This window comes from Sphingomonas dokdonensis (assembly GCF_002197685.1).
GTDB lineage: Bacteria > Pseudomonadota > Alphaproteobacteria > Sphingomonadales > Sphingomonadaceae > Sphingomonas > Sphingomonas dokdonensis.
The window spans coordinates 111523-342208 of sequence record NZ_NBBI01000004.1 but is presented as its reverse complement, the minus strand read 5'-3'; the positions used below and the strand labels follow the sequence as shown (position 1 = coordinate 342208).

Genomic DNA, 230686 nt, shown 5'->3' with positions numbered 1-230686 from the left:
GTAGCGCGCGCAGGTCGCGCACGCGGATCGGGGCAACGGCGGTTTCGGGCTCGCCGCCGTCGTAATTGCCGTACATCACCGCGTCATAGCCCCAGACGCCGGGGCCGAAGCCGGCGTTGACGGGGGGCCAGCGCCAGCGAAAGCTGGTGTTGGCGGGGAAGCGGGCGAGGTCCACCACCATCTTGTCGGCGTGCCGCGCCCAGGGTTTCAGCACCGTCACTTCTTCGCCGCCCCACGGCTGCGCAAAGGCGAAGAAGCGGTCCTTGGTGAAGGGCGTCTTGGCCGACACGACCACCTGACCGGGGCCGGCGGAGGGGCGGGTGGCGACCACGAAGATGCCGAAGGCGAGCAGCGCGACGACCAGCACACCAAGCAGGATCCGAAGAAATTTCACCGCAAATCCTGTTCGTTGCGCCCGAGATTTGCCGGAACCGCTACAGCCATGCGCGGTGGCGATCAATCGCGGCGTACACCGCCGAGCAGGCGTCGCGCCGCGCGGGTGGTGGGCACCTCGACCCAGTTATAGGCGGCAAAGCCGAGCGCGACCGAGCCGAGCACGATGGCGATGCCGAGCGGCCAGACCCAGGCGGCAGCGACGGTGATCGGGGTCAGCATGGCGAGCAGCAGCGGGTGGGTGAGATAGAGGCTGTAGCTGACGTCGCCCAATCGGCCGAGCAGGCCGATGTGGCGGCGGCCGATGTGCCGTTCCAGCATCACGCCGCCCAGCACGATCAGCACCGCCGGCGGCGCGAAAAAGGCGACGCGCGGCAGCGGCGGATCGAGCAGCGACAGGGCGGCAAAGGCGATGCCGATCAGCGCGGCGCCGAGCGCCGCGGGCGCCTGCATCAGCCGGCCGCGGCCGTAGCCGATCACCATGCCGGCGACGAATTCCAGCGGGATCGGGCTGGTCACGCGGACGAGAAATGCGCTGTCGGCGGGGACGACGGGGCGCAGCGCGGTGATCGCGACGAACAGCAGCGCCATGATCGCGATGCGCCCCAGCACGGGGACGCGCAGCAGCGCGGCGAAGACGAGATAGAAATAGATTTCGTAGTTGAGCGTCCAGCCGGGGCCGAGGATCGGGCTGGTGTCCTGCACGCGCGCGTTGAAGTAAAAGATGAACAGGAACGAGAAGGCGACCTCGCCGAGTGTCGGCAGCATCTGGCCGCGCAGCGCGAGGATGGCGATCATCGCGAGGGTCGCGAGCCAGTAGATCGGCACCACGCGGGCGATGCGCGAGGCGAGGAAGCGGCGGGCGGTGACGGGGCGGTCGGCGGTGGCCGTCACCATCACGAAGCCGCTGACGACGAAGAAGATGTCGACGCCCGAGGCGAGCCAGTGCGGGCGGCTTCCTTCCGTGATGAGGCCGAGATCGTAGCCGGCGTGGTACAACAGCACCATCAGCGAGGCGAGCCCGCGCAGATACTGGATCGACAGGAACACGCCGCCGCCATGCCCGCCATCGAACGGCGCGCGACGCGCATCGCGGCGTTCGAGGAGAGAAGTCATGAGCGCGGCTTTCGCATGGGTCAGCGGGCTTGTACCCGAACGCGCGCGGCTGCCAAGGTTGCGGGCAAGGATGCGGGCGATAGGCATTGCTATTGCCCGCTCGGCCAACCGACCGGTACAGATCGTATCCGATCGCATTGCGCGTAAGACAAACACAGGAGACGAGGGTGGCCGTGAACAACCTGCTTGAACCGCTGACGCTGACGCGCGGGCCGGCGATGAAGAACCGTTTCATGCTGGCGCCGCTGACCAATCAGCAAAGCCATGCCGATGGCCGGCTGTCCGACGCGGAGCATCACTGGCTAACGATGCGCGCCAAGGGCGGCTTTGGCATCACCATGACGGCGGCGGCGCATGTCCAGGCGGTGGGGCAGGGCTTCGAGGGGCAGCTTGGCGTGTTCGACGATGCCCAGCTGGAGGGGCTGACGAAGCTGGCCGATGCGATCCGCGCGGCGGGCTCGATCTCGTCGGTGCAGTTGCACCATGCGGGCAACCGGTCGCCCAAGGAGCTGGTCGGCACGCCGGTCTGCCCGTCGGACGATCCGGAGACGGGCGCGCGCGGGCTGACGCTTGCCGAGGTGGAGCAGCTGCGCGACGATTTCATCGCCGCGGCCAGGCGCGCCGAGCAGGCGGGCTTCGACGGGGTCGAGATCCACGGGGCGCATGGCTATATCCTGGCGCAGTTCCTGTCGGCCGAGATCAACAAGCGCGACGATCGCTACGGCGGCAGCCTGGAGAATCGCGCGCGGCTGATTTTCGAGATTATCGACGGCATTCGCGCAACCTGCGGCAAAAACTTTCAGGTCGGCCTGAGGCTGTCGCCCGAACGCTTCGGGCTGAAGCTGGCCGAGATCCGCGATGTGGCGGCCGACGTGCTGCGGCGCGGGGATATCGATTATCTCGATATGTCGCTCTGGGACGTCACCAAGGAGCCGTATGAGGAGGCGCATCAGGGCCGTTCGCTGATGAGCTATTTCACCGAGCTGCCACGCGGCGATGTTCGGCTGGGCGCAGCGGGCAAGGTGATGACGGCGCGCGAGGCGGCCGACGTGCTGGCGGCAGGATGCGATTTCGTGGTGATCGGGCGCGGGGCGATCCTGCGGCACGATTTCCCCGAGCGCGTGCGGCAGGACGCGGATTATGTCTCGCCCGCGCTGCCGGTGACGGTGCAGCACCTGCTGGACGAAGGGCTGAGCCCGCAGTTCGTGGAATATATGCGCAACTGGAAGGGCTTCGTGGCGGAGGATGTCGCCGCCTGACGCGTTTGGGCCGGTGTGACGCGTCGCAGCGGCGCGCCGGTTTATTGCTGCTGGAACCGCTCGTTGATGCTTTGCGCCGCGGCGCGCAGCTCGGGCACCAGTTGCTGGCGCATGTCCTCGACCGGGAAGCGCATCGACGGGCAGCAGGCGTTGAGTGCGGCGATGACATGGCCGCCTGCGTCGTAGATCGGCACCGACAGCGAGCGGACGCCGACCTCCAGCTCCTCGTCCACCAGCGAATAGCCGAGGTCGCGCACCTCGGCGATCACCGCGCGCAGCTGCTTCACCGTGCGCACGGTGTTGGACGTATGCTCCTCCAGCACGAGGCGCTTGAAGTAGCGTTCCAGCGTCTCGTCGCTCTCGCCGGCGAGCAGCACGCGGCCGGTCGACACGGCGTAGGCGGGCAGGCGATTGCCGATGTTGAAATTGACCGAGATCACGCGATCGGGCGTCGAGCGCGCGAGATAGGTGACGTCATCGCCGGTGAGGACGGCGGTGTAGATCGATTCCTGTGTCTTCTGCGACAGGGCGTTCATCACCGGCTGTACGATGTCGAGGATGCCGACCGAGGACAGCGCCGAATAGCCGAGCTGCAGCACCTTGGGCCGGAGCGAGAAGTGCCGGTCGCGCTTCTCGGCATAGCCTTCGCGCACCAGGGTGAGCAGCAGGCGTCGCGTGGTGGCGCGCGACATGCCCGTGACCTTTGCCACATCACTGAGTGTCATCGACGGTGTGTCGCGCGTAAAGGCGCAGATCACCTCAAGCCCGCGCGCGAGCGAGGCAACATAATCGCGATCGCCGTCATCCGATTCGTTCAACGACACGGCGGCTTCTTCATCCGCGAACTGGCCGGCTGCCGTGGCTGACATCGATATTATTCTCCGGGGGTGTGCCGCGTAGCTAACGGGCGGTGGCGAAAACGGAAAGATACTGATTTACCATGGCGTAAACCATGGATTGCGGTTCGCAAGCGCCACCACGTTCCGCAACGAAGTGTGTGCGCTATCGCAACATAAGTTCGCTATGCGGTCATATGCGTTGACTGCTAATGGAGTTGGCGCACATTGAAGCGATCGGCGGGGCGGGGAGCCAGCCGGCAAAAGGGGACGGGACATGCGAAAGACATTCGCGGTCGGCGCTGCTGTTGCGGCGCTGACGCTGGGGACGCATGCGCTGCGCGCAGAGGACTTCCGGGTCGAACTGGCCGCGCCCGGCGCCAAGGAGGCGCCCTATGAGGGGCGCGTGCTGCTGGTGCTGGCGGCAAGCGACAAGAGCGAGCCGCGGTTCCAGGTGGACGCCAGCCACGACGCCGCGCAGGTGTTCGGCATCGAGGTGGAGGGCTTCCGCAACGGCTCCGCCAAGGTGATCGGCACGGACGTGCTGGGCTATCCGGGCCGTAGCCTTTCAGACATTCCCGCCGGCACCTACACCGTGCAGGCCGTGCTGCATAAGTACGACACGTTCACGCTGGGCAATGGCAAGGTGGTGAAGCTGCCCGCCGCGCGGGGCGCGGGGCAGAACTGGCGCAAGGAGCCGGGCAACATCATCAGCAAGCCGATGAAGGTGAACTTCGATCCGAAGCGCCCCGGCGAGATCAAGGTCGCGCTGACCGATGTGATCGGGCCGGTCGAGGAGCCGAAGGACACCGAGTTCGTCCGGCATTTTAAATTCAAGTCCGAGCGGCTGTCGAAGTTCTGGGGCCGCGACGTCTACATGCGTGGGCACGTGCTGGTACCCAAGGATTTCGACAAGCATCCCGAGGCGAAATATCCGCTGGCGATCTTCCACGGGCATTTTCCGGAGGATTTCGGCGGTTTCCGCACCACGCCGCCCGATGCGAACATCAAGTGCGAACCGAACAAGCGGTTCATCAACGAAACCTGCTATGCGCGCACCGAGCAGCAGGAAGCGTATGATTTCTACCAGAAGTGGGTGTCGCCCGACTTCCCACGCATGCTGATCGTCGAGATCGACCACTCGAACCCTTATTACGACGACAGCTATGCGGTGAATTCGGCCAATATCGGGCCGTATGGCGATGCCATCACCTATGACTTCATCCCGGCGCTGGAAAAGAAATTCCGCGGGATCGGCCAGGGCTGGTCGCGGTTCCTGTACGGCGGGTCGACCGGCGGCTGGGAAGCGCTGGCGGTGCAGGTGTTCTACCCGGACGAATATAACGGCGCGTTCGCGGCGTGCCCCGATCCGATTGATTTCCGTCAGACGATGGTGACGGACATCTACAAGGACAAGAACGCCTATTTCTGGACCGGGCCGTTCGGGAAGGTCGCGAAGCCGGGCAAGCGCGATTACCTCGGGCACATCTCGCACACGATCGAGGACGAGAACCGGCTGGAGCTGGTGCTGGGCGACAAGACGCGCTCGGGCGGCCAGTGGGACGTGTGGGAAGCGGTGTATTCGCCGATGGGCGCGGACGGCTATCCCAAGCGGATCTGGAACAAGGCGACCGGCGAGATCGATCCCGAAGTCGCCGCCTATTGGCGCGACAATTACGACATGCGCTACATCCTGCAGCGCGACTGGCAGAAGCTGGCGCCGAAACTTCAGGGCAAGATCCACATCTATGTCGGCGACATGGACAATTTCTACCTGAACAATGCCGTCTATCTGATGGAAGATTTCCTGAAGACAGCAAAGCCGGCGTACGGCGGCGAGATCCTTTATGGCGATCGCGACGAGCATTGCTGGAACGGCGATCCGACGCAGCCCAATTCGGTCGGGCGGCTGCGCTACAACTGGATGTACGTGCCCAAGATCCTGCAGCGGATCGAGGCGGCGGCACCCAAGGGCGCCGACCTGACGAGCTGGCGGTACAAGTAACCGCCAGAACGCGCGCCGCGCCGGCGCTTAACGGAAGCACTGGTAACTACCAAGACGATCGCCGCGCCGGCGGGGGAAGCCGGCGACGGACGATATTTCTTTATCAAAAATCGGGGAGATATACGATGACGAACAGGTCACATTTACGTCGTTTCCTGCTTTGTTCGGCCGTGATGCTGGGCGGCGCGGCGATGCCGGCACTGGCGCAGGAAAGCCCGGCGGACGCCACCACGGCGAGCGGCGGCGGCGGCGATATCGTCATCACCGGATCGCGCATCCGCTCGCCCAATCTCGAAAGCGTCAGCCCGGTGACGACCGTGGCGGCCGAGGAGTTCGCGATCCGCGGCACGGTGCGCACCGAAGACCTCGTCAACCAATTGCCGCAGGTGTTCGCGGCGCAGGGCGCGGCGAATTCGAACGAAGCGACCGGCACGGCGCAGGTCGACCTTCGCGGCCTCAGCCCGTCGCGCACGCTGGTGCTGATCAACGGCCGCCGCCTGCCGTACGGCTCGCCCAAGAACATCCCGTCGGACATCAACCAGGTGCCGACGCCGCTGATCCAGTCGGTCGAGGTGCTGACCGGCGGCGCATCGGCGGTGTACGGCTCCGACGCGATCGCGGGTGTCGTGAACTTCAAGCTCGTGGAGAATTTCAGCGGCGTTCGCTTCACCGGCAGCATCGGCGGATACCAGCACACCAACGATCGCGACGGCCTGCGCGACCTGCTCGACCGCAATAACGAGCGGGTGCCGGGCGCGTATCTGAAGCCGGACAAGAACGTGTGGAACGGCTTCACCACCGAGGTCTCGGCGGTGTTCGGCGGCAATCTGGACGAGGGCCGCGGCAACGTCACCGGCTATGCCACCTATCGCAAGGTCAACGCGATCCTGCAGCGCGACTATGACTACAGCGCCTGCGCGCTGGGCGCGACGGGGACGGGCGGCAGCGAATTCTCGTGCAGCGGCTCGGCCACCAACGATCCGGCAAACTTCACCAATGCGGGCCGCATCCCGGGCCTGCCGACCTCGTTCCGCGCGACGCGCGACGGGCAGTTCGTGCCGGGCACGCTGACCTACAACTTTGCGCCGTACAATTATTACCAGCGCCCCGACGAACGCTACACGCTGGGCGCGACCGCGCATTATGAGGTGAACGAGAATTTCACCCCGTATCTCGAGGTGGGCTTCATGGAGGATCGCTCGGTCGCGCAGATCGCGCCGGGCACCAACAGTGCCGGCATCACCGTGGGCGCGGGCAGCATCAGCGGCATCAACTGCGACAATCCGTTCCTGAGCGCGCAGCAGGCGAGCTATCTGTGCACCAGCCGCGGGCTGTCGACCGGCAGCATCTATGACGCGGCGGGCAATTATGTCGGCCCGCAGTCGGTCGCGAACGGCGTGCTGGTCGCGCGCCGCAACGTCGAGGGTGGCAACCGCCAGGACGACATCCAGCACCAGAGCTATCGCATCGTGGTGGGCGCGCGTGGCGACATCGGCGGGCCGTTCAAGTACGACGTCTATGGCCTGTACTCGAAGGTGAACTATCGCAGCCGCTTCTCGGGCGACGCGAACCGCCAGCGGACGGCCAACGCGTTCAACGCGGTGCGCAATTCGGCCGGGCAGATCGTCTGCGCGATAAACGCCGATGCGAACCCCAACAACAATGACGCGCGCTGCGCGCCGCTCAACTATTTCAGCGGTGCCGCCAGCCAGGATGCGGTGGATTATGTCGCGGAGGTGAAGTCGATCACCGGCGACACCAACCTCGTCAACATCGTCGCGGCGGTGGACGGCAACCTGGGCGAGTGGGGCTTCACCTCGCCGTTCGCCAACACCGGCGTCGCGGTCGCCTTCGGCTACGAATATCGCAAGAACGCGGTCGATTATCAGCCGGACGAAATCTACCAGGCGGCGGCCAGCCCGGAGCTGCCGATCAGCGGATCGGTTGCGGTGAAGGAGCTGTTCGGAGAACTGATCGTACCGCTCGTGGAGGATCGCCCGTTCTTCCAGAGCCTGTCGTTCGAGGGCGCGTATCGCTATTCGGACTATGACAGCGGGTTCAAGACCGACACCTACAAGCTGGGCCTGAACTGGTCGCCGGTGCGCGATTTCCGCCTGCGCGGATCGTATCAGCGGGCGGTGCGGGCGCCCAACGTGATCGAGCTGTTCTCCAGCCAGCAGCTGTTCGAGGTCGAGCTGACCGAGAATGCCAACGGCTCGTACGATCCGTGCTCGGGCGCGAACCCGATCGCGACGGCGGCGCAATGCGCCCGTACCGGGGTGACGGCGGGGCAATATGGCAACATCGTCGACAATCCGGCGGGCCAGTTCAACTCGCTGATCGGCGGCAACCCGGACCTCGATCCGGAAACCGCCAAGACGCTGGCGCTGGGTGCGGTGTTCGAGCCGCGCTTCGTGCCGGGGCTTTCCATCTCGGTCGATTATTTCGACATCAAGGTCGACAACCTGGTCGGCAGCGTGAACCCGAACCTGTCGATCTCGAACTGCCTGGCGAACGGCGACCCGTATTTCTGCAGCCTGATCCAGCGCAGCCCCGACAGCGGATCCTTGTGGCAGGGCGAGAACGGCTTCTTCCGCCGCTTCAACGTCAACACCGGATCGCTGCAGACCAAGGGCGTCGACGTGGTGGTCGATTACCGGATGCGCCTGGACGATCTGGGCATCAACGCCGGCCGCCTGAACTTCAATTTGGTGGGCACCTACCTCGACTCGTATAAGACGGTGCCGCTGCCCAACTCGCCGCAGTCCGACGTATATGAGTGCAAGGGGCTGTATGCCGGCCTGTGCGGTCGTCCGCGGCCGGAATGGCGCCACAAGTTCATGACGACCTGGTCGCCGGCCGATCGCTTCAGCCTGACCGGCACGTGGCGCTACGTCTCGTCGGTGAAGATCTCGCAGACCAGCAGCCAGCCGGCGCTGACCGGCAGCTTCTCCGAGGTGAACCGCGAGCTGGGCGCGCGCAATTACTTCGACCTCGCCGCCGCGTTCACGGTGCGCAAGGATCTGGTCTTCCGCGCGGGCGTCAACAACCTGTTCGACAAGGATCCGCCGCTCACCACCACCGCGGCGATCGAGGATGGCGGCAACGGCAACACCTATCCGCAATTCTATGATGCGGCAGGCCGTTACTTCTTCCTGAGCGCCTCGGTCGGTTTCTAAAGATCGTGACGCTTGAACCGGGGGCGTGCGCTGTTACGCCTCCGGTTATCGTTTTTGGGTGGGGATAAGATCATGAAGGTGCGTTGGTATGCCGGGGCTGCGCTGGCGGCCGCTTTGTCCACAGGTGCGCTGAGCGCCGCCGCCGCGCCGGTGACCGACGCCGATCGCGCGATGGCGCGGCAGATGCTGGAGGAAGCGATCGCGACGCCGACGGCGCGCGGCCGTGGGCAGGTGCCGACGCTGATCGAGAATTATTCGAAGCGGCTGCGCGAGGCGGGGTTCAAGGCCGACGAGATCATGGTTGTGCCGGTGGATTCGGAGGGCGAGAAGACCGCCGCGCTGGTGGTCCGCTACGCCGGCCGCAACCCGAGCGCGAAGCCCATCGCGTTCCTGGGCCACATGGACGTGGTGGATGCGCTGAAGGAAAACTGGTCCACCGACCCGTATGTGCCGACCGAGAAGGACGGCTATATCTATGGCCGTGGGTCGACCGACAACAAGGCGGGCGTGACCGCGCTGGTCGCCAGCTTCATTCGGCTGAAGAAATCGGGCTTCGTGCCCGAGCGTGACCTGCTGCTCGCCTTTTCGGGCGACGAGGAAACCGGCATGCTGTCGACGCGGGCGCTGACCAAGCATCCCTTGGTGTCGCGCGCCGAGTTCGCGCTCAATTCCGATGCCGGCAGCGGGCAGCAGGGCGAGGACGGCAAGTACCGCTTCAACATCCAGGCGGCGGAGAAGACCTACGCCAATTACGCCATCTCGGCGAAGAACCCGGGCGGCCACAGCTCGGCGCCGATGCCGGACAATGCGATCTACGACCTGGCGCGCGGGCTGGTGAAGCTGGAGGGCTTGCGCTTTCCGGTGCAGTTCAACGAGATCACGCGCATCATGGTCGCCGATCTGGCGAAGGAGAAGGGCGGCGAGCTGGGCAATGCGCTGACGACGTTGCTCAAGAACCCGAACGATGCCGCGGCGCGCGCGGTGGCGGAGAAATATCCGCATCAGGCGAACATCCTGTGGACCACCTGCGTCGCGACGATGCTGGAGGCGGGCAATGCGCCCAACGCGCTGCCGCAGAATGCGACCGCGAACGTCAATTGCCGCATCTTTCCGGGCACCAAGGTGGAGGACGTGCGGGCGACGATCGCCAAGACACTGAACAACGACAAGCTGACCGTGGCGATGGTCGGCGAGGGCGTGGAAAGCCCGGTGTCGCCGGTGAACCCGGCGCTGTTCGCACGGCTGCAGAAGGCGATGGACGCGACCTATCCGGGGGTCGAGCTGAAGCCGAGCATGTCGTCGGGCGGCACCGACGGGCGCGAGTTCCGCACGGCGGGCATCCCGACCTATGGCGCGGGCGCGCTGGCGCTGAAGGCGGACGATGCGCGGGCGCATGGCACCGACGAGCGCGTGCCGATCGACGCGTATCTGAAGCAGCTCGATTATTGGGATTACCTGCTGCGCGATCTGGGGAGCCGTAAGTGATCGGGGCTGTTGCGCGGCGCGACGTGATGCGCGGGGCGGCGGCTGGCGCGGCGTTGATCGCCATGCCTGGTGCGTTGCTGGCGCAGGGCGCGGCGGCGCCGTCGTGGCCGCCGATTGCGCCGATCAGCCGCGCCGAGCGTGAGGCGCGGCTGGCGCGGATGCAGGCGGAGCTTCGCCGCCGCAACCTGTCGGCGCTGCTGGTCGAGGCGGGATCGAGCCTCGTGTATTTCACCGGTGTCGACTGGTGGCGCAGCGAGCGGACCACGGCGGCGGTGATCCCGGCCGAGGGCCCGGTGCTGATCGTAACGCCGTTCTTCGAGGAGCCGTCGATCCGCGAAATGCTCGACGTGCCGGGCGAGGTGCGGGTGTGGCAGGAGGACGAAAGCCCCTTTGCGGTGATCGCCGGCTGGCTGAAGGAAAAGAAGCTCGATGCCGGCACGCTGGCGGTGGAGGAGACGGCGCGCTTCTTCATCGTCGATGGCGTTCGGCGGCTGCTGCCTGGTCTGAAAACCGTCTCGGGCGCCGCGCCGGTCAATGCGCTGCGCATGATCAAGAGCCCGGCCGAGATCGCGCTGATGCAGCGCGCCAACGACATCATGATCGCGGCGTACCGCGCCACGCACGGCCAGGTGCAGGCGGGGATGAACGGCAACGACATCAACGCGATCATGGAAGCCGAGCTGACGCGGTTCGGCGGCCAGCGCGCGTCGAGCAGCGCGCAGGTGGGGCCGGGCAGCGCGCTGCCGCATGGCTCCAAGGAGCGGCTGAAGGTGGCGGAAGGCACCGTCGTGCTGATGGACTGCACCTGCACGATGCACGGCTATGTCTCCGACATCTCACGCACCTTCGTCTTCGGGGAGCCGACCGCGGAGCAGCGCCGTGTGTTCGGCCATATGCGCCAGGGCATGAACGTGGCGATGGACGCGGCAAAGGTCGGCGTGGCCGCGGGCAGCGTCGATGATGCGGTGCGAAGCTATTACGAGAAGCTTGGCTACGGCCCGCGCTACGCGCTACCGGGGCTGTCGCATCGCACCGGGCATGGCATCGGGCTTGACGTGCACGAGCCGGTGAACCTGGTGCATGGCGAGACGACGAAGCTGGCGCCGGGGATGTGCTTTTCGAACGAGCCGGGGCTGTATCTGCCGGGCAAGTTCGGCATCCGCATCGAGGATTGCTTTTACATGACCGAGCGGGGGCCGCGCTTCTTCACGCAGCCGCCATCGTCGCTCGACAAGCCGTTCGGATAACAAGGGGAGGGCGCAATGCCACGATTGAAGAGCCTGTTGGGCGGCGCCGCTGCGTTCGCCATGGTGGCGCTCGCGCCCGCGGCTATGGCGCAGGAAGAACAGTCCATGTCGCCGGCCATGCCGAAGATCATGAGCCTGCGCGATCAGGCGCAGCTGCGCGATGCGTGGCTGGAGCGCCGCTTCGAAACCGTGCTGCCGCAGCTGATGCGCGAGAACGGCATCGACATGTGGGTGCTGATCGCGCGCGAATATCTGGAAGACCCGGTCGTCTCGACGATGCTGAACGCGACCAATTTGCGCGCGCGGCGGCGGACGATCCTGATCTTCTTCGATCCCGGCAACGGCAAGCCGATCGAGCGGCTGGTCGTCAGCAAGCACGGCATGGGCGATCTCTACACGCCGGTGTGGGACATGGAGAAGCAGCCCGACCAGTTCGCGCGTGTCCGCGAGCTGATCGCGGAGCGTAATCCGAAGAAGATCGCGCTCAACATTTCCTCGCTGACGGCGTTCGGCGACGGCCTGACGCACAGCCAATATACCGACCTGACGAAGGCGCTGACGCCCGAGCAGCAGGGCCGCATCGTTTCGGGCTATCCGCTGGCGATCGGCTGGCTTGAGACTCGCACGCCCGAGGAAATGAAGGTCTATCCCGAGATCGTGCGCGTGGCGCATGCGATCATCGGCGAGGGCTTTTCCTCCGCGGTGGTGAAGCCGGGGGTGACGACCAACGAGGATCTGGTCTGGTGGTATCGCCAGCGGGTGGCGGACCTTGGGCTCGGTTCGTGGTTTCACCCATCGGTCGAGGTGACGCGCAAGGGGGTGCCGGGCGTGCTGCGCGAAAAGGCGAGTGTGATCCAGAAGGGCGACATGCTGCGCGTCGATTTCGGCATCAACTATCTGAACTTCATGACCGACACGCAGCATGTGGCCTATGTGCTGCGCGATGGCGAGACTGACGCGCCGGCCGGGCTGAAGGCTGGGCTTCGCGACAACAACCGGGTGCAGGACGCGGTGACCAGCGAGTTTCGCGTCGGCGCGACGGGCAACGAGGTGCTGAACCGCGCGCGGGCGAAGGCGATCGCGGCGGGGCTGAAGCCGACGATCTATTCGCACCCGATCGGCTATCACGGCCATGGCGCGGGCAGCTCGATCGGGCTGTCGGAAGAACAGAAGTTCGTGCCGACCGGCGAATACAAATTGCGGCCGAACATCGCCTGGTCGATCGAACTAATGGCGACCAAGGCGGTGCCCGAGTGGGGCGGCCAGATGGTCGATTTCAAGAGCGAGGAAGACGCCTTCTTCGACGGCAAGACCGTTCGCTACATCGACGGGCGCCAGACCAAGTTTCACCTGATCGGCGACCGCTGAGGCGCCGCTGACCGGTTCATCCCGTGCCCAAAACTGGGCCTCATCCGGCGACGGATGGGGCCCTTCTTTTTTGTGATAGCGCTGCGCGAGTCGAACCGTTCATCGAGGTAAAACGGGAGCGATGCATCATTCCATCCGTCATGCCGGGCTTGTCCCGGCATCCAGGGTGCCGCGAGCTTTATTGCGTCTATTTTGCGGAACAGTGGACCCCGGCACAGGGCCGGGGTGACGCAGTTTATGTGATTGCCGTCGTGATCCGCTCGGCTGAGGCTCAGCCTTGCTTAAGCGCCGTTCTGGTCAGGGGCGGGGTAGGAGGATGAACTCCTCCTGGCCGCCGTCGAGGAAGCGGAAGGTGCCGTCGGGGGAGAGGAAGCCGTTTTCCTCGTGCATGAAGCGGACCTTCTGCCCGCCCCATTCGGGCACGTTCTTCTGCGCGTTCAGCTCGATCGACCAGGCGGTGCTGGGGTCGATGCGATAGTCGCCGCGGCCGGGCGCGGGCTTCTGGCTTTCCCAGGCGCCGATCCAGGTACCCGCGCCATGGCCGTGATAGCCGATCGGGTGCGAATAGATCGTGCCGTCGATCCCCTCGGCCTCGACCTGGCGGCGGGCGGCGGCGAGCACGTCGTTGCCCGAGCGGCCCGGCTTCAACGCCGCGATGGTGGCGGCGCGCACGCGGTTCATCGCCGCCAAGCCATCGCGCAGGCCCTTGGGCGCCTGTGTCTCGCCCGGTTTCAGCACATAGGCGAGGCGCTGGATATCGGTGTTGAGGCCGAGATAGGTGATGCCGAAATCGACGTGGAGCATGTCGCCCGGCATGATGATCGTGTCGCCGCGATGGCCCATCTCCTGCACGCTGAACTTGCCGCCATCGGCGCGCTGGATCGCGACGCTGGGCTGGAACCAGGTGTCGAGCCCGAGCGAATTGATCCGGTTGCGGAACCACCAGACCACATCGTCCGAGGTGGTGACGCCGGGCGTGATGACGCGTTCGGAGAACCCCTCCTCGATGATCGAATGCGAGATGCGCGAGACGATCGGGTAGCTGGCCATCTCCTCCGGGATGCGCGTTTCGAGCCAGCCGAGCGCGAGGCGTTCGTGCGAGACGAGGCGCTTTGCCATGTCCGGGCCGAGCGCGCGGACGATCGCCTCATAGTGGGTGGAGCTGAGGCCATCGGCGAGCGGGAAGCCTTCCGAGCGGTTGAGCGCGATCGTGGCGGGGTTGCGGTCCGCAATGATCCTGGCGAGCTCGGCCCATTGATCGGGCTGCTCGTCCGGGTTCCAGGCGGGCTGGAAATCGCCGACGGGATAGCGGGCGAGCGCGAGCTTCTCGATCGGCTTGCCCTCGCCCGGATCGAAGAAGACGAGAATGGTGCGGCGGCGCGCGTGCAGCCAGGTGGCGGGCAGCATCGTCGCCATCACCGGATCCTCGTTATACTCGCCGGCGACGAGCACCCACATCTGCACCTTGTCACGGCGCATCAGCGTGGGCAGCACCTTTTCGAAGCGGAGCTTGAGCCAGCGATCCTCGGTCTCGGCGCGGCGCTCGAGCGGGAGGATGGCGGGCATCTGGAGCTCGGCGCCGCGGGTGGTGGCCGTGGCCGGTGCGGCGGCGAGCGCCATGGCCAGAAGAAGTGCCGACATCGATTCCCCCAAAAGCTTGTGTTCACATCACGAACAACTGTTCGCTAATGCTACAAGGCCACGATCGAATTGACACCCCCGGAGCGGCGCGTTTGCCGCACCGGACGTTTGCGTTTGGAGCAACGGCCTGACGCGTGACAACGGCGAGCCGATCGTTAGGTAACGACGGGTTCGAGCGGGGGGAACAGGATGCGCGTGAGGCTGATGGTGGCGGCAATGGCCATGGCCGTGCCGATGGGCGCCGCCGCTGCGCCGGACGACAGCGCCGCGCCGGCCGCGGTGCTATACCGCCATGCGACGCTGATCGACGGGACCGGCGGACCAGCGGCAGCGGACATGACGGTGGTGACGCGCGGCGAGCGGATCGACGCGGTGATGCCCGATGCGAAGGTGACGCCGGCGCTGCTGAAGGGCGCGCGCGTCGTGGATCTGAAGGGGCGCTATCTGTTGCCCGGGCTGATCGACAGCCATCAGCATATCGCGACGCCGCCCAATCGTCGCCGCGCGGAGGCGCTGATGCGGCGCGACCTGTATAGCGGGATCACCGCGACGCGGATCATGGCGGACGACCTGCGATCGGTGGCGGAGATCGCGCGCGCCGCGGTAGTGGGCGAGATCGCTTCGCCCGACCTGTATTATGCCGCACTGTTCGCCGGCCCGAGCTTCTTCGACGATCCGCGCACGCTGGCGGTGAGCGCGGGCATCAAGCCGGGGACGGGCGCGTGGATGCAGGCGATCGATGACAAGACCGACCTCCCGCTGGCCGTGGCGCGCGCCAAGGGCACGGGTGCGACGGCGATCAAGATCTACGCCAATCTGCCGGCCGACCTGATCGCGAAGATCACCGCGGAGGCGCATCGACAGGGAATGCAGGTGTGGGCGCATGGCATGGTGTTCCCGACGCCGCCGGCCGAGGTGATCGCGGCGGGGCCGGATGTCGTCTCGCACAGTTGCTATCTTGCCTATCAGGCGGTGGCGAAGCGGCCCGCGACCTATCAGCAGCGGGTGGTGATCGACCCCGCGCCGTTCATCGCGCGCAACAATCCGGTGATGGGCGGGCTGTTCGCGACGATGAAGGCGCGCGGGATGCTGCTGGATGCGACATTGCGCGTGTATCAGGAGGGCGAAAAGCGGGCAAAGGCGGGTGGGCCGCCGCCCTATTGCTCGCTCGATCTGGCCGCGGCGCTGACGGCGCAGGCGCACGAGGCGGGGGTGGAGATTTCCGCGGGCACCGACGGCGACACGCCGGCGGGTGCGCCCTATCCGGGGCTGTTCGACGAGGTCGAGCTGCTGGTCGGCAAGGCCGGGTTCACGCCGGCCGAGGCGATCCGCGCCGCGACGCTGACGGGCGCGAAGACGATGGGCGAGGAAGCGACGCAGGGCACGATCGCGGCGGGGAAGCTCGCCAACATGGTGGTGCTGGCGCGCGATCCGCTGGCCGACATCGCCAACATGCGCAGCGTGGTGATGACGGTGAAGCGCGGGCGCGACTATCAGCGCGGCGCCTTCAAGCCGGTGACTGCGGAGGAACTGGGCCGTGACTGATCGACGCACCTTTCTGGCCGGTATGGTGACGGCCAGCGCCGCACCGTCGATCGCGCAGCAGCCGTCCGCGGCGAAGCGCGACATGCTGATCGTCAATGCGCTGGGCGGCTTTTCCGACCCCAATGCGCCGCGTGGCGATGGCGTCGCGCCGCGCGACACGCGTACGCCGCTGAGCGCGCGGGTGGTGAAGGATGCGCTCGCCTCGGGCATGAGCGCGGTGAACGTGACGCTGGGCTATGTCGCCGGGCCGGACGAGCCGTTCGAGCAGACGGTGCGCGAGATCGGGCTGTTCGACTGGCGTATCCGCAATCGCCCGGACGCGCTCGCCAAGGTGCTGACCGCCGCCGATATCCTGCGCGCGCATGAGGCGGGCAGGGTCGGCGTGATCTATGGTTTTCAGAACACCGCGATGCTGGGCGACGATGCCACCCGGGCCGACGTGTTCGCCGACCTTGGCGTGCGGGTGATCCAGCTGACCTACAATCCCGCCAACAAGGCCGGTAGCGGATCGATGGCGCCGGAGAATGGCGGCGTGACCGACTTCGGGCGCGCGGTGATCGAGCGGCTCAATGCCAATCGCGTGATGGTGGACCTGTCGCACAGCGGCGAGCGGACGTGCCTGGAGGCGGCGCGACTGTCCCAGCAGCCGATCTCGATCAACCACACCGGCTGCCGCGCGCTGACCGACCTGCCGCGCAACAAGACGGATGCCGAATTGCGGCTGGTGGCCGAACGCGGCGGGTTCGTCGGCATCTACTTCATGCCGTTCCTCAATCCGACGAGCGTTGCGAGTGCGGCGGACGTGGTTGCGCATATCGAGCATGCCATTGCGGTGTGCGGCGAGGATCATGTCGGCATCGGCACCGATGGCGGGACGACGGCGGTGGACGACATGGCGGCCTATCGCGCGGCCGGGCGCAAGGAGATTGCCGCGCGGCGGGCGGCGGGGATCGGCGCCAAGGGCGAGAACCCCGACACGCTGCCGTTCGTCGAGGATCTGAGCGGGCCGGGGCAGTTTCGCAAGCTGATCGCGCTGCTGGAGCGGCGCGGTCACAAGGCGGCGCGGATCGAGAAGATCATGGGGCGGAATTTCGTTCGGTACGCGCGCGACGTGTGGGGGGCATGAGCCCCGAGGCGATCGCCTTCGTCAATCAGGCGCTGGTGCCGATCGGGCTGGCGCTGATCATGTTCAGCATGGGGCTGACGCTGGCGCTGCGCGACTTTGCCGCGATCCTGTCGGGCGGGCGCGCGGCGGTGGCGGGGCTGGCGACGCACCTCCTGGTGCTGCCGCTGCTCGGGCTGGGTGTGGGGGCGCTGTTCGGCCTCTCGCCCGAGCTGGCGCTGGGGCTGTTCATCATCTCCATCTGCCCGGCGGGGACCACCTCCAATGCACTGACGTTCGTGGGGCGCGGCAATCTGGCGCTGGCCGTGGTGCTGACGCTGATGACCAGTGTGGTGACGGTGTTCACCATTCCGCTGCTGCTGCGCTGGGCGGTGCCGTGGTTCTTGGATGGCGGGGGCGGCGCGGTGCCGCAGCTCGATATCGTCGGCACCATGGGGCAGCTGGCGCGGATCACGCTGGCGCCGATCGCGGCTGGCATGGTGGTGCGCCGGTTCGCGCCTGGCGCGGCGGCGGTGATGGCGCAGCGGCTGCGGCCGACGGCGTTCATTGTGCTGGTGGCGGTGATCGGTTTTTCGGTGATCGTCAGCTTCGACATGGTGGTGCAGAACCTGCTCGCGGCGACGCCGGCGATCTATGCGCTGAACGCGGCGGCGATGGCGTTCGGCCTGCTCGTCGGGCGGGTGCTGGGGCTCAACCAGCGCGATTGGATGACGCTGGCGATCGAGACGGGGGTGCAGAACGCCACCCTGGCCTTGTTCCTGACGCTGACGGTGCTGGGCAGCCTGCCGCTGGCGGTGACGCAGAACATCTATGGCGTTGTGATGCTGCTGAACGCGACGCTGCTGATCCGCTGGTTCAAGGGGCGGATCGCGCGCGAGGAGGCGATGGCATGAGCATCCGGTTCATCGACGCGGCGGAGGTCGCGCGGCGGCTGACCTATGACGTGGCGGTGCCGCTGGTGCGCGAGGCGATGGTGGCGCTGTCGCAGGGGCGCACGCGGCAGCTGCTGCGCGGGATCATCGACCTGGATGGCGAGAATGCCTTTGGCGTGATGCCGGGCGCGCTGGATGCGGGGCCGTTCGGGGCGAAGCTGGTGAGCGTGTTTCCGGGGAACGTCGCGCGGGGCGGCATGTCGCATCAGGGGCTGATCGTGATGTTCGATCGGGCGAGCGGCGCGCCGGTGGCGGTGGTGGATGCGGGCGAGGTGACGGCGATCCGCACTGCGGCGGCATCGGCGGCGGCGACCGTGGCGCTGGCGCGGGCGGATGCGGATCAGCTGGCGGTGCTGGGCACGGGCGAGCAGGCGCAGCGGCATGTGCTGGCGATCCGCGCGGTGCGCCCGCTGGCGCGGGTGACGATCTGGGGACGCGATGCCGGCAAGGCGGCGGCGCTGGCGGAAGAGCTGGGGTGCGACGTGGCCGCAGCGGTGCGCGACGCGGTGGCGGACGCGGGGATCGTCTGCACGGTGACGGCGGCGGCGGAGCCGATCCTGTTCGCCGGCGACGTGGCGGCGGGGACGCATATCAATGCGGTCGGCTCGAGCCGGGCGGGGCCGGTGGAGATCGCGCCCGATCTGGTGGCGCGCAGCCGCTTCTTTGCTGATCATCGCGAGGGCGTGCTGAGCCAAGGCGCGGAGTTCCTGCGCGCCAAGGCCGAGGGGCTGGTGGATGACGCGCATGTGCTGGGCGAAATCGGCGAGGTGTTTGCGGGCACGCTCGCCGGGCGGACCGCGGCGGCGGACGTGACAATGTACAAGTCGCTGGGCAGCATCGTGCAGGATCTGGCGTGCGCTGCCTGGTTGTGCGCCAGCGAGGGCTGATCAGCCCTTTTCCAGCGCGATGCCGGCGAGGTTCTGCGTGCGCTTGATGTGGCGCAGGCGGAAGCGTGGCGGGCGGGGCAGCGCGAGGTAGGCGGCGTGATGGGCGTGGTGCGCGCGGGGCACTTTGATGATGCCGTTCGCCTGCGCGATCACCGCGGCGGCATCGCCGAGCAGGACGGCGTCGGCAAGGTCGAGCTGGTTCGCCAGGCGTAGCGCGGCGATCAGCGCGAGCCATTCGGCGGCCATGCTCGTGCCGGGTCCGAGCCCGCGCTCGATATGGCTGCGGCCCGCGGCGACGACCGCAAACTCCATGCCGGCGGGCAGCGGGCGCAGGCCGCCGTCGAAGAAGATCTTCACGCCTGCCGGTGCTGGCCGGGGGCGAGATCGGCGAGCGTCCAGTCGCCGATGCGCCAGCGGACGAGCCGCAGCGTGGGGTGGCCGATCGCGGCGGTCATGCGGCGGACTTGGCGGTTGCGCCCTTCGCGGATGGTGAGCGAGAGCCAGCAATCGGGGATGGCGGCGCGGTAGCGGATCGGCGGATCGCGCGGCCAGAGCGCGGGGTCGTCGATCCGCTCGGCCTCGGCGGGGCGGGTTGAGCCGTCCTTCAGCGAAACGCCGCTGCGCAGCCGGGCGAGCGCGTCCTCGCTCGGCTCGCCCTCGACTTGGACGAGATAGGTCTTGGGCAGCTTGAACTTGGGGTCGGCGATGCGCGCCTGGAGGCGGCCGTCGTCGGTGAGCAAGAGGAGCCCCTCGCTGTCGCGATCGAGCCGGCCGGCGGGATAGACGCCGGGCTGGTTGATGTAATCGGACAGGGTGGCGCGGGCCTCGGGCATGCTGCGGTCGGTGAACTGGCTGAGCACGCCATAGGGCTTGTTGAAGAGGAGGAGCGTCATCCGCCCGTGATGCTCCGCGCGACGGCCTCGGCGGTCTTGATGCCGTCGACCGCCGCGGAGAGGATGCCGCCGGCGTATCCGGCGCCCTCGCCGGCGGGGAACAGGCCGATCGTGTTGAGGCTGTGGCCGTCCTCGCCGCGACCGAAGCGGACGGGGGAGGAGGTGCGCGTTTCAACGCCGGTCATGACGACGTCGGGGTGGTCGTAATCCTTGATCTGGCGGCCGAACACCGGCAGCGCCTCGCGCATCGCGGCGATCGCGAAATCGGGCAGGCAGTCGGCAAGGTCGGTTGGGGTGACGCCCGGCTTGTACGACGGGACGACGCTGCCGAGCGTGGCGGACGGGCGGGCGGCGAGGAAATCGCCGACGCGCTGCGCGGGCGCCTTGTAGTTGCTGCCGCCGGCGACAAAGGCGCGCTCCTCCCAATGGCGCTGGAGCTTGATGCCGGCGAGCGGATCGCCGGGATAGTCGCGCGCGGGGTCGATCGCGACGACGAAGCCCGAGTTCGCGTTGCGCTCGTTGCGCGAATATTGGCTCATGCCGTTGGTTGCGACGCGGCCTTCCTCCGAGGTGGCGGCGACCACCGTGCCGCCCGGACACATGCAGAAGCTGTAGACGGTGCGGCCGTTCGAGCAGTGATGCGAGATATGATATTCGGCGGCGCCCAGGATCGGGTTGCCCGCCTCATGGCCGAAGCGCGAGCGGTCGATCCAGGATTGCGGATGCTCGATCCGCACGCCGATCGAGAAGGGTTTCGCCTCGGCGTGTACGCCGGCATCGACCAGCATCGCGAAGGTGTCGCGCGCGCTGTGGCCGACGGCGAGGACGACGTGGCTGGCGGGGAGATAGTCGCCGTTGTGGAGGTGCAGGCCGCGCAGGTGGCGATTGCCCGAGCCGTCCGTCTCCACGTCGAGGCCGTCGACGCGGGTGGAGAAGCGGTATTCGCCGCCGAGCTCCTCGATTTGCGCCCGCATGCTTTCGACCATGGTGACGAGGCGGAAGGTGCCGATGTGCGGATGCGCCTCGGTCAGGATCTCAGGAGGAGCGCCGGCCTTGACGAATTCGGTCAGCACCTTGCGGTTGAGGTGGCGGGGGTCCTTGATCCGGCTGTAGAGCTTGCCGTCGGAAAAGGTGCCGGCGCCGCCCTCGCCGAATTGTACGTTCGATTCGGGGTTCAGCTCGCTGCGGCGCCACAGGCCCCAGGTGTCCTTGGTGCGTTCGCGCACCACCTTGCCGCGTTCCAGCACGATCGGGCGAAAGCCGGCCTGCGCGAGGATCAGCGCGGCGAACAGCCCGCACGGGCCGGCGCCGATCACCACCGGGCGGGGCGCGTCGGCGGCGGCGGTGACGGGGACGTGGTAGCGGGTGTCGGGGGTGAGCTGAACGTCGCGGTCGCGCCGGAACTTGGCGAGCACGGTGCTTTCGTTCTTTACCGCGACGTCGAGCGAATAGACGAGGCTGATGTTGCTCTTGTCGCGCGCGTCGTGGCCGCGGCGCGCGATGGTGAAGCGGATCAGCTCGCGCGGGGTGATGCGCAGGCGGCGGCAGATGGCGGCGGGCAGCGCCTCGTCCGGGTGGTGCAGCGGGAGTTTGAGTTCGCTCAGGCGGATCATCGGCGTGTTCTTACAGGGATGGGCGGCGTCGCGCCAACGCGTGGGATCAGGCGGTTTCGATCAGGCGATCGGCCTGGGCGCGGGCCTCGTCGGTGATGGTGGCGCCCGAGAGCATCCGCGCGATTTCCTCGCGCCGCTCGGCCTCGGAGAGCTGGCGGACGCCGGTGCGGGTGACGACGCCGTCGTTGCGCTTGGCGATCAGAAGGTGCGCGGCGCCGCGTGCGGCGACTTGCGGCGAGTGGGTGACGACGAGCAATTGGGTGCGCTGCGCCAGGCGATGCAGCCGCTCGCCGATCGCCGAGGCAACCGCGCCGCCGACGCCGCGATCGATCTCGTCAAAGATCATCGTCGCCGCGCCGCCTTCTTCCGCCAGCGCGACCTTGAGCGCGAGGATGAAGCGGGAAAGCTCGCCGCCCGAGGCGATCTTGATCAGCGGGCCGAAGGGCGCGCCGGGGTTGGTGGCGATCTCGAATTCCACGCGGTCCTGACCGGCGGCGGCCCATTGCTCCTCGGGCAGCGGCACGACGGCGGTGCGGAAGCGGGCAGCATCGAGCTTCAGCGGGGGCAGCTCGGCCATCACCGCAGCGTCGAGCCGGGCGGCGGCGGCGGTGCGTGCCTTGGAGAGCGCGGCAGCGGCGGCGACATAGGTCTTGCGCGCGGCGGCGGCGGCGGCTTCGAGCGCGGCGATGCCTTCCTCGCCGGCCTCCAGCCGTTCGCGGCGGGCGCGCAGTTCGTCGGCAAGCGCGGCGAGATCGTCGGGCTGGACGCGATGCTTGCGCGCCATGCCGCGCAGCTCGAACAGGCGCGCCTCGTCATCCTCCAGCGCGCGCGGATCGAAGGCGAGCGCGCGAGTCGCGTCGCTGACCTGCTCGCCGGCGTTCCCTGCCTCGATCATCGCGCGGTCGAGCGCGGCGAGCGCCTCGGCGAGCGCGGGGTGGTCGGCGGAGATGCGATCGAGGATGCGCGCGGCCTGGCGCATGTTCGAGAGAGCGCCGTCGGACCCCTCCAGCGCATCGATCAGCGCGTTCAGATCCTCGGCGATCTTTTCGGAGCGCTGCATGGTGCGGCGGCGCTCGGCGAGCTGTTCCTCCTCGCCCGCTTCGGGGGCCAGCGCGTCGAGCTCGGCGACGGCATGATCGAGCCATTCGCGATCGCGCGCGGCGGCCTCGATCTCCTCGCGGGCGGCGGCGAGCGCGGTGTCGGCGGTGCGCCATGCCTGCCACGCGGCGCTGACGCTGGCGGTGTCGAGCCGCGCGAAGGTGTCGAGCAGCGCACGGTGGCCGCGCGGATTGAGCAGGCCGCGATCGTCGTGTTGACCGTGGATTTCGACCAGCCGCGTGCCAAGCTCGCGCAGCAGCGCGGCGGAGGCGGGCTGATTGTTGAGGAAGCCGCGGCTGCCGCCATCGGCCTTCACGACGCGGCGGACGATCAGCGGCTCGCCGGCGTCGCTCTCGATACCGTTCTCGTCGAGCAGCGCGGCGATGTCGGCCGGCGCCTCGAACGTGGCGGTGACGCTGGCCTGGGCGGCGCCGTGGCGCACGAGGGTGCTGTCGCCGCGTGCGCCGAGCGCCAGGCCGAGCGCGTCGAGCAGGATCGACTTGCCCGCGCCGGTTTCGCCGGTGAGCACGCCAAGGCCGGCGCCGAATTCGAGGTCCAGCGCCTCGATCAGCACCACGTCGCGGATCGAGAGCGCGGTCAGCATGATGGTGTCAACGCCCGGCGCGCCGGGCGGTGCCTCACTGGTCCTGCGGCGCGTCGCTCGCCGGTGCGGGCGGCGCACCGGGCTGAACGCCGGTCGGCGTGGCGGTGGAGGGTGCATTGCCACCCGGCGTCGCGCCGGCGCCGCCGGTCGTGGTCGCGGGCGTGGGCGCACCGGGGGCCTCGGCGCGCGGCGTCGGCGCACCGGTGACCGGCAGCACGTCCACCTGCTTGCGGACCGGCGTTTCGGGACGCGCGACGGTCGGCTGGGCGATCACCTGCTCGCCTGGGGCAAGCGGCGCGATCGGCTTTACCGGGTTTTCGCCCACCAGGTTGAAGGCGCGCTGATACCACCAGGTTTCCGGGTAATTTGCGCCCAGTACGGCGGCGGCGCGCTTCGCCTCCTCGCGCACGCCGAGCGCCAGATAGGTCTCGGTCAGGCGCATCAGCGCCTCGGGCGTGTGGGTGGTCGTCTGATATTCATCCACCACGCGGCGGAAGCGCAAGGTGGCGGCGAGCCACTGGCCGCGCCGTTCGTAGAAACGGCCGATCTCCATTTCCTTGCCGGCCAAGTGATCGCGCACCAGGTCGATCTTCAGCCGGGCATCGGCGGCGTAGCGCGTGTTGGGGTAGCGTCGGGTGAGCTCGCCCAGTGCATCCTGCGCCTGCGCGGTAATCTTCTGATCGCGCGTGACGTCGCTGATCTGCTCGTAATAGCTCATCGCGATCAGGTAATAGGCATAAGGCGCGTCGCGATTGCCGGGGTGGACCGACAGGAAACGCTGCGCACCCTGAATCGCCTCCGTATAGTTCTTCGCGAGATAATTGCTGAACGCGCCCATCAGCTGCGCGCGGCGCGCCCAGATCGAATAGGGGTGCTGGCGCTCCACCTCGTCGAACAGCGCGGCGGCGACCTTGTACTGGCGCTGATCGAGCTTTTCGCGCGCGGCGCTGTACAAAGTGCCGACGTCGCGGGCGACATAGGGCAGGTCGCCGCCGGCGCGATTGCGGGCGCAGCCGGCGATCGGCAGGGCCATGGCCGCGAGCATCAGGGCGACGAGCGGACGAGACGGAATGTTACGCATCGTGGTGGCCTTTAGCGCAGGGCCGCGCGTGCGAACAATGCTGAAACGCGTGTGATCGGATATGGCGCGAAACGCATTGGTTCGGGCGGCGTTCAGAGGATAGAGACAAAGCCGATCATTGCGGGGACACACATGACTGCAACCTTGCTGGCCACCAAGCGCGTCGAAAAGCCGTGGGGCAGGCACACTTTATATCCGGGCTTCCCCGATCCCTCGGCCGATGGCGAGCCGATCGGCGAGGTGTGGTTCCAGTCGCCGCATCCCGATGAGCCGGACATGCTGATCAAATATCTGTTCACCAGCGAAAAGCTGTCGGTGCAGGATCACCCGTCGGACGAGGAAGCGCAGAAGCGCGGCCTGCCGCGTGGCAAGGACGAATGCTGGCTGATCCTGGATGCCAAGCCGGATTCGACGATCGCGATCGGCCCCAAGCAGCCGATGACCGCCGACGAGCTGCGCGAAAGTGCGCTGGACGGATCGATCGAGCACAAGCTCGACTGGAAGCCGGTGAAGGCGGGCGATTTCTATTATTCGCATTCGGGCGTGATCCACGCGATCGGCGCCGGTCTGACGCTGATCGAGGTGCAGCAGAATTCGGACACGACCTACCGCCTGTACGATTACGGGCGGCCGCGCGAGCTGCACCTGGACGACGGCGTCGCGGTGGCGGAGCTGACGCCCTATGTCGCGCCGCCCCGGCCGGGCGTGATCGAGCCGGGACGCGAGATCCTGGTGGAAGGGCCGAAGTTCGTGCTGGAACGCTGGAACGGCGGCAAGCGCGACATCACGCTGCCCGAGGGGAAATCCGGCTGGCTGGTGCCGATCCGCGGCGAGGGCGTGGTCGGCGGCGTTGCCTGGCATGCGGGTGAGTGCGTGCTGGTGGAGGGGCCCGAGCAGCTCCACGCCTCCGACGATGCGGACCTGTTGTTCGCCTATACGGGCACGACACGGCTGTAATTTTCGCCGGGCCGCTTGCGTGATTGGTAGCGCAAGCGGCTCGACATCGCGCGCGCTTCCCGCGAAGGGCGGCGCGTGCTTGATCTTGTTCCCCTTATCCTCATGGCGGTGGCCGGTTTCGTCGGCGGTGCGATGAATGCGCTAGCCGGCGGCGGCTCGTTTGCGACGATGCCGGCGCTGCTGGCGATCGGCCAGCCGGCGAACATCGCCAACGCCACCTCCAATTTCGCGCTGCTGCCGGGCGCGGCGATGAGCAGCTGGGCCTTTCGCGACGAGCTGGCGCCGGTCGGCGGGGTCAGCCTGCGCGTGCTGGGGGGCGTGACGTTCGTGGCGGGGCTGATCGGCAGCCTGCTGCTGGTGGTGACGCCGACGAGCACGTTCGACGTGATCGTGCCATGGCTGGTGCTGTACGCGTTCGTCGTTCTCGCCTTTGGGCAGCGCGCGTCGGTGTGGCTGTCGCGGCGGTTCTCAATCGGGCCGCGCGCCTTGATTGCGGCGCAGGCGGTGCTTGGCGTGTACGGCGGCTATTTCGGCGGGGGCATCGGGCTGATGATGACCGCAACCTATGGCCTGCTGACCGGGCTGAACCCGCGCGATGCCTTTGCGCCGCGCACGCTGATGCTGACCACGGCCAATGCGGCGGCGGCGGTAATCTTCATCAGTTTCGGCATGATCGCCTGGGCGGCGTGTATCCCGATGCTGCTGGGCGGGATCGTCGGCGGCTGGGCGGGGGCGCATATCGGCAAGCGCCTGCCTAGTGGGGCGGTGCGGGTGTGGACGCTTTTGGTATCGGGCGCGACCACCTTGGTGTTCTTCTGGCGCGCCTACGGATAAGATCGGCCTCGTCTTCGTCAGTGCCGGCCAGAGGTGTGACCGCCGTGGATTCGTGCTAGCGTCACGCGCGATGAAGACCGTTTTTCGACATCGCCTCGCGACCCGATTGTGGCATTGGATCAATGCCGTCTCGATCTTCATTCTGATCGGATCGGGGCTGGGCATCTCCAATGCGCATCCGCGGCTCTATTGGGGCAGCTATGGGGCGAACTTCGATCCGGCGTGGTGGGAGCTGCCGCGCTTTCCATCGTGGCTGACGATCCCGGCGAGCTACAATCTCGCGATCTCGCGCCGGTGGCATCTGTTTTTCGCGCTGGTGCTGGCCTTTGGGCTGCTTGCGTATATGATCGTGAGCCTGGCCAACCGGCATTTCGCGCGCAAGCTGCGGGTGCGGCGGAGCGACCTGTCGCCGCGCAATCTGATGGCGGACCTGCGCGAGCATCTGGCGCTCCGCTTCCACGATCCGGCGCATCCGACGGCGTATAACATCTTCCAGAAACTGAGCTATGTGGCGGTGATCTTCATCCTGCTGCCGCTGGTGATCCTGACCGGGCTGGCGCTGTCGCCGGGCATGAACGCTGGCATGCCGTGGCTGCTGGACCTGTTCGGCGGGCGGCAGTCGGCGCGGTCGATCCATTTCCTGTGCATGATCGGGCTGGCGGGGTTCACCGTCATCCACCTCGCTTTGGTGATCCTGGCGGGGGCGATCAATGAGACCAGGTCGATGATCACCGGCTGGTGGCGCGTGCCCGAGGAGCCCAAGCCATGATGGTGGGTCGGCGTAATCTGATGGTCGGCTCGGCGGCGTTGCTGGCCGGTTGCGACAAGGTGATCCAGCAGCCGGCGGCGCGGCGCATCCTGTTCATGGGCGAGGAGATGCATCGCGGGCTGCAACGCGCGCTGGTGAACCGCAACGCGCTGGCGCCCGAATTCACGCCCGAGCAGCGATCGCCGTTCTTTCGACCCAACGGCACGCGCGATCCGGGGACGGCGGACTATGCCGCGCTGCGTGCCGGCAACTTTGCCGATTGGCGCTTGCAGATCGGCGGACTGGTGACGCGGCCGCTCTCGCTGAGCCTCAAAGACCTCGGCGCCTTTGCGCAGCGCGCGCAGATCACGCGGCACGATTGCGTCGAAGGATGGAGCGCGATCGCGAAATGGCAGGGGCCGACGCTGGGCGACGTGCTGAAGGCGGCGGGGATTCGCGACGGCGCGCGCTACATCGTGTTCACCTGCGCCGACCAATATCGCGGCGCGCCTTACTACGAATCGATCGACCTGGTGGATGCCTTTCACCCGCAGACGATCCTGGCCTGGGCGCTGAACGATCGGTTCCTGCCGGTGATGAACGGTGCGCCGTGTCGCCTGCGGGTGGAGCGGCAGCTGGGCTACAAGCACGCCAAATATCTGATGCGGATCGATGCGGTCGCGAGCCTCGATGGGATCGGCAAGGGCAAGGGCGGCTATTGGGAGGATAATGTCGATTACGATTGGTATGCCGGCATCTGATTGTTACGGGTGCGGCCGATGGCACTGATCGACCTGTTTCTCTCCCGCGCGGTGAAGCGCGGCACCCTGACCCTTTATCGTCCCAAGGCGCCGCCGCGCACCTTTGGCACGCCCGATCCCAACTTTCCCGATGTGACGATCCGCTTCGCCGACCGCGGCGTGGCGCTGGCGATCGCGCGCAATCCGGCGCTGGGCGCGGGCGAATGCTACATGAACGGGCGGCTGATCGTCGAGCAGGGCGACATTCGCGATCTCGTCGAGCTGCTGAAGCGCAACGATGCGTGGGAGAAGGGGCAGAAGAACCTGAAGCCGGGGCTCGCCGCGCGCACGTTCAACGCGGTGAAATATCGCGCCGACCGGATCAACATGGAGCGCCGCTCCAAGCGCAATGTGGCGCATCACTATGATCTGTCGGGTCGGCTGTACGACCTCTTCCTCGATCGCGACAAGCAATACAGCTGCGCCTATTTCACCGATCCGGGCAACAGCCTGGAGCAGGCACAGGAAGACAAAAAGGCGCATATCGCCGCCAAGCTGGCGCTGAAGCCGGGAATGCGCGTGCTCGACATCGGCTGCGGCTGGGGCGGCATGGCGCTGTACCTCCACAAGCATTTCGACGTCGACGTGCTGGGCGTGACGCTGTCCGAGGAACAGCTGAAGGTGGCGCGCGATCGTGCCGCCGAAGCGGGCGTGGCGGATCGCGTCAAGTTCGAGCTGATCGATTACCGCCGCGTCGAGGGGAGCTTCGACCGGATCGTCTCGGTCGGCATGTTCGAGCATGTCGGGCCGCCGCAGTATCGCACGTTCTTCCGCAAGTGCCGCGAGTTGCTGAGCGACGACGGCGTGATGCTGCTGCACACGATCGGGCGGATGGGGAAGCCCGGGGTGACCGACGACTGGACCGCGAAATATATTTTTCCAGGCGGCTATAACCCGGCGCTGAGCGAGATCGTGACGGCGTATGAGGGGTGCAAGCTGTTCCCGACCGACATCGAAGTGCTGCGCGTCCATTACGCCTATACGCTCGACCATTGGTACGACCGGACGGTGGCGGCGAGGGATCAGATCGTCGCGCTGTATGACGAGCGGTTTTTCCGCATGTGGACGTTCTATCTTGCGGGGGCAGCGGCGGCGTTCCGCAATGGGGGGCTGTGCAATTACCAGGTGCAGCTGACCAAGAGCCGCCATGCGGTGCCGCTGACGCGCGATTACATGTTTGAGGGCGAGCGGGCGCTGCGTGGGGATTGAATCGCCGTGCCGGGCCGCCGCGGTCTATATTGTTGTTGTTTGATATGCGGATGGGTGGATGCCGGGACGAGCCCGGCATGACGGTGGTTTTTGGTGCGGCCGTTTGCCAATCAACAGCCGTCATCCCGGCCCCGCGCCGGGATGACGGGTGCTGGCTTATCCGCCGCCGTGCAGGTTGATCTTCTGCCCATTGGCATATTCGCCGTCGGCCGAGACGAAATACGCCACCGCCGCGGCGACGTCCGCCGGGGTGGAGACGCGGCCGAAGGGTGATTGCGCCGCGAGATCGTGGATGTCGGCGACGCCGCGGGTGGCCTTGGCCAGTCGCTCGCCCATGTCGGTGACGGTGAGGCCCGGGGCGACGATGTTGGTGCGGATGTTGTTGCCGCGTTCCTCCTTCGACAGCACCAGCGCCAGCGCCTCGGCGGCGGCCTTGCCCATCGAATAGGGGGCGCCGTTGGGGGCGTGGTAGAGCGTCGCGACGCTGGAGATCATGATGATGTCGCCGCGGCCCTTTTCCTTTGCGCGTGTCCGCATCGAGGGAAGGACGAGCTTCGACATGTAATGCGGGGCGAAGCAGTGCGTGCGCATGACACGCTCGAACTCGGCCGGGTCGGTATCGGCGACGCTCTGCCCGCGGCTGGCGATGCCGGCGTTGTTGACGAGGATGTCGATGCCGCCGAAGTCGGCGACGACGGCCTCGACCATCGCCGCGCAATCCTCGAACCGGTCGACGGAGGCGGCATAGGCCTTGGCGCGGCGACCCAGGCCCTCGATCTCGCGCACGACCTCATCGGCGGCCTCGGCATCGCGGCGGTAGTTGACCGCGACGTCGGCGCCGTCGCGCGCGAGGCGCAGCGCGATCTCGCGCCCGATGCCGCGGCTGCCGCCGGTTATCAGCGCGACGCGTCCTTCCAATCCCCCGCTCATGCAGCCTGCTCCTTGTTCTTCTTGGAATAATCGGGCCGGCGCTTCTCGAAGAACGCCTTGATGCCTTCGCCGAAATCGGGTGCGGTGGCGCACAGGATCTGGTTGCGATCCTCCATCGCCACCGCCGCCTCAAGGCTGGGCGCGTCGATCGACATGCGCAGGCACTCCTTGGTGAGGCGCAGGCCCATCGGCGAGGTGGTGAGCATCTGCTCGATCAGCGGCGCGGCGACTTCCTCCATCTGGTCATCGGGCACGACGCGGCTGACGAGGCCAGTGGCGAGCGCCCGATCGGCGGTGATGAAATTGCCGGTGAGCATGAATTCGGCCGCCACGCTCGCGCCGACGAGGCGGGGGAGAAAGTAGCTGACGCCGATGTCGCAGGCGGACAGGCCGATGCGGATGAAGGCGGCGTTCATGCGGACCGATTCGCCGGCGATGCGGATGTCCGACGCCAGTGCCATCGCGAAGCCGCCGCCGCAGGCCGGGCCGTGGACAAGGCTGATGATCGGTTGCGGGCAATAGCGCATCTTCATCACGATCTCGGCGATCGAGCGCTGGTGGGCGAGGCGATCGATCGTGTCGAATTCGGCGCGGCCGCCCTCCTGCAGGTCGAGCCCGGCGCAATAGGCACGGCCGGCGCCCTTCAGCACCACGACGCGGCAGTCGCGATCCTTGTGCAGCGCGCCGAAATAATGGCTCAGTTCCTCGACGTGGCGGTCGTTCAGCGCGTTCAGGACGTGCGGGCGGTTCATCGTCACCCAATCGACTTCGCCCCGGCGCTCGACCGAGATCATCTCATATTCCACGGTGCCTCTCCCCTTGGTGCATGTTGCACTGATCTGTTGACGGCGCATCCTACATAACTAAAGTTATCCTGCAATCGCGGACAACCGATGGGGTTGCCGCCAAGGATGTAGGGGAGAGGGGCGTGAAGCTCGGACCGGATATTGCTGCGGTTATCACCGGGGGTGCCTCGGGGCTGGGGCTGGCCACCGCCAAGGCGCTGCGCGCGCATGGCGTGAAGGTCGCCCTGTTCGACAAGAATGCCGAGATCGGGCCGGGCGTCGCCGAGGAGATCGGCGCGGTGTTCTGCGAAGTCGACGTGATGGATCAGGCGTCGGTGGATGCCGGCTTCGCCAAGGCGCGCGCCGCCAACGGGCAGGAGCGCGCGCTGGTGAATTGCGCCGGCGGCGGCTTTGGCGGGCCGAACAAGACGGTCGCGCGGTCGAAGGAGGATGGATCGATCGTTCCGTATCCGATCGAGAATTTCCAAAAGACGCTGGAGCTGAACCTCGTCGGTTCGTTCCGCTGCATCGTCGGATCGGTTGCGGGCATGATGACGCTGGACCCGACCGAGGACGGGGATCGCGGCGCGATCGTCAACACCGCCAGCGTGGCGGGCGAGGAAGGGCAGATGGGGCAGGTCGCCTATGCCTCCGCCAAGGCCGGCGTGATCGGCATGACGCTGAACGTCGCGCGCGACCTGTCGAGCGAAGGCGTGCGGTGCAACACGATCCTGCCGGGCATCTTCGACACGCCGCTGCTGGCGCGTGCGAAGCCGCAGGTGAAGGCCGCGCTGTCGGCCATGGTGCCGTTCCCCAAGCGGCTCGGCGCCGCGGAGGAATATGCCGCGCTGGCGGTTGAGATGCTGCGCAACGGTTATTTCAACGGCGAGGACGTGCGGCTCGACGGCGCGATCCGGATGCAGCCGCGGTGATAAACTCCCTCTCCCCGCTTGCGGGGAGAGGGCTGGGGAGAGGGGCAGGGAAAGGCGGCTTATGACAGCCCCTCTCCCCGACCCTCTCCCCTGAAGGGGAGAGGGAGATTTGTTGTGAACTTCGATTATTCCGACGACCAGAAGATGCTGAAGGACGAGGCGCGCAAGTTCCTCGCCGCGAAGTGCGACGCCAAGGTGGTACGCGGCGTGCTCGACCATGACGACCGTGCCTATGACGAGGCGCTGTGGAAGGGCGTCGCCGAGCAGGGCTGGCTGGGCGCGGCGATCCCCGAGGAGTTCGGCGGGCTGGGGCTCGGCCATGTCGAGCTGTGCGCGCTGGCGGAGGAGCTGGGCCGTGCGTGCGCGCCGATCCCGTTCGCCTCGACCGTCTATTTCGTCGCCGAGGCGCTGATGAAGTTCGGCTCGCAGGAGCAGAAGGCGAAGTGGCTGCCGAAGATCGCAGCCGGCGAGGTGATCGGCGCCTTTGCGACGGCCGAGGGCAAGGGGCCGGTGACGGCGCGCTCGATCGGCACGACGGTGGCGGGCGGAAAATTGTCTGGCGAGAAGATCCCGGTGACCGACGGCGATGTCGCCGACCTGATCGTCGTGCTGGCGAAGGACGGGCTGTACCTGGTCGAGAAGGGCGAGGGCGTGTCGGCCGAGGTGCTGACGACGCTCGATCCGACGCGGTCGGCGGCGAAGCTCACCTTCTCGGGCGCGCCAGCCGAGCGGCTGGGCGACGAGGACGGGATTGCGGCGATGCAGGCGGTGTTCGACCGCGCGGCGATCCTGCTGGCGTTCGAGCAGGTCGGCGGCGCCGACAAGAGCCTGGAGATGGCCAAGGCCTATGCGCTCGACCGACAGGCATTCGGCCGGGTGATCGGCGGCTATCAGGCGATCAAGCACAAGCTGGCCGACATGTACGTCAAGAACGAGATTGCGCGCTCCAACGCCTATTACGGCGCCTGGGCGCTCAACACCGATGCGGGCGAGCTGCCGCTGGCGGCGGCCACGGCACGCGTCGCGGCGAGCGAGGCGTTCTGGTTCGCCTCCAAGGAGAACATCCAGACGCACGGCGGCATCGGCTTCACCTGGGAGGCCGATCCGCAGCTTTATTATCGTCGCTCGCGGCAGCTTTCGCTGGTGGCGGGTGCGCCGGCGACGTGGCGCGAGCGGCTGGTGAGCCAGCTCGAGATGAAGAACGCCGCCTGAGCTTTTGAGAGGATAGCGAGATGGACTTCAACGATTCCCCCGAAGAAGCCGAGTATCGCGCCACCGCGCGCAGCTGGCTGGAAAAGAACGCCGCCGAGCACAAGGCGCAGAACCACGCCGACGACATGGCGGCCGGCAAGGCGTGGCAGAAGCGCAAGGCCGAGGCCGGCTATGCGCAGATCACCTGGCCCAAGGAATGGGGCGGGGCTGGCGGCACGCCGATCCAGTCGGTGATTTTCAGCCAGGAAGAGGCAAAGTTCCCGGTGCAATACGGCTATTTCACCATCGGTCTTGGCATGTGCGTGCCGACGGTGATGGCGTTCGCCAACGACGAGACGAAGAAGCGCTTCGTCGGCCCGGCGCTGCGCGGCGAGGAGATCTGGTCGCAGCTGTTCTCCGAACCAGCCGGCGGCTCGGACGTGGCGGCGATCCGCACCCGTGCGGTGCGGGACGGCGACGATTGGGTGGTGAACGGCCAGAAGGTTTGGACCTCCGGGGCGCATTATTCGGACTATGGCATTGTCCTCGTCCGAACGAATCCGGACGTGCCCAAGCACAAGGGCCTGACGATGTTCTGGCTCGACCTGAAATCGCCGGGCGTCGAGATCCGGCCGATCCACCAGATGTCGGGCGGGTCGAACTTCAACGAGGTGTATTTCACCGACGTTCGCATTCCCGATTCGCAGCGGCTGGGTGCGGTGGACGACGGCTGGAAGGTCGCGCTGGTCACGCTGATGAACGAGCGGCTGGCGGTCGGCGGGGCGAGCGGCGCGAGTCCGAAGGAGATCCTGGCGCTGGCCAAGGACCTCGACGCGGCGGACGGCCCGCTGGTGAAGGATTCGGCGTTCCGTCAGCGGCTGGCCGACTGGTACGTCCAGTCCGAGGGGCTGAAGAACACGCGGATGCGCACGATGACGGCGCTGAGTCGTGGGCAGACGCCGGGGCCGGAAAGCTCGATCGGCAAGATCATTGCCGCCAACGTGCTTCAGGACCTGGGCAATGCTGCGGTCGAGGCGGAGGATCAGTATGGGATCATCAACGATCCGGCGCTGCTGCCGCTCAAGGGCATGTTCCAGGCATCGGTGATGAGCGCGCCGGGCCTGCGCATTGCCGGCGGTACCGACGAGATCCTGAAGAACATCATCGCCGAGCGCGTGCTTGGCCTGCCGGGCGAGATCCGGACGGACAAGGATGCGGCGTTCAAGGATCTGGTGGGCTGATCGTCGGGTGGCGACTGCCTCTCGCGATGCGGGGGGTGGTCGCTGCTGATCGGTGCGGGCGGTTGAGCTTGTTTGCGGCGGGACGTCGCGTGGAGATTGCGGCGCAAATGCGTACTGCCTCAATCAGCGCTACCTTAGCGGCACGCTGTTGAGATCCGACCGACCCTGGCACCTGGGAATATCGTGCCGCCTTCGGCGAGACCTATGCCAAACGCGTCGCGTCATGCCGGGCTAGTCCCGGCATCCACGGTGCCGCAAACTCTTTGTGATTGAATTTGCGGAATAGTGGATCCCGGCACAAGGCCGGGATGACGCAATCTGTAGGGCCTCACGTGCGTTTCGCAGAGGCCGCCGTCCGGTTACGAAAGCGTCCGCAATAATTGGCGTGCATGCCAGCCTTGTTCCGCAACTGGGCCCTGGCCTTCGCCGGGGCGGCGGATAGTTTGATGGGCGTGCGCTCACTTCGCTTGTCCGGCTGCGGCTGGGACCATGGCGCGGTGATTGTCATCTCGAGGGCAGGCGGTAGCTTAGCTGGATGGACGACCTCTCGGGCGAGATCGCGATCGCGCTGCTGTTCGCCGTGCCGTTGCTGGAGCCGTGGCTGACGCGGCGCTTCGAGACGAACTGGTGGCGGCTTGCACTGGTTGTGGCAACGGGCCTGATCTTGTCCCCTTTGGTCACGGTGCCCGTGCCGCGTGCCGCCGCAAATTACTTTAGAATAATGTGCCTGGTTGTGGGTGGCGCGATGGTGGTGATTGGCATTCCACGCGTCATTCGTGAGATGCGAGCGGCTGCGCGGCCGTAGGGCCGCATACCTCGGAAGCGCTCAATCGGCGCTCTGTCCCACCCGCTACTTCAGGAGCCGGACGAACGGCGCGGGATCGTCGAGGCGGAAGGCAATCGCGGTGTAGCGGCGCGTGCGCCATCGTGCGGTGCGTGCGATCGGACGGTTGAGCCGGAGGAGGACGTTGGGCCAGGCGAGCAAAGCGGCGTTGAGCGTCATGGGATCGCGTATGTCCTCGCCGGTGAAGCCCATTTCGATGCTGGCGATGGCGTCGAGCGGCACCGCCTGGTCGATCAGAAGGCCGCCGCGCACCTGCACCCCATCGGGCGTCAGCAGGACCGGGCGGAAGCGGAAGGATTTCACCAGGCCGATCAGATAGACGAAGCCGAGGTCGCTCAGCACGAACATCACGATGGCGGCGGTGCGGCTCCAATGGCCGACGAGCAGGTGATAGACCGCGATCTCGATCGCGGAGAGGATCAGCAGCGCCGCGCACATCGGCGTCAGATGCTTGTGATAGCCAAAGGCGCGCGCGTCGGCCGGCACGTCCGCCGGCCCACCCCAGCGGAACAGCGCCATGTGGAGCATGGTCAGTTCGGCAGCGGCGAGCCGCACCAGCGCGGGCGGGAATATCTCGGCCAGCGCGCGTTGCCAGCGATCGGCGGCGCTGCCGGTGGTGCGGTGAAGCGCGCGGCGAGCGCGGTGCGTCGCCCAGCCGACATGCGCGACGATCAAGGCGATCATGGACGCGGCGAGAAGTGGTGTTTCGATCAGGGCGGCGCGCAGCGGCGCGGGTGTGCCGAGCGCGACTACAACACTGGCGCCGGCAAGCGCCCCGAGCACGGCGCGCGCTGGTGGCCGCCGGCCGGGTGCGCGCGCGATCAGGGCGAGCGTCAGCGTATCCGCCGCGATCCAGGTGAACAGCAGCAGAGCGGCGAGCGGATAAGCGGCGGCGAGCGGGGTACGCACCGCCCAGCCTGCCAGCGCCATGACGATGATGGAAAGGATCGTCGCCGCGAGCGCCCGTCGCGCCGGATCGATGCGGGAATGGCTGATGCGGGATTGCGCAGTCATCGAAAGCCCCCTCAAGCATGCGGGGCGATCAGAGATGCCGGAGTCGCGCCGCGCCGTCCGAAACTCTACGCCTTCGGGCTGTGCGATCCCAGCGGCGCGCGCCGGTTTTGGAGCGACAAGGGCTGCGACGGCCGGGTTGGGCGCGAGCGCGACCTTGAGCCGTTCACAGCGTGGCGATCGTGGTGCGTCCTCAGGCCGCGACCACAATGCGCGCGCTCAGTCCTTCTTTCGCGTGAACAGCACCGCAGCCGCGACCGCGGCGGAGCCGATGCCGACGCCCAGGCCGATCTTGCCGAGGTTCCATCCGCGGGTCTTGCGGTCCTTTTCCGCGCCCTTGGCGGCGTCCTTGTGCTGCTTAGCGGCGGCAGCGGCGGCGAGGATCTCATTGGGTTGGTCGGACACGCTTACTCTCCTTTGCCGCGCTGGTATCGCGACCGGAACGCATCGGCAAAGGCTTTGAGCCGCCGCTCGGCGATCGCGGCGCGCAGGTCGGCCATCAGCATTTCGTAGAAGAAGATGTTGTGCTCGGTCATCAGCATCGCGCCGAGGATCTCACCCGCGCGGACCAGATGATGCAGGTACGCGCGGCTCCAGGTGGTGCAGGTGGGGCAGGTGCATTCGGGATCGAGCGGGCCCTGATCCTCGTTGAAGCGTGCGTTGCGGATGTTGATTGGGCCGGTGCGGGTGAACGCCTGGCCGGTGCGGCCGGAGCGCGTCGGCAGCACGCAATCGAACATGTCGACGCCGCGCTCGACCGCGCCGACGATGTCGTCGGGCTTGCCGACGCCCATGAGGTAGCGTGGCTTGTCTGCGGGGAGTTGGCCGGGGGCGAAATCGAGGCAGCCGAACATCGCCTCCTGCCCTTCGCCGACGGCAAGGCCGCCGATGGCATAGCCGTCGAAGCCGATGTCGATCAGCGCGTCGGCGCTGGCCTTGCGGAACCCCTCGTCGAGTGCGCCCTGCTGGATGCCGAAGATGGCGTTGTTGGCGGCATGGTCGCCGCCACCGTCGAAGGCGTCGCGTGAGCGCTTCGCCCAGCGCATCGAGCGCTCCATCGCGGCGGCCTGCACCTCGCGCGTCGACGTGGTCGGCACCAGTTCGTCGAACGCCATGATGATGTTGGAGCCGAGCAGCCGCTGGATCTCGATCGAGCGTTCGGGGCTGAGCAAGTGGCGCGTGCCGTCGAGATGCGATTTGAAGGTGATGCCTTCTTCGGATCGCTTGGTGAGATCCGACAGGCTCATCACCTGATAGCCGCCCGAATCGGTGAGGATCGGCTTGTCCCAGCCCATGAAGCGGTGGAGCCCGCCGAGGCGCGCGACCCGCTCGGCGCCGGGGCGGAGCATCAGGTGGTAGGTGTTGCCGAGGATAATGTCCGCGCCGGCAGCCTCCACGTCGGCGGGCTTCATCGCCTTGACGGTAGCGGCGGTGCCGACGGGCATGAAGGCGGGCGTGCGGATGGTGCCGCGCTGCATGGCGATGCTGCCGGTGCGGGCGGCGCCGTCGGTGGCGGCGATGGTGAAGGCGAAACGACTGGTCATTCGAGGGGCTTACTTCCGCTTCTTTCCGTCTTTGGGTGGGCCGTCGTCACCAAAGACGCGGGCACGAATGGTCAGGAGCTCGGCGCGGGTGAGGAGCCCGTCCTTGTCGCGATCGTAGCGGGTGAAATATTCGGAAAAGCGCGTCTGGAGCTCGCGGAGCGATACGCGATTGTCGCCGTCGCGATCCACTTCGAACGGGCTGGGCAGCGCGTTGCGATCGCCCAGGAACCGCTCGGCCCAATCGGCAAAGGCGAGGTAGCCGAGCGTGCCGGCCTTGGCCGTGTCGATGGTGTTGAACGCGGCGATGAGACCGTCTTCCATCTCCTCACGCGTGACGCGCGCGTCGCCGTCCGCGTCGAAGGTCGCGATCAGCAACGCAGCCGGCTCATAGGCCATGGTGGCGGGCGGCTGGGCGGCGCCGGGGCGCGGGCCGGTGACCTCGATCGGAGCGGCCTGGAGAAGAAGGGAGAGGATCAGCATGGTACGCCACTATCACGAAAGCCGTGCCATCGCGGCACCGGGGCGGGTGCGTCAATGGCTAACCGCGGCACAACCTAAGCTGCGCTGATGACGCAAGCTGCTGAAAAGGCAGCGATGTGATTGTGGTGGTGCTGGATGCCCGACAAGGACTCGAACCTTGATTGACGGAGTCAGAGTCCGCTCTCTTACCATTAGAGGATCGGGCAACAGCCGCGTCGCAGCGGTGAAGCGGCGACAGGTCGGTGGCTCTAATCGCGCGATTTGAGAAGGTCAAGCGCCTGTTTGCGGTGGCGGGTTGCAGAGGGGTGCCGCGCACGCTAGCTTCGCTTTCAAGCACCGAGCGGGACCATCCCGTGACGGAAGAAAAGAAGAAAGAATCACGGCACGTGGCGCATCATCACGCCGACCTGCCGTACCGGCGCGATCGCCGCGCCCGTCCGGCAAGCGAGGGCTCGCAAAAAGCCCCCTTTCGCCAGCATTTCGCGCGTCATTACGCCGCGCTGGATCTCGGCACCAACAATTGCAGGCTGCTGATCGCACGGCCGCAGGGCGATGGCTTTGCGGTGGTCGACGCCTTTTCGCGCATCGTGCGGCTGGGCGAGGGGCTGGCGACCAGCGGCAAGCTGTCCGACGCGGCGGTGGAGCGGACGATCGGCGCGCTGCGAATCTGCGCCGACAAGCTGAAGCGGCGCAACGTGACACTCGCGCGGTCGGTCGCTACCGAGGCGTGCCGCCGCGCCAGCAACGGCGCGGCCTTCATCGAACGCGCCTATCAGGAGACGGGCATCCACCTCGACGTGATCTCGGCCGAAGAAGAGGCGCGGTTGGCCGTGCTTGGCTGCCACGTGCTGCTGGAGCCTGGCAATGCGCCGGCGCTCGTCTTCGACATCGGGGGCGGCTCGACCGAGCTGGTGCTGATCGACACGTCGACCACCGTGCCGACGGTGATCGACTGGCATTCCGCGCCCTGGGGCGTGGTGTCGCTGACGGAAAGTGCGGGCGGTGGCGAAGGACCGGCGGGGCTGGCCTCGGCCTATGAGCGGATGCGCATCCTGGTGCGCGAGAGCTTTGCGCCGTTCGCCGCGCGGCTGCCGAAGTTCGACGGGCCGCGGCGGTTGCTGGGCACGTCGGGCACGGTGACGACGTTGGCGAGCGTGCATCTGGAGCTCGACCGCTACGACCGCGCGCAGGTCGACGGGCTGATCGCGCCCGCCGCATCGATGCGCGCGATCAGCCAGCGGCTCGCGCATCTGTCGATCGCCGATCGGGCAAAGCTGCCGTGCATCGGGCGCGAGCGCGCGGACCTGGTGGTGGCGGGCTGTGCGATCCTGGAGACGATCCTCGACCTGTGGCCGGCCGAGCGGCTGGGCGTGGCGGATCGCGGCATTCGCGAGGGTATCCTACGCCGCCTGATGGCGAGCGCAGCATGAGGAACGCAGCATGAGGGGCGGGGGTGGCCTGCGCACGCGGGTGAAGACCGCGCGAGGCCGTACGGCGCAATCGACGCGCTGGCTGGAGCGGCAGCTGAACGATCCGTACGTCAAGCGCGCGAAGGCCGAAGGCTATCGCAGCCGCGCGGCGTACAAGCTGATCGAGCTGGACGAACGGTTCGAGTTCCTGCGCGGCGCCAAGCGGATCGTCGATCTGGGCATGGCGCCGGGCGGGTGGAGCCAGGTAGTGCGCCGCAAGCTGCCGGGCAGCGCGGTGGTGGGCATCGACCTGTTGCCGGTCGATCCGCTGGACGGCGTGACGATCCTGCAGATGGACTTCATGGCGGACGAAGCGCCCGAGCGGCTGATCGAGGAGCTAGGCGGCGCACCCGACGTCGTGCTGTCCGACATGGCGGCAAACACGGTGGGGCATCCGCAGACGGACGCGCTGCGCACCATGGCGCTGGTCGAAGCGGCGAGCGATTTCGCGATTTCCGTGCTGCGGCCGGGCGGCACCTTCGTCGCCAAGGTGTTTGCCGGCGGCGCCGATTCGACGCTGGTGGCGCTGCTGAAGCGCAACTTCGCTACGGTAAAACATGCCAAGCCGCCGTCGAGCCGCAAGGGATCGGTGGAATGGTTCGTGGTGGCGCAGGGTTTCAAGGGGCGTGCGCAGGGCGGGATCGACGACTGATCTGCGGCATTGGGCGGGTAGGATGTCACCTAGAACTCTAGGCCACGCGAGCAGATTTGGATGTCCGGTTCCGCCCCATTAGCGGACATTGCTAGGATCATCGGGCCAACGGCCCGCCTCAACGATCTGGGCTAATCCTCTAACGGTAAGCGGCCGCAACTCTCTACCGAACCAACGGGCTAGCAGCCATGAGCAAGCCACCAAGAGAATAAGAGCCAGCGGAACTGCTGCCAGCTTCGGCCATTGCAAAAACACCGATATGACCCCGGCGATCGCACCGAATACGATCGTCGCGACAATACCGAACAGCGTAGCGCGTGGGCTTGCACCCTCCGTGCTGAAAAACTCACGCTACTGACATTCAACCGGACCAAAGTCGGTGCCGAACCGCTTGTGAAGCTCGTCGAATAGTTCGGCTGCGTCGTCGCCGTCGACGCCAAGGTCATGCACAATGCGGGCGTCTAGCGTCGCCTTGCGGGCTGGCACGCCTTGCACGTCAACGAGAAGATGCAGCACCGCCGCTGTCGGATCGTCATTTATGGTCGCATGCTACCGCTCGGGCGAAAGGCCGCAAACCTCCCATCAGCGGACCATCGGCGGCAGGCTTGCGCCACACCAAGGACAAAAGCCGATCTCGATTGCGCTGCAACCGCCGTCATGAACCATAAGGCCATAGCCACCGTTCATTTCCGTCACGAAGCTATCCGGGCAATCTAACCGATCGCTGTGGACGGCACAGCTTCGGTTTAAGTCGTCAGCCATTCGCGTGCAGCATGGTGTTGGGATCATGCCGTTGTATGGCGCTTACGAGACATCGTAAGCAACGTCCGCTTTCCTCCCAAAACCGGACGTTCAGGTCGGCATTGAACCGTTGGAGCCACTTTAGGCGGCGGTGCCGGCCGACGTCGGAGACGAGCTATGCAAGCGCCAATTCCGGCCGACGGGTGCGCCAGCGTTGTTCCGCGTCTCGGGGCCGCCCTTTGCCGGTGACGGCGGATCGGGTCGGCTGAATCACATTCACAAACGAAAAGGGCCGCAGCGTTGCCGCTGCGGCCCTTTTCGTGTCGCTGACGCGTCCGCTCAGCCGTCGTAGTCGGCGCCGAGGTTCTGGTTGCGCGGCGGGGCGGCGGCGGTGAGGCGCAGCGCCTCTGCCGATGCCGCGAGCGAGCCGACGGCGTCTGCCTCTTCCTCGTCGTCGATCTGCACGCGCTGCAGGCTCTGCACCACGGCTTCCTTCAGATCCTTGGGCTTGATCGTCTGCTCCGCAATCTCGCGAAGCGCGACGACCGGGTTCTTGTCCCGATCGCGGTCGATCGTCAGTTCGGCGCCACCTGACACCTGCCGCGCGCGCTGAGCGGCGAGCAAAACCAGATCGAACCGGTTGGGGATCTTGTCGACGCAATCCTCGACCGTGACGCGCGCCATAGACGCTTCCTTCGCTAAAACTACTGCTGGATAAGGGCAGGCGATCTAGGCGCAGGGCGCGGCCAAGTCAAGGAAAGCCGGGTCCTTGCGGTGCTGCGCCGCTCGGTTCACATCGTCGCGTAATGAACAGCGCGCGCCCTTTCGACGTTGCCGGCAACCGGCTGACCCTGCTGACCAGGGGGCCGGAGCGACTGGATGCCCTGGTCGACCTGATCGGGGGTGCGAAGCGCACGCTGCGCATCTTGTATTATATCTATGCCGACGACCATTCGGGAAAACGGGTCAACGAAGCCCTGATCGCGGCTGCCGGGCGCGGCGTCGACGTGTCGCTGATCGTCGACGGCTTCGGCAGCGACGATGCGGCGGATCGGCGCTTTTTCGATCCACTGGAGGCCGCCGGCATATCGGTCTGTCGCTTCGTGCCGCGGCTGGGGCGACGCTATCTGCTGCGCAACCACCAGAAGCTGGCGCTGGCCGATGCCGAGGACGGCAGCCCGCGCATCATCGTTGGCGGCTTCAACATCGAGGACGATTATTTCGGCACCGTCGGCGACCAGGCGTGGCGCGATCTGGGGCTGCTGGTCGAGGGACCGGCGGCGGGGCGGATCGCCGGCTATTTCGATGCGCTGCACGATTGGGTGCAACAGCCGAAGGGCAAGCTGCGCCATCTCAATCGCGCGCTGTCGCAGTGGAGCGAGCGGGAAGGGGAGGTGCGCTGGCTGATCGGCGGGCCGACGCGGCGCCTGTCGCCGTGGGCGCGGGCGGTGCGCACCGACATGCGGCGCGCGGAACGGATCGACATCATCGCGGCGTATTTCACGCCGAGCCCCAGCATGTTGCGGCAAATCGACCGGGCGGGGCGGCAGGGCCGCACGGTGCGCGTGATGACCGCGCGCAAATCGGACAATAACGCCACCATCGCGGCGGCGCGCTTCACCTATCGCGGGCTGTTAAAGCGCGGCATCCGCGTGTTCGAATATCTGCCCACCAAGCTGCACACCAAATTATATGCGGTGGACCATGCGGTGCACATCGGCAGCGCCAATTTCGACATGCGCAGCCTGTTCATCAATCTGGAGCTGATGCTGCGGATCGACGATGCCGCGTTTGCCCGGCACGTGCGCGATTATATCGATGGCGAGATCGAGCAATCGGAAGAAATCACCATGGCGCGCTACATGGCGGCGACGGGGCTGTGGCAGCGCGCCAAGCAGTTCGTCGCCTATCTGCTGGTCGGCGTGGCGGACCCGGTGGTGTCGCGCACGCTGAACTTCGGGATCGACGAATAACGATTGGGCCAAGGCTGTCACGGCTTCGCAACATTGCCGTCATGCCCGAGTCTCTGAACCTCCATTTGGCTGTCACGTCCCGCGCCTAGCGCCGCGAGCAAGGGGGACGGGCATGTGGCCTGACTCTCCCGCGGTCCAGGGGACGGACCGATCAGCTCAACGGGAGTCAGAAATGCTCAGCTTCAGCCGCCACCATTTTCTTGCTGGCACCGCCTGCCTTCTGCTCGCCGCCTGCGGGGCGGACGATGTCGCATCGCCGGGTGCCGGCGCCATCGACGTGATCGTGAACCCGGCTCCTGCGCCCTCGCCAACGCCGACCACCCCGACGCCTTCGCCGATCACCGCAGCGCAGTTCGCCGTTGCCACGAACCAGAGCGGCGTAACCATCACGCAGGAGGAGCAGTTCGCCCTCGTCAACGCCGGCACTAACAACAATGTCAGCGGCGCCGGCGGCCTGAACGGCATCTATCCGGTGAGCAACACGCCGCTCACCACGCCGAGCAACCCGGCGACGCTGGGCAGCTTCTTCACCTCGACCAACTTCGTCGGCGCGGTGAACGGCCCCAATGACACGTCGTTCCAGGATTGGACCTGCAACTCCTCGTCGGCGAACTTCGGCGGCACGACCGCGGCCTGCACCGCCGTGCCGAACGTCGGTTCGGGCGGCTCGAGCGCGGCTTGCCCGACCGGCACGACCGACGACGGCATCGTTGCCACCTTCCGCGCCTGCCGCCTGCCGGCGGTGATCGGCGCCAGCCTGACGCTGCCGAAGATCGCCGGCGTGTTCTACCGCTTCCGCGGCCAGACCGAAGTGGGTGTCGATGTCGGCTCGACCGGCGCCGACTCGGGCGTGACGCTGACGATCGAGCCGGGCGTCGTGCTCGCCGCCGACTCGAGCGAAGCGTCGAACGACCTGCTCCTGGTGAACCGCGGCAGCCGCATCAACGCGGTCGGCACCGCCGCCGCCCCGATCATCTTCACCTCGCAGCAGAACCTGAGCAACAACGGCGTGTCGGATTCGACCCAAGGCCAGTGGGGCGGTTTGATCCTGCTGGGCCGTGCACCGACCGCGGTCTGCGCAGCGGGCACCGGCCCGAACAATGCGGCTGGCACCAGCCCGACCTGCCAGGCGCCGATCGAGGGCGTTCCGGGCCGCTTCTACGGTGGCACCAACCAGGCCGATAACTCGGGCAACCTGCAATATGTGCAGATCCGCTACACCGGCATCGCGATCAGCGAAGGCAACGAGCTGCAGGGCCTGACGCTGGGCGGCACCGGCAGCGGCACGACGATCGATCACGTGCAGAGCCACAATTCGGCGGACGACGGCATCGAGATCTTCGGCGGCACGACCAACCTGAAGTATTTCGTGGTCACCGGCTCTGACGACGACGCATTCGACGTCGACAACGGCTGGCGCGGCTTCATGCAGTTCATCATCGCGGCGCAGAAGGCCGGTGGTGCAACTGCCGACTCGTTCGCAACCGAGATCGACTCGAACGGTGCCGAAGACCTGCTGCCGCGCACCTACGGTCGTTACGCCAACTTCACCTTCATCCAGACCGCTCCCTCGGCACCGGCAGCGATCCGCCTGCGTGGCGGCGCGGACTTCGCCTTTGTGAACGGCGTGGTGAAGACGGCGTCGGGCCAGGCCTGCATCAACCTGATCGCCGGTGCCGGCTCGGGTGACACGCGCACCACGATCCGTCCGGCGAATGCGGACCTGCAGGACGTCGGCCCGCCGACCTTCAACTCGGTCTACTTCCAGTGCCAGGGTCGCTGATCCTCGGCCGCAGTTGCTGACCAAAGCGGGCCTGCCGCGCGCCTTGCGCGCGATGGCGGGCCCGCTCCCTGCCAATTCACCGGAAGACCTGATCATGCGCCAGCGCGCCCTTTATGCCTCCCTGCTCCTCGTGACGACCACGTTCGTCACCCCAGCCGCGCTGGCGCAGGTCGCGCCGTCCGGCGGCGCGCCGACCGCAGGGCCGAGCACCGCCACCATCTCGCCGTCTGCCGAGCAGACGCCGACCGATCCCAGCGCAGCCGATCCCAGTGCCGCGACGCAGTCGGCGCCGCTGGCCGAGGAGCAGGAGGCCGAGGTGTCGGCGCCCGGCGTCGATGCCAATGCCGGCGGCGACATCGTGGTGGTGGGGCGCAACATTCCCAACACCGTGCGCTCCACGGCGCAGGTGATCAGCGTATTGTCGACCGCCGACATCGCGCGGACCGGCGAAGGCGATATCGCCGGCGCGCTGACCCGCGTGACCGGCCTTTCGGTTGTGGGCAACGGCTATGTCTTCGTGCGTGGCCTCGGCGATCGCTATTCCTCCGCGCTGCTGAACGGATCGCCGCTGCCGAGCCCCGAGCCGCTGCGCCGCACCGTGCCGCTGGACATCTTTCCGACCAGCATCGTCGGCTCGGCGCTGGTGCAGAAGACCTATTCCGCCAATTACCCCGGTGAATTCGGCGGCGGCGTGATCAACCTGACCACCAAGGCGATCCCGGACGAGAATTACGTCACGATCGGCGGATCGGGCGGGATCGACACGCAGACCACCGGCAAGCTCGGCTACACCTATTTCGGCTCCAAGACCGATTGGCTGGGCTATGACTCGGGCGAGCGGAAGGTGCCGGGCTTCCTGCGCGACGCCCCGAACGGAACGGGCGTGATCCCGACCGCGCAGGTGGCGCAGCTTTCCAATGCGCGCACCACGCTGCTCCAGCGCAACCAGGATATTCCGGCGAACTGGTCCGCCGACCTCAACGTCGGCCTAGTGGGCGAATTGGGTGCGGGGCGCATCGGCATGATCGCCACCGGCGGCATCTCGAATACGTGGCGCACACGCGACACGACGCAGCAGGACACGATCAGCGCCGACGGCACGCTGCGCAACGATTTCGACACGGTGATCACCGACAATCGCGCGGTGGTGAACGGCCTGCTAGGCTTCGGCTACGAATTCGACGAAAACCGCATCCGCTGGACCAACGTGTATATCCACGACACGCTGAAGCAGGGCCGCGCGTCGGCGGCGACGGTGTACAACAATTCGTCGGGCAACCCGATCTTCCAGCAGAACACCAACTGGTTCGAGCGGCAACTGATCGAAACGCAGCTGGTCGGCGAGTTCAAGCCGATCGACGATCTGTCGGTCGACGTGCGCGGCGCGTACGCCAATTCGAAGCGCAATTCGCCCTACGAGCGCCAGTTCGTTTACAACTGCAACACCAACCTCAACGTTCAGGTGACCAGCCCGATCGGCGGCACCCCGCTGAGCTGCCCGGGCGTGTGGCAGGCAACCAACGCCTTCGGCCGCTTCGCCACCGTGGTGTTCAGCGAATTGGAGGAGAACCTCTACTCCGGCCAGGCAGACGTGGCGTACAAGCTGCCCGGCGACCGGCCGTTCACGCTGTCGGCGGGTTATTATTACTCGCAGAACGATCGTACCTCGATCCGCCTGCCGTTCACATACCAGACCACCACGGGCCGCGAGATCCCGTTCCCGTGCAACCTGTTCCGCCCGGATTACCTGCTGTCGCCCGACGTGCTGAACGGCTGCCCGGTGGCGACCACCGGCACGCAGGCGGAAAATGCCGTCCAACTGCGCTTCGACTCGGGCCTGAACGGCTCCTTCGCTTATGACGCGAGCCTGCGCATCCATGCCGGCTACGTGCAGGCCGAAGCGGAGGCGATCGACGGCATCCGCGCGATCATCGGCGTGCGGTATGAGACTGCCAAGCAGGAGGTGACGCCGATCGGCGCGGTTTCCACGCGCCTGAACAACGATTACTTCCTGCCGGCGGCGACGCTGACGTGGAATTTCGCGCCCGACATGCAGCTGCGCCTCGCGGCGGCAAAGACGATCGCACGGCCGCAGTTCCGCGAGCTGGCGCCGCAGGCGTTCCGCGATTTCGAATCGGATCGCCTGTTCTTCGGCAACCCGAACCTGCGCGACTCCAAGCTCTACAACCTGGAAGCGCGCTACGAATGGTTCTTTGACCGCGATCAGCGGATCACCGCTGCCGGTTTCTACAAGCGGATCGACAATCCGATCGAGCAGGTCGGCTTCTATCCGACGCCGGACGCGCGGTTGCAGACCGGCTTCACCTATCTGCCGCGCGCCTCGCTGTGGGGCGGCGAAGTGGAGGTGCAGAAGTACATTCCGCTCGACTTCATCGCCGACGCGATGGCCGGCAAGCGTGCGGTGATCATCGCCAACTACACCTATACGCAGTCACAGATCACGGCGAACTCGCAGTGCGTGCCGAGCGTCCTTGGCGTATCGCTGGGCGGATGCGCCGACGGCTTTGCGCCGGCGAACCTCCAGTTCCGCGACGGCGCGCCGCTGACCGGCCAGTCGGACCATCTGGTGAACCTGCAGCTCGGCTATGAGGATCGCGACAACGACATGCAGGCGACGCTGCTGTTCAACTACGCCAGCGACCGCGTGACCAATCGCGGCCCCGCGCTGCTGTCGGGTGTCGGCTTCCAGCCCGACATCATCGAGAAGCCCGGCATCCGCGTCGACTTTGTGGCGCGCCAGACGGTCGATTTCCTCGGCACACGGGTCGAGCTGAAGGGCGAGGCGCGCAACCTGACGGGCACGCGCTATCAGGAGCGGCAGACGTTCGACGATGGCCGTCAGGTCTTCATCAACCGCTACGAGCAGGGCCGGACCTTCACGCTGGGCGCGAGCGTCACCTTCTGACGCGGCGCAGCGGGCCGGGTGCCCGCGCCAGCCCCGATTGCTGCGCCCCGGATCGAAACCATGCGATCCGGGGCGTCTGCTTGTGGCGGCAAGCCGTTGAGACCAAGCAGGAGGTGGCGAGGCAGGGCAAGAAGGGGCATGGCGGGCAGGCTCGCAACCTATTACACAGGCCTGCAATGTCGCTGTAACATCGCGGACCTAGCGGGGGCTGCGCGGGGATTGGCAACTACATGCGTTTGAACTTCGACGCCCGCGCGAAGGCGATCCTCCGGCGGGTGCCGGTCGTGAACGTCTACTCGCTGGCGGAACTGGTGCTGATCGGCGCGCTCGCCACACAGTGCGCGCGGCTGATGTGGACGGTGGTGACGCCGGTGACGCCGCTGGGCGAGTGGCGACCGGCAGGCGTGGTGCTGCCGAGCGCGCCGGCCGATGTGCTGCGTGGTTTTGATCCGTTTTTCCGGTTGAGCGGCGCGGCCAATCCGTCGGGCGCCGGGGTGGTGACCTCCTTGCAGCTGACGCTCTACGGCACACGGATCAACGAGGCGACGGGGCGCGGCTCGGCGATCCTGGCCGGGCCGGACAATGTGCAGCAGAGCGTGGCCGTCGGCGAAGAGATCATGCCCGGCGTGGTGCTGAAGGAAGTCGCCTTCGACCATGTGGTGATCGAGCGCGGCGGCACGCGCGAGGATCTCTTTCTCGACCAATCGGCGGGCGGCGCGACGCCGACCCCGCTTCCCGGCGATGCCCAATCGGTCGCCGCGCCTCCACCTACTTCAGGAATTACCGTGCAGCAGTTCCAGCGTGAGATCGGCTTCGTGCCGCGTGTTGAAGGTGGGCGAATCAGCGGCCTTGTCGTCCGGCCGTCGGGCTCGGGCGAGGCATTCCGCTTGGCGGGCCTGAAGGACGGCGACATCGTCGTCGAGATCGGCGGCCGGGCGGTACAGGGGCCGGGCGATGTCGAGCGGCTGGCGACGCAATTCGGCGATGGCGGCACCATGGCGATCACCGTGGAGCGGGGCGGCCAGCGCCTGCCGCTGAGCGTGCAGGTGGCCGGGCAATGAGGCGCTGGCTTCTCGCGCCCGCGCTGGCGCTCGTCCTGAGTGCGCAGGTGCAGGCGCAAACCACGCTGAATGTGCGCGATGCCGACATTCGCGCGTTCATCGCGGATGCAGCCAAGGTGACCGGGCGCACCTTCATCATCGACAGCCGGGTGCAGGGCAAGGTGACGGTGGTGACCGACCGCCCGCTGAGCCGGTCCGAATATTTCGAGGTGTTCCTCTCGACGCTGCGCGCCAATGGGCTCGTCACGGTGCCGACCGCAACCGGCGCGCTGCGCGTGCAGCCGATCGAGAATGCCGCGGCCAATCCGGGGCGGATCGGATCGGCCGGCGCCGCGCGCAACCAGTTCGTGACGGAAATCGTGCGGCTGCGCTCCATCGATGCGCAATCGGCGGTCGACACGGTGCGCCCGCTTGTTTCGGCGCAAGGATCGGTCAGCGCCAACCGGGCCGGCAGCTCGATCGTGATCGCCGACTTCGCCGACAATGTGCGCCGCGTGCGCGAGGTGCTGCGGCGGATCGATACCGACAACAATTCGACCCGCGTGGTGGCGCTGAAGAATGCCGGTGCGCGCGATATCGCCACGGCATTGCAGGGGCTGCTGGGCACTCCCGCGCAGGGGCAGACCGCGACTGCCAGCGTGGTGGCGGTGGAAGGCGCGAACTCCGTTGCGCTGCGCGGCGACCCGTCAACGGTGGCGCGGCTGGCGCAGGTGGCGCTCGACCTCGACCAGAAGGCGAAGAGCGGAACCGAGATCCGTGTCGTTTTCCTGGAACATGCCGACGCGGCGCAGCTTCTACCGGTGCTCCAGCAACTCGTCGGGCAGACGCCCGATCAGGTGCCGCAGAACCAGCTGAGCCAATCGAACTTCGGCGCGACGACCAGCGCCAATGGCGGGGGCGCGCAGCCGAGCGCCAGCACGGGCGGCGGCCAGGCGCAGAGCCAGACCGCGCCGGGCGGCGGATCAAGCGGGCAGGCGGCGGTGCAGGCGCAGGGCGGACGCGCGCCGGCGGTCGTCACGCGCTTCGTGGGCGCGAACGCGATCGTGATCGCCGCACCGGCCGATATCCAGCGGCAGCTCGCCGAGGTGGTGCGGCAGCTCGATACCCGGCGCGAGCAGGTGCTGGTGGAGGCGATCGTCGCTGAGGTATCGGACGTGACGGCGAGCCGGCTCGGCTTTCAGTTCCTGCTCGGCAGCCTGTCGGGCGGCGCGTTCGGCGCGACCAGTTTCTCGAACTCGGCCCCCAATCTGCTGACGATCGCCGGCGCGATCGGCGCGCGCGAAGTGGGCGGGACGAGCACCACGGTGGTGGCGCCGGACGGCACCCGCACGACCACCACCACCGGCAACACGGCGAGCGACGCGCTGGCGCAGCAAGCGATCAACTCGATCCTGGGTGCGGGCGGCGGCTTTGCCGGCTTTGGCGGCAAGATCGCGGGCGACACGATTTTCGGCACGATCATCAATGCCGTGAAGAGCGACACGACGTCTAACCTGCTTCAGGCGCCGAGCCTCATCACGCTCGACAATCAGGAAGCGCGCATCCTGGTGGGGCAGGAGATCCCGATCACCACGGGGCAGGCGCTCAGCCAGAATTTCGACAATGCATTCCGCACGGTGCAGCGCGAGAATGTCGGCATCCAGCTCGAGGTGCGGCCGCAGGTCAATTCGTCGGGTTCGATCAAGCTGTTCCTGCACCAGCAGGTGAGCTCGATCGCCGGGCCGGTGAGCGACGACAATTCGGACCTGATCCTCAACAAGCGCGAGGTGGAGACGACGCTGACCGTCGATGACGGGCAGATCGCAATCATCGGCGGGCTGCTGAGCGACGACGAGCGGCGCACGCTGGAAAAGTTGCCGTTTCTTGGCGACATTCCGGTGATCGGCAATCTGTTCCGCTCCAAGGCGCGGCAGCGGACCAAGACCAACCTGATGGTCTTCATCCGGCCGACGATCCTGCGGTCATCCGATGACAACCGACGCGTGACCGAGCAGCGGTACGGCTATCTGCGCCTGCAGCAGGGGCAGCATAATCCGACGCGCGAACCCTCGATCGACGAGCTGGTGCGCGATTACATGGGGGCGGCGGCGCCGATTCCTTCGGCGCCGGTGCCGGGCAATATCGAGGATCCGCGGATCGCCGTGCCCGTGCAGCGCAATTCCACCGTCACTATCAAGCGGCGCGATCAGTGATCCGGACGGGGCGCGATCTTCCGGTGGAAACGCCGGTGGTGGAGGTGCCGGTCGCGGCAGCGGTGGCGCCGGTGGAGCCGGCGCCCGATGTGCTGCCGCTGGTCACCGTCGCCCCGGCCGCGCTCCCTTATGGCTTTGCGCGGCGCTTCGGCGTCACGCTGTCCGGCGATGCAGTGGCACTACGCGAAGGGGCGGATCCGCGCGCGTTGATCGAGGTGCGGCGGGTGCTTGGGCGGCCGTTCGACGTGACCGTGCTGGAGCCGGCGGCGTTCGACCGGCTGCTGGGTGACAACTACGCGATGGATGGCCAGGCGACCGCATTGGCGGCGGTGGGCATGGGCGACGAGCTCGATCTGTTGGCCGACGGCATTCCTACGGCCGAGGATCTGCTCGACACGGCGGACGATGCGCCGGCGATTCGCCTGATCAACGGGGTGATCGCCGATGCCGCGCGCAACGGCGTGTCCGACATCCACATCGAGCCATATGAGACCGGGCTGGTCGTGCGGATGCGCGTCGATGGCGTGCTGCGCGAGACGCTGCGCATGCCGCCGCACGTCGCGCCGGTGGTGGTGAGCCGCATCAAGGTGATGGCGCGGCTCGACATTGCCGAGCGGCGCGTGCCGCAGGACGGGCGCATGGGGCTGACGCTGGGTGGCAAGCTGCTCGACGTGCGCGTCTCCACCTTGCCGAGCCGCGCGGGCGAGCGCGTGGTGCTGCGTATCCTCGACAAGGACAATGCCGGGATCGACCTGAACGCGCTCGGCATGTCGCGGCCGATGCACAAGATGCTGGAAAGCGCGGTCAACGAGCCGAACGGCATCGTGCTCGTCACCGGCCCGACGGGCAGCGGCAAGACGACAACGCTCTACGCCGCGCTGCGCCTGCTGAACGATGGCAGCCGCAATATTCTGACGGTGGAAGATCCCGTCGAATATGCGGTGGAGGGCGTGGGGCAGACGCAGGTGAATGCCAAGGTGGGCCTGACCTTTGCGGCGGGCCTGCGGGCGATCCTGCGGCAGGACCCCGACGTGGTGATGGTGGGCGAAATCCGCGACCGCGAGACGGCGGAGATCGCGGTTCAAGCGTCGCTGACTGGGCATCTGGTTCTGTCCACCGTGCACACCAACGACGCGATCGGCGCGATCACGCGGATGCGCGACATGAAGGTCGAGCCGTTCCTGCTCGCCTCCACATTGCGCGCCGTGATTGCGCAGCGGCTGGTGCGGCGCTTGTGCCCGACGTGCCGACGTGCGGTACCGGCCGAGAATACGGTGGCACCGCTGCTGGGCATCGCGCGCGATGCGACGGTGTATGAGCCGGCCGGTTGCGGTGAGTGCAACCACACCGGTTACAAGGGACGCGTCGGCGTGTTCGAAGCGGTGCGGATCGACGAAAGCGTGCGCCGCATGATCAACGACGGTGCCGACGAGGCGGCGATTGCCGCGCACGCCTTTGCCCGCAGCGAGACGCTGAGTGCCGCTGCTCGTCGCATGGTGGAAGAAGGGGTGACGACCCCGGACGAAGCCGTTCGCGTGTCGCGGCGTGAAGATCATGAGTGAGCGCGTTCAACGACTTACCGTCGGATGCTCGCAAGCGTCGGCATCAGCGCGCATGCCCGTAATGGTAGCAAGGCGCCGTGGCTGATTTCGACTATCTGGCGATCGACACGCGGGGGCAGGAAACGCGCGGGCATGTCGCCGCGGCTGATGCGGATGCGGCGCGCGCATTGCTCGATCGCCGGCGATTGTATGTCGTGCGGATCGAGCCGGGCAGCGCACCGGCGGCACGCGGACGGCCGCTGTTCGGCCTGCAGCTTGGCCAGCCGAAGATGTCGGGCAAGCAGCTGACGCTTTTCACGCGCCAACTGGCGACGCTTTCCCGCGTGTCGCCGCTGGAGGAATCGCTGCGCACCATTACGCGCCAGACCGAGCAGGAAAAGGTGCGCGCGGTGGTGAACACCGTTCATGCCGGCGTGGTGGAGGGCCGCCGCCTGGCCGATGCCATGGCGCGCGAGCCGCGCAGCTTTCCGCCACTGTACCGCGCGATGGTTGCGGCGGGCGAAAGCTCGGGCACGTTGCCTGCGATCCTCGAGCGGCTTTCCGCGCTGCTCGAGCGACAGGCAGAAATCCGTGGCAAGCTGCTGACGGCGCTCGCCTATCCGTCCATCCTCGCTTGCGTCGCGATGGGTGTGGTGGCCGCGCTGATGATCTTCGTCGTGCCGCAGGTGGTGGAGCAGTTCGACACCGTGGGGCAGGCGCTGCCGCTGCTGACGCGCATCGTGATCGCCATTTCCGACCTTTTGGTCGGCTGGTGGTGGCTGATGCTGCTGGCCTTGGGGCTGGCGGCTTTCGGCTTCGTCGTCGCGCTGCGCCAGCCGCCGATCCGGCTCGCCTTTGACACCTGGCTGCTGCGCATTCCACTGCTGGGGCGATTGCTGCGCGATCTTCACGCCGCCCGCATGGCGCGGACGTTGGCGACGATGGTGGCCAGTCGCCTGCCGCTGCTGGAGGGGCTGGCACTGACCGCCGGCACGATCCACAATCGGCGGCTGAAGCTCGCCTCCGACCAGATCACCGACGCGATCCGGGGGGGCGGCAGCCTGTCGGCCGCGATGCGCCGTGCGGCGGTGTTTCCGCCGTTGCTCACCTATCTCGCGGCGTCGGGCGAGGCGGCGGGGCGGCTGGACGAGATGCTGGAACGCGCGGCCGATTACCTGGAGCGCGAGTTCGACCGCTTCACCGCCACCGCCATGTCGCTGCTGGAGCCGTTTATCATCGTCATCATGGGCGGCGTGGTAGCGACCATCGTGCTATCGATCCTGCTCCCCATCCTGCAGCTGAACACCCTTGCGGGACAATGAGAGTTATTATGCGCAAACAACTGAAAAAGCAGAAAAGGCGGAACGGCTTCACGCTCGTTGAGCTGATGGTAGTGATCGTCATCATCGGTCTGCTGGCGACCATCGTGGCACTGAACGTGATCCCGTCGGGCGACACCGCGCGGGTGCAAAAAGCGAAGGCGGATATCGCCACGATCGAGCAGGCGCTGGAAATGTATCGCCTGCAGCAGAACAATTATCCGACCACCGCGCAGGGGCTGGAGGCGCTGGTCACCGCGCCGGCCGGGCTGGCCAATCCGTCCGCTTATCAGGCGGGCGGTTATATCAAGCGGTTGCCGGAGGATCCTTGGAACCGTCCGTACCAATATGCCTCGCCCGGCAAGCATGGCGCGGCGGACATCTGGACCAATGGCGCGGATGGCCAAGAAGGCGGTGAGGGGATCAACGCCGATATCGGCTCCTGGCAATAACGCGGATTTGTGGCCGACAGCGCTGCCTTGACTGCACGAACGCGCGCGGCGGCGGCTGATCGCAGCAGCGCGCGCGGCTTTACGCTGGTCGAGTTGATGGTGGTCATTGCGGTGATCGGTCTGGCCGCCGCGGCGGCGGTGCTGGCCATGCCGGACCCGCGCGGGCGCCTGGTGGATGAGGGCGCGCGCTTCGCAACCCGGGTGCGCGCCGCGCGCGATGCGGCGGTGATCGGCGGGCGGCCGGTCAGTGTCTGGGTAACGCCGGGCGGCTATGGCTTCGACGAGCGGCGCGGCGGGCAGTGGATCGCGCTGGCCGACAAGCCGCTGCGGGTGGCGCAGTGGAGCGAGGGAACGCAGGCCGTGCTGGGCGACCGCGCGCGCGTGACCTTTGATTCCACCGGCATGGCGGATCGCGTGCTGATCGTGCCGCTACGGCGGGAGCGCACCCGCGTGACGGTGACGGTGGGTGACGACAAGGGTGCGCGGGTCGATGGCTGAGCGGCGATCGTGCGTCCGGTGCGAGCAGGTATGTCTGCGCCCGACGGACGCCCGAGGATTCACGCTGATCGAAGTGATGGTCGCGCTGGCGGTGTTCAGCTTGGCCGCACTGGCGCTGATCCGGCTGGAGGGGGCGACGATCCGCTCCACCGCGCTGCTGGGCGACACGACGCTGGCGCAGATGGTTGCCCGCAATGTGGCGGTGGAGGCGATCACTGCGTCGAGCCCGCCGGCGCTGGGACAGGCTGCCGGGGTGGAGCAGAACGGTGGGCGGGCGTGGCGGTGGGTGCGCGTGGTGCGCCGCGCGGGCGATTCGGACGTGCTGCGGATCGACGTGTCGGTGCTTGATGCTGGCGGGCGGGCGCTCGGGCGGCTCACGATGATCCGCCCGCCGCAGCCGGCGGTGACCGTCTCGTGACGAGTGCCGAGAGGATCAGGGTGCGAGCCGGGCTGCGACGCCGCGGGGCAGCGACCGCGGGTTTCACCCTGGTCGAAGTGATGGTCGCGCTGATGATCTTCGGCCTCATCGCATCGGCGGGCGTGGCCCTTTTGGCCTTTAGCGTGCGCGCGCAGGGCGTCACGACGGCGCGGCTGGACGATCTCGGGGCGCTCGCGCGGCAATCGTCGTTGATGGCGGCGGATCTGGCGCAGGCCGTTGATCGGCCGGCGCGTGACGAACGGGGGACGCGCTTTCCGGCGTTCGTCGGCGATGCGGCAAGCATGACCTTTGTGCGCGCGGGCTGGAGCAACATCGATGCCGAGCCGCGTTCGACCCTGCAAAAGGTGAGCTATCGATTTGCCGATGGCGCGTTGCAGCGGATCGCCTGGCCGATGATCGACGGCGCGGCGGCGCTGCCGGCGGCAACGGCGCTGGGCAGTGTTGCCGGCGTGACGATGCGCTATCGTATCAGCGGTGCGTGGAGCGAGCGCTGGACCGGCGACACCGGCGCGGCGCTGCCGCAGGCGGTCGAGCTGGTGATCCAGCAGCGTGACGGCATGGTTGTTCGCCAGCTCTTTTTGGTCGGGAACGGCGCGCCGCCCAAGCCCGTGCAAGCCTCGCCTGAGTTGCCCGATGGGCAATAGGCGCCACGAAGAACGCGGTGCGGCGCTGCTGACGGTGCTGCTGCTGGTGGCGATCGTGGCCGTGATGGCGGCGACCGCGCTGGAGCGTTTGCGCCTGTCGACCCGGCTGACCGCCAATGCGGTCGCGCTGGATCAGGCGCGGGGGCTGGCCTTTGCCGCGGAAACGCTGGCGAGCAATCGGATCACGCAATTGCTGCGGCAGAACCCAGGAAGGGTGACGCTGGCGGGAGATTGGAGCGATCGTCCGTTCACGCTGCCCTTGCCGGGGGGCGCCGCCGTGCTGCGCGTGCGTGATGGCGGCAATTGCTTCAATCTCAACAGCCTGGTGACCGAACTTGACGGGGTGTATGTGGCCGATCCGACCGCGATTACGCAGTTCGCCCGACTGGCGCGACTGCTCAACGTGCCGAGCGGGGAGGGCATCGCCGCCGCGGCGGCGGACTGGATCGACAGCGACGACCAGCCATTGGGCACCGGCGCCGAAGACAGCGCCTACGCCGGCCTGGCCACGCCGTATCGCACATCGGGCACGCTGATGGTCGACCCCAGCGAATTGCGGGCGGTTGCCGGGGTGACGAGCGATGGCTACGCGCGGCTGCGGCCGTGGCTGTGCACGCTGCCGATCGCGCGGCGATCGACCATCAACATCAACACACTGACCCCCGAACAGGCGCCGCTGGTCGCGATGTTGCTGCCGGACACGTTGAGCGTGCAGGCGGCTGCCGCGGGGCTGCTGCGGCGACCCGCCGCGGGCTTTGCCGACACCCAGGATTTCTGGAAGATCTTTGCCGCCGCCGGCATCACCGACCCGCTCGCCGAGCGACAGACGGGCGTGGCCACGCAATGGTTCAACGTGCGGATCGATGTGACGGTGGGTGATAGCGAATTGCAGGAACAGGCGCTGATCGACGCAACAACGCTTCCGGCGCGGCTCGTCTCGCGGCAATGGGGCGAGATCCTATGAACGTAACCATTATCTTTTTGCCCGCGCTGGACGATCAGCCATGGCGCTGGCTGCGCGTGGCGGACGACGGGGTCGTCGAGCGGGGCGAGGGCGCGTTGGTCGACGCCAGCGACCCGGTGACGGCGGTGGCACCCGCCGACGCGGTGACGCTGCACTGGTCCAGCCTGCCCGCGCGTTCGCAGGCACAGGCGGCCGCCGCGGCGCGGATCGTGGTGGCGGAGGCCAGCGCCGGGCCGCTCGACGGGCTGCATGTCGCGGTTGGTGACGAAGCGGACGGCGAGCGGCCGATCGGGGTGGTCGGGAACGACCGCATGCTCGGCTGGCTGACGCTGCTGGGCAACGCCGGCATCGATCCGGTGGCGATCGTGCCTGCGCCGCTGCTGCTGCCGGCGCCGGCCGAGGGCTATGTTCGCGCCGAACTGGGCGGGCAATCGGTGGTACGCGGGGTGTCGAGCGGGTTTGCCGACGAGGCGCGGCTCACCGAATTGATGACCGGTGGCAGCGAGCCGGTGACACTCGGGCGCGAGGCGGTGGACGCCGCGATCGTCGCGGGTGTGGCGCAGCCGCTGCTCAACCTTCGTCAGGGTCCGTTTGCCCGGCGCAAGCGGCGCGCGGTCGACTGGCCGCTGGTTCGCCGACTTGCCGTGCTGGTCGGACTGGTGCTGCTGACGACGCTGGCCATCGATCTGGTGCGGATCGCGCGCTATTCCATGGCCGCCGACGCGGCCGAGATGCAGGCCGATGCGCTGGCGCGTGAGGGGCTGCCGCGCGGCGCGGATCAGGGCGACGCGGCGCGTTTGCTGACGGAGCGCCTGTCGCGGCTGCGCGGGCCGGGCGCAGGCTTCACCGCGACGGTGGCGGCGGTGGCGAGTGCAACACGCGACGTGGAGGGCGGCGAGGTGATCGCGCTCGCGTTCGAGCCGACCGGCGAGCTGCGCGCGACAATCGCCGCGAGCGGCGAGGCGCAGGCAAATCAATTGCTCGCGCGGCTGAGGGAGACCGGTTTCGTGGTGACTGCCAGCACGTTTCAATCGGATGGCCAGCGCGTGCGCGGCGACGTGACGGTGGCGCTGCCATGAGCGCAATTCTGATATGGTATCGCGGCCGCAGCGTCCGCGAACAGCGGCTGCTGCTCATCATGGTGGCGTTGCTGGCGATCACCATCCTGTTCGCGGGCGTGATCCGGCCGGTCCGCGACGGGCTGGAATCCTCGCGTCAGCGCCACGCCAATGCCGAGCTTCGACTGGGCGAGATCAAGGCGCAGGTGGCGCAGGTGAAGGCGATCCAGCGCGGACGCCCGCGCGCGCCGGAGGGGCCGCTCGCCGACGCGATCCGCGCCCGTGCGGACGAAGCGGGGTTCGTCCTTGCCAATCTGGAGCCTGATGGCGACCGGGTGCGCATCTCGATCGCAACGGCGCGGCCGGGGCCGCTGCTTGGTTGGATCGCCGGTCTGGAAGGGGACGGCCTGCTGGTCGACGCGTCGACGATCACCGGAAACGGTGACGGTACGGTTGCCGCCACGCTGACGCTGAAGGGGCGAACATCATGAGGCGGATCAGGCTGGCGACCGGGCCGCAGACGTTGTTTCTGGCGTTTTTCGTGGCCGCGCTGCTGGTGTTTCTGCCGCTGCGGCTTGCGCTTGGCTGGTTCGGCCTGGCCGGGCAGGGCATGACGGCGCGGGAGGTGAGCGGCAGCATCTGGGCCGGCGAACTGCGCGAGGCCGCATTCGGGCGGATCGCACTGGGCGACCTGTCGGCAGGCGTGTCGCCGCTCAAGCTGCCGCTCGGCACGGCGCGCGTGGACCTTAGGGGTCGTGAAAGCGCGGAGGGCGCAACGCCGCGCCTGGCGGGCGCCGTGGAGATCAGCCGCTACAGCTTCGGCCTTGATGATCTGACCGCCTCCTTGCCGGTTGGCACCGCATTCCGGCCGGTTCCGGTGACGTTGCTCGACCTGGAGGATGTGACGGTGCGCTTTCGCGGGAGCAATTGCGAGGAAGCCGAGGGACGGGTCCGCGCGACGATGAGCGGCGACATCGGCGGCCTAGCAGTGCCGGCCTCGCTGAACGGCACGGCACGATGCGACGGTGGCGCGCTGCTGCTGCCGCTGGTGAGTGCCGCGGGGAACGAAGGCAGCACGATCAGATTGTGGCCCGACGGCCGGTATCGCGCCGAGCTTACCCTCCAGCCACCCGAACCAGCGGCGATCGCGCGGCTACAGGCAAGCGGTTTCATCCAGACCGATCGCGGCATGGAACTGGCGATCGAAGGGCGGTTCTGACGCTTTGCGGGTGCACGGCGCCCGGTTGCTTGCGGGCTCGGCATGAAAATAGTTGGCGCTAAGGCTAAGGAAATTGCGTGTCGAACCTTGACGCCTCAACCCCCTAGCCGTAGGGGCGCGCTTTCTCACGGCGATCGTAGCTCAGTTGGTTAGAGCATCGGTTTGTGGTACCGAGGGTCGCGGGTTCAAGTCCCGTCGATCGCCCCATTTTTTCCCCGGGAATGACATGAGCGCGTGGGGTTTCCCCGACTTCGACGACCATGAGGGCGTCCACCTTTTCACCGATCCCGCGTCCGGCCTGCGCGCCGTAATCGCGGTTCACTCGACGGCGCTTGGGCCGGCGGCTGGCGGCGTGCGGTTCTGGCATTATGCCGATCATACCGCAGCGATCACCGACGCGCTGCGCCTGTCGCGCGGCATGAGCTTCAAGAACGCGATGGCGGGGCTGGAGCTTGGCGGCGGCAAGGGCGTGGTGCTGGCGGATGCGCCGGGCGCGACGATCAGCGAGGCGCAACTGCGCGCGTTCGGCCGTGCGGTCGAATCGCTCGGGGGCCGCTATGTGACGGCCGAAGACGTCGGCATGTCCGAAGCGCGCATGAAGGTGATCTCGGAAGAAACCCGCTACGTGTCGGGCCTGCCGGTTGCGAGCGGTGCGGCGGGGGGCGATCCTGGTCCCTATACCGCGCTGGGCGTATACCTTGGCGTGAAGGCGGCAGCGCAGCGTGGGCTGGGCGCAACCGACATGAAGGGCGTGCGCGTTGCCATCCAGGGCGTCGGCTCGGTCGGGGGCGGCCTGGCGCGGCTCCTGGCGGCGGATGGCGCGGTGTTGACGCTGGCGGACGTGAACCAGCAGCGGGCCGAGGCGCTTGCTGCCGAGCTGGGCGCGCAGACCGCCCCTACCGATGCGATCTTGGCGGCCGATGTCGATCTGGTCAGCCCGAATGCGCTGGGCGCGGTGCTGAGCGAGCAATCGATCGCGACGCTGAAGGCAAAGGTGATTGCGGGCGGCGCGAACAACCAGCTCGCGACGCGCGATGATGGGCGCCGCGTGCATGAGCGCGGCATCCTGTTTGCGCCGGATTACGTGATCAACGCCGGCGGCATCATCAACGTGGGCCTGGAATATCTCGGCCAGGGCGACGAGGCCGAGGTAAAGGCGCGGATCGCGCGTATCCCCGATCGCCTGATCGAGGTGTGGGACGAGAGCAAGGCCAGCGGCGATCCGGCATCGGACGTTGCCGACCGCATTGCCAAGCGGCTGATCGGCCGCGGCTGACGATCACGCGTGCCGCGGGGCGACGACCCACGGCACGCTTCCTTTTGTGTGAGAGAGGAGCGGGGAACGCGCGAGTCCGGCGGTGACGGCGCGCGATTTTGCCCATAAGGGATACACCCATCGTGCCCGCGCTCCATGCCCTCGCCAATCCTGCGCGCTTCCTGAAGATCGCGCGTCCGCTGACCGCCGTTTTCGGGTGGCTCGGCGCGGCGTTGATTGCAATCGGATGCTGGGCGGGGCTGACGCAAACGCCGCCCGACTACCTGCAAGGCGAAAGTGTTCGCATCATGTACGTCCATGTGCCGGCGGCGTGGCTCGGCATGGGCGGCTGGAGCGGGATCGCCGTGTCGAGCATCGCCTTTCTCGTTTGGCGGCATCCGCTGGCCGAGATTGCAGCGCGGGCAATCGCGCTGCCCGGCGCTGTCTTCGCTGCCGTTTGTCTGGCCACTGGCGCGATCTGGGGGCGGCCGACCTGGGGCACCTATTGGCAATGGGATGGGCGGCTGACGTCCATGCTGCTGCTGTTCTTCGTCTATCTCGGCTATATCGCGTTGGCGCGCGCGGATCGCGAGCGCGGCGGGGACGGGCGGATCGCCGCGCTGTTCGGGATCGCCGGTACGGTGCTGCTGCCGATCATCCGCTATTCGGTGGTGTGGTGGAACACGCTGCATCAGGGGGCGAGCATCGGGCTGACGAGTTCCACGATCGACCGTTCGATCCTGTGGCCGTTGCCGCTCATGCTGGGCGGGTTCAGCTTTCTGTTCGGTGCCATCGTGCTGATGCGCATGCGGACGTTCCTGGCGGTCGCCAAGGCAGAGGCGCGGATGCGGCGGAGGGCGCGCGCGTGAACGCCTGGCCATTCGTGCTTGCCGCTTACGCGATCACGCTGGGCGCCAGCGGGTTTCTGACGCTAGCGAGCCTGCGCGCCATGCGCCGCGCTGAAAAGGGCGGGCGATGAAGGCGAAGCATCAGCGAATGTGGCTGGTCGGTGCCGCGCTGCTGGCGATTGCGGTGGCGGCGCTGCTGGCGCTTTCCGGGCTGCAGGGGCAGGCCGCATTCTTCTACGCCCCGTCCGATGTCACGCCCGAGGTACTCCGCGCGGACCGGGCGGTGCGGCTAGGCGGCATGGTGGCCGGCGGCTCGGTGGTTCGAGCGCCCGATGGCGTAACCGTTCATTTCCGCGTGACGGATGGCCGCGCGACCACGCCGGTCAGCTTCGCCGGCATCGTGCCGGACCTTTTCCGCGAGGGATCGGGCGTCGTGGCCGAGGGGCGTTTCCGGCCCGACGGGTCTTTCGTCGCCGCGAACCTGCTGGCCAAGCATGACGAAAAGTACATGCCGCCGGAGCTTGCCGGAAAGATGCACGAGACCAAGAGCCTGGAGCAATGACGGGGTATGTCGCGCTGGCGCTGATCGGCGCGCTCGCCTTTGCCGCCATGGTGCTGCTGCGGCTGCCGCGCCTCTTGTGGTCCTTCGCCGGTGCGGCCCTGTTTCTGGGGGCTGCTGGTTATGCCTGGCAGGGACGCCCAGCGCTCGCGGCGTCGCCCGCCAAGCCCGCTGCCGATCCCGTGACGATCGATCCCGAGAGCATCGACTTGCGGAACCGTCTGCTGGGGCGCTTCACCGCCGACACCGCCTATCTCGTTGCCTCGGACGCGATGCTGCGGTCCGGCGATCGACGAGCCGCGGCGCAGGTGGTGATGGGCGGGGTCAGGGCGCTACCCAGAAGCTTCATTCTGTGGACGCAACTGGGCACCAACCTGTCCATCCTGGACAACGACCAAGTGTCGCCGGCGGCGAAGCTGGCGTTTCAGCGCGCGATGCAACTGGCGCCGCAGCATCCCGCCCCGCCATATTATGCCGCGATCGCCTATATTCGTGCAGGCGACCTGCCACTCGCACGCCGGCTGATGGCAAGGGCGGTGGCATTGTCACGGCCCGACACCGAATATCGCCGTCAGATTGCCGGGCAGTTGACCGTGCTGGATCGTTACATGGCCGCTTTGGAGCAGACGGGGCGCTAGAGGCTGCCCCGCCTGACGTCGGCAGCAGTCGCTATTTGCCGCGCCCGGTTTTCTCCTGCAGCGAGTCGATCCGCTTGGATGCGTCGGCCTTGCTCAGCGTCTCGTCGAACTCCTCGCCGGCCTCCTCGCTCAGCGTCTTCAGATAGCTCGCCTGAGCGCCGGTCATCGGCTCGTCACCGGTGGTCCAATCGTCCGGATCCTTCTCCGCGTTCGAAAAAGGCTCGCTCTTCAGATTGTGCTCGGTCATGTTGAAACTCCTTCAGGAGGGTGCAACTCTCCCGTTCCTGTAACGTTCCCCCTTGCGATGCAGTTGCGAAGTGCTAGGCGCGCCAAGGCTTTGACAGGATGATGGTGGCTTTCTTACCCTTGAACCTGGCGTGGGCGGACGCGCGATGAGCGCTGCCTCACCCACTGCTGTGCCGGCACCGCATGGGCATAGCGGCGATTCGCTCGCCAAGCTCGCGTTTGGCGCGATCGGCGTCGTCTATGGCGATATCGGCACCAGCCCGCTTTACGCGATGAAGGAGGTGTTCGTCGGGCATCATCCGCTCACCGTCGATCGCCTGCATATCTTCGGTGTCGTCAGCCTCGTCTTCTGGTCGCTCGTGCTGATCGTCACGTTCAAATATGTGATGGTCATCCTGCGCGCCGACAACAATGGCGAAGGGGGCAGCCTGGCGTTGCTGGCGCTGATTCAGCGGCGCAGCGGGGCGGGCAAGAAATGGGGGCCGAGCCTCGTCTTGCTTGGTGTGCTCGCGACCGCCTTGTTCTTCGGCGATTGCATGATCACGCCAGCCATTTCGGTCCTGTCGGCGGTCGAGGGACTGGCGACGGTCGAGCAGCGGTTCGACAGTTTCGTGATCCCGATCGCAGCGGCGATCTTGATCGGGCTGTTCTACCTCCAATCGGTCGGTACCGCGCGTGTGGGCAAGCTGTTCGGTCCGATCATGGCGGTGTATTTCGTTGTGCTATCGGTGCTTGGGCTGATCCACATCTTCGCCCAGCCCGAAGTGCTGCTGGCGCTGGATCCGCGCTGGGCGGTGCGGTTCGCGGCGACGGATGGCACGCTCGCGTTCCTGGCGCTCGGGTCCGTGGTGCTGGCGGTGACGGGTGCGGAGGCGCTGTACGCCGACATGGGGCATTTCGGCCGCAAGCCGATCGCCTATGCGTGGCTGTGGTTCGTCTTTCCGGCGCTGATGCTGAATTACCTGGGGCAGGGCGCGCTGATGCTGGGCGATCCGTCCACGGCCGAGAACCCGTTCTTCCTCATGGCCCCCGAGGCGTGGCGTTTGCCGCTCGTTTGTCTTGCCACCATGGCAACGGTGATCGCGAGCCAGGCGGTCATCACCGGCGCCTATTCGGTCGTGCAGCAGGCGGTGCAGCTTGGCCTGATGCCGCGGCTGCGCATCGATCACACCAGCGCCTCGGCCGCCGGGCAGATCTACATCCCAACGGTCAATTGGGCACTGATGGCGATGGTGCTGCTGCTGATCCTGGGCTTTCGCGAATCGTCGAATCTTGCCGCGGCTTATGGCATTGCGGTGACGGGAACGATGTTCATCTCGACCTGCATGGTGGCGGTGTTGATCCGACGCGTGTGGCACTGGCCGCTCGCCGCCGTGGTGCCGTTCGTTGCCGCGTTCCTGTTCATCGACGGCATGTATTTCTCGTCCAACCTGACCAAGGTGCCCGATGGCGGCTGGTTCCCGCTGCTGGTGGCGATCATCGTCTTCGTGTTGCTCACTACCTGGGCGGCGGGGCGCAAGCTGATGCTGCAGCGGATGCGAGAAGGCGCCATGCCGATCAAGGTCTTCATCGGCTCGGCGGCAAACAGTGCGACGCGCGTGTCGGGCACGGCCGTTTTCATGACCTCCACGCCCGAGGGCGTGCCGCCGGCGCTGCTGCACAATCTGAAGCACAATCGCGTGCTGCATGAGCGGGTGATCCTGCTGACGGTGAAGGTGACCGACATGCCCTTCTTCCCCGAAGAAGAGCGCTTCCACCACGAGGCGCTGGGTGACGGGTTCCACCGCGTGATCCTGCGCTACGGCTTTATGGAATCGCCGGACATTCCGGCGGCGCTCAAGTCGCTCGATCGTTGCGGCGGCGAGTTCCGCATGATGGAGACGAGCTTCTTCCTGTCGCGTCAGACGCTGCTGCCGTCGGCCCATCCCGGCATGGCGATCTGGCGCGAGAAGCTGTTCGCCTGGATGCTGCGCAACGCCGAAAGCGCGATGGAATTCTTCCGCCTGCCGACCAATCGCGTGGTCGAACTGGGGAGTCAGATCGAGATTTGAGCGCCGCCACGCCCGAACTTGCCTCCTTGGGTACCCTAGCGGCGCCGATCATCGTCACCGCGCTGTTCGGGCGCGAGGATCAGGCCTGGTTCGATGCGCTGCGGCAGGCGCACTTCCCGCCAGAGCGCAACCATCTGGCGGCGCACCTCACCATGTTCCACCACCTGCCGCCCAGCGCGGCGGCGGAGGTGCGCCAGCGGCTGAAGGCGGAGACGCAGGGCGTGCGCCCGCCAGATGCGAGGCTCGCCGCGCCCTTCTCGCTCGGGCGCGGTGTCGCCTATCGCATTGACAGCCCGGGGCTGGCGGCGATCCGCGGTGATATCGCTGATGCCTTTGCGGGCCTGCTGACGCCGCAGGATCAGGCCGGCTGGCGTGCGCACGTCACCGTGCAGAACAAGGTGGAGCCAGCCGCAGCCAAGGCGCTTTTGGCGGCGCTGTCCGCCGAATACCAGCCACGGCCGCTGCGGATCGCGGGGCTGGCGGCATGGTGGTATCGCGGCGGTCCGTGGGAACAATTGTCGCGGCACATGTTCGCCGCTTGACGCCCTCGAAACCCCTGCTATAGCCCGCGCCTCGCGAGCGGTACTTGCCCTTCACGAAGGTGCGGCGGAGTAGCTCAGCTGGTTAGAGCACGGGAATCATAATCCTGGGGTCGGGGGTTCAAGTCCCTCCTCCGCTACCACTCGCGACAGTCTTCCATCGAGATGAAAAGCGGGCGCAAGGAGCCCGGTTCGCCCTGCGCTTGTCGGCGCGCGCGCACCATGTTTGCTGTCAGTTGCGGCATGAGCTTCGACAAGCTCGGCACGAGCGCAAAAGGGCGAGGGGCGGCGCGGCGCCGCCCCTTGCGGCTCAATCGGCGAGGGGTACGCCGAAGAGGTCGTGTTCATCGGCGTCCTCAATCGCGACGCGCACGATGTCGCCCTCCGCGAGGTGTCCGGCATCGCGCAGATGGACTTCGCCGTCGATCTCCGGCGCATCGGCATAGGAGCGGCCCGTAGCGCCCTCATCGCCGACCGCGTCGATGATGACGTCGAACGTGCGCCCGATCTTCGCCTGCAGCTTGGCGGCGCTGATCGCGGCGGTCTTCACCATGATGCGGGCGTAGCGCTCTTCCTTAACCTCTTCGGGCACCGGATTGGGCAGGGCGTTGGCGCTGGCGCCTTCCACCGGCTCGAAACGGAACGCACCGACACGGTCGAGCTGCGCCTCGTCAAGCCATTCGAGCAGATACTCGAAGTCCGCCTCTGTCTCGCCAGGGAAGCCCACCACGAAGGTCGAGCGGATCGCGATGTCCGGGCAGATCTCGCGCCAGCCGCGCAGCCGGGCCAGCACCTTGGCGTCGTTCGCCGGGCGCTTCATCGCACGCAGCACGTTTGGTGCGGCATGCTGGAACGGGATGTCGAGGTACGGCAGGACCAGCCCTTCCGCCATCAACGGGATCACCTGATCTACGTGCGGATAGGGATAAACGTAATGCAGGCGCACCCAGGGCGCGATGCGGCCAAGCTCGCGGGCGAGATCGGTCATGTGCGCACGTACCTCACCTCCACCCTTCAGAGGGTAGGCGGCGTGGCGCAGGTCGAGGCCATAGGCTGACGTGTCCTGGCTGATGACCAGCAACTCGCGCGTGCCCGCCGCCACCAGCTTTTCCGCCTCGCGCAGGATCGCGTCGGGGCGCCGGCTGGCAAGATCGCCGCGCAGCGAAGGAATGATGCAGAAGGAGCAGCGGTGGTTGCAGCCTTCGGAAATCTTCAGATAGCTGTAATGCCGCGGCGTCAGCTTCAGCCCGGCGTCGGGGACCAGGTCGATATACGGCGACAGGTTCGCCGGTGCGGCCTCGTGCACCGCCTCCACCACCTGTTCGTATTCGTGCGCGCCGGTGATCGCGAGGACGTTGGGGAAGCGCGCGCGGATCACATCGGCCTCCTTGCCCATGCAGCCGGTGACGATCACGCGGCCGTTCTCCGCGATCGCCTCGCCGATCGCCTCCAGGCTTTCCTCCTTGGCGGAATCGAGAAAGCCGCAGGTATTGACCAGCACCACGTCAGCCCCGGCGTAATCGGGGGACATGTGATAGCCGTCTGCGCGCAGCTGGGTGAGGATGCGTTCGCTGTCGACCAGGTTCTTGGGACAGCCGAGCGACACCATGCCCACGCGGGGCGGTGAGGGAAGACGCGTTGCCATGAGTGGCCGCGCACATAATGCGCGACGGGCCGTTTTGCCATATGCTCGCTTAATCAATCGACTTGCGCTACCCGGTGGCGCCGCGCCGGGGGGCGCGTGTGATGTTGGGGGTGTGCTTATGCTGGCGATCGGGCTGATGTCCGGCACGTCGCTCGACGGCGTCGATGCGGCGCTGATCGAAACCGATGGGGAGCGATCGACCCGTGCGGTGGCGTTCCGCGGCGAATCATATTCGGACGCGGCGCGGGCGCAGCTTGCCGAGGCAACGGCGCTGGCGCTCACCTTCGAGCGGCCGCGCGCCAATCCGGAGGTGATGGCAGCGGCCGATCTGATCACCCGGACGCATGTCCTGGCGGTGCAGAAGCTGCTGCGCGACGCCGGCCTGCGGCCGCATGAAATCGACGTTATCGGTTTTCACGGCCAGACGGTGGCGCATCGCCCCGATCGTGGCTGGACGTGGCAGATCGGCAACGGGCAGGCGCTGGCCGATGCCACCGGCATTGCGACCGTTTCCGACTTGCGGAGCGCGGACGTCGCGGCCGGGGGCCAGGGGGCGCCGCTACTGCCGGTCTATCATGCCGCGCTGACTGCGGATCTGCCGCGCCCGATCGCGGTGCTGAACCTCGGCGGTGTGGCCAACGTTACCTGGATCGGCAGCGATGGTGCGCTGGTGGCCTTCGACACCGGCCCGGCGAACGGATTGATCGACAGCTGGGTGGAAGGGGAGACCGGGGCTCGGTTCGATGCGGGCGGTGCGCTCGCCGCATCGGGACGGGTGGACGAGGCGGTGCTGTGCGCGATGCTGGACCATCCGTTCTTCGCACAACCTGCGCCCAAGTCGCTCGATCGAAACGACTTCACCATCCAGCCGGCGCGCGGACTGAGCGCAGCGGACGGCGCCGCGACGCTGACCGCCTTTACCGCGGCGACGATCGCGGAGGCGTTTCTGCTGCTGCCCGAACGGCCACGACGGCTGTTGGTGGCGGGTGGCGGTCGGCACAATCCGACGCTGCTGCGGATGATTTCGGAAAAGGTTGGCCTGTCGCCCGAGCCGGCCGAGGCGCTGGGCTGGAATGGTGATGCGACCGAGGCGGAAGGCTTTGCCTATATGGCGGTGCGAACGCTGAAGGGCCTGCCGATCTCGTTCCCGGGCACCACCGGCGTGCCGGCGTCGACAACGGGCGGGGTGCTGCACCAGCCGCAGCCCCGCGCCGCCGAGGCATGAACCCGCATCGCGGCGCTGCGCCTACCGGTCGATAACGACGCCCGCGGGGTGATGCCGATCGAGGTGACGCTTGATCGTCTTCAGGTTGCGCGTGTTTGACCGGTAGAAGAAATCCGCGGCGTCACCGATGAACGGCACCAGGCCGATCGCGAAATCGAAGCCGACGCGCGAGCCCATGCGCGCGAGCTGCAGCTTGTTCATGCCGAGATTGCGCGCTTCCCAGACGATGTAAGCGCCCAGCGCGGCCGCGACGGTATCGCCGATCACCGGAACGAAGCCGAGAAGCACATCCAGCCCGACACGTCGGTTGATCCCCGGCACGATAAAGGCGCCCTCGAGCAATCGCTCCATCGCTTCCACACGAAGGCGGATCGATGCGGGATCACGCCTCAGCGGCAGGTTGGTCATGAACGCGGAAGCGGGCGGGGGACCGGCGTTTGTCATGACCGTCAATTGGGGTTGCGGCGCACCCCGTTCAACGGGTGCCACGCGCGATCGTTCGCCTGCCAGGTGCGCAGGCGCTGTGCCACCAAAGACCAGCGCAACGGGTGGGCGAGGGGAATGAATGCGACATCCTCTGCCAGCAACCGATCCGCCGCCGCGATCGCACGCGAGCGTTCCGCCAAGCTGGGGGCGAGACGGGCGGCCTCGATCGCTTGGCTGGCTGCTTCTCCGCACGGGTGGCAGGCCTGATCGAGATACCAGCGGCCGCTGTCGAACGGCGCCACGGCATCAAGCAGACGCAGGTCCGCGTCCTCCGCATCAGGCGCAACCCGCACGGGGCGGACGCCGATCGCGTAGAGGTCCGCCGCTAGCCGCGCCCAAAGCAGCGTTCCCCCGGCATTGGCGGGAAGGGCGAGGCGTAGCTCGGGTGCCGGATTTCCGGCGGTACGCCACGCCTGGACCCGCGCACGTGCCAGTCCCTGTCGGTCCGCCGCAGCGACCGCCTGCCATGCCGCCGCGGCGGGCGGGCTGGACGAATCGAGTGCCGCAGGCAGCAGGCTCTCCGCCACTTGCCAATCGGCGGTGAAGCTGCGGGCCATTGCCGGACGATCGATCGTCATCGCGATGGCGGCGCGGTTTTCTGACGATCCAAGGAAGCCATCACGCCGGATCACTGCCAGGCCGAAAAAGCCCGCGGCAGGATCGAGTCGAATGTCTGCGGGGGCAATGCCGGCTGCCGTCAGCAAGGGGAATTCCCCCACGGTGCCGCCGGTGAAGAGATCGGAGCGGCGACGGGCAAAGCGCGCGATCCCGGCGGCCGGGCGCTCGGCGATCAGCAGCACGTCGTCTTCCGGCTCGGGCTCGGTCTGTTCGTCCGCCGCGCGATTGGGATCGGGGATCGGGCGCAGGCGGGTGACGGCGCCGATCTCGCCCACCACCCGCATCGGACCGGTGCCGATCCGGCGCGTGGGATGGACGATCGCCATTTCAGGCTGGGCGAAGAGCTTCAACAGATCGGGGCGGGGGCGGGTGAGTTCGATCTGGATCACCTCGGGCGTCATCTCGACGATCGTGTCCAGCGCGGTGAGATAGGGCGCGAGGGGATTGTTGGCGCGGCGCTGGAGCCGCCGGCGGAGGATCGCAACCACCTCCGCGGCACGCATCGGCCGCCCATCCGCCCACGTCATGTCGCGCAGGCGGAAGATATAGGTGCGCCCCTCGTCGGTGACGATCCAGCGTTCCGCGACGCCGGGCACGATCTGGCCGGCGGCGTCGAATTGCACGAGGCCCTGCGCAACGCTGTCGGTCAACAGGCGGCTTGCGAGATCGGCATCGGCCAGCGGCGCGCGCAGCAGCGCAGGCTTGGTGCCGGGCGCGCTGGCGATCACGGCGCCGACATCGGGGCGGCGCTCGCAAGAGGCAGCGCCAAGCGCGAGCCCAAGCATGATGGTGCGGACGGCGGGACTCGAACCCGCACGCCCATACGGGCAGAAGATTTTAAGTCTCCGGCGTCTACCGGTTCCGCCACGTCCGCGCATCACAGCCGCTGAAAAGCGGCACTGAGGCGCCGCCGTCAAGCACTCAGACGTTTAAACGCTGGCGCATTTCCTTACCCGGCTTGAAATAAGGGACGCGCTTGGCGGTGACATCCACCACTTCCCCGGTACGCGGATTGCGCCCGGTGCGTGCATCGCGCGCCCGAGTCGAGAACGCACCGAAACCGCGCAGTTCGACGCGGCCGTTCTCCGCCAGCCGGCGCACGATCTCGTCGAAGAAGGTGGAGACGATTTCCTCCACCTCGCGTGCTGACAGACCAGGATTGGTCTCCGTCAGGTGCTGAACCAGTTCCGATCGGATCATTTGCCCCGCCCTTGATCTGCCACGCACGTCCAGTGTGGCACCAATTCGCCTTAATACAGGTAAAGTTTGTCGGGAATAGGTCCGTTACGTAATTACCGGACCGTGGATGCATCAGATTAAAAAAAATGGGGTTGGGAGACGCTTGCCTCCCAACCCCGCCAGGCCGCTCAAGAACGGCCTGCGATTGTTACTTCGACTGACGAGCCTTGAGCGCCTCGCCCAGGATGTCGCCCAGCGACGCACCCGAGTCGGACGAGCCGTACTGCGCCACGGCCTGCTTCTCTTCGGAGATCTGCATCGCCTTGACCGAGAAGGTCGGCTTCTTGGAACGATCGAAGCCGGTGACCATCGCGTCGAACTTCTGGCCGACCTGGAAACGCTCCGGACGCTGCTCGTCGCGGTCGCGGCCGAGATCGGTGCGCTTGATGAAGCCGGTTGCGCCATCGTCGCCAGCCTGAACCTCGAGGCCCGCGTCGCGAACTTCGAGAACGGTGACGGTGACGACCTGGTTCTTGCCCAGACGATCGCCCGTAGCCGCGCCGCCCGCAACCGGTGCGCCACGCTCCAGCTGCTTCATGCCGAGGCTGATACGCTCCTTCTCAGGATCGACGTCGAGCACGATCGCCTGAACCGTCTCACCCTTGCGGTGCAGGTTGAGTGCGTCCTCACCCGAAACGCCCCAGGCGATGTCGGACATGTGGACCATGCCGTCGACGTCGTTGTCGAGGCCGATGAACAGGCCGAACTCGGTCGAGTTCTTGACTTCGCCCTCGACGGTCGAACCGACCGGATGCTCGGCGGCGAAACGCTCCCACGGGTTCTGCTGCGCCTGCTTCAGGCCCAGCGAGATGCGACGCTTGTCGGCATCGACCTCGAGCACCACCACGTCGACTTCCTGGCTGGTCGACACGATCTTGCCCGGGTGGACGTTCTTCTTCGTCCACGACATTTCGGATACGTGGACGAGGCCCTCGATGCCCGGCTCCAGCTCCACGAACGCACCATATTCGGTGATGTTCGTGACGCGACCCGACAGCTTGGCGCCGACCGGATACTTCTGGCTCGCACCATCCCACGGATCGCTCTCGAGCTGCTTCATGCCCAGCGAGATGCGCTGCGTGTCCTTGTTGATGCGGATGATCTGCACCTTCACCGTGTCACCGATGTTGATCATCTCGGACGGGTGCTGGACGCGCTTGTAGCTGAGGTCGGTGCCGTGCAGCAGGCCGTCGATGCCGCCCAGGTCGACGAACGCACCGTAGTCGGTGATGTTCTTCACGACGCCGTCGATGATCTGACCCTCGGCAAGGCTCTGGATCAGGCCCGAACGCTGCTCGGCGCGGGTTTCTTCCAGCACGGCGCGGCGCGACACGACGATGTTGCCGCGCTTGCGGTCCATCTTCAGGATCTGGAACGGCTGCGGGATGTCCATCAGCGGCGTGACGTCACGCACCGGACGGATGTCGACCTGCGAGCCCGGCAGGAAGGCAACGGCGCCGTTCAGGTCGACGGTGAAGCCGCCCTTCACGCGGCCGAAGATCACGCCCTCGACGCGCGCGGTCTTGGCGAATTCGGTTTCCAGCTTGTCCCATGCGGCTTCGCGGCGTGCGCGGTCGCGCGACAGCATCGCCTCGCCGTGCATGTTCTCGACGCGGTCGACATAGACCTCGACTTCGTCACCGACCTTCAGCTCGGCCTTCTGGCCCGGCGCCGGTGCGAATTCGCGCAGCGGCACGCGGCCTTCGCTCTTCAGGCCGACGTCGATGACGGCGAGATCATTCTCGATGCCGGTGACGGTGCCGAGCACCACGCGGCCCTCGAAGCTGTCGGCGCCGCCGAACATGTCATCGAGCATCGCCGCGAAATCGTCACGCGAGGGGTTTGGCTGAGTTGCCATATAAAAGGGTTGTCCTAATCAGTTCGTTTCCGGCCAAGCGGTTGGTTCCGCTGGTCTTGGCCATCACCGCCGCACCGGCCGTATGCCGGGGCAGCATCAGGCGAATTGGGGCGCGGTGGCACTGACGCGGTTACGCGAAAAGGGCGCAAGAGAGCTGTCTCCCTGCACCATGCCGCCGCGAGCTCCAGCCCGCCGGACGGCGCGCCATACTGCAAAGTGCCGCCGCGAGCAAGGTGAACAGCGCCGGCGCGCCCGCGTCAACTCTTGTGGCGCCGCGCCTCGACCAGAGCGATCGCCTTTTCCACCGATGCCTCGATCGAAAGAAAGCTGGTGTCGAGCAGTGCCGCGTCGGGGGCCGGCACGAGCGGGGCGGTGGAGCGCGAACTGTCGCGCTGATCGCGCGCGCGAATATCGGCGAGCACCTGGTCAAAGGTGGTAGGGGCGCCGCGTGCCTGCAACTCGGCATGACGGCGGCGGGCGCGGATGGTGGGCGTCGCGCGGACAAAGAGCTTGGCGTCGGCCGCCGGCGCGATCACCGTGCCGATGTCTCGCCCGTCGAGCACCGCGCCGCCCTCCTGATTGGCGAAGCGCTTCTGGCGCTGGAGCAATGCGGCGCGCACCAGCGGGTGCGCCGAGACGACGGAGGCGAGCTTGCCGATCTCGTCATCGCGCAAGGCCGGATCGGCGAGGGTGAGTTCGTCGAAATCGCAGGCGGCGACGGCATCGGCCTCGCGCGTCGGATCGAGTTCCAGCCGCTGCACGGTATGGGCAACCGCGCGATAGAGGAGGCCAGTGTCGAGATGCGGCAGATGGTAATGCTTTGCCAGCGCCTTGGAGATCGTGCCCTTGCCCGAGGCGGCGGGTCCGTCGACGGCAATGATCATGCCAGCGCATCCTGCCGCGCGAGCCAGCCGCGCAGCACGCCGATCGTCTCGGCGGCGCGATCGTTGAACAGGCCATGCGCGGCGCCCGGGATCACGGCGAACTCGGCGCCGGGCACGCGCGCGGCAAAGGCGCCGGTGGTGACGGGGCGTGCCTCGTCATATTGGCCACACAGGAACAAGGTACGCTTTCCTTCCAACTTGGCGAGCAACGGTTCGCCATCATAACCCTTCAGCGTGCCGGTGGAGACGAACTCGCTCGCGCCCCACATCGCCTGGTACATGTCGCGGTTGCCGGTGACGCCGCGACTATAGGCCGCAACGTCGGGCGCGGCGGGCAGTCGGCGGTTGAAGGCGGCGTAGAACGCCTTGGTGGGCGCGTCGCAGGCAGCGGGCGGCTGCGCCATGGTGAGCGCGCCGCAGCGCTGCAACTCGGCGCGGATCGCGGGCGGCAGGTCCTGGATCAGCGCTGAGGCATCGGCCAGCCAGCTGCGCGTCGATACCAGTGGGCTGGCGAGCGCGAGCCCGGCCAGCGCGGCGGGGCGGCGCGCGCCATATTCCAGCGCGACCGTGCCGCCCCAGCTCGCGCCCAGCACATGCCATCGGGGCACGCGAAGCGCGGTGCGGATCGCCTCCAGCTCGTCAACGAAGCGCGAGACGCGCCAGTTCGCGGGATCGTTCGGCCGGTCGGAGCGGCCGGTGTCGAGCTGATCGTAGAGGATCACCGCGCGCTCGTCGGCGAGGGGAAGCGCCTCGAGGAAGCCGGCGTGCGTGCCGCCGGGGCCGCCGTGGATCATCACGATCGGCGCGCGCTGCGCGGCAAGGTTGCCGTTGACGCGGACGTAGACGCGGCCGCCCTCGACCGGCACCATCAGCTCGCGGGTGGGGCGCGGCAAGGTGCGCGCGATGGCGGGCGCGGCGAGCAGGCTTGCGCCGGCGCCGGCAAGGAGCGCGCGGCGATCGATCAGCCCCATGTGGCGTCTCCTCCAAGCGTTTGCAGCAGATCAAAGAAGTTCGGGAAGCTGGTCGCGATCGGGCTGGCATCGTCGATGGTGATTGCCTTTTGTGCGTGAAGACCGGCAACGACCATGCTCATGGCGATACGGTGATCGAGGTTGGAGGCGATCGTCGCGCCGCCCGCGATCGGCTCGCCGCCGGTGCCGGTGATCGTCAGCCCGTCCTCATGCTCCTCGCACGACACGCCATTCGCGGTCAGCGCTGCCAGCATGACAGCAATGCGATCCGACTCCTTGACGCGCAGTTCATCGGCACCGCGCGCGATGGTGCGTCCTTGCGCGAACGACGCGGCGACGAACAGCGCGGGATATTCGTCGATCATCGAAGGCGCCAGATCGTGCGGCACGTCGATGCCGCGCAGCGTTGCGTGACGCACGCGAAGGTCGGCCACCGGCTCGCCGCCGACGGTGCGCGCGTCCTGCTCCTCGATATCTGCGCCCATCAGCCGCAGGGCGGTGACCAGCCCGGCGCGCGTTGCATTCAGCCCGACATTCTCGATCACCACGTCGCTGCCCGGCACGATCGTGGCGGCGACCATCCAGAAGGCCGCGGAGGACGGATCGCCGGGCACTGTGATCGATTGCGGCTTCAGATTCGCTTCACCCTCGATCGAAATCACGCGACCCGTCTCGCTCTGCTCAACGGTAAGCTGCGCGCCGAAGCCGGCCAACATACGCTCGGAATGGTCGCGCGTCGCGACCGGCTCGACCACACGGGTAATGCCGGGCGCGTTGAGCCCGGCGAGCAGCACCGCGGACTTCACCTGCGCCGAGGCGACCGGGAGCGTGTAGGTGATCGGGATCGCGGGGCACAGGCCGCGCACCATCAGCGGGAGGCGCCCGCCGGGCGATGCCGTGATGTCCGCGCCCATCAGACCGAGCGGCGCGATCACGCGGTTCATGGGGCGCCCGGAGAGCGAGGCGTCACCGGTAAAGGTGACGGTGATCGGATGGCTGGCAACCAAGCCCATCAGGAGGCGCGTCGACGTGCCGGAATTGCCCATGTCGAGCGCCGTTGCCGGCTGGAGCAGGCCACCGACGCCGACACCATGAACGCGCCAGATCGCATCGTCGCCGCGCGAGATGGTGGCGCCCATGGCGCGCATCGCGGCGGCAGTCGCGAGTACATCCTCGCCCTCCAGCAGACCCTCGATGCGGCTTTCGCCGATCGCGATGGCGGACAGCATCAGCGCGCGATGGCTGATCGATTTGTCGCCAGGCACGCGGATGCGGCCCTGCAGCCGAGCTGCGGGATGGATCGTGACGGAGCGGGGAAGGGGATGCGCCATTGCGGGCGGCGCCTTGCCAGTGGGGTTGCACTATGGCAAGGCGCGCGCCACTTCACGGGCCACACCCGATGATTCAATTTTCCGAAAGGCACACAACGGCATGATCAAGCCGGAATGGGGCACGAAGCGGACGTGCCCGAAATGCGCGACGCGTTTTTACGACCTGCAGAAGGACGATCCCGTCACCTGCATCGAATGCGGCTATGCCTGGGAGCCGGAGCCGATCCTGAAATCCAAGCAGCCGATGCCGTTCGAATCGAACAAGTCCGAAAAGCAGAACGCCGATAGCGATCTGGCCGGTGACGACGATACCGACCTGGTGGCGGACGAGGACGAGGAGCCCAGCGCAGACGACGAAGTCGATCTGGGCGGGGACGACGACCTGGGCGTGGAAACGTCCAACGACGACGACGACAACAACAACTGATCGTCTGAATTTTCCAGGGATTGCGCAGGCGGCTAAAAAAGCCGCTTGCCATCCCCGAAGCGCCCCGTTAGTGGGCGCCTTCCCAACGGAATGGGGCCGTAGCTCAGCTGGGAGAGCGTCGCAATGGCATTGCGAAGGTCAGGGGTTCGATCCCCCTCGGCTCCACCATTCCGCCGTGGTCTAGCTTCTTAGCTACCACCAATATGCTGCGCTTCAGAAACTTCATGCCCGGTTCGGTCCGGCGACTGCGACGTGCGGGAACCAACGCCATGCCCCGCTTGGCAGAGTTGGCACGTCCAAGGTCGGCATCCTAGCCACTAGCGGCAAGCGCTGCGGATCATGCGCCGCTTCTGCGTCATCATGGATGTTGCCGGAGCCGTCATTTACCTGAAACCGATCGTCGCAGCGCAGAACTCTGTTTAGGGCAGGCGAGCGACGGCGCCGACGCGACGGCGTGCTTCTTCATGGCAGCGCAAAGGGATCGCTGCTCGGATCGTCGTGCCGCACACATGCGGCGGTTTTGGCGGTACGTTCTGCGGTCCCTCGATCGTACAAGCGTTCTACCGATCTTGAGGCCATCTCCGTCCGGGCAGAGACGCCCGACGAAGTCATGAACGGGCTGTCGAGAACACAGCGTGCTGCGCGTCGCCATTGCACGCGCGGTGACTGGCTTGTCGCCCAATCAAAGGCCAATTTGTTGCTGGTCGCGCGACGATCATCGAGCAGTCCCGCTTTGGCTAGCAATGCGGATCCCGTGCATACGGTAGTGCTCCAGCAAGCTTCGACGCTGCGCGTGCGCAGAAAAGCCAGCAGCGCATCGTGTTCACCTCTTGACGTGCGCCCATGCCGCCGGGGATCATCAGCACATCGAGCTTGGGTGCGTTCTCGAACGAGAAATGCGGCTCAGCAGCGATGAAGCCTATGCAAGCGAGCCGCATGCGGGGATGTTCCGGTACCCGCGCCGCGCCGTCACGTCACGTCAAAGCGCAACCTTTTGGTGCGTGACCACGCCCGTCGTTGCCGAGAAGGTGCCGATCAGGTCCGCGCTCAAGGGTTCGCTGAACAAGAAACCTTGAAGGTGCGTGCATCCTAGCTCGACCAGGAGGCGCATCTGATCTTCGGTTTCCACGCCCTCGGCAACGATAGCCATGCCCAGTTCCTGACCCAGGCCGACCACTGCCCGGATCACCGCTTTCGAGGCTTGCGAACTGGCCAAGCGATCCACGAATGATTTGTCGATCTTCACCTTGTCGAACCGGAAGCGCTCGAAATAGCTCAACGAGGAATAGCCGACGCCAAAATCGTCCATGAGAATCTGGATGCCAAGCGCGCGTAGCCGCTCCAGTTCCACGAACGTGCGCTCAACGTCGCGGATCACCAGCCCTTCGGTCACCTCGAGCTGCAGGCGCTCGGCGGGAAGCCCCGTTGCCTCGAGCACGCGCGACACCCGCTCGCACAGGCCATCCGTCTGAAACTGCAAAGGCGAAAGGTTGACCGCGACCTTGATGTGGTTCGGCCAGGAGCACGCATCGCGGCACGCCTGGCGCAGCAGCCGGTCGCCCAGCTCCTCGATCAGGCCGCTTTCCTCGGCCACCGAAATGAAGACGTCCGGCCGGACGGGTCCGCGCGTCGGGTGATGCCAGCGTGCCAGTGCTTCAACGCTGGTGACCTGTCCGGTCTGTGCTGAAAAGAGCGGTTGATACTGAAGAGCGATATCGCCGGCCGCGATCGCTCGGCGCAAGTCGCCTTCGAGCAAGCGACGGTCGCGCGCGTCAGCGTCCATCTGCGCATTGTAGCTGCACACCCGCCCCCGGCCGTCGCCCTTGGCGCGGTACAGGGCCAGATCGACGCATTGGCGCAGTTCCTGCGTATTGGTGGCATCGTCGGGCGACATGGCGATGCCGACGCTGGCGCCCATGTGTGCGGTGCCACGAAAGGTGACATAGGGTTCCGCCAGCTTTTTCACGATCGCTGCGGCCAATTGCTCGGACCGGCTTCTCGCTTCCTCCCCGACGACGATCAACGCGAATTCGTCTCCGCCGGTGCGCGCGGCAAGATCGCCGGCGCCCTTTAGCGCCAGAAGGCGTTCGCCCACCTGCGCGAGCACTTCGTCGCCCAACGGGTGCCCAAACTGATCGTTGACCGCCTTGAAACGATCAAGGTCGATGCTGAGCAACGCGATCGGGGCACCGGAGGTGACAAGCCGATGCAGGCGCTCGACGAAGCTGGCGCGGTTCAGCAACCCGGTCAGGGCGTCGAAATGCGCGAGTCGCAGAACCTCCGCCTCGGCTTTGCGAACCTCGGTCGTGTCTTCGGAAAGGCCGAGGATATACTGCCGCGGCCGCTCCGGGCCATCGATGACGATCCGCTTGGTGCGCAGCTGCACGGTCGTGCCGTCGTCCCGCGTGAAGGTGCTTTCGAACGTGGTGGGCCCGTTCGCCTTCAGTGTTTCGGTATCGCGCAGCTCGTATGTCGCGCCACTTTGGGGAAAAAGATCGCGGTCGGACCGGCCGAGCAAATCCTCCGCCGACCGCCCGATCATTTCCTCACCCGCGCGGTTCACCAGCAGATATTCACGCGTCGCGGTATCCTTCACGAAGAGCATCGCCGGCAGGTTCTTGACCACCACGTCGAGGAACTCGCGTGCATGCTGACGCTCGCGTTCCAGCACCTTTCGCTCGCTGACGTCGCGGATGATCGCCGCGAAGCCACTGTTGCTGGCGTTATCGCCCCAGCGCGACAGCGACAGCTCAATCGCAAATTCGCTGTCGTCTGCACGAACAGCCATCAGTTCCACCGTCCCGCCGACCAGGCTGGTCTCGCCACCGGCGACGGCCCGGCGGAATCCCGCATGATGTTTGGCCGCCATGCTGCGTGGCAGGATGAAATCGAGCGACTGGCCGATCGCCTCCGCCGCGCTTCGGCCAAACATCTTTTCGGCCGCACGCGACCAGAAGGTGATCTCGCCCGCATTGTTGACGCACATCACCGCATCGGAGGTCGTGTCGATAACCCGGCTGGCGATCTCGCCCATGCGGCGATAGCGGCGCGTCTCGATAAGCGTGGTGGCGATCTTTGCGAGATCGGCAAGCAGATCGATCTCGCGTTGCGTCAGGCCGCTGCGCGTTGCCGGATCGAAGACGCACAGCGCGCCGATGCAATGACCGGACGCCAGAACCAACGGAAAACCGGCGTAGAACCGGATTCCGTCTGGCCCGGTTACGAGCGGATTGGCCATGAACCTTGGATCGCGCGATGCGTCCGGCACAACAAGCATCTGCTGCTTTTCAAGCGCGTGCGCGCAGAACGATTGATCGCGCGGCGTCTCGGCAAACGGAATATTGTGGCGCGCCTTGAACCACTGCCGACGATTATCGATGAGCGAAATGGCGGCGCTGCGGGTGCCAGCCGTGGCTGCGGCGAGCCGCGTCAACTCGTCGAAGTTGGTTTCGGCGGGTGAATCCATGATGCCGAGGTTCGCCAGGGCGCTCAACCGCTCAGCTTCGTTGGTCTTATTCTGCGGAACATGCAGCTCGATCATTCAGGACGCATGCGGCCGAGCGTCTTAGGAACTCGTTTACGCGGCGCTGCTCCAACGCCGCCACTGCGGAAAAAAGTGTGCCGCCAGCGCCGAGGCTTGCGCCTCGTGCGCGGGCGCTCGTTCAGTTCTATATCGTCTGCAACGCGGTCAGCCGCTCGGGTCGTCGGGATAAGGTGACTTGCCGCCTTCTGCGATGAAGCGATCAATTTGCGCTTCCAGCACGGGGAGCGGGACGCTGCCGAGGCTCAGCACGGTATCGTGGAAATTGCGTATGTCGAACTTGTCGCCAAGTGACTTTTCCGCCTTTGCGCGCGCGCGCTGGATCGCAAGCTGCCCAAGATAATAACTCAGCGCCTGGCCCGGCCAGCCGATGTAGCGGTCGATCTCCGTCGTGATCTCGTGCTCGCTGAGCGCGGTATTCTCGCGCATATATTGTTGTGCCTGCTCGCGGCTCCAGCCCTTGGCATGGATGCCCGTGTCCACCACCAGGCGCGCGGCGCGCCATGCCTGATAGGACAGCATGCCGAACCGTTCATATGGCGTGCGATAGAAACCCATCTCGTCGCCGAGGCGCTCGGTATAAAGCGCCCAGCCTTCGCCGAAGGCGGAAATGTAGCTGTTGCGGCGGAACGGCTTCAGCGTCTTGTTCTCCAGCGACAGCGGCATCTGGAAGGCGTGACCGGGCGCGCTTTCGTGCAGGGTCAGCGCCGGCAGCTGAAACAACGGCCGGGACGGCAGATCGTAGGTATTGACCAGATACGTGCCCGGCCCGCCACGCCCGGCGGTGTAGAACGGGGCGATATCGGGCGGCACCTCGATGATGGCGAAGCGCTGGCGGGGCAGGCGGCCGAACCACTTGCTGGCCATGCCGTCGAAGCGCTTCGCGTGCCAGGCCGCTTCCTTCATCAGCTGATCGGCGGTCTTCGGATAGAATTGCGGGTCGGTGCGAAGAAAGGTCAAGAAAGCCGGCAAGTCGCCGTTGAACTTGGCGTCCTTCATCACCTGCTGCATTTCCGCGCGGATCTTTGCCATCTCGGCCAGCCCGAGCGCGTGGATCGCGTCGGGGCTCATGTCCAGCGTGGTGAAGGCGCGGATTCGGCTGCGATAATACGCCGGACCGTTGTCGTAGCGCTCCGCGGCCAGTTCGTTGGTCATGGCCGGGAAATAATCGGTGCGCAGGAATGTCAGCAGGCGCTGGTGCGCCGGAATGATCTGCTCGCTGATGATGGCGCGCGCCTCTTCCTGAAGGGCGGGCTGCCTGCCGGCAGGGATCGACGCCGGCAGCTTGGCGAAGGGTTGATAATAGACCGTGGTGGCGGGGTCGGTGGCCGCGGCGATGGTGGCGACGGCCTTGTCGCGGCCCTGCATGGTGATGGCCGGCGGCGTAAAGCCGCGCTTCAGGCCAAGCCGCATGTTGTCGGTATTCTGTGCCAGATACCGCGGCACGTCGCGCAGCCAGCTAAGATAGCGGCGGTAATCCGCTTCGCCCCCGGTGAAGTCGCGACGGGCGGCGTAATGCAGATCGCTCCAGAAGGCGCTGTCGCCGTTGAGCGGCTTTTCCCATTCGCGGAACTGCTCTTCGTCGATCTGCGCCGCGATCTGTGCGCGATAGACCTGCCAGTCGGTCAGCGTATCGGGCGAAAGCTGCTTGGTGTCGATCGCATCGAGCTTGGCGAGGACGTTTTTCCAGTACGCGAGGCGCCGGGCATGCGCGTCAGCCGACACATCAGGCAGATGATCGTCGACGACGCCGGGGCCGGACTCGGCGATTCCCTCGCTCTGGCGCCACGCCCATTCGGTCTGCCACAGCGCGTTGAACGCGGTGTCGGCGGGCGTTGCGGCGTTCGCGGGAGCGGCGAGGGCGATGACGGCGAGCGGAGCTATAAAACGCATGGCAGCCTTGGTGTCTTATCCATGGCCGTCCGGCAAGCGTTCACTCCTGCGGAATGGCTCGCCGGGTCGCCTCCCGGCGCCGGACGTGCTCACGCCAGACGATATAGAGGCCGGATGCAATGATCACCGGCGCGCCGAGCCACGTGCTGGCCACCGGCAGGGTGCCGAAGATGAACCAGCCGAACAACGTCGCCCAGAGCAGCGCGGTGTAATCCATCGGCACCACCAGGCTGACATCGCCGAGTTGCAGCGATCGGGTCATGGCGATCTGCGCGGCCCCGCCGAGCAGGCCGATCGCCAGCAACAGCCCCCAGACAAACGGCGCGTGCGCCTTTGCCGACGACGCGTAGACGACCGACAACGGCACGATCGACAGGCTGGAAAACCAGAATACGGTGGTCAGCCCCGACTCGGTCTTGCCGATCGTGCGCAACAGGATCGAGATGCAGGCGGTGCAAAAGGCTGCGCCGAGCCCGGTTGCGATGCCCAGCGGGGGAATGTGCCCGTTGCCCGGCTGGGTGACGATCAGCACGCCGATGAAGCCTGCCAGCACGGCCGCCCAGCGCCGCCACCCCGTTGCCTCGTGCAGCACCAATGCGCCAAGCACGGTGGCGAAGATCGGCATCGAAAAGCCAAGCGTGGTCGCTTCGGCGAGCGGCAGCAACAGCAGCGTCCAGAAGGTCAGCGACATGGCGGTCAGGCCCACGACGCAGCGTAGCACATGGGCGCCGAACCGCTGCGTTTTCAGCGACGCGAAGCCGGGGCCGGTGCCGACGATCGCACCCACCAGCAGCGCGGCGCCGAATTGTCGCCAGAACAGGATTTCGCCCAGTTCTGCGCCATGCGCCTCCGCCACCTTGATGACCGCGTTCATGGTCGCAAACAGCGCCACCGACGTGAGGCGCAGGCCGATGGCATGCGAGAGAGATTCTGAGCGGGCGGCCATGCCCGGTCGCATATGGCAGAGGCGGGACGATGGCGACGATAATCGATGCCGAATGCCCGCGCCGCTCATGTCAATGCCAGCGGCGCAGCGGGTCGGTGCACGTGGCGCTTGGCACCGGGCACAAACCGCCGCTATCCGCGGCTGATGATCAAGCATGCTCTTCCCGTCACGCGTGAGGCGGATTTCGCCGCCTGGTATCAGGCTGTCATTTCGGAAGCCGATCTGGCCGAGGAATCGGGCGTTCGCGGCTGCATGGTCATTCGGCCATGGGGCTATGGCATCTGGGAACGGATCCAACGTTTGCTCGACGATCGCATCAAGGCGACCGGCCACGAAAATTGCTATTTTCCGCTGTTCATCCCGCTTTCCTATTTTGAGAAGGAAGCGGAGCATGTCGAAGGCTTCGCCAAGGAGATGGCGGTCGTCACCCATCATCGCCTCGTTGCCGACGGCCAGGGCGGGCTGACCCCTGATCCCGAGGCAAAGCTGGAGGAGCCGCTCGTCGTGCGTCCGACCAGCGAAACGGTGATCGGCACCGCTTTTTCGCGATGGATCCAGTCGTGGCGCGACTTGCCCGTGCTGATCAATCAATGGGCGAATGTCGTGCGCTGGGAAATGCGCACTCGCATGTTCCTGCGCACCAGCGAGTTCCTGTGGCAGGAGGGGCATACGGCCCACGCCAGCGCCGACGAGGCGCGCGAGGAGACGCTCAAGATGCTCGAGGTATATCGTGAGTTCTCGGAAAACTGCCTCGCGCTGCCGGTGATCGCCGGCGAGAAGCCGGAGAATGAGCGTTTCCCCGGCGCCGTCGCGACGTATTCGATCGAAGCGATGATGCAGGATGGCAAGGCGCTGCAGGCGGGCACCAGTCACTTCCTCGGCACCAATTTCGCGCACGCGCAGAACATCCGCTTCCAGAATGCGAGCGGCGAGCTGGAATATGCCAACACCACCAGCTGGGGCGTGTCGACGCGTATGATCGGCGGCGTCATCATGGTGCACGGTGACGACGACGGTCTGCGGGTACCGCCGCGGATCGCGCCGTGGCAGGTCGTGATCGTCCCCATGCTCCGCGACAAGCCGGAGGACGCGGAGCTGGTCGATTATTGCAAGTCGCTGCAGGCCGAGCTTGCCAAGCAGAGCGCGCTTGGCGAGCCGGTTCGGACGCTGCTCGACCTCAAACCCGCAAAGGCGGCGACCAAGCGCTGGGGCTGGGTGAAGAAGGGCGCGCCGATCATTGTCGAGGTCGGCCCGCGCGACATGGCTGGGGGCAACGTATCGGTTGTGCGCCGCGATCGGCTCTACCGCGAGGACGGCAAGCTCGACAGCGCCATTGCCGCGCGTGGCACGTTTGTGGCGCAGGTCGGCGCGATGCTGGAGGATGTGCAGCAATCGCTGCACGCCGAGGCCGACGAGCGGTTGCGCGCGAACATCTCGCCGGTCGATGACTGGGCCGGGATCGAGGCGATGTTCGCCGACGGCGCCGCCAAGCCGGGCTGGGCCGACGTCGCCTGGTCGCGCCCGACCGGCGCGGCGCTGGACAAGGTGGTGGAGCGACTGAAGGCGCTGAAGCTCACCATCCGCAACGCACCCATGGGGCAGACGGGCCATCCGGGCGCCGCGTGCATCTTCACGGGCGCACCCGCCGCCGAGCGCGTGTTGATCGGAAGGGCGTATTGATGGCGATCTGGACGCGGCCGATCGACCTGGATCAGCTCACCGCCATGGGCCGCGGCAATCTGCAAGGTTTGCTCGACATCGAGTTCACCGGCTGCGGCGATGATTGGCTGCGCGCGCGCATGCCGGTGACCGAACGGGTGCACCAGCCCTTCGGCCGCCTGCATGGTGGCGCATCGGTCGTGCTGGCCGAAACCGTGGCGTCGGTTGCCGGCGCGATGGCGGTGCCCGATGGCAAGGTGACGGTGGGGCTCGACATCAACGCCAATCATGTCCGCGCGGCGCGCAGCGGCCATGTCCATGCCACTGCCACCGCAGAGCAGATTGGCCGCACGACGCAGGTCTGGACGATCCGCATCGAGGACGACGCCGGCAAGCTCGTCTGCCTTTCGCGCATGACCGCGGCGGTGATCGACGCCGCGCAGAGCTGAACGCCGTTCAGCTCTTGTGAGGTGCCGGCTGCTTCGTTGAGGGCGTCGGCGCTCCGCGCGCCAGCGCCACGACGCGATCAGCGGCCTGCTCGGCGGCATCGACGACCACACCGGCGATCCGGTCGGCGGCCCAGCCGAGCATGGCGCCGACAGTCACATCGCTCGGATAATGCGCGCCGCGTGGTAGCTGGACCGCGGCGATGGCAAAGGCGGCCGATCGGGCGGGAAGGGCGAGGGCGGGTACGGTGTGCGCCACCGCCTGCGCCACGCTGACCGCGCCGGCGGTGTGGCCGGATGGGAAGGAATTGAAGTCGGTATCCTCGGACCCACGGCCCGAACCGACTCTGGCCTTGCCATCCTGCAACGCCCGGCTTGGCCGCGCGCGATCGACCATGTGCTTGAACACCGATTTCGCGCCCGTCGCGATCGCATGGGCGACGAGCATGCGTGCGCCTGTGCGAGCGATCGTGCGATGACGGAGCACCGCGCCGGCCGCGATCGTCGCCAGCGACAGGGCGACCAGCGGCGGCTGGTCGGCAATCTCGCTTGCTCCGCCGACGAGCGCGACTGGCGTCTCATGGGCGTTTTTGGCGACGGATCCCACGAGATCATGCTCGGCCTCGGCCAGCCGCGCCGCCTTTTGCTTCTTCTTGCCCATAGGCAGCGTCCAACGATGCTGGTGCAGCTTTGCTCCCACCAAGAGTATCGCTATCGCCCCTCGCGATGAACGACCCAGCGACGATCCGCCGGCTGTATGGCCGTGCCCAGGGCCACAAGCTGCGCAAGGGACAGGCTGCGCTTGTCGATGAACTGCTGCCCAAGGTGGCAGTGCCCGAAGACGGCACCGTCGATGCTGCCCGCCTGTTCGGACGGGACATGCCGTTGCGGCTGGAAATCGGCTTCGGCGCGGGTGAGCATCTGGCCGGGCAAGCGACGGCGATGCCGGAGACCGGCTTCATCGGCTGCGAGCCGTTTCTGAACGGTGTGGTTGGCGCGCTTGGCCATATCCGTGATGGCGCGCTCGACAACGTCCGGCTTTACATGGGTGACGCGCTGGCCGTGGTGGAGCGGCTACCCGACGCGTCGCTCGACGCCGCCTATCTGCTGCATCCCGACCCCTGGCCCAAGGCGCGTCATGCGAAGCGGCGGATGATGAACCACGGCCCGCTGGACCTGATCGCAAGCAAGCTGAAGCCCGGTGCCGAATTCCGGCTGGGAACGGACGATCCCACTTATTGTCGCTGGTCGATGATGGTCATGGCGCAGCGGCAGGATTTCGAGTGGCAGGCCAAGGAGCCGCGCGACTTTCTGCAGCGCCCGGCGGATTGGCCCGAGACCCGCTACGAGGCCAAGGCGCGGCGCGACGGGCATGAGGTCTGGTACTTTCGCTACACCCGCCTCTGAGGCGGCGGGCGAGTCGCCGCGTCAGCGAGCGGCGATCTGTCCCGCACCAGCGCCCGGCACATAGGCATCGATCAGCGCGCCGACATAATCGGGATTTTGCGCGGTGATGTTCTCGTGCGGGCGACCGGGCGCATAGATGAAGCCGTGAACCTTGTAGACGGTGCTGCCGAGCCCGTTCGAATCGCGGAACCAGACCTTCACCTCGCTCCAGTCGTTATCCTTGCTGACGTCGAACACCGTCACGTCCTGTTCCGCATGACCACGTTCGCCGTTGAAGCGTGACCAATTGGCGTGGGTGAGCATCAGAACGCGCTTCTCCACCGTCCGGCTGACCACCGCGACATGGCCGAGCGGCAGGCGCGACTGGCGGGCAAAGGCGATGACCGAGCCGACGCGTGGCTGATCGCCGCGTTGGTACCGGTCCTTTGCCTGATCCCACCAGGTCCAGGCATCGCCATAGATGGCGATACCGGAGGCTTGCCTTGCGAACGGTACGCACTGGCCAACATAGTCGAGCAGCGAACGCGCTTCGGCCGGGCGGCTGAACACGCAAGCAAACGCTGCCACAATCGCGAGAGTGGGAAGCTTCATCACGTCTCGGCCTATCTCCAACAATTATGCGTTCCGTTGCGAACCGCGGTTAACAGGCGGTTACCCGCCGAGGTAAGATCATGAAACGCAACCGTAATGACCACGCACGAGGGCGCGCGGTCAGGCGGCTCGGTTTCACACCAAACCTGCTCACCGATGGTCGTGCCGCCGACAGAAAAGGTGCTCGGCAGGCGCCAAGGCAGGCGGGCAGCCGTCGCCGCCCGCCTAAGCCCCGGTCAGAGCAGAAAGGCCGAGGCGTTGATGTGATCGACCCCGAGCAGCGAAATCGTGAGGTTCGCCACCCCATCGCCGGTCATGTCGGCCATGCACACGATGCCGTCTGCCGTGTGTTCGAAACGCAACTCGCCCGCCTTCATGCTGAACGCATTGGTGCCGATGAACCTGAACGCTTCGTTCGCGTCCGTGGTGAGGTTGGCGTCCATCATCGACAGCGAGATCCGGTCGCCCTTTTCGAAATCGACGATCACGTCACGGTCGCCGAACGATTCGTCGCGGAACAGAAAGGTGTCTGGACCCGCACCGCCGCTCATGCGGTCGTTGCCGATTCCCCCTTCGATGAGGTCCGCCTGCGCGCCGCCCCAGATGCGATCGTTGCCGGAGCCGCCGACGAGAGTATCGTTTCCGCCGCCGCCATACAGCCAGTCGTCGCCGGCGCCGCCGTTCAGATTGTCCTTGCCGTCCTCGCCGTAAAGCCAGTCGTCGCCATCGAGGCCCTGAATAGAGTCGTTGCCGGCGCCGCCATAGAGGATGTCCGTTCCCGCCGTGCCGACCAGCCGGTTGTCCAGCGCGTTGCCGTGGCCGGTGAGGCCGGCGGAGGTGAGACGGAGTGTCTCCACATTGTCGGGCAGCATATAGTCGATCGAGGCATATACCGTATCACTGCCCCCGCCGCGCTCCTCCACGACCGTGTCGCGGTTCGAGCGAACGTAGAAGATGTCGTCGCCAAGTCCGCCTTCCATCCGCGTGAACCCGTCACCGCCGGTGAACTGATCGTTGCCCTTGCCGCCGATCAGAATGCTGTCGCCAAGGTGCGCCGCCACCAGCCGATCGGCGCCGTCGGTGCCGATGATGGTGGAGACCGGCACCGGCGGTGGCGCCAGATCGGCCAGCGCCTGCAACTCGTCCACCGCGCCATGCAGCACCGGCGAGGCATGGGCAAAGCGCACCCAGTCCTGGTTGTCGGCCAGCCAATCGCCGACGAACTTGCTGCCGTGATCGTAGATCGCCTTGGTCAGCGTGTTGCCGGCCGGCGGCTCCACCGTCTTGCCGTCGATCATGAACAATTGTGCGACATTGCCGGCCATCCGCGTCACGTCGGCGACACGAATCCACGATGCCTGATCGGTATAGCCGGCGACGATGTTATCGGTGAGCGATAGACCGTCGGCGCGTTCCACGTGGATGCCGTTGAACATGCCGCCGACGATGATGTTCTGCGCGATGGTGACGTTCTTATAGGGTAGGGTGTCCGTTTCATCGCCCATGAAGATGCCTTGGATCGCCGCACCGTCGCCGCGATGCACGACGTTGCCCACGATGGTGATGTTCTCGGCGCTGACCTTCTGGTTAGCCGTCCAGAACTGGATGGCGTCGGGATGATCTCCGGGCGCAGGGTGAAAGTCCGTGAACACGTTGTCGGCGACGAGGATGTTGGACAGGCCGCCGCCGTGAAAGCCATCGGCGCGCATGTCATGGAAGTAATTGCCCTTCACGGTCACGCCCGAGCTGTCGAGCATGTTGATGCCATAGCGCAGGTGCGTGATCTCGGAATTGGTGATCGACACGTCCCGGCTGCCGCGGATCATGAAGGAATTGGACGCGTAGCCGGCCTCGCCATCCTGCCCGCGGATCACCACATTGTCGAAGCTGATCTTGGCCGCGTTCTTGAATTCGAAGTCATAGGCGGTGGTGCTGTCCTGATCGGCGAACACCACATTGCGGAACGAAAGGTTTTCCACGCCGATGGCCTTGAAGCCGGTCAACTCTGCGGGCTGACCGGCGCTTGCGGACGTGATCGTCACCGGCGCCGCGAACTTCAGATTGCGCAAGGCGACACTGTCGTACCTGCCCGCGGCAAGCGCGATGGTGTCGCCAGCCTGCGCGCGAACAGCAGCCGCCATCAGCTCCGCAGCCGTGGAGACGGTAATCGATGCCATAACTGTATCCTGCCTCTAAGTACGCGTTAAATCGCGGTTTTCAGACGCGAGGCGGAATGCGGCAGGGGCGTTAACGGGCGGGTTAATGAAAGAATAAGGACATCTACGATGTCGATCTTTCTCTAGCGAGATCCGCAGATGACTGGCGATCCCCAGAAGTGTGCATCCGAAGCGGATGTAAACACCCCGCGCGCCAGTTGAGGCAGCCGAGAAAGAGCGTACGAACTAGGCCAGTGATCTGAGACGAAGCGGCTGGCGACTTTCTCGCGGCGGTGCCGGGCTTTCCAGCTTTGGCTGCGGAGGTCGCTTTCGTCGCGCTGGGAGGGACGTAATGGTCAGAGCTTGGTTGTTCTTGTGCCTGGCATCTGCGTCGGCGGCTCCGCCAGCGTTGGCACAGCAAGCATCCGTCGCCCCGGATGGTTCGGCGGCAGCCCGCGATCAGCGACCGCCCTATGTTCTTGGCGTCGGAGATGTGATCGAAACGGCCGCGATCGGGCGAACCGATTTCAACGCACGGGTGCAGATCGGGGATGATGGCGCGGTAGCCTTGCCGTTCGTCGGCTCGGTACCGGCGGCGGGGCGAACGGTGCTGCAATTGCGGGACGATCTTCGCAAGCGGCTGACCAGCGGTGGCTTTCTGGAGGATCCGGTTGTCGCCGTGTCGATCGCAACCTACGCCAGCCGCTTCGTCACCGTGTTGGGGCAGGTCAATCAGCCGGGCGTCGTTCCGATGGACCGTGCGTACCGTTTGTCGGAAATCGTGGCGCGGGCCGGTGGGGCGAATGCCGCAGCGGATGCCGTTGTCCTCACCCGTCTCGACGGCACGTCGCAGACTGTGTCGCTGCGCGCGATCGCTGGCGCGCCCGTCGGTCAGGATCCAACCGTACAGCCCGGCGACAAGGTGTTCGTCGCGCCGCCATCGACCTTCTACATCTACGGCGCCGTGAACACGCCGGGCGCCTTTCCGATGGCGCGGGCCATGACGGTGCAGATGGCGCTGGCGCGTGGCGGCGGCCTTACGCCGGTCGGCTCGGCGAAGCGGGTGAAGATCGTGCGGGACGGCCAGGAACTCAAAGCTGACCTGGACGAGCAGTTGCGGCCGGACGACGTGCTGGTCGTCGGCGAGCGCTTTTTTTGACCGGAGGGGCGACATGACTCCCGTGCAGATCTTGCGCATGCTGCGCGCCCGCTGGTGGCTGATCGCCGCGCTGGCGCTACTGGGTGCCGCAGCGGGGGCGCTATCCTCGAAATGGATGCCGTCGCGCTATGAGGCGCGCTCGCGCATCGCGGTCGAGATGCTGAAGGCTGATCCGGTGACGGGTGAGACGGTACAGCCGCGCACACTCGAAACGATCATGGCGGCGCAGGTCGAGCTTGTTCGTGACCCGCGCGTTACGCGCCGCGTGGTGGACCATTTCGGCTGGATCGACTCGCCGAGGCTGCGCGCCGCGCATCAGCGGGCAGTGGAGCGCGGCACCACCCTCGGCTTGCGCGACTGGCTGGCGGAGGATGTGTCGCAGCGCACGCGCGCGACCCTGATCCGCAACAGCCCGCTGCTCGAACTTTCGTACAGTTCAAGCGTGCCGGAGACGGCGCGGCGCGGCGCGGATGCGGTGCGCGACGCCTTCATCGCCGAGGCGCTCGACAGCAAGCGGCGGGATGCGGCGCAGCAGGCGCAATGGTTCGCCAGGCAGGTCGATACGCTGAAAAGCAGGCTGGCATCGGCCGAACAGCGCAAGGCCAGCTTCGAGCGCGCGAACGGGATCGTTCTCCAGGACGATAACGTCGACGCCGAGTCATCGAAGCTGCGCGCGCTCGCCAGCAGTGCGCCGGCACCTGCCGCTGTGCCGAGCACGGTCGCGGTGGCACCATCATCGACACAGCTGGCGCAAGTGGATGCGCAACTCGCGGCGGCGCGACAGAGCATGGGGCGCAATCACCCCCAGATCATCGCCCTGCAGCAGCAGCGCGCCGCGCTTGCCGCCGCGGTATCGCGCGAACTGGCGAGCGCAACGGCGGCCGGCCGCGCATCCGGCGCGGGCGTCTCTCCGCAGGGTGAGCTTGGTGCGCAGACCCGCAAGGTCCTTGCGCAACGCGGTCTCGTGGACGAGGCACGACGGCTTGCCGGCGACGTGGCGGTGCTGCGCGATCAAGTGGCCAAGACAATGCAGCGCGCGGCCGATTTTGAGCTGCAGGCGCAATCGACCGAGGCCGGATACAGCAAATTAGGGGCCGCCGCCTTGCCGCGATCTCCATCAACCCCGGCGCGCTGGCTGTTGATGGTGGCTGGTCTGGCGGCGGGACTTATCGCGGGCACCATTGCGGCAATCGTGCTCGAATTGGTCCGACGCCGGGTACGGGGACCCGAAGATTTGGAGGCAGTCGGCTTGCCGGTAATCGGCATGGTGCGCGACCCGAAGCACGGCACTGGTGGCGGCAGCGCTTTCGCCGTGAGATCGTTCAGGACGGCCGCCGCATGATGCTCGCGAAAGACGGTTCTACGCTTACCGCCGTTGATGCTGAGCAAAGCGAAGGCGCGGCGGGGGTGACCGCCGGCGAACGGCCATACCGTGACGAGAATGACTCAAGTGGCGCTGTCTCCTCTCGCAGAAGCGATGCGCACGCCGGTGAGAACCGCAGCGTGACGGGCGAGCCAGATCCGACAGGCGCGGTGATACCTGATCGAACGGACTACACCTTCTCACGCCGCCTTGTCTGTCTGTCGGCGCCGGATAGCGCCGCGGCTGCCAGCTATCGTTCGCTGCAGACCCACTTGTCCGCTCGCCACCTCCGTGATGGCCGTCGTGGACTGGCACTGATCGCGCCGGATAGTGAGGCGGGTTGCACAACAGTGGCGGCAAACCTCGCGATTGCGAGCGCTCAGGCGGGGATCAGTACATTGCTGATCGACGCAAACCTTGGGCGTCCGGAGGTGCATCACTTCATTCTCCCGAATGGCTCCACTGCCGGACTGGCGCAGATGCTAAGTAACACCGGCAATGATCAAGAAGACGCAATCTGCCGCAACGTAAGGCCAAAACTCTCCGTGCTGTTTGCCGGAGACTCGGCTTTCAACGCACAGGAACTGGTTGCCGGCCCGAAGTTCAAGGAAGTTATCAGCCACTGTGTAAGATCTTTCGACTTTACGATTATCGATAGTCCTTGCGTCAGCGCCGGGCCAGGTGCGCGCCAAGTCGCCGCCTCGGTCCGTTACGCACTCCTGATCGCCAGGAAAGACGTGACCTCGCTAAGGTGCGCGCAGCGATCCGGCGCGGAGTTGGCGGCAGACCGTGTAAAGCTGGTTGGAAGTTTCCTCACCGAATTCGGATGACCTGGCGCATGACACCGGCTGAATTGTCGAGCGGAAGCTACGCCCGGGCCGCCCGTCGCTGTGGCGACCGGTCCCCTTTCGGATCATTACGATTGACACCTGGTAGGTGGCGCAGAAGTCGGCGTCGGATGGTGCAATTGCCCGCCCGGTCCACTCGCCGCCGGTGATCCGGCAGCTCTGTTGTCACGGATCTGCTGTCGGCGGAAGGGCCGGGGATCAGCCGGGCGGGGAGCTATGATCGAGACTGATCAGCGTGACTGCCTGTATTTACCACGCGCGTTTCTCACCGGCGACTTAGAGCCAGCCGTTGCAAGCCGGCATGGCCGACGACCCCTTTGCTATTGCCGCGGGCCGACGTAAGCGGTTCTGGCGTACTGCGTTTTCAGTTTGCGGTCATCAGCAGGGAGACTTCGTGGCCCGATCATCCGCACAACATTCAGCCGCATTATCGTCGCGCTTACAGACGATGTCGACGAGGGGCACTCGACTGGTTGCCGGCGTGGTGGCTGTGCTGGCACTGAGCGGTTGCGGTGCGCTCGATCATGGCATTCTGAACGCGCAAGGACCCGTTGCGCAGCACGAGCGCGACTTGCTGCTGACGGTTTCGGGTATCCTGCTATTCGTCTGGGTGCCGGTCGTGATCCTCGTGCCGCTGATCGCTTGGCACTATCGGCGGACCAATTCGGCGCATGCGTATCGGCCCAAATGGGACTTCTCATGGCCGCTTGAAGCTCTGATCTGGATACCGCCGGCCGGTATCGTGATCCTGCTGGCCTTCATGCTGTGGCCTGCCACGCACAAGGACGATCCCTATACCCGGCTGGCCGGACGCGGTGCGCCCGTCCACGTCCAGGCGATCGCCATGGATTGGAAATGGGTGTTCATCTACCCTGACGAGGGGATCGCGACGGTGAACCAGTTGGCGGTGCCGACGGGGCGCCCGGTGCACATGGACCTGACTAGCGGCACGGTGATGCAGTCGCTGCTGCTGCCGCAGCTTGCCGGACAGATCTATGCCATGGCGGGCATGCGCACCCGGTTGAACTTTGCCGCGGACCGGCCGGGGCAATTCCTGGGCGAGAACGTGCAGTTCAACGGCGACAAGTTTGCACATCAGAAATTTACCATCAACAGCATGGCGCCCGGTGCCTATGCCGCGTGGCTCGCCCGCGCGCACAAGGGCGACCGCATGCTCGATGGCGCGGCCTGGGCCAGATTGTCGCGCAAGGACACGACAGGCCCGCAGATCTTCTCCGCCGTGCCCCGCGGCTTCTTCGAGCGGGTGGTGGCCGCGACGGGTGGTGCCGCGCACCCCCATCCCAACGCCAAGCATCAGCCCGCCACGCGAAAGGCGAACTAGAGACCGTGCAGACTGCCCATTCCCCGATCTGGCCGGGCGTTCTCGGTCGCTTTACCTGGCACGACCTGCCGTTCGTGCGCGCGTGGGAGAACCCGACCGCCAGCGAGATGATCGGTGCCGCTGCCGCGTCGTTGGTCATCATCGGCTTCGTCGTCACCGTAACCCTGCTGACGCGGCATCGCGCATGGGGGCGCCTGCTCGAATGGGTCACCAGCCTCGACCACAAGAAGATCGGCATCATGTATGTCGTCATCGCGCTGGTGATGCTGTCGCGAGCGCTGGTGGAGGCGGTGCTGATGCGGATGCAGCAGGCCGCCGCGGTGGGCGATCCGGGGTTTCTGTCCTCCGATCACTTTTCGCAGCTGTTCTCGACCCACGGGTCGATCATGATCTTCTTCATGGCGATGCCGTTCCTCACCGGGGTCATCAACTATGTCATGCCGCTGCAGATCGGCGCGCGCGACATGGCCTTTCCCTGGGCCAATTCGGTCGCGCTGTCGCTGACCGGAGGCGGCGCCATCCTGATGATGGTGAGCCTCGTCATCGGCAAGTTCTCGACCGGCGGCTGGAGCGGCTATCCGCCCTATACCGGCCTAGCGTTCAGCCCCGATGTCGGTCCCGATTACTGGATCTGGGCGGTGACCCTCGGGTCGATCGGCTCGACCCTGTCGGGGATCAACATCGCCTGCACGATCTTCAAGTTTCGCGCGCCGGGCATGACGTACATGCGCATGCCGCTGTTCTGCTGGACCAGCCTGTGCACCAGCATCCTGATGATCTTCGCGATGCCGCCGCTGACCGTCGCGACCGCGCTGCTCGCGCTTGACCGCTACCTCGGGTTCCACTTCTTCACCAACGACCTCGGTGGGAACATGATGAACTATGCCAATCTGTTCTGGCTGTTCGGTCATCCTGAGGTCTACATCCTGATCCTGCCGGCGTTCGGCATCTATTCGGAGGTCGTCTCCACCTTCTCGTCGAAGGAGCTGTACGGCTATGTCTCGCTGGTGCTGGCGACCATGGCGATCGCGGTGCTAAGCTTCACTGTCTGGCTGCACCATTTCTTCACCATGGGGCAGTCGGCGAACATCAATGCCGTGTTCGGCATCGCCACCATGACGATCGGCGTGCCGACGGGGGTGAAAATCTACGACTGGATCTGGACCATGTTCCGCGGCGAGGTACGCTTCACCGTGCCGATGCTCTATTCGCTCGCCTTTATGATCACCTTTGTCATCGGCGGGTTCACCGGCATCATCCTGGCCATCCCGCCGCTCGACTATGTGTTTCACAACACGCTGTTCCTGGTCGCGCATTTTCACAACATGCTGATCCCGGGGCTGCTCTACGGCCTGCTTGCGGGCTATACCTATTGGTTTCCCAAGGCGTTCGGCTTCCGTCTGAACGAGCGCTGGGGCCGCATTGCTTTCGGCTGCTGGGTGGCGGGCTTCTATCTCGCGTTCATGCCGCTCTACGTGCTGGGCGCGAGCGGCATGGCGCGGCGCACGCATGAGATCTTCCAGCCCGATTTCCGCCCGTGGCTCTACGTTGCGGGGTTCGGCGCACTGGTGCTGCTGGCCGCACTCGCCGCGCTGATCGTGCAGCTGGTGGTCAGCATCCGCGAGCGCGACGCGAACCGCGTCTTCGCGGGTGACCCATGGGACGGGCGTGGGCTGGAATGGTCGACCTCCGCGCCGCCGCCGGAATATAATTTCGCAGTGATCCCGCATGTCGACGGGCGCGACCCGTTCTACGACGGCAAGCGCAAGGACGGCTATTACCAGCGCCACGTCGCCTATGGCGCGATCGAGATGCCTCGCAACAGCATCAGCGGCGTGGTGATCGGATTGGGGGCGACCGCCGCCTCGTTCGGGCTCGTCTGGCACATGTGGTGGCTGGCCGGACTGTCGATGCAGTTGGTCCTCTCGGCGCTGATCGCGCGCAGCTTCGTACGCGGCAGCCATCGGACCATTTCGGCGGCGGAGGTGACCGCGACCGAGCACCGCTGGCACGCGGCGCTCGATGCGGATCGGCCCACCCCACGCGCGTGCGAGCTGAGCCAGCGCAACACCGGCTTGGCGGAGATACCGGCATGACCCAGCCCTCGCTACGCCATGCCGGCATCAACCTGGGCGGTACGCAGGAGGACCCGAACGCCGATGCCGAGAGCGGCATCTTCGGCTTCTGGATGTTCCTGATGAGCGACGCGGTGATCTTCGCCCTGTTGTTCGCGATCTATGGCACCGCCGTCGCCGCCACCGCTGGCGGACCGACGCCCAGGAGCGAGTTCAAGCTCGATAGCGCGCTCATCGAAACCCTGCTGCTGCTCACCAGCAGCCTGACGGTCGGCATGGGCGTGCTGGCCATGAAGTACGATGCCACGCGACGTCCGGTCTTCGCGTGGATGGGCGTCACCCTCGCGCTGGGCATCGCGTTCCTCTTCATGGAATGGCACGATTTTTCGACCATGTTCTCGCATGGCGCCTATCCGACGCGCAGCGCGTTCCTGTCGTCGTTCTTCGCGCTGGTGCCGCTTCATGGTCTGCACGTCCTGGCCGGGTGCATCTGGATGCTGGTAATGGGGGCGCAGGTCCTCGCCTACGGCTTCGACACGCGCGTGAAGATCAACATTCTGCGGCTCAGCCTGTTCTGGCATTTCCTGGACGTGATCTGGATCGCGATCCTGACGGTCGTCTACCTGCAGGGGCATGTGTCATGAGCGAGCGCCGCCGCGAGACGCTGACGTATCTGGTCGGCTACGCGCTGGCGCTGGTGCTGACGCTCGGGGCCTTTGCCGCGGTGAAGTGGCCGATTGCCGCCGCGGGAACCACGTTGGCGATCATCCTTGCGCTCGCGCTCGTCCAGGTGATCGTGCAGTTCCGCTGCTTTCTCCACATCAGCCTTTCCCGATCGTCGCGGCACGACCTGCTGCTGGTGCTGTTCGCATCGCTGATCGTCACGCTGATGGTGTCGGGAACGCTGGTGATCCTGTTCAACCTGCGCGATCGGATGATGTAAGCCATGGCAGACGCCGCCACCGTCTTTGCTGCCATGTTCGGCACGGGCAAGGACCTGTCCGTGGCGCAGGAATGCGCCCGCGCGGTGCTGATCCTTTTCGACGGCCTGCTGGCGGTGCGGATCGTCGGGCGGCGCATCTTCGGCAAATGGTCCGCGCTCGACATCGTCGTATCCATCGTGATCGGATCGAACCTGAGCCGCGCGTTGACGGGCAGCGCGCCGCTCTTGGGCACGCTGGCGGCGACCACCTTGTTCCTGCTGCTCCACTGGCTGCTGGCGCATTGCGCGGCGCGCTTCCCCGCCATGTCGCGGCTGCTGGAGGGCCGTGCGATCACCATCTACCGCGAGGGCGTGCACCGCGACGCGCGGCTGCGCCACAGCGTGTCGCAAGCCGACCTGGACGAGGCGCTGCGCCAGTCCGGCCTGACGAGCGTCACCGACGCTCGGGAAGTCACGCTGGAGCCGAGCGGCAAGATCACCGTCCTGAAACGCTGATCCGCCGGCCCGCGCCAGACGCCGCCGGTCAGACGTTCAGCCGTTTGGCCGCCCGATGCGTCAGATAGCCGACCGCCACTGCCGCGGCGGCGAGGAAGCCGGTGCGATGGCGATCGGTGAAGAATTCGATGCTGCGCCGACGCGAGCTGTCGTCGAAGCGGCCGTGCGCATCGTAATCGCCCGGCACTGCCTCGAACAGGTTGGACGGCGCGTTGGCCGGCGTCGGCTCGTCGGTCAGCTGCCCCGAATAACCCGCCTTGGCGAGATAGCGGTCGATCAGCCCCGGCGCGACGCGATTGCCCAGGATCGCCTTCACCGATGAGAAGCCTAGCCATACGTCGCGCCGTTTGTGCGTGGCCGCGAAATAGATCGCAAGGGCCGGCACCTCTGGCTCGAAGATCGGCGCAACCGGACGCGCCTTCTTGCCCATCTTGTTGAGTGCCCAGTCGAATTGCGGCGTGTTGACCGCCGGCAGATCGACCATCGTCAGGTGCACGTCGATCTTGTCGTGGATGATCTCGGACCGCAGCGAATCGGTGAAGCCGCGGATTGCCGCCTTGGCGCCGCAATAGACCGACTGGAGCGGGACCGAGCGATAAGCGAGCGCGGAGCCGACGTTGACGATCGTGCCGCTGCGGGAGCGCATCCGCTTCAACGCGCTCATCATGCCGTGGACCTGCCCCAGATAGGTGACGCGCGTGCCGCGCTCGACCTCCTCGGGGGTCAGCTTGGCAACGGGGGCGAACACCGTCGCCATGGCCACGTTGACCCACACGTCGATTGGACCAAGCTCGCGCTCCGTCCGGTCGGCGGCCGCCTCGACCGCCGCGGCATCGGCGACGTCGGTCGGGATCGGCAATGCGCGCACGCCATGGCGGCGTAATTCGGCGGCGGCACGCTCCAGCCGCTCGGGATCGCGTGACAGCAGCGCCACGTCATATCCCTCGCTGGCGAACTTCTCGGCCGTGGCGCGACCCACGCCGGCGCCCGCGCCGGTAACAACGACGACCTTGCCCATGCTGCACTCCTGATTGATCCAAGTTGGGAACAGCGCTGCGCCGTTGGGGTTCCAGCCATGCCGACTGGCTTCATCCTACCAGCGAAAGCGATCAATGGCTGAGAACACCCACTACGACCTCATCGTGATCGGCAGCGGGCCGGGCGGCGCAGCACTGGCGCAGCGCCTCGCGCCAACCGGCAAGCGCATCCTGATGCTGGAACGCGGCGACTATCTGCCCCGCGAGGAGGCGAACTGGAGCCCGCAGGCAGTGTTCGTCGAAGGCAGGTACCAGGCCGACGAGCAATGGGTGAACAAGGACGGCGGCACCTTTGCGCCGCAATTGCACTATAACGTCGGCGGCAATTCCAAGGTCTATGGCGCCGCGCTGTTCCGCCTGCGAGAACGCGATTTCGAGGAGGTGGCGCACGCCGGCGGCGTGTCGCCCGCCTGGCCCATGTCCTACGCCGATTTCGCGCCGTGGTATGACGAGGCGGAGGCGCTGTTCCACGTCCATGGCCGGCGCGGCGAGGACCCGCTGGATCCGGGCACCACTGCCTATCCCTATGTTCCCGTGAAACACGAGCCCAAGGTGCAGGAGCTGTCGGACAAGCTCGCCGGTATTGGGCTCAACCCCTTTCACCTGCCGCTCGGCATCCTGCTCGACCAGAAGGAGGACGGGTTCGCAACGCCCACCAGCGTGTGCATGCGCTGTTCCTTCTTTGACGGTTTCCCCTGCCTGCTGAACGGCAAGGCGGATGCGCAGGTGCTGTGCGTCGATCCGATGTTGCGCGACCACTCGAACGTGACGCTGCTGACCGGCGCTTACGTCGAGCGGCTGGAGACCGACGATAGCGGGCGGCGGGTCGACACCGTCGTGGTGGAGCGCGGTGGTCGCCAGGAACGCTACAGCGCGGACATCGTCGTCGTTGCGTGCGGCTCGCTGTCCTCCGCGCTGTTGCTGCTGCGGTCGGCCAATGCGCAGCACCCGAACGGACTTGCCAACGGCTCCGACCAGGTCGGGCGCAACTATATGCGGCACGAGATGTCGGTCGTTATGGCCGTGATGCGCCACGTGAACGAGACGGTGTTCCAGAAGACGCTGGCGCTCAGCGACTTCTATTTCGACAGCGGCGATCCGGACTATCCGCATCCGCTCGGCCTTATTCAGATGTGCGCAACCAGCCACGCCGACCAGATCAAGGGCGAAGCGCCGCTGGCCAGCGTGATGAAGCACCTGCCCGACATGCCGTTTGCCGAAATGGCACGGCACTCGATGGATTTCTGGCTGCAGACCGAGGACCTGCCGATCCCGGAAAACCGGGTCTACTACCAGGATGGCCAGGTCCATTTGGACGTCGTCGAGACGAACGAACGATCGCTCGACCGGCTGAAGGCGAAGCTGGAACAGGTCCTGTCCGATATCGGCTGGCCCGCGATGCTGGTCGAGCGATCGCTCTACCTCGGCAAGGACATTCCCCTGTCTGGCACCGCGCATCAGGCGGGCACCTGTCGCTTCGGCACCGATCCGGCGACATCGGTCCTGAACCTCGACTGCCGTGCGCATGAGGTCGACAATCTCTACGTCACCGATGCCAGCTTCTTTCCCTCGATCGGCGCGGTAAATCCGACGCTGACGATTATCGCCAACGCACTGCGCGTCGCCAGCATCATCGAGGCGCGGCTATGACGACCGCCGCCATCGCTGCGCTGGTCGTGCGCTACGGCATCGTCATGCTGTTCCTGCCGTTCAGTGCGTTCGACAAGATCTTCTCGTTCGATCACGCGGTGAAGCAGGCGCAGCAGGTGTTCTCGCCGCGCTCGCTGGCGATCGCGGTGCTGATGGTCGGGTTGTTCGTCGAGATCGTCTGTTGCGCGGCGATTGTCATCGGCGTGGCCGATCGTGCCGCAGCCTTCGTCGTGGCGGGCTACTGCGCGGTCACGGCATTGCTCTACAAGCAATTTTGGAAGCAAGGCGACTTCTTCGCCGACCCGGGCGGCAAGGGCCGCACATTGTTCTGGGATTTCCTGAAGAACCTGTCGCTCGGAGCCGGCTTCCTCCTCCTCATCGTCGGCACCGATGGATCGGGGCTCCAGCCGTTCCTCGACGCCCCGTTCGCCTCCAGCCATCCTTATGGGAGATAAAGCCATGTCCGATGCCGGCCCCAAGCCCTCGGTTCCTTATCCGCACCTCTACGTGGACGAGGACGGCGTCAGCCGCTTCAGCGACTGCGCGCTGACCGACTACGAGTTGCAGGGCGTCGGCCCCGCCGATCCGCAATGGAACAACAAGATGGAGCGCGGCGAGTCGACAGTGGTATTCACCGTGCAGCCGGTCGGCTGGGTCGGCGATTGGCATGAGAACCCCGCGCCGCAATGGATCGTGGTGCTGTCGGGCCGGTGGTGGATCGAGGCGATGGACGGAACCCGGATCGAGCAAGGTCCGGGTGAATTCTCCTTCGGCGGCGATCAGGGCTGCGTAGAGAAGGACGGCAAGAAGGGGCACAAGTCCGGCACGATTGGCGACGAGCCCTGTCGCCTGATGACGGTGCAGCTGCACCGCAACCCCGTGGCGCGCTGCGCACTCACATGACGTTTGCCCGCATCGCCGGCTTCCGCCTCGTGACGCAGCAGCCCGAGACGCTGGTCGCGTTCTATGCGGCGCTGGGCTTCACCGTCGACCCGCCGCATCCGATCGCGGCCGAGGAGCTGGCCATGCTGGGCATCGCTGGCGCAGGGGTGCGCTGGCCGATGCGGCTGGGCGGAGCCCTGGTGGCGCTCGACCGCTACGACATGCCGGGCAGTCCCTATCCGGCCGAAGCGGACGCAGCCGCCGCCTGTTTCCAGCATCTGGCGCTCGTCACCGACGATGCACAGGCCGCTTGGGACCGCGCCCGGTTGGCCGGTGCCACGCCGATCGGCACAGGCGACCCGGTGACGCTGCCACCCTCGTCGGGCGGCGTCACCGCAATGAAGTTCCGCGACCCCGAAGGGCATCCGCTCGAACTGCTCCACTTTCCCGACGCGGCAAAGAAGGGATGGCGCGGCACCGGCCTGCTCGGCATCGATCACAGCGCGATCGTGGTGCGCGATCTGGCGGCAAGCGAAGCATTCTACGCCGCGCACGGCCTGACGCGCGGCAACGCCTCGCTCAATCGCGGCCACGAACAGGCCATGCTCGACGGGCTGGACGATCCGGTTGCCGACGTGGTGCCGATGAAGCCGAACACAGCGCCGCCGCATGTCGAGCTACTGCACTACCGCCGTCCCGTCGAACCGCCTGCCGCACCTGTCGCGGTTAACGACGTGGCCGCGACCCGCATCGTCTGGCACGGCGGCGACCCTGCGTTGCTGCGCGACCCCGACGGCCACCTGCATCAGACCGGCGGGTGAGCTGGGCAAGACGCGGTGAGGGTGATGGTTAAGTAATGGTGGCCGGATTGTGGGAGGTATTCGGACAGGCCGCTTACAGGAACGCCGACCTGCATAGCCGACCCTGAACCTAGCCGCTTTTCCCCAGAAACGATGGTTGATCGGGACAGCCGGGTTATGCGGCCACGGCAAGCGCGGCTGCAAACAAGGCCGTCGACACGACGCCCAGCACGCTCCTGACCGCGTGCAGCTTTCCCCACGAAACCAATAGCGCACGGGTCGGCGGCCCGGCTTTCTCGGGCCGGATCATCTTAAGCTGCTTGTTGGTCGGCATGATCGCAAGCAGCGTGAACGGCCAGTTGGCGAGCAGGACAAGGCTTCCCAATACCCAGAGCACAGTGCCCGACAGATACCAGGCGCCCATTCCGCTGAGGCCTCCGACAATAGCTAGGCCGGACTGGATCGGCAGCGCCCTGTCATAACTGGGCTTCCATTGCGCGAGCAGGGGGCCATCCGCCAATTGGAGCCGTGCCGGATGCTCGACCAGCGTGATGTATCCGGCCGCGCCCGTGAACAGAGCCGCACAGGTCAGGGCGACAATGGCAATAATATTCATGAGCATTCCTCGGCATCAGCCGGGAAGACGCGAACCCCATAGCCAGCGCCTTCCCAACGTATTGGGTCAACGCCGTGGCTGGGAAGAACCCGTTGGACGGGCGCAGGAGCTACCGACCTGCTACTCTATTTTCGGCACCCTCAGCATGACGTGGCGTCCGCGAAACTGCAAGCGTAAGTCGCATCTCGTCTTTCCCGAAACGAACTCAAAACGGGAAGGTGACCTCGCCGATTACACCTAGGAGCGTCCTGAGTATCGCATTTCCCAAAATCTGTTCTCGACTGCTCTTTCCCGAAATTAGCCTTCGACGATGGGAAAACGGGAATGCTCCGGCTGAGCCAACGGCTGCTTTCGATAAGACAGCTTACCTGCCCAGGTGTCCAGCCTTGGGCGAAAGCGGGCCTCACGCTTTGGGCTTGAGCAAACCTGCCTAAGCACATCATCCGCCTACACCGCGCCGCGCTGCACCACCTCGCGCGACAGGAACAGTGCGGTGTTCACCACGCCGAGGTGCGACAGCGCCTGCGGCACGTTGCCGATCAACTGGCGCGTCGGCACGTGGAACTCCTCGCTGAGCAGCCCGACGTCGTTGCCGAGGCCGATCACCCGGTCGAGCATGCTGGCCGCTTCGTCGCGCCGGCCCTGCATCACCATGCAGTCGGCGAGCCAGCAGGAGCAGGCGAGGAAGACGCCCTCGTCATGCCCGTCGCCCGTTGCCGCCTTGCGCCGCACCAGGCCGCCCTCCATCAGCTCGCGCTCGACCGCCGCGATCGTGCCGGCGATGCGCGGATCGTCGGCCGGCAGGAAACCGACGAGCGGCAACAGCAACAGCGAGGCGTCGAGCGCCGTGCCATCGTAACGCTGCACGAAATGTCCGCGCTCTGCGGAATAGCCGCGGTCGCACACCGTCTGATGGATCTGCTTGCGCAGCCCGCGCATCCGCCCGACCAGTTCGTCGCCGGCCGCCGCGCGCATCGTCTCGCTTTCGACGAAATGGTTGATACCGACCCAGGCCATCGCCTGCGAATAGGTGTAACAGCCCGGGTCGCCGCGGCTTTCCCAGATATCCGCGCCAGGCTTGTCCCAGGCACCCTCCAGATATTCGATCAGCGCGATCTCCACCGCGATGTCGCGCGGCGTGCGCTCCACCCCGGCGCGCGCGCCGACGTGGAAGCTGTCGATCAGCTCGCCATAGACATCGAGCTGCGTCTGCTCCGACGCGGCATTGCCGACCAGCACCGGGCGGGCGCCGCCATGCCCCGACAGCCATGTCGCCTCATATTCCTGCAATCGCCGGCCGCCGTCGATGCGGTACATGATCCGCATGTCGGCCGGATCGCCTGCGATCGCGCGCAGGATCCAGTCGCGCCAGCGCACCGCCTCCTCGCCGAAACCGGCGTTGAGCAGCGCGGTCAGCGTGAAGGTCGCGTCGCGCAGCCAGCAATAGCGATAATCCCAGTTCATCGATCCGCCGGGCACCTCCGGCAGCCCCATCGACGCCGCAGCCACCAGCCCGCCGGTACGACGGTCGATCAGCGCCTTCAGCGTTAACAGTGATCGCTTGAGCGCATTGCCCCAGCGTTCCGGCGCGTCGAACCGATCTATCCAGTCGCGCCACGCCTTGTCGGTCTGCTTCAGCAGGCGGGCGGCGGCGGGCTTGTCCGGCAGCGCGGCATAGGACGGTGCGTAGGACAGCGCGAACGCCAGCGTCTCGCCCTTCTTGACCCGAAAGGTCGCGCGCGCGTCATTGTCCACCGCCTCCAGCGGGCACGGCGCGTGCAGGACCAGTTGGTGTGGCCCGGCGTCTGCGCACAGCCCACCATCGAAGGATCGCATCCACGGCGGCACGCGCCCGTAATCGAACCGCGGGCGCATCAGGCTGGCCATCTCCACCTCGCCCGACAGTCCCTCCACCATGCGGATGACGATCGGCGGCCCGTCGTGCCAAGGCATGAAGTCGATGACGCGCACCGTGCCGCTTTCGGTGGTGTGGTCGGTTTCCAGGATCAGCGTGTCGCCGCGATAGCGCCGCTCCACACCGGTGACGAAGCCGGTCGGTGCGATTTGCCAGCAGCCGTTCGCCTGATCGCCCAGCATGGCGGCAAAGCAAGCATCGCTGTCGAAATGCGGCAGGCACAGGAAGTCGATCGAGCCGTTACGTGCGACGAGGGCGGCAGTGCGCCCGTCGCCGATCAGCGCATAGTCGGCGATTGGGGTAGTCATGCGTCAGGCCTTCAGGTCGAGAGCGACCAGGCGGCTTTGCGCCGCGATGAACAGGCGGCGTCCGGTCGATCCGCCAAAGCAAAGGTTGGACACCGTGGCGCCCACCGGGACATAGCCGAGCCGGACGCCCTCCGCCGACCAGACGTGAACGCCATCGCCCGCGCTCACCCAAAGCCAGCCGCGCACGTCCACCGCGAAGCCGTCGGGATAGCCGTGATCGGTACGGCAAAAGAACTCGCCATCGCCCCATGACCCATCAGGTGCAGCGACGAAGCGCCACACTTCGTGCTTATCGCCCGCGGAGAAGCCCGGCACCTCGCCGAGCGACACGGACGTGTCCGAGACGTAGAGCGTCGCACCATCGGCCGAGAGCGCGACACCGTTTGGCTGCTCGTAGTCGGCGATCCGCGCCAGCGCGCCACTCGTCGGATCGAAGCGATAGACGCTGCGATGGTCCAGCTCCGGGTCGGCCAACGCACCCTGGCTGGGCATGGCGATGCCGAAGATCGGATCGGTGAACCAGATTGTGCCATCTGCCGCCACTGCGACGTCGTTGGGCGAGTTGAGCCGCTTTCCCTCGAAATGTGTGACGATCGGCTCGGGGGCTTCGGCAAGGTCGGGTTGCGACCGGCTGATGCAGCGGCGACCATGTTCGCAATGCCAAACGGCGTCGTCCGCCGCGACCGCGTTGCCGTTCATGAACCAGGTGGCATCGATCGCCACCTCGACCCGGCCGTCGTCCTCGTACCAGGCGTTGAGCCGCCGGTTCGGAACGTCGGAAAACAGCAGGCGATCGTGCGAGGCCTGCCACGCCGGTCCTTCGGCATGGATCGCCCCTTCGTGCAGCACCAGCAGCGGCGCTTCGGGCGACAACACCTCGGCAAGCCGCGGATCGTCTATCTGGCTACCTGGGAAGGCCTTGTCAGCCGCGGGCGCTCCGGGCCGGCGGAGCAGGCGACCGGGAAGAAGGTCACTATCGCTGTTCGCCCTCACCGCGTGGCATTCCAAAAATGGGCGTGGGAGAGCGGCGCGGGCGGCAGCGTTGCTTCTGACACGGATCGGCGGGGCGGCATGCTGCGGCGGCCGCGCAACGGAGGTGTCGTTAAGCCAAGGACGATCATTGAAGCGAGACGCGCGAAGAACGCGATATGTTCAATCGGGGAGGTAGCCTATCCTGCCGGCGTTGCCTGCGGGCTGGCGCTTGCCGTGACCAGTGGCACTGTTCTGGCATGACCGTCGCTCCGCCCGGCGCAATATCGGCGGAAAACGAGCCTGTGACCTGACCGATGATGGTGTGTTTACTGTGTGTTCGTGGGTCCGCCGCTCGTAATGACGTGCCGGTGCATCAATCGTACCCAGAGATACAGGGGGACGCCGTCATCGGTGAAGCGGCGTTCGCTTGATCCGTGAACCGAGGTGATCTTGATCAGGTGATAATCGTCACTGATGCGGTGAACGACATCTGCCGGCACCGCACACTGGTCCGCCCCCGGTGCCGTGATGGAGCCGTCGTCAGCGGGTTGCGGTAATTGAAAGCTATTCATCAGCGCCAATTGGGCGAGGGTGCCCAGACTCTCCTCATGTCCATGCGCGAGCGCTGATTTGAGATTTTGGCGCAGATCCGGCGGGATGCGCAGTTCCAGATGGTCCAGCACCTGCGTGATGCCGCGCTCCACATCAATGTGGTCGATAACGAGTGAGTCACGGTCGAGTGCGGCGAAGCCGGCGTGCTGGCTTACCAGGCTGGCGAGATACGGGAGGCCTAGGGCGGCCAGGCTGATGAGTTGCAATGCCTTGGGCGTGAACGTCATGCCGCTGGCATGTTGCCCGTTGCTGATCAGCTCGGCGATCTCGGTAGGCGCCATATTAGGTACCAGCAGGCCCAGGATGTTGCGACGGATCGAGGGCACATGCTCGATGATCTCGGTAAGATTGTGAGCGACGCCAGCGATGATCAGCTGCACGCGGCAGCCGCGATCGGAGATGTTCTTGATGAGCTCGGCAACCGATCGGCGGAACTCCGCCTCGCTTGCGCGATCGAATTCGTCGAGCACGACCAACAGTCGGCTACCCGCAACCTTGCCGAGAAGATCGCTCGCCAATTCGACGGTGATCGGTTGATCGCTCAACAGATCGGCGAAGGATAATCCTTCCTCGATTTCTTCCCCGGTCGGGTCGTAAGCAGCGTGAAACAACAGCGGAATATCGGCGCAAACGGCACGCATCAGGCCGTCGAAACTGGTGCGCTCGCCACATGAGACATAGCGCACCAGATAGCGGGATTGCTGCGCGATGCCGCAGAGCACGTGAAGCAGCGACGTTTTGCCGATTCCGCGAGGGCCGAACAGCACGACATGGAGATACTGATCCTCAATCGCGCGGATCATCGTGCGGAGCAGATTCGTGCGGCCGGCCAGCATGGCTGGGTCCATGATCGGTCGGGCAGGCGTGAACGCGTGCCGTAACTGGAGCCGGGTTCGATCGAGCGGACGCGTGCCGGTACAAAGCTGATCGGCAGCCGTGCCGCGGAACCTCGGCAGCGAGCGTCGGATGTTGGTGGCCGCTGCGGGCGGGGATGGGACAAAATCAGGGACATCGCTTTCATCATGATTGATCGCCGCGTCGTCCCGCTTCCCCAACAAGGCGGAAAACCAGTTCATCGTGCATCCTCTTGTTGGCGCCTTGCGGTCATGGGTCCGCCGCTTGCCGATCGGCAATAGAATGCATCCGGATCGACGCTAACTTACGCCAATCAGGTGCGATGCGATCGGTGCGCTGCCCAGTTCCATCGGTCCCACCGAAACAGCCGCGTGAGGCCGAGGTGACTGCCGCACCGTGCGATGGCGACGAGTAGCAGCGACAAGATCAACAGCGTGGCCGGCCATTGCGCCCATGGGATCGCCAGTGCGGCCATGCTGCACGAACCAAGCAGCCGCAGCGATCGCCAGTAGAGCGCGCCATCGACGCCGACGCGGCGATGCGCCAGCCGCCCTGCGGCGATAGCCCCGGCCAGTTCGGCTGCCACGCCGACAACGATCATCGGCCAGATCGCGCCGGTAAGCGCGGCGCTCACGGCGGCAAGCGGCACGCCGAGTGCACGGACGACATTGGCGTAGAGCGGGTTGCGCGTCTCGCCGTGCGCCATCGCTGCCACCGTCGGCGCGATGCGAAGCACCCGAAGCGCGTTCATGCAGGCGAGGGGGGTGATCACCGTCGCTGCGGGCAGAAACTTTGGCCCGAACAGCAAGCCGATGACGAGCGGCCCGAAGAGCAGGCTGCCAAGCACGGCAACCACACCGACCAGAGCGGAGGTGCTACAACTCGTATCATAGATACGCTGAAAGGCTGGTCGATCCGATTGCATCTTTGAAAGGAGCGGCAAGACAATAGTCTGAATGGTGCGCAGGATCAGGTTCGCCGGCGTGAGGGTGAGCATGACGGCGGCGCTGAACCACCCAAGGGTGGCCGGCCCGAACTGCCTCAGCACAATGATCCGGTCGCCGTTCAGGATCAGGAACATGAGGAGACCGTTGACGATCAGCGGCCAGCCGAAGGCGGCGACCGTGCGCATCACTGTTGGGTCGAAGGCCAAGCTGAACCGAGGGCGGACGTTTATGTGGGTCAGAACAACGGCCGTGATCTGCTGGGCCATGATGGCGACCAGCGCGGCCCGGTGGTCGCCCAACCACCAATAACCGGGGACGAGCGCGAGCAGGCCGACCGGCTGTGACAGGATAGACCGGAGCACCTGCGGACCGAACCGACCGTCGCGCTGCATCCTGAAGGTTTCGAGGTTCACGAAGGCATTGGCCAGCGGAACGAGGGCGAGCAGAAGATACGCCGGCGTCAGCGATGGCGTGCCCATCGCCAGTGCGAAGGGATAGGCGAAGGTGGCGAGCAACAGCGTGGCGCCGAGGCTGACCGCGATCTGCGCCCCATGCAACCGGGCGACAAAGTCAGGGTGGTCAGCGCGCGCGTCCTGCACCACCAGCCGGTTCAGCCCGACATTCTGAAAGGTTTCCACCATGGTCATCAGGATGGAGAAGGTGGCGGCCAAGCCGAATTGCTCAACCGGCAGGAGTCGCGCCAGGATGATGTTCCGGAGCAGAACGGCCGCTACATCGACGATGTTGGCCCCAAGGACCATGGTGCCGGAACGAAGCATCACAGGCGCGGCCACCATCAAAAACCAAGACGGCGGAGGCGGGCGTGACGGCTTTCCGCAACCGGGCCAAGCCCTTCTTCAGCCACGACCGCCGCGGGCGCTGCTTCATTGCCTGCTTGCGTCATCCAGGTCACCGCACCCAGCATGAACATGAGCCAGATGTAGCTGTTGTTCCACAGGTGGACGCTCACTGCGGCGATCATGATCGCGACAAGCGAGAAGATCGTTGCCAGCCGCATGTTCTGCTCCTGCGCGCTGCAGGCCGAGCGACGCGCGATGCGCCAGATGGTCAGAAGAAAGGCGCCGGCGAGCAGAAGAAAGGCTGGCAATCCGTAGCGATACGCAATGACGAGCCAGAAATTGTCCATGCTGGCATGCATGAACGCAGGTCTCTCCCAATCATCGGTGCCGTGGCCGAGCAACGGTGCGTCCATCACCGCGGCTGAGCCATATTGCCAGATGAGGATGCGATTATAGGAACTCTGCGCGCTGAAGGTCGCATAGTCGACGAACAGATGGAACGGCGTGCGATTGGAGAGAAGATCGGCCGTAACATAGAGGAACACGACAAGGCAGATCAGGATTGTCCAACGCTGTCTAACCTGTCGAAGCGCCGCATTCCACAGCATGAGCCCGAACTGGATGTTCATGCTGAGCAGGGCGCCGGTGGACAGCGACGTCATGGCCGACAGGATCACGATCGGCCCCGCGAGCGCCCGCTCCGGCCGACCTGGCGCCTTACGGAACATCAGGATGGCGGGCGAGATCAAGGTGGCAACGAACATGCCGAGCAGAATCGGATGTTCGAACACCCCCTGTGACCGCCCCAAGCCCCAGCGTGGATCCATGTTGGTCGGCAACAGCGTATGCCCCAGCAGGGCGGCAGCGTTGAGCAGGGGCTTGGCACCCGTGACGGACTCGATGATCAGAAACGGCATCATCAGCACGACGCCGACGATGGCAGTGCCGAAGACCAGGCGCGTCGCGACTGCATTGCGGACCAGCACGCGGCCAGCCAGGAAGGCGCCGGCGGTCTGAAGCATCACGATGCCGGCCGGCTCCACGGCGTTGCTGAATGGCAGCAGCACGAAGCGCGTGACAAAGGCCCAGGCGGCGCAGGCGAGGACAAGTATGTCGGTCGCCAGCCGCCCCCCCGCACGACCGCTCGCCCAGATGCCGATAAAGGGTAAAAAGCCGAGCGTCAGGAACAGCAGCGCCGGCGACAGAACGATCGGGCCGAGAAAGAAGACCGATGGCAGGAAGAGGGACGAGACGAAGAGAACAATGGCTGCTCTGGTGCGGAACGCAAGCGGCGCATCGGGCAGGGCAACAGTGTCGACCGGCGCGGCGGATGGCGTAGGCGGGGCGGGGGGAACAAGCCGCACGAGCCGGCCGTGGCGAACCGCCACCTTCGGGCGGGTCGCTGGCGGCGGCAGCTTCGCGGAGCGAACGGCCGATCGCGCCATCAGGCGCCGACCATTGCTGAAGTGCGGGGGTGCCGATCAGGCAATTGCCTGAAACCAACGTTTGACCACGACCTTCGCATTGAAGCGGTCGACATCAATCTGGCGCGCCGCGGGGATGGCGCCGATAAGGCTTGCCGCTACCGAGAAGGTCGAATGTCGGGAGTGGATCAGCCAATCGCACGCTGCGAGCGCGAACATGTCGATGACGGCATTCTCCGCCTCGCGCACAGGATCGTGCATCTGGGTGCCGGCATAGTGCAGCGCCTGCCCATCCTCGGCCAATTGCTTCGTCGTGGTGAACACGCGCGCGAAGCGATCCGTAATATAGGCTTGCGCCTCCGCGCTGTCGGTTGCCAGGAAGATGTCACTATCCGGAAAGCGCGCCCGCAACCGAGATAGTGCCCGTTCGATCTTGGCGAGCGGCACCTTGCGATCGGTGAAGCGGATGTGCACGCCGATGATGGGGCGGGGCCGATCCGCGAACAGATCGGCGATGCTCTGTCGCACGCGATCATTCGGCGTGAAGAAGCGGTGCAGCATGTCCTGCGTGATTGCGTCGAGATGGCGCCCGTCGAAGCGGCGGTCCGCCCGCAAGCGGCGGCGCAAACGGGCCAGTTTTGGGAGGTAGGACCAAAATACGCCGACCCGCGCCGCGGGGTCTCGTCCCGTCAGCGGAACGGACAAGCGACGGTAGATGAACGGGCTGGAATGTCGGTTCGGGAAGTGGCGGGCGATGATGCGCACCGGCTGCTCGGCCAAGCGGCCGGACCATAGATCGGGCGCAACCGACGTCGCGGCATCGAAGCAAGCTGGATCGATGCCGGTGGGATCGCGGAACAGCAAGGGATACAGGTTGGTGCCCTGCGGCACGTACAGCCCGTCGCGCCAGTCGATCACGGGGGTTCGCCCGGCGAGCTGGGCCAGGATCACACCGGTGACGCCGGCGAGCATGCGATTTCCCAAACCGCCTTTTGCCTTGATCAGCAACGCGCGCATGCTCTCGGCCGGGTGAGGCGTACCGGCGGGACCGGCATCGTTCGCCGCGCGCGGCAGCATCGGGCGGCGGGCGTCAGAGACGATCAACATGGCGGCGTAGGCTTTCGCTGTAGCGATCAAGGGAGCGGCCGGCGGCCCAGGCTTTGATGGCAGCGGCGCCGCCATCTGCCCTGGCGGGCGTGACGCGATTGCCCGGGGGGCGCGCGACGCGCTTGTTCGCGATCAGGTAGATGGGTGATCGATTGGCCCGCAGTTTCGCGTGGCCATTGACGCGGATCCAGCTTTTCTGATCAGGGTAGGCGGCGACGACGTTGTTCGTCAGGAGGAGCGATGTCGTGTCGGACAGAATTGCGATGCCATTGTACATTCCGCCGACGACCAGGTTGTCGGTCAAAACGACGTTCTTGTACGGAAGATCGTTCGCTTCATCGCGCATGAAGATGCCCTGCATCGGCTTGCCGCGACCGCGCAGGATCACGTTGCCGACGATCCTGATATTCTGTGCGGCGGCCTTTTGCCGGTTGGTCCAGAACTGGATGCCGTCGGGGTGGTCGGCCCCGGTCGGGCTGAAGCCGGTGATGTAGTTGTAGGCGATGAGGACGTCGGAATTGCCGCCGCCGCGGATCGCATCCATGCGCAAGTCATGGAAATAGCTGGATGTGACACTGACTCCCTTGGTGTCGAGCAGCGACAGCGCGATGCCGGCGTTTGTGAACTCTGCGCGGGAGATCAGGGCGTTCGTACAATCGCGCAATTGCATAATCTTGTCCGCCGCAAGGCCGATCGGGCCAAGGCGGCCGCTCGCGGCGATCTGGCTGATCCGCAGGTTGCGCAAGCCACGGAAGATGAAGTCCTCCTGCGCGGCCTTGCCTGATCCGCGCAGCACGAGATCGTTGAACGAAAGGTTTGCGCCGCCGCGCAGGTTCATCCCGGTCAGCACGGCGCGGTGTGCGGGATCTTGCGAGGTAATGGTTACCTCGCGCGTCGGCGTGACATCGCGCAAGGCGAAGGGGGCGTAGTCGCCCGGCGCGAGCAGGATGCGTTCGCCGCCGCGTACGCTGCGCAGCGCGGTGATCAGTTGCGGCGTGTTGCGGACCAGAACGACGCCGGGCCGAGCCGGCGCCGGCATCGCCGAACCCGCCAGAAAGGCGCCGGCGAGCACGGCAATCGTGGCCGAAACGGAGCGAGTTGAGGTGATCGGCATGGTCCCCCGCGGCGTGATGCTGCACCACCAGTATTACCGCGCGGCGCACCTGCTGCGGGAACAGTTGGCGCAGGAATGGATCAGCATTGACGCTGACCTATGAAGGAAGGAGATGAGCAATCCTTCGATGGCGAGCGAAGCTGATTGAACGGCTGTATGCCGCGCAACGTACGCGCAACCTGTCGCTTCGGCTGATGCGACGGTGGGATGGTGGCGAGATGGCGTCCTCCATGCTGCGCCAGCATCTGCTTGCGTCACACGGGGTGATGGTGGGCATGTATTCCTATGGCGCCATCATGCAGCCCGGCGTGCTGCCGCGCGGTACCGTGGTGGGCCGATGGTGCTCGGTCGGCGTGGGGCTGATCGTGCGACGGCGCGACCATCCGATCGAGCGGATGACGCAGCATCCCTATTTCTACAATGCGAAGTTGGGGCTGGTGGCGCAGGATACGATCCCGGTCGACGAAGATAATCCGCTGACAATCGGCAATGATGTGTGGATCGGCGACCGCGTGACGATCCTGAGCGGATGCCGGCACATCGGTGACGGCGCCGTGCTCGCGGCGGGCGCGGTGGTAACGCGCGACGTGCCAAGCTTCGCCATCATGGGCGGCGTGCCTGCGCGGCTGCTGCGGCCGCGCTTTCCCGAGGCGATCAGCGAACTGCTTGCACAATCGCGCTGGTGGGAGATCGATCTGGCGACCGTCTCCCGCTGGAAGACGCTGCTGTATGAACCACTGACCGTGAACGGTGCAGAGCAGCTTGTGATGGAATGCGAGCGGTTGCGGCGTGGGTGCGACGCCGAGCTCGCCGGCTAGTTCACGATCGGCAAGTTCTCTCTAGGTCTATCGGGGTGGCTAGTGACGTGGCATGTGCTTCACCGTCGAAGATCGCGCCCGTTCGCCCTTTGCCAGTAACAAAAGGAGCGAGCGTTGCCGCTCGCCCCTTCTCTCTCGATCAGCGCGTTTCCATGCGCAGGCCGATGCGGAACTGCCGGCCGAGCAGATCCGAGTAGGTGCTGTTTGCGGCCAGACCCGTCTCCGGCAGCAGCAGTGGCCAGCGATCGAAAAGGTTGGTCACGTTGATGAAGAACTGTGCATCTGAATTGCCGAACTGCACCTTCTGCGTGAAGTTCAGGTCCGCATAGAACACGCCGGACACGTGATTGCTCTCGTAGGTCGGTGCGGTGACCGTCGAGAGTGGGCAGCTGCTGGTGCACTCGACACCGTTGGCGACATATTTGCCCGAGCTGACGCCGCGACCGACCGCCGTGAGGGCGAAGTCGGGCGTGTCATAGGTGGCGCTGACGCGGTAGATCCACTTGGGTGTGGTCGATTGACCGCCGTTCACGCCCACCGAGTTGGTGATGACCGCGCCGGGCACCCCCGTGTCGAGGATGTTGTCGATGTAGCGCGTCGCCACGCCGCGGAGGGTGAAATTGCCCTCGCTTTCGGCGAAGAAGCGCGACAGCGGCATGCGGTACGACGCATCGATGTCGACGCCACGCACCGTCTGGCTGGCGGCGTTGAACGGCTGGCTGCGCACCAGCTTGTACGGCTGCCCCGGCGTCGAGCGATTGGGATCGTCGGAGATCGCCGCGCAGAGATCCTGGTTGCCGACATAGCACAGGTCAAAGATGCTCTGCGCGCTGAAGGTGGTGATCCCGTCCTCGATATCGATGTCGAAATAATCGACCGACAGGGCAAGGCCCGGCAAGAAGCGCGGGGTGAGCACGATGCCGGCGTTCCAGGAATCCGACTTTTCGACGCTCAGGTTGGTGTTGCCGGTGACGAAGCCGGAATAGCCAAAGGTTGCCGGGCCGTTCGCGCCGTTGGGCGTATAAGCCGGGTTGCGCACGGAATCGCTGTTGGCGGAACCGCCCTGATAGAGTTCGTTCAGGTTGGGCGCGCGGATGTCGCGCGAGCGGGTGACACGCAGGCGAAAGTCCTCGATCGGCTGCCAGGTGGCGCCCGCTTTCCACGTGGTCACATAACCGGCGGTGGAATAGTCGGTAGCGCGGACGGCACCGTTGAATTCCAGCCCGTAGCCGAGCGGGACCACCGTTTCGAGGAAAACTTCCTTCACGTTGTAGCTGCCGTTGGTGGGCAGGTAATTGCCGACCGACCAGGCGTTCGACGTCGTGGGGCGACCTTGTGCGTTCAGGCTGACCGCCGGCTGGAATTCGGTCGGGACGAAGCCGCGGATCTTTTCCTCGCGATATTCGAAGCCGGTCGCCACGCTGACATCGCCTGCCCAGGTGCGGAACGGCGTGACCGAGACGTTAAAGGCGGCGTTATACTGCTCGACCACTTCGTCGCGGTACGGATCGCCCAGCACATAGCCGATTGCCGCCGGGTTGGCGACGCCGATGCCGAGCCGATTCAGCGGCACGCAGGCCGGATCGTTGTTGGTTGCCACTGCATCGACGTTGACGAGGCACTGGATCGAGCCGGGCGTATAGCCGCTGCCCACCGGCGCAAAGGCGGCGGCGGTGGCATTATTCATGCGCCCGATGTTCATGATGTTGCGCAGCTGCTCGCGCAGATCGGCGCGGCCGTATTGGCCGTAGATGTTCCACACGGCGTCTTTGCCGAACACTTGCGCCGTGCCCTCCGCGCCGATGGCGTAACGCTGCACCTCGCGCTTGTTGTTGACGGCACGGAAAGGCAGGTCAGCCGCCGTGGTCGCCAGCGTGACGCCGGTGACGCCGGTAAGTGCCGACGCGCCCAGGGCATTGTAGAGGAAGGCGTTGCACGTCACCGGAACGGGTACGGTCGTGCAGCCGGTTGCGTTTAGCGCGATGCCGGTCGACAGGTTCGGACCGGCGTTGAAGAAGACCTCCTGCCAGTTGTACGACCCTTCGGCGAACACCTCGATATCGTCGGCGATCTCGTAGCTGGCGCGAGCAAAGACGCCGCGACGATCATCCTCGGGATCGAGCCCGATGCGGCGACCGGAATCGTTGACCTGCCAGCTGCCGCCCTGGGTCAGCGATGGCGCCGCGCTGCCGGTCGGTGAGGGGAAGGTAAGCGCGCCGTACTGATATTGGTTGATCGCGCCGAGATAGCCAAAATAGGTCCCGCGCAACTGGTTCGGACGCACGCCGGCGGAGCCGGTGATGAGGCCGCCGGGCGTCGAATTCGCCGCGCCGACCTGGCGGCGGATCAGATATTGCGGGGTGGTGCTGGTTGCCGTCCAGTTCGGATCCTGGATGCGGACATAGCCGGTCTGGTTCCAGTCGCGGTCGATCTTGAAGATGCCGTCGCGGTGCGCAAGCTCCGCGTTCAGGAGCAGGTGGCCACGGCCCTCGCTGCCCCAGGAGAGGCCGCCGGTGACCGAGAAGGAATAGTTTGCGCCATCGCCCTCTTCGGTGATGCCGCTGTCGATCGCGACCTTCAGCCCGGTGTACTTCTTGTCGAGCACGAAGTTGACGACACCGGCGACTGCGTCCGAACCGTAGGCGGACGATGCGCCGCCGGTGACGACCTCGATGCTCTTCACCAGAGCCTGTGGTATGGTGTTCACGTCGACCAATCCGGTGACGGTGGAGGCGACCGAACGGCGGCCGTCGAGCAGCACCAGCGTGCGGGTTTCGCCAAGATTGCGCAGGTTGAGCGCGTTGATGCCGGCCTGGCCGCTGGACAGGTTCAGGCGCGAGTTGGCCGGGCGCGTCGACCCGGCGAGCGCCGGGAGCTGATTGACGAAATCGGCGACGTTGTTCGACGGCGAGGAGTTCCGGATTTCCTGCTGCGTCAGCACCGTGAGCGGCGTGGGTGCCTGGAACCCATCGCGCACGATGCGCGTGCCGGTGACCACCACGTCCGGACCGTTGGCATCGTTGCTGGTGCCGGGCGCGGGATCGCCGATCTGGGCCGTTGCGGTGTTCGACGGCTGAGTTTGCGCCTGAGCCGGCGTGGCCAGGCCAGCGGCAAGGGCGATAAGCCCCGTCGTGCCGAGCATCGCCCTGGACAAGAAAATATCACGCATGTGCCGTCCCCCGAAAGCTTAAGAACTTGAACCAACCCGCGTGCGTCATGCTGTTGTCGCAGATCGCCAATATGGGTGGACGTTCTGGTACCGGGCGAAAGCCGTCAAGGGGCGGCGCTGGTCGGATTGTTTGCCGACCCATAGATTGCGAATATGGCCGCCCGTCTGAAGCGCTGCATAACCCCCTGCTATGCCTTGGGCTGCGCTTGTCATGGACGCACGCAGGGCGAGCACGTTAGCCTGCGCCGGGACGCATGTTGAAAGGATAGAAATGCTTCATCGGCGCCAGTTCCTGCTCGGCTCCGCAGCGACGGCGCTGGTTTCCACGGCCTGTCGCGGGCAGATGCGCGGCGTTGCCGGCAGCCGCAGCGTTTCGGGGTTGTCGGCGCCGATCGAGATTATCGACGATCGTTGGGGCGTCCCGCACATCCGCGCGCAGACCAAGGCCGATGCGTTTTTCGGCCAAGGCTATGTCGTGGCGCGCGACCGGCTGTTCCAGATCGATCTGGGGCACCGCCGCGAGCTCGGCCGGATGGCAGAAGCATTCGGCCCCGAATTCACGAAGCATGACGCGGTGGCCCGGCTGTTCCACTATCGCGGCGACCTGGAGGCCGAGCTTGCGCGCGTGCCGATGGAGGTGCGCGACTGTGTTGCGGGCTATATTGCCGGGGTTAACGCGCGCATCGCGGAGGTGGAGCGCAACGCCGGCGAGTTGCCGCTTGAATATCGCATTCTCGGCGTCATGCCGCTGCGTTGGGACATTCGCGACATGGTGCGCGCGCGTGGCAGCGCGATCGGCAATGCCGATGACGAAATCCGCCGGGCGAAGCTGGCCGCGCTGGGCCTGCTGGAGCTGGACGCGGTCGTCGCGCCGCTGCGACCGGCCTGGAAGCTGACGGTACCCGCCGGGCTGGACGTGGCAAAAGTGAGCGAGGCGGACCTTGGCGTGCTGCAGCTCGGTCGCCTGCCATTCGGGCCGGAGACGCCGACGCACGATCCGGACGAGCAGCTCGACCGCTCGCAGGCGGGATCGAACGCCTGGACGGTGGCGGGAAGCCGCACGGCGACCGGCCGCCCGATTCTCGCCAACGATCCGCACCTTGGCATTGGCGGGTTCGGGCCGCGGCACGTGGCGCATCTGACCGCACCGGGGCTGGACGTGATCGGCGGCGGGGCGCCAGGCCTGCCGGGCATCATGCAGGGGCATACCGATCGCTTCGCATTCGGCCGGACGAACTTCCACATCGACCAGCAGGATCTGTTCGTGATCGAGCTTGATCCTAACGACCCCGAGCGTTACCGGCACGATGGCGGGTGGAAGCGGTTCGAACGGGTCGAGGAGATGATCCCGGTCAAGGACGGTCCGCCGCAGAAAGTGCTGCTGCGCTACGCAGTGCAGGGTCCGGTGATCATGCACGATCCGGCGAAAGCACGGGCGACGGTGCTCGGCTCGATCGGCATGCAGCCGGGCGGGTTCGGCGCGTTCTCCATGGTGGCGATCAACCTGGCGCGCGATTGGAACAGCCTGAAAGACGCATTCAAGCTGCACCCGTCGCCGACCAATTTCCATTATGCCGACGTGGACGGCAATCACGGCTGGCAGGTCATCGGCTTCGTCCCGCAGCGCAAGAAGGGCGACGGGTTGATGCCGGTGCCGGGCGATGGCGCGTACGACTGGAACGGTTATCGCGACTTCCGCGCGCTGCCGAGCGCGTTCAACCCGAAGAAGGGCTGGTTCGCGTCGGCCAACCAGAACAATTTGCCAGCCGACTGGCCGCGCGATCGCATACCGGCCTTCTCGTTCCGCGATCCATATCGCTACGAGCGGGTGGCCGAGGTGCTGGCATCGCAGCCGCGCCATTCGGTCGCGGACAGCGTCGCCTTGCAGTTCGACACGCTATCGGCGCCGGCCAAGCAGTTCCTGGCGCTGCTGCCCAAGCGGCCGTCCGCTGGCGCGGCTTCGGCGGTGAAATTGCTGTCCGGCTGGGACGCGCGGCTCGACAAGGATAGCGGCGCCGCGGCGCTGTACGAGATTGTCTGGCGCGACCTGGGCAGGCGGATGCTGACGGCGATCGTGCCCGAGCAGGCGAAGGGCCTGGTGGACGAGATCGCGCCGTCCGAGCTGTTGCGACGTGCCGCGAGCCGGCCGGCGATGGTGGATGCGGCGTTGGCGAGCGGATGGGCCGAGGCGCAGCGGCTGCTGGGAAGCGACCCTGCCACTTGGCGCTGGGGGACGTTGCATCAGGTGCAGATCAGCCACCCCTTGTCCAGCATTCCGGCGATCGCAGCGGCGTTCCCGCCGATCGAGGGCGAAGGATCGGGCGGCGACAGCTACACCGTCATGGCGCGGTGGCTCGGCAGCGGGCCGAGCTGGCGTGTCGGCGGCGGTGCCAGCTATCTGCAAGTGATCGACGTGGGCGATTGGGATAGATCGGTGATGCTGAACCTGCCGGGACAATCGAATGATCCGCGCTCATCGCATTATCGCGATCAATACACGCCGTGGACCAAGGGCGATGTGCTGCCGATGACGTTCAGCCGCGCTGCGGTGGATGCGGCGACGGCCAACCGCTGGACGCTCACCCCACAAGGGAACGGCAAGTGAGGCGCGCGGGTCTTCGCGCCGGGGTGGGGCTGGCGGCGATGCTGGTGCTGGGCGGCGCCAACGAGGCGACGGTCGATGTCGTGATCCGTGGGGGCACGATCTACACGGGCGCGGACACGCCGCCGATCACCGGCGATGTGGAGATTGCGGGCGATCGCATCGTTTATGTCGGGCCGGGTCGTGGCACCCGCGCTGGACAAGTGGTGGACTCCAAGGGACAGATCGTCGCGCCCGGCTTCATCGACGCGCATACCCATCCCGACAGCTATATCCGGTCTGACGATCCCAAGGCGCGGCTCAACTTGCCGTGGCTCGCGCAGGGCGTGTCGACGATCGTGATCGGTGTCGACGGCTATGGCACGCCCGACGTGGGTGAGGACGGGCGCAAGCTGGAGGCGAGCGGCATCGGCACCAATGTGGTGCCGTTCGTCGGCTTTGGTGCAATCCGCCAGCGCGTGCTGGGCAAGGCTGATCGTGCGCCGACCCCGGCCGAACTGGCAGAGGAAAAGCGGCTGGCGGCAAAGGCGATGTGCGAGGGCGCCTATGGCTTGTCGGCGGGGCTGTTCTATCCGCCGCAGAGCTTCGCCAAAACCGACGAGGTGGCCGCAGTTGCGGCGGAGGCAGGCAAGCGCGGTGGTATGTACGACAGCCATCAACGCGACGAGTCGAACTATAATATCGGCCTCATCGCCTCCACCAAGGAAGCGATCGAGATCGGGCGACGGGCAGGCGCACCCGTGCATATTGCGCATCTGAAAGCGCTGGGCGTCGATCTGCACGGCAAGGCGCCCGAGTTGATCCGCACGATCAAGGACGCGCGCGCGGCCGGGCAGGACGTGACCGCCGATCAATATCCGTGGCTCGCCTCAGGTTCGAGCGTCGATGCCTCGCTGGTAACGGCGTGGGCGGTGGATGGCGGCTATCAATCGATGATCAAACGATTCGATACGCCCGAGATCATGGCGCGGATCAAAGCGGAAATGCGCGAGAATATGCGGCGGCGCGGGGGAGCGGAATCGCTGCTTCTGATTGCGCAGGGGCAGCCGTGGACCGGCAAGACGCTGGCGCAAATGGCCGCGACATGGAAGCTCGACCCGATCGATGCCGCGATCCGCATCCTGCGCGTGGCCAACGCCAGCGGCACCGAACCGGCCGGCGCCGCCGTCGCGAGCTTCAACATGGCGCCGCGCGACGTTGAACTGATCATGAAGCAGCCGTGGGTCGTCACCTCGTCTGACGGATCGAACGGGCACCCGCGGCAATATGCGACCTTCCCGAAGCTGTATCAGGATTATGTCGTCAAGCGGCCGGTGATCAGCATCGCGCAGTTCATCCGTCGATCGACCGGGGCCACGGCAGACATGTACCATATCAGCGGCCGTGGGTACCTGAAGCGCGGCCTGTTTGCGGATGTGGTCGTGTTCGATCCGGCCGCTTATGCGCCTCGTGCGGACTATATCCGGCCCCGCGAGCCGAGCGCGGGGGTGAAGGCGCTGTTCGTGAACGGCAAACTGGCGTTGAAGGACGGCGCGGTGACCGGTGCCGCCGCGGGCCGCGCGCTGCTTCGCCCGCGGCCTGCCGATTGCGGGCAATAGCCTTGCGTTATAGGCACAGCTGTGAGCACGATTGGCGGGTGAGCGCGCCAGCCATTTATCGTCCGGCATCATGACCATTCCGGCTCCATATCTGCTGTACCTCGGCCACTCCGACGACGAGTTCGGCCTCAAAACCTCGCGCGGCCTTGCCACGTTCCGACGCGAGGATTGCGTCGGCGAATGGCGCCATGACGATTGCCCGTTCAGCTTCGATCTGCCGCGCATGGATGCGGCCGCGGGGGCGGCGGCGGGCGCCAGGACGCTGGTACTGGGCATCGCCAATGCGGGCGGGCGTTTTCCCGAATGGATGATGGCGGATGCGCTGGCGGCGATCGCGGCGGGCATGAACCTGGCGTGTGGGCTGCACCAGCGATTGAAGGACGAGCCCCGGCTGGTTCAAGCTGCCAAGGCGGCGGGCGTGCAGCTGTTCGACATCCGCGATCCGCGGCGGGACCTGCCGGTGGGCAATGGCAAGAAGCGCGCGGGCAAGCGACTGCTGACGGTGGGTACCGATTGTTCGGTCGGAAAGATGTACACGACGTTGTGCCTGCGCGACGCGCTGCGCAGCCGCGGTGTGACGGCCGATTTCCGCGCAACGGGGCAGACCGGCATCCTGATCGCGGGTGATGGCGTGCCGCTCGACGCGGTGGTGGCAGACTTTATCGCGGGCGCGATCGAGGATCTGGCGCCGGCGCGGACGGACAACGGCTGGGATCTGATCGAAGGACAGGGATCGCTGTTCCACCCGGCATTTGCGGGCGTGTCGACCGGGTTGCTCCATGGCGCGCAGGCCGAGGCGCTGGTGATGTGCCACGATCCCAGCCGACCGCACATGCGCGGGCTGCCGCACTTTCCGCTGGTCGACCTTGCCGAATGCATCGAGGCAAATCTGCGCGTGGCGCGACTGACCAGTCCGGACGTGCGCTTCGTTGGTATTGCGCTCAACACGTCGAAATACGGCGAAGACGAGGCGTTTCGCCTGCTCGCCGCGACCGCCGACGAGCATGGCCTGCCGTGCACCGATCCGTTCCGCTTCGGCGCCGACACGATCATCGACCACTTGCTGGCTGCCGATGTCGCGTACGCTTGAGGCGCGCCACGACGGCTTTGCGCTGCACACCCCGTTCCGCATTTCGCGCGGGGTGAAGACGGTGGCCGATGTCGTCACCGTTACGGTGCGGCAGGGCGATCATGTCGGGCGGGGCGAGGGCGTGCCCTATCCGCGTTATGGCGAGACGGTCGACGGTTCGCTCGCTGCGATCGAAGACATCCGTTCGCTGATCGAGGGCGGGGCTTCTCGCGAGGAACTCGCCCGTGCAATGCCGGCTGGGGCGGCGCGCAATGCGGTCGATTGCGCGCTGTGGGACCTGGAGGGGCGACTCGCCGGCACGAGCGTGGCGGCGCTCGCCGGCCGTGCCGCGCCCGAAGCGCTGGCGTCTGCCATTACGATCGGGATCGATGCGCCCGAGGCGATGGCGACGGTGGCCGAGCGGCATGCAGCGGTTCCGCTGCTCAAGGTAAAGGTGAACCGCGACGAGGCGGAGGCACAGCTCGCCGCCGTGCGCGCGGTGGCGCCGGCACCGCGGCTGATCGTCGACCCTAACGAAAGCTGGCGGGTTGAGGATGTGGCGCGGTGGCAGGACCTACTGCTGCGCTATCGCGTCGACCTGCTGGAGCAGCCGGTGCCGGCCGACGACGATGCCGGGCTGGAGGGGCTTGGCAGCCGGATCCCGATCTGCGCCGACGAAGCGCTGCACACGCGCGCCGACCTGCCGCGGCTGCGCGGGCGATATGATTACGTCAACATCAAGCTCGACAAGACCGGCGGTCTGACCGAAGCGCTGGCGCTCGCCGATGCGGCGCTGGAGATGGGGTTTGGACTGATGGTGGGGTGCATGGTGTCGTCGTCGTTGGGCATCGCGCCGGCGATGCTGGTGGCCGAGCGGGCGTCGTTCGTGGATTTGGATGGGCCGCTGTGGCTGGCCGCCGATCGCGAAGGTGGCGTATGCGACGAGGCCGGCTGGATGCAGCCGCCCGCGCCCGGTTTCTGGGGAACGCCGGCGTGACCATCCTGCGTGGATGGTTCGCGATAACTTTGTGGAAGCGGGTGGTGGCCGGGCTGGTGCTCGGTGTTCTGCTCGGCGCGCTCTGGCCCGAGGCGGCGCCGGCGGTGAAGATCGTCGGCGACCTGTTCGTCCGGCTGATCAAGATGCTGGTCGTGCCGGTGGTGCTGATCACCATTGCCGCCGGCATTGCAGGGCTTGGCGATCCGCGGCGTCTCGGCCCGATCGGTGGGCGCACAATTGGCTTGTTCGCGCTGACCACGCTGATCGCGGTGTCGCTGGGGATGGCGATGGGGCTTCTGGTGCGGCCGGGCGAGGGGATCGCGCTCGCCGGGGTCGCGCCGCACGTGCTTGGCACGGCCGTATCGCCAAGCGACCAGTTGCTCTCGATCGTCCCCGCCAATATCATCGAGGCGCTCGCCAAGGGTGACATGCTGGCAATCATCTTTACCGCCATCCTGCTTGGCATCGGCAGCGTGTTGTCGGGCGAGGCGGGTAAGCCGGTGGTGGCGCTGCTCCAGGGGCTCGCCGCAGCGCTGATGCATATCGTGCGCATCGTGATGGAGGTGACGCCATTCGGCGTGTTTGCCCTGATCGCCAATGCGGTGGCGGCGAATGGCGCGGCGATGTTCGTCAACGTCGGATGGCTGGCGCTGTGCGTCGTTGCGGCGTCGCTGGCGCAGATGCTGGTGGTGCATGCCGGGCTGATCGCGCTGGTGGCGCGGCTGCCGGTGGTGCGTTTCTATCGCGGCATCGTGGATGCGCTGGCAATCGCGTTTTCGACCGCCTCATCGTCTGCGACGCTGCCGGTCGCGCTGCGCGTGGCGCAGGACAATTTGGGCGTGGCGCGGCCGGTTGCCTCCACCGTGCTGCCGCTGGGCGCGGCGATCGGAAAGGATGGCACGGCGATGTATGTCGGGCTGCTGGGGCAGTTCGCGCTTCAGGCGCTCGGCATCGTTCCCGATGCGCAGATGCTGGTGGTGATGCTGGTGACCGGCGCGCTCGCGGCATTCGGTACGGCGCCGGTGCCGTCCGCCTCGCTCTTCATGCTGGCGGCGATGCTCTCGGCGGTGGGGGTGGGAGCGGAGCAGACCGCGCTGGTAGTCGGCCTGGTGCTGCCGTTCGATCGGCTGCTCGACATGACGCGCACGGTGCCGTCGGCCTCCGCCAACCTTACCGTCGCGACGCTGGTGGCGCGGGCGGAAGGGGGCTTGGACGAGGCGCGGTTCCGCGGGCGGGTGGTCGAGTGAGGCTGGTGGCGCTAGGATCGCACCTGTGAACCTGCGCCATATCGAAATATTTCATGCCGTTTACGTCAACGGATCGGTTTCCGCCGCGGCCCGCGCGTTGAACGTCTCGCAGCCGTCGGTTTCGAAGACCTTGCGGCACGCCGAGACGCTGCTCGGCTTTGATCTTTTTCAGCGGATCGGCGGCCGGCTGGTGCCGACCGAGGACGCGCACAATCTGTTTGCCGATGTGGCGGAGATCCAGGAGCGGGTGCGCGCGTTGCGCGAGGCCGGGCGTAACATGCGCAGCGGCGGCGGCGGGCGGCTGCGCATCTCCGCATTGCCGAGCCTGGCGCTGGGCGCGCTGCCGGCGGCGGTTTCGCGGTTTCTCCAGCGGCACCCCGACGTCCATTTCGACCTGCAGACCGTCCACCACGACGATCTGCTGCGCAAATTGTACGAGCGCGAGACCGACATCGCCGTCGCCAGCGAGCCGCCGCGGGGCGCGGCGCTGAGCAACACCTGGCTTGGCGAAGGCGAGCTGGTGGTGCTGTATCGCGAGGAGGAGATGCCCGACGCGCCGCCGCGCGTGGAGTTATCCGAGCTGGCAAGCCGTCGGTTCATCTCGCTGGCGGGAAGCGGGCCGATCGGCACGCTGTTGACCGACGAGCTCGATCGGCTCGGCATCGCGCTCGATGAAGTGGTGGCGGCGCGGACGTTCTACATCGCGGCGGCGCTGGTGCGCGCGGGGGTGGGGGTGACGGTGGTGGACAGCTTCACCGCCGAGGCGTGGGTAGCCGACGGGCTGTCGATGCGGCCGCTCAAGCCGTCGCTGACGTTCGACATTCATGCCATCCACCTGCTCGATCGGCCGCCGTCTGCGCTGGCGAGCGAATTTCTCGCGACCCTGCGAGAGGAGATCGACCGGGAATGATGCTGATCCTGTTGCCGCTTCTGGCTGCCGCTGCGGCCGATGCTCCCGCGCCTGCTCCGTCGGTGTCACCGGAGGTTTCGGCGGCGCTCGCAACGGCGGCAGAAGGTACGCGGATCGGCCTGTTGGTGGTGGACGAGGCGGGGCGCGAGGTGGTCGCGGTGCGGCCGGACGAGCGGTTCGTGCCGGCCTCGAATACCAAGCTTTATACGACGGCGACGGCCTTTGCGATGCTGGATACCAGCGCGCCGGATGCTGGCGCGGGGGCGAGCGTGCGGCTGGAGCCGCGCGGTCCGGCGCGCGACGTGGTGCTGATCGGGGCGGGAGACGCGCGGCTTTCCAGCGCGGCGAATTGCCAAAGCGATTGCCTGTCGACCTTGGCCGAGGCGGTGGCTCGCGAGACGCGGGTGGTGGGTGATGTGATCGGCGACGACACCGCCTTTCCCGACGAGCACTGGCCCGCCGGGATGAGCTGGAACAACATGGTGGGGAAGTACGGTACGGCCGTCTCGGCGCTGACGATCGACGACAATGAGGTGGCGGTGACGATCCGGCCGGGCGCAGTCGGCGCGGCGGCCGAGGCGACGGGTGACGGCTATTTTCGGCTTGATAATCGGGTGGTTACGGTGCCGGCCGGGGGCAAGAGGTCGATCGGCTATATGCGCGAGCCGGGGAGTGACCTGCTGCGGCTGACGGGAACGATCCCGGCGGATGCGGCGCCCTATGAAATCGCGGTGGGGGTGGACGATCCGGCGCATCGGGCAGCGTGGCGGCTGGCGGCGCTGCTGCGGGCGGCGGGGGTGCGGGTCACGGGCAAGGTAGGCGTGCGGCATCGCGCCTTGATGCCGGCGGACGATCCCGCCGTGCGTGGCGGCGCGCCAGCGGCGAAGCCGCCGCTCGCGCCGGTGCTGGCGCGGGTGGTGCCGGCGTCGCTGGGCGAGGATCTGGTGCATACCAACAAGGTGAGCCAGAATTTGCACACCGAGTTGTTGCTGCGCCGGGTGGGCTCAGTTTCGGGCAGCGGGTCGGTCGCGGATGGGCATGCGGCGATGGACAAGGTGTTGAAAGAAGCCGGGATTGCGCGCTGGCAATATGACTTTGGCGATGGCTCGGGGATGTCGAACTACAACCGCGTGACGCCGCGGGCGAGCGTGACGCTGCTGCGCTGGGGGGCGGGGCAGCCGTGGGGTGCGGCGTGGCGGCAGACGCTGCCGATCGCGGGGCAGGACGGGACGTTGCGCAACCGGTTCAAGGGTACGCTGCTGGAGGGCAAGCTGTTCGCCAAGACGGGGTCGCTGAATGCGGCCAATGCGCTGGCCGGGTATTTCACGGCGAGAAGCGGGCGGCAGTTTACCTTTGCCGCTTATGCCAACGACATGCCGGGTGATGTGAGCGCCACCGCGGCGATCGATGCGGCGCTGGTGGCGGTCGCGGAGGCGCATTAGATTTGGCCGCCGGCGACTGCGCATCGGGTGTGGGTCGGCCTGTCCTTAGCGCAATTTGGCCTCGAATGCGGCGATGACGGCCTCGCCCGTTTCCGGGCGCAGATCGAAGATGCCGCTGTCAAAATGACGGGTCGGGTGAACGCGGTTGGTGAGCAGCGTCCAGGCGAGGCCGCGATCGAAATCGACCCATAATCCGGTGCCGGTGAAGCCGGTGTGGCCGATCGTGCCGGGCGAGCAGGTCTGGCCGCCGGACCAGCCGGGAAAGCGGATTTCCCAGCCGGCGGTGCGGTGGCCCTCCACGGGCGTGCGGATCGCCTCGAGCATGGCGGGCGAGGCGCCCGAGCCGTCGAGCAGGACTTGCGCGAAATCGAGGACGCCGTCGATCGTGCCGAAGAGGCCGGCGTGGCCGGTGCGGCCGCCCATCGCCGAGCAATTTTCGTCGTGCACCTCGCCCTTCAGGACGCGGCCGCGCCATTGGCAATGTTCGGTGGCGACGGCGGGGCCGGGGGGCGGGCCCCAGGAGAGGCCATTGCTGAGCGGCCAGGCATCGAGCCCGGCGCCGGTCAGCCGCTCAACCGCGATGCCGAGCAGGATGAAGTTGATGTCAGAATAGACCGGCGGGCCGTGGCGCCACTCGCGCTGGAGGACGAAGGCGCGCAGGCGCGCGGGATCGTCGCCATAGGTGTAGATCGGCTCGACCGCGGGCAGAAAGGTGCGGTGGACGAGGCAATCGCGGAAGGTGAGGCGGCGTTCGGGCGCGTTCGCGATATCATATTGGCGGAGGTCTGGGATCGCATCGGTGAGCGGGCGATCGAGATCGAGCCGGCCTTCGTCCGCCAGCTTCAGGATAAAGGTGGTGGTGGCGATCACCTTGCTGACCGAGGCGAGATCGAACCAGTGATCGCGGGTGAGTGGCTCCTCGGTCGGTACGCGCTGCGCGAGGCCGGTGAGTTCGACGGCGCGCTGGCCGTCGGCGGTGACGAGGCCGAGCGCGGCGCCCGGGATGCGCCCGGCCTCCACCGCGGCAGCGGCGGGCGCGAAGGCGCGGGCGGTGATGTCCTGGATCATGCGGCCTCTTCGGTGCGGGGACGGATGCGCGCGAGCAGCGGCAGGAAGATCACCGCCACGAGACTGAGCGCGCCCGAGAGAAGGAAGAAATTGTCGTAGCCGATCTGGCCGACGATCGTGCCGCCAGCGCCCGACAGGAGGCGCGGCAGGAGGAAGGCGAAGCCGGTGAGAAAGGCATATTGCGCGCCGGGGAAGCGCGGGTTCACCAACAGCGAGAGATAGACGACGAACACCGCGCCGGCAAAGCCGTTGCCGAACTGATCGGCGCCGGTCGCGATGTAGAGCATTCCCTCGCTGACCGGTTGCTGGGCGAGCCAGACGAAGCCGAAATTACCGATCGCCGCCACCAATGCGCCGAGCGCCAGCATCCACATCATCGAATAGCGCGTGACCAGCCAGCCGGCGAGCCCGACGCCGATCGCACTGGCGGCGAGCGCGACGACGCTGTCCGCCCGGCCGATCTGCGACAGCGAATAGCCGAGATCCTTGATCATCGGTTTGGACAGGTTCAGCGCGAGCACGTCGCCCATGCGATAGAGCGAGACAAAGGCCATCAGCGTCAGCGCGGCAAAGCCGTAGCGCCAGAAGAAATCGACATAGGGGCCAAGCAGCGCCGAGCGGCGGATCGGCGCGTCGGCGGGGGCGCGGCGGATCTGCGGCAGGGCGGCGGCCATGAGCAGGAACGGGAGCATGCAGCAGCCGAGCACCCAAGGCGTGACGTTGGTATCGGCATCGACGCCGGCGCCCGCTGCGGACGAGAGGATGACCCAGCCGATGACGGCGGTGATTGCCGCCGTCGCCGCGATGATGGCGATGCTGGCGATGACGCCGGTGACCAGCGCGGGCAGGCGATCGCGTGCGTCAGCGGTGTCCCCGCGCATCGCCGCGAGGATCGGGAAGGGGAGAAACGCGGCCGCGGCGATGGCGAGATAGGCGATCGTCCAGCCACCCCAATCGGCAAGCAGCAGCGCGCCGCTGCCCGCCGCGACCATGGCGCCGCGATAGCCCCACAGGTTTGCCGCGACGATCGGCCCTTGCTCGTCCTGCGTCGGGTACAGCTCGATACGCCAGGCGTCGGCGGCGATCTCCAGCGTGGTCGTCCAGAACGCCAGCAGCACGGCGAACAGCGCGGTGAGCGCAAGACTGGCGTCGCTGGCGGTCAGCGCCATCGCGACGAGCGAGGTAAAGATGCCGAGCTGCGCCAGCATCATCCAGCCGCGCCGCTGACCGTAGAAGCGCGCAAAGCCGGGGATGGCGTAGCGATCGAGCAGCGGCGCCCAGACGAACTTCAGCGTCGGCAGCAACTGCACCCAGGCGAAGAAGCCGATGACGGCGAGGACCACGCCATGCGCCTGCAGCCGGAGCGCCAGCACGGTGGAAAACATGTAGAAGGGCAGCCCCGCCGCGAAGCCGAGAACACCGTAGAGCGCCATGCCGCGGCGGTCGACGGGGGCTGGGGTGGCAGGGGGCTCGGCGAGCGCCGCCGGGGCGGCCAGATCGGTCATGCCACCGATCGTTCATCGCGCGGCGGGCCGCGTCAATCCCGGTGGGGCGATGAGGCATGTTGTCATCACCATGGGTTATACCGGCAAGACAAGCCGATATGGGCGCGCGTCGGCCCGCCGGGCGCAGAAGGATGAGCGAGATGGTGACCTGGTATCTTGGCGTGGACGCCGGCGGCAGTCACTGCCGCGCGCGGCTGATTGACGGCACCGGTCAGGTGCGGGGCACCGGCAATGCCGGGCCGGCGAACATGCGGATCGGCGTGGAGGCGGTGGCCGCGGTTCTGAACGACGTGATCGATCAGGCGATGGCGGCGGCGGGGCTGGACCGAGGCCGGCGCAGTGAGATCGCGGCGGGGATCGGCATTGCCGGGCTGTCGCGGCCCGGCAGTGCGGAGGCGCTGCGTGCGATCGACCTGGGGCTGGCCAGCGTGGCGCTTGCCACCGATGCGGCGATCGCGAACCTTGGCGCGCACGGCGGACGCGATGGCGCGACGCTGATCCTGGGGACCGGCAGTATCGCGCAGTTGCGGGTGAACGATACCGACTTCGCCATCGGCGGCTATGGCTTTCCCATTTCGGACGAGGGCAGCGGGGCGGCGCTGGGGCTGTCGGCGATGCGGCATGCGCTGCGCGCGCTCGACGGGCGCACCGCGCGCACGCCGCTGGCGCTGGCAATCGCGGCCCGCTTTGCCCATGCCATTCCGCAGGCGATCGCGTGGATGGACCGCGCGACGCCTGCCGATTATGCCGCGCTGGCGCCGATCGTGATCCAGCATGCGCAGGCCGATGACCCGATCGCGCGATCGATCGTGGAGGATGCCGCGGGGCATGTGGAGCGGTTCATCGAGACGATCTTCGAGCGCGGCGCGCCCGCCTGCGCGCTGCTCGGCGGTCTGGCGCCGCATCTGCGGCCGTGGCTGCGCGCGCGCACGGTGGCGCAACTCAGCGAGCCGCAGGGCGACGCGCTGGACGGCGCCCTGTTTCTGGCCGGCCATGCCGCGCAGGATGTGAAGGCGGCATGAGCGCGCTGCTTGGCCTTGGCGACATGCTGGCGGGACGGTTCGGCGAGCGGTGGATCGCGCATGAGGCGGGCCGGGCGCAGTTCATGGCGGCCGAGGGGCACCATGCGGCGGGCATGCCCGATGTGGTGGCGCAACCGCGCACGATCGAAGACGTGCAGATGCTGATGGCGGCGGCGCACGCGGCGGGCGTGCCGGTGGTGCCGCTGGGCGTCGGCACCTCGCTTGAGGGGAATGCCGGCGCGGTGGCGGGCGCGGTCTCGGTCGACCTGTCGGGCATGAACCGGGTGCTGGAGGTCGCGCCCGAGGATCTGCTCTGCGTGGTGGAGCCGGGGGTGACGCGCGAGGCGCTGAACGAGGAATTGCGCGCGACCGGGCTGTTCTTTCCGATCGATCCGGGCGCGAATGCGACGCTGGGCGGGATGATCTCGACGCGGGCGTCGGGCACGAACGCGGTGCGCTACGGCACGATGCGCGAAAATGTGCTGGGGCTGCGCGTGGTGCTGCCCGACGGCACCCTGATCCGCACCGGCAGCCGGGCGCGCAAGTCCGCCGCCGGCTACGACCTGACGCACCTGTTCGCCGGATCGGAGGGGACGCTGGGGCTGATCGTCGAGGCGAGCGTGCGGCTGCACGGGATACCCGAGGCGGTGCTGGCCGGCAGCTGGGGCTTCGACAGCCTCGATGGCGCGGTGCAGACGGTGATCGAGACGATCCAGAGCGGCGTGCCGGTGGCGCGCATGGAGCTGCTCGATCCGGTCGCGATCCGGGCGTGCAATGCCTATGCGGGGCTGACGCTGGCCGAACAGCCGACCTTGTTCGTCGAACTGCACGGGTCGCCGCGTGGGGTGGCGGAACAGCGCGAGATGCTGTCGGCGATCGGCGCGGAGCATGGCGGCGGCGCGCTGACGATCTCCGCCGATCGCGACGAGCAGCGCCGGCTGTGGCGGGCGCGGCATGCGGCGTTGCCGGCGGCGCGCGCGATGGTGACGGATGCCGTGACCTGGTCGACCGACATCTGTGTGCCGATCTCCAAGCTGGCCGGCGCGATCAGCGGCGCGCGCGCGGCGATCGACGCGGCCGGGCTGCTGGCGCCGATCCTGGGGCATGTCGGCGACGGCAATTACCATGTCTTCTTCGTCCTGCGGCGCGACGATGCGGCGGGATGGGCCAAGGCGCGGGCGGTGAACGAAGAGCTGATCGACTATGCGCTGTCGGTCGGCGGTACCTGCACCGGCGAGCATGGCATCGGGATCGGCAAGCGCGGCGCGCTGGTGCGCGAGCATGGCGCCGATGCGGTCGCGCTGATGCGGCGGATCAAGGCGGCGATCGATCCGGCGGGGCTGATGAACCCGGGCAAGATCTTTGCGGAAGAATGAAACGATGAGCACCGAAACCGTCGATCCGCGCTACGTATCGCTCGACCAATGGCCGTCCGCCACTGCCGTCGAGGCGATGCTCGAGGGGCAGATGGCGGCGATCGCGGCGATCAAGGGCCAGGTGGGCGCAATCGCGGCGGCGGCCGAAACGGCGGCGCGGCGGCTGGGCGATGATGGCCGGCTGATCTACGCCGGGGCGGGCACGTCGGGCCGGGTCGCGGTGCAGGATGGGGTGGAGCTGTTCCCGACCTATAACTGGCCGCAGGAGCGCTGCGTCTTCCTGATGGCGGGTGGGCCGGGCGCGCTCTTAGAAAGCGTGGAGGGCGCGGAGGACGATGCGGCGGCCGGGCGGGTCGCGGTGGCGGAGACTATGGTCGGCGCGCGCGATGTGGTGATCGGGGTGGCGGCGAGTGGGCGCACGCCCTTCACGGTGGCGGTGATCGAGGCGGCGCGCGCGGCGGGGGCGCTGACGATCGGGGTAGCGAACAATCCCGGACAAGGCCTGCTGACCGCGGCGGAACATGGCATCCTGGTCGACACCGGCAGCGAGGTGGTGGCGGGGTCGACGCGGATGAAGGCGGGCACGGCGCAGAAGGCGGTGCTGAACCTCCTGTCCACCACGATCATGGTGCGCCGCGGGCTGGTGCATCGCGGGCTGATGGTGAACATGCGCGTGTCCAACCGCAAGCTGCGCGGGCGGGCCGAGGCGATGGTGGCGGATCTTGCCGGCGTGTCGCGCGCGGCGGCGGCGGCGGCGCTGGATACGGCAAACGAGGATATCCGCGCGGCGGTGCTGATCGCGCAGGGTGCGTCGCGGAGCGAGGCGGACGCGCTGCTGCGCGCGCATGACGGCAGTCTGTCGGCGGCGATGGCCGCGCGGTGATCGCCACCGCGCGGCGCATCGGTCAGTAACGGAAGCTGACGGTGCCGAGCACGGTGCGCGGCGGGCCGTAGTAGCTCTGGTCGAAGGTCAGCGCGCTGAGATACCGGTGGTTCGTGACGTTGCGCACGTTGACGCCGACCGCGACATTGGGGGTCAGCTCGTAACGGGCCATCAGGTCGGCCAGCACGTAATCGCCCTGTTCGAGCCGGATCGGATCGCCCGCCGGGGTCAGCCCGCCGGGTTCGAAGTAGAAACTGCTTTGATACTGGATCGACGTGCCGAGCTTCAGCTTCGGCAGCGAAGGCGGCGAATAGGTGAGGTTCAGTCGGCCGATGTTGCGCGGCACGAAGGTGCGCTCGGGCTGATCGTCCTCGTCGCGGATGCGCATGGTGGTGAAGCCGCCGGTCGCCTGGAGGCCGGGGGCGAGCTCGCCGCCGAATTCCAGCTCGATCCCCTGCGACTTGGCATCGACGGGGGTGAAGACGGTGCGGCCGAGCGCGGGGTCGAACTGGCCGAAGGCGGTGTTGTTCTGGCGTGCCTGGAAGACCGCCGCGCTGGCGTAGAGGCGCCCGCCGAACCATTCGCCCTTGATGCCGGCCTCCAGATTGTCGCCGACGATCGGCGGCAGGATCTCGTTGGTGGCGCTGACCTCTACCTGCGGGCGGAAGATCTTGGCGTAGCTGCCGTAGAGGCTGAGGTTCGACGTGACGTCGAACGTCGCGCCGACGAAGGGCGAGAAGCGCGACCGGTCGTATGCCTGCGGGGTGCCGTAGGAATCGCCCTCGCTGGTGGCGTGGGTGTAATTGCCGCCGAGCATGATCTTGAGCTGGTCGCTGGGGTTCAGCCGCACGAGGCCGTAGATCGTCTCGCGCACCAGATGGGTGTCGAGGCTGAGTTCGTACGGCTCGGGGAAGTTCACCTTCGGGAAATTGCCCTGGAAGAAGGTGTCGAGCGACAGCGGGATGCCGACCTGGCTGTAATCGTAGCTGGAATATTGGCGGTACTTTTCCGCGCCGCGCTGCAGGCCGAGCACCACCTCGTGATCGCGCCCGCCGACCGCCAGCTTGCCGCTGAGATAGCCGTCGATCGTCAGGTTGCGGGTCTGGCCGCGGAACGCGCCGGGGTAGCTGAAGATCGCGCGGGTGTCGTCCGGGTTGGCCGGATCGCCGACGTCGATGCCGCCCGGCGCACCGCGCACCGGATTGCCGTAGACGTAGAACAGCGTGTCATCCTCGCTGATCGCGCGGCGCAGGACGGAGAGCTTGCCCGTCCAGCCGTTGCCGAAATCATGCGTGATGTCGCCGAAGATCTGGCGGTCGATCACGCCCCATGACGACCATTCGGGCGCGTAATTGGCGTCGCGGCCGAACTCCAGCCGCGTGCCGTCGGTATAATAGAGCGGGATGGCGCCCCACATCGCGCCGCGGCTGCGGTGATCCTGATGGCCGTAGCCGCCGCTGAGCACGGTGTTGGGGCCGATGTCGGCCTCGACGATGCCATAGCCGGTCCAGCGCTTGAGGCCGTAGCGATCGAGATGGCTGTCGGTATCGAGGTAGGCGCCGACGGCGCGAGCGCGGATCGAGCCGTCGCGGGTGATCGGCACGCTGACATCGGCATCGAGGCGCAGATTGTCGAACGAGCCATATTGCGCGCTCGCCGACGCCTTCAGCTCGCGATAGGGGCGCTTGCGGACGAAATTGACGACGGCGGAGGGGTTGCCGGTCGGCGAGAGCAGGCCGGGTGCGCCGCGGACCACCTCGACGCGGTCGTAGATGGCGGTATCGATCGAACCGGTCTGGATGCCGAAGGAGAAGGGCAGGCCGACGCCATCGATCTGGAAGGTCTGAATGTCGAAGCCGCGCGCCGAATAATAGATACGGTCGGTGTCGGACGTGAGCACGCTGACGCCGGGCACGGTGGTGAGCAGGGCGTTGACGTCGTTGAGCTGGAAATCCTCGATCTGCGCGCGGGTGACGACGCTGATCGATTGCGGCGTTTCGCGCTGGCTCAGCTCGATGCGCGTGGCGGTGCGCTGCGTCTTCACGCCGTAATCGTCGCTGCCCTCGCTGCGATCACCGGTAACGACGATGTCGTCGCCGCGCTGCGGCTCCTCGACCGCGACGGGCGCCGCCACGCTGGCGACGCTGGCGAGCAACATGCTCATGACACTCATTAGGCCCTCCCGAGTTCGATGAGCGGGCGGGTAGAACGATCACTGCCTTATTGCAACCGACTTTCATTATCGAGGATCGTTCTGTCGGCGTTCCGCGGTTCAGGCCACCGGGTAGGGGGTGAGGGTGGCGCGGTTCTCGTCGGCGGCGACGGCGCGGCCGATCATGGGAAAGGCGCGCTGCGGGCAGGCGGTGCGCTCGCACACCTTGCAGCCGACGCCGATCGGCGTGGCGGCGCGCGGATCGGTGAGGTCGAAGCCGCGCGAATAGACCAGCTTGGGCGCATGGCGGATGTCGCAGCCTAGCGCGATGGCGAAGGTCTTGCCGGGTTCGCCGAAGGCGCCGGCGGTGCGGCGCACGGTGCGCGCCACCCACAGGTAGGTGCGGCCATCGGGCATCTGCGCGACCTGGCGCAGCACGCGGCCGGGCTGAACGAACGCCTCGTACACTTTCCACAAGGGGCAGCTGCCGCCGACGCGGGAAAAGTGGAAATCGGTGGCGGACTGACGCTTGGAGATGTTGCCGGCGCGATCGACGCGGATGAAGAAGAACGGCACGCCGCGCGCCTCGGGGCGCTGGAGCGTGGAGAGGCGGTGGCAGATCGTCTCGAACCCGACGCCGAAATGGCGGCCGAGTTTCTCGATGTCATACGCCTGCGCCTCCGCCGCGGCGAGGAAATCGGCATAGGGGAGGAGGAGCGCGCCGGCGAAGTAATTGGCGAGGCCGATGCGGGCGAGGCGGCGTGCCTCGGGACCGGTGAGGATCGGATCGTCGGCAAGGCGGTCGATCAAGTCGCCGAGCTCGAGGAAGGCGAGCTGGGTCGCCATCTGGAACGCCTGCTGCCCCTGACGCAGATCAGGCGAGACGTGGAGCGTGCGGGTCGCGGGATCGTAGCGGCGCTGCACCGCGCCGGGCTCCGCCAGCGCGACGGCGATGCCGTGGCGGGTGCGCAGGCGCTCGATCAGCCCGGCGTGGACACGGCGCGGGGCGAAGCCGGCCTCCTTGTAGAGGCGCTCCGCCGCCTGATCGAGCGGCTCGATATGATTGTAGTTGGCGTAGAACAGCTCGCGGACCTGCTCGAACGGCATGCGCGCGCCGCCGCCCTCGATCCACTGATCGCCAAGCTGCGCGGCCATTGCCTCGTTGCGTTCGGTCAGGTCGCGCTGGCGGCGGTGGAGCGCGATCAGCGTGCGGGCGACCGCGGGCATGTTGGTGGCGAGTTCGCGAATTTCGGCAAGGGCGATCGGCTCGGGGGCTTCGGTCAGGCTGTCGCGCAGATCGGTGATGAGGCGCGCCTCCTCGTCTTCCGAGAAGAGCTGGACGTCGATGCCGAACGCCTGGTTGATCTTGAGCAGGACGGGGACGGTGAGCGGGCGTTGGTTCTGCTCGATCTGGTTCAGGTAGCTGGTCGAGATGCCGAGCGCCTGGGCGAGCTCGACCTGCTTCAGGCCGCGCTCCTCGCGCAGGCGGCGCAGGCGCACGCCCATGAAGGTTTTCCGCACTTCGCTTCCTTCGCAGCGGGCAGGGCGCCCGTGGTGCGGTGGATGGTAGCGCGTTGCGGATGTTGCGAACAGATGCGTCATGCCGGCCTCGTGCCGGCATCCACCCGTCCGAGAACTTCACCAGCGTTGGAAGCGCGGAAGCGTGGATGCCGGCACGAGGCCGGCATGACATTTGGGTGGTCGGCTGCCTTACCCACGATCGTCATCCCGGACTTGATCCGGGATCCAAGGTGCCGCGTACACTTTGGTGTCAACGTTTGCGGGCTGTTGGACCCCGGCGCGGGGGCCGGGATGACGTGGGATACGGGGGCGAGCCTTAGCCCTCCTGCGGCATCACCGGGACGATCGTCTTGATGATGCTGGCGTCGAGTTCCTCAAAATCATGCAGGCCGATCGTGTCGTACAGTTCCTGGCGGGTCTGCATGCGATCGACGTACTTGTGGGTGCCGCCATGTTCCTTGATCGAGGCATAGAGTTCGGCCTGCGCCTTGTTGGCGACGCGCAGGGAGGACACCGGCCAGATCACCATCTTGTAGCCCATCTCCTCGAACTCGGTCGCGGTGTAGAAGGGCGTCTTGCCGAATTCGGTCATGTTGGCGAGCAGCGGCACGTTCGGCACCGCCTTGGCGAATTTCTCGAACATCTCGCGCGTGTTGAGCGCCTCGGGGAAGATCGCGTCGGCACCGGCCTCGACATAGAGCTTGGCGCGATCGACCGCGGCGTCGAAGCCTTCGACACCGGCGGCGTCGGTGCGCGCGACGATCACGATGTCGCGCGCGGCCTTCTTCGCGGCGGCGACCTTGGTGGCCATGTCCATCGCCGAGACGAGGTTCTTGCCATTCAGGTGGCCGCACTTCTTGGGCAGGATCTGGTCCTCGAGGTGGACCGCGCCTGCGCCGGCATCCTCGAACGTGCGGACCATGTGCATGACGTTCAGCGCCTCGCCATAGCCGGTGTCGCCATCGACGAGCAGCGGCAGGCCCGACGATCGCGCAATCTGGCGGATGAAGAAGGCGACTTCGTCGACGGTGATGATGCCGAGATCGGGCAGACCCATCGACGCGGTCATCGCCGCGCCCGACAGGTACAGGCCGTCGAACCCGGCGTTGCGCGCCTGGATCGCCGACTGGCCGTTGTGCGCGCCGGGAAGCTGGAAGATGCCGGGACGCTCAAGGCCGGCGCGGAAGCGCTTGCCGGCGGATTCGGTGGGGAGGTCGGAGGCGAGGAGGTAGGGCATTGGTGGTCCTTGTTTGTGCGACGTCTAGCGTGGGCGCGCAGTAGCAGCCCAGCTTGGCGCGACCAATCTGCCGTTGATCGCGCCTCCGGTCCTCAGTGTGGGCGGGCGCTTACTTGCGCTCGGCCAGCGGCACCCACTTCAGATCTTCCGGGCCGGTGTAATTGGCCGACGGGCGGATGATCTTGTTGTCTTCGCGCTGTTCGATGACGTGCGCGGCCCAGCCGGAGGTGCGGGCGATGACGAACAGCGGCGTGAACATCGCGGTGGGGACGCCCATCATGTGATAGGAGACGGCCGAGAACCAATCGAGGTTCGGGAACATCTTCTTCACGTCCATCATCACCGTTTCGAGGCGATCGGCGATGTCGTACATCTTGGTCGAGCCGGCCTCGTCCGACAGCTTCTTGGCGACGCGCTTGATGACGACGTTGCGCGGATCGCTGATCGTATAGACCGGGTGGCCGAAGCCGATGATGACCTCCTTGGCTTCCATGCGCTTGCGGATGTCGGCCTCTGCCTCGTCCGGGTTCTGGTAGCGCTTCTGGATCTCGAAGGCGACTTCGTTGGCGCCGCCGTGCTTGGGCCCACGCAGCGCGCCGATCGCGCCGGTGATGCACGAATGCATGTCGGAGCCGGTGCCCGCGATGACGCGGCTGGTGAAGGTGGAGGCGTTGAATTCATGCTCGGCATAGAGGATCAGCGAGGTGTGCATCGCCTGCACCCAGCTCTCGCTCGGCGCTTCGCCATGGAGCAGGTGGAGGAAGTGGCCGCCGATCGAATCGTCGTCGGTCTCGACCTCGATCTCCACGCCGTTGTTGGAGAAGTGATACCAATAGAGCAGCATCGAGCCGAGGCTGGCCATCAGCCGATCGGCGATGTCGCGCGCGGCCGGGCTGTTATGATCGTCCTTCTCCGGCAGCGCGCAGCCGAGCGCGGAGACGCCGGTGCGCATCACGTCCATCGGGTGGGCGGCGGCGGGGAGCGCGGCGAGCGCCTCCTTCACGGCAAGCGGCAGGCCGCGCAGCGCCTTCAGCTTGGCCTTGTACGCCTTCAGCTCGGCGGCGTTGGGGAGCCAGCCGTGGACGAGGAGGTGGGCGATCTCCTCGAACTCCGCCGTTTCGGCGAAATCGAGGATGTCATAGCCGCGGTAATGCAGGTCGTTGCCGGTGCGGCCGACGCTGCACAGGGCGGTGTTGCCGGCGGCGACGCCCGAGAGGGCGACGGACTTCTTGGGCTTGAAGGTGGGCGCGGTGGCGGTGTCGGTCATGCTCTTTCGGTCCTCTTTCTGCTTGTCCGGTTGCCCTGCGGCGGGCGTGTTACAAATGCTATCGTTTCGGGCACGGCGGTCGGTCAGAAACTGCCCTGCGGCACGCGGACGTTGCCTTCCATCAGGATGCGGGCGCTGCGGCTCATGATCGCCTTGGTGACGGTCCATTGGCCATCGACCTGCCTAGCCTCCGCGCCGACGCGCAGCGTGCCCGAGGGGTGGCCGAAGCGAACCGACTGCCGCTCGCCGCCGCCGGCCGCCTGGTTGACGAGCGTGCCGGGCACCGCGGCCGCGGTGGCGATGGCGACCGAAGCGGTGCCCATCATGGCGTGGTGAAGCTTGCCCATCGACATGGCCCGGACGAGGAGGTCGATATCGTCGGCCTTCACGATCTTGCCGCTGGACGATGGGTAATCGGTCGGCGGGGCGACAAAGGCGATCTTGGGGGTGTGCTGACGCTTGGCGGCTTCCTCGGGCGACTTGATGAGGCCCATCTTGAGCGCGCCAATGGTGCGCAAAGCCTCGAAGCGGCGCAGCATGTCCGGGTTGCCATTAATCGTCTCGCGCAGCTCGGTGCCGGTGAAGCCGATGTCGGCGGCGTTCACGAAGATCGTCGGGATGCCCGCGGTGATCATCGTCGCCTTGAGCTTGCCGCCGGGCACGATCTCCTCCGGCACGTCGAGTTCGTCGACGAGATTGCCGGTGGGGAACATCGACCCGCCCTCTTCGCCGTCATCGGCGGGGTCGACGAATTCAAGGACGATCTCGGCCGCTGGGAAGGTGACGCCGTCGAGCTCGAAGTCGCCGGTTTCCTGCACTTCTCCGTTGGCGACGGGGACGTGAGCGATGATCGTCTTGTTGATGTTCGCCTGCCAGATGCGGACGGTGCAGATGCCGTTCTCGGCACGGTTGGCATCGACATAGCCGGCGTGGATCGCGAAGGCGCCCGCGCCGGTCGACAGGTTGCCGCAATTGCCCGACCAGTCGACGAAATCGGTGTCGATCGACACCTGGCCGTAAAGATAGTCGACGTCGTGATCGGGCCGGCTGCTCGGCGAGACGATGACGCACTTGCTGGTGCTGGACGTTGCGCCGCCCATGCCGTCGATCTGCGCGGCATAAGGATCGGGGCTGCCGATGACGCGCTGGAACAGCTTGTCACGCGCGGCACCGGGGACGCGGGCGGCTTGGGGCAGGTCTTCCAGGCGGAAGAACACGCCCTTGCTGGTGCCGCCGCGCATATAGGTGGCGGGGATGCGGGTCTGGCCGGCCATCAGCGTGCTACCTCGATGTAAGTGTCTTCGTCATGCCGGGCTTGTCCCGGCATCCACCGGGCCGCAATCGCGACGCCGTTGAGTTCGCGGCGGAGTGGACCCCGGCACAAGGCCGAGGTGACGATGGTTTGTGGGGCAGGGATCACGCGGCCGCCGCTTCGGAGGCGAGGAAGTCTTGCGCGAAGCGCTGCAGCACGCCGCCGGCCTCGTAGATCGACGCTTCCTCGGCGGTGTCGAGGCGGCAGGTGACGGGCACCTCCTGCGTCGACCCATCCTTGCGCTTGATGATCAAAGTCAGCGTGGCGCCGGGCTGGCGGTCGCCGATCACGTCATAGGTTTCGGTGCCGTCGAGTTCGAGCGTCAGGCGCGTGGTGCCCGGCTTAAACTCGCACGGGAGCACGCCCATGCCGATGAGGTTGGTGCGGTGGATGCGCTCGAAGCCCTCCGCCACGATCGCCTCGACGCCGGCGAGGCGGACGCCCTTGGCGGCCCAGTCACGCGAGGAGCCTTGACCGTAATCGGCCCCGGCGATGATGATCAGCGGCTGCTTGCGCTCGGCATAGGTTTCCATCGCTTCCCACATGCGCATCACGGTGCCGTCGGGCTCGACGCGGGCGAGGCTGCCGCGCTTCACCTGGCCATCGACCACCGCCATTTCGTTGACAAGCTGCGGGTTGGCGAAGGTGGCGCGCATCGCGGTCAAGTGATCGCCGCGGTGGGTGGCGTAGGAATTATAATCCTCCTCCGGCACGCCCATCTTGGTGAGGTATTCGCCTGCCGCGGAGCTCGGCAGGATCGCATTTGAAGGCGACAGGTGATCGGTGGTGATATTGTCGGGCAGGATGGCGAGCGGGCGCATGTCCTTCAGCGTGCGCGGGTGCGCCGCCAGCGCGCCGACCCCCTGCGTGTCCCAATAGGGCGGACGACGGATGTAGGTGGAGGTGGGGCGCCAATCGTAGAGCGGGCTGATCTTGTCCGCCGACTTCGCGCGCGCGCCGAACATCGGCTCGTACACGCTGCGGAACTGCTCCGGCTTCACGTGCGCGGCGACGATCGCGTCGATCTCCTCGTCGGTCGGCCACAGGTCCTTCAGGCGGATCTCGCGGCCATCGACCGTGCCGAGCACGTCCTGCTCGATGTCGAAGCGGATCGTGCCGGCGATCGCATAGGCCACCACCAGCGGCGGCGAGGCGAGGAACGCCTGCTTGGCATAGGGGTGGATGCGACCGTCGAAATTGCGGTTCCCGGACAGGACGGCGGTGGCGTAGAGATCGCGGTCGATGATCTCCTGCTGGATCTTGGGATCGAGCGCGCCCGACATGCCGTTGCAGGTGGTGCAGGCGAAGGCGACGATGCCGAAGCCGAGCTTCTCCAGCTCGGGCAGCAGGCCGGCCTCCTCCAGATAGAGGCGCGCGACGATCGAGCCGGGGGCGAAGCTGGATTTCACCCACGGCTTGCGGACGAGGCCGAGCTCGTTGGCCTTCTTGGCGACGAGGCCGGCGGCGACGACGTTGCGCGGGTTCGACGTGTTGGTGCAACTGGTGATCGCGGCGATGATCACCGCGCCGTCGGGGAGCAGGCCTTCGCGCTCCTCCGCTTGCGCCGCCTCCAGGCCGACCGCCACGCCGCTTTCGACAAGCGAAGACGTCGCGAGGCGGCGGTGCGGGTTGGACGGGCCGGCGAGGTTGCGCACCACGCTCGACAGATCGAATTCGAGCACGCGCTCATACTCGGCGGTCTTGAGCGCGTCGGCCCACAGGCCGGTGTGCTTGGCGTAGGTTTCGACCAGCTTGACCTGATCGCTCTCGCGGCCGGTGAGCAGGAGATAGTCGATCGTCTGTTGGTCGATGTAGAACATCGATGCGGTGGCGCCGTACTCCGGGCACATGTTCGAAATGGTCGCGCGGTCGCCGATCGTCAGGCTGTCCGCGCCCTCGCCGAAGAATTCGAGCCAGGCGCCGACCACACGCTCCTTGCGGAGGAATTCTGTGATCGCGAGAACGATGTCGGTGGCGGTGATGCCCGGCTGGCGCTTGCCGGTGAGCTTCACGCCGACGATGTCAGGGAGGCGCATCATCGACGCGCGGCCGAGCATGACCGTCTCGGCCTCCAGCCCGCCGACACCGATCGCGATGACGCCCAGCGCGTCGACGTGCGGCGTGTGGCTGTCGGTGCCGACGCAGGTGTCGGGGAAGGCGACGCCGTCGCGCAGCTGCACGACGGGCGACATCTTTTCCAGGTTGATCTGGTGCATGATGCCGTTGCCGGCGGGGATCACGTCGACGTTCTGGAACGCCTCCTTGGTCCATTCGATGAAGTGGAAGCGATCCTCGTTGCGGCGATCCTCGATCGCGCGGTTCTTTTCGAACGCTTGCGGATCGAACCCGCCATGCTCGACCGCAAGGCTGTGGTCGACGATCAGCTGGGTGGGGACGACGGGGTTGACCTTGGCAGGATCGCCGCCCTGGTCGGCGATCGCGTCGCGCAGGCCGGCGAGATCGACCAGCGCCGTCTGGCCGAGGATGTCGTGGCAGACGACGCGCGCGGGATACCAGGGGAAATCGAGATTGCGCTTGCGCTCGACGATCTGGGTCAGCGCGTCGGTGAGCATGGCGGGATCGCAGCGGCGGACGAGCTGCTCGGCCAGCACGCGCGAGACATAGGGCAGGCCGTTATAGGCGCCGGGGCGGATCGCCTCGATCGCGTCGCGCGTGTCGAAGAAGTCGACCTCAGTACCGGGTAGTTGCTTGCGATGGGCGCGGTTCATGGCTGGCTCTCTGTCTGGCTTGGCGGCGCGCACCGACACTCTCCCGAGACATGCGCGTCGCTGCTGGGCGATCACCCGTTACCATTTGTGCATTATCCGCAACGGCGCAACCCGCAGCGCCCATCTAAAGCGCGAAGATTGGCGGATGGCGTGGGTGCGGATTTGCAAAAGTTGCGAACGAGTGTGCGACGCGCATCGCGCTCGGCCGGAGCGGGGACGAGCTCGGCACGTCTGTAATCATGACGCGTTTTGCGCTAAAGCGAAGGCATGACCAAGCCAGTCACCACCGATATCGACCGCCCGATCCTGACGCCGCCCGACGGGCACAAGAAGGTGCTGCTGCACAGTTGCTGCGCGCCGTGCTCGGGCGAGGTGATGGAGGCGATGACGGCGAGCGGGATCGATTACACGATCTTCTTCTACAATCCGAACATCCACCCTAAGGAGGAATACCTCCTTCGCAAGGAGGAGAACATCCGCTTCGCCGAGGCGCACGACGTGCCGTTCGTCGATGCCGATTACGACACGGTGAACTGGTTCAAGCGCGCGCGTGGCATGGAGAACGAGCCGGAGCGCGGCGTGCGCTGCACCATGTGCTTCGACATGCGCTTCGAGCGGACGGCGCTCTATGCGCACGAGAACGGCTTTCCGGTGATCACCTCGTCTCTGGGGATCTCGCGCTGGAAGAACATGAACCAGATCAACGATTGCGGGGAGCGGGCGGCTGGGCGCTATCCCGACCTCAGCTATTGGACGTTCAACTGGCGCAAGGGCGGCGGCGCGGCGCGGATGATCGACATCTCCAAGCGCGAGCAATTCTATCAGCAGGAATATTGCGGCTGCGTCTATTCGCTGCGCGACACCAATGCGCACCGCGTGTCGCAGGGGCGCGCGGAGATCGAGATCGGCAAGCTGTTCTACGGCGTCGACGAGCCGGCGTGATCGTGCCGGGGCTCGTAAGGATGTGAGTAGCGCCCCTCTCGCTTGTGTGGGAGGGGCGGATGGGTCAGGCGAGTTCGAACCAGACGGGACTGTCCGCGAAGAGCGCGCTTGCGTCGCGCGTGGTGCCCGACGCGAAGCGGATCGACGTATCTGCTGGCGTCGCCTCCTCCAGTCGGACGGCGCAACGGAATGTCTTGCCATCGTGCCGGCGCTCGAAGGCGAGCAAGCGCGCATCGCCCGAAACGTGGGCCGGCTCGTAGCTGCCGGCGGTGAACAGTGCCGGATGGCGGCGGCGCAGGTCCAGCAGGGTGGTGAGCAGCCGTAGCTTGGGCGGCGGCGCGGCGAGAGCGGCGCGGCGCGCTTGGTAGTCGATGGGGCGGCGGTTGTCAGGGTCGACCAGGCTGAGGTCGGCGAACTCGTTGCCCTGATAGAGGTCCGGCACGCCGGGCATGGTACAGCGGAGAGCGACTTGGACCAGGCTGTTGTGCTCGGCCGCCGGTGCGATCTCCGCCAGGAAGGCGGTCATCGAAGCGCGGAAGCCTTCGTCGGCGATGAGCGCGGCGGCGAGGGCGTTGCAGCGTGCCTCGTACGCCTCGTCGGGGGCTTCCCAGGACGAGCGCAGCTTGGCCTCGCGCAATGCCTTGGTCTGCCAGGCGGCGATGCGCTCGGCAAAGCTGTCGTCGGCCGCGTCGGGCCAAGCGCCGAGTAGTGATTGGAACAGCATGTAGCGATCGCCGCGGTCGACGCCGTCGGACAGCGGATCGGCGATTGCCTCCCATTCAGCGACGATCGTGCGCCAGCGAGCGGGCATCGCGCTCAGGACCGTGAGGCGGGCGCGGGTGTCCTCGCCGCGCTTGTGATCGTGGGTGGCGGTGGTGAGCATCGCGCGCGGCCAGTGGGTAGCGCGGTCCTGCATGCGCTGGTGGAAGTCGGCTGGGGTCAGCGACATGCGGGCGGCGTCGAAGCCGACGTCGTTACGCGACAGCAGTCGCCCGTAGCGGTAGAAAGCTGTGTCTTCCAATGACTTGGCGGCGATAGGTGCGGAGAGCTGTTGAAAGCGGCGAACCGCTTCCGCGCGCGTTTCTTCCTCGCCCGGACCGTCGCCGGCGAGCCAGTTGAGGATCAGGTCGGCGACATGCGCCTCGCCGGGGGGAAGACGCGGGGCGACGCGCGCGCGAACCTGGGCGCGGATCGGGGCATCGCTGGGGGGCGCATCGGGGCCATAGGTGCGGTACACGGGGAATACCCAGAGGAGCCGCTCCACCGCGCGCCGCAGCATCGCGCGCGTGATCCCGTCGGGCGCGATGGCGGCGAATGCATCGACGCAGCCTTCGAGCTGGCCGGTGAATTGCCAGGCGAGGAGCTGCTGGCGCGCGAGCAGTTCTTCCGGCGCCAGCTCTGCCGGACGTCCGCTGATCTCCTGCCACAGGTCGCTGAGCGGTTCGGCACCTGCCGGATCGTGCAGCAGGGCAGCGACTTCTTCCATGAAATCGTAGCCGCTGGTCCCATCTACAGCCCATTCGTCGGTCAGGGGCTCATCAGGGCCGAGGATCTTTTCGATGACGATCCACGCGTCGCCGCCGAGGCGTTCGCGCAGGCGGCGGCAATAGCCGAGCGGATCGGTGAGGCCGTCGACGTGATCGACGCGGACACCGTCGATCAGCCCTTCGTCATGGAGACGAAAATAGAGCGCGTGGGTGCGGTCGAACACCTCAGGCTCTTCGATACGAACGCCGGCCAACTCGTTGATGGCGAAGAAGCGGCGCCAGTTCAGTTCGTCGTTAGCGGTGCGCCATAGCGCTAACCGGTAGTGCTGCCGGTCGAGCAGCGCGGCGAGCGGCTCGCGATCGGGTGCGTCCTGATCCGTGTCACGCAGCGGAAAGCGCTGGTCACCATAGGCGACGAGCCACCAGCGATCCTCGTGCCGCTCGATCGTCAGCACGCCGTAGTCCAGCGCCTCGGTCAGCGAGGTCCCGAGCACCGGAAGAAGGATGGGGCGCGACCAGTCGATGTCGAACACGTCGGCGTAGCGGCTATTGCGGCCGTGGCGCAGCACGTCGTTCCACCAGGCGTTGCTGTCCCCGGCGACGCCCATGTGGTTCGGTACGATGTCGATGACGATGCCCATATCGCGGGCGCGGAGCATTTCGACGAGGTGGCGGAAGGCAGGCTCGCCGCCGAGTTCGGGATTGATCCGCGTGGGGTCGACCACGTCATAGCCGTGGGTCGAGCCGGGCGCGGCGGTGGTGATGGGCGAGGCGTAGATGTGGCTGATCCCGAGACGATCGAGATAGGGCACGATCGCCTCCGCATCGGCAAAGGTGAAGCCGGCGTGGAATTGCAGGCGGTAGGTGGCGCGCGGGGTCATCCAGGCCTCTTGGTGGTAAGCATTCGGGTACGCGCCGCGACCGGCGGCCGGGCGAGCAGCGCGTCGGTCGCGGCGGGCATGCGGCGGCGCCAATTGGGGTGTTCGTCGGTGGTGCCGGGCAGGTTCGGCTGCTCCCCCAGCCCGAGCAGGTCTTCGAGCGGATAGATGGCGAGCGGGGCGGGCGCATCGGCGACGGTCTCGAGAATCTGGTCGAGTGGTGCATCTGCGGGCGGGGACCCGACGCCGGCGAGTGCCTGCCAAAGCGCAGTGCGCTCGCCGGCGCGGTTCTCGATCCCCGCGGGATCGGGTTTGCCGGCGATCTGGGCGCGCCATTCTATGTCGCGGCCGTGCCACCAGCCGCTGACCGTCGGCGTGTCGTGGGTGCCGGTCATGGCGACCGCGCTTGCGTCCCAGCGCTGCGGCGGGACGAAGGCGCCCGCCTTGTCGCGCTCGAACGGGAGGACGCGCATGCCGAGCATGCCGCGGATCGCGAGATCGTCGCGCAGGCCGGGCGGGACGGTGCCCAGGTCCTCCGCGATGACGATCGCGTCGGTGCGGTGCGCCTCGATCGCGACGATGGTCTTCAGCGCGTCGCCGGGCATGGTCAGGTAGGCACCATCCGCGGCGGTCGCGCCGTCCGGCACGATCCACAGGCGATCGAGGCCGATCGCATGATCGATGCGGATGCCGCCGGCATGCCGCAAAGTGGTGCGGATCGTGTCGATAAAGGCGCGATAACCGCTGCGAGCGAGCTGATAGGGATCGAGCGCGGAGATGCCCCAATTCTGGCCGTCGGGGCCGAGCGGATCGGGCGGCGCGCCGATGGTGACGCCGTTGAGCAGGTCCGCACCGCTACTCCAGCCGTGGCTGCCGCCGCGGTCGGTTCCTACGGCGAGATCTGCGATAAGGCCGACAGCCATCTGTTTTCGCGCGCTTCTTTGCGCAGCGGCCAGGCCCTGATCTGCTAGCCATTGCAGGAAGACGTAGAAGGAGACGTCGTCGGCGTGATCGGCAGCGAAGCGCTGAACTGCGTCACTAGTAGGGTCACGCAACTCGGCCGGCCAATCGAGCCAGCCGTTTCCGCCGAGCCGCGCGTGGATGGCGTCGAAGCGGGCATGCGCTTCAAGTGCGAAGCCGCCTTCCTTGCGGTAGGTGGCAACTGCTTCTTGGACAGGGTCGCCGGCTTTGTCGAAGGTGCTGCGCAGGAGCTTGAGGTGGCGTGGAAGCGCGCCTTGCCAGTCGATCAGCTCGGGCGCGGCATCGGAATTGGCGGACGCCATGCCGATCGTCGCCGGATCGGCGAGCATGACGTTGTGGAAAAGGCGCGAGGAGGGCGCGTAGGGGCTGAAGCGGTGGGGATCGGCGGGGAAGAGCGCGTGGGTGGGGCTGATCGCCAGCGCGGCGGCGCCGGCGCGGCCGAAGGCGGCGGCGCTGTTGGCGAGCGTGTGAAAGGTACCATAGCCGCTGTCCCGATCGTCGCGGAGCGCGGGGATCTGGACGGCGAGGCCCCAGCCTCTTGCGGGTGGCTGCGGGCAGCGCGGCGGGGCGATGGCGAGCGTGTACTGCCGCGTGCCGAGCGTCAGCCGATGGTAGCCAACCTCGCTTATTGCGTCCTGTCCGAGCACGAGGGGGCGCGCGGTGCCGCTTTCGAGCGTGACTTCGGCGGTGCCGTGAGGCGCATCCGGGAGGCGTATCGGCTGTCCGACAACCGCAGTGACAAAGGGCTGGTCGGCCGGGGTCGGATCGAGGCAGGCGAGCAGGGTTTCGAGCACCGCGTCGTCGACCTGCTGTGCGCGACCGGCGGCATTGGTCCAATCGCGCATGAGGCCCGCGGCCTTGGCCGCTGCGTGGAGGCTGGTCATTCGATCCACGCGACGAAGCGGTCGTCGGTGGTGAAGAGCGGGGTTGGCGACGCTGCCGCGCCGGTCTCGGCCGATGTGGAGCCGGTGCGTTCGTCGGCGGATCGCGCTTCGGCTTCGCTGATCATGAGCGGTGCGGCGGGGAGCGGGGCGGGGTTGTCGGCGAGATCGATGACGATCGTCAGGATCTTGCCGCCGCGCAGGCGCCAGCGGGCGGTGACGCGCGCGTCGCCGGTCGCCTGCGCGCCGAGGCTGCGAATGCGCGGCAGGTCGTTGCTCGCGCCGTCGCTGACGGGCATCGTTGCGGTGTCGGCGAGGTGCGGAACGATCTGTTCACGGCGCAGGCGCAGCAGGTGCTGATAGAAGGAGCGCCAGGCGGGGGCGTCAGGGCCGGGCTGCGGGATCGACGCGGCAAAGGTGCTTTCCGCATTGGGATCGGGGATGCGCGCGCGGGCCTGCTCGTCGGCGAATGCCGCGAACTTGGCAAATTCCTTGCGACGCCCTTCGCGGACCGCGTCGGCGAGGTCGTCGTGGAAGTCGGTGAAGAACAGGAAAGGCGTGTCGCTGCCTTCTTCCTCGCCCATGAACAGCAGCGGGATTTGTGGTGCGAGGAGCATCAGCGCGGTGGCGGCGCGCAGTTTGGCGGGATCGGTTAGGCGCGTCAGCCGCTCGCCCATGGCGCGGTTGCCGACCTGATCGTGGTTCTGGAGGAAGCTGACGAAGCGCGTCGGCGAAAGGTGAGCGCTGGGCGTGCCGCGCGGCTTGCCGTCGTGATTGGGCGAGGGGTCGCCCTGGTAGATGAAGCCCTCCGCGAGGCAGCGCGCGAGGCGTTGAGCCGGTCTGTCGGCGAAGTCGCCGTAATAAGCGCTGGTTTCGCCGGTGAGGAGCACGTGGAGGACGTTGTGGAAATCGTCGTTCCATTGCGCGTCATAGGCGTCCGGACGCAGGCGGGCGGCGTCGTTGTGCTCGTTTTCCAGCACGAGATGGACGTGGCGGTCCGGCAAAGCGGCACGGATCTCGGCGGCCATTGCGTCGAGGAACGCGGGGTTGTCGATCGCGTGGACGGCGTCGAAGCGCAGGCCGTCGACGCGATAGTCGCGCAGCCACATCAAGGCATTGTCGATGAAGAAGCGGGCGACCGCGGGCTCGTCGACGGCGACGGCGCCGCCCCAGGGCGTGGCGACGTCGCGGTGGAAGAACCGGTCGGCATAGAGGCCGAGGTAGTTACCGTCGGGGCCGAAGTGGTTGTACACGACATCCAGGAAGACGCTGAGGCCAAGTTCATGCGCGGCGTCGATCAGCGCGCGCAGGTCGTCGGGCGTGCCATATGCCTCGTGGACGGCATAGGGGAGGACGCCGTCATAGCCCCAGCCGCGCATGCCGGCAAAGGCGTTGATCGGCATGAGCTGGATCGCGGTGACGCCAAGCGCGGCGATGGCGGGCAGCCGCTGGGTGATACCGGCAAAGCCGCCCAGCGTGCCGGCGTGCAGCTCCATGAACACCATCTTGTGCCACGCACGGCCGCGCCAGTCTGGCGTGCGCCAGGCGTAGGCGTGGTCGCGGACGATGCTCCAGCCGTGAACGCCGCCGTCCTGTCGCCGGGATGCGGGATCGGGAACGGCGGTGTCGCCGATGCGGTAACGATAGCGGGTGCCCGGCGGGGCGGGGAGGGTGGTCTCCCACCAGCCGTTTGCGGTGGGGGTGAGGGATGTGCGTGCTTCTTCCGCTGTTCCCCGGCCCTCGCCGGGGTGCAGGGTTGAGGCTGCGATTTCTATCGCGACCGTTTCCGCGTCGGGCGCCCAGAGGCGGAAACGGGTGGTGCCGTCGGCCAGCGGCTCGGCGCCCCACCGCATCATGCCTCCCACGCGCTGGTCCAGGTGAGGAGGACGGCGCCTTGTGGGGCGACCTCATATTCGTTGCCGATCTCGATCTCGCCCTGATCGGGGCGGGCACTGTCGATCAGCACGGTGCGGCGGGTTTCCGGCGGGGGCAGGTGGAAGGTGATCGGTTCGCTGCTGGCGTTGAGGAGGAGCGACACGGCCTCGACGTCGCCGGCCTCGTTCCGGATCGCGCGGCGCATCATCAGCGCGCGGCCTTCGGGATTCTGCCAATCCTCTGCGCTGAGCTGCTGCCCGCGTTCGTCCCACCATTCGACGTCGTTGACGCCGTGACCGGGCGAGTCCTGACCGTAGAGGAAGGTGGGCGCACGCAGCACGGGGTAGCGGCGGCGCAGCTCGGTCAGGCGGGCGGTGAAGTCGATCTGCTGCTGGCCCGCCAGCGAGGCGGCGGCCTGCCAGTCGAGCCAGCTGATCTCGTTATCCTGGCAATAGGCGTTGTTGTTGCCGTGCTGCGTGCGGCCGAACTCGTCACCGGCGACCAGCATCGGCGTGCCGAGCGAGGCGAGCAGAGTGGTCATCATCGAGCGCATGACGCGGCCGCGCGCGTCGTTGATCGCGGGATCGTCGGTCGGACCTTCGGCGCCCCAGTTTCGCGAATGGTTATTGTCGTGGCCGTCGCGATTGTCCTCGCCGTTCGCCTCGTTGTGGCGGTCCTCGTACATCACCGTGTCGGCGAGGGTGAAGCCGTCGTGCGCGACGAGGAAGTTGACGCTGGCCCACGGACGACGTGCGCGGCGGTCGAACAGGTCGCCCGAGCCCGCAAGCCGTGCGGCAAGGTCGCCGCGCTTGCCGGCGTCACCCTTCCAATAGCTGCGCACCGTGTCGCGATATTTGTCGTTCCATTCGGCGAAGCCGGGCGGAAAGTTGCCGAGCTGATAGCCGCCGGGGCCGACGTCCCACGGCTCGGCGATCAGCTTTAACTGGCTGAGGACGGGGTCCTGGCGGACGACGTCGAAGAACGCGGCGCCCGGGTCGAAGCCGGTCGCCTCGCGGCCGAGCGTGAGGCCGAGATCGAAGCGGAAGCCGTCGATGCCGAAGCTGGTGGCCCAATAGCGCAAGGAGTCCGCGACCATCTGGATCACGCGCGCCTTGCTCATGTTGAGCGTGTTGCCCGTGCCGGTATCGTTGATCGTGTAGCGCGGGTTGTCCTGCACGAGGCGGTAGTAGCTGGCGTTGTCGAGGCCGCGCCACGACAGGGTCGGGCCGCGTTCGGAGCCTTCGCAGGTGTGGTTGTACACCACGTCCATGATGACTTCGATGCCGGCCTTGTGCAGGCGGTGGACGGCGCGGCGCAACTCGTCCTGATGCTCGCCCGCCATATACGCCTGTTCGGGGGCGAAGAAGCCAAGCGTGTTGTAGCCCCAGTAATTGCGCAGGCCCTTTTCCTGCAAAAAGCGATCCTGCGTGAACGCCTGGATCGGGAGTAGCTCGACCGCGGTGACGCCGAGGCGCTGGAGGTGGCGGATGACGGCGGGATGACCGAGCGCGGCGTAGGTGCCGCGGTCGCGCGCGGGCACTTCCTCCATCAGCTTGGTGAGGCCCTTGGTGTGCGCCTCGTAAATGACGGTTTCGGACCAGGGCGTGTTGGGGCGGCGATCGCGTGACCAGTCCCAATGATCGTCGACCACCACGCTCTTGGGCATCGCCGGCGCGCTGTCGCGTTTGTCGAAGGAGAGGTCCTCGCGGCGGTGACCGATGCGATAGCCGTGCAGCGCATCGGTCCACTTGATCTGGCCGTGGAGCTTGCGGGCGTAGGGATCGAGCAGCAGCTTGTTGGGATTGAAGCGGTGGCCCGCCTCCGGCTCGTAGCGGCCGTGCGCGCGATAGCCGTAGAGCAGGCCGGGCTCGACGTCGGGCAGGTAGCCGTGGAATACCTCGTCGGTGCATTCTGGCAGCCAGAAGCGCTTGATCTCGCGCTTTCCGGCGGGATCGAACAGGCACAGCTCGATCGCATCGGCGTTGGCGGAGAAGACGGCGAAGTTGATGCCGAGGCCATCGAACGTGGCGCCGAGCGGATAGGGAAAGCCGGGCTGGAGCCGGTCGACGGAGAAGGACAAGCGGCGGCCTCGCTAAAGCAAAGGTAAGCGGCAGGATGAGGCGTTCACCCTGCCGAGACTTGATCGTTGACGGAGAGGGGCTTGGCCTATTTGGACGGCTTGCCCGATGATTTCGGCGCCGGGGCGATCGGCGTGCCGGCGGCTGCGGCGACACCGCTAACCTGCGGGATCTCGTCGGCGCCCTTAGCAGCCTTCGCGTCGGCGGCGCCGGTGTCCTCAGGCTCGCCGAAGGGAAGGTCGTCGGCCTGCGCGGCGATCAGCCCGTTTTCGCCGGCGCCCTCGACTTCGGCCTGCGCGCGAGACCAGTGATCCTGCTCGCGGCCGGCCGGCTCGCCCTCGTCCTGCCAGATCCGGTAGGCGCGTTCCCGGATTTCCTGCTCGCGTTCGTCAGTCACGGCCGTTCTCCTTTATGACGCTCGGTCAAACGCGCGCGGCGGGGAAATGGATCGCAGCGCCGGATAAAATATTGGCGCGTCGGTCAGCGGCGATAGGGGCTGCCGAGATTGGGCATCCAGCCGGCCGTTGGCGCCGGCGCGGTGACGCCGCGCGATTGCCCGCGGAAAGGCGCTGGCGCGACGGCGGCGCGCGCGCGGGCGGCCTGGGGGTCGATCTGCTGGGCGAACTTCAAACCGGCAGCACCGTCCTTCACCCAGACAATGGTGGCGGCCACCGATTCGAGCGCGCCGACCGTGACGAGAACGGTAGCCCCGACCACGAAGCCTTCGGCATGGTCGATCCGCACGCCACCGACGGAAAGATCGCGCACCCGGTGCGTGCTGGGCTGCCGCTTGCCGAAATGCTCCACGGTCGCGCTGAGGAAGACACTGTGGCGGGGCGCGCGGTCAGGCGGCGCTGCCTCTACGCCGGCCGGTTCGTCTGAACGGTCCGCCTCGCTCATGAGGCTAGAATTGGGAAGCGATCGGCGGCGGTGCAACCCGCAAAAATGCGGTTTTAGGGACTTGAGATGTTATTACGTCATTATTAACGAGGGGCAAAGAAGTGGTCGGGGGAATATCAAGTGAAAGTACATGCCATTCTGCTGGCGGGCACGAGCCTGATCAGCCTGCCGGCCCATGCGCAGACCGCGCCAACGACGACGCCCGCAGCGAACCAGCCCGCCACAGGGCGCGCGGGACACGTCGATGCCTCGCCCGAGATCGTCATCACCGCGCCGTTCGTCCGCGACCTGAACCTGCTGGCGGGCAAGTCCGTCATCACCGGCGACGAGTTGGTGCAGGACATTCGGCCGCAGATCGGCGACACGCTGACGCGCCAACCGGGTGTTTCGGCAACCTCCTTCGGCCCCGGCGCCTCGCGCCCGGTGCTGCGCGGTTTCCAGGGCGAGCGCGTGCGCGTGCTGACCGATGGGCTCGGCTCGCTTGACGTGTCGAACACCTCGACCGACCACGGCGTGACGATCGATCCACTGACGGCGGAGCGGATCGAGGTGCTGCGTGGGCCGGCGGTGCTGCTGTTCGGCAGCCAGGCGATCGGCGGCGCGGTGAACGTAATCGACCGCCGCATTCCCCGTGCGGTGCCCGAGAAGGGCTATCACGTCGACGCGATCGGCACCTATGGCTCGGCGGCGGACGAGCGCAGCGGTGGCGCGGGCGTCGATGTGGCGCTGTCGAATCAGATCGTGGCGCATGTCGACGGCAGCTATCGCAAGTCTGAGGATCTGCGCATCGGCGGCTATCAGCTTGCCCCCTCGCTGCGGCAGGAGCAGCTAGCGATCGCTGCCGAGGAGGCTGAAGAAGGCCATGCGGAGGAGGCCGCCGACGCGACGGCCTTGGCCAATCGTCGTGGCCGCGTGCCGAACAGCGGCACCGAAACCTATACGCTGGGCGGTGGCCTGACGCTGATCAACGACGGCGGCAGCCTGGGCGTGTCGGTCGGCTATTATGACAGCAAGTACGGCGTGCCGGAGCGGCCCGGTGCGGGTCACCATCACGGGGGCGAGGACCATGATGGTGAGGAGGAGCACGACCATGACCACGATCATGAAGAAGAGGGGCATGAGCATGGCGATGTGACGATCGCCATGAAGCAGTTCCGCGCCGACCTGCGCGGCGAGGTGAATGCTAATGGCGAGTTCCTTGACAAGATCCGCATTCGCGCGGGCTTTGCCGACTATAAGCATACCGAATTCGAGGGTGCCGAGGTGGGCACGGTGTTCAACTCGCAGGCGTTCGAGGGCCGCCTCGAATTGGTGCAGGCCGATCGGAACGGCTGGCGCGGCGTCACCGGCTTTCAGGGTTTCACGCGCGATTTCTCCGCAATCGGCGCTGAAGCGTTCGTGCCGCCGAACGTTACCGACCAATATGGCGTCTTCACCCTGCAGGAGATCGATCGGGGACCGTGGGAAGTCGAGTTCGCCGGCCGGTACGAACATACCGACGTGCGCGCCACGGGGGTGACGGTCGGGCTGGACGAGGATGCCCCGACGGTGGGAGTCAGCCGGAATTTCGATGCATTCTCCGGGGCGCTCGGCTTCTCCTATGCGGTCGCGCCCGAGGTGAAGATCGGCATCAACGGATCGCGTGCCGTGCGTGCGCCGTCGGCGGAGGAGCTGTTCTCGAACGGGCCGCATATCGCCACCCAGGCGTTCGAGATCGGCAATCCGAACTTCAAGACCGAAAAGAGCTGGGGCCTGGAGCTTTATGCGCGCGGCCGCACCGGACCGGTGCGCTTCCAGGTGAGCGGCTATGCCACCTGGTTCGACGATTACATCTATGAAAATGCCACCGGGCTGGAGCGCGACGAGCTGCCGGTGTTCCAGTATTTTCAGGCCGGTGCGCGCTATTATGGCGTGGAGGGCGAGCTGACCGCGGACCTGATCCGCCGCGGCGGTTTCGAGCTGGATGGCAATCTGGTCGCCGATTACGTCAATGCGAAGCTGACCAACGGCCGTGGCTGGGTGCCGCGTATTCCGCCCTTCCGCGTGCTGGGTGGACTGACCGCGCGCGCTGGCGATTTCGGCGGCCGGATCGAGGTGGAGCATGTCACCGCGCAGGATCGCGTGGCGGCATTCGAGACGCGCACGGACGATTTCACGCTGGTGAACGGATCAGTATCGTTCAAGCCGTTCGGGCGCGAGAGCGAAACCACCCTGATCGTCTCGGCGAACAACATCTTCGACGTGGATGCGCGCCGGCATGCCTCATTTACGAAGGACTATGTGCCGCTCGCGGGACGCGACATTCGCGTTGCGGCGCGGGTCAGCTTCTGAGGCTTTCCGTCATGCCGGGCCAGCCCGGCAACCAGCGTTTCGCGCTCTTGCTACGTTAGCGAGCGCGGGACCTTGGACCCCGGCGCAAGGCCGGGGTGACGGTGTGATCTGTTACGGCGGCGACGGTCTGTCGCTCGCCGGCAGGCGGACCGGATCGCCTTAGAGGCACGCCTCCAGGAACGCCTGGTCGAAGCCGAACTGCTTCGCCTTGTCGATCGTGTAGGGGCGCAGTCCCATGGCGCGGTACTCGCCGATGATCTTGCCGTCGGCGGACTCGTCCAAATATTCGAACTTGAAGAGCTCCTGCGTGACAATCACGGGGCCTTCCATGCCGATCACCTCGGTGACGTTGGTGACGCGGCGCGAGCCGTCGCGCAGGCGCTTTACCTGGATGATCATGTCGACCGAGTCGGCGATCTGGCGGCTGATCGCCTCCTTGGGCACCTTGATGTCGGACATCATCACCATGTTCTCCATACGCGCCAACGCCTCGCGCGGGGAGTTGGAGTGGAGGGTACACATCGAGCCGTCGTGACCGGTGTTCATGGCAGACAGCATGTCGAAACACTCGCTGCCACGAATTTCGCCCAGGATGATGCGGTCCGGACGCATACGCAGCGCGTTCTTGACGAGATCGCGGATCGAGATCTCGCCCTGACCTTCGAGGTTGGCGGGGCGCGTTTCGAGCGGAAGCCAGTGCGGCTGCTGAAGACGCAATTCGGCCGCGTCCTCGATCGTCAGCACGCGCTCGCCCGGGTCGATCATTTTCGACAAGGCGTTGAGCATCGTTGTCTTGCCCGAGCCGGTACCGCCGGAGATGACGATGTTGAAGCGGCAGGCGCCAGCGATCTTCAGTGCGGTCGCCATTTTCGGCGACATCGAGCCGAAGCCCGCCATCATGTCGAGCGTGATCGGCTTGGCGGAAAACTTACGAATCGAGATGGCGGTGCCGCGCAGGGAGAGCGGCGGGACGATCACGTTGACGCGGGAACCGTCCTTCAGGCGGGCGTCGGCAAGGGGCGTGGTCTGGTCGACGCGGCGGCCGACTGAGTTGCAGATGCGCTGCGCGATCTGGAACAGATGCTCTTCGTCGCGGAACTGGATCTGCGCGAGCTGGAGCTTGCCCTTTTTTTCGATAAAGGTCTGGTCGGGACCGTTGACCATGATGTCGGAGATTTCGGGGTCGGCGAGCAGCTCCTCGAGCGGTCCGAGGCCGAGCAGCTCGTCGACCAGTACCTTTTCCAGCGCGAATTGTTCGCGTCGGTTAAGCGTGAGCTTCAGCTCGGCGAGCACTTCGCCGATGATCGGGCGGAATTCCTCGGCGAGCTCGTCCTTGCCGAGCGTGGCGGCGGCTTCCGGGTCGACGCGTTCGAGCAGGCGTGGGAGCACCTGTTCCTTGATCTTGTGGATTGAGGATTCGAAGCCCTCGACGCGGCTGTTGCCCGCTTCGCCCGACGCGGCCTGACGATCGGCGAGCCGCTGCATCGCATTCATCTGCATGCCGGCGACCTGGCCAAGCCCTTCCGGCGCGGCGACCTCACCCGGCAGCGGGAGCGTATCGAGCGACGGAAATTGCTCGCCACCCTGATCGGGGCGCGGCGCACCGCCCTGCATCGGGCGCGCGACGCCGAAGCCCGGCCGTGCACCCGTACCCACATTATTCCGACGCCCGAATGCGTTCATTTGACCAACAATCCTGCCTGTCTGCACGATGAGGCTAGGCAGCAAGGCTTTATATTTACCTAAATTCGTGAGGCGCCCGGTGTGGCCGGCGAGCGGCGGGCATGCGCGGGATTAACTGTTCGGGTGCAACGACCGCCGTTCAACCCTGACGATTGCGCTCCCGCGTCAACAGTGCCTGCTTGCGCTCGGGCCCATAGGCATAGCCGCCGATCGTGCCGTCAGCGCGGGTGACGCGGTGGCAGGGGATCAGCACGGGCACATGGTTCGCGCCGCACGCCGATCCGGCAGCGCGCACCGCCCCGGGGCGGCCGGCCAGTGCGGCAAGCTCGGCATAGCTGCGCGTCTCGCCTGCCGGAATGGTGCGCAGCGCCTGCCAGATCGCCTCCTGAAAGGCGGTGCCCTGTACGTCGAGCGGCAGATCGGGATTGCGGCCGGGCTGTTCGACGGCGGCGACCACCTGGGCGGCGAGATCGACCAGTGTCGCGTTGCCCGCGATGATCTCGGCGGCCGGGAAATGGGCACGTAGGAAGGCGTCGTCGGCGTCAAAGGCGACTTGGCAGATGCCGCGATCGGTGGCGGCGACGAGGACCGGGCCGAGGCTGCTTTGCGCGACAACCCAGCGGATCGTGACGCCCGCGCCGCCACGTGCCCAGGCGCTTGGCGTCATGCCGAGCCGGGGGGCGGCGTGAGCGTAGAAGCGGCTCGGCGCGGAGTAGCCGGCCGTATAGATCGCCTGGGTGACGCTGGCCCCATCCTGCAAGGCGGTGGCGGCGCGGCGCGCCTTCAGCGCGCGGGCGTAGGCGGCGGGCGTGACGCCGGTCGCGCGCTTGAACAGGCGGTGGAAGTGATGGGGAGCGTAGCCGACCGTCACTGCCAGATTGTCCAGCGTTGGCGTGGTCTCGTCGGCTTCGAGCATCGCGATCGCCCGTTTGACGGCGACCGAGTCGCGGGCGGCGTCGTCCGGGCGGCAGCGCAGGCAGGCGCGGTAGCCGGCGGCGCGGGCGGCGGGCGGATCGGGGTAGAAGCTGACGTTTTCCGGGCGGGGATGGCGCGCCGGGCAGCTTGGCTTGCAATAGATGCCGGTGGTGCGCACCGCAACCACGAAGCGCCCGTCCGCCTGCCGATCACGCGCGGCGAAGGCGGTCCAGGCGCCCTGATGATCGATCGTGTCGCTCATGCCGGCCGATGTAGGCTGGCGCGAGGCGGTGCGCATCCCGCCGCTTGCGATCAAAGCGCGGTGTTAGAAGCCCGGCTCCTGAACGTTGAAGTGGCGCGTGCCGCCGCCTGTACGTCGGGGCGGGCGCGCAGCTTGCCGAGTTCGGCGACAACCGGGTCGCGGGGCAGCGTGTTGGGCGGCGCGTTGAAGGTGCTGAGCTCCTCCAGCGCGCCATGCCGCTGATCCTTGTTCTCCAGCCGGGCGATCATGCTGGCGGCTGCGCCGTCGAGATCGCCGCGGCATAGCTGGAGCTGGGTGAGCGTGCCGGGTGCGTCGTCGATATGTGCCCGTGCATAAGCAAGGTCGGCATCGGCCACCGCCTGCCGGCCAAGCCGGTGGCTGGCACAGCCGCGCACGCCGACGATCTGCATCACGCCATAAGGGCTGGCCGTCCCGTCGCCGGCTCCGGCAAGCGGCAGGAGCGTCTCCACTGCGCCGGCCGGATCGCCGGTGTTGAGCTGGAGATTGGCGAGGTTGATCGTGTGGCTGACGTTGACGGCATTGCCTTCCTTGATCGCGCTCGCCGTGCGCAGGGCGGCGACAGCGGCGGGCACGTCGCCGGCCGCACGATGCGCGCGCGACATCTGATCCCACCACCAGATCACATTGTCGTCGCGGTCGCTGAGCGGCGCGTCGCCCTTGATCGCCGGTTCGATGGTGCGCAGCGTCGCCAGCGCGTCCTGCGGGCGGCCGAGCATGCGTTGATGCTCCGCCACGTCGATCACCGGCCGGATCGCATTGGGGAAGCGGCCGACCTGGGTGCGAAGCTGCGTCAGGTACCGCTCGGTGACGGCGCGCAGGTTCAGATCGTCGCCGAGTACGGGACGGAAGCGGGGATCGAGGCTGAGCGACATGAGCAACGATGGGTTGGTGAGCAGGCGCGCGATGGCGTCCGCCTTCTCCTGCTCACCGGCGTCCGCCAGCAGCAGGGCATAGCGATAGCGGAAGCCTTCGGTGCTGCCGCCGGGCTCTTCGGGCCAATAGCTGCTATCGGCGAAGAGCGCGAGATAGCGGCGGCGGAGCGCGGTTTGATCGGCGCGGCGCAGTTGCAGGTCGATGTAGTTCAGCCATGCCAGTGGCACCCTGTTGAGGTACAATGGCCGCTCGGCAGCGACCCGTTCGAACGAGGTGACCGCCGCCGGCCAGTCTTTCGTTCGCACCTCGCGGTCGAGCCGCACACCCCACACGCCATCGCCGCTGCCTTGCATGTCGCTCGCCAGCATCGCCTCGGCATAGGCCTGGGCCTTGTCGCTCTCCTGAGACGATTGCGAAAGACAGAGCGCCGAAAACTCGAGCAAGACCCGGCGCACCCAATCGTTCTGCTTGTAGTCGGGCGTCGCTTTCAGGCGGTTTACCGATTCGAGCACCGCCGGACAGTTCGGCTCGTCAAAGGCTGTTGTGGCTTTTTCCAGCTCGGCCATGGCAGACGGCGACGGCTCGATTGGTCCAGCCCACGTGCCCGCGATAAGTGCGGCGAGCGTCAACATCTCCAGCATCGATAATCCCCCCGACCGCTTTGGTAGCAGCTTCGCCATGGTGCGCCAGAGTTGCGGTGGACGCTTGCGGCTCTTTCGCTACGGTGCGGCAAATAACGAGAAAGAGAGGCGAGGAATGACTGATCTGGTGCTGCTGGACATCGAGGATGGGGTCGCCACGGTGACGCTGAACCGGCCGGAGGCGATGAACGCATTGTCGTCGGCGCTGCGGTCGCAGCTTTATCGCGTGATGACGCAGGTGGATGCGGACGATGCGGTGCGCGCGGTGGTGCTGACCGGGGCAGGCGAGCGCGCGTTCACCGCCGGACTGGACCTGAAGGAACTGGGGTCGACGGCGGGGGCACTTGGCTCGGCCAATGCGACGGGCGCGGACGAGAATCCGGTCAAGGCGATCGAACTGTGTCGCAAGCCGGTGATCGGCGCGATCAACGGCGTGGCGATCACCGGCGGGTTCGAGGTGGCGCTGGCCTGCGACATCCTGATCGCCAGCGAGAAGGCGCGCTTTGCCGATACGCATGCGCGCGTCGGCGTGATGCCGGGTTGGGGCCTGAGCCAGAAGTTGTCGCGGCTGATCGGCATTTCGCGTGCCAAGGAGCTGTCGCTGAGCGGCAACTTCCTGGATGCCGAGACGGCGGCACGTTGGGGACTGGTGAACCGGGTGGTGCCGGCGAACGAGCTACTGACCACCGCCAGGGCACTGGCGCGCGACATCGCGTCGGCCGATCCGGACTTCATCGCCGCGTACAAGAAGCTGATCGACGATGGTTTCGCGCGTCCGTTCGGCGATGCGATGGCGCTGGAACATGAGCGTTCGTCCGCCGCCAATCGCGCGGTGACGCCCGAGGCAGTGGAGGCGCGGCGCGCGGCGGTGCAGGCGCGAGGCCGGTCACAATAGGTCTTTGGTTTTGCGGAGTTCGCGCTAGCTTGTCGGTCGGGGAGTTTACGGGAGGTGCCGATGCGTTGGCGCGGATTGCTTGGGTTGCTGGGGATGCTGGCCGCGGCGGCGCCAGCGCAGGCCGAATGGCTTGAGGCGAGGTCGCGGCATTTCACGCTGATCTCCGACACCAACGAAAAGACGCTGCGGCAACAATCGGAGGCGCTGGAGCGGCTCGACTGGGGTTTGCGCCGGTTTCTCAACGTGACGGATGAGCCGGATATCGCCTCACGCAAGGTGACGGTATTCCTCGTCAATGACGGCGATGTTCGGCGACTGTGCCAATGTACCAACGCCGCGGGCTTTTACCTCTCGCGCGTCAGCGGCTCGATCGCGTTTGGTGCCAAGGGCGGCTGGACGGACGGCAACGATTTCGGGCGGATCGTCCTGTTCCACGAATATGCCCACCACTTTTTGTTGGGCACCTACGACATCGCCTTTCCCGCCTGGTATTCGGAAGGCTTCGCCGAATTCGCCTCCACCATGCGGATCACCGACCAGAATGCCACGATCGGCTATGCGGCGCAGCATCGCGCTTATGGATTGATGGAGGGGCAGCGCTTCACCGCGCGGCAGATGTTCGGCCCGAAGATGCGGCTTTCGGCGGCGCAGATGGATGCCTTCTACGGGCGCGGCTGGCTGATGACGCATTATTTCAGCTTCGATCGCGCAAGAAACAGCCAGCTTCTGGCGTATATCAGCGCGATCAACCGCGGCACCCCATCCGTCACCGCGGCGGAAGAAGCGTTTGGCGATCTGCAGGAACTGGATCGCAGCCTGTCGGGCTATCTGGGGCGGCGGCGCTTGGTGGGCATGACGATGCCGTTCGGCGACACGGCCACACCGCCGATCACCATTCGGCCGCTGACGAAGGGCGAGGCCGATCTGATCGACCTGCGAATGCAATCGGTGCGCGGGGTGGATCGCGGGGCCGGGCAGAAATTGTACGCGAAGGCGGCGCCGGTCGCTGCGCGCTACGACGATGATCCGGTGGCGCAGGGCTGGCTGGCGGAGATGGCCTTTGACGCCGGCGAGAATGACGCGGCGCTGGCGGCGGCTGCCAAAGCGCTCGCGCGGGATCCAAAATCGGGCCAGGCGCTACTCTACCAGGGTCGGGTGAAGCTACGTCGGCTGACCGACGCCAAGTCGACCGACGCCGCGGCGTGGAATGCGGCGCGCGACAGTATCATTGCGGCGAATCGCGTGGACCCCGACGACCCCGAGCCCTTGTGGTGGTTCTGGCAGAGTTTCATGCTGCAAGGGATCGAGCCGCGCGCCTCATCGATCAAGGGCCTGTATCGTGCGCAGGAGTTGGCGCCGCAGGACGATATCGTGCGCTTTGCCGCGGCGATGGCGCGGATCGAGGCGGGCGAGATCCCGGCGGCGCAGCGCCTGTTGCGACCGCTCGCTTATCATCCGCACGCCCCGGCCGACAATCCGGCGAGCCGTGTGTTGGCCGCACTGGACGCCGGCAAGGTCGGCAAGGCGGCGATCAATGCCGTCGACGCCAAGGAGGAAGGAGGCGCGCCGACCGCCGCTCATTGAAGAATCGAAAGCGGTCAGCCGGCTTTACGCCGGCGCCGTGATCAGCCGCCGTTTTCCCGGAACAGCGTGAGAGTGCGGTCGCGCGCCAGATCGGCGGACGGCTCGTGATAATCCTTGCGGCGATCCGAGTTGAAGCCGTGGCCGGCCTCGTAGACATAGACCTGTGCCAGCGGGAAATCCTTGGCGATCACGGCTTCGACGCCTTCCATCGGGATGCCGTGGTCGTAGCGACCGAAATGGGCGATTACGGGCACGCGCGGCGGCGCCTTTTCGGCGAAGGCCGGGATCATGCTGCCGTAATAGGCTGACGCAGCAGCCACGCCGTCGAGTTGCGTCGCGGCCGCCCAGGCGACGGAGCCGCCATAGCAATAGCCAATCACGAAAACCGGGCCATTCTCGCGCAGGGCGTCGATGCAGCTTTGGGTGTCCTTGAGCGACAGATCGAACGGATGGAGCGTGCGGGCAAGCTCCACCGCGCGCTCGAAGTCGGACCCGGTGTAGCTCGCCTCGAAGCCCGGATGCTCGCGGTCGAAGAGGGCGGGGGCGAGCACCTCATAGCCCTCCGCGGCGAAATCATCGGCCATCTCGCGGATGTGACCGGTGACGCCGAAGATCTCCTGCACCAGCACCACGCCGCCGCGACGCTCACCCTCGGCCATGGCATGGTAAACGGCGATGCTTTGGCCATCGCCCATCGTCATGCGGATCATTTCGCCCATGGTCATCCCCTCGTTACAGCGTGTTGCATCATTGCTACCCCTTTGCTACGCGCCGGCCAACCCAAGCGACGGCGCCACCAGCGCGCCGTGTTTTCGTATGGGGGCTTAACTTTTTTGTGCGAACGGGGATCGAATCGCGTGGATGGTTCCAGCGGTAATCTAGGCAGCAGCATCCAGGCGAGCCTGGGCGGACGATATGCGACCGCGCTGTTCGACCTCGCCGAGCAGGCGAAGACGATCGATACGGTAGAGGCCAGCCTGACCAAGGTGCGTGCCGCGCTGGATCAGTCGGATGACTTCAAGGCGCTGACCACCTCGCCGGTGGTGCCGCGCGAGGCGGCGGGCAAGGCCGTGCTGTCGACGGCGGACGAACTGGGCGTCGATCCGACCACGCGAAACTTCCTGGGCGTGCTGGCGCAGAACCGCCGTTTGGCGCAGCTGCCCGCGATCATTCGCGCCTTCCGCCAGCTGGCTGCGCGCCATCGCGGCGAAGTGACCGCCGACGTGACCAGCGCGCACCCGCTGACCGACGATCAGGTTGTCGAGCTAAAGCAGCAGCTTCGCCAGCGTGTCGGTCGCGAGGTGTCGGTTGATCTTGCGGTTGATCCCGCGCTCCTGGGCGGGCTTGTCGTCCGCATCGGTTCTCAGATGATCGATTCGTCGATCCGTACCCGCTTGAATGCGCTTGCCAGCGCGATGAAAGGCTAAGTGATGGATATCCGCGCCGCAGAAATCTCGAAGGTCATCAAGGACCAGATCGCCAACTTCAACACCGAGGCTCAGGTCAGCGAGACCGGCCAGGTGCTCAGCGTCGGTGACGGCATCGCCCGCATCTATGGCCTCGACAACGTCCAGGCGGGCGAGATGGTCGAGTTCGCCAATGGCGTGCAGGGCATGGCGCTGAACCTCGAGGCCGATAACGTCGGCGTCGTGATTTTCGGGTCTGACTCGGAGATCAAGGAAGGCGACATCGTCAAGCGTACCGGCACGATCGTGGACGTGCCGGTTGGCCGCGGCCTGCTCGGCCGCGTGGTCGATGGTCTCGGCAACCCGATCGACGGCAAGGGCCCGATCGTCAGCACTGAGCGTCGCCGTGTCGAGGTGAAGGCGCCCGGCATCATCCCGCGCAAGTCGGTGCACGAGCCGGTGCAGACTGGCCTTAAGGCAATCGACGCGCTGGTGCCGGTGGGTCGTGGTCAGCGCGAGCTGATCATCGGTGACCGTCAGACGGGCAAGTCCGCGATCGCAATCGATACGTTCATCAACCAGAAGTCGGTCAACGCCGGCGACGACGAATCAAAGAAGCTGTACTGCGTGTACGTCGCCGTCGGCCAGAAGCGCTCGACCGTGGCGCAGCTGGTGCGCACGCTGACCGAGAATGGCGCGATGGATTATTCCATCATCATCGCCGCAACTGCGTCCGATCCGGCGCCGCTGCAGTTCCTGGCGCCGTACACCGGCACCGCGATGGGCGAGTTCTTCCGCGACAACGGCATGCATGCCGTGATCGTGTTCGACGATCTGTCCAAGCAGGCCGTCGCTTATCGTCAGATGTCGCTGCTGCTGCGCCGTCCGCCGGGCCGTGAAGCTTATCCGGGCGACGTGTTCTATCTTCACTCGCGCCTGCTGGAGCGCGCGGCGAAGATGAACGACGCCAATGGCGGCGGCTCGCTGACCGCATTGCCGATCATCGAGACGCAGGCGGGCGACGTGTCGGCCTACATCCCGACGAACGTGATTTCGATCACCGATGGCCAGATCTTCCTCGAGACCGACCTGTTCTTCGCGGGCATCCGCCCGGCGATCAACGTCGGCCTGTCGGTGAGCCGCGTCGGCTCGGCCGCGCAGACCAAGGCGATGAAGAAGGTGTCGGGCTCGATCAAGCTGGAGCTGGCGCAGTATCGCGAAATGGCGGCCTTTGCGCAGTTCGGCTCGGACCTCGATGCCTCGACGCAGAAGCTGCTGAACCGCGGTGCACGCCTGACCGAGCTCTTGAAGCAGCCGCAGTTCTCGCCGTTGCCGTTTGAGGAACAAACGGTGTCGATCTTCGCCGGCACCAACGGCTATCTCGACAATGTGCCGGTGCAGGATGTGACCCGTTACGAGGCGGCGATGCTCGCGTTCATGCGCGACCAGCATGGCGACACGCTGAAGCTGATCCGCGATAGCCGCGACCTCGGCGGCGACGCACAGGCGCAGGTGAAGAGCGCGCTGGACGCATTCGCGAAGACGTTTGCTTGAGACTTCGCGCTCTTCTCCCGACAGAGAAGAGAGCGGACGAGCGTAGCGAAGTCGGGAGAAGGGCAGGGCACAACAGCCTGCGGCTGCCCCTCTCCCGGACCCGCTCCCCAACAGAAGGGACGGGGAGACTGAAGGACCATCATGGCTAGTTTGAAGGCCCTCAAGATCCGCATCGGCTCGGTGAAGTCGACGCAGAAGATCACCAAGGCGATGAAGATGGTCGCCGCGGCCAAGCTGCGCCGGGCGCAGGAGGCGGCGATCGCCGGCCGTCCGTATGCCGAGCGGCTTGAGGCGGTGATGGCGAGCCTTGCGTCCAAGGTCGGCGTGACCGAAGGCAGCTCGAAGCTGCTGGCGGGTACGGGCAAGGACCAGGTGCATCTGCTGGTCGTCGCGACCTCCGAGCGCGGCCTGGCCGGTGCGTTCAACACCAACATCGTGCGTGCGGCGCGCAAGAAGGCTGAAGAGCTGGAGCGCCAGGGCAAGACGGTGCGCTTTTACCTAGCGGGCAAAAAGGGGCGCGTGCTGCGCCGTTTCTATCCCGACGGCATCGTCGCCGATCACGAGCTGGGACAGCACAAGGTGCTCGGCTTCGATCAGGCGCGCGAAGTCGCCGACGACCTGATCGCCCGTTACGAAGCGGGTGAGTTCGACGTGGCGCATCTGTTCTACGCCAAGTTCCAGTCGGCGCTGGTGCAGATCCCGATCGGACAGCAGATCATTCCGGTGTCCGTGCCGACCGGCACGGTATCCGCCGCAAACGACGGCGATGCCGCGGTGGAATATGAGCCCGACGAGGAAGCGATCCTTGCCGAGCTGCTGCCGCGCAACGTGGCGATCCAGATCTTCCGCGCGATGCAGGAAAATGCCGCTTCCGAGCAGGGCAGCCGCATGACCGCGATGGATAATGCCACCCGCAATGCCGGCGACATGATCAAGCGTTTGTCGATCCAGTACAACCGTGCGCGTCAGGCGGCGATCACGACCGAGCTGGTCGAGATCATCTCTGGCGCAGAAGCGCTCTAAGTTTCGAAAGCAGGAAGCAGAACATGGCCACCGTCCTTGAGGATCGCTCGACCATTTCGGGCAGCAACAATGTGGGCCGCATCAGCCAGGTGATCGGCGCCGTTGTCGACGTGACGTTCGAGCAGGATCACCTGCCGGCGATCCTGTCGGCGTTGGAGACGAGCAACAACGGCCAGCGGCTGGTGCTCGAAGTGGCGCAGCACCTGGGCGAGAACACGGTGCGCACCATTGCGATGGACTCGACCGAGGGGCTGACCCGCGGGCAGAACGTGACGGACACGGGCGCGCAGATCACCGTGCCGGTCGGCCCGGCGACGCTCGGCCGCATCTTGAACGTCGTCGGCGAGCCGATCGACGAGCGCGGCCCGGTGAACTCGGCGCATCACGCGCCGATCCACGCGTCGGCCCCGCTGTTCGTCGATCAGTCGACCGAAAGCTCGATCCTGGTGACGGGCATCAAGGTGATTGACCTGCTCGCGCCGTACGCGAAGGGCGGCAAGATCGGCCTGTTCGGCGGTGCCGGCGTGGGCAAGACCGTGCTCATCCAGGAACTGATCAACAACATCGCCAAGGGCCATGGCGGTACCTCGGTGTTCGCGGGCGTGGGTGAGCGGACCCGCGAGGGCAACGACCTGTATCACGAGTTCCTCGACGCCGGCGTTATCGCCAAGGATGCCGACGGCAACCCGATCAGCGAAGGCTCCAAGGTGGCGCTGGTATTCGGCCAGATGAACGAGCCGCCGGGCGCGCGTGCGCGCGTCGCACTTTCGGGCCTGACGATCGCCGAGTACTTCCGCGACGTGGAAGGCCAGGACGTGCTGTTCTTCGTCGACAACATCTTCCGCTTCACGCAGGCGGGCGCAGAAGTGTCGGCGCTGCTCGGCCGTATCCCGTCGGCGGTGGGCTATCAGCCGACGCTCTCGACCGACATGGGCGCCCTGCAGGAGCGCATCACCTCGACCAACAAGGGATCGATCACCTCGGTGCAGGCCGTGTACGTGCCCGCGGACGATCTTACCGATCCGGCGCCGGCTACGTCGTTCGCCCACTTGGATGCGACGACGGTGCTCAACCGTGCGATCTCCGAGCTCGGCATCTATCCGGCAGTGGATCCGCTCGACTCGACCAGCCGCGTGCTGGAGCCGCGCGTCGTCGGCCAGGAGCATTACGAGACGGCACGTGCGGTTCAGACGATCCTGCAGAAGTACAAGTCGCTGCAGGATATCATCGCCATTCTCGGCATGGACGAGCTGTCCGAAGAGGATAAGCTGACCGTCAGCCGCGCGCGCAAGATCCAGCGCTTCCTCAGCCAGCCGTTCCACGTCGCGGAAGTGTTCACGAACATCCCGGGCAAGTTCGTGCAGATCGAGGACACGGTTCGCTCGTTCAAGGCGGTGGTGAACGGCGAGTACGATCACCTGCCGGAAGCGGCCTTCTACATGGTCGGCGGCATCGACGAAGTCGTCGCCAAGGCCGAGAAGCTGGCGCAGGAAGCGTAAGCCTTTCTGCACCCTCTCCTCTTCGGGGGAGAGGGCAGGGGACAGGGATTGTACGAGCCGCTTCTCACTGCTCCTCTTTCCAACCTTCTTCCCGGAGGGGAGAGGGAGATAAGGTATTGTCATGCTGCATTTCGAACTCGTCACGCCTGAGCGTCTTGTCCGTAGCGAGAGCGTGTACATGGTGACCGTTCCCGGCACCGAAGGCGACTTCGGGGTGCTGGAAGGGCATGCGCCGCTGATGTCGACGATCCGTGATGGCGATCTGCTGGTACAGCGCACGCAGGGCGCTGTACCAGAGACGATTGCGATCCGCGGCGGTTTTGCCGAGGTGAACGCCAAGGGGCTGACGGTGCTGGCCGAACACGCCAGCTGATCCAAGGCGCCAGTTCCGGTGAAAAAGCGCGTTCGCTCAAGTAGCGGGCGCGCTTTTTTAGTGTGCTAAGTTGAACAAGCAGCTCAGCTGCTGCCGAGCTTTTGCCGCTCTTCTCTTGACTGGCTGCGTCTCGCGCGGCGTCAGGCTTGTGCGAAGCTGCGGGTCAGGAAGTCGGCGTAGATGTCGGTCAAGGTGTGCAGATCGGCGACCGCCACGGCTTCGTCGAGCTTGTGCATGGTGGCATTGATGAGGCCGAACTCGATCACCGGGCAAACGGCGGCGAGGAAGCGTGCGTCCGAGGTGCCGCCGCTGGTGGAAAGCTCCGGCACCAAACCGGTCCGCGCCTCGATCGCGGCGCACAGCGTGGCGGAAAGCTGTCCGGGCTGTGTCAGGAAGGCTTCGCCGGATACGACGGGACGGATGGTCGCCTCTGGTGCGTGCCGCTTTACGATGGCGGCGATGCGGGTGCCGAGCTCTTCGCCGCGATGCAAATCATTGAAACGGATCGAAAGGCGGGCGCTCGCCTTGGCCGGGATGACGTTGGTGGCGGGATTGCCGACGGTGATGTCGGTCACCTCGATGTTTGACGGCTGAAACCAGTCAGTGCCGGTGTCGAGTACGACCCCGTCGATCTCCGAAAGCGCAGCGACGAGGGGCGTGATCGGATTGTCGGCGAGGTGGGGATAGGCGACGTGCCCCTGGCGACCGGGCACGTCGATCCAGATGTTGACCGAGCCGCGACGGCCGATCTTGATCGTGTCGCCCAGGCGCGCGGTGGACGTGGGTTCGCCCACGAGGCAGACATCAGGCTTGATATTGCGTGCGGCCATGCGATCGATCAACGCACGAGTCCCGTGGATCGCGGGACCCTCTTCGTCGCCGGTGATGATGAGGCTGGTGGTGCCCGGACCATCCACGCGTGATGCGGCGGCGACGAAGGCGGCGATCGCGCCCTTCATGTCCACCGCGCCGCGGCCATAGAGTAGGTCGCCGCGGACCTCTGGCGCGAACGGGCCGCTGGTCCAGCCGTCGCCGGGCGGCACGACATCGAGATGGCCGGCGAAGGCGATGTGCGGTGCGCCGCTGCCGCGCACGGCAAGCAAATTTTCCACCGGCCCGTCGGGTGCTTCGCCAGCGACGAAACGATCGATGTGAAACCCAAGCGGCACGAGTGCCGCCTCGAGCGCATCGAACACCGGGCCGCGCGCCGGGGTGACGCTTTCACAGGCGAGCAGCGCCATGGCGAGCGCGACGGGATCGATCATGTGCGGGCGGGCTGCTCGAATTGCTCGATCACCCAATCTTCCTCCTGCGCGCCGGCGATCCAATCCTGCATGAAAGGGTGGGTGAGGACCGCGTTGATGTACGCACCGGCGAAGCGTGCGATCGGGAGCGAATAGGTGATGATGCGGGTGCAGACGGGGGCGAACATGATGTCCGCGGCCCCGAATTCGCCAAACAGGAACTGGCCGTCGCCGCCGAAGCGCGCGCGAGCCTGCGCCCACAACTCCATCAGGCGAGTGAGATCGGCGACGACCGCCTCGGACGAGGGCACGGGATCGTAGACCTGGCGGATATTCATGCTGTGTTCGCGGCGCAAAGCGACGAAGCTCGAGTGCATTTCGGCCGCCATCGAGCGGGCCATGGCCCGGGCTGCGTCGTCCGCCGGCCAGAAGCGATCGCGCCCTACCTTGTCTGCGAGATATTCGACAATGGCGAGGCTGTCCCAAACGACCGCCTCACCGTCCCACAGGATAGGAACCTTGCCCGACGAGGGCGCAAACTCGGCACCCTCGCGACGGCGATCCCAATCCTGGTCGTAGAGTGGGACGACCACCTCCTCGAACGGCAGGCCCGATTGCTTGCAGGCGAGCCAGCCGCGGAGCGACCAGGAGGAATAGGCCTTGTTGCCGATGATGAGCTTCATGCGGCGGGCGTATCGCCGCATTGGCCCCGGTGCAACCGAGGCTGCGTGGCGCTCAGCCGATCGCCTCGATCACCGCGGCGCGCAGTTCGGCAACGCCCATGCCCTTTTCGGATGAGGTGGCGATGATGTCGGGGTGCGCGGCGGGGCGCTTGCGTGCTTCCGCGATCGTGCGCTCGGTAACGTCCTGAAGCTCGGTCGCCTTGATCTTGTCCGCCTTGGTCAGGACCATGCGATAGCTGACGGCGGCCTTGTCGAGCATGTCGAGGATCTCGCGATCCACGTCCTTGATCCCGTGACGCGCGTCGATGAGCACCAGGGCGCGCTTCAGCACCTGCCGCCCGCGCAGGAAGTCGTTCACGAGGAAGCGCCACTTCTTCACCATGTCCTTGGGCGCCTTGGCGAAGCCATAGCCGGGCATGTCGACGAGGCGGAAGAGCATGGGCTCGCCGACGTCGAAGAAGTTCAGCTCCTGTGTGCGGCCGGGCGTGACCGAGGTACGCGCCAACGCCTTGCGACCGGTTAGCGCATTGATCAGCGACGATTTGCCTACGTTCGAGCGGCCGGCAAAGGCGACTTCGGGCACGGTGGGATCGGGCAGGAACTGGAGCGCGGGGGCGGACTTCAGGAAGCTGATCGGGCCGGCGAACACCTTGCGTGCGGCCTCGATCGCCTCGGGCGAGCGAACCGGATCATGCTCGTCCACGCCAGCCTGCGGCTGGTTGTCCTCCGCAGGCTGGAAAGGATCGGTCATTTCGCGGGTGCTTCCTTGAGGCCCGGATGGCGGGCGTAGAGCAGCTTCTGCTGCAGGATGGTTAGGCAGTTGGAGGTGATCCAGTACACCTGGAGGCCGACTGCGAACGGCGCCATCACGAACATCAGCACCCACGGCATCAGCGAGAAGATCTGCTTTTGCGCATCATCCATCGGTGCCGGGTTCAGCTTGAACTGGAAGTACATGCTGATGCCCAGCAGGATCGGCACCACACCGATCGCCAAGAAGTGCGGCGGCGTGAAGGACAGGAGACCGAACAGATTCACCGGCGTCAGCGGATCGGGTGCGGACAGATCCTTGATCCAGCCGACGAAAGGCTGATGCCGCATTTCGATCGTCAGCATGAGCATCTTGTACAGCGCGTAGAAGATCGGGATCTGAAGCAGGGTGGGGGCGCAGCCGGCGAGCGGATTGACCTTTTCCGCCTTGTACAGCGCCATGATCTCCTGCTGCATGCGTGGCTTGTCGTCCTTGTAGCGCTCCTGGATGGCCTTCATCTTGGGCTGCACGGCGCGCATGTTCGCCATGGAGCGGAACTGGCGCTGGGCGACCGGGAACATGAGCAGACGGATCGTCAGCGTCAGGAGGATAATCGCGACGCCGAAGTTGCCCACCTGGCGGAACAGCCAGTCGAGATAATAGAAGATCGGCTTTTCGATGACCCGGAACCAGCCCCAGTCCAGCGCATAGTCGAAGCGGTTGACGCCTTCTTTGTCGGTATAGTGATCGAGCAGGCGCACTTCCTTTGCGCCGGCAAAGAAACGGCTGGTCTGCGTTACCTGGCGGCCTGGCTGCAGCAGCTGGGCGTTACTGGTGTAATCGGCCTGATAGGCGGTGCCGGCACCGCGGCGGAACTGGCCGTCGAAGGGACGCGCCTGATCGGGGATCAGCGCGGTCAGCCAGTATTTGTCAACAAAGCCGAGCCAGCCGCCGGTGGTCGAGAAGCGCTGCGCCCCTTCGTCCACGTGCTTGAAGTCGACGTCATAATCGGCGTGGTCGTTGTGGACCGACATCGGGCCGACGTGATTGGTCCAGCTGCTGGGATCCTTCGACACACTGGCTCGATTGACGAGGCCGTATGCGGCGACTGGGACGGCGCCTGCGCCACCGTTCGCCACCGTCTGCTTGACGCTGAACATATAGCCATCGTCGACCGACAGCTCGATGGCGAAACGCTGGCCCGTGGCGTTGGCGGCGGTGAGGGTGACGGGCTTGCCGGGCGCGAGCAACTGCGACGAAGCGGTCCAGACGGCATCTGCGGCCGGCGGCGCCAGGCCGTCGTCCCGCCAGCCGAAACCGGCGAAATAAGCGTCAGGCGCGCCGGCGGGTGAGAGCAGGCGAACAGGCGGCGAGTTCTTCGCCACCGTCTCGTTGTAGTTCTTCAGCACCAGATCGTCGATGCGGGCGCCACGCAGGTTGATCGAGCCGCGCATCGTGGGCGTGTCGATCTGGACCCGCGGCGTCTCACGCAGAACGGCAGCGCGATCGCGAGTAGCGGCGGGCGAGTCGGCGGTGGGATCAGCGGAAGGCTTGGGCAGCACCTTCTGCTTGCCGTCCTCGATCTTGGTCACCGGGGGATTGGCAGTCGGGAAGAACCGGTTCTGGATCACCGGCCAGCCGAACAGGATCAGCGCCGCGATCACCGCGAACAGCACGAAGTTCTTATTGTCTTTGTTCACGAGCGCCCAATTCCCTTATGGCACCGGATCATAGCCGTGCCCGCCCCATGGCCCGCAACGCGCGATGCGCTTCGCAGCGAGCCAGGAACCCCGCGCCGCTCCATAGCGGCGAAGCGCCTCGATTGCATAGGCGGAACAGCTGGGGTGATAGCGGCAGGTCGGCGGCAGGATGAGCGATGGCCCGAGCTGCCAGCCGCGAGCGAGCAGGATCAGCAATCGCGCGATCATCGCGTCACCTTGCGCAGCGCCTTGCCAAGCTCTGCCTTCAAGTTGGCATAATCGCGTTCGATGCCGCCCATGCGACCGATCAGGACGTGGTCGGCCCCGGCGATGCCGTGCGCCGGCAATAGCTCACGCGCCAAAGTGCGCAACCGGCGCTTCATCCGGTTACGCACCACGGCGTTGCCGATCTTCTTGGTGACGGTGTAGCCGATGCGCATCGTCGCATCGCCGTCTTCGCGCGGGCGGACCAAAAGGACGAAGCCCGGCATGGGCGCGCGCCGTCCGGCGTTCGCCGCCAGGAAATCCCGGCGGCGCGTCAGCATGATCAACCCTTTACCCGTCTTTCCGGGTGAGCCGGTTAGGCCGACAGCTTCTTGCGGCCGCGAGCGCGACGGGCGCGGATCACGGCGCGACCGCCGACCGTCGCCATCCGTGCACGGAAGCCGTGACGGCGTGCCCGCACCAGGTTGCTCGGCTGAAAGGTCCGCTTCATGGTTCATTCCCAAATCTGAAAAATAAAGGCCGCCACGAGGGACGGCCCGAATGCTGCGCCGCATAGGCGAAGGCACGAAGCAAGTCAACGCGAGAGGTGCCCCGTCAGCATGCGTCGCTGCACCTGCGACGAGGGGCGCGGCACCCCTTTGCAACCGCCGCATATAGAGTGCTTCGCAGCGGCGGCAAAGGCGGTATGAGCGCAAGCGGGGAAGCGAGGGGACGTGCATGGCGGCGATCGTCGCAACGGTGGCATATCTGGGGCTGGAGGCGCGCGCCGTTGAGGTGCAGGTGCAGCTGATCGCGGGCCTTCCGGCCTTCAATCTGGTTGGCCTCGCGGACAAGGCGGTGGGCGAAAGCCGCGAGCGAGTGCGCGGTGCGATTGCCGCCATGGGCCTCGCGCTGCCGCCCAAGCGGATTGCGGTGAACCTGTCGCCTGCCGATCTGCCGAAGGAGGGGTCGCATTTCGACCTGCCGATCGCACTGGGGCTGCTCGCTGCGATGGGCGTCGTAGATGCCGAGACTTTGTCCGAATATGTCATTGTCGGCGAATTGACGTTGGACGGGCGGATTGCGCCGTCGCCCGGTGTTCTGCTGGCGGCGCTGCATGCGGCCGAGATCGGCAAGGGGCTGATTTGCCCGGCGGCGCAGGGTGCGGAGGCTGCATGGAGCGGCTCGATCGACGTGGTGGCCGCCCCCGACCTCCTGTCGTTGATCAATCATCTGAAGGGGCACGGATTGTTGCCAGCGCCCGGGGCCGGTGCAGTGGAGGCGACCGGCACCGGCCCCGACCTGCGCCAGGTGCGAGGGCAGGAAACGGCGAAGCGCGCGCTAGAAATCGCGGCGGCGGGCAATCACAATCTGCTGATGGTCGGTCCGCCCGGCAGCGGCAAATCGCTGATGGCGTCGTGCTTGCCAGGCATTCTGCCGCCGCTTGATGCTGGGGAGGCACTGGAAGTGTCCATGGTGCAATCGGTCGCCGGCATGCTGGAGGGCGGGCGGCTGACGCGCACGCGGCCCTTTCGTGCTCCCCATCATTCCGCCTCCATGGCGGCGCTGACGGGCGGTGGGCTAAAGGTGAAGCCGGGAGAGGTGAGCATGGCGCACCTTGGCGTCCTGTTTCTCGACGAACTGCCCGAGTTCCAGCGGGCCGTGCTCGACTCGCTACGGCAGCCGCTCGAATCGGGCACGGTCAGCGTCGCGCGCGCCAACGCGCACGTCACCTATCCCGCCCGCGTGCAACTGGTTGCTGCGATGAACCCGTGTCGATGCGGTTATCTTGGCGACGCGGGCTTGGCCTGCGCGCGGGCGCCCAAATGCGCGGCGGACTATCAGGCGAAAGTGTCGGGGCCGCTGCTCGACAGGATCGACCTGCATGTCGAGGTGCAGGCGGTGAGTGCGGTGGATCTGATGCTGCCGCCGCCCCGCGAGGGATCGACCGAGGTGGCCGCGCGCGTGGCGGAGGTGCGCGCGGTGCAGGCGACACGCTACCGCGAGCATGGCATTCGCACCAACGCCGAGATCGACGGTGAATTGTTGGAGCGGTTTGCCACGCCAGACGATGCAGGTCGTGCGCTGCTCGCGCAGGCGGCAGAGGCCATGCGCCTATCAGCGCGCGGCTACACGCGGATCCTGCGTGTGGCGCGCACCATCGCCGATATGGCAGGAAGCGCCGAGATCGGCCGCATCCATCTCGCCGAAGCGCTCAGCTATCGCCGGCAGCCGCCGCGAAGCTAGCGGGGGGCGATAGCTTATCCCGCGATACGGCGGTGCGCCTCGTCCGTGGCGCTGCCACTGGCATTCAGAAGGCGGCGCTCGGCCAACAGGCGTCGCGTGTTGGCGGCATCGATGGGATGCCCATACAAATAGCCTTGGCCGCGTGCGCAGCCGAGCGCCCGCATGCGGGCCTCCGCGGCCAGATCCTCGATACCTTCCGCCGTGACGGGTAGGTTGAGGCTTGCGCCGACGCTGGCGACTGCGCCGACGAGCGCGGCGCTGTCCTGGTCCTCGGCAATGGCCTGCACGAAGCTGCGATCGATCTTGATCCGGTCGAACGGAAGGGCGCGCAGGTGCCCGAGGCTCGAATAGCCCGTACCGAAATCGTCCAGCGCGATGCGGATGCCCTGGTTCTTGAGGCTGCCGATGATCGATTGCGCCAGCGGCAGATTTTCGAACAGCGCGCGTTCGGTGATCTCGATTTCCAGTCGATGCGCGGAAAAGCCGGTTTCCAGCAGAAGCTTGATGATCTTCTGCGGCAGCCAAGCGTCCCGAAGCTGCACCGGCGAGATGTTGATCGAGATGGTAAGGCTCGGATCCCAGTCCCGCGCCGCCAGAAAAGCCTGGGTCATGAGCGAGGTGGAAAGGTCCGCGATCATCCCGGTCTGCTCGGCGATGGGGATGAAGCGATCGGGGCTAATCTGACCGTGTACCGGGTGGTTCCAGCGCGCGAGCACCTCGAAGCCGACGATCTGCCCCGTGTTGAGGTCGATCTGCTGCTCGAAGAACGGCACGATCTGCCCGGCCGGAATGGCCGCGCGCAACGCCGTTTCCAGTTCGTTCCGGGCGTGGAGCGAGCGCGCCATGGCGGGATCGAACCAGTTCAGGCGATTTCGGCCGGCTTCCTTGGCGGCATACATTGCGATGTCCGCTGCGCGGATCAGCGACTCGACCGACGTTGGCTCATGATCGGATCGAGCGACACCGACAGAGGCAGAGATACGAAGCGCGGTGCCATCGAGGTCGATTGGTCGCGCGAGTCGACTGACAAGCCGTTCGGCCACGTGCTGAACGGTCTTCGAGTCCGCCGGGTTGAACAGGAACACGCAGGCGAATTCGTCACCACCCAGCCGGGCCGCCAGCGAACGCGCCGGCAGTTCCTTGCTGATTTCTCCAGCGACCCGGGCGAGCAGCGCGTCGCCGACAGCGTGGCCATGAAGATCGTTGATCGTCTTGAAGCGATCCAGATCGATCATCAGAACCGCCATCATCATGTCGCGCTGAGCGGCATCATGCAGCAGGATCGTCGCATCCTCCACCAGCGCGCGGCGGTTCAGAAAGCCGGTGAGCGGATCGCGGGCGGGCTGGCGGCGCGTACCCTGGGTGGTATTCAGTTGATCGCGCAACTGGCGCGTGACCTGGCGGTGCCGACGGCGACCCGCGATCATCACCGCAAGATTGAGAACCAGCGCGGCGATCGCCGGCCAGATCAGCGGCGCGGCCGCCTGTGGGCCATTGCGCAGCACGCCCACAATGACCGCAGCCAGGACGATGACGCACAGCCCCACCGCCGCCATGGTGATAAGGCTGATCGGCGAGGCGCGTCTTCCGCGCCCGCCAGACTCGTGAACGGAAGAGTCATCCATGTCGCCCCATTTTGCCGCGATTGTGTGTAGAAGACGTTAACGCCCGGCGACTTGCCCTGCGGCCTCGCTTGCGCTACACGCCGCGCCACGTTCCGTTGTTGAACGCTGAAGACAAGCGCCCATGTGGTGCACGCTGGCCGGCGAGGTTTCGCCCGCCGGCGCTTTTGCGTTTGGGCGGATGAAGGGAGTTAGACGCGATGTTCGACAGCCTGAGCGATCGTCTTGGTGGCGTGTTCGACCGCTTGCGCGGTCGTGGTGCGCTGACCGAAGCGGACGTGCGCCAGGCGATGCGCGAAGTGCGCGTCGCACTGCTCGAAGCCGATGTTGCGCTGCCGGTTGCCCGACAGTTCGTTGATGAGGCCACGGAAAAGGCGATCGGCCAGAACGTGCTGCGCTCGGTCACGCCGGGGCAGCAGGTCGTCAAGATCGTCAACGATGCGCTGGTCGCGATGCTGGGCGGCGACGATCCGCAGGCGGCCGAGCTGAAGCTCGATGTGTCGCCGCCGGCGGTGGTGATGATGGTCGGCCTGCAGGGCTCGGGCAAGACGACCACGACGGCGAAGATCGCCAAGCGGCTGTCCGGTGGGCAGATGGGCCGCGATCGCAAGAAGGTGCTGATGGCGTCGCTCGACGTCAACCGCCCGGCGGCGCAGGAACAACTCGCGACGCTTGGCAAGCAGGTCGAGGTGCAGACGCTGCCGATCGTCGCGGGGCAGCAGCCGGTGGAGATCGCCCGGCGCGCGATGCAGGCCGCGAAGCTGCAGGGCTTTGACGTCCTGATGCTCGACACGGCGGGCCGTCTGCACGTCGATCAGGCGTTGATGGACGAGATGAAGGCGGTGGCGGATATTGCCACGCCGCAGGAGATCCTGCTCGTCGTCGATTCGCTCACCGGGCAGGACGCGGTGAACGTCGCGCAGAGCTTCTCCGAACAGGTGCCGCTGACCGGCGTGGTGCTGACCCGCATGGACGGCGACGCGCGCGGCGGTGCGGCGCTGTCGATGCGCGCCGTTACGGGCAAGCCGATCAAGTTCGCCGGCGTGGGCGAAAAGATGGATGCGCTGGAGGCGTTCCATGCCGAGCGTGTGGCCGGCCGTATCCTGGGCATGGGCGACGTCGTCAGCCTGGTCGAGAAGGCGGCGGAATCGATCCAGCAGGAAGACGCCGAGCGCATGGCGGCGAAGCTGGCCAAGGGCCAGTTCGACATGGACGATCTGCGCGGCCAATTGGCGCAGATGCGGCGCATGGGCGGCCTTGGTGCGCTCGCCGGGATGATACCCGGTATGAAGAAGGCGCAGCAAGCGATGGCGAACGGGGCCGTCGACGAGCGCATTCTGCTGCGCATGGACGCGATGATCACGTCGATGACGCAGAAGGAGCGGTCCAAGCCCGAGCTGATCAACGCCAAGCGCAAGATCCGCATCGCCAAGGGCAGCGGCACGACCGTCCAGGACGTGAACAAGCTGCTCAAGATGCATCAGGAGATGTCCACGGCGATGAAGAAGATCCGCAAGATGGGCGGCATCAAGGGGATGCTTTCCATGCTTGGCAAGGGTGGGCCGGGCGGCGGCATGGCCGGGCTTGGCAATGCGCTGGGCGGGCCGGAGCTTGGCGACATGCTGGGCAAGGCAGGCGGTGGATTGCCGGGGCTGCCGGGCGGCGCTGGCGGCCTTCCGCCGGGATTCCCGAAGTTCAAGAAGTAACCATTTCAGATACGTAGAAGGAAGAAGTACCAATGGCACTGAGCATTCGCCTGTCGCGTGGCGGTTCGAAGAAGCGTCCCTATTACCGCATCGTCGTTGCCGATGCGCGCAGCCCGCGCGACGGCCGCTTCATCGAGAAGATCGGTAACTACAACCCGCTGCTCGCCAAGGACGACGAGAAGCGCATCGTGCTCGACGCCGAGCGTGCGAAGCACTGGCTGAGCAACGGCGCCCAGCCGACCGATCGCGTTGCCCGCTTCCTCGACCTCGCCGGTGTTCGTGAGCGCACCGCGCGCAACAACCCGAAGAAGGCCGAGCCGGGCGAGAAGGCCAAGGAGCGCGCCGAGGAGCGTGCCGAGAAGCTGAAGGCGCAGCAGGAAGCCGAGCAGGAGACGACGGAAGCCGTTGTGGCCGCCGAGGTCGAAGCAGCAACCGAATAAGCATCCGATCCGAGCATGGCGCGTTTCCCTGTAATAACAGGAGTGCGCCATGATCTCGGATCCCGATCCCCGGACCGCCAATGACGACGACGAAAAGGTCGCCAGCAACGAAGGGGTGTCGGCCCCAGAACCAGCCGAAGGAAGCGACGACGCTCCCGGCGGCGACGAAGGCTCGCCCAGCGGGTGAGCCGACGATCGTCCTGGCGGCGGTGACCGGGGCACATGGCATTGCCGGCGAAGTGAAGCTGAAGCTCTTCGCCGACGATGTCTCTGTTTTTAAAGCATTTAATGATGGCGCGCTGACCCTTCGGTCACTGCGCGGTAACATCGCGCGCTTTGCCGAAGTGTCGGATCGTACCGCCGCCGAGGCGCTGCGTGGCACGCAGTTGACGGTGCCGCGGTCTGCGCTTCCCCCGCTTGAAGAGGGGGAATATTACCATGCCGATCTGCTTGGTCTTGCAGCCTTTTCCGATGACGGTGAGACGCTGGGACAGGTTGTGGCGGTGGAGAATTTCGGCGCGGGTGACGTTATCGAGGTCGAGCGCCCGACCGGCAAAAGGTTCATGGTGCCGATGAACGAGCATGCCGTACCCGAGTGGGACGGCGAGCGGATCGTGATCGCGGCTGCCTTTGCCGCGGATTAGAAGCGCCGCATCATCAACGCCTTAGCGGCTGACGTTGACTCAATTCGTTACGGATCGTGGTGGCCGCGACGCCGGCCTGGCCCATGGCGTGACTGATCTGATCGAGACCCTTCACCACGTCGCCGGCGGCGTAGAGGCCGGGCAGGGTGGTGCGCTGGTGCTCGTCGGTGACGATGCAACCCTCGTCGGTGCCGCGGGCGCCGGCGGTCAGCGCCAGTTCCGAGCGTATGTGCGAGCCGAGGGCGGGGTAGACACTGTCGAAGCGCAGTCGACCGCTTGCCGTCTCGAATACAAACTGTTCTTCCTCAATGGCATAGCCGCCGCATGGGCCATCGATTCGCAAGATACCGGCGCGGTCGAGCGCGGCGGCGCATTCCTCGTCGAGCATGTGTTCGGCGTCTGGCGCGATCAGGGTGATGTCGCTGGAATAACCACGTAAAAACAACGCCTCGCGCATGCCATGGTCGCCGGTGCCGATGACGCCAATGCGTTTGTCGGTGACTTCGTAGCCGTCGCAGATCGGGCAATAGCGGATGAGGCCACGGCGGAGCGCTTCATCGTGGAGGGCGTCGTCCATCGTCGGCCGATTGTTGACGACGCCGGTCGCAAGCAGCACCGTTTTGGCCTCAAACATCGTGTCCCCGGCCTGTATCCGGAAGTTTTCGGCCACGGGTTCAACAGCAGTGGCCGTGGCAATGTGGCGGCGCACGCCGAAGGACGCGGCCTGCTCACGCATTCGGTCGAGCAGATCCTCTCCGCTGATCCCGCCGGGGAAGCCGGCGTGATTGTGCGTGCAGGGGATCAACGCCGCGCGGCTCGAGCCATTGTCGAGCAGGACGATGTCGAGATGGAAGCGGGCGAGATAGATCGCCGCCGTTAGGCCCGCCGGGCCACCGCCGATGATGACGCAATCGTGCATGGCGAGCGGAGCGATCGAACGTGCAGGTGGTTCCCTCAGCGAAACGAATCCGCGTGGGGGCATCTGCGCGCGATTGACGGGCGGGGGGCAGGCGGTAACGCTGCTGCCTCGTTGATCTGGCATTTGGGGAAATCGATGTTCCGTGCGCTGTCCGCCGCCGTGCTGCTTGCCTCTCCCCTGACCGCGGCCGCGCAGACGACTGCGCCGACCTCGACGACCGCGGCGCCTGCTGCCGACGTGGGGAGCGTGGAGCCACAGCTCACCGCCCTGTTCGACGCATGGATGAAGCAGGCGCATGTGCCCGGCCTCGTTTATGGCGTGGTGAAGGACGGCAAGCTGGCGCTGGTGCGCGGGCTGGGCGTGCAGGACGTAGCGAGCAAGCGCCCGGTGACGGCGGACAGCCTGTTTCGCATCGCCTCCATGTCCAAGGCCTTCACGGCGATGGCGATCCTGAAGCTGCGCGATCAGGATCGGCTGTCGCTCGATGCGCCGGCGGAGCGCTACATTCCCGAGATCCGTGGCTGGCGATATCCGACGACGGACAGCCGGCGGATCAGGGTGGATGATCTGCTGCACCACACGGCCGGCTTCGTGGAGGATAATCCGTGGGGCGATCGGCAGCAGTCGCTGAGCGAGCCGTCGTTCACCGCGATGCTGAAGGCTGGCGTGCCGTTCGCGCAGGCGCCGGGGCTTCGGATGGAATATTCCAATCTTGGCTATGCGATGCTCGGTCGTATCGTCAGCAACGTCTCGGGCGTGCGGTACCAGGATTATATCCGCCGCGAGATCATGAGGCCGCTGGGCATGGGCGCAACCGGCTATGACGTGCTGAACGGGCCGCAGGACATGCGCGCGCTCGGCTATCGCTGGCAGGATGACGCCTGGGTGCGCGAGCCGGACATGGCGGACGGCGCGTTCGGGGCCATGGGCGGGGTGCAGACCAGCGCGAACGATTATTGGCGGTGGATCGCGTTCCTCCTGTCCGGCTGGCCGCCGCGTGACGAGGCGGAGAACGGCCCGGTGAAGCGGGCGACGGCACGCGAGATCGTGGAAGGATCGAACTTCGTCAGCACGGTGGAGCGGCCGAGCGCGTCGGGCGAGCCGTGCCGGGTCGCGAGCGCCTATGCGATGGGGTGGCAAGTGGTGAACGATTGCGCGGTGGGGCGGATCGTGACGCACAGCGGGGGCTATCCCGGCTATGGATCGATCGTGATGATGCTGCCCGAGGCGGGTGTGGCGGTGTTCGCCTTTGCCAATCGCACCTATGCCGGGCCGGGCCAGCCCGTGTCGCAGGCGCTGTTCGCGCTGCGGCAGGCGGGGCTGGCGGAGGAGCGCGCGGTGCCGGTGTCGGCGGACCTCGGCCGCGCCTATGCCATCGCGCGCGACGTGTGGGTGCGCGGCGATCCGGCGCGTGCGCCGCTGGCGAACAATGTGGTGCTCGATCGCGATCTGGCGCGGCGGCGGGCAGACATTGCCGCGCTGAAGAAGCAGGTCGGCACGTGCCGCACCGATGCGCCGATCACGCCCGTTTCGGCGATGGAAGGCCGCTTCATGTGGCAGTGTCAAAACGGCGACGTCGCGGGCCGCGTGCAGCGCGCGCCAACGCCGGCCTTGAGCCTGCAGGTGTTGAGCTTTACCGCCGCCAACCCGTGACCTTTGCCGCAACCATCCTGACGCTCTACCCCGAAATGTTCCCCGGGCCGCTGGGCCACGCCATCGCCGGGCGCGCGCTGGCGGAGGGCCGCTGGTCGATGGAGGCGGTGAACATCCGCGACTTTGCGACCGACCGGCATCGCACGGTGGACGATACGCCGGCGGGTGGCGGCGCGGGCATGGTGCTGCGCGTCGATATTCTTGCGGCGGCGCTGGATGCGCAGGGGCAGGGGCGACCAGTGCTGGCGATGACGCCGCGCGGCAAGCCGCTGACCCAGGCGCGGGTGCGCCAGCTGGCCGAGGGGCCGGGCGCGGTGATCCTGTGCGGCCGGTTCGAGGGGTTCGACGAGCGTTTGTTCGAGGCGCGCGCGATCGAGGAAGTCTCGATCGGCGACTATATCCTGTCGGGCGGCGAGACGGCGGCGCTGGTGCTGCTGGACGCTTGCGTCCGGCTGCTTCCCGGCGTAATGGGCGCGGCTTCAAGCGGAGTCGAGGAAAGCCACGAAAGCGGCCTCCTGGAATATCCGCATTATACCCGACCTCAGCAATGGGAAGGGCGCACGATCCCCGAAGTGCTGCGATCGGGGGATCATGCGAAAATCGCCGCCTGGCGTAAAGCCAGGTCGGAGGAAGATACACGGCTACGGCGGCCGGACCTGTGGGAGCGTCACAACGGCGCTCGGGTCAACCGCCCTCTGGCGCGCAGCGACGAACAGGATTGAAGCAAATGAACCTGATCCAGCAGCTCGAAGCCGAGCAGATCGCCAAGCTGACCGAAAACAAGAAGATCCCGGAATTCCGCCCGGGTGACACGCTGAAGGTCGGCGTGAAGGTGGTCGAGGGTGAGCGTACCCGCGTCCAGAACTACGAAGGCGTGTGCATCGCGCGTTCGAACAAGGGCATGGGCTCGTCGTTCACCGTCCGCAAGATCTCGTTCGGCGAGGGTGTGGAGCGCGTGTTCCCGCTGTATTCGCCCAACGTTGAATCGATCGACGTCGTCCGCAAGGGCGCCGTGCGTCGTGCCAAGCTGTATTACCTGCGCGGTCGTACCGGCAAGTCGGCGCGTATCGCCGAGCGCCGCGACAACCGCCCGGCAAAGGCGGAAGCCGCCGAGTAATCGGGCAGCGCGATTGTTGAAGAAAGGGGCGTCGGTGGTTTGCCACCGGCGCCTTTTTCTTGTGCGTGATTGTGGCGGGTGGTCGGCCTGCGCGATCTTTACCGAGTCATGCCGGGCTGGTCCCGGCATCCACCGCGCCGCACATCCTCACGCGTTGGGTAGGCGGAGCAGTGGATCCCGGCACAAGGCCGGGATGACGGGCGGCATCGGGCGGCGGGGCGTTTCGCAACGGTTTGGCCTTCACCGTGGTGGTGGGTGCGGCGTGATGCGGAGACCTAGCGCGTCGGTGTCCCGGGTGGGCGCGCGGGCGGCTGGTCGGTGCCGACGCGGACGATTTCAACGATGCGGTCGCCCGGTTGCACGGCGACGGCCTCCGGCTGGTCGAAGCCGAAGCACAGCCCGCTGCGGTAAAGGCGGACGCCGAGCCCGGTGGACAGGCCGGTGAGCGGGCGGCCGACATCGGCAGCGGTCGCATCGCGCTCGTGCAGCGCCACGCGGCCCTGCGCGGCGGCGAGGTCAGTGAGGTAATCGGAGACGTGCGGGCCGTTGGTGGAGCCAGCCAGCAGCAGCCCAGCGAAACTGGCGGGGTTGATCACCACATCCGCGCCAGCCTGCCGCGCCAGCGCCTCGTTGTCGTCGGATCGGATCACGGCGCTGATGCGAACATGGTCGGACAGGCGGCGGGCGGTCAGCACGATCAGGATGGTGGTGTCGTCGCGGCCGGCGGACACCATCAGGGTGGTGGCCTGCTCGACCCGCGCCGCTGCCAGCGATGTGTCGCGTGTGGCGTCCGCCTCCAGCACGACGGCGCCGCAATCCTCCGCATGCTCGAGCGCGCGCTCGCTGGGATCGATCACCACGATGCTGGTCGGATCGACCTCCCGCCGGATCAGTTCGCGCAGCGCCTCCGTGCCGCTGGTGCCGTAGCCGGCGATGATGACATGGCCGCTGAGCTGGCGCTGGATCACCCTCATGCGCCACCGTTGCCAGGTTCGCCGCAGCAGGAAATCATAAGCCGTCCCCAGGAAGATCAACCACACAAACAGTCGAATGGGCGTCACCACGAAGGTGTCGAACATCCGCGCGCTCTGCGTCACCGGTACGATGTCGCCATAGCCGACCGTCGTGACGGTGATCATGGTGAAATACAGCACGTCCGCAAAGTTGATCGTGCCATCGATATTGTCGCGCAGGCCCTCGCGATCGATCCAGTGACCGCCGAGCGCGATGCTGATGAGCATGAGGGCGAGCAGCACGCGCAGCGCGAGGCTGGCCCAATCGGGCAGCGCGCTTCGGCGGCGCAGGTGCAGATCCTTGACGTGCTTCTTTGCCCGCATCGGTGTGACCTAAACCGGGCGTACAGGTAAAGTCGAGTAACGTTGGTGATCGGGCGGCGGCAGGCGCGTTGGCTTTTGCGCTTGGGCGACGGGCGGGCTAACCGGCTTGCCATCGGAAAGTTTGGGAAGAGCGAATGCGGATATGGATGGCGGCGGCCGGCGCCGGGCTGACGATCTTGGCGGGTGCCGCGATGGCGAAACCGGGGGCCACGCCGGTGGCTGCGACGACGCCCGAGCTGACGCTGGAGCGCGTGTTCGCCAGCCCCGACCTTGCCGGCGGGCAGCCGCAGGCGCTGCGCCTGTCGCCCGATGGCACGCTGCTGACCTCCGTGCGGCCGCGCGAGGACGAGCGCAACCGCTTCGACCTGTGGGCGATGGATACGCGGACCGGCCAATCGCGGATGCTGGTGGATTCGCGCAAGGTCGGCAGCGGCGCGGCGCTATCCGAAGCCGAAAAGATGCAGCGCGAGCGCGATCGGTCGAAGACGGGCAAGACCGGTATCCTCGATTACGACTGGGCGCCGGACGGCAAGTCGATCCTGGTGCCGGTGGATGGCGAGCTTTTCGTCGCGACACTCGACGGCGCGGTGCGGCGGCTTGAGGGCACCAAGGGCGCGCTGAACCCGGTGGTGTCGCCGCGCGGCGGCTATGTCAGCTTCGTGCGCGACCAGAATTTGTGGACGCGCCCAGCGGGCGGCGGCGAAGCGCGGCCGGTGACGACCGAGGGCAAGGGCACGGTCCATTTCGGCGAGGCGGAGTTCGTCGCGCAGGAAGAGATGCATCGCCGCACCGGCTATTGGTGGTCGCCGGACGATCGCCTGATCGCGGTCGAACGCTTCGACGAGGCGCCGGTGCGCGTGTTTACGCGCGCCTCGATCGGTGCGACGGGCACGAGCATTTACGAGCAGCGATACCCGGCGGCGGGCACGCCCAACGTGCTGGTCGACCTGTTCATCATGAAGCCCGATGGGTCGGGCAAGGTGAAGGTGGATTTGGGGAGCGATCCCGACATCTATCTGGCGCGGGTCGACTGGCTGCCCGATGGGTCGGCGCTGTTGGTGCAGCGGCAATCGCGCGACCAGCGCACGCTCGACATGCTGCGGGTCGATCCGGCGACGGGCAAGTCCACGGTGCTGTTCACCGAGCGGGCGGGCGAGAAGAGCTGGATCAACCTGTCCGATGCCTATCAGCCGCTGAAGGACGGGAGCCTGATCTGGCGATCGGAGCGCGATGGCTTTGCGCATCTGTATCGCTGGAAGGCGGGGGCGTGGACGCAGCTGACCAAGGGGCCGTGGGTGGTCGATGCGCTGATCGCGGTGGACGAGGCGAAGGGGCGGCTGGTGTTCACCGGCAACCGCGACGGGGTGCTGGAGAAGCACCTCTATGCGCTCGATCTGGCGCGGCCGGGCGAGCCGGTGCGGCTGGACGAGGCCGGCTGGACGCTGAGCGGGGTGTCGGCCGATGGCACGGGCACGCGCTTCATCATCAGTCGGTCGAACCCGTCGCAGCCCAAGCAGACTTATCTGGCGGACGCCAATGGCAAGCGGATCGCGTGGGTGAACGAGAATGCGGTGGCGGGGGATCACCCCTATGCGCCGTTCCTCGCCTCGCACCGCCCGACGCAGTTCGGCACGATCAAGGCCGCGGACGGCACGCCGCTGCATTGGGAAATGATTACGCCGGTGCTGGAGAAGAACAAGCGCTATCCGGTGTTCTTCATGCATTATGGCGGGCCGGGCAGCCAGGACGTGTGGCGCGACTGGCCGGGCAACATGCCGCTGCGCCAGTTCCTGGTCGATCAGGGCTGGATCGTGTTCCAGGTCGACAATCGCGGGTCGGAGAACCGCGGCAAGGCGTTCGAGGACGCGATCTGGCACGCGATGGGCACCGTGGAGGTGGACGATCAGCTGGCCGGTGCGGCGTACCTCAAGACGCTGCCATTTGTAGATCCGGACAAGATCGCTATCTATGGCTGGTCATACGGCGGCTATCTGACGCTGAAGATGATGGAGCAGCACCCTGGCGTGTTTGCCGCGGGCATCTCCGGTGCGCCGGTGACCGACTGGACGCTGTACGATACGCATTACACGGAGCGGTACATGGGTGACCCCACCCGTGACGCGGCGGCGTATCGCGGCTCGAGCGCGCTGGAAACGGCGGAGCGGATCAGCGATCCCTTGCTGATCATGCACGGCATGGCGGACGACAACGTGTTCCTCGACAACACGACCGCCTTTGCCGCGCGCATGCAGCAGGCGGACAAGCCGTTCGAGATGATGCTGTATCCGGGGAAGGCGCATGGCGCGGTTCGGGACATCCATCCCTGGACGACCATGCTGGCGTTCCTTGATCGGCACGTGAAGAAAAGTGACGCCAAGTAAAGCTTTGTTGGCACAATGTTGCGCGCACCGGTAAGGCGCGCGCGACGATGAATTGAAGGAAGATTGTATGGGTTACCGCGTGGTAGTCGCCGGTGCGACAGGCAATGTCGGGCGCGAGATGGTCAATATCCTGGCGGATCGCGAGTTTCCGGCGGACGAGGTGGCGCTGCTGGCGTCGTCGCGCTCGGTCGGTGAGCAGATCGAGTACGGCGATACCGGAAAGATGCTGAAGGTGCAGAACATCGAGCATTTCGATCCGGCCGGCTGGGATTTCGCGCTGTTCGCGATCGGCAGCGAAGCGACCAAGGTCTATGCGCCGAAGTTCGCCGCTGCCGGCTGCACCGTGATCGACAATTCGTCGCTGTACCGGATGGACCCGGACGTGCCGCTGATCGTGCCCGAGGTGAATCCGGAGGCGGTCGACGGCTATCGCAAGAAGAACATCATCGCCAATCCGAACTGCTCGACCGCGCAGATGGTGGTGGCGCTGAAGCCGCTGCATGACGCGGCGACCATCAAGCGCGTGGTGGTGGCGACGTACCAGTCGGTGTCCGGCGCGGGCAAGCAGGGCATGGACGAGCTGTTCGAGCAGAGCCGCAACATCTTCGTCGGCGATCAGGCCGAGGCGAAGAAGTTCACCAAGCAGATCGCCTTCAACGTGATCCCGCACATCGACAGCTTCCTGGAGGATGGCTCCACCAAGGAAGAATGGAAGATGGTGGTGGAGACCAAGAAGATCCTCGATCCCAAGATCAAGCTGACGGCGACATGCGTGCGCGTGCCGGTGTTCGTCGGCCATTCCGAAGCGATCAACATCGAATTCGAGAAGGAGATCTCCGCCGAGGAAGCACAGAAGATCCTGCGCGAGGCGCCGGGCGTCATGCTGGTCGATAAGCGCGAGGACGGCGGCTATGTCACGCCGGTCGAGTGCGTGGGCGATTACGCCACCTTTATCAGCCGCGTGCGCGACGATTCGACGGTGGAGAACGGCCTGTCGCTGTGGTGCGTCAGCGACAATCTGCGCAAGGGCGCGGCGCTGAACGCGGTGCAGATTGCCGAGCTGCTGGGACGTCGTCACCTGAAGAAGGCCGCCTAACACTGGCGGTCAGCTAACGAAAAGGGGGCGCTTCCGAGTGGAAGCGCCCCCTTTTTTTATTCGCTGTGCACCACTTCGATCTTGCCCTGCGGTTTGCGCAGCAGAAGCACCAGCGGCACCGCCGCGAACGAGATCCAGCTCATCAGCCAGAAATCGTCGAGATAGGCGATCATCGCCGCCTGCTGGTTCACCATCGCATCGGCCATCGACATGGCGGCATCGGATAGCGGGCCGAGGCCACTGAGCTGCGCCACGTCGAAGCCGGCAATGGCGTTGCGGGTGATGTGCTGGGCAAGGTCCGCATGGCTGGTTTGCGTGTTGCGGGCGAGCAGCACCGTCACCATCGAAATGCCGGCGGACTGGCCGATCGAGCGAAACAGGTTCAGCAGGCTGGAGCCGTCGGTGCGATAGCGGCCGTCGAGCGTCGCAAAGGCCAGCGCGTTGAGCGGCATGAAGACGAGCCCCATGCCGAGCCCCTGAACGAACCCCGCCGTGATGACCGGCCAGAAATCCTGCTCGAGCGAGAATGACGACATCTGGCGCAGCGACACGCCGAAGATCACCAAACCGACCATGATGACTAGGCGGGTGTCGACCTTCCCCATCAGCTGCCCGGCGAGCCACATGGTGGCGAGCACGCCGACACCGCGCGGCGCCATCATGACGCCGGTGTCGATCACCGGATAGCCGAACAGGTTCTGCAGCATCGGTGGCAGCAGCGCCATCGGCGCCATGGTCGAGATGCCGACCACCAGCATGAAGAGGAGGCCGGTGACGAGATTGCGGTTCTGGAACAGCGCGCGGTCGAACAGCGGCTTCTTCGCGGTGGCGAAGTGGAACACCGCCATCCAGGTGAAGGCGATGGTGGCCAGCCCTTCGATGATGACTTCCCAGCTGTCGAACCAATCCTCGCTCTGACCGCGATCGAGCATGAGCTGAAAGGCGGCGACGGCGACGCCGAGATAGACGAAGCCGGCGAAATCAAACGATCGCGTCGCCTTGGGGCGGCTGGGCAGCAGGAACCACAGGATCGCAAAGGTGAGGATGCCGACAGGCACGTTGACGTAGAACACCCAGCGCCAGTTATAGCTTTCCGTCAGCCAGCCGCCGAGCACCGGCCCCATGATCGGCCCGACCATGACGCCCATGCCCCAGACGCTCATCGCCTTCGCCGCATTCTCCGGCCGGTTGATGTCGAGCATCGAGGTTTGCGACAGGGGATTGATGAAGGCCGCGAAAACGCCCTGGAAGACGCGGAAGATCACCATCTCCTCAAGGCTCGTGGCGATGCCGCAGAGCATGGAGGCGATGATGAAGCCGGCCACCGCGATAAGGAACAGGTTGCGGCTGCCGAGCCGGTCGGACAGCCAGCCGGTGGCGGGCAGCGCGATGGCGGTGGCGACGATATAGCTGGTCAGCACCCAGGTGACGGTGTCCACCGTCGCGCCGAGACTGGTCATCATATGCGGCAGCGCGACGTTGGCGATCGTGGTGTCCAGGATCTGCATGATCATGGCGCCCATGATGCCGACCGTCAGCAAGCCGCGATGGCTTGTTTCCAGCAGCGGTTTGCCGGGGGCCGGCGCGGCCGCCGGCGCAGGTCGGCGCGCGGCGGGACCGGCTGGAGCGGCGCGCGAGGCCACTTTAATGTGCTCCGGTGTCGATGCTGACGTCGGTCGAGAGCCCGGCGATCATCACGCGCGGCGGCGTGCCGTCGATCGCGATGCGCACCGGAACACGCTGCGTTACCTTCACCCAATTGCCGTTCGCATTCTGCGCCGGCAGCACGGAAAACTCGCTGCCGGTACCCGCGCCGATCGACTGCACGCGGCCGCGGACCTTCAGGTCAGGGTAAGCGTCGAATTCGAGCTCCGCCGGCTGGCCGACGCGCATGTGATCGAGATCGGTTTCCTTGAAATTGGCCTCCACCCATGCCTGATCGCTGACGACGAGGCTGAGCGCGGGCACGCCCGACGGCGTTATGTTGCCGACCTGCAAGCGGCTGGTCTGGCTGACCACGCCGTCGGAGGGCGCCTTTACCGTGGTGCGCTCGAGATTCAGCGCAGCCTGGGCGCGCTTGGCCAGCGCGACCTGGATCGCGGCGGGCTGACCCGAGCCGCCGCCGCTGCCGACCTGCTGCCGGGCGCGGGCGGCATCGGCCTCGCCAGCCGCGATCTTGGCGCGGGCGGCGGCGACATCCTGCACCGCGGCGTCATAGCTGGCGCGGGTGGTGAAGCCGCGCTTCATCAGCTCGCTTTGCCGCTGGAAAGTCGCCTGCGCGAGCGTCAATTCGGCGCGCGCGCTCTGGATGTCGGCGGCGGCGCTGCTGCTGTCGGTCGCCATGGTGGCGACCTGAACGCGTGCGGCGGCGAGATCGGCGTCGGCCTGTGCCAGCGCGATGCGATAGGGCTCCGGGTCGATGCGGAAGAGCACGTCGCCGGCCTTGACCCGCTGGTTTTCCTTCACGTTCACCGCGACGATGCGGCCCGAGACATCGGGGCTGATCGAGATGACGTCCTGCCGCACATAGGCGTTGTCGGTGGTTATGTAGCGGCCCGAGGTGAGGTAGAAATAGCCGGCAACCGCGGCGATCAGCAGCGGCACGCCGAACATCAGCAGCGGGCGCAGCCATCCGCGTCGTTTGGCCGGGGCGCTGATTGCCGGTTCTTCGATCACGATCGTCTCGTCCGTGGCGGCGGTTTTCGGGTCAGCGTCAGCCATGGGCGGCCTCTTTCGTCTCGCTTGCGGCGAGGTTCGATCGGATCTGGTTGAGGAGATCGGTCATCATCTCGACCTGCGGGGCCGAGATATGGAACAGCGCCTGCGACATGAGCTCGTCCGCGGTTTCGTGCAGCTCCTCCAGGATCGGCCCGGCCTTGTCGGTGAGGAACAACTGCCAGGCGCGGCGATCGTTGGGATCGCGCCGACGCTCGACCAAACCGCTTTCTTCCAGCCGATCGACGAGGCGGCAGAGCGTGATCGGCTCCACCTCCAAGAGGTCGGCCAGCGTGCCCTGATTAATACCTTCGTTGCGGCTGATGCCGAGCAGCGCTTTCCACTGCGCGCGGGTGGCGCCGTGCTGGCGCGCGCGCTCGTCGAAATGCTTGCGGAGCAGCCGCGCCGTGTCGCTCAGCAGAAATCCGAAATTGTCGCTCATATGCGCGCATATAATAAGCATGCTTACCAATAGGAAGAGCTGCTTCTCGGCTGCTGTGCAGCGGAGCGGGTTTTCGCGCGTTGGCGAGGCGCAAGGAGCAGGTCGATGAACACCATGACAGGTGGGTGCCAATGCGGTCGCGTACGCTATTCGGCGGAGATCGAGAGCGACGACGCCTATCTATGCCATTGCCGCATGTGCCAGCGCGCGACGGGCGGCGTGTCGATTGCGTTCGTCAACGTGCCGGTCGCGGCCGTGCGGTGGGATAGCGCACCTGACTGGTATCAATCCTCGCCGATCGCGCATCGGCCGTTCTGCGCGACGTGCGGGACGCCGCTGGGCTTTGCGTTTCTGAAGGACGGCGAGAATGTCGATCTCACCGTCGGCAGCTTCGATGATCCCAGCCGCTTCAAGCCGGTGCATCATTATGCAACCGAGAGCATGCACGAGGCGTGGATCGACACGCGCGACTTGCCACGCATCCGAAGCGAGCAGAATGAGAATGTAAGACAACGCTGGATGGACGCTTGTGGCAAAACTCCCGACTGAGACGCATTACTTCAACAGCTTCGACGGCACGCGGCTGGCCTGGCACGAAATGGGCGAGGGGCGGCCGGTGGTGCTGATCCACGGCTATTTCTCCGAAGCGAACACCAATTGGATCCGCTACGGCCACGCTGAGGCGATTGCGGCGGAGGGGTTCCGCGTCATCATGCCGGACCTGCGCGCGCATGGTGATAGCGACAAGCCGCACGATGCCGCCGCCTATCCGCCCGACGCTCTGGCGAAGGACGGGCATGCGCTGATCGCGCATCTGGGGCTGAGCGATTATGATCTGGGCGGCTATTCGCTGGGCGCGCGCACGACCGCGCGGCTGCTGGCGACCGGCGCGAACCCACGCAAGGTGGTGTTTTCCGGCATGGGGCTGGAGGGGCTGGTCGGCGCGGAGCGGCGCGCGGGGCATTTCCGCAACATCCTGACCAACCTTGGCAAGCACGAGCGCGGGTCGCCGGAATGGCTGGCGGAGGCGTTTCTGAAGAACACCGGCGGCGATCCGGTCGCGCTGCTGGGCATCATCGATACGTTCGTCTCGACGCCGCGCGAGACGGTCGCCGGGTTCGACTGGCCGACATTGGTGGTGAACGGGGTGGACGACGACGACAACGGATCGGCGGCGGCGCTGGCCGAGGCGCTGCCCGATGCGACGCTGGTCGACATTCCGGGCAACCACATGAGCTGCGTCACCAAGCCCGAGCTTGGCCAGGCGATCGCGCGCTTCCTTGCGGGTTGACCCGGCGCGGCGCGAGTCTCAGTGTTGTTCCATAACGATACGCCAAGAAGGATGTTCATGAACCGTCACGTCATCTCGCTCGCCGCACTCGCGGCGGCGATCGCCGCGCATCCGGCCGCGGCGCAGCAGGCTGGTCCAGCGCCCGCCGCCGCACTCACTGCTGCGCAGGCCGACGCCTTTGTCGCTGCCACCGAGAAGGAGCTGGCCGAGAGCAGCGTCGAGATCGCGCAGATTTCCTGGGTCAACGCGACCTACATCACCGACGACACCGATGCGCTCGCCGCCAAGGCTGGTGGCCGCTTTACCGAGCGGCTGGTGCAGCTGGCCAACGAGGCGGCCAAGTACCGCACGGTGGCGGGCCTGTCGGCGGACACGCGGCGCAAGCTGGACCTGATGGTCGGCGGCATCACCCTGCCGGCGCCGACGCGCGCGGGTGCAGCAGAGGAACTGTCGACGCTCTTCACCAAGATGGGGTCGAGCTACGGCAAGGGCCGCGGCACGCTGAACGGCCAGCCGATCAACGGATCGGACATCGAGGCCGCGATGGGCGAGGAGCGCGATCCCGCCAAGCTGAAGGAGATGTGGGTCAGCTGGCACGACAATGTCGGCGCGCCGATGCGTGAGGACTATATCGCCGCGACCAAGCTGACCAACGAGGGTGCGGTCGGGCTCGGCTTCAAGGATGCCGGCGCGCTGTGGCGGTCGGGATACGACATGAAGCCCGACGAGTTTGCGGCGATGACCGACAAGTTGTGGGGCGAGGTGGAGCCGCTGTACCTCGCGCTGCACACCTATGTCCGCTGGAAGCTGAACGAGAAGTACGGCGATGCGGTGCAGCCCAGGACCGGCCCGATCCGCGCCGACCTGCTGGGCAATATGTGGGCGCAGGAGTGGGGCAACATCTATGATGTCGTCGCGCCGGCGGGTGCGGGCGACCTTGGCTATGACATCGGCGACCTGCTGAAGGCCAAGCAGTACGACCCGGTGAAGATGGTGAAGACGGGCGAGGGCTTCTATTCCTCGCTTGGCTTCGCGCCGTTGCCCGAGACGTTCTGGAAGCGATCGCAGATCGTGAAGCCGCGCGACCGCGAGGTGATCTGCCACGCGAGCGCCTGGGACGTCGACAATGTCGACGATCTGCGCATCAAGATGTGCACCAAGGTGAATTCGGACGATTTCATCACCATCCACCACGAGCTGGGGCACAATTACTACCAGCGCGCGTACAATCAGCAGCCGTTCCTCTACAAGAACGGCGCCAACGACGGCTTCCACGAGGCGATCGGCGATTTCGTCGCGCTGTCGATCACGCCGGATTATCTGGTGAAGATCAACCTGCTCGATCCGGCCAAGGTGCCGGCGGCGGACAAGGACATCGGGCTGCTGCTGCGCCAGGCGATGGACAAGGTGGCGTTCCTGCCGTTCGGCCTGATGGTCGACAAATACCGCTGGCAGCTGTTCTCCGGCGAGATCCCGGCGGGGCAGATGCAGGCGGGCTGGGACAAGCTGCGGCTCCAATATCAGGGAATCGTGCCGCCGGTCGCGCGCGACGAGACGAAGTTCGACGCGGGCGCGAAATATCACGTTGCGGCGGGCGTGCCGTACACCCGCTATTTCCTGGCGCGCATCCTGCAGTTCCAGTTCTACGAGGCGGCGTGCAAGCAGGCCGGCTGGAAGGGGCCACTGCATCGCTGCTCGTTCTTCGGCAACAAGGACGTAGGTGCGAAGCTGGACGCCATGCTGAAGATGGGCCAGTCGAAGCCGTGGCCCGACGCGTTGCAGGCATTCACCGGCACCCGCCAGATGTCGGGCAAGGCGATGGTCAATTACTTCGCGCCGCTGAAGGCGTGGCTGGACCAGCAGAACAAGGGCAAGCCGACCGGCTGGTAAGCGGGCCGACGACCAACGGACCGGCTGCGCGCAATTCGCGGCCGGTCCGGGGTTGGATCACGAAAAGGGGCGTGCGTGGCAGCGGCCGCGCGCGCCCTTTTTTCGCTTATTCGGGGATGACGTTCTCGTCCGCGATTCCGGCTTTCATCGACGCGCTGGCATCCGTGCCGTCGGGCATGTGTGCCTTGTCGGACGGCTTGGTCGCGGCTTCCGCATGCTTTGCCGGCGCCTTGGTCGGTTTGTCGGCGGCGGGTTCGGGCTTGTCGGCGTCCTTCGGCGTCGAGCCGCGTAGCGAGAGCAGGGCGGCGGTCGCAGCGGCACCGACCGCGGCGAGCCCGCCGGCGATCGCTGCCTTGTTCTTCCACACGGGCGTCTTTTCAGGCTCGGCCGCCTTGGTGGTCTTCGGCTTGGTCGGGCGCTTGGGCGCGGGGGTCGCGCGCTTGGTCGAGCGCGGCTTGGGCGGAGCGGATGCCTTCTTGGTGGGAGCGGCGGCCGCGGTTTCGCCCGCCGATTTTGCCGGCTTGCGGCGCGACTTGGCAGCAGGCTTGTCGGCCGACGAAGCCGCGGTCGACTTGGCTGCCGTCGTCTTGCGCGGCGCACGGCGTGCGGGCGGCTTGGGTGCGGCGCTGGTGGCGGGCGGTGTCTCGTCGTTGTCGGCCATGATCTGCTCCCCTTTTTCCTGTGAATGGGAGCCGTAACGCAGCGACGCGGCGAATCGTTTCCTCGCCGCAACGTGGTCCGCCCGCCGTCCGATCAGCGGAACGGCGGCTCGTTGAAGGCGCGCAGCTTGCGGCTGTGCAGCTTCTGCCCCTCGCGACGCAGCTCCTCGCAGGTTTCGATGCCGATGCGCATGTGTTCGGAAATGGCGCGCTCGTAGAAGCGGTTCGCCTGGCCGGGCAGCTTCAGTTCGCCATGGAGCGGCTTGTCCGATACGCACAGCAAGGTGCCGTAGGGGACGCGGAAGCGGAAGCCCTGTGCAGCGATGGTTGCCGATTCCATGTCGATGCCGACCGCGCGGCTGAGCGAGAAGCGCAAGGCCGAGCGGCTGTAGCGCAGCTCCCAATTGCGATCGTCGGTGGTGACGATCGTGCCGGTGCGCAGCCGCCGCTTCAACACTTCGCCAGACTGCCCCGAAACCGTCTCGGCCGCACGCGCCAGCGCCTGCTGCACCTCGGCGATCGCGGGTACCGGGATCTCGGGCGGGAGCATGTCGTCGAGCACATGGTCGTCGCGCAGATAAGCGTGCGCGAGGACATAGTCGCCGATCCGCTGCGACGGGCGCAGGCCGCCGCAATGGCCGATCATCATCCACGCGTCCGGACGGGTGACCGCCAGGTGATCGGTGATCGTCTTCGCATTGGACGGGCCGACGCCGATGTTGACCAGGGTGATGCCGGAACGATCGGGCGCGATCAGGTGATAGGCCGGCATCTGGAGCCGCCGCCAGGCGGTGTCGTCCAGCATGGCGGGATCGTCGCCGGGCTTGAACATCACCCCACCTGGCCCTGCAAGCGCGGTGAAGCGGCTGTCCTCACCCACCTGCGCCGCGCCCCAGCGGACGAATTCGTCGACATAGCGGTGGTAGTTGGTGAACAGCACGTAGCGCTGGACGTGCTCGGGCGCGGTGCCGGTATAGTGGCGCAGGCGCGCGAGGCTGAAGTCGGTGCGCAGCCCGTCGAACAGCGCCAGCGGGCGCGTGCCGTCGATTGAGGCCCACAGGCCGTCCGCGATCTCGTCACCGATATGCGCCAGCTCGGTTGCGGGGAAATGCCGCGCGAGTTCGGCGGCGGATACCTCGTCCAGGCTGAGCGCGTGACCGGCGTCGAGCACATAGGGGAAGGGGATTTCGGTCGCGCCGGGGACGGCGGAGACGCTGACGTCGTAATCCTCCATGAGGAGCGTTAGCTGTTCGACCAGATAATCGGCGAACAGCGCGGGCTTGGTGACCGAGATGCGATATTCGCCCGCAGTGACCAGCCGGCCATAGGAGCGCAGCGGGGCGGGGCGCTGATCGCCGCCGCGAAAGCTGAGCCGGATTTCCGGATAGGCAAAGGAGCCGTCGCGCCGTGCCTCGGCAGTCGGGGGCGTTCCTTCGGTCAGGTAGAGATCGAGCGCCGCCTGCAAGCGGGCGACAGCACCGGTATAAAGCCGGTCGAGTTCGGCAACGATGTCTTGTGCAGTCATCGGCGATGGTTACGCCGCGTCCGTGACGCTGGCAAGACGCCGCCCCGCGTGGCGCGGGGCGGCGTCGCTCGACCTCAATGCTTGGTCTTCGCCTTGGACGTGGTGGTGGTGCCGTCGCTCTTGCGGGTGGCCGCATAAGCTGCGCCGCCAACCGCCGCGATCGCGCCGGCGACGATGCCGGCGGCGGCATAGGGATGGTCCTTGGCCGCATCGACCGTTGCGGACGTCGCATTGCTCACGCGCGTCTGTGCGCCGCTGGCGGCGGAGCGCGCGCGATCGGTCAGGCTGGTGTTCTTCTGCGTGTTGCGCTGGGTGGCGGTGGCCATGACAAAACTCCTTGTGAACTGCCTATAGCCAACGCCCCCCGGCCGCGGAGGTTTCAGAGCGTGCCGAGCAGATGGTCCGCGGAGCTGACCTTGAACTCGCCCGGTGCCTCGACATTGAGCTGTTCCACGACGCCGTCGTTGACGATCATCGAATAGCGCTGGCTGCGCTTGCCCATGCCGAACTTCGACCCGTCCATGGTGAGGCCGAGCGCCTCGGCGAAATCGCCGTTGCCGTCCGCCAGCATGGTGACGCTGCCCGCATCGGCGGACTTCGACCAGGCGCCGAGCACGAAGGGATCGTTGACGGAGGTGCAGGCGATTTCGTCGATGCCCTTCGCCTTCAGGTCGTCGCCCTTTTCGACGAAGCCGGGCAGGTGCTTGGCCGAGCAGGTCGGCGTGAAGGCGCCCGGGACGGCGAATAGCGCAACGCGGCGGCCGGCGAAATATTCCTGCGAATCGATCGCCTCGGGGCCGTTCTCGGTCGCCTTGACGAGGGTGGCCTGGGGCAGCTTGTCGCCGACGCTGATCGTCATTTCGGTCTGTCTCCTGCTGCGCGCGTAAATGCGGGCAGGCTTTAGTTGCGCTCGCCGCCGGCGTTTTCAAGCGTGACGATCGGCAATCGCTCTGACTAAGGTAAGGCCATGGAGACAGCGACCTTCTTGACCGGCCAGTTCCTGTTGGCGATGCCGGGGATCGGCGATCCGCGGTTCGACCAGGCGGTGATCGCGGTTTGCGCGCACGACGAAAACGGCGCGATCGGCATCGGCATCGGCGCGCAGGTGGCGGGCCTGGGGCTGCACGACGTGCTGGAGCAGGTGAAGATCGACACGGGCGCGGTGGACGATGCACCGATCCACTTCGGCGGTCCGGTGGAGACGCGGCGCGGGTTCGTTCTCCATTCGTCCGACTGGAGCGGGCAGGACACGATCGACGTGGCGGGCAAATGGTGTCTTTCGGGCACGCTGGACGCGCTGCGCGCGATTGCGGAGGGCAAGGGGCCGTCGCAATGGCTGGTGGCGCTGGGCTATGCCGGATGGAGCGCTGGGCAACTCGACGCGGAGATGACGCGGCACGGCTGGCTGAACGTCAGCGACGATGCTGGCATGCTGTTCGACACGGCCACGGCGGATCGCTGGACGCGCGGCTTCAACGCGGCGGGGATCGACCCGCGACTGCTGGGGATCGAGAGCGGGCGCGCCTGAGCGGCGGAACCTGAGAGAGCAGGTGCCGTTCGATCAGCGGGCGCAGGCGAACGGGGGCAGGGCGTAATGCTGGAATCACTGGCGGTAAGTGTTGCGGGCGCGGTGACGCGGGTCATCGAGCTGACCGGCATTGCCGTGATCGCAATGGGCGCGTTCGGGACGCTTGGCCTGTTCACATGGCGGTTCGCGCGCGGGCAGGACCGCGACAAGGCGGTGGCGGACCTGCGCTCCAGCCTCGGCCGTGCGATCCTGCTCGGGCTGGAACTGCTGGTGGCGGCGGACATCATCAACACGGTGGCGGTGGAGCCGACGCTGCAGAGCATCGCGGTGCTGGCCGGCATTGTCGCGATCCGCACGTTCCTGAGCTTCAGCCTGGAGGCGGAGATCGACGGGCGCTGGCCGTGGCAGCGCGCGCGGCAGGAGCGCGAGGCGGCCGAAAGCGGCGGTGCTGGGGATGCGCATCGGACGACGCGCGACATATAAAGATATCTTTATATTTGTCTTCGGGGCGACGGCTCGCTATGTGCCCGCGCATGCCGGCCGGTGATCCGTGCCTTGGCCGGCGTCACAAATTCCTGGAGACCCGTTGTGGCCACCGCTCTCGATCGCCCCACCAAAGATTACGTCATCAAGGACATCGGCCTGGCCGATTTCGGTCGCGCCGAGATCAACATCGCCGAAACCGAGATGCCCGGCCTGATGGCGCTGCGCGACGAATATGGCGCGTCGCAGCCGCTGAAGGGCGCGCGCATCACCGGATCGCTGCACATGACGATCCAAACCGCGGTGCTGATCGAGACGCTGACCGCGCTGGGCGCCGACGTGCGCTGGGCGACGTGCAACATCTTCTCGACGCAGGACCATGCCGCCGCCGCGATCGCCGCGGCCGGCGTGCCCGTCTTCGCGGTGAAGGGCGAGAGCCTGGCCGATTACTGGGATTATGTCGGCTCGATCTTCGACTGGGATGACGGCAACGGCCAGACCGCGAACATCATCCTGGACGACGGCGGCGATGCCACCATGTTCGCGCTGTGGGGCGCGAAGCTCGAGGCCGGCCAGTCGTTCGGCGAGCCCGAGAATGCCGAGGAAGTCGAGTTCCAGCGCGCACTAAAGGCGTTCATCGCCAAGAAGCCGGGCTATCTGACCGAGACGGTGAAGAACCTGAAGGGCGTCAGCGAAGAGACCACGACGGGCGTTCACCGCCTGTACGAGATCGCCAAGAAGGGCGAGCTGCCGTTCCCGGCGATCAACGTCAACGACTCGGTGACCAAGTCGAAGTTCGACAACCTCTACGGTTGCAAGGAGTCGCTCGTCGACGCGATCCGCCGCGCGACCGACGTGATGCTGGCCGGCAAGGTCGCCTGCGTCGCGGGCTTCGGTGACGTCGGCAAGGGTTCGGCCCAGTCGCTGCGCAACGGCGGCGCGCGCGTGCTGGTGACCGAGATCGACCCGATCTGCGCATTGCAGGCGGCGATGGAAGGTTTCGAGGTCGTGACGATGGACGAGGCGGTGAAGCGCGCCGACATCTTCTGCACCGCGACCGGCAACGCCGACGTGATCACCGCCGATCACATGAAGGCGATGAAGCCCATGTCGATCGTGTGCAACATCGGCCACTTCGACAGCGAGATCCAGATCGCGGCGCTCGACAATTACGACTGGACCGAAGTGAAGCCGGGCACCGACCTGGTGAAGTTCCCCGACGGCAAGCAGATCATCATCCTCGCCAAGGGGCGGCTGGTGAACCTGGGCTGCGCGACCGGCCACCCGTCGTTCGTCATGTCCGCGTCGTTCACCAACCAGACGCTGGCGCAGATCGAGCTGTGGACCAAGGGCGAGAACTACAAGAACGAAGTGTACGTCCTGCCCAAGCACCTCGACGAAAAGGTCGCGGCGCTGCACCTCGAGAAGCTGGGCGTGCAGCTGTCCAAGCTGACGCCGAAGCAGGCGGGCTACATCGGCGTGCCGGTCGAGGGGCCGTTCAAGCCGGATCACTACCGCTACTGATCGACGCTCGTTGATTGGTTGAAGGAGGGGCGGGCCGCGAGGCTCGCCCCTTTCTTGTTTGGAGCCGACAGTCGCGAAATCCTCTGCCGGCATCCCGGACTTGAGATCCATGGTGCCGCGAACGCTGTCATTGGAGAAACGCGCGGCAGCGCCTGCGGACACTTGGATCCCGGCGCAAAGCCGGGATGACGGGGGAATTGGGTGCGGCTTTACGTCTCCGTCACGCCGGGCTTGTCCCGGCATCCACCGTGCCGCGTATCGCCGGCTGGTGCATGTGCACGCGGGTGGACCCCGGCACAGGGCCGGGGTGACGTTGAGGTTTATCGCCGCCGTGGCGAGAGAATCAGCCGGCTGCCTGCTTCATCATGCGCTGACCCTCTGCCTCGACGATCGCGCCCTTCACCGCCGCGAGATAGCCCCCGACGTCGCCGGCGCTTGACGGCACCGCCTGGCGGAGCGTGATGAAGCCGTGGATGTTGCCCACTGCCTCGCGGTAGGTCACCGGCACGCCCGCCAGCACCAGCGCGGCGGCATAGGCGCGGCCCTGGTCGCGGATCGGATCGAGGCTGGCGGTGACGATCACTGCCGGCGGCAGGCCGACGAGATTGCCGACCATCGGCGACCCGCGAAAATGCGTAAAGTCCGCCTGATAATGTTCGGCGAACCAGATCATCGTCTCGCGGGTGAGCAGATAGCCATCGGCAAAGTCGTTGAAGGAAGGATATTCCTTGTTCATGTCGGCGGCCGGATACATCGGCGCCTGCACGATCACCGGCACGGCGGCGGGCTCGTCGCGCAGCGCCATGGCGGTGGTGATGGTCAGCGTGCCGCCGGCGCTGTCGCCCGAGAGGACGAGGCTGGTGGCAGTGCGCCCGAGCTCCGACGGATTGGAGGCGATCCAGCGCGCGGCGGCTTCGCAATCCTGCGGCGCGGCGGGCCATTTGGCCTCCGGCGCCAGGCGATAGTCGATCGAGACCACCGGCAGATCGAGCTGCCGCGACATTTCGGCGGTGAAGCTGGCGTGCGTGTCGATATTGCCGATCACGAAGCCGCCGCCGTGGAAGAATACCACCACCGGGCCGGGCTCGCGGCGTTCGCGCACATCGAACAGACGCGCGGGGATGTCGCCGGCGGGACCGGGGATGGTGAGATCCTTGACCGTTCCGAGGTCGCCGACCGGCGGATCGGCCACATCCTTCATCGCCACATACATCTGGCGCGCGGCCTCCGCGGTGCCTTCGTGCGTCTTGGGGCCGGGGTTGGCATTGAGGAAATCGAGAAAGCCGCGCACGTCGGGGCGCACGAACGGGCCATCCTTGGGCGATGCGGCATCACCCTGCTCGTCGCGGATCAGCGTATCGGTCATTGCACTCTCCTCAGGTCTGCTTTTGCTACCTATCTTGGCGCAGATGATCGCAGTCGTCCATCACCCCGATTATGTCGCGGAGGCGCCGCGCCCGAGCACATACCGCTGGGGGAAGAACGGCGCGATCCGCGACCTGCTGCTGGAAGAAGGCGACGCAGTGGCGTGGCACCAGCCCGCCGCGGCGCCGCGTGCCTGGATCGAGGCGGCGCATGATCCTGCTTATGTGGCCGAAGTGCTGGGGGCGAGCGTGCCACGCGAGAAGGAGCGGCGGATCGGGTTTCCGGTGACGGAGACGGTGGCGCGGCGGGCCCAGATGGTGCCCGGCGGCACCTATGCGGCGGCAAGGATTGCGCTGGACCAAGGCTTTGCTGCCAATACGGCGGGCGGTAGCCATCATGCGCTGGCGGAGACGGGCGCGGGTTATTGCGTGTTCAACGATCTTGCCGTTGCGGCGCTGCAGCTCGCGCAGGAGGGACGGCGGGTGCTGATCGTCGATGTGGATGTGCACCAGGGTGATGGCACGGCGGCGCTGACGGCCGGGCATCCGGATATCGCGACCTATTCGATCCATGCCGACAAGAACTTTCCGGCGCGAAAGGCTCGCTCGACGCTGGACGTCGCCCTCCCGGACGCGACGGATGATCTGGGGTACCTTGAGGCGCTGGAAACGACGCTGCCGCCGTTGTTCGATCAATTCGCACCCGATCTGGTGCTGTATCAGGGCGGGGTGGATCCGTTTGCGGGCGATCGCCTCGGGCGGCTGTCGCTGACCGACGATGGTCTCTCGGCGCGGGACAAGTTCGTGGGTGGACTGGCACTTGCGCGCGGCGTGCCGTTGGCGAGCACCGTTGGGGGTGGCTATGGCGACGATGTATTGGCGATCGCTCGGCGGCATGTGGCGGTGATCCTGCGGCTGGGCCGCCTCTATCGCGCGGGCTGGGGAGCCGGAACCGGGATGGCGCCCGCCGCGTAGTGGCGCGATGACAAGCATTGTCTGGTTTCGCCAGGATCTCCGCCTTCAGGACCAACCAGCAGTACGCGCCGCCGCGGAGGCGGGACCCGTTATTCCCGTCTATGTGCTTGATAACGAAGGCCCGGGTGAGTGGCGCATCGGGGGTGCGCAACAATGGTGGCTGCACCATAGCCTGACCGCGCTGGCAGCCGGGCTGAAGGATCTGGGCAGCAAGCTGATCCTGAAAAAGGGGCCTGCGGCGGACGTTCTGAAGGCGCTTGCGGCGGAAACGGGCGCCGAGGCGATCCACGCCATTCGCCATTACGAGCCGTGGTGGCGCGATGCGGAAGACGCGCTGGGCGACCTGCTGTGCCTTCATGACGGGAATCACCTGCGGCCGCCGGAAAGCGTCACGACGGGCGGTGGCGGGCAGTTCCGGATCTTTTCGGCCTTCTATCGGAAGCTGTCGGCCGACCTGCCGCCGGAGCATCCGAGCCCTGCGCCAGAAAAGCTCGAGGTGCCCACGCACTGGCCCGCGAACGACACGCTGGACGCGTGGAAGCTGCTGCCGACCAAGCCCGATTGGGCCGGAGGGTTCGATATCTGGTCGCCCGGGGAGGATGGGGCGCATGAGGCGCTGAAGACCTTTTCCGACGCGCTGCGCAACTACGCCGAGGGGCGCAACTTTCCCTCGATCGAAGGGACGTCGCGGCTGTCCCCGCATCTGCACCATGGCGAGATTTCACCGCGGCAGGTGTGGCATGGCTTGGCGGAGCGCGGGGACGGCGCCGCTTCCTTTCGCCGCGAGCTGGCGTGGCGCGATTTCACCTCCGGGCTGATCCTGGCGCTGCCGAAATATGCGAACGAGAATGGCCGGCCGCAGTTTGACAAGCTGGAATGGCGGCGATCGCCGGCGAACCTCAAGGCGTGGCAGGAGGGCCGCACGGGCTATCCGATCGTCGATGCCGGCATGCGCCAGCTGTGGGCGACGGGGTGGATGCACAACCGGGTGCGGATGATCACCGCGAGCTTTCTGGTGAAGCATCTGCTGATCGACTGGCGCGCGGGCGAGCGGTGGTTCTGGGATACGCTGGTGGACGCCGATTACGGCAACAACAGCGTCAATTGGCAGTGGATCGCGGGCACCGGCACCGACGCCAACATGTTCGGTCGGATCATGGCGCCGCTGACGCAATCAGAGAAGTTCGACGCGAGTGATTACATCCGCGAATGGGTGCCCGAACTGCGTGGCCTCGACGACGAGGCGATCCACGATCCCGAGCAAGCGGGATGCCGGCCGGACGATTACCCGCGCAAGATCATCGGGCATCGCGAGGCGCGCGAACGGGCGCTGGCGGCGGGGCGGAAGATACGCTGACCTCTTCCGCCGCCGCCCGGACCGGTGCATGAGCGCGCGATGCACGGAAAGGTCGGACGGTTGCGGTCACCAAGCCGCTGGGCACGGGGCGTCGCGCCGCTTTTTCACAAGATACTCGACCGGATCGATGCCGGGCTGGCGCAGGGCGCGATCGAGGCGGTGCTGCCGGATGGCACGCGGCGGCTGCTCGGCGGCACCGGACCGGGGCCGATCGCGCAGGTGACGGTGGTACGCTGGCGTGCGCTGCGCCGGCTTGTAACCGGGGGTTCGATCGGCTGGTACGAGGCATGGGCGGACGGCGACTGGACCAGCCCCGATCTGGTGCCGATCTTCGACCTGTTCATGCGCAACCGCGCGACGCTGGGCAATGTGGCGCGGGCCAAGCGCGGCGCACGCGTCGCGGCGCGGGTGGTGCATGGGTTGCGCCACAACGACCGGCGCAACGCGCGGCGCAACATTGCGGCGCATTACGACCTGGGCAACGATTTCTACGGCGAATGGCTCGACCCGACGCTGACCTATTCCAGCGCGCTGTTCGCCGATGGTGATACGCTGGAGGCGGGGCAGCATCACAAGCTGAACGCGATCCTCGATCGGCTGGACGTGCCGGCCGGCGGCACGATGCTGGAGATCGGCTGCGGATGGGGATCTTTGGCCGAGGCGGCCGGCCGGCGCGGCATCAAGGTGCGCGCGATCACGTTGGCGGCCGAGCAGCAGCGCCACGTCGCCGAGCGGACGCGTGGGTTGCCCGTGGCCGCGTCGCTGACCGATTATCGCGACGTGCGCGGCACCTATGACGGCATCGCCTCGATCGAGATGGTGGAGGCGGTCGGCGAGCAATATTGGGCTGATTACCTGGCGGCGATCGCACGGGCGCTGAAGCCGGGCGGGCGCGCGGCGATCCAGTACATCACCATCGCCGAAGACGTTTGGCCGGCCTATTCGAGCAACGTCGACTTCATCCAGGCATGCGTGTTTCCCGGTGGCATGCTGATCCACGAGCCACGCTTTCGGGCGCTTGCCGAGGCGAACGGGCTCAGGTGGCAGGACCGCCATGCGTTCGGGGCCGATTACGCCGAGACGCTGCGGCAATGGCGCGTGCGGTTCGATGCGGCGGTCGCGCAGGGGCGGCTGCCGGCGCGGTTCGATCGCCGCTTCATTGACTTGTGGCGTTTCTACCTGATGTATTGCGAAGGCGGATTTCGTGGCGGCGGCATCGATGTCGTGCAGATCACGTTGCAGAAGGAGGGGGCATGAAGCGGTTCGGCGTGGGTGCGGCATTGGCCGCCATGTTGCTTGGCGGATGTGGCATGCGCGAGCAGACCGCCGCCGCGCCGACCGGCAATGGAACGATGCCGGTGGCGGCGAGCACCACGCCGGTCACTGCCGGGGTGCCGATCACCGATGGTAACCGCGCCGGCCTGCAACAGGCGGGCGCCGCCGTGCTGTTCTGGACACAGGCGCAGCGCGACCAGAATTTCCCAAACATGGAAAAGGTGTTTCCGGTTCATGTGGTGAAGGCCGGCGGCAAGGTGCGGCCGCTGCCCGATGGCGCGCCGCTGCCCGTGCCTGCCGCGGAGATCGACGCCTATATCGCCGCGCAGAACGTCGCCGGGCTGATCGTGGTGCAGGACGGCAAGGTGCGGCTGGAGCGTTATGCGCGCGGTCTGACGCGCGAGGGGCGGTGGACCAGCTTCTCGGTCGCCAAATCCTTTACCTCCACGCTGGTCGGCGCGGCAATCAAGGACGGGTACATCGGATCGGTCGAGGAGCCGGTGACCAAGTACATCCCGGAGCTGGCCGGCAGCGGCTATGACGGGGTGACGATCGCGCAGCTGCTGACGATGACGTCGGGCGTGAAGTGGAACGAGGATTATACCGACCCACAATCCGACGTGGCGCGCATGCTGTCTGTGCCGGTGCCGCCGGGGGCGAATCCGACCGTCGCCTATATGCGCACCCTGAAGCGCGAGGCCGAACCCGGCACCAAATGGGTGTACAAGACCGGCGAGACCAACCTGATCGGCGTGCTGGTGGCGAATGCGGTGAAGAAGCCGCTGGCCAATTACCTGAGCGAGACGGTGTGGCGGCGCTACGGCATGGAGCGCGACGCTTATTGGATGGTGGATGCGAGCGGCCAGGAGGTGGCCGGATGCTGTCTCTCGGTAGGACTGCGCGACTATGCCCGCATGGGGCAGCTGGCGCTGGAGGGCGGCGCCGGGATCGTCCCGGCCGGCTGGTTTGCCGAGGCGACCAAGGCGCAGGCCGGGATCGGCAATCCCGGCTACGGCTATGGCTATCAATGGTGGACCTATCCCGAAGGCCGGTTCGGCGGGCAGGGAATCTTCGGGCAGAGCATCACGGTTGATCCGGCGAGCCGGACGGTGATTGCAATCGTGTCGGCCTGGCCGAAGGCGACGGGGCGGGAGTATTCGGCGGCGCGGCAGGCGTTCTTGGCGAAGCTGTTTGCCGCCGCGGCGCAGAAGTAGCTTGTTGAGGTGGGCGGTCTGAGTGGGCCCGCGTGCCCGTTGGCAGGATCTGTCGCCTAGGTGGAGGCGAAACCTCCATGCGACGCCTCCAGTCATGCCGGGCTTGTCCCGGCATCTACCGCGCCGCAGAACCTAAGCTCTTGAGCTTTTGGAACGGTGGATCCCGGCACAAGGCCGGGATGACGCAGCTTTCTCGGCTATGGATGAACCTTGCCCACTTGCGCCTGTCCAGCTCGGCTCGGACTTCGTCGAGGCGCTATTCAGCTGTTCGGATGCAAGGTGAGGGTAACGTGTCGCGCGGCCGGCTGGGGCATGACGCGGGCGCTTGCGATCAGCCCGGCGTCCGCTCCCATAGGCCGGTTTCGAAGCCATTCAGCACCAGATTGGTGATGTGGTCCGCCACCGTCTCGGGCGGCTTTACCGATGCGGGGTCTTCGCCGGGATAGGCGCGGGCGCGCATCTTGGTGCGGGTGGCGCCGGGATCGACGATGGCGGTGCGTACGCGGCTGATCTCCGCGACCTCGTCGCCGTAAGCGCCGAGCATCGTTTCGAAGGCGGCCTTGGACGCGCCATAAGCACCCCAATAGGCGCGCGGCTTGCGACCAACGGAGGAGGTGATGCCGATCACCTTGCCCGCATCGGACTGGCGCAGCATGGGATCGAACGCCTGGATCAGCGCGACCTGTGCAGAGACGTTGAGCGTCAGGACGGCGGCAAGCTCCTTGGCGTCGATCGACGGGACGGCGGCGAGCGTGCCGAGCATGCCGGCGTTCAGCACCATGACGTCGAGCGCCTGCCAGCGCTCCGAGACCGCGGCGGCGAGGCGGGCGATCGCATCCTTTTCGGTGAGGTCGAGCGGCGCGATCGTCGCCGAGCCACCGGCGTCGAAGATCGCCTGCTCGACCTCTTCCAACGCCTTGGCGGTGCGGGCGGTGAGCACGACATGCGCGCCCTGCGCGGCGAGCGCGGTGGCGGTTGCGGCACCGATCCCGCGGCTCGCGCCGGTTACCAGGGCGAGTTTGTTTGCAAGCGGCTTGGTCATCCGAAATCCCAGGGAGGTGTGCGGCCGGCGGGCCGGTGGCGGCGCGCCACCCGATTGCGGGTGACGCGCCGAATCACTCAGGCGACGCGCTCTTCCAGCATCGCGAACTGATCGACCGAGCCGGTATCGTCATGGTCGGTCAGCGTGGTGGGGTAGTCGCCGGTGAAGCAGGCGTCGCAATAGCCGGGGCGGAATTGCGCGCGGCCCTGCTGACCCAATGCCTTGTACAGACCGTCGATCGTGACAAAGGCGAGGCTGTCGGCGTGGATGAAATCGGTCATCGCGCCGAGATCATGAGTGGCGGCGAGCAGCTTCGCGCGCTCCGGCGTGTCGACGCCGTAGAAGCAGCTGTGCTTCGTCGGCGGGCTAGCGATGCGCATGTGCACCTCGGCCGCGCCGGCCTCGCGCATCATCTGCACGATCTTCAGGCTGGTGGTGCCGCGGACGATCGAATCGTCGATCAGCACGACGCGCTTGCCCTGGATCAGCGCGCGATTGGCATTGTGCTTCAGCTTGACGCCGAGGTGGCGGACCTTGTCGCCGGGCTGGATGAAGGTGCGGCCGACATAATGCGAGCGGATGATGCCAAGCTCGAACGGGATGCCGCTTTCCTGTGCATAACCGATCGCGGCAGGCACGCCCGAATCGGGTACGGGAATGACCAGATCTGCCTCGACCGGCGCCTCCAGCGCGAGTTGCTGGCCAATCGCCTTGCGCACCGAATAGACCGACTGATCGTCGACGATCGAATCGGGACGCGAAAAATAGACCCATTCGAAGATGCACGGGCGCGGGGCGACTGGCCCGAAGGGGCGGATCGAGCGCATCTCCGTGCCCTGCACGATGACCAGCTCGCCCGGCTCCACGGTTCGGACGAACTCCGCGCCGACCACGTCAAGCGCGACCGTCTCACTGGCGAAGATGATCGTCTCGCCCAGCTTGCCCATCACGAGCGGGCGGATGCCGAGGGGATCGCGACAGGCGATCATGCCCTCCGGCGTCATCACGATCAGCGCATAAGCGCCCTCGACCTGGCGCAACGCATCGATGAAGCGATCGAGCAGGGTGCGATAGTTGGAGGTCGCGACGAGGTGGATGATCGTCTCGGTGTCGCTGGTCGACTGGAAGATCGAGCCGCGGCGGATGAGCTCGCGGCGCAGCTTCATCGCGTTGGAGATGTTGCCGTTATGCGCAACGGCGAAGCCGCCGCTCGCCAGCTCGGCGTACAGCGGCTGCACGTTGCGCAGTGCCGTTTCGCCAGTGGTGGAATAGCGCACGTGGCCGCAGGCGACCGGCCCCGGCAGCGCGCCGATCACGGCCTCGCTGTCGAAATTGCCGGCGACATGGCCCATCGCCTTGCGGGTGTGGAAATCGTGGCCATCGAACGAGGTGATGCCGGCGGCCTCCTGGCCGCGGTGCTGCAGGGCGTGCAGCCCCAGAGCCACAAGCGCGGCAGCGCCCTCGGAGCCGGAAACTCCAAAGATGCCGCACTCCTCGTGCAGATGGTCGTCGTCGAAAGGATTGGTGGTCAGCATAGCGGTGGGGGCTCGCATGGTGCGCCGCCCATATAGCGCGTGTCGCCGATTTGTCATGGGGGCGGAGCGATTTGCAGCGCTCGGCCGTTGCTTTCGGGCGAGAGGAGACGGGCGATGGCCAAGGATCACGGCGCGCAGATCAAGGACGACACGCTCTACGAAGAGCTGCGCAAGAAGGGCGAATCGAAGGAAAAGGCGGCGCGAATCGCCAATGCCAGGGCGAACGGATCGCTCGACCATCGCAGCGATCGACTAGAGGATCGCACCAAGGACGAACTGTACGAGGAAGCGCAGGAGATCGGCATCGAGGGCCGATCCAAGATGAACAAGGCCGAGCTGGTGGGTGCGATCCGCAGTCACCAGTGAGGCTGCGGCGAACGATGGTGTGGAGGGTAGCGATTCGCGCGGCGGCCGATAAGAGCAATGCATGAACGACGCGCGCGACCAGGGCCTTGTCCTCGACCCGAAATATGATGCTGCCGGGCTGGTGACGGCGGTGGTCACCGACGCGAACACGGGCGAGTTGCTGATGGTCGCCCACATGAATGCCGAGGCGCTGGCGGCGACGCGGGAGAGCGGCAAGGCGACCTTCTGGTCGCGCAGTCGCGGGGCGCTGTGGGTGAAGGGCGAAACGTCGGGCCATGTTCTGACGGTGCGCGAAATGCGGATCGACTGCGACCAGGACGCCATCTGGATCATCGCCGACCCTGCGGGCCCGGCGTGCCACACGGGCGCGCGATCGTGCTTCTACCGGCGGATCGGCCCGGACGGGCTGGAGCGCGTCGATTGAGGCGAGCGGGCCGCGCAATCATTCTCGGCTTGCTGCTGGCGGCGTGTGGCCGCGCCGAGCGGGAAGCCTCGATACCTGACGACGGCGCAGGTCTGGCGCTGGAGAAGGCGGCGGTTGCAGCCGGCATCGTTGCCGATCCGCGGCACCTCGATCCGGTCGGCGCCTATGCCTCTGCAACCGATCGGGTGTGTATCGTCCGGCAGGACGGCGCACTACAGATTGGCGCGAGCATCGATTATGGCGACCGGCAAAGCTGCGTCGCGCGCGGCGCGGCGAGCGGGCGCGAGACGCTGAAGCTCGACTTCGGCGAGGCGTGCTCGTTCGAGGCGCGCTTCGACGGCGAGCGGATCGCTTTCCCCGCCACCTTGCCGAGCGGGTGCGACCGGCGGTGCACCGGCCGCGCGACGATGACGGCGCTGTCCGCCAGTCGGCTCAGCAGCGCGGATGCCGAGGCGCGGGCGATGCGCGGACCGGACGGAGAGCCGCTCTGCGGTTGACGTTCACGTAAGCGGAAGGTATATGGGCGTCATGTCGGTTGCTGGCGTCTTTGACTCGCTTCCGCCCCGCGCGGATCGGCCCCATTTTACCATCGGCGATCTCGCCGCCGAGTTCAGCGTCACACCGCGCGCGTTGCGTTTTTACGAGGACGAGGGGCTGATCGCGCCGGAGCGCCGCGGCACGGCGCGGATCTATTCGCATCGCGATCGGGCGCGGCTCGCCTGGATCCTGCGCGGCAAGCGCGTGGGCTTCAGCTTGGGCGAAATTCGCGAGATGATCGACCTCTACGATGTGGGTGACGGCCGCGATACGCAGCGCGCCGTGACCATCGCCCGTTGCCGGGCACGGATCGACGCGCTGACCGCACAAAAGCGAGACATCGACGCTGCGATCGCCGAGCTCGAGGAGTTCGTCACGCTGATCGATTATCCCGAGCACGCGTCTTCCGACCATCACTCTTCCGCAAACAAGGACTGATCCTTTATGCCGCAATATACCCCGCCCGTGCGCGACACCCGCTTCGTCCTGGAGCATGTGGTCGGCCTGTCACGCTACGCCAACGTGCCCGGCTTTGCCGCGGCGACGCCCGATACGGTGGATGCCGTGCTGGAAGAGGGCGGCCGCTTCGTTGCCGAGGTGCTGTTCCCGATCAACCAGTCGGGCGACCAGGAAGGCTGCACGCGTCACGCCGACGGTTCGGTAACGACGCCGGCGGGCTTCAAGGAAGCATACGAGCAGTTCGTCGAATCGGGCTGGGGCACGCTCTCCGCGCCGGAGGCATTCGGCGGACAAGGCATGCCGCATGTCGTTTCCACCGCGTTTCAGGAATATATGATTTCCGCCAACATGGCGTTCGCCATGTATCCCGGCCTGGCGCATGGCGCGATCGCAGCGCTGGTGGCGAAGGGTTCGCCCGAGCAGCAGGAAAAGTATCTGCCCAAGATGGTGTCGGGCGAATGGGGCGGCACCATGAATTTGACCGAGCCGCAGTGCGGCACGGACCTCGGCCTCATCCGCACCCGCGCCGAGCCGCAGGCGGATGGTTCGTACAAGATTACCGGCACCAAGATCTTCATCTCGGCCGGCGAGCATGACCTGACCGACAACATCATCCACCTCGTGCTGGCGAAGACGCCGGGGGCGCCGGACAGCTCGAAGGGCATCAGCCTGTTCGTGGTTCCCAAGGTCATGGTGAACGACGATGGCTCGCTCGGTGAGCGCAACGCGGTGTCGTGCGGTTCGATCGAGCACAAGATGGGCATCCACGGCAACGCGACCTGTGTGCTGAACTATGACGGTGCGACCGGTTGGCTGGTCGGCGAGGAGATGAAGGGCCTTGCCGCGATGTTCATCATGATGAACGCGGCGCGTCTTGGCGTCGGGCTGCAGGGGCTGGGCGTCGCGGAGACGGCGTACCAGAACGCGGTGCAATATGCCGAGGATCGCCGCCAGGGCCGTGCGCTGACCGGCGCGGCGGAGCCGGGCGAGAAGGCTGATACCCTTTTCGTCCATCCGGATGTGCGGCGCATGCTGATGAACGGCAAGGCGTGGCTGGAGGGCCTGCGCGCGCTTTGCCTGTGGGGCGCGCTGCAGGTCGATCTGGAGCATAATGCCGAGGACGATGCGGAGCGTCAGGAAGCGGCCGACCTGATCGGGCTGCTGACCCCGGTGATCAAGGGCGTCGGCACCGACAAGGGCTATGCGATCGCGACCGACGCGCAGCAGGTCTATGGCGGCCACGGCTACATTCAGGAATGGGGGATGGAGCAGTACGTTCGCGATGCGCGGATCGCGATGATCTACGAAGGCACCAATGGCGTGCAGGCGATGGACCTCGTCGGCCGCAAGCTGGCGATGAACGGTGGCCGCGCGATCCAGCTGTTCTTCAAGATCGTGGCGCAGGAATGCGCCGCGGCGAAGAGCGGCCCGGCCGCCGATTTCGCCACGCGTCTGGAAAAGGCGCTGAGCGAGCTGCAGGCTGCGACCATGTGGTTTATGGGGAACATTTCCAACCCGAACAACATCGGCGCGGGCGCGGTGCCGTACATGCACCTGCTGGGCGTGGTGTCGGTCGGTCTGATGTGGCTGCGCATGGCGGTGGCGGCTGCGGCGCTGAAGGATGCGGGTGAGGGCGATGCGGCGTTCCTCGACGCCAAGCTGGTGACGGCGCGCTTCTTCGCCGAGCGCGTGCTGCCCGAGGCCGGCGCCTATCGTCGACAGATCGAAGGTGGGGCCGAGGCGCTGATGGCACTGCCACCGGAGATGTTCCGCGCGGCCTGATCGGCGCTGTCATTCTAGCTTTCAAAGAAATGTGCCGGGCGGCGTTCGCGCTGCCCGGCATTTTCTTTGCACCAGCTGATTACTCGACGCCGGTGGCGTTGCCGGGCGCGGGCTCTGCGGCGGCATCGGCCTTGCGCCGCACGCCATCCAAATCGGCTGGGCCGCGCGTGTTCTCGCGCGGGGCAGGCATGGCGCGGATCGCGAGCCGCTTCATGCAGGGCGAGCGCTGCTTGAACTCGTCGCAATTCCACAAGGCGCGCTCAAGGTTGCTACCGCGATCGCGAATGTAGCTGAACGACATGGCGTTCAGCTGCTCGGGCGAGAGCGGCAGCGAGAAGGCCATCGCATCCGGCTCGGTCCACCCCATGAACTTGCAGCGCGAGCGATCGGCGCAGGAGGCAAGCGCCATGTTCTGGAAGCTGTCCGCCTGCGCGGGGTTGAGCGAGGTCAGGAAGGTGTTGCGGTCGCTGGCGAGCGGCGCGGGCGTGCGGCCGAAAAAGGGGACGGCGTCGGCCAGTTGCGTGTCTTCGCCCGGCATGCCGCCAACACCGCGATGATGCTCAGAGAGAGCGGCGAGTTGCGGCACGATGGCTTCATTGGGTGATTGGCTGCGGTTGAAGGCGGGCGCGGTGCCCCACCAGCCGGTCCAGCGGAAGAACAGATGGGTGTGAAGCTCGGCAATCTTGTCGAGGCTGGAGCTCCAATACGGCACCACCCAGTCGGTGTGGTAGTGCGTCGCCCAGCCGACCTGCTTGTACACCGAGCCGCGCAGCGCCTTGGTGGCGACATCGCGCGCGCGGGTCCAGGCGGCGGGGGAGGGCGTGCGGCGGAGCGCGCCGTCGCAGGTGAAGGTGAACTGGCAGCCGGTCGACCGCTCGGCGCCCTGGAACACGACGCCGCAGACCGTTTTCGGGAAGGCGGGATGACGCAGACGGTTCAGTACGACCTGAACGACGGCGCGTTCGCCCTCGGCATCGTCGCCCGCCTCGTAATAAGCGGCGGCAGCGAGGCAATCGGTGGCGCGGGCGAATGCCTCCGCATCGCCGACGAAGCGGAACGGGCGAGCGGGCGGCACCGGCCCTTTGACGAAGGGAACGGCGGCGTTGATGGCGCGCGCGTCTTCGGGCGCTACCTCGATATATTGCAGCGGCTCGACGGGTGGCGGCGCGGTCTTCCGAGCGGCCGGGCGTGCTTGCTCGATGCTGGGCGCGCCGATCTCTACCTCCGCAACGGGCACCAGATGGGTGACGAGGAGCGGCAGCGCGAGCGCGACAAGGGCGATCGCCGCGAGGATCAGGTGGAGCGGTCTGAGGTTCGGCACGGCGCGGCGCTTAGCCTAATTTGCCGAGGGGGCGAAGCGCGAGTCGCCGTCCCGTTCTCTCGCATCGGGACGACGATCTTGCAGGCGTGTAGGCGCCTTACGCTTCGGGTAGGAAGTCCGGCACCGACAGGTAGCGCTCACCGGTGTCGTAGTTGAAGCCGAGGACGCGCGCGCCATCGGGCAGGTCGGGCAGCTTCTGCAGGATGGCGGCGAGCGTTGCGCCAGACGAGATACCGACCAGCATGCCCTCTTCGCGGGCGGCGCGGCGTGCCATGTCCTTGGCGACGGCGGCATCAACCTCGATCACGCCATCGAGCGACTTTGTGTGGAGGTTTGCCGGGATGAAGCCGGCGCCGATGCCCTGGATCGGGTGCGGGCCGGGCTGGCCGCCGCTGATGACCGGCGAGGCGGCAGGCTCGACCGCATAGACCTTGAGGTTCGGCCATTCCTTTTTCAGCGTCTCGGCGACGCCGGTGATGTGGCCGCCGGTGCCGACGCCGGTGATGAGCACGTCGATCGGCGCATCGCGGAAGTCGTGGAGGATCTCCTGCGAGGTGGTGCGGACGTGAACGTCGATGTTGGCGGCATTTTCGAACTGCTGCGGCATCCAGGCGCCCGGCGTCGTGTCGACGAGCTCAAGCGCGCGTTCGATCGCACCCTTCATGCCCTTTTCACGCGGCGTGAGATCGAACGTCGCGCCATAGGCGAGCATCAGGCGGCGACGCTCCAGCGACATGCTTTCGGGCATGACGAGAACGAGTTTGTAGCCCTTCACCGCCGCGACCATGGCGAGGCCGATGCCGGTGTTGCCGCTGGTCGGCTCGATGATGGTGCCGCCGGGCTTGAGATCGCCCGAAGCTTCGGCGGCCTCGATCATCGCCAGCGCGATGCGGTCCTTGATCGAGCCGCCGGGGTTCGAGCGTTCGGACTTGATCCAGACTTCGGATCCGGGGAACAGCCGCTGCACGCGAATGTGCGGCGTGTTGCCGATCGTCTCGAGGATCGTGTTCGCCTTCATGGCTGCGCTACTCCGTGCTGGGTTTCAGGCGGCACCACCGACAAGGGTGCCTCTGGCGGGTCAAAGGTTTTGGCTTGCTTCAGTTCCGGAAACAATCGCGACCAAAGCAAGGTCACGGCGATCGCACCCACCCCGCCGACGACCACCGCGCCGACCGGGCCGAGAACGGAGGCGAGGAGGCCGCTCTCCGCTTCGCCCAGTTCATTGGACGCCGAGATGGTGAGCTGGCTGACGGCGCTGACGCGGCCGCGCATCTCGTCGGGGGTGTGGAGCTGGATCAACGAGCCGCGCACGTACATCGACACCATGTCGGCGCTGCCCGCGACGATCAGCGCGGCGAGGCTGAGGAAGAAGTTGGTCGAGATTCCGAAGGTGAGGATGCCGAGGCCGAAGACGACGACCGCGATCAGCATCTTGCGCCCGACATCGGTCTTCATCGGGCGGAACGACAAGAAAATGCCGGTCAGCGACGCGCCGATCCCCATGCCGGCGGCGAGTAGGCCAAGGCCGGTGGGGCCGACGTGCAGGATGTCGCGCGCGTAGATCGGCAGGAGCGCGGTCGCGCCGGCGAGCAGCACCGCGAAGAGATCCAGCGTGATCGCCGCCTGCACCAGCCGGTTGCGTTTCACATAGGCGAAGCCGTCGATGATCCGGGCGAGCGGGCGGCGGTCCTTTTGCGCGGGTGGCTGCGGCACGGGGCGGATCGTCAGCAGCAGGATCAGCGCCAAGGCAAACATCGCCGCCATGCCGGCGTAAGCGGTGATCGGCCCGATCGCGAACAGGAGCCCGCCGACGCTGGGGCCAGCGATGAAGCCGACCTGCATGGCGATCGAGCCGAGCGCGATGGCGGTGGGCAGGCTTTCGCGCGGCACCAGATTGGGCGCCAACGCGCCGTATGCCGGGCCGGCAAAGGCGCGCGCGATGCCAACGAGGACCGCGGCGCCGAACAGCACGGGCAGGCTGATCCAGCCTTCCCAAGTCGCAAAGCCGAGCAGCAGCACGTTGGCGGCGAGCAAGGTGGTGGTGCCGCGCACGATCCAGCGGCGATCGACCGAATCCGCGATCAGACCGACGATGGGGGTGAGCAGAAACAGCGGGACGAACTGCGCCAACCCGATCATGCCGAGCAGGAACGCCGCCTCGCGAATGTCCATCGTCTCACGCGCGATGCTGTACACCTGCCACCCGAGCACGATGGCGAGCGCCGATTGCGCGATCGTGCTGGCGAGGCGCGCCAGCCAATAGCTGCGGTAATTGGCGATGCGGAGCGGGTGAATGGCGACTGACATGTAGCTGACGGACTTAGGTTGCGCATCGTGGCGGCACAACGGGCAAAGCCCATGGCGTTGCGCGCTGCGCCCGTTGGGGCTTATAGGCCGCCTTCTCCCATTCCCCAGGCACCTGCGAGGTCCCACCCCGTGGCAAGAACATCCCGCGCGAAGAGCGCCGAACCCCCCGTACCCAACCGCGAGCGTCCCAACGAGCCGCAGCCTTATGACGCGTCCAAGGACGAGCTGCTGCAGTTCTACAAGGACATGCTCCTCATCCGCCGCTTCGAGGAAAAGGCCGGCCAGCTGTATGGCCTCGGCCTGATCGGCGGCTTTTGCCACCTCTACATCGGCCAGGAGGCCGTCGCGGTCGGCCTGCAATCCGCGCTGACCGAGAAGGATTCGGTCATCACCGGCTACCGCGACCATGGCCACATGCTGCTGTGCGGCATCCCGCCCAAGGACGTGATGGCGGAGCTGACCGGACGTCAGGCCGGCATCTCCAAGGGCAAGGGCGGCTCGATGCACATGTTCAGCGTGGAGCATAAGTTCTACGGCGGGCACGGCATCGTCGGCGCGCAGGTGTCGCTGGGCGCGGGCCTCGGCTTTGCGCACAAGTACAACAACGATGGCGGCGTGTGCCTTGCCTATTTCGGCGATGGCGCGGCGAACCAGGGCCAGGTGTACGAAAGCTTCAACATGGCGGAGCTGTGGAAGCTGCCCGTCATCTTCGTCATCGAGAACAATCAGTACGCCATGGGCACGAGCGTCAACCGCGCCTCCGCCGAGGACCAGCTGTATCGTCGCGGCGAGAGCTTCCGCATCCCCGGCATCCAGGTCGACGGCATGGACGTGCTCGCGGCACGCGGTGCGGCCGAGGAAGCGCTTGCCTGGGTACGCGGGGGCAAGGGGCCGATCATCCTCGAGATGAAGACCTATCGCTACCGCGGCCACTCGATGTCCGATCCCGCCAAGTATCGCAGCCGCGAGGAAGTGCAGGCGGTGCGCGACAAGTCCGACCCGATCGAGCATGTAAAGAAGCTGCTCGATGCCAAGGGCGTCAAAGAAGACGAGCTGAAGGCGATCGAGACCGAGATCCGCAAGGCGGTGAACGAGTCCGCGGATTTCGCCGAAAGCACCCCCGAACCCGATCCCAAGGAATTGTATACCGACGTGCTGGTGGAGAAGTATTGAGATGGCGATTGACATCAAGATGCCGGCACTGTCGCCCACGATGGAGGAGGGCACGCTCGCCAAGTGGCTCGTCAAGGAAGGCGACACGGTGAAGTCCGGCGACATCATGGCCGAGATCGAAACCGACAAGGCGACCATGGAGTTCGAGGCGGTCGACGAAGGCACCGTTGGCAAGATCCTGGTCGAAGAAGGCACCGACAATGTGAAAGTCGGCACCGTGATCATGCAGTTGCAGGGTGAGGGCGAGGAGGCCGGCAATGCCGACAAGGCGCCCGCCGAGACCAAGGAAGACGAACCCGAGGCAAAGACGAAGGCCGACACCAAGAAGGACGACAAGGTCGAGGATTCCGCCCATCCTGCCCAGGAAAAGGTGGAAACCGGCGCTCGCCAGATGTTCGAGGCGGCGAAGCACGACGCCGAGGTTGCCGATCCGGCGATCCCCGAAGGCACCGAGATGGTCAAGCTGACGCTGCGCGAAGCGCTGCGCGATGCGATGGCCGAGGAAATGCGCGCCGACGAGCGCGTGTTCGTGATGGGCGAGGAAGTCGCGCAGTACCAGGGCGCCTATAAGGTCACCCAGGGCCTGCTCGACGAGTTCGGCGACCGCCGCGTGATCGACACGCCGATCACCGAATATGGCTTTGCCGGCGTCGGCACGGGCGCGGCGATGGGCGGCCTGCGCCCGATCGTCGAGTTCATGACGTTCAACTTCGCCATGCAGGCGATCGACCATATCGTGAACTCGGCCGCCAAGACGAACTACATGTCCGGTGGCCAGATGCGCTGCCCGATCGTGTTCCGCGGCCCAAACGGCGCGGCGAGCCGCGTGGGCGCGCAGCACTCGCAGAACTACGGCCCGTGGTATGCCAGCGTGCCCGGCCTGATCGTGATCGCGCCCTATGATGCGGCGGACGCGAAGGGGCTGCTGAAGGCCGCGATCCGCACCGAGGATCCGGTCGTGTTCCTCGAGAACGAGCTGCTTTACGGCCGCTCTTTCGAGGTACCCAAGCTCGACGATTGGGTGCTGCCGATCGGCAAGGCGCGCGTCATGCGCGAGGGTAAGGACGTGACGATCGTCAGCTATTCGATCGGGGTCGGCCTGGCGCTAGAAGCCGCCGATAAGCTGGCCGAGGAAGGCATCGACGCGGAGGTGATCGACCTGCGCACGCTGCGCCCGCTCGACAAGGAAACGGTGCTCAAGAGCCTCGCCAAGACCAACCGCATGGTGGTGGCCGAGGAAGGTTGGCCAACCTGTTCGATCGCCAGCGAGATCGTGACGATCTGCATGGAAGAGGGCTTCGACGACCTGGACGCGCCGGTGATCCGCGTGTGCAACGAGGACGTGCCGCTGCCTTACGCGGCGAACCTCGAAAAGCTGGCGCTGATCTCGTCCGACAAGATCATCGCGGGCGTAAAGAAGGTGACGTACAAGAAGTGACCACCGGCATTGCTGCCCCGGCCACGCGCCGGGGCGGCGATGCTTAGCTGGTGTAAAGATTGCACGTCGACCGGCGGGCGTAGGACGACGGATTGTAGATCTGTCGGTAGTCGCGGTTGTTGCGCACGATCATCGAGGCGCGATATTGCATCCGAAACGGGCTGCTCAGCCATTGCGTCACGATTGGCTCGTACAGGTAATTCACCTCCACATACATCACCGCTGAATTGGGCGGTGCGTTCACCTTCGAGCCGGTCGGCCCCATGCCGCCCGGCATTGCTGTGCCCGCATCCGTCACTGTCGAGGTGGTGCCGGCATTGGTGCTGGTGGCGTATTCGGAATCGAAGCCGGTGCCGCGCTGCATGCCGATGCAGCGTTGCCAGTGAATGCGCTGGACGGGCGCGCTGTCGTAGCTTTGCTGGACGTTTTCCAGGCTGGAGACGATGATCCGGCCGTTCTTCGTGAGGTTGATGCCCTCGCCCTGCAGCCGGGCGGCCTGCAGCATGTCGTTCATGTCGCCTTCGCGCATCGTCTCGACATTGTTGTTGCCGATAAGGCCCATGCGCGACGCATTGTCGGCAAGGTTGAGCGCGATCTGGCTGAGCCGCATATGGGTGAGCGCCTGGTTGCCGATTTCCACGCCGTACAGGCCGAGTGCCAGCACCAGCGGCGTCGCGAGGGCGAACTCCAACAGCGCGGCGCCGCGATTGTCGCGGGCGAGCCGGCGCAGCAAGGTGGCGCGCATCACGAGCATTTCCATGTGATGGTGGGTTCCGGCCGGGAGGCGTATGGCTGGTTCTTCAGCAGCGCCTGCGCCGCGATCGTGTTGTTGGGGCTCCAGCCGAGCAATTGCGGCACGGGGAAGATGCGCGTGTAGGTGACCTTGATGGTGTAGAGCGTCACGTCGTTCGCCGCGCCCTGGCCGGCGTTGCCAGTGCCCCCCGACGCATCCCAGCTGCCGTTGTTATTCAGATCCTGGTAGCACTCGCCGGGGTTGCGCTGGCCGTTCCCATTGTCGTCGTTGAACGGCTCCGGACCGGCGGCGGAGAAGACGGCGAAGTTGCGGCGGGTGGCGCAAAAGGTGCCCGCCGCCGGTGTGGTGGCACACGAGGCAGTCGGGCGGGACATGATGGTGCCCATCATGTCCATCACCTCACCATCGATTTCCGCCGTCTGCTGGCCACCGCCCTGGATTGAGGAATCGCGTGCGGCCTTCTGGATAGCGCCGTCGAGCAGCTCCTTGGCGTACATCTGGTACAGCATGTCGCCAAGACCCATCATCATCAGGCACATGACGGGTGCGACGAGCGCGAACTCGACGATCGTGACACCGCTTCGGTCGGTCGCAAGGCGCCTTGCCAACCTCATTTCGATATCCGGAGCAAGGCGACCTGCTTGGCGATCGTCTGGAACGCGGCCGTCAGCGCGGCATTGTCGCGGGCGTAATAAGCCTGCCCCTGCGAGGCGCAGGCAATGAGTTCGTTGTTAAGCACCTGACCAAAGCTGACGACGAAGACAGTGATGCCGCGTTCTTTTGCGGCGGAGCAAACCGTGGTGAAACGCTCGTTGTGAAGCTCTTTCAGGTTTGTTGACCCGCCACCGATGCGTTGGTCATAATCTTCGATCCCATACATGGTGTAAGAGTTCCGGCTTGGTGACATTTCACCATCGGTCATGAAGACAATGTAACGGTTCGGTGGTTTGCGGCCGGGATGAGCCGCTGTATCTGTCGCGAAAAGCCCGGTAGGAGAAATAAGCCGCGTGCCCCAGATCATTCCGACGTCATGGTAGGTGCCGCCTTGCGCACGAAAGTCGGTGGCGTTGACGTAATCTGCCACCTGTTGCCGCGACAATGGGGCGAGGCGATGAACCGGCTTGCCACAGGCATAGTAGCCGCCCTGCACGTTGAGGTCCCACCCAGTTGCTGCCCAGGGAGTGATGTTAGTATAGGCCTCACCTGCATTCGTCGGGTAACGCAATTCATACCTGTTTTCGTTATTGTTATAATAAAAGCCAACCCTAGTTACAGGAAGGAAGTCACTATACGGCGTGGTACTTGTACCAGTAAAGTCCTCCTCCGGCTTGTCCTTGCGATAATAGGTTACGTCTGGCCACATCGGGCGCCAACGCGTATCATCATTGGACGGGCGAAGATCTGGATCCAGGTCTGGCGGCAGGCTGCTTGTATCGAAAGAAGTGGCACCGGCGGTCGTTCGCCTTTCCTCGATGCAACCTTGCCACCTTGATGTTGCGCCAGTGATTTTTGAGGGGTCATCTACGACGTTTCCCTTGCCGATATACTGACTAACGTTGTAGGTGACCGGCTTGTAACGCCACTTTGGCTTAACGGTCTTTTGCGTCATGGTGCACTGAGAGCGGTCCCAAGTTACCGTTGTCTCGGTCGCTAGACCGTCCGTGTTGAACCCTTCCTCCGGATCACGGCCCGCCCGACGCATGCAGGGGCCGTTACCTTCTTGAAAGGTAGTAGGCCCTGAAGAACTTACGACAGCCTCGCCAACTATTTCACGTGATTGATATTGTGCTTGCCCGACCAGCCATCCTGTCAGCTCGAAGCCTACGTTCACGGTTGAGCTATAGGGAACAAACCCATATCGTACCGTGGTGCGCGCATCGATGTTCGCAGCCATTGTGTCATAGAAGCTGACCACCGCAGAGCGCAGGCCGGACAGCCGAGAATTGGCTTTTTCCACCGTGAAGTAGCCGGTGCCAAGGCCGCCGGGTCGCTGGTAAGTAGACACGGGCTGGCCGCACGGCGCCGCTTCGGTCGGCAGGCACGCCATCGACCCGGTTGTGTCCAGCACGAACATGATATCGGTGTCGGCGATGTCGAATGTGGCCTCGCACGTCACCGTCAGCGGCTGCGTCGGGGCGCCGAACATCGTCATGATCGTCATTGGCACCTGCGTCGTTGCGGTGCCGGCCACCTGGTTTTCGGGCGTCTTGGTGGGGATGAACGGATAGGGATTGGTGGTGTTGGTGTAGGCTGGAGTGCCCATGATGCCGCTGGGAAAGTTGCTCGCGAAAAAGGCCCGCGCTTGAGTGATCGCGTTGCTGTCGAGCGTGGTACTGGTGCTTTCCACCATGAAGCGACGGCCGGCGAGGACGCCGGCGTCGCAGGCCTGCTGAAGGCGAATTTTCACCAGGTACATGCGCCCGACGTCCACCGCCGATCCGGTGAACGCGGCAAGCGGGATCAGAAATGCCCCCATCATCGCCAGCGTATTGCCGCGAACGTCGCGGCGCAGCCTGCCCAGGAAAGTCGCAACCCCGGTATTTTTCACTCGCGTCCAGCCTTGCATGACCATAGTCGTCTTCACGATGCGCAATGCCGCAGGAGCCGCTAAGCCCACCTCAAACGACATGGTTAACGACGCGCAAACCTTTGGGATCGACCCTGCTGCCGGCCATCCCGAGCGTGCGCTGGCGCTTGGCTATGCGCCGTCGGCGGTCCGGCAGGGGATTGCTGCGGCCTTCGCGCTAGATGCGACGCTGGCGAAGCTGGCGATCGGCACGCGCGACGCGATGGTGGCGCAGCTGCGGCTGACCTGGTGGCATGAGGCGCTGTTGGCGCTCGGCAGCGGAGAGGCGCCGGCACAGCCGATCCTGCGAGCGCTGGCAGCAGCGGGTGCGGATGGCGGCGTGCTGGCGCGAATGGGGCCGGGATGGGAGCAATTGCTGGGCGCGCCGGATGCGGCGGTACTTGCTACCTTCGCCGAGGCGCGCGGGCTGCTGTTCGTCGAGGCGGCGCGGCTGGCAGGGGCAAGCGACGATGTACGCGCCGCGGGGCAGGGGTGGGCGCTTGCCGACCTGTCGCGCCTTACCGTGGATCCAGACTTGTCGGCGCGGGCGGTGGCGCTTGCCCGTCCGTTGCTGCAGCAGGCGGCGGCGCAGCGGTGGAGCGGCGCGGGGCGATTTCTGGGCGCACTGGTGCATGTGGCGGCGGCGGATCTTGCCGGTGCGCAGCCTGTAGGGGCACCGAAACGCGTGTTGCGTCTCGCCTGGCATCGGCTGAGCGGTCGATAGGCTTGCCGCCGCTCGCCGGCTTGCTAGCATGACGCCGACGGGAGAGCGGGGCATGTGGCGATTTCTGGCAGGCGGATTGGCGGCGCTGTTGATGGTGGCGGCCGGGTGGCTGCTGTTCTCGGGACGGGCGACCACGGACCCGGTGCTGCCGCCCGCGCCGCCGGCGCGAGTCGCAGGGCAGCAGCCCGTCATTGTGGAGCCGCCGGTACCCGAAGCGACCGAGCGGACGCGGGAGGAAAAGCGCTTCGACCGTTACGACAAGGATCACGACGGGCGGATCACCCGCGACGAGTATCTGGTCGCGCGGCGCAAGGCCTTTGCGAAGCTGGACACCAACGGCGACGGGCGGCTGTCGTTCGAGGAATGGGGCGCCAAGACGCTGACCAAATTCGTCACTGCGGACGGCGACAAATCGGGCGCGATGGACCGCGCCGAGTTTGCAACCACCGCGGTGAAGCGCAAGGCCAAGGCGCGGCCCAAATGCGTCTGCCCCGCGGTGACCGAGGATAACGACTAGGCCGCCATCCACTCGGCTAGCGCGGTGCGGGCACGATCGGTGTACATCTTCTTGCGATCGGCCCTTTTCGTGCGGCCTTCGATCGGCGGGAAGAGGCCGAAGTTGACGTTCATCGGCTGGTAGGTTTCCGCCACCGCGGCACCGGTGATGTGGTTGAGGAGGGCGCCCAGCGCGGTTTCGACGGGGGGCGGCGCCATCGACCCGCCTGCCAGCTCCGCCGCGGCGAAGCGGCCGGCCAAGAGGCCGATCGCGGCGCTTTCGACATAGCCTTCACAGCCCGTGATCTGCCCGGCGAAGCGAACGTTGGGGCGCGACTTAAGCCGTAGCTCGGGATCGAGCAGCTCGGGCGAGCGCAGGAAGGTGTTGCGGTGAAGGCCGCCAAGCCGTGCGAACTCCGCCTTTTCCAGGCCAGGTATGGTGCGGAACAGGCGGACCTGCTCGGCATGCTTCAGCTTGGTCTGGAAACCGACGATATTCCACAGAGTGCCCGCCGCGTTATCCTGGCGCAGCTGGACGCAGGCGTACGGCCAGCGCCCTTGCGGATGCTTCTCCGACGCGGTGCCGGGCTGGTCTAGGCCGACGCCCTTCATCGGGCCGAAGCGCAACGTCTCGCGCCCGCGCTCCGCCATCACCTCGATCGGCATGCAGCCTTCGAAATAGGGGACGTTCTCCCATTCTCGCGGCACGCTCTTCTCGCCCGCCAGCAGCCCCTCGACGAATGTGTCATATTGTTCGCGAGTGAGCGGGCAGTTGATGTAATCGGTGCCGTCGCCCTTGTTCCAGCGCGACTGGAACCAGGCGGTGTCCATGTCGATCGTGTCGCGGTGTACGATCGGGGCGATGGCGTCGAAGAAGGCGAGCGCATCCTTGCCCGTCTCCCCGGCGATCGCCTCTGACAGGCCGGGCGCGGTGAGCGGGCCGGTGGCGATGATCGCCGCGCCGTCCGGCAGCGTGTCAATCCGCTCGCGCACGACCGTGATGTTCGGGTGCGCCTCCAGCACAGCGGTGACACCGGCGGAGAAGCCGTCGCGGTCGACCGCCAGCGCCGAGCCGGCGGGGACCTTGTGCCGATCGCCCTCGCGCAGGATCAGCGAACCAAGCGCGCGCATCTCCTGGTGGATAAGGCCGACAGCGTTGCTTTCCGGATCGTCGGAGCGGAAGCTGTTCGAGCAGACGAGCTCGGCGAGGTGATCGGTGTGGTGCGCGGGGGTGTTCTCACCCGAGCCGCGCATTTCGGAGAGACGGACCTTGTGGCCGGCCTCGGCGAGCTGCCATGCGGCCTCGCTTCCGGCAAGCCCGCCGCCGATGACGTGAATGTCGTGGGTCATGATGCCGAACCCATAAGGCGATGCAGCCGCGCCGCCAACCTCAGCGCTTGCGGGCGATCAAGGTGCTCCCCGCGGCAAAGCGCCGGCGGCCGTCTTCGTTGAGCGAGGCGCGCACTTGCGACCACAAGGCGCCGCTCAGTGGGGTGGCGATCAGGTCGGCTACGGTCGCCTTGCCGAACGCGTCGCGCACCGCCGGGTCGACGATGCTGTCCGCGATGCCCTCGAGCATCCAGCGCAAGGAGGCATCGGGCGTCTGATTGTCGAGCGTTTCATTCGACAACAGGTCGAAGCCTTCGGTGAACATGCGTTCCAGGCCGAGGTGAGTCGCGTTGTAATAATGCGACGGATAGCCATGCAGTGGCTGCAGGAACGGCCAGTCGATGAACACCTGCCCGCCCGGCTTCAGCATGCGATGGAAATCGCGCGCCACCTTCCAAGGCTCGGGCACATGCTCCAGCACGGCGAAACAGGAGATCGCGTCGATCGATCCCGAGCGGATCGGATAGGTGCAGGCAGGTTCGATGACGAGATCGGCGGATACGGAACGATACACCTCGATGTAGAGGCAATTGTCGTAGGTGTAGTTGCGGCGCCCGCAGCCGACATCGAGAAACAGCATGTCGGGATTGTCGCGCAGCATGCGCACGAACGGCTCATGCGCGGCGTTGGCCGACTCGCCCTCATACGTGTCGAGGCTGAATTCGCCGTCGGGATGGCGGCCGTAATAGAGCGGCAATGCGTCGGGCTGCTCCAGCGGTCGGAAATTGCCGCCAGCGCCGGCGCTCGCATCCAACACTCCCTCGAAGCGAAGGAATTTGCGGTGCGCGCGTGACAGGTCCGTTCCGAGCGCGGCGACCGTAAGCTGCGGTCGCTCCTCGGCATGGCCATGCGCATCGAAATGGTCGCGCGCCACGCCGCCGCCATAGACGAAATCGGCGATGTCGGGATTGGCGAGGAGATAGCGTTCCTCGTCGAAATTTTCCGGCGTCGCACGTTCGGTGGTGCTCATTCGGCGAATGCTATAGCGTTTCGAGGCACTTGGCCATGCTCGCCGTTGCCGGTCGTTCTCGCGCAGGTCGGCGGACGCCGCGGTGGCGGTAGCTGTCGCTTAACTACCTTGCATCTATGTGGCCGAGATCGCCGGAGGTGGCGGAACGCGGGTGGGGAGTTCGCGAGCTTGACGAGGTGGTTCCACGGTTCTGCGAGCAGCATGGCGCGGTTCATGCGTTGGCTGTTCGATGCCGTTGCCTCGCATCCGGAAGTCCGCGAGGAGCTGATCGCCACCGCGATACAGCGACGCCCGGCCGTCTATTTCGCCTGCGTCACCGCCATGCTGATCAGCAGTTCGGCGGTGGTCTATACCGGCGCCGGCTGGGCCTATGTCTGGCTGTGCTTCGACGCTGCGATCGTGCTTGGCCGGCTCTACCTTTCGTTCCGGTTCGACGATGGCAAGAACGTGCCGGTCGGCGGGCGTGCGGCGACGTTCGCGCTCATGTTCGTCCTGTTCGTCACGCTGGGGCTGTGGTGCGCCGTATCCGTGGTCCTCGGGCCGCCGGGGCTGGTGCTGCTGTCGGTCATCACCGTGCTGGCAGTGTTCGCCGGGGTGAGCACGCGCTGGGCCGCATTCCCACGGCTTACCGTCATCACCATCGTCGCTATGGCGCTGCCCATGTGCGTCGCGATCTGCATTCGCGCGGGCGGCGGGATCAGCATTTCGGCGGTCCAGTTCGGCGTGGTGGCGCTGATGCTGGCGGCGCAGACGATGCAGAACCACCATTCGCTGATGCGCATGATCCTGGCGGAGCACCACAATGCCGGGCTGGCGCGGATCGATCCGCTGACCGGGCTGGGCAATCGCTTCAGCCTGTTCGAGGCGCTCGACCGGCTCTATGCGAGCGAGAGTGAGGGCGGGGCACATGCCGCGCTGCTCTACCTCGATCTGGACGGCTTCAAGGGCTTCAATGATGCACGCGGCCATGACGCCGGCGACGAGCTGCTGCGTCGTGCCGCGCGGACGATGCGGGACGAGGCACTCGACAGCCGGGCGTATCGGATCGGCGGCGACGAGTTCGTCGTGGTACAACCCGGCCGTGACGAGGAGGCTGCGGTCGCACTGGCCGAGCGGATCATCCGGGCCGTGTCGTCGATGCGGGTGTCGGACGGTGGCCCGGTCGCCGGGGTTGGCGTGACCGTGGGTATTGCCTTTGCCGCGCGCGCCGCCAAGCCGCGCGCGCTGATCGCCCGCGCCGACGAGGCGCTGTACGCCGCCAAGCGCGCCGGCAAGGGCGCCTATCGCGTGGCCGGATCGGACACGGTCAAGCGCCCCCTCGCCGCCTGACTCGGACGTCAGCCCGCGGCCTTCGCCAGTCCCTTCGATAGTTGCAGCGCACCGTGCAGCCGCGCCGCGGGGTCGCTCCAGTTCCGGGTCAACGCCAGCTTTGAGTCGGGACGCAATTTCGCGATGCCGCCGAGCTTGTCGACGTATGCCAGCAGGCCCGGCACGTTCGGCGGCGTGTCGTCGTGGAACGAGACCAGCGCGCCCTTGGGGCCGACGTCCATCTTGGCGACGCACGCGGTCTTGGCATTCATCTTGATCTCGATGACCTTGACGAGATTGTCGGTCGCTTCCGGCAATGGCCCGAAGCGGTCGATCATTTCCGCCGCAAAGGCCTCCAGCTCGCGCTTCTCGTCGAGCTCGTTCAGGCGGCGGTAGAGCGCCATGCGCAGGTCGAGATCGGGGACGTACTCCTCGGGGATGAGGATCGGCGCATCCACCGTGATCTGCGGCGAGAAATCGCGCGGGCGGTTGGCGAGGCCGCCGGCCTTGGCGTCCATGATCGCTTCTTCCAGCATCGACTGGTAGAGTTCGTAGCCGACTTCCTTGATGTGGCCGGACTGTTCGTCGCCGAGCAGATTGCCCGCGCCGCGGATGTCGAGATCGTGGCTGGCGAGCTGGAAGCCGGCGCCGAGGCTGTCGAGGTCGGACAGGACCTTGAGCCGCTTTTCGGCGGCGTCGGTCATCATCCGCTCAGGGGGCGTGACCATATAGGCATAGGCGCGCGTCTTCGACCGGCCCACGCGACCGCGCAGCTGGTAGAGCTGGGCGAGGCCGAAGCGGTCGGCGCGGTTGACGATCATCGTGTTGGCGGACGGGATGTCGATGCCGCTTTCGATGATGGTGGTGGAGACGAGCACCTCGAACTTCTTGTCGTAGAAGGCGGACATGCGCTCCTCGACCTCGCTCGCCGCCATCTGGCCGTGGGCGATGACGTAGCGGATCTCGGGCACTTCCTTGCGCAGGAACTCCTCGATGTCGGGGAGGTCTGCGACGCGGGGGGTGACGAGGAAGCTCTGGCCGCCGCGATAATGTTCGCGCAGCAACGCCTCGCGCAGGACGACCGGATCCCACGGCATGACATAGGTGCGCACGGCGAGGCGGTCGACCGGCGGCGTCTGGATGACGGAGAGTTCGCGCAGGCCCGACATCGCCATCTGGAGCGTACGCGGGATGGGCGTGGCGGTGAGGGTGAGGATGTGGACGTCGGCGCGGAGCGTCTTGAGGCGTTCCTTGTGGGTGACGCCGAAGCGCTGCTCCTCGTCGACGATGACGAGGCCGAGGCGCTTGAAGTCGACGTTCTTGGCGAGGAGCGCGTGGGTGCCGATGACGACGTCGATCGTGCCGTCGGCGAGGCCTTCCTTGACGCGCTTGGTCTCCGCCGCGGTGACGAGGCGCGAGAGGCGGCCCATCTGGATCGGGAAGCCTTCGAAGCGCGACATGAAGTTGTTGTAATGCTGACGCGCGAGGAGCGTGGTGGGGCAGACGACCGCGACCTGCATGCCAGCCATGGCGGCGACGAAGGCGGCGCGGAGCGCGACCTCGGTCTTGCCGAAGCCGACGTCGCCGACGATCAGGCGGTCCATCGGCTTGCCGGCGGAGAGGTCGGCGAGCGTTTCCTCGATCGCGCGGTCCTGATCGTCGGTTTCCTGATACGGGAAGCGGTCGACGAAGCTGGGATAGCCGCTGGAGTCCGGCTCTGCGACTTCACCCTGGCGGAGCGCGCGCAGGGCGGCGGTGGCGATGAGTTCACCCGCGATCTCGCGGATGCGCTCCTTCATCTTTGACTTGCGGCGCTGCCATGCCTCGCCGCCGAGGCGGTCCAGGGTGGCGCCTTCCTCGCCCGAGCCGTAGCGGCTGAGGACTTCGAGGTTCTCGACGGGCACGTAGAGCTTGTCGCCGCCGGCATATTCCAGCTGCACGCAATCGTGCGGTGCCTTGGCGACGGGAACCTGGGTCAGCCCGACATAGCGGCCGATGCCGTGATCGGTGTGGACGACGAGATCGCCGGGCGAGAGCGTGGCGAGTTCGGCGAGGAAGGCGTCGGCGGACTTGCGGCGCTTGGCGCGGCGCACGAGGCGGTCGCCGAGCATGTCCTGTTCGGTGAGGACGGCGACCTTGGGGGCGGTGAAGCCGTGCTCGAGCGGAAGGACGATGAGGGCGGTCTGCGTCTCGCCGACGCCCTGCGCCTCCTGCCACGTCTCAACCGCCTTGGCGCCGGTGAGGCCGTGATCCTTGAGGAGGTTGCCCAGGCGATCGCGCGCACCGGCGGAATAGCTGGCGAGGACGGGGGTGCGGCCTTCCTTCCGCAGTGCCTTCAGGTGATCGACGACGGCTTCATAGACGTTGGTGTTGGCGGCGCGCTCGGGCGCGAAATCGCGCGGGCCGTCGACGTTGAAGTCGATGACCGTGGCGGACTCAGGTTCGTGGAAGGGGGTGGTGACGTGCGCAATGGCGGTGGTGAGTGCCTCCTCCCACTCCTTTGGGGGCGTGTAGAGCGTCTTGGCGGGGAGCGCGCGGTAGCTACCGGGCTGGGCGGCCTCGGCACGCTTGCGGTTCTCGTAATAGTCGGCGACTGCTTCGAAGCGCGATTCGCCGGCTGCCTTGACCCCGCCGTCGCGGACGATCAGCGCGTCCTCGCCGAGATGGTCGAAGAGCGTTTCGAGGCGGTCCTCGAACAGCGGAAGCCAATGCTCCATGCCGGCGAGGCGGCGGCCTTCGCTGACCGCCTGGTAGAGCGGATCGCCGGTGGCGGTGGCGCCGAAGGTTTCGCGATAGCGGCTGCGGAAACGCTTGATGCTTTCCTCGTCCAGCAGCGCCTCGGACGCGGGGAGGAGGGTGAAGCCCTTGATGTTGCCGGTGGTGCGCTGGTCGGCGGGGTCGAAGGTGCGGACGCTCTCGATCTCGTCGCCGAAGAAATCGAGGCGCAGCGCCTGGGTCTCGCCGGAGGGGAACAGGTCGACCAAGCCACCGCGGACGGCATATTCGCCGGCGTCGTGGACGGTGTCGGTGCGGACGTAGCCGTTGGCCGAAAGGAGCGCGGCGAGCTTGTCGCGGGCGATGCGCTCACCGGGCTTCAGATTGGCGACGAGCTGGCGGATGCGGAACGGAGTGAGCGTGCGCTGGGTGGCGGCGTTGACGGTGGTGAGGACGAGCTGCGGGCCGGCGGGCTTCGCCTGGAGCTTGTGAAGCGCGCCGATCCGCTCGGCCATGACGCGCAGGGTGGGAGAGGCGCGGTCGTAGGGAAGGCAATCCCATGCCGGATATTCGACGATCTCGATCTCGGGCGCGAAGTAATGCGCGGTGGCGGCGATCGCGCGCATCGCGGCCTCGTCCGGCGCGATGAAGACGGCGCGGGTCTTCGCGGCGCGCGCGAGATCGGCGAGCAGGCTGGGGAGGAAGCCGCTGGGCACGCCGGCGAGGGTGAGGGGCGTGGTGGCGGTGAGGATCGTCTGGAGATCGGGCAAAACACTTCCGTTCGTGTTGAGCGAAGTCGAGACACCGTGGCGAGCGTTGCGCTGCTCGGCCCGTCCCTCGACTTCGCTCGGGACGAACGGGTGTGCTTAATTACCTGATTACACGCCGTCGCGTGTGCCGGGGGTGGCAACGGCAAAATCGACGGCGCGCATGGTCTGCATCATGTCGCCTTCCCATTCCGCGGGGCACGGGATCGAGCCGATCGCCCAGCCCATGATGTCGACGTCCTGCTCCTCCAGCAGGCGTTCGAACCATTGCAGCTGCTCTTCGGACCAGCTGGCATGGTGCGCGTCGAAGAAGCCGCCGATCATGAAATCGGCTTCGCGCGTGCCGCGGTGCCAGGCGCGGAAGCGGGTGCGCTTCAGGCGGGTATCTTGATCCATGGCGGCTCCAACGGCAGATGGCCGGCCGCGGTTTCGCACGGTCGGCTTACAGGGTATCGAAAGTTCAGATAATCATGCGACCCGATATCCTCAATCCGTTGTTCGCCGAAGTCACCGCGCTGAAGGGTGTGGGGGCGGGGCTTGCCAAGCCGCTCGACCGGCTGGGACTCGCGCGCGTCGTCGACGTGGCATTTCACCTGCCGAGCGGATGGGTGGACCGGATTCCGCGCGACGAGCTGATGGCGCAGGATGCCGGGCGGACGATCGCGATCACGCTGACGGTGCGCGATATCCGCACATCCTCGTCCCCGCGCGCGCCGACGCGGGTGCAGGCGGCGGATGCGCTCGGCAACATCGTGAGCCTCGTTTATTTCGGGCGATCGAGCGGGCTGGTGCGCAAGCTGTACACCGTGGGCGAGCCGGTGCGCGTGTCGGGCAAGGTGGAGCAATACGGCCAAGACCTCCAGATGATTCACCCGGAGATCCTGGAGGAAGGCGGCGGGTTTCGCGAGCGCGAGGCGATCTATCCGCTGTCCGAGGGGCTGACCTCGCGCCGTGTGGGCGGGCTGGTGGCGCAGGCGATAGAGCGCGCGCCCGAGCTGGCGGAATGGATCGAGCCGGGGCTGCTGGCGCAGCGCGACTGGCCGGCGTGGAAGGAAGCATTGACGCGCATCCATGCCGATCCGTCCGACGCGGTGGCGCGGGCGCGGATCGCCTATGACGAGATCTTCGCCAATCAGGTCGCGCTGGCGCTGGTGCGGCAGGATACGCGGCGGCGGCGAGGGCGCGCGCTGAAGGGCGACGGGCGGCTGCGCGACATGCTGCGGCTGCCCTATGCGCTGACGGGGGCGCAGGCGCGCACGTCGCGCGAGATCGAGGGCGATCTGGCGCAGGACGCACCGATGCTGCGGCTGCTGCAAGGCGATGTGGGGTCGGGCAAGACGCTGGTCGCGGCGCTTGCGCTGCTGATCGCGGTGGAGGCCGGCACGCAGGGCGCGCTGCTGGCGCCTACCGAGATTCTGGCGCGACAGCATTACGACACGCTGCGTGAAACATTGGCGGGCCTGCCGGTCAACATCGCGGTGCTGACCGGGCGCGACAAGGGCCGGGCGCGCGAAGGCGTGCTGATGGGGCTGGCCGACGGATTAATCGACATATTGATCGGCACGCACGCGATCTTTCAGGATGCGGTCACCTATCGCGACCTTGGCCTCGTCGTGGTGGACGAGCAGCACCGCTTCGGTGTGGCGGAGCGACTGGCGCTGTCCGCCAAGGGCAAGACGACGCCGCACCTGCTGGCGATGACCGCGACGCCGATTCCGCGCACGCTGGTGCTCGCGCAGCATGGCGAGATGGACCAGAGCCGGCTGGACGAGATGCCGCCGGGGCGCGAGCCGGTGGAGACGCGGGTCATCAGCGAGGAGCGACTCGACGAGGTGGTCAATGCGCTCGGCCGGCATCTGGCGGAGGGCAAGCAGGCCTATTGGGTCTGCCCGCTGGTGGAGGAGAGCGAGAAAAGCGACCTTGCCGCCGCCGAGGCGCGGGCGGCGACGTTAGCAGGGCGGTTCGGTGACCGCGTCGGGCTGGTGCACGGCAAGATGCGGCCGGCGGAAAAGGACGCGGTGATGGCGCGCTTCGCCGGCGGCGAGCTTGGCGTGCTGGTCGCGACGACGGTGATTGAGGTGGGTGTGAACGTGCCCAATGCGACGCTGATCGTGATCGAACATGCCGACCGTTTCGGGCTGGCGCAGCTCCACCAGC

General features: G+C 66.5%; 202 protein-coding genes and 5 tRNA genes (2 of these 207 running past the window's edge). 113 read left to right on the top strand and 94 right to left on the bottom strand.

Features of this window, described 5'->3' with window-relative positions:
• Nucleotides 1-394, bottom strand: partial view of a hypothetical protein gene (locus SPDO_RS12425; protein WP_088367792.1) — the beginning only. It extends 419 nt beyond the left edge of the window; the window shows 394 of its 813 coding nt (coding positions 1-394); it begins with the start codon at nt 392-394; its stop codon lies off the left edge, out of view.
• A gap of 62 nt (nt 395-456) precedes the next feature.
• Complete coding sequence (locus SPDO_RS12420; RefSeq protein ID WP_158212195.1) at nt 457-1509, bottom strand: acyltransferase family protein; 1053 nt, start codon at nt 1507-1509, stop codon at nt 457-459.
• 167 nt (nt 1510-1676) lie between these two features.
• On the opposite strand from SPDO_RS12420, the gene SPDO_RS12415 reads away from it, so the two are divergent.
• Nucleotides 1677-2768: an NADH:flavin oxidoreductase gene (locus SPDO_RS12415; RefSeq protein ID WP_088367790.1), complete on the top strand. Its 1092-nt coding sequence runs from the start codon at nt 1677-1679 to the stop codon at nt 2766-2768.
• A gap of 41 nt (nt 2769-2809) precedes the next feature.
• Here the strand turns inward: SPDO_RS12415 and SPDO_RS12410 are convergent, their stop codons facing one another.
• Nucleotides 2810-3637, bottom strand: coding sequence for an IclR family transcriptional regulator domain-containing protein (locus tag SPDO_RS12410; RefSeq protein WP_088367789.1), 828 nt, complete (start codon nt 3635-3637; stop codon nt 2810-2812).
• A gap of 244 nt (nt 3638-3881) precedes the next feature.
• Here SPDO_RS12410 and SPDO_RS12405 point away from each other — a divergent pair, with 244 nt between their 5' ends.
• From SPDO_RS12405 to SPDO_RS12385, 5 genes are all read left to right on the top strand, one after another.
• Nucleotides 3882-5609 carry an alpha/beta hydrolase gene (locus SPDO_RS12405; protein WP_088367788.1) on the top strand — a complete coding sequence of 576 codons (1728 nt, stop codon included), beginning with the start codon at nt 3882-3884 and terminating at the stop codon, nt 5607-5609.
• A 125-nt stretch (nt 5610-5734) separates the two neighbouring features.
• On the top strand, nt 5735-8788 hold the full coding sequence (locus SPDO_RS12400; protein WP_088367787.1) for a TonB-dependent receptor domain-containing protein: 3054 nt from the start codon (nt 5735-5737) through the stop codon (nt 8786-8788).
• Nucleotides 8789-8860: 72 nt separating this feature from the next.
• Nucleotides 8861-10273, top strand: coding sequence for a M20/M25/M40 family metallo-hydrolase (locus SPDO_RS12395; protein WP_088367786.1), 1413 nt, complete (start codon nt 8861-8863; stop codon nt 10271-10273).
• On the top strand, nt 10270-11520 hold the full coding sequence (locus SPDO_RS12390; RefSeq protein WP_245829450.1) for a M24 family metallopeptidase: 1251 nt from the start codon (nt 10270-10272) through the stop codon (nt 11518-11520). The genes SPDO_RS12395 and SPDO_RS12390 overlap by 4 nt, the downstream gene beginning before the upstream one ends.
• A gap of 15 nt (nt 11521-11535) precedes the next feature.
• Nucleotides 11536-12888 (top strand): M24 family metallopeptidase, encoded by a 1353-nt coding sequence (locus SPDO_RS12385; protein WP_245829448.1) that lies wholly within the window; start codon nt 11536-11538, stop codon nt 12886-12888.
• A gap of 297 nt (nt 12889-13185) precedes the next feature.
• On the opposite strand, the gene SPDO_RS12380 is transcribed toward SPDO_RS12385, so the two are convergent.
• Nucleotides 13186-14529 carry a M24 family metallopeptidase gene (locus SPDO_RS12380; RefSeq protein ID WP_088367874.1) on the bottom strand — a complete coding sequence of 448 codons (1344 nt, stop codon included), beginning with the start codon at nt 14527-14529 and terminating at the stop codon, nt 13186-13188.
• 189 nt (nt 14530-14718) lie between these two features.
• Between SPDO_RS12380 and SPDO_RS12375 the strand changes: the two genes are divergently transcribed.
• Genes SPDO_RS12375 through SPDO_RS12360 form a run of 4 tightly spaced genes read left to right on the top strand, consistent with a single transcriptional unit; the run spans nt 14719 to nt 19016 of the window.
• Nucleotides 14719-16074 carry an amidohydrolase family protein gene (locus SPDO_RS12375; RefSeq protein WP_088367785.1) on the top strand — a complete coding sequence of 452 codons (1356 nt, stop codon included), beginning with the start codon at nt 14719-14721 and terminating at the stop codon, nt 16072-16074.
• A complete protein-coding gene (locus SPDO_RS12370; RefSeq protein ID WP_342746675.1) occupies nt 16067-17200 on the top strand; it encodes a dipeptidase in 1134 nt (377 codons plus the stop codon). Before SPDO_RS12375 ends, SPDO_RS12370 begins: the two co-directional genes overlap by 8 nt.
• A complete protein-coding gene (locus tag SPDO_RS12365; RefSeq protein ID WP_088367783.1) occupies nt 17197-18090 on the top strand; it encodes a bile acid:sodium symporter family protein in 894 nt (297 codons plus the stop codon). Before SPDO_RS12370 ends, SPDO_RS12365 begins: the two co-directional genes overlap by 4 nt.
• Entirely contained in the window at nt 18087-19016 is a 930-nt protein-coding gene (locus SPDO_RS12360; RefSeq protein WP_211280079.1) for an ornithine cyclodeaminase family protein, read from the top strand. The genes SPDO_RS12365 and SPDO_RS12360 overlap by 4 nt, the downstream gene beginning before the upstream one ends.
• Here SPDO_RS12360 and SPDO_RS12355 read toward each other — a convergent pair whose 3' ends face one another.
• From SPDO_RS12355 to SPDO_RS12335, 5 genes are read right to left on the bottom strand one after another with little or no spacing between them, the layout of a single operon-like run.
• Complete coding sequence (locus tag SPDO_RS12355) at nt 19017-19373, bottom strand: reverse transcriptase-like protein (protein ID WP_245829446.1); 357 nt, start codon at nt 19371-19373, stop codon at nt 19017-19019.
• Nucleotides 19370-19909 (bottom strand): pseudouridine synthase, encoded by a 540-nt coding sequence (locus SPDO_RS12350; RefSeq protein ID WP_088367782.1) that lies wholly within the window; start codon nt 19907-19909, stop codon nt 19370-19372. The genes SPDO_RS12355 and SPDO_RS12350 overlap by 4 nt, the downstream gene beginning before the upstream one ends.
• The gene (locus tag SPDO_RS12345) at nt 19906-21522 is read right to left on the bottom strand and encodes an NAD(P)/FAD-dependent oxidoreductase (protein ID WP_088367781.1); all 1617 of its coding nucleotides are present in this window, start codon (nt 21520-21522) and stop codon (nt 19906-19908) included. Before SPDO_RS12345 ends, SPDO_RS12350 begins: the two co-directional genes overlap by 4 nt.
• Nucleotides 21523-21568: 46 nt before the next feature.
• Nucleotides 21569-23224, bottom strand: coding sequence for a DNA repair protein RecN (gene recN, locus SPDO_RS12340; RefSeq protein ID WP_088367871.1), 1656 nt, complete (start codon nt 23222-23224; stop codon nt 21569-21571).
• A 34-nt stretch (nt 23225-23258) separates the two neighbouring features.
• Nucleotides 23259-24305 (bottom strand): outer membrane protein assembly factor BamD, encoded by a 1047-nt coding sequence (locus SPDO_RS12335; protein WP_088367780.1) that lies wholly within the window; start codon nt 24303-24305, stop codon nt 23259-23261.
• Nucleotides 24306-24437: 132 nt separating this feature from the next.
• On the opposite strand from SPDO_RS12335, the gene SPDO_RS12330 reads away from it, so the two are divergent.
• The 5 genes from SPDO_RS12330 to SPDO_RS12310 all read left to right on the top strand — a co-directional run bounded on the left by SPDO_RS12330 (nt 24438) and on the right by SPDO_RS12310 (nt 28853).
• Nucleotides 24438-25262, top strand: coding sequence for a class I mannose-6-phosphate isomerase (locus SPDO_RS12330; protein ID WP_088367779.1), 825 nt, complete (start codon nt 24438-24440; stop codon nt 25260-25262).
• 75 nt (nt 25263-25337) lie between these two features.
• Nucleotides 25338-26096: a sulfite exporter TauE/SafE family protein gene (locus SPDO_RS12325; protein WP_245829444.1), complete on the top strand. Its 759-nt coding sequence runs from the start codon at nt 25338-25340 to the stop codon at nt 26094-26096.
• Nucleotides 26097-26166: 70 nt separating this feature from the next.
• Nucleotides 26167-26865 carry a cytochrome b/b6 domain-containing protein gene (locus SPDO_RS12320; RefSeq protein WP_088367777.1) on the top strand — a complete coding sequence of 233 codons (699 nt, stop codon included), beginning with the start codon at nt 26167-26169 and terminating at the stop codon, nt 26863-26865.
• A complete protein-coding gene (locus SPDO_RS12315) occupies nt 26862-27605 on the top strand; it encodes a molybdopterin-dependent oxidoreductase (protein ID WP_088367776.1) in 744 nt (247 codons plus the stop codon). The genes SPDO_RS12320 and SPDO_RS12315 overlap by 4 nt, the downstream gene beginning before the upstream one ends.
• A gap of 18 nt (nt 27606-27623) precedes the next feature.
• Nucleotides 27624-28853 (top strand): SAM-dependent methyltransferase, encoded by a 1230-nt coding sequence (locus tag SPDO_RS12310; protein WP_088367775.1) that lies wholly within the window; start codon nt 27624-27626, stop codon nt 28851-28853.
• Nucleotides 28854-29009: 156 nt separating this feature from the next.
• On the opposite strand, the gene SPDO_RS12305 is transcribed toward SPDO_RS12310, so the two are convergent.
• Nucleotides 29010-29783 (bottom strand): SDR family NAD(P)-dependent oxidoreductase, encoded by a 774-nt coding sequence (locus SPDO_RS12305; protein ID WP_088367774.1) that lies wholly within the window; start codon nt 29781-29783, stop codon nt 29010-29012.
• Nucleotides 29780-30577 (bottom strand): enoyl-CoA hydratase/isomerase family protein, encoded by a 798-nt coding sequence (locus SPDO_RS12300; RefSeq protein WP_245829477.1) that lies wholly within the window; start codon nt 30575-30577, stop codon nt 29780-29782. Before SPDO_RS12300 ends, SPDO_RS12305 begins: the two co-directional genes overlap by 4 nt.
• Before the next feature lie 134 nt (nt 30578-30711).
• Here SPDO_RS12300 and SPDO_RS12295 point away from each other — a divergent pair, with 134 nt between their 5' ends.
• From SPDO_RS12295 to SPDO_RS12280, 4 genes are all read left to right on the top strand, one after another.
• Nucleotides 30712-31500 (top strand): SDR family NAD(P)-dependent oxidoreductase, encoded by a 789-nt coding sequence (locus SPDO_RS12295; RefSeq protein WP_066777908.1) that lies wholly within the window; start codon nt 30712-30714, stop codon nt 31498-31500.
• A 114-nt stretch (nt 31501-31614) separates the two neighbouring features.
• Nucleotides 31615-32712, top strand: a complete 1098-nt coding sequence (locus tag SPDO_RS12290) for an acyl-CoA dehydrogenase family protein (RefSeq protein ID WP_088367772.1) — start codon at nt 31615-31617, stop codon at nt 32710-32712.
• Nucleotides 32713-32732: 20 nt separating this feature from the next.
• Nucleotides 32733-33932, top strand: a complete 1200-nt coding sequence (locus tag SPDO_RS12285; protein WP_088367771.1) for an acyl-CoA dehydrogenase family protein — start codon at nt 32733-32735, stop codon at nt 33930-33932.
• A gap of 535 nt (nt 33933-34467) precedes the next feature.
• Complete coding sequence (locus tag SPDO_RS12280) at nt 34468-34737, top strand: hypothetical protein (RefSeq protein ID WP_088367770.1); 270 nt, start codon at nt 34468-34470, stop codon at nt 34735-34737.
• Between the two features lie 45 nt (nt 34738-34782).
• Here the strand turns inward: SPDO_RS12280 and SPDO_RS12275 are convergent, their stop codons facing one another.
• The 5 genes from SPDO_RS12275 to SPDO_RS12255 form a co-directional block, all read right to left on the bottom strand.
• Complete coding sequence (locus SPDO_RS12275) at nt 34783-35790, bottom strand: hypothetical protein (RefSeq protein WP_088367769.1); 1008 nt, start codon at nt 35788-35790, stop codon at nt 34783-34785.
• Nucleotides 35791-36006: 216 nt separating this feature from the next.
• The gene (locus SPDO_RS12270) at nt 36007-36192 is read right to left on the bottom strand and encodes a hypothetical protein (protein ID WP_088367768.1); all 186 of its coding nucleotides are present in this window, start codon (nt 36190-36192) and stop codon (nt 36007-36009) included.
• A 2-nt stretch (nt 36193-36194) separates the two neighbouring features.
• Complete coding sequence (gene tgt / locus SPDO_RS12265) at nt 36195-37331, bottom strand: tRNA guanosine(34) transglycosylase Tgt (RefSeq protein ID WP_088367767.1); 1137 nt, start codon at nt 37329-37331, stop codon at nt 36195-36197.
• Nucleotides 37332-37340: 9 nt separating this feature from the next.
• The gene (locus SPDO_RS12260; RefSeq protein ID WP_143559651.1) at nt 37341-37811 is read right to left on the bottom strand and encodes an EF-hand domain-containing protein; all 471 of its coding nucleotides are present in this window, start codon (nt 37809-37811) and stop codon (nt 37341-37343) included.
• 132 nt (nt 37812-37943) lie between these two features.
• Nucleotides 37944-38017: transfer RNA gene (locus tag SPDO_RS12255), tRNA-Gln, on the bottom strand.
• Between the two features lie 180 nt (nt 38018-38197).
• Here SPDO_RS12255 and SPDO_RS12250 point away from each other — a divergent pair.
• Together SPDO_RS12250 and SPDO_RS12245 are read left to right on the top strand one after the other, a co-directional pair.
• Nucleotides 38198-39241 carry a Ppx/GppA phosphatase family protein gene (locus tag SPDO_RS12250; protein ID WP_088367869.1) on the top strand — a complete coding sequence of 348 codons (1044 nt, stop codon included), beginning with the start codon at nt 38198-38200 and terminating at the stop codon, nt 39239-39241.
• 10 nt (nt 39242-39251) lie between these two features.
• Nucleotides 39252-39932 (top strand): RlmE family RNA methyltransferase, encoded by a 681-nt coding sequence (locus SPDO_RS12245; protein ID WP_088367766.1) that lies wholly within the window; start codon nt 39252-39254, stop codon nt 39930-39932.
• Between the two features lie 351 nt (nt 39933-40283).
• Here SPDO_RS12245 and SPDO_RS16845 read toward each other — a convergent pair whose 3' ends face one another.
• The 3 genes from SPDO_RS16845 to rpoZ form a co-directional block, all read right to left on the bottom strand.
• Nucleotides 40284-40448, bottom strand: coding sequence for a hypothetical protein (locus tag SPDO_RS16845; protein WP_158212194.1), 165 nt, complete (start codon nt 40446-40448; stop codon nt 40284-40286).
• A gap of 66 nt (nt 40449-40514) precedes the next feature.
• Nucleotides 40515-40694, bottom strand: a complete 180-nt coding sequence (locus SPDO_RS17385) for a DUF6980 family protein (RefSeq protein ID WP_088367765.1) — start codon at nt 40692-40694, stop codon at nt 40515-40517.
• 318 nt (nt 40695-41012) lie between these two features.
• A complete protein-coding gene (rpoZ, locus tag SPDO_RS12235) occupies nt 41013-41357 on the bottom strand; it encodes a DNA-directed RNA polymerase subunit omega (protein ID WP_088332004.1) in 345 nt (114 codons plus the stop codon).
• 122 nt (nt 41358-41479) lie between these two features.
• Between rpoZ and SPDO_RS12230 the strand changes: the two genes are divergently transcribed.
• The 20 genes from SPDO_RS12230 (at nt 41480) to SPDO_RS12135 (ending at nt 62042) form a co-directional block, all read left to right on the top strand.
• On the top strand, nt 41480-42646 hold the full coding sequence (locus SPDO_RS12230) for a phospholipase D-like domain-containing protein (RefSeq protein WP_088367764.1): 1167 nt from the start codon (nt 41480-41482) through the stop codon (nt 42644-42646).
• 172 nt (nt 42647-42818) lie between these two features.
• Entirely contained in the window at nt 42819-44429 is a 1611-nt protein-coding gene (locus SPDO_RS12225) for a hypothetical protein (protein WP_088367763.1), read from the top strand.
• A 94-nt stretch (nt 44430-44523) separates the two neighbouring features.
• Nucleotides 44524-47355: a TonB-dependent receptor domain-containing protein gene (locus SPDO_RS12220; protein ID WP_088367868.1), complete on the top strand. Its 2832-nt coding sequence runs from the start codon at nt 44524-44526 to the stop codon at nt 47353-47355.
• Nucleotides 47356-47585: 230 nt separating this feature from the next.
• On the top strand, nt 47586-48416 hold the full coding sequence (locus tag SPDO_RS12215) for a type II secretion system protein N (protein ID WP_088367762.1): 831 nt from the start codon (nt 47586-47588) through the stop codon (nt 48414-48416).
• On the top strand, nt 48413-50608 hold the full coding sequence (gene gspD / locus SPDO_RS12210) for a type II secretion system secretin GspD (protein WP_088367761.1): 2196 nt from the start codon (nt 48413-48415) through the stop codon (nt 50606-50608). Before SPDO_RS12215 ends, gspD begins: the two co-directional genes overlap by 4 nt.
• Nucleotides 50609-50679: 71 nt before the next feature.
• Nucleotides 50680-52170: a GspE/PulE family protein gene (locus SPDO_RS12205; protein WP_169716262.1), complete on the top strand. Its 1491-nt coding sequence runs from the start codon at nt 50680-50682 to the stop codon at nt 52168-52170.
• A gap of 77 nt (nt 52171-52247) precedes the next feature.
• A complete protein-coding gene (gspF, locus tag SPDO_RS12200; RefSeq protein WP_088367760.1) occupies nt 52248-53471 on the top strand; it encodes a type II secretion system inner membrane protein GspF in 1224 nt (407 codons plus the stop codon).
• Between the two features lie 8 nt (nt 53472-53479).
• A complete protein-coding gene (gene gspG, locus SPDO_RS12195; RefSeq protein WP_245829442.1) occupies nt 53480-53920 on the top strand; it encodes a type II secretion system major pseudopilin GspG in 441 nt (146 codons plus the stop codon).
• Nucleotides 53921-53947: 27 nt separating this feature from the next.
• Nucleotides 53948-54418, top strand: a complete 471-nt coding sequence (locus SPDO_RS12190) for a GspH/FimT family pseudopilin (RefSeq protein ID WP_342746673.1) — start codon at nt 53948-53950, stop codon at nt 54416-54418.
• Nucleotides 54411-54836, top strand: a complete 426-nt coding sequence (gspI, locus tag SPDO_RS12185; protein WP_088367758.1) for a type II secretion system minor pseudopilin GspI — start codon at nt 54411-54413, stop codon at nt 54834-54836. The genes SPDO_RS12190 and gspI overlap by 8 nt, the downstream gene beginning before the upstream one ends.
• A gap of 20 nt (nt 54837-54856) precedes the next feature.
• Complete coding sequence (gspJ, locus tag SPDO_RS12180) at nt 54857-55501, top strand: type II secretion system minor pseudopilin GspJ (protein ID WP_245829440.1); 645 nt, start codon at nt 54857-54859, stop codon at nt 55499-55501.
• A complete protein-coding gene (gspK, locus tag SPDO_RS12175) occupies nt 55491-56465 on the top strand; it encodes a type II secretion system minor pseudopilin GspK (RefSeq protein ID WP_088367757.1) in 975 nt (324 codons plus the stop codon). Before gspJ ends, gspK begins: the two co-directional genes overlap by 11 nt.
• Complete coding sequence (gene gspL, locus SPDO_RS12170; RefSeq protein ID WP_088367756.1) at nt 56462-57544, top strand: type II secretion system protein GspL; 1083 nt, start codon at nt 56462-56464, stop codon at nt 57542-57544. The genes gspK and gspL overlap by 4 nt, the downstream gene beginning before the upstream one ends.
• Nucleotides 57541-58014, top strand: a complete 474-nt coding sequence (gene gspM / locus SPDO_RS12165) for a type II secretion system protein GspM (protein WP_088367755.1) — start codon at nt 57541-57543, stop codon at nt 58012-58014. The genes gspL and gspM overlap by 4 nt, the downstream gene beginning before the upstream one ends.
• Entirely contained in the window at nt 58011-58742 is a 732-nt protein-coding gene (gene gspN, locus SPDO_RS12160; protein ID WP_088367754.1) for a type II secretion system protein N, read from the top strand. The genes gspM and gspN overlap by 4 nt, the downstream gene beginning before the upstream one ends.
• 130 nt (nt 58743-58872) lie before the next feature.
• A tRNA-His gene (locus SPDO_RS12155) sits at nt 58873-58949 on the top strand.
• A 19-nt stretch (nt 58950-58968) separates the two neighbouring features.
• Nucleotides 58969-60018: a Glu/Leu/Phe/Val family dehydrogenase gene (locus SPDO_RS12150; protein ID WP_088367753.1), complete on the top strand. Its 1050-nt coding sequence runs from the start codon at nt 58969-58971 to the stop codon at nt 60016-60018.
• A 122-nt stretch (nt 60019-60140) separates the two neighbouring features.
• A complete protein-coding gene (gene ccmC, locus SPDO_RS12145; protein ID WP_088367752.1) occupies nt 60141-60866 on the top strand; it encodes a heme ABC transporter permease CcmC in 726 nt (241 codons plus the stop codon).
• 106 nt (nt 60867-60972) lie between these two features.
• A complete protein-coding gene (gene ccmE / locus SPDO_RS12140) occupies nt 60973-61407 on the top strand; it encodes a cytochrome c maturation protein CcmE (RefSeq protein ID WP_088367751.1) in 435 nt (144 codons plus the stop codon).
• The gene (locus SPDO_RS12135; protein WP_088367750.1) at nt 61404-62042 is read left to right on the top strand and encodes a tetratricopeptide repeat protein; all 639 of its coding nucleotides are present in this window, start codon (nt 61404-61406) and stop codon (nt 62040-62042) included. Before ccmE ends, SPDO_RS12135 begins: the two co-directional genes overlap by 4 nt.
• 31 nt (nt 62043-62073) lie before the next feature.
• On the opposite strand, the gene SPDO_RS12130 is transcribed toward SPDO_RS12135, so the two are convergent.
• On the bottom strand, nt 62074-62289 hold the full coding sequence (locus SPDO_RS12130) for a DUF3072 domain-containing protein (protein WP_088367749.1): 216 nt from the start codon (nt 62287-62289) through the stop codon (nt 62074-62076).
• A 145-nt stretch (nt 62290-62434) separates the two neighbouring features.
• Between SPDO_RS12130 and SPDO_RS12125 the strand changes: the two genes are divergently transcribed.
• The 3 genes from SPDO_RS12125 to SPDO_RS12115 all read left to right on the top strand — a co-directional run bounded on the left by SPDO_RS12125 (nt 62435) and on the right by SPDO_RS12115 (nt 65021).
• Nucleotides 62435-64339 carry a potassium transporter Kup gene (locus SPDO_RS12125; RefSeq protein ID WP_088367748.1) on the top strand — a complete coding sequence of 635 codons (1905 nt, stop codon included), beginning with the start codon at nt 62435-62437 and terminating at the stop codon, nt 64337-64339.
• A gap of 26 nt (nt 64340-64365) precedes the next feature.
• Complete coding sequence (locus SPDO_RS12120; protein WP_088367864.1) at nt 64366-64881, top strand: 2'-5' RNA ligase family protein; 516 nt, start codon at nt 64366-64368, stop codon at nt 64879-64881.
• 63 nt (nt 64882-64944) lie between these two features.
• A tRNA-Met gene (locus SPDO_RS12115) sits at nt 64945-65021 on the top strand.
• A gap of 167 nt (nt 65022-65188) precedes the next feature.
• On the opposite strand, the gene rimO is transcribed toward SPDO_RS12115, so the two are convergent.
• The gene (gene rimO / locus SPDO_RS12110) at nt 65189-66523 is read right to left on the bottom strand and encodes a 30S ribosomal protein S12 methylthiotransferase RimO (protein ID WP_088367747.1); all 1335 of its coding nucleotides are present in this window, start codon (nt 66521-66523) and stop codon (nt 65189-65191) included.
• Between the two features lie 118 nt (nt 66524-66641).
• Here rimO and SPDO_RS12105 point away from each other — a divergent pair, with 118 nt between their 5' ends.
• On the top strand, nt 66642-67748 hold the full coding sequence (locus SPDO_RS12105; protein WP_088367746.1) for an anhydro-N-acetylmuramic acid kinase: 1107 nt from the start codon (nt 66642-66644) through the stop codon (nt 67746-67748).
• 21 nt (nt 67749-67769) lie between these two features.
• Here the strand turns inward: SPDO_RS12105 and SPDO_RS12100 are convergent, their stop codons facing one another.
• The 8 genes from SPDO_RS12100 to aroA form a co-directional block, all read right to left on the bottom strand.
• Nucleotides 67770-68156: a DUF4112 domain-containing protein gene (locus SPDO_RS12100; RefSeq protein WP_088367745.1), complete on the bottom strand. Its 387-nt coding sequence runs from the start codon at nt 68154-68156 to the stop codon at nt 67770-67772.
• A gap of 41 nt (nt 68157-68197) precedes the next feature.
• On the bottom strand, nt 68198-69637 hold the full coding sequence (locus tag SPDO_RS12095; protein ID WP_088367744.1) for an ABC transporter substrate-binding protein: 1440 nt from the start codon (nt 69635-69637) through the stop codon (nt 68198-68200).
• Between the two features lie 2 nt (nt 69638-69639).
• A tRNA-Leu gene (locus tag SPDO_RS12090) sits at nt 69640-69726 on the bottom strand.
• Nucleotides 69727-69773: 47 nt separating this feature from the next.
• Nucleotides 69774-70052 carry an integration host factor subunit beta gene (locus SPDO_RS12085; RefSeq protein WP_088367743.1) on the bottom strand — a complete coding sequence of 93 codons (279 nt, stop codon included), beginning with the start codon at nt 70050-70052 and terminating at the stop codon, nt 69774-69776.
• Between the two features lie 187 nt (nt 70053-70239).
• Nucleotides 70240-71949 (bottom strand): 30S ribosomal protein S1, encoded by a 1710-nt coding sequence (rpsA, locus tag SPDO_RS12080; protein ID WP_088367742.1) that lies wholly within the window; start codon nt 71947-71949, stop codon nt 70240-70242.
• A gap of 257 nt (nt 71950-72206) precedes the next feature.
• The gene (gene cmk / locus SPDO_RS12075; protein ID WP_088367741.1) at nt 72207-72833 is read right to left on the bottom strand and encodes a (d)CMP kinase; all 627 of its coding nucleotides are present in this window, start codon (nt 72831-72833) and stop codon (nt 72207-72209) included.
• A complete protein-coding gene (locus SPDO_RS12070; RefSeq protein WP_088367740.1) occupies nt 72830-73804 on the bottom strand; it encodes an alpha/beta fold hydrolase in 975 nt (324 codons plus the stop codon). Before SPDO_RS12070 ends, cmk begins: the two co-directional genes overlap by 4 nt.
• Nucleotides 73795-75135 (bottom strand): 3-phosphoshikimate 1-carboxyvinyltransferase, encoded by a 1341-nt coding sequence (aroA, locus tag SPDO_RS12065; protein ID WP_088367739.1) that lies wholly within the window; start codon nt 75133-75135, stop codon nt 73795-73797. The genes SPDO_RS12070 and aroA overlap by 10 nt, the downstream gene beginning before the upstream one ends.
• 100 nt (nt 75136-75235) lie before the next feature.
• Here aroA and SPDO_RS12060 point away from each other — a divergent pair, with 100 nt between their 5' ends.
• Entirely contained in the window at nt 75236-75562 is a 327-nt protein-coding gene (locus SPDO_RS12060; RefSeq protein ID WP_088367738.1) for a TIGR02300 family protein, read from the top strand.
• 92 nt (nt 75563-75654) lie between these two features.
• Nucleotides 75655-75730: transfer RNA gene (locus SPDO_RS12055), tRNA-Ala, on the top strand.
• Between the two features lie 294 nt (nt 75731-76024).
• Here the strand turns inward: SPDO_RS12055 and SPDO_RS17380 are convergent.
• The 4 genes from SPDO_RS17380 to SPDO_RS12030 all read right to left on the bottom strand — a co-directional run bounded on the left by SPDO_RS17380 (nt 76025) and on the right by SPDO_RS12030 (nt 81942).
• Entirely contained in the window at nt 76025-76375 is a 351-nt protein-coding gene (locus SPDO_RS17380; RefSeq protein WP_088367737.1) for a DJ-1/PfpI family protein, read from the bottom strand.
• A 166-nt stretch (nt 76376-76541) separates the two neighbouring features.
• A complete protein-coding gene (locus SPDO_RS12040; RefSeq protein ID WP_088367735.1) occupies nt 76542-79103 on the bottom strand; it encodes a sensor domain-containing phosphodiesterase in 2562 nt (853 codons plus the stop codon).
• A gap of 147 nt (nt 79104-79250) precedes the next feature.
• A complete protein-coding gene (locus SPDO_RS12035) occupies nt 79251-80996 on the bottom strand; it encodes a DUF885 domain-containing protein (protein WP_088367734.1) in 1746 nt (581 codons plus the stop codon).
• A 40-nt stretch (nt 80997-81036) separates the two neighbouring features.
• Complete coding sequence (locus SPDO_RS12030) at nt 81037-81942, bottom strand: DMT family transporter (protein ID WP_088367733.1); 906 nt, start codon at nt 81940-81942, stop codon at nt 81037-81039.
• Nucleotides 81943-82086: 144 nt separating this feature from the next.
• Here SPDO_RS12030 and proS point away from each other — a divergent pair, with 144 nt between their 5' ends.
• Nucleotides 82087-83622 (top strand): proline--tRNA ligase, encoded by a 1536-nt coding sequence (gene proS, locus SPDO_RS12025; protein WP_088367863.1) that lies wholly within the window; start codon nt 82087-82089, stop codon nt 83620-83622.
• Nucleotides 83622-84050, top strand: coding sequence for a hotdog fold thioesterase (locus tag SPDO_RS12020; RefSeq protein WP_088367732.1), 429 nt, complete (start codon nt 83622-83624; stop codon nt 84048-84050). Before proS ends, SPDO_RS12020 begins: the two co-directional genes overlap by 1 nt.
• A gap of 7 nt (nt 84051-84057) precedes the next feature.
• Here the strand turns inward: SPDO_RS12020 and SPDO_RS12015 are convergent, their stop codons facing one another.
• On the bottom strand, nt 84058-84708 hold the full coding sequence (locus SPDO_RS12015; protein ID WP_088367731.1) for a phosphatase PAP2 family protein: 651 nt from the start codon (nt 84706-84708) through the stop codon (nt 84058-84060).
• Nucleotides 84709-84773: 65 nt separating this feature from the next.
• Here SPDO_RS12015 and trmB point away from each other — a divergent pair, with 65 nt between their 5' ends.
• Nucleotides 84774-85454: a tRNA (guanine(46)-N(7))-methyltransferase TrmB gene (gene trmB, locus SPDO_RS12010; RefSeq protein WP_088367730.1), complete on the top strand. Its 681-nt coding sequence runs from the start codon at nt 84774-84776 to the stop codon at nt 85452-85454.
• A 21-nt stretch (nt 85455-85475) separates the two neighbouring features.
• On the opposite strand, the gene SPDO_RS12005 is transcribed toward trmB, so the two are convergent.
• Both SPDO_RS12005 and SPDO_RS12000 read right to left on the bottom strand, forming a co-directional pair.
• Nucleotides 85476-86045 carry a CHAP domain-containing protein gene (locus tag SPDO_RS12005; protein ID WP_088367729.1) on the bottom strand — a complete coding sequence of 190 codons (570 nt, stop codon included), beginning with the start codon at nt 86043-86045 and terminating at the stop codon, nt 85476-85478.
• 236 nt (nt 86046-86281) lie between these two features.
• The gene (locus SPDO_RS12000) at nt 86282-88222 is read right to left on the bottom strand and encodes a right-handed parallel beta-helix repeat-containing protein (protein ID WP_088367728.1); all 1941 of its coding nucleotides are present in this window, start codon (nt 88220-88222) and stop codon (nt 86282-86284) included.
• Between the two features lie 331 nt (nt 88223-88553).
• Here SPDO_RS12000 and SPDO_RS11995 point away from each other — a divergent pair, with 331 nt between their 5' ends.
• From SPDO_RS11995 to SPDO_RS11960, 8 genes are all read left to right on the top strand, one after another.
• Nucleotides 88554-89360 carry an SLBB domain-containing protein gene (locus tag SPDO_RS11995; protein WP_088367727.1) on the top strand — a complete coding sequence of 269 codons (807 nt, stop codon included), beginning with the start codon at nt 88554-88556 and terminating at the stop codon, nt 89358-89360.
• A 22-nt stretch (nt 89361-89382) separates the two neighbouring features.
• Nucleotides 89383-90702, top strand: a complete 1320-nt coding sequence (locus tag SPDO_RS11990; protein ID WP_158212192.1) for a GumC family protein — start codon at nt 89383-89385, stop codon at nt 90700-90702.
• The gene (locus SPDO_RS16725; protein ID WP_143559650.1) at nt 90699-91553 is read left to right on the top strand and encodes a CpsD/CapB family tyrosine-protein kinase; all 855 of its coding nucleotides are present in this window, start codon (nt 90699-90701) and stop codon (nt 91551-91553) included. The genes SPDO_RS11990 and SPDO_RS16725 overlap by 4 nt, the downstream gene beginning before the upstream one ends.
• A gap of 319 nt (nt 91554-91872) precedes the next feature.
• Complete coding sequence (locus SPDO_RS11980) at nt 91873-92913, top strand: cytochrome ubiquinol oxidase subunit II family protein (protein ID WP_245829438.1); 1041 nt, start codon at nt 91873-91875, stop codon at nt 92911-92913.
• A 5-nt stretch (nt 92914-92918) separates the two neighbouring features.
• The gene (locus tag SPDO_RS11975; RefSeq protein ID WP_245829437.1) at nt 92919-95009 is read left to right on the top strand and encodes a cbb3-type cytochrome c oxidase subunit I; all 2091 of its coding nucleotides are present in this window, start codon (nt 92919-92921) and stop codon (nt 95007-95009) included.
• Nucleotides 95006-95632 carry a cytochrome c oxidase subunit 3 gene (locus SPDO_RS11970; RefSeq protein WP_088367723.1) on the top strand — a complete coding sequence of 209 codons (627 nt, stop codon included), beginning with the start codon at nt 95006-95008 and terminating at the stop codon, nt 95630-95632. The genes SPDO_RS11975 and SPDO_RS11970 overlap by 4 nt, the downstream gene beginning before the upstream one ends.
• The gene (locus SPDO_RS11965; protein ID WP_088367722.1) at nt 95629-95931 is read left to right on the top strand and encodes a cytochrome o ubiquinol oxidase subunit IV; all 303 of its coding nucleotides are present in this window, start codon (nt 95629-95631) and stop codon (nt 95929-95931) included. The genes SPDO_RS11970 and SPDO_RS11965 overlap by 4 nt, the downstream gene beginning before the upstream one ends.
• 3 nt (nt 95932-95934) lie before the next feature.
• Nucleotides 95935-96426 carry a DUF421 domain-containing protein gene (locus SPDO_RS11960; RefSeq protein WP_211280077.1) on the top strand — a complete coding sequence of 164 codons (492 nt, stop codon included), beginning with the start codon at nt 95935-95937 and terminating at the stop codon, nt 96424-96426.
• A gap of 28 nt (nt 96427-96454) precedes the next feature.
• Here the strand turns inward: SPDO_RS11960 and SPDO_RS11955 are convergent, their stop codons facing one another.
• Nucleotides 96455-97444 carry an SDR family oxidoreductase gene (locus tag SPDO_RS11955; protein WP_088367721.1) on the bottom strand — a complete coding sequence of 330 codons (990 nt, stop codon included), beginning with the start codon at nt 97442-97444 and terminating at the stop codon, nt 96455-96457.
• A gap of 94 nt (nt 97445-97538) precedes the next feature.
• Between SPDO_RS11955 and SPDO_RS11950 the strand changes: the two genes are divergently transcribed.
• From SPDO_RS11950 to SPDO_RS11935, 4 genes are read left to right on the top strand one after another with little or no spacing between them, the layout of a single operon-like run.
• A complete protein-coding gene (locus SPDO_RS11950) occupies nt 97539-99113 on the top strand; it encodes a GMC oxidoreductase (RefSeq protein WP_088367720.1) in 1575 nt (524 codons plus the stop codon).
• A complete protein-coding gene (locus SPDO_RS11945) occupies nt 99110-99568 on the top strand; it encodes a DoxX family protein (RefSeq protein WP_088367719.1) in 459 nt (152 codons plus the stop codon). The genes SPDO_RS11950 and SPDO_RS11945 overlap by 4 nt, the downstream gene beginning before the upstream one ends.
• Nucleotides 99569-99572: 4 nt before the next feature.
• Nucleotides 99573-100016, top strand: a complete 444-nt coding sequence (locus SPDO_RS11940) for a cupin domain-containing protein (RefSeq protein ID WP_088367718.1) — start codon at nt 99573-99575, stop codon at nt 100014-100016.
• Nucleotides 100013-100816, top strand: a complete 804-nt coding sequence (locus SPDO_RS11935; protein WP_088367717.1) for a VOC family protein — start codon at nt 100013-100015, stop codon at nt 100814-100816. The genes SPDO_RS11940 and SPDO_RS11935 overlap by 4 nt, the downstream gene beginning before the upstream one ends.
• Nucleotides 100817-100970: 154 nt before the next feature.
• Here SPDO_RS11935 and SPDO_RS11930 read toward each other — a convergent pair whose 3' ends face one another.
• The 8 genes from SPDO_RS11930 to SPDO_RS11895 all read right to left on the bottom strand — a co-directional run bounded on the left by SPDO_RS11930 (nt 100971) and on the right by SPDO_RS11895 (nt 111465).
• Nucleotides 100971-101411 carry an anthrone oxygenase family protein gene (locus SPDO_RS11930; RefSeq protein ID WP_088367860.1) on the bottom strand — a complete coding sequence of 147 codons (441 nt, stop codon included), beginning with the start codon at nt 101409-101411 and terminating at the stop codon, nt 100971-100973.
• A 447-nt stretch (nt 101412-101858) separates the two neighbouring features.
• The gene (locus SPDO_RS11925) at nt 101859-103634 is read right to left on the bottom strand and encodes a glycoside hydrolase family 15 protein (RefSeq protein ID WP_088367716.1); all 1776 of its coding nucleotides are present in this window, start codon (nt 103632-103634) and stop codon (nt 101859-101861) included.
• 3 nt (nt 103635-103637) lie between these two features.
• Nucleotides 103638-104510: an SMP-30/gluconolactonase/LRE family protein gene (locus tag SPDO_RS11920; protein WP_245829435.1), complete on the bottom strand. Its 873-nt coding sequence runs from the start codon at nt 104508-104510 to the stop codon at nt 103638-103640.
• 422 nt (nt 104511-104932) lie between these two features.
• Complete coding sequence (locus SPDO_RS11915; protein WP_088367714.1) at nt 104933-106294, bottom strand: ATP-binding protein; 1362 nt, start codon at nt 106292-106294, stop codon at nt 104933-104935.
• Between the two features lie 92 nt (nt 106295-106386).
• Nucleotides 106387-107799, bottom strand: a complete 1413-nt coding sequence (locus SPDO_RS11910) for an oligosaccharide flippase family protein (protein WP_245829475.1) — start codon at nt 107797-107799, stop codon at nt 106387-106389.
• 17 nt (nt 107800-107816) lie between these two features.
• Complete coding sequence (locus SPDO_RS11905; RefSeq protein ID WP_158212190.1) at nt 107817-109208, bottom strand: O-antigen ligase family protein; 1392 nt, start codon at nt 109206-109208, stop codon at nt 107817-107819.
• A gap of 93 nt (nt 109209-109301) precedes the next feature.
• Nucleotides 109302-110351 carry a nodulation protein NodZ gene (locus tag SPDO_RS11900; RefSeq protein WP_211280075.1) on the bottom strand — a complete coding sequence of 350 codons (1050 nt, stop codon included), beginning with the start codon at nt 110349-110351 and terminating at the stop codon, nt 109302-109304.
• Nucleotides 110335-111465: a right-handed parallel beta-helix repeat-containing protein gene (locus tag SPDO_RS11895; RefSeq protein ID WP_088367710.1), complete on the bottom strand. Its 1131-nt coding sequence runs from the start codon at nt 111463-111465 to the stop codon at nt 110335-110337. The genes SPDO_RS11900 and SPDO_RS11895 overlap by 17 nt, the downstream gene beginning before the upstream one ends.
• A gap of 194 nt (nt 111466-111659) precedes the next feature.
• Here SPDO_RS11895 and SPDO_RS11890 point away from each other — a divergent pair, with 194 nt between their 5' ends.
• Nucleotides 111660-112283, top strand: a complete 624-nt coding sequence (locus SPDO_RS11890; protein ID WP_088367709.1) for a CatB-related O-acetyltransferase — start codon at nt 111660-111662, stop codon at nt 112281-112283.
• A gap of 139 nt (nt 112284-112422) precedes the next feature.
• On the opposite strand, the gene SPDO_RS11885 is transcribed toward SPDO_RS11890, so the two are convergent.
• The gene (locus SPDO_RS11885; protein WP_245829433.1) at nt 112423-115452 is read right to left on the bottom strand and encodes a TonB-dependent receptor plug domain-containing protein; all 3030 of its coding nucleotides are present in this window, start codon (nt 115450-115452) and stop codon (nt 112423-112425) included.
• Nucleotides 115453-115723: 271 nt separating this feature from the next.
• On the opposite strand from SPDO_RS11885, the gene SPDO_RS11880 reads away from it, so the two are divergent.
• The 7 genes from SPDO_RS11880 (at nt 115724) to dacB (ending at nt 125317) form a co-directional block, all read left to right on the top strand.
• Nucleotides 115724-118057, top strand: coding sequence for a penicillin acylase family protein (locus SPDO_RS11880; RefSeq protein ID WP_088367707.1), 2334 nt, complete (start codon nt 115724-115726; stop codon nt 118055-118057).
• Nucleotides 118058-118095: 38 nt separating this feature from the next.
• Complete coding sequence (locus SPDO_RS11875) at nt 118096-119652, top strand: N-acyl-D-amino-acid deacylase family protein (protein WP_088367859.1); 1557 nt, start codon at nt 118096-118098, stop codon at nt 119650-119652.
• A gap of 70 nt (nt 119653-119722) precedes the next feature.
• Nucleotides 119723-120742: an N-acetyltransferase DgcN gene (dgcN, locus tag SPDO_RS11870; protein ID WP_088367706.1), complete on the top strand. Its 1020-nt coding sequence runs from the start codon at nt 119723-119725 to the stop codon at nt 120740-120742.
• A complete protein-coding gene (gene dgcA / locus SPDO_RS11865) occupies nt 120726-121718 on the top strand; it encodes an N-acetyl-D-Glu racemase DgcA (RefSeq protein WP_088367705.1) in 993 nt (330 codons plus the stop codon). Before dgcN ends, dgcA begins: the two co-directional genes overlap by 17 nt.
• Nucleotides 121715-122965, top strand: a complete 1251-nt coding sequence (locus SPDO_RS11860) for a dicarboxylate/amino acid:cation symporter (RefSeq protein WP_088367858.1) — start codon at nt 121715-121717, stop codon at nt 122963-122965. The genes dgcA and SPDO_RS11860 overlap by 4 nt, the downstream gene beginning before the upstream one ends.
• 25 nt (nt 122966-122990) lie before the next feature.
• Nucleotides 122991-123875 (top strand): LysR family transcriptional regulator, encoded by an 885-nt coding sequence (locus tag SPDO_RS11855; RefSeq protein ID WP_088367704.1) that lies wholly within the window; start codon nt 122991-122993, stop codon nt 123873-123875.
• Nucleotides 123872-125317: a D-alanyl-D-alanine carboxypeptidase/D-alanyl-D-alanine endopeptidase gene (dacB, locus tag SPDO_RS11850; protein WP_245829431.1), complete on the top strand. Its 1446-nt coding sequence runs from the start codon at nt 123872-123874 to the stop codon at nt 125315-125317. Before SPDO_RS11855 ends, dacB begins: the two co-directional genes overlap by 4 nt.
• Before the next feature lie 45 nt (nt 125318-125362).
• On the opposite strand, the gene SPDO_RS11845 is transcribed toward dacB, so the two are convergent.
• Together SPDO_RS11845 and SPDO_RS11840 are read right to left on the bottom strand one after the other, a co-directional pair.
• Nucleotides 125363-126385, bottom strand: a complete 1023-nt coding sequence (locus tag SPDO_RS11845) for a serine hydrolase domain-containing protein (protein WP_088367703.1) — start codon at nt 126383-126385, stop codon at nt 125363-125365.
• Nucleotides 126382-127890 carry an MFS transporter gene (locus SPDO_RS11840; protein ID WP_245829429.1) on the bottom strand — a complete coding sequence of 503 codons (1509 nt, stop codon included), beginning with the start codon at nt 127888-127890 and terminating at the stop codon, nt 126382-126384. Before SPDO_RS11840 ends, SPDO_RS11845 begins: the two co-directional genes overlap by 4 nt.
• 131 nt (nt 127891-128021) lie before the next feature.
• Here SPDO_RS11840 and SPDO_RS11835 point away from each other — a divergent pair, with 131 nt between their 5' ends.
• From SPDO_RS11835 to SPDO_RS11825, 3 genes are read left to right on the top strand one after another with little or no spacing between them, the layout of a single operon-like run.
• Entirely contained in the window at nt 128022-128912 is an 891-nt protein-coding gene (locus SPDO_RS11835) for a glucosamine kinase nucleotide-binding domain-containing protein (protein WP_342746672.1), read from the top strand.
• Nucleotides 128909-130288 carry an FAD-binding oxidoreductase gene (locus SPDO_RS11830; protein ID WP_088367702.1) on the top strand — a complete coding sequence of 460 codons (1380 nt, stop codon included), beginning with the start codon at nt 128909-128911 and terminating at the stop codon, nt 130286-130288. The genes SPDO_RS11835 and SPDO_RS11830 overlap by 4 nt, the downstream gene beginning before the upstream one ends.
• A gap of 4 nt (nt 130289-130292) precedes the next feature.
• The gene (locus tag SPDO_RS11825) at nt 130293-131171 is read left to right on the top strand and encodes an N-acetylmuramic acid 6-phosphate etherase (protein ID WP_088367701.1); all 879 of its coding nucleotides are present in this window, start codon (nt 130293-130295) and stop codon (nt 131169-131171) included.
• Between the two features lie 22 nt (nt 131172-131193).
• Here the strand turns inward: SPDO_RS11825 and SPDO_RS11820 are convergent, their stop codons facing one another.
• The 6 genes from SPDO_RS11820 to acnD form a co-directional block, all read right to left on the bottom strand.
• Nucleotides 131194-133335, bottom strand: coding sequence for a TonB-dependent siderophore receptor (locus SPDO_RS11820; protein ID WP_211280074.1), 2142 nt, complete (start codon nt 133333-133335; stop codon nt 131194-131196).
• Nucleotides 133336-133443: 108 nt separating this feature from the next.
• On the bottom strand, nt 133444-134844 hold the full coding sequence (locus SPDO_RS11815; protein WP_088367854.1) for a short-chain fatty acyl-CoA regulator family protein: 1401 nt from the start codon (nt 134842-134844) through the stop codon (nt 133444-133446).
• Between the two features lie 316 nt (nt 134845-135160).
• Nucleotides 135161-136081: a methylisocitrate lyase gene (gene prpB / locus SPDO_RS11810; protein ID WP_088367699.1), complete on the bottom strand. Its 921-nt coding sequence runs from the start codon at nt 136079-136081 to the stop codon at nt 135161-135163.
• A 109-nt stretch (nt 136082-136190) separates the two neighbouring features.
• On the bottom strand, nt 136191-137348 hold the full coding sequence (gene prpC, locus SPDO_RS11805; RefSeq protein ID WP_088367698.1) for a bifunctional 2-methylcitrate synthase/citrate synthase: 1158 nt from the start codon (nt 137346-137348) through the stop codon (nt 136191-136193).
• Between the two features lie 83 nt (nt 137349-137431).
• Nucleotides 137432-138622, bottom strand: coding sequence for a 2-methylaconitate cis-trans isomerase PrpF (prpF, locus tag SPDO_RS11800; protein ID WP_088367697.1), 1191 nt, complete (start codon nt 138620-138622; stop codon nt 137432-137434).
• Nucleotides 138623-138764: 142 nt separating this feature from the next.
• On the bottom strand, nt 138765-141389 hold the full coding sequence (gene acnD / locus SPDO_RS11795) for a Fe/S-dependent 2-methylisocitrate dehydratase AcnD (protein WP_088367696.1): 2625 nt from the start codon (nt 141387-141389) through the stop codon (nt 138765-138767).
• Nucleotides 141390-141656: 267 nt separating this feature from the next.
• Here acnD and SPDO_RS11790 point away from each other — a divergent pair, with 267 nt between their 5' ends.
• Nucleotides 141657-142331, top strand: coding sequence for an epoxyqueuosine reductase QueH (locus SPDO_RS11790; RefSeq protein ID WP_088367695.1), 675 nt, complete (start codon nt 141657-141659; stop codon nt 142329-142331).
• Between the two features lie 64 nt (nt 142332-142395).
• Here the strand turns inward: SPDO_RS11790 and treY are convergent, their stop codons facing one another.
• From treY to SPDO_RS11760, 6 genes are all read right to left on the bottom strand, one after another.
• On the bottom strand, nt 142396-144699 hold the full coding sequence (gene treY, locus SPDO_RS11785; RefSeq protein ID WP_088367694.1) for a malto-oligosyltrehalose synthase: 2304 nt from the start codon (nt 144697-144699) through the stop codon (nt 142396-142398).
• Nucleotides 144696-146561 (bottom strand): 4-alpha-glucanotransferase, encoded by a 1866-nt coding sequence (malQ, locus tag SPDO_RS11780; RefSeq protein ID WP_088367693.1) that lies wholly within the window; start codon nt 146559-146561, stop codon nt 144696-144698. The genes treY and malQ overlap by 4 nt, the downstream gene beginning before the upstream one ends.
• Nucleotides 146558-148414 carry a malto-oligosyltrehalose trehalohydrolase gene (treZ, locus tag SPDO_RS11775; protein WP_088367692.1) on the bottom strand — a complete coding sequence of 619 codons (1857 nt, stop codon included), beginning with the start codon at nt 148412-148414 and terminating at the stop codon, nt 146558-146560. Before treZ ends, malQ begins: the two co-directional genes overlap by 4 nt.
• The gene (gene glgX / locus SPDO_RS11770; protein WP_088367691.1) at nt 148411-150513 is read right to left on the bottom strand and encodes a glycogen debranching protein GlgX; all 2103 of its coding nucleotides are present in this window, start codon (nt 150511-150513) and stop codon (nt 148411-148413) included. Before glgX ends, treZ begins: the two co-directional genes overlap by 4 nt.
• An 86-nt stretch (nt 150514-150599) precedes the next feature.
• Nucleotides 150600-150908, bottom strand: coding sequence for a DUF2934 domain-containing protein (locus tag SPDO_RS11765; protein WP_088367690.1), 309 nt, complete (start codon nt 150906-150908; stop codon nt 150600-150602).
• An 83-nt stretch (nt 150909-150991) separates the two neighbouring features.
• Complete coding sequence (locus SPDO_RS11760) at nt 150992-151411, bottom strand: PilZ domain-containing protein (RefSeq protein ID WP_088367689.1); 420 nt, start codon at nt 151409-151411, stop codon at nt 150992-150994.
• Between the two features lie 120 nt (nt 151412-151531).
• On the opposite strand from SPDO_RS11760, the gene SPDO_RS11755 reads away from it, so the two are divergent.
• Entirely contained in the window at nt 151532-153742 is a 2211-nt protein-coding gene (locus tag SPDO_RS11755) for a TonB-dependent receptor (RefSeq protein WP_245829427.1), read from the top strand.
• Nucleotides 153743-153901: 159 nt separating this feature from the next.
• Here SPDO_RS11755 and SPDO_RS11750 read toward each other — a convergent pair whose 3' ends face one another.
• The 3 genes from SPDO_RS11750 to SPDO_RS11740 form a co-directional block, all read right to left on the bottom strand.
• Nucleotides 153902-155425 (bottom strand): TadA family conjugal transfer-associated ATPase, encoded by a 1524-nt coding sequence (locus SPDO_RS11750; RefSeq protein ID WP_088367688.1) that lies wholly within the window; start codon nt 155423-155425, stop codon nt 153902-153904.
• 139 nt (nt 155426-155564) lie between these two features.
• Nucleotides 155565-156602, bottom strand: coding sequence for a bifunctional DNA-binding transcriptional regulator/O6-methylguanine-DNA methyltransferase Ada (gene ada / locus SPDO_RS11745; RefSeq protein ID WP_088367852.1), 1038 nt, complete (start codon nt 156600-156602; stop codon nt 155565-155567).
• 50 nt (nt 156603-156652) lie between these two features.
• Nucleotides 156653-158137 carry a tetratricopeptide repeat protein gene (locus SPDO_RS11740; protein ID WP_088367687.1) on the bottom strand — a complete coding sequence of 495 codons (1485 nt, stop codon included), beginning with the start codon at nt 158135-158137 and terminating at the stop codon, nt 156653-156655.
• 115 nt (nt 158138-158252) lie between these two features.
• Between SPDO_RS11740 and SPDO_RS11735 the strand changes: the two genes are divergently transcribed.
• Together SPDO_RS11735 and SPDO_RS11730 are read left to right on the top strand one after the other, a co-directional pair.
• A complete protein-coding gene (locus SPDO_RS11735) occupies nt 158253-159032 on the top strand; it encodes an enoyl-CoA hydratase (RefSeq protein ID WP_088367686.1) in 780 nt (259 codons plus the stop codon).
• Between the two features lie 60 nt (nt 159033-159092).
• Complete coding sequence (locus SPDO_RS11730) at nt 159093-160616, top strand: hypothetical protein (protein WP_143559648.1); 1524 nt, start codon at nt 159093-159095, stop codon at nt 160614-160616.
• A 41-nt stretch (nt 160617-160657) separates the two neighbouring features.
• Here SPDO_RS11730 and SPDO_RS11725 read toward each other — a convergent pair whose 3' ends face one another.
• Nucleotides 160658-161341, bottom strand: a complete 684-nt coding sequence (locus SPDO_RS11725) for a dienelactone hydrolase family protein (RefSeq protein WP_088367684.1) — start codon at nt 161339-161341, stop codon at nt 160658-160660.
• Nucleotides 161342-161473: 132 nt separating this feature from the next.
• On the opposite strand from SPDO_RS11725, the gene SPDO_RS11720 reads away from it, so the two are divergent.
• The 5 genes from SPDO_RS11720 to SPDO_RS11700 all read left to right on the top strand — a co-directional run bounded on the left by SPDO_RS11720 (nt 161474) and on the right by SPDO_RS11700 (nt 166471).
• Nucleotides 161474-162043 carry a F0F1 ATP synthase subunit delta gene (locus SPDO_RS11720; protein ID WP_245829425.1) on the top strand — a complete coding sequence of 190 codons (570 nt, stop codon included), beginning with the start codon at nt 161474-161476 and terminating at the stop codon, nt 162041-162043.
• A gap of 3 nt (nt 162044-162046) precedes the next feature.
• Entirely contained in the window at nt 162047-163576 is a 1530-nt protein-coding gene (atpA, locus tag SPDO_RS11715) for a F0F1 ATP synthase subunit alpha (protein WP_088367683.1), read from the top strand.
• A 141-nt stretch (nt 163577-163717) separates the two neighbouring features.
• Nucleotides 163718-164599, top strand: a complete 882-nt coding sequence (locus SPDO_RS11710) for a F0F1 ATP synthase subunit gamma (protein ID WP_088367682.1) — start codon at nt 163718-163720, stop codon at nt 164597-164599.
• Nucleotides 164600-164622: 23 nt separating this feature from the next.
• Nucleotides 164623-166098 (top strand): F0F1 ATP synthase subunit beta, encoded by a 1476-nt coding sequence (gene atpD, locus SPDO_RS11705; protein WP_088367681.1) that lies wholly within the window; start codon nt 164623-164625, stop codon nt 166096-166098.
• 121 nt (nt 166099-166219) lie between these two features.
• Nucleotides 166220-166471, top strand: a complete 252-nt coding sequence (locus tag SPDO_RS11700; RefSeq protein WP_088367680.1) for an ATP synthase F1 subunit epsilon — start codon at nt 166220-166222, stop codon at nt 166469-166471.
• Between the two features lie 140 nt (nt 166472-166611).
• Here the strand turns inward: SPDO_RS11700 and dapE are convergent, their stop codons facing one another.
• Genes dapE through rpmH form a run of 7 tightly spaced genes read right to left on the bottom strand, consistent with a single transcriptional unit; the run spans nt 166612 to nt 171564 of the window.
• Nucleotides 166612-167736, bottom strand: a complete 1125-nt coding sequence (gene dapE / locus SPDO_RS11695; RefSeq protein WP_088367679.1) for a succinyl-diaminopimelate desuccinylase — start codon at nt 167734-167736, stop codon at nt 166612-166614.
• The gene (locus SPDO_RS11690) at nt 167733-168398 is read right to left on the bottom strand and encodes a glutathione S-transferase family protein (RefSeq protein WP_088367678.1); all 666 of its coding nucleotides are present in this window, start codon (nt 168396-168398) and stop codon (nt 167733-167735) included. Before SPDO_RS11690 ends, dapE begins: the two co-directional genes overlap by 4 nt.
• A 52-nt stretch (nt 168399-168450) precedes the next feature.
• Nucleotides 168451-169149, bottom strand: a complete 699-nt coding sequence (gene yihA / locus SPDO_RS11685) for a ribosome biogenesis GTP-binding protein YihA/YsxC (RefSeq protein WP_088367677.1) — start codon at nt 169147-169149, stop codon at nt 168451-168453.
• Entirely contained in the window at nt 169146-170849 is a 1704-nt protein-coding gene (gene yidC / locus SPDO_RS11680; protein ID WP_088367676.1) for a membrane protein insertase YidC, read from the bottom strand. Before yidC ends, yihA begins: the two co-directional genes overlap by 4 nt.
• A 15-nt stretch (nt 170850-170864) precedes the next feature.
• A complete protein-coding gene (gene yidD, locus SPDO_RS11675) occupies nt 170865-171077 on the bottom strand; it encodes a membrane protein insertion efficiency factor YidD (RefSeq protein WP_088367675.1) in 213 nt (70 codons plus the stop codon).
• Nucleotides 171074-171394, bottom strand: a complete 321-nt coding sequence (rnpA, locus tag SPDO_RS11670) for a ribonuclease P protein component (RefSeq protein ID WP_088367674.1) — start codon at nt 171392-171394, stop codon at nt 171074-171076. Before rnpA ends, yidD begins: the two co-directional genes overlap by 4 nt.
• A 35-nt stretch (nt 171395-171429) precedes the next feature.
• Nucleotides 171430-171564 carry a 50S ribosomal protein L34 gene (gene rpmH, locus SPDO_RS11665; RefSeq protein ID WP_028056723.1) on the bottom strand — a complete coding sequence of 45 codons (135 nt, stop codon included), beginning with the start codon at nt 171562-171564 and terminating at the stop codon, nt 171430-171432.
• Between the two features lie 227 nt (nt 171565-171791).
• Here rpmH and SPDO_RS11660 point away from each other — a divergent pair, with 227 nt between their 5' ends.
• Nucleotides 171792-173300, top strand: coding sequence for a YifB family Mg chelatase-like AAA ATPase (locus SPDO_RS11660; RefSeq protein ID WP_088367673.1), 1509 nt, complete (start codon nt 171792-171794; stop codon nt 173298-173300).
• Between the two features lie 14 nt (nt 173301-173314).
• Here the strand turns inward: SPDO_RS11660 and SPDO_RS11655 are convergent, their stop codons facing one another.
• Entirely contained in the window at nt 173315-174925 is a 1611-nt protein-coding gene (locus SPDO_RS11655; RefSeq protein ID WP_088367672.1) for a putative bifunctional diguanylate cyclase/phosphodiesterase, read from the bottom strand.
• Between the two features lie 197 nt (nt 174926-175122).
• Between SPDO_RS11655 and ffh the strand changes: the two genes are divergently transcribed.
• Genes ffh through rimM form a run of 4 tightly spaced genes read left to right on the top strand, consistent with a single transcriptional unit; the run spans nt 175123 to nt 177712 of the window.
• Nucleotides 175123-176628: a signal recognition particle protein gene (gene ffh / locus SPDO_RS11650; protein WP_088367671.1), complete on the top strand. Its 1506-nt coding sequence runs from the start codon at nt 175123-175125 to the stop codon at nt 176626-176628.
• Nucleotides 176629-176660: 32 nt separating this feature from the next.
• Complete coding sequence (rpsP, locus tag SPDO_RS11645; protein ID WP_088367670.1) at nt 176661-177068, top strand: 30S ribosomal protein S16; 408 nt, start codon at nt 176661-176663, stop codon at nt 177066-177068.
• Nucleotides 177069-177117: 49 nt separating this feature from the next.
• Entirely contained in the window at nt 177118-177255 is a 138-nt protein-coding gene (locus SPDO_RS17180) for a hypothetical protein (protein WP_245829423.1), read from the top strand.
• Nucleotides 177256-177262: 7 nt separating this feature from the next.
• The gene (gene rimM, locus SPDO_RS11640; RefSeq protein WP_281252588.1) at nt 177263-177712 is read left to right on the top strand and encodes a ribosome maturation factor RimM; all 450 of its coding nucleotides are present in this window, start codon (nt 177263-177265) and stop codon (nt 177710-177712) included.
• 13 nt (nt 177713-177725) lie between these two features.
• Here the strand turns inward: rimM and SPDO_RS11635 are convergent, their stop codons facing one another.
• Nucleotides 177726-178631, bottom strand: a complete 906-nt coding sequence (locus SPDO_RS11635) for an NAD(P)/FAD-dependent oxidoreductase (protein WP_088367668.1) — start codon at nt 178629-178631, stop codon at nt 177726-177728.
• A gap of 135 nt (nt 178632-178766) precedes the next feature.
• Between SPDO_RS11635 and SPDO_RS11630 the strand changes: the two genes are divergently transcribed.
• From SPDO_RS11630 to rplS, 3 genes are read left to right on the top strand one after another with little or no spacing between them, the layout of a single operon-like run.
• The gene (locus tag SPDO_RS11630) at nt 178767-180284 is read left to right on the top strand and encodes a serine hydrolase domain-containing protein (protein ID WP_088367667.1); all 1518 of its coding nucleotides are present in this window, start codon (nt 178767-178769) and stop codon (nt 180282-180284) included.
• Nucleotides 180281-181006 carry a tRNA (guanosine(37)-N1)-methyltransferase TrmD gene (gene trmD, locus SPDO_RS11625; protein ID WP_088367666.1) on the top strand — a complete coding sequence of 242 codons (726 nt, stop codon included), beginning with the start codon at nt 180281-180283 and terminating at the stop codon, nt 181004-181006. The genes SPDO_RS11630 and trmD overlap by 4 nt, the downstream gene beginning before the upstream one ends.
• A 5-nt stretch (nt 181007-181011) precedes the next feature.
• The gene (gene rplS / locus SPDO_RS11620; protein WP_088367665.1) at nt 181012-181401 is read left to right on the top strand and encodes a 50S ribosomal protein L19; all 390 of its coding nucleotides are present in this window, start codon (nt 181012-181014) and stop codon (nt 181399-181401) included.
• A gap of 275 nt (nt 181402-181676) precedes the next feature.
• Here rplS and SPDO_RS11615 read toward each other — a convergent pair whose 3' ends face one another.
• The gene (locus SPDO_RS11615) at nt 181677-182738 is read right to left on the bottom strand and encodes a potassium channel family protein (protein WP_088367664.1); all 1062 of its coding nucleotides are present in this window, start codon (nt 182736-182738) and stop codon (nt 181677-181679) included.
• 134 nt (nt 182739-182872) lie between these two features.
• Here SPDO_RS11615 and SPDO_RS11610 point away from each other — a divergent pair, with 134 nt between their 5' ends.
• A complete protein-coding gene (locus tag SPDO_RS11610) occupies nt 182873-185119 on the top strand; it encodes an alpha/beta fold hydrolase (RefSeq protein WP_088367663.1) in 2247 nt (748 codons plus the stop codon).
• A 67-nt stretch (nt 185120-185186) separates the two neighbouring features.
• Nucleotides 185187-186215, top strand: a complete 1029-nt coding sequence (locus SPDO_RS11605) for an aspartate-semialdehyde dehydrogenase (protein ID WP_088367662.1) — start codon at nt 185187-185189, stop codon at nt 186213-186215.
• A gap of 56 nt (nt 186216-186271) precedes the next feature.
• On the opposite strand, the gene SPDO_RS11600 is transcribed toward SPDO_RS11605, so the two are convergent.
• From SPDO_RS11600 to SPDO_RS11590, 3 genes are read right to left on the bottom strand one after another with little or no spacing between them, the layout of a single operon-like run.
• Nucleotides 186272-187858 carry a DHA2 family efflux MFS transporter permease subunit gene (locus SPDO_RS11600; RefSeq protein ID WP_088367661.1) on the bottom strand — a complete coding sequence of 529 codons (1587 nt, stop codon included), beginning with the start codon at nt 187856-187858 and terminating at the stop codon, nt 186272-186274.
• Between the two features lies 1 nt (nt 187859).
• Entirely contained in the window at nt 187860-188936 is a 1077-nt protein-coding gene (locus tag SPDO_RS11595) for an HlyD family secretion protein (protein ID WP_088367660.1), read from the bottom strand.
• Complete coding sequence (locus SPDO_RS11590; protein WP_088367659.1) at nt 188929-189372, bottom strand: MarR family winged helix-turn-helix transcriptional regulator; 444 nt, start codon at nt 189370-189372, stop codon at nt 188929-188931. Before SPDO_RS11590 ends, SPDO_RS11595 begins: the two co-directional genes overlap by 8 nt.
• 105 nt (nt 189373-189477) lie before the next feature.
• On the opposite strand from SPDO_RS11590, the gene SPDO_RS11585 reads away from it, so the two are divergent.
• The 3 genes from SPDO_RS11585 to SPDO_RS11575 are packed head-to-tail and all read left to right on the top strand — an operon-like array spanning nt 189478 to nt 192553.
• The gene (locus tag SPDO_RS11585; RefSeq protein ID WP_245829419.1) at nt 189478-189921 is read left to right on the top strand and encodes a GFA family protein; all 444 of its coding nucleotides are present in this window, start codon (nt 189478-189480) and stop codon (nt 189919-189921) included.
• Nucleotides 189902-190663 carry an alpha/beta fold hydrolase gene (locus SPDO_RS11580; RefSeq protein ID WP_169716260.1) on the top strand — a complete coding sequence of 254 codons (762 nt, stop codon included), beginning with the start codon at nt 189902-189904 and terminating at the stop codon, nt 190661-190663. The genes SPDO_RS11585 and SPDO_RS11580 overlap by 20 nt, the downstream gene beginning before the upstream one ends.
• A 57-nt stretch (nt 190664-190720) precedes the next feature.
• Complete coding sequence (locus tag SPDO_RS11575) at nt 190721-192553, top strand: M2 family metallopeptidase (protein WP_088367848.1); 1833 nt, start codon at nt 190721-190723, stop codon at nt 192551-192553.
• A 106-nt stretch (nt 192554-192659) separates the two neighbouring features.
• On the opposite strand, the gene SPDO_RS11570 is transcribed toward SPDO_RS11575, so the two are convergent.
• From SPDO_RS11570 to SPDO_RS11555, 4 genes are all read right to left on the bottom strand, one after another.
• The gene (locus SPDO_RS11570) at nt 192660-193214 is read right to left on the bottom strand and encodes a hypothetical protein (protein ID WP_088367658.1); all 555 of its coding nucleotides are present in this window, start codon (nt 193212-193214) and stop codon (nt 192660-192662) included.
• 92 nt (nt 193215-193306) lie between these two features.
• A complete protein-coding gene (locus SPDO_RS11565) occupies nt 193307-194737 on the bottom strand; it encodes an AMP nucleosidase (protein ID WP_088367657.1) in 1431 nt (476 codons plus the stop codon).
• 74 nt (nt 194738-194811) lie between these two features.
• Nucleotides 194812-195063 carry a hypothetical protein gene (locus SPDO_RS11560; RefSeq protein ID WP_088367656.1) on the bottom strand — a complete coding sequence of 84 codons (252 nt, stop codon included), beginning with the start codon at nt 195061-195063 and terminating at the stop codon, nt 194812-194814.
• A 53-nt stretch (nt 195064-195116) separates the two neighbouring features.
• Nucleotides 195117-195596: a peroxiredoxin gene (locus SPDO_RS11555; RefSeq protein WP_088367655.1), complete on the bottom strand. Its 480-nt coding sequence runs from the start codon at nt 195594-195596 to the stop codon at nt 195117-195119.
• 108 nt (nt 195597-195704) lie between these two features.
• Between SPDO_RS11555 and SPDO_RS11550 the strand changes: the two genes are divergently transcribed.
• The 3 genes from SPDO_RS11550 to ahcY all read left to right on the top strand — a co-directional run bounded on the left by SPDO_RS11550 (nt 195705) and on the right by ahcY (nt 198272).
• On the top strand, nt 195705-196265 hold the full coding sequence (locus tag SPDO_RS11550; protein WP_088367654.1) for a YqgE/AlgH family protein: 561 nt from the start codon (nt 195705-195707) through the stop codon (nt 196263-196265).
• Nucleotides 196266-196331: 66 nt separating this feature from the next.
• Complete coding sequence (locus SPDO_RS11545; protein ID WP_088367653.1) at nt 196332-196748, top strand: DUF1622 domain-containing protein; 417 nt, start codon at nt 196332-196334, stop codon at nt 196746-196748.
• Between the two features lie 105 nt (nt 196749-196853).
• Complete coding sequence (gene ahcY, locus SPDO_RS11540; protein WP_088367652.1) at nt 196854-198272, top strand: adenosylhomocysteinase; 1419 nt, start codon at nt 196854-196856, stop codon at nt 198270-198272.
• A 343-nt stretch (nt 198273-198615) separates the two neighbouring features.
• Here ahcY and SPDO_RS11535 read toward each other — a convergent pair whose 3' ends face one another.
• Nucleotides 198616-199638, bottom strand: coding sequence for an alpha/beta hydrolase (locus SPDO_RS11535; RefSeq protein WP_088367651.1), 1023 nt, complete (start codon nt 199636-199638; stop codon nt 198616-198618).
• Between the two features lie 43 nt (nt 199639-199681).
• On the opposite strand from SPDO_RS11535, the gene SPDO_RS11530 reads away from it, so the two are divergent.
• Genes SPDO_RS11530 through SPDO_RS11515 form a run of 4 tightly spaced genes read left to right on the top strand, consistent with a single transcriptional unit; the run spans nt 199682 to nt 204457 of the window.
• Nucleotides 199682-200611, top strand: coding sequence for a histone deacetylase family protein (locus SPDO_RS11530; protein ID WP_088367847.1), 930 nt, complete (start codon nt 199682-199684; stop codon nt 200609-200611).
• Nucleotides 200612-200618: 7 nt separating this feature from the next.
• The gene (locus SPDO_RS11525; protein WP_088367650.1) at nt 200619-201968 is read left to right on the top strand and encodes a cryptochrome/photolyase family protein; all 1350 of its coding nucleotides are present in this window, start codon (nt 200619-200621) and stop codon (nt 201966-201968) included.
• Nucleotides 201969-202007: 39 nt separating this feature from the next.
• Entirely contained in the window at nt 202008-203225 is a 1218-nt protein-coding gene (locus SPDO_RS11520; RefSeq protein ID WP_088367649.1) for an SAM-dependent methyltransferase, read from the top strand.
• On the top strand, nt 203222-204457 hold the full coding sequence (locus SPDO_RS11515) for a serine hydrolase domain-containing protein (RefSeq protein WP_088367648.1): 1236 nt from the start codon (nt 203222-203224) through the stop codon (nt 204455-204457). The genes SPDO_RS11520 and SPDO_RS11515 overlap by 4 nt, the downstream gene beginning before the upstream one ends.
• Before the next feature lie 331 nt (nt 204458-204788).
• On the opposite strand, the gene SPDO_RS11510 is transcribed toward SPDO_RS11515, so the two are convergent.
• Nucleotides 204789-205499 (bottom strand): SDR family NAD(P)-dependent oxidoreductase, encoded by a 711-nt coding sequence (locus tag SPDO_RS11510; protein WP_088367647.1) that lies wholly within the window; start codon nt 205497-205499, stop codon nt 204789-204791.
• A gap of 77 nt (nt 205500-205576) precedes the next feature.
• The gene (gene purF / locus SPDO_RS11505) at nt 205577-207034 is read right to left on the bottom strand and encodes an amidophosphoribosyltransferase (RefSeq protein ID WP_088367646.1); all 1458 of its coding nucleotides are present in this window, start codon (nt 207032-207034) and stop codon (nt 205577-205579) included.
• A gap of 114 nt (nt 207035-207148) precedes the next feature.
• On the opposite strand from purF, the gene SPDO_RS11500 reads away from it, so the two are divergent.
• The 5 genes from SPDO_RS11500 to SPDO_RS11480 all read left to right on the top strand — a co-directional run bounded on the left by SPDO_RS11500 (nt 207149) and on the right by SPDO_RS11480 (nt 210602).
• A complete protein-coding gene (locus SPDO_RS11500; RefSeq protein WP_088367645.1) occupies nt 207149-207400 on the top strand; it encodes a DUF7218 family protein in 252 nt (83 codons plus the stop codon).
• A gap of 61 nt (nt 207401-207461) precedes the next feature.
• Nucleotides 207462-207824, top strand: coding sequence for a phosphoribosyl-AMP cyclohydrolase (gene hisI, locus SPDO_RS11495; RefSeq protein ID WP_088367644.1), 363 nt, complete (start codon nt 207462-207464; stop codon nt 207822-207824).
• Nucleotides 207821-208321 carry a hypothetical protein gene (locus SPDO_RS11490; RefSeq protein WP_143559647.1) on the top strand — a complete coding sequence of 167 codons (501 nt, stop codon included), beginning with the start codon at nt 207821-207823 and terminating at the stop codon, nt 208319-208321. The genes hisI and SPDO_RS11490 overlap by 4 nt, the downstream gene beginning before the upstream one ends.
• Nucleotides 208322-208352: 31 nt before the next feature.
• On the top strand, nt 208353-208799 hold the full coding sequence (locus tag SPDO_RS11485; protein ID WP_088367846.1) for a MerR family transcriptional regulator: 447 nt from the start codon (nt 208353-208355) through the stop codon (nt 208797-208799).
• A gap of 6 nt (nt 208800-208805) precedes the next feature.
• Nucleotides 208806-210602: an acyl-CoA dehydrogenase C-terminal domain-containing protein gene (locus SPDO_RS11480; protein WP_088367642.1), complete on the top strand. Its 1797-nt coding sequence runs from the start codon at nt 208806-208808 to the stop codon at nt 210600-210602.
• Between the two features lie 79 nt (nt 210603-210681).
• On the opposite strand, the gene SPDO_RS11475 is transcribed toward SPDO_RS11480, so the two are convergent.
• The 3 genes from SPDO_RS11475 to SPDO_RS11465 all read right to left on the bottom strand — a co-directional run bounded on the left by SPDO_RS11475 (nt 210682) and on the right by SPDO_RS11465 (nt 214230).
• On the bottom strand, nt 210682-211923 hold the full coding sequence (locus SPDO_RS11475; RefSeq protein WP_088367641.1) for a cell wall hydrolase: 1242 nt from the start codon (nt 211921-211923) through the stop codon (nt 210682-210684).
• 97 nt (nt 211924-212020) lie between these two features.
• Nucleotides 212021-212941: a cysteine synthase A gene (cysK, locus tag SPDO_RS11470; RefSeq protein ID WP_088367640.1), complete on the bottom strand. Its 921-nt coding sequence runs from the start codon at nt 212939-212941 to the stop codon at nt 212021-212023.
• A complete protein-coding gene (locus SPDO_RS11465) occupies nt 212938-214230 on the bottom strand; it encodes an MFS transporter (RefSeq protein ID WP_088367639.1) in 1293 nt (430 codons plus the stop codon). Before SPDO_RS11465 ends, cysK begins: the two co-directional genes overlap by 4 nt.
• Nucleotides 214231-214329: 99 nt before the next feature.
• Here SPDO_RS11465 and pdhA point away from each other — a divergent pair, with 99 nt between their 5' ends.
• Both pdhA and SPDO_RS11455 read left to right on the top strand, forming a co-directional pair.
• The gene (gene pdhA, locus SPDO_RS11460; RefSeq protein WP_425441956.1) at nt 214330-215403 is read left to right on the top strand and encodes a pyruvate dehydrogenase (acetyl-transferring) E1 component subunit alpha; all 1074 of its coding nucleotides are present in this window, start codon (nt 214330-214332) and stop codon (nt 215401-215403) included.
• Nucleotide 215404: 1 nt separating this feature from the next.
• A complete protein-coding gene (locus SPDO_RS11455; RefSeq protein WP_088367637.1) occupies nt 215405-216841 on the top strand; it encodes a pyruvate dehydrogenase complex E1 component subunit beta in 1437 nt (478 codons plus the stop codon).
• Nucleotides 216842-216884: 43 nt separating this feature from the next.
• Here SPDO_RS11455 and SPDO_RS11450 read toward each other — a convergent pair whose 3' ends face one another.
• The 3 genes from SPDO_RS11450 to SPDO_RS11440 are packed head-to-tail and all read right to left on the bottom strand — an operon-like array spanning nt 216885 to nt 220224.
• Nucleotides 216885-217601 (bottom strand): TadE/TadG family type IV pilus assembly protein, encoded by a 717-nt coding sequence (locus tag SPDO_RS11450; protein WP_088367636.1) that lies wholly within the window; start codon nt 217599-217601, stop codon nt 216885-216887.
• Nucleotides 217586-218209, bottom strand: a complete 624-nt coding sequence (locus tag SPDO_RS11445) for a TadE/TadG family type IV pilus assembly protein (protein ID WP_088367635.1) — start codon at nt 218207-218209, stop codon at nt 217586-217588. Before SPDO_RS11445 ends, SPDO_RS11450 begins: the two co-directional genes overlap by 16 nt.
• Entirely contained in the window at nt 218206-220224 is a 2019-nt protein-coding gene (locus SPDO_RS11440) for a TadE/TadG family type IV pilus assembly protein (RefSeq protein ID WP_245829417.1), read from the bottom strand. The genes SPDO_RS11445 and SPDO_RS11440 overlap by 4 nt, the downstream gene beginning before the upstream one ends.
• Here SPDO_RS11440 and SPDO_RS11435 point away from each other — a divergent pair.
• Nucleotides 220223-220885 (top strand): squalene/phytoene synthase family protein, encoded by a 663-nt coding sequence (locus SPDO_RS11435; protein WP_088367634.1) that lies wholly within the window; start codon nt 220223-220225, stop codon nt 220883-220885. The genes SPDO_RS11440 and SPDO_RS11435 overlap by 2 nt on opposite strands.
• A gap of 52 nt (nt 220886-220937) precedes the next feature.
• Entirely contained in the window at nt 220938-221402 is a 465-nt protein-coding gene (locus SPDO_RS11430) for an EF-hand domain-containing protein (protein WP_088367633.1), read from the top strand.
• Here SPDO_RS11430 and trmFO read toward each other — a convergent pair.
• Nucleotides 221399-222730: a methylenetetrahydrofolate--tRNA-(uracil(54)-C(5))-methyltransferase (FADH(2)-oxidizing) TrmFO gene (gene trmFO, locus SPDO_RS11425; protein WP_088367632.1), complete on the bottom strand. Its 1332-nt coding sequence runs from the start codon at nt 222728-222730 to the stop codon at nt 221399-221401. The genes SPDO_RS11430 and trmFO overlap by 4 nt on opposite strands.
• A 40-nt stretch (nt 222731-222770) precedes the next feature.
• Nucleotides 222771-223739, bottom strand: a complete 969-nt coding sequence (locus tag SPDO_RS11420) for a methyltransferase domain-containing protein (RefSeq protein ID WP_088367631.1) — start codon at nt 223737-223739, stop codon at nt 222771-222773.
• Between the two features lie 213 nt (nt 223740-223952).
• Here SPDO_RS11420 and SPDO_RS11415 point away from each other — a divergent pair, with 213 nt between their 5' ends.
• The gene (locus SPDO_RS11415) at nt 223953-225068 is read left to right on the top strand and encodes a GGDEF domain-containing protein (RefSeq protein ID WP_158212189.1); all 1116 of its coding nucleotides are present in this window, start codon (nt 223953-223955) and stop codon (nt 225066-225068) included.
• 8 nt (nt 225069-225076) lie between these two features.
• Here SPDO_RS11415 and mfd read toward each other — a convergent pair whose 3' ends face one another.
• The gene (mfd, locus tag SPDO_RS11410; protein ID WP_088367629.1) at nt 225077-228532 is read right to left on the bottom strand and encodes a transcription-repair coupling factor; all 3456 of its coding nucleotides are present in this window, start codon (nt 228530-228532) and stop codon (nt 225077-225079) included.
• A 108-nt stretch (nt 228533-228640) separates the two neighbouring features.
• Nucleotides 228641-228925, bottom strand: a complete 285-nt coding sequence (locus SPDO_RS11405; RefSeq protein WP_088367628.1) for an FAD assembly factor SdhE — start codon at nt 228923-228925, stop codon at nt 228641-228643.
• 74 nt (nt 228926-228999) lie between these two features.
• On the opposite strand from SPDO_RS11405, the gene recG reads away from it, so the two are divergent.
• Nucleotides 229000-230686 carry the 5' portion of an ATP-dependent DNA helicase RecG gene (gene recG / locus SPDO_RS11400; RefSeq protein ID WP_088367627.1) on the top strand. It continues 368 nt past the right edge of the window, so only the first 1687 of its 2055 coding nucleotides appear in the window; the start codon lies at nt 229000-229002; its stop codon lies beyond the right edge, outside the window.

Coding starts and splice junctions, on each gene's coding strand:
- SPDO_RS12070 (WP_088367740.1), bottom strand. CDS start 73,804: ATGGGGCTGATCGATCGCCGCGCGCTCCTTGCCGGCGCCGGCGCAAGC.
- SPDO_RS12420 (WP_158212195.1), bottom strand. CDS start 1,509: ATGACTTCTCTCCTCGAACGCCGCGATGCGCGTCGCGCGCCGTTCGAT.
- SPDO_RS12060 (WP_088367738.1), top strand. CDS start 75,236: ATGATCAAGCCGGAATGGGGCACGAAGCGGACGTGCCCGAAATGCGCG.
- SPDO_RS11825 (WP_088367701.1), top strand. CDS start 130,293: ATGAGCACCGAAACCGTCGATCCGCGCTACGTATCGCTCGACCAATGG.
- rplS (WP_088367665.1), top strand. CDS start 181,012: ATGAACCTGATCCAGCAGCTCGAAGCCGAGCAGATCGCCAAGCTGACC.
- SPDO_RS11935 (WP_088367717.1), top strand. CDS start 100,013: ATGACGTTTGCCCGCATCGCCGGCTTCCGCCTCGTGACGCAGCAGCCC.
- treZ (WP_088367692.1), bottom strand. CDS start 148,414: ATGATGCGGTGGGGCGCCGAGCCGCTGGCCGACGGCACCACCCGTTTC.
- SPDO_RS11845 (WP_088367703.1), bottom strand. CDS start 126,385: ATGATCCAGGACATCACCGCCCGCGCCTTCGCGCCCGCCGCTGCCGCG.
- SPDO_RS11915 (WP_088367714.1), bottom strand. CDS start 106,294: ATGAACTGGTTTTCCGCCTTGTTGGGGAAGCGGGACGACGCGGCGATC.
- SPDO_RS12360 (WP_211280079.1), top strand. CDS start 18,087: ATGAGCATCCGGTTCATCGACGCGGCGGAGGTCGCGCGGCGGCTGACC.
- SPDO_RS11960 (WP_211280077.1), top strand. CDS start 95,935: ATGGCAGACGCCGCCACCGTCTTTGCTGCCATGTTCGGCACGGGCAAG.
- rpmH (WP_028056723.1), bottom strand. CDS start 171,564: ATGAAGCGGACCTTTCAGCCGAGCAACCTGGTGCGGGCACGCCGTCAC.
- SPDO_RS11995 (WP_088367727.1), top strand. CDS start 88,554: ATGGTCAGAGCTTGGTTGTTCTTGTGCCTGGCATCTGCGTCGGCGGCT.
- aroA (WP_088367739.1), bottom strand. CDS start 75,135: ATGGCGCATCCCCTTCCCCGCTCCGTCACGATCCATCCCGCAGCTCGG.
- SPDO_RS11605 (WP_088367662.1), top strand. CDS start 185,187: ATGGGTTACCGCGTGGTAGTCGCCGGTGCGACAGGCAATGTCGGGCGC.
- SPDO_RS11550 (WP_088367654.1), top strand. CDS start 195,705: ATGGAGACAGCGACCTTCTTGACCGGCCAGTTCCTGTTGGCGATGCCG.
- SPDO_RS12040 (WP_088367735.1), bottom strand. CDS start 79,103: ATGATCGAGCTGCATGTTCCGCAGAATAAGACCAACGAAGCTGAGCGG.
- SPDO_RS11610 (WP_088367663.1), top strand. CDS start 182,873: ATGCGGATATGGATGGCGGCGGCCGGCGCCGGGCTGACGATCTTGGCG.
- SPDO_RS12215 (WP_088367762.1), top strand. CDS start 47,586: ATGCGTTTGAACTTCGACGCCCGCGCGAAGGCGATCCTCCGGCGGGTG.
- rpsP (WP_088367670.1), top strand. CDS start 176,661: ATGGCACTGAGCATTCGCCTGTCGCGTGGCGGTTCGAAGAAGCGTCCC.
- gspG (WP_245829442.1), top strand. CDS start 53,480: ATGCGCAAACAACTGAAAAAGCAGAAAAGGCGGAACGGCTTCACGCTC.
- SPDO_RS11950 (WP_088367720.1), top strand. CDS start 97,539: ATGGCTGAGAACACCCACTACGACCTCATCGTGATCGGCAGCGGGCCG.
- SPDO_RS11830 (WP_088367702.1), top strand. CDS start 128,909: ATGAGCGCGCTGCTTGGCCTTGGCGACATGCTGGCGGGACGGTTCGGC.
- SPDO_RS11445 (WP_088367635.1), bottom strand. CDS start 218,209: ATGAGGTTGGCAAGGCGCCTTGCGACCGACCGAAGCGGTGTCACGATC.
- SPDO_RS12030 (WP_088367733.1), bottom strand. CDS start 81,942: ATGGCCGCCCGCTCAGAATCTCTCTCGCATGCCATCGGCCTGCGCCTC.
- SPDO_RS11700 (WP_088367680.1), top strand. CDS start 166,220: ATGCTGCATTTCGAACTCGTCACGCCTGAGCGTCTTGTCCGTAGCGAG.
- SPDO_RS12305 (WP_088367774.1), bottom strand. CDS start 29,783: ATGAGCGGGGGATTGGAAGGACGCGTCGCGCTGATAACCGGCGGCAGC.
- SPDO_RS11710 (WP_088367682.1), top strand. CDS start 163,718: ATGGCTAGTTTGAAGGCCCTCAAGATCCGCATCGGCTCGGTGAAGTCG.
- tgt (WP_088367767.1), bottom strand. CDS start 37,331: ATGACCAGTCGTTTCGCCTTCACCATCGCCGCCACCGACGGCGCCGCC.
- SPDO_RS11910 (WP_245829475.1), bottom strand. CDS start 107,799: ATGCTTCGTTCCGGCACCATGGTCCTTGGGGCCAACATCGTCGATGTA.
- proS (WP_088367863.1), top strand. CDS start 82,087: ATGATCAAGCATGCTCTTCCCGTCACGCGTGAGGCGGATTTCGCCGCC.
- SPDO_RS11895 (WP_088367710.1), bottom strand. CDS start 111,465: ATGCCGATCACCTCAACTCGCTCCGTTTCGGCCACGATTGCCGTGCTC.
- SPDO_RS12150 (WP_088367753.1), top strand. CDS start 58,969: ATGAGCGCGTGGGGTTTCCCCGACTTCGACGACCATGAGGGCGTCCAC.
- SPDO_RS11485 (WP_088367846.1), top strand. CDS start 208,353: ATGTCGGTTGCTGGCGTCTTTGACTCGCTTCCGCCCCGCGCGGATCGG.
- SPDO_RS12085 (WP_088367743.1), bottom strand. CDS start 70,052: ATGATCCGATCGGAACTGGTTCAGCACCTGACGGAGACCAATCCTGGT.
- dapE (WP_088367679.1), bottom strand. CDS start 167,736: ATGATCGATCCCGTCGCGCTCGCCATGGCGCTGCTCGCCTGTGAAAGC.
- SPDO_RS11480 (WP_088367642.1), top strand. CDS start 208,806: ATGCCGCAATATACCCCGCCCGTGCGCGACACCCGCTTCGTCCTGGAG.
- SPDO_RS11890 (WP_088367709.1), top strand. CDS start 111,660: ATGCGACGGTGGGATGGTGGCGAGATGGCGTCCTCCATGCTGCGCCAG.
- SPDO_RS11450 (WP_088367636.1), bottom strand. CDS start 217,601: ATGGAAATGCTCGTGATGCGCGCCACCTTGCTGCGCCGGCTCGCCCGC.
- SPDO_RS11530 (WP_088367847.1), top strand. CDS start 199,682: ATGATCGCAGTCGTCCATCACCCCGATTATGTCGCGGAGGCGCCGCGC.
- SPDO_RS11535 (WP_088367651.1), bottom strand. CDS start 199,638: ATGACCGATACGCTGATCCGCGACGAGCAGGGTGATGCCGCATCGCCC.
- SPDO_RS11750 (WP_088367688.1), bottom strand. CDS start 155,425: ATGAACGCATTCGGGCGTCGGAATAATGTGGGTACGGGTGCACGGCCG.
- prpF (WP_088367697.1), bottom strand. CDS start 138,622: ATGGCCGGCCAGACCCGCATCCCCGCCACCTATATGCGCGGCGGCACC.
- SPDO_RS11840 (WP_245829429.1), bottom strand. CDS start 127,890: ATGACCGATCTGGCCGCCCCGGCGGCGCTCGCCGAGCCCCCTGCCACC.
- recN (WP_088367871.1), bottom strand. CDS start 23,224: ATGCTGACCGCGCTCTCGATCCGCGACGTGGTGCTGATCGAGGCGCTG.
- SPDO_RS12320 (WP_088367777.1), top strand. CDS start 26,167: ATGAAGACCGTTTTTCGACATCGCCTCGCGACCCGATTGTGGCATTGG.
- SPDO_RS12315 (WP_088367776.1), top strand. CDS start 26,862: ATGATGGTGGGTCGGCGTAATCTGATGGTCGGCTCGGCGGCGTTGCTG.
- SPDO_RS11730 (WP_143559648.1), top strand. CDS start 159,093: ATGCGTTGGCGCGGATTGCTTGGGTTGCTGGGGATGCTGGCCGCGGCG.
- SPDO_RS11500 (WP_088367645.1), top strand. CDS start 207,149: ATGGCCAAGGATCACGGCGCGCAGATCAAGGACGACACGCTCTACGAA.
- SPDO_RS12260 (WP_143559651.1), bottom strand. CDS start 37,811: ATGCTGATCCTCTCCCTTCTTCTCCAGGCCGCTCCGATCGAGGTCACC.
- SPDO_RS11980 (WP_245829438.1), top strand. CDS start 91,873: ATGGCCGACGACCCCTTTGCTATTGCCGCGGGCCGACGTAAGCGGTTC.
- SPDO_RS11660 (WP_088367673.1), top strand. CDS start 171,792: ATGGCGGCGATCGTCGCAACGGTGGCATATCTGGGGCTGGAGGCGCGC.
- SPDO_RS17180 (WP_245829423.1), top strand. CDS start 177,118: ATGATCTCGGATCCCGATCCCCGGACCGCCAATGACGACGACGAAAAG.
- SPDO_RS11875 (WP_088367859.1), top strand. CDS start 118,096: ATGCTGGTGCTGGGCGGCGCCAACGAGGCGACGGTCGATGTCGTGATC.
- SPDO_RS16725 (WP_143559650.1), top strand. CDS start 90,699: ATGATGCTCGCGAAAGACGGTTCTACGCTTACCGCCGTTGATGCTGAG.
- trmFO (WP_088367632.1), bottom strand. CDS start 222,730: ATGACCCACGACATTCACGTCATCGGCGGCGGGCTTGCCGGAAGCGAG.
- SPDO_RS11435 (WP_088367634.1), top strand. CDS start 220,223: ATGGTTAACGACGCGCAAACCTTTGGGATCGACCCTGCTGCCGGCCAT.
- SPDO_RS11570 (WP_088367658.1), bottom strand. CDS start 193,214: ATGGCCGACAACGACGAGACACCGCCCGCCACCAGCGCCGCACCCAAG.
- SPDO_RS11740 (WP_088367687.1), bottom strand. CDS start 158,137: ATGCTGGAGATGTTGACGCTCGCCGCACTTATCGCGGGCACGTGGGCT.
- SPDO_RS12395 (WP_088367786.1), top strand. CDS start 8,861: ATGAAGGTGCGTTGGTATGCCGGGGCTGCGCTGGCGGCCGCTTTGTCC.
- SPDO_RS11955 (WP_088367721.1), bottom strand. CDS start 97,444: ATGGGCAAGGTCGTCGTTGTTACCGGCGCGGGCGCCGGCGTGGGTCGC.
- SPDO_RS12380 (WP_088367874.1), bottom strand. CDS start 14,529: ATGTCGGCACTTCTTCTGGCCATGGCGCTCGCCGCCGCACCGGCCACG.
- SPDO_RS12105 (WP_088367746.1), top strand. CDS start 66,642: ATGCTGGCGATCGGGCTGATGTCCGGCACGTCGCTCGACGGCGTCGAT.
- dgcA (WP_088367705.1), top strand. CDS start 120,726: ATGTCGCGTACGCTTGAGGCGCGCCACGACGGCTTTGCGCTGCACACC.
- SPDO_RS11525 (WP_088367650.1), top strand. CDS start 200,619: ATGACAAGCATTGTCTGGTTTCGCCAGGATCTCCGCCTTCAGGACCAA.
- SPDO_RS12405 (WP_088367788.1), top strand. CDS start 3,882: ATGCGAAAGACATTCGCGGTCGGCGCTGCTGTTGCGGCGCTGACGCTG.
- SPDO_RS11940 (WP_088367718.1), top strand. CDS start 99,573: ATGTCCGATGCCGGCCCCAAGCCCTCGGTTCCTTATCCGCACCTCTAC.
- gspD (WP_088367761.1), top strand. CDS start 48,413: ATGAGGCGCTGGCTTCTCGCGCCCGCGCTGGCGCTCGTCCTGAGTGCG.
- yidD (WP_088367675.1), bottom strand. CDS start 171,077: ATGATCGCGCGATTGCTGATCCTGCTCGCTCGCGGCTGGCAGCTCGGG.
- SPDO_RS12035 (WP_088367734.1), bottom strand. CDS start 80,996: ATGCGTTTTATAGCTCCGCTCGCCGTCATCGCCCTCGCCGCTCCCGCG.
- SPDO_RS12280 (WP_088367770.1), top strand. CDS start 34,468: ATGGACGACCTCTCGGGCGAGATCGCGATCGCGCTGCTGTTCGCCGTG.
- SPDO_RS12225 (WP_088367763.1), top strand. CDS start 42,819: ATGCTCAGCTTCAGCCGCCACCATTTTCTTGCTGGCACCGCCTGCCTT.
- ada (WP_088367852.1), bottom strand. CDS start 156,602: ATGAGCGACACGATCGATCATCAGGGCGCCTGGACCGCCTTCGCCGCG.
- SPDO_RS11900 (WP_211280075.1), bottom strand. CDS start 110,351: ATGTTGATCGTCTCTGACGCCCGCCGCCCGATGCTGCCGCGCGCGGCG.
- SPDO_RS11615 (WP_088367664.1), bottom strand. CDS start 182,738: ATGCGGGCAAAGAAGCACGTCAAGGATCTGCACCTGCGCCGCCGAAGC.
- SPDO_RS12310 (WP_088367775.1), top strand. CDS start 27,624: ATGGCACTGATCGACCTGTTTCTCTCCCGCGCGGTGAAGCGCGGCACC.
- SPDO_RS12330 (WP_088367779.1), top strand. CDS start 24,438: ATGACTGCAACCTTGCTGGCCACCAAGCGCGTCGAAAAGCCGTGGGGC.
- acnD (WP_088367696.1), bottom strand. CDS start 141,389: ATGAACCGCGCCCATCGCAAGCAACTACCCGGTACTGAGGTCGACTTC.
- SPDO_RS12365 (WP_088367783.1), top strand. CDS start 17,197: ATGAGCCCCGAGGCGATCGCCTTCGTCAATCAGGCGCTGGTGCCGATC.
- SPDO_RS11735 (WP_088367686.1), top strand. CDS start 158,253: ATGACTGATCTGGTGCTGCTGGACATCGAGGATGGGGTCGCCACGGTG.
- SPDO_RS12015 (WP_088367731.1), bottom strand. CDS start 84,708: ATGGGCAAGAAGAAGCAAAAGGCGGCGCGGCTGGCCGAGGCCGAGCAT.
- prpC (WP_088367698.1), bottom strand. CDS start 137,348: ATGACCGACACCGCCACCGCGCCCACCTTCAAGCCCAAGAAGTCCGTC.
- prpB (WP_088367699.1), bottom strand. CDS start 136,081: ATGCCCTACCTCCTCGCCTCCGACCTCCCCACCGAATCCGCCGGCAAG.
- SPDO_RS11690 (WP_088367678.1), bottom strand. CDS start 168,398: ATGAAGCTCATCATCGGCAACAAGGCCTATTCCTCCTGGTCGCTCCGC.
- SPDO_RS11545 (WP_088367653.1), top strand. CDS start 196,332: ATGCTGGAATCACTGGCGGTAAGTGTTGCGGGCGCGGTGACGCGGGTC.
- SPDO_RS11945 (WP_088367719.1), top strand. CDS start 99,110: ATGACGACCGCCGCCATCGCTGCGCTGGTCGTGCGCTACGGCATCGTC.
- SPDO_RS12410 (WP_088367789.1), bottom strand. CDS start 3,637: ATGTCAGCCACGGCAGCCGGCCAGTTCGCGGATGAAGAAGCCGCCGTG.
- SPDO_RS12020 (WP_088367732.1), top strand. CDS start 83,622: ATGGCGATCTGGACGCGGCCGATCGACCTGGATCAGCTCACCGCCATG.
- SPDO_RS12135 (WP_088367750.1), top strand. CDS start 61,404: ATGACGGGGTATGTCGCGCTGGCGCTGATCGGCGCGCTCGCCTTTGCC.
- SPDO_RS12245 (WP_088367766.1), top strand. CDS start 39,252: ATGAGGGGCGGGGGTGGCCTGCGCACGCGGGTGAAGACCGCGCGAGGC.
- SPDO_RS17385 (WP_088367765.1), bottom strand. CDS start 40,694: ATGGCTGACGACTTAAACCGAAGCTGTGCCGTCCACAGCGATCGGTTA.
- SPDO_RS11405 (WP_088367628.1), bottom strand. CDS start 228,925: ATGGATCAAGATACCCGCCTGAAGCGCACCCGCTTCCGCGCCTGGCAC.
- SPDO_RS11595 (WP_088367660.1), bottom strand. CDS start 188,936: ATGGCTGACGCTGACCCGAAAACCGCCGCCACGGACGAGACGATCGTG.
- SPDO_RS11575 (WP_088367848.1), top strand. CDS start 190,721: ATGAACCGTCACGTCATCTCGCTCGCCGCACTCGCGGCGGCGATCGCC.
- rpoZ (WP_088332004.1), bottom strand. CDS start 41,357: ATGGCGCGCGTCACGGTCGAGGATTGCGTCGACAAGATCCCCAACCGG.
- SPDO_RS11965 (WP_088367722.1), top strand. CDS start 95,629: ATGAGCGAGCGCCGCCGCGAGACGCTGACGTATCTGGTCGGCTACGCG.
- SPDO_RS11465 (WP_088367639.1), bottom strand. CDS start 214,230: ATGTCAGTCGCCATTCACCCGCTCCGCATCGCCAATTACCGCAGCTAT.
- SPDO_RS12125 (WP_088367748.1), top strand. CDS start 62,435: ATGAGCGCTGCCTCACCCACTGCTGTGCCGGCACCGCATGGGCATAGC.
- purF (WP_088367646.1), bottom strand. CDS start 207,034: ATGCTGACCACCAATCCTTTCGACGACGACCATCTGCACGAGGAGTGC.
- atpD (WP_088367681.1), top strand. CDS start 164,623: ATGGCCACCGTCCTTGAGGATCGCTCGACCATTTCGGGCAGCAACAAT.
- gspI (WP_088367758.1), top strand. CDS start 54,411: ATGGCTGAGCGGCGATCGTGCGTCCGGTGCGAGCAGGTATGTCTGCGC.
- SPDO_RS11630 (WP_088367667.1), top strand. CDS start 178,767: ATGTTCCGTGCGCTGTCCGCCGCCGTGCTGCTTGCCTCTCCCCTGACC.
- SPDO_RS12375 (WP_088367785.1), top strand. CDS start 14,719: ATGCGCGTGAGGCTGATGGTGGCGGCAATGGCCATGGCCGTGCCGATG.
- SPDO_RS12285 (WP_088367771.1), top strand. CDS start 32,733: ATGGACTTCAACGATTCCCCCGAAGAAGCCGAGTATCGCGCCACCGCG.
- SPDO_RS11520 (WP_088367649.1), top strand. CDS start 202,008: ATGCACGGAAAGGTCGGACGGTTGCGGTCACCAAGCCGCTGGGCACGG.
- SPDO_RS12230 (WP_088367764.1), top strand. CDS start 41,480: ATGAACAGCGCGCGCCCTTTCGACGTTGCCGGCAACCGGCTGACCCTG.
- SPDO_RS11970 (WP_088367723.1), top strand. CDS start 95,006: ATGACCCAGCCCTCGCTACGCCATGCCGGCATCAACCTGGGCGGTACG.
- SPDO_RS11835 (WP_342746672.1), top strand. CDS start 128,022: ATGAGCGAGATGGTGACCTGGTATCTTGGCGTGGACGCCGGCGGCAGT.
- SPDO_RS11560 (WP_088367656.1), bottom strand. CDS start 195,063: ATGGCCACCGCCACCCAGCGCAACACGCAGAAGAACACCAGCCTGACC.
- SPDO_RS12345 (WP_088367781.1), bottom strand. CDS start 21,522: ATGATCCGCCTGAGCGAACTCAAACTCCCGCTGCACCACCCGGACGAG.
- SPDO_RS11515 (WP_088367648.1), top strand. CDS start 203,222: ATGAAGCGGTTCGGCGTGGGTGCGGCATTGGCCGCCATGTTGCTTGGC.
- gspM (WP_088367755.1), top strand. CDS start 57,541: ATGAGCGCAATTCTGATATGGTATCGCGGCCGCAGCGTCCGCGAACAG.
- cysK (WP_088367640.1), bottom strand. CDS start 212,941: ATGAAGGCGAACACGATCCTCGAGACGATCGGCAACACGCCGCACATT.
- SPDO_RS11585 (WP_245829419.1), top strand. CDS start 189,478: ATGAACACCATGACAGGTGGGTGCCAATGCGGTCGCGTACGCTATTCG.
- SPDO_RS11880 (WP_088367707.1), top strand. CDS start 115,724: ATGCTTCATCGGCGCCAGTTCCTGCTCGGCTCCGCAGCGACGGCGCTG.
- treY (WP_088367694.1), bottom strand. CDS start 144,699: ATGACCCCGCGCGCCACCTACCGCCTGCAATTCCACGCCGGCTTCACC.
- SPDO_RS12385 (WP_245829448.1), top strand. CDS start 11,536: ATGCCACGATTGAAGAGCCTGTTGGGCGGCGCCGCTGCGTTCGCCATG.
- SPDO_RS12350 (WP_088367782.1), bottom strand. CDS start 19,909: ATGACGCTCCTCCTCTTCAACAAGCCCTATGGCGTGCTCAGCCAGTTC.
- atpA (WP_088367683.1), top strand. CDS start 162,047: ATGGATATCCGCGCCGCAGAAATCTCGAAGGTCATCAAGGACCAGATC.
- ffh (WP_088367671.1), top strand. CDS start 175,123: ATGTTCGACAGCCTGAGCGATCGTCTTGGTGGCGTGTTCGACCGCTTG.
- malQ (WP_088367693.1), bottom strand. CDS start 146,561: ATGACCAGCCTCCACGCAGCGGCCAAGGCCGCGGGCCTCATGCGCGAT.
- SPDO_RS12220 (WP_088367868.1), top strand. CDS start 44,524: ATGCGCCAGCGCGCCCTTTATGCCTCCCTGCTCCTCGTGACGACCACG.
- dacB (WP_245829431.1), top strand. CDS start 123,872: ATGATGCTGATCCTGTTGCCGCTTCTGGCTGCCGCTGCGGCCGATGCT.
- SPDO_RS11820 (WP_211280074.1), bottom strand. CDS start 133,335: ATGAGCATGTTGCTCGCCAGCGTCGCCAGCGTGGCGGCGCCCGTCGCG.
- SPDO_RS11420 (WP_088367631.1), bottom strand. CDS start 223,739: ATGAGCACCACCGAACGTGCGACGCCGGAAAATTTCGACGAGGAACGC.
- SPDO_RS11440 (WP_245829417.1), bottom strand. CDS start 220,224: ATGTCGTTTGAGGTGGGCTTAGCGGCTCCTGCGGCATTGCGCATCGTG.
- gspL (WP_088367756.1), top strand. CDS start 56,462: ATGAACGTAACCATTATCTTTTTGCCCGCGCTGGACGATCAGCCATGG.
- gspN (WP_088367754.1), top strand. CDS start 58,011: ATGAGGCGGATCAGGCTGGCGACCGGGCCGCAGACGTTGTTTCTGGCG.
- dgcN (WP_088367706.1), top strand. CDS start 119,723: ATGACCATTCCGGCTCCATATCTGCTGTACCTCGGCCACTCCGACGAC.
- SPDO_RS12275 (WP_088367769.1), bottom strand. CDS start 35,790: ATGACTGCGCAATCCCGCATCAGCCATTCCCGCATCGATCCGGCGCGA.
- hisI (WP_088367644.1), top strand. CDS start 207,462: ATGAACGACGCGCGCGACCAGGGCCTTGTCCTCGACCCGAAATATGAT.
- SPDO_RS12000 (WP_088367728.1), bottom strand. CDS start 88,222: ATGGCATCGATTACCGTCTCCACGGCTGCGGAGCTGATGGCGGCTGCT.
- SPDO_RS11510 (WP_088367647.1), bottom strand. CDS start 205,499: ATGACCAAGCCGCTTGCAAACAAACTCGCCCTGGTAACCGGCGCGAGC.
- cmk (WP_088367741.1), bottom strand. CDS start 72,833: ATGATCATTGCCGTCGACGGACCCGCCGCCTCGGGCAAGGGCACGATC.
- SPDO_RS12100 (WP_088367745.1), bottom strand. CDS start 68,156: ATGACCAACCTGCCGCTGAGGCGTGATCCCGCATCGATCCGCCTTCGT.
- SPDO_RS11415 (WP_158212189.1), top strand. CDS start 223,953: ATGCGTTGGCTGTTCGATGCCGTTGCCTCGCATCCGGAAGTCCGCGAG.
- rimO (WP_088367747.1), bottom strand. CDS start 66,523: ATGGCAACGCGTCTTCCCTCACCGCCCCGCGTGGGCATGGTGTCGCTC.
- trmB (WP_088367730.1), top strand. CDS start 84,774: ATGAACGACCCAGCGACGATCCGCCGGCTGTATGGCCGTGCCCAGGGC.
- rnpA (WP_088367674.1), bottom strand. CDS start 171,394: ATGCTGACGCGCCGCCGGGATTTCCTGGCGGCGAACGCCGGACGGCGC.
- yihA (WP_088367677.1), bottom strand. CDS start 169,149: ATGACCGATCCTTTCCAGCCTGCGGAGGACAACCAGCCGCAGGCTGGC.
- SPDO_RS11590 (WP_088367659.1), bottom strand. CDS start 189,372: ATGAGCGACAATTTCGGATTTCTGCTGAGCGACACGGCGCGGCTGCTC.
- SPDO_RS11565 (WP_088367657.1), bottom strand. CDS start 194,737: ATGACTGCACAAGACATCGTTGCCGAACTCGACCGGCTTTATACCGGT.
- SPDO_RS11930 (WP_088367860.1), bottom strand. CDS start 101,411: ATGAATATTATTGCCATTGTCGCCCTGACCTGTGCGGCTCTGTTCACG.
- SPDO_RS11455 (WP_088367637.1), top strand. CDS start 215,405: ATGGCGATTGACATCAAGATGCCGGCACTGTCGCCCACGATGGAGGAG.
- SPDO_RS11925 (WP_088367716.1), bottom strand. CDS start 103,634: ATGACTACCCCAATCGCCGACTATGCGCTGATCGGCGACGGGCGCACT.
- SPDO_RS12335 (WP_088367780.1), bottom strand. CDS start 24,305: ATGCGTAACATTCCGTCTCGTCCGCTCGTCGCCCTGATGCTCGCGGCC.
- gspK (WP_088367757.1), top strand. CDS start 55,491: ATGGGCAATAGGCGCCACGAAGAACGCGGTGCGGCGCTGCTGACGGTG.
- rpsA (WP_088367742.1), bottom strand. CDS start 71,949: ATGGCAACTCAGCCAAACCCCTCGCGTGACGATTTCGCGGCGATGCTC.
- SPDO_RS11790 (WP_088367695.1), top strand. CDS start 141,657: ATGACCAAGCCAGTCACCACCGATATCGACCGCCCGATCCTGACGCCG.
- SPDO_RS11635 (WP_088367668.1), bottom strand. CDS start 178,631: ATGCACGATTGCGTCATCATCGGCGGTGGCCCGGCGGGCCTAACGGCG.
- SPDO_RS11430 (WP_088367633.1), top strand. CDS start 220,938: ATGTGGCGATTTCTGGCAGGCGGATTGGCGGCGCTGTTGATGGTGGCG.
- SPDO_RS12300 (WP_245829477.1), bottom strand. CDS start 30,577: ATGATCTCGGTCGAGCGCCGGGGCGAAGTCGATTGGGTGACGATGAAC.
- SPDO_RS12005 (WP_088367729.1), bottom strand. CDS start 86,045: ATGAAGCTTCCCACTCTCGCGATTGTGGCAGCGTTTGCTTGCGTGTTC.
- SPDO_RS11885 (WP_245829433.1), bottom strand. CDS start 115,452: ATGCGTGATATTTTCTTGTCCAGGGCGATGCTCGGCACGACGGGGCTT.
- ccmE (WP_088367751.1), top strand. CDS start 60,973: ATGAAGGCGAAGCATCAGCGAATGTGGCTGGTCGGTGCCGCGCTGCTG.
- SPDO_RS11725 (WP_088367684.1), bottom strand. CDS start 161,341: ATGACCATGGGCGAAATGATCCGCATGACGATGGGCGATGGCCAAAGC.
- SPDO_RS11555 (WP_088367655.1), bottom strand. CDS start 195,596: ATGACGATCAGCGTCGGCGACAAGCTGCCCCAGGCCACCCTCGTCAAG.
- SPDO_RS12400 (WP_088367787.1), top strand. CDS start 5,735: ATGACGAACAGGTCACATTTACGTCGTTTCCTGCTTTGTTCGGCCGTG.
- SPDO_RS11760 (WP_088367689.1), bottom strand. CDS start 151,411: ATGAGCGAGGCGGACCGTTCAGACGAACCGGCCGGCGTAGAGGCAGCG.
- SPDO_RS11655 (WP_088367672.1), bottom strand. CDS start 174,925: ATGGATGACTCTTCCGTTCACGAGTCTGGCGGGCGCGGAAGACGCGCC.
- SPDO_RS12095 (WP_088367744.1), bottom strand. CDS start 69,637: ATGCTTGGGCTCGCGCTTGGCGCTGCCTCTTGCGAGCGCCGCCCCGAT.
- SPDO_RS12130 (WP_088367749.1), bottom strand. CDS start 62,289: ATGACCGAGCACAATCTGAAGAGCGAGCCTTTTTCGAACGCGGAGAAG.